At 67.8% G+C, this 222089-nt stretch carries 216 protein-coding genes, 1 tRNA gene and 1 riboswitch (2 of these 218 cut by a window edge); of the genes, 110 read left to right on the plus strand and 107 right to left on the minus strand.

Annotation, left to right across the window (positions count from 1 at the left end; translation table 11 throughout):
- A protein-coding gene (locus tag EKM57_RS13350; protein ID WP_129793011.1) for a molybdopterin-binding protein crosses the window boundary here: on the minus strand, positions 1-305 show its 5' portion. It extends 454 nt beyond the left edge of the window; the window shows 305 of its 759 coding nt (coding positions 1-305); it begins with the start codon at positions 303-305; its stop codon lies beyond the left edge, outside the window.
- Positions 306-508: 203 nt separating this feature from the next.
- Here EKM57_RS13350 and map point away from each other — a divergent pair, with 203 nt between their 5' ends.
- Positions 509-1336: a type I methionyl aminopeptidase gene (map, locus tag EKM57_RS13355; RefSeq protein ID WP_129793012.1), complete on the plus strand. Its 828-nt coding sequence runs from the start codon at positions 509-511 to the stop codon at positions 1334-1336.
- 126 nt (positions 1337-1462) lie between these two features.
- On the opposite strand, the gene EKM57_RS22685 is transcribed toward map, so the two are convergent.
- Entirely contained in the window at positions 1463-1585 is a 123-nt protein-coding gene (locus EKM57_RS22685; RefSeq protein ID WP_256386893.1) for a hypothetical protein, read from the minus strand.
- Entirely contained in the window at positions 1582-1992 is a 411-nt protein-coding gene (locus EKM57_RS13360) for a hypothetical protein (protein WP_129793013.1), read from the minus strand. Before EKM57_RS13360 ends, EKM57_RS22685 begins: the two co-directional genes overlap by 4 nt.
- A 225-nt stretch (positions 1993-2217) precedes the next feature.
- Between EKM57_RS13360 and EKM57_RS13365 the strand changes: the two genes are divergently transcribed.
- The 12 genes from EKM57_RS13365 to EKM57_RS13420 all read left to right on the plus strand — a co-directional run bounded on the left by EKM57_RS13365 (position 2218) and on the right by EKM57_RS13420 (position 14618).
- A complete protein-coding gene (locus EKM57_RS13365; RefSeq protein WP_129793208.1) occupies positions 2218-2556 on the plus strand; it encodes a P-II family nitrogen regulator in 339 nt (112 codons plus the stop codon).
- Between the two features lie 64 nt (positions 2557-2620).
- The gene (locus EKM57_RS13370; protein ID WP_129793014.1) at positions 2621-2806 is read left to right on the plus strand and encodes a DNA-binding transcriptional regulator; all 186 of its coding nucleotides are present in this window, start codon (positions 2621-2623) and stop codon (positions 2804-2806) included.
- Between the two features lie 227 nt (positions 2807-3033).
- The gene (glnA, locus tag EKM57_RS13375) at positions 3034-4446 is read left to right on the plus strand and encodes a type I glutamate--ammonia ligase (protein ID WP_129793015.1); all 1413 of its coding nucleotides are present in this window, start codon (positions 3034-3036) and stop codon (positions 4444-4446) included.
- Positions 4447-4701: 255 nt separating this feature from the next.
- Positions 4702-5211, plus strand: a complete 510-nt coding sequence (locus EKM57_RS13380) for an RNA polymerase sigma factor (RefSeq protein WP_256386894.1) — start codon at positions 4702-4704, stop codon at positions 5209-5211.
- 15 nt (positions 5212-5226) lie between these two features.
- Positions 5227-6201, plus strand: a complete 975-nt coding sequence (locus EKM57_RS13385) for a FecR domain-containing protein (RefSeq protein WP_129793016.1) — start codon at positions 5227-5229, stop codon at positions 6199-6201.
- Positions 6188-8560 (plus strand): TonB-dependent receptor, encoded by a 2373-nt coding sequence (locus EKM57_RS13390; RefSeq protein WP_129793017.1) that lies wholly within the window; start codon positions 6188-6190, stop codon positions 8558-8560. Before EKM57_RS13385 ends, EKM57_RS13390 begins: the two co-directional genes overlap by 14 nt.
- A complete protein-coding gene (locus tag EKM57_RS13395) occupies positions 8547-9302 on the plus strand; it encodes a DUF2334 domain-containing protein (protein ID WP_129793018.1) in 756 nt (251 codons plus the stop codon). Before EKM57_RS13390 ends, EKM57_RS13395 begins: the two co-directional genes overlap by 14 nt.
- A 46-nt stretch (positions 9303-9348) precedes the next feature.
- Complete coding sequence (locus EKM57_RS13400) at positions 9349-10476, plus strand: glycosyltransferase (RefSeq protein WP_165357416.1); 1128 nt, start codon at positions 9349-9351, stop codon at positions 10474-10476.
- Between the two features lie 78 nt (positions 10477-10554).
- The gene (locus EKM57_RS13405; RefSeq protein ID WP_129793020.1) at positions 10555-11505 is read left to right on the plus strand and encodes a hypothetical protein; all 951 of its coding nucleotides are present in this window, start codon (positions 10555-10557) and stop codon (positions 11503-11505) included.
- On the plus strand, positions 11502-12014 hold the full coding sequence (locus EKM57_RS13410; RefSeq protein ID WP_129793021.1) for a DUF2141 domain-containing protein: 513 nt from the start codon (positions 11502-11504) through the stop codon (positions 12012-12014). Before EKM57_RS13405 ends, EKM57_RS13410 begins: the two co-directional genes overlap by 4 nt.
- Positions 12015-12018: 4 nt before the next feature.
- The gene (locus EKM57_RS13415) at positions 12019-13173 is read left to right on the plus strand and encodes a glycosyltransferase (protein ID WP_129793022.1); all 1155 of its coding nucleotides are present in this window, start codon (positions 12019-12021) and stop codon (positions 13171-13173) included.
- Between the two features lie 152 nt (positions 13174-13325).
- Complete coding sequence (locus EKM57_RS13420; RefSeq protein WP_129793023.1) at positions 13326-14618, plus strand: LptF/LptG family permease; 1293 nt, start codon at positions 13326-13328, stop codon at positions 14616-14618.
- Between the two features lie 49 nt (positions 14619-14667).
- On the opposite strand, the gene EKM57_RS13425 is transcribed toward EKM57_RS13420, so the two are convergent.
- The gene (locus EKM57_RS13425) at positions 14668-15444 is read right to left on the minus strand and encodes a helix-turn-helix domain-containing protein (RefSeq protein WP_129793024.1); all 777 of its coding nucleotides are present in this window, start codon (positions 15442-15444) and stop codon (positions 14668-14670) included.
- 238 nt (positions 15445-15682) lie between these two features.
- Here EKM57_RS13425 and EKM57_RS13430 point away from each other — a divergent pair, with 238 nt between their 5' ends.
- Positions 15683-16081 (plus strand): hypothetical protein, encoded by a 399-nt coding sequence (locus EKM57_RS13430; protein WP_129793025.1) that lies wholly within the window; start codon positions 15683-15685, stop codon positions 16079-16081.
- A 256-nt stretch (positions 16082-16337) separates the two neighbouring features.
- Here the strand turns inward: EKM57_RS13430 and EKM57_RS13435 are convergent, their stop codons facing one another.
- The 5 genes from EKM57_RS13435 to EKM57_RS13455 form a co-directional block, all read right to left on the minus strand.
- Positions 16338-17006, minus strand: coding sequence for a hypothetical protein (locus EKM57_RS13435; protein ID WP_129793026.1), 669 nt, complete (start codon positions 17004-17006; stop codon positions 16338-16340).
- 8 nt (positions 17007-17014) lie between these two features.
- On the minus strand, positions 17015-21289 hold the full coding sequence (locus EKM57_RS13440; RefSeq protein ID WP_243451040.1) for a translocation/assembly module TamB domain-containing protein: 4275 nt from the start codon (positions 21287-21289) through the stop codon (positions 17015-17017).
- On the minus strand, positions 21290-23257 hold the full coding sequence (locus tag EKM57_RS13445; RefSeq protein WP_129793027.1) for an autotransporter assembly complex family protein: 1968 nt from the start codon (positions 23255-23257) through the stop codon (positions 21290-21292).
- Positions 23258-23614: 357 nt separating this feature from the next.
- Positions 23615-25276, minus strand: coding sequence for a hypothetical protein (locus EKM57_RS13450; RefSeq protein ID WP_206185434.1), 1662 nt, complete (start codon positions 25274-25276; stop codon positions 23615-23617).
- Between the two features lie 134 nt (positions 25277-25410).
- A complete protein-coding gene (locus EKM57_RS13455; protein WP_371414145.1) occupies positions 25411-25671 on the minus strand; it encodes a hypothetical protein in 261 nt (86 codons plus the stop codon).
- Positions 25672-26091: 420 nt separating this feature from the next.
- On the opposite strand from EKM57_RS13455, the gene EKM57_RS13460 reads away from it, so the two are divergent.
- Both EKM57_RS13460 and EKM57_RS21925 read left to right on the plus strand, forming a co-directional pair.
- A complete protein-coding gene (locus EKM57_RS13460) occupies positions 26092-27585 on the plus strand; it encodes an alkaline phosphatase (RefSeq protein ID WP_129793029.1) in 1494 nt (497 codons plus the stop codon).
- Between the two features lie 90 nt (positions 27586-27675).
- Positions 27676-27849 (plus strand): hypothetical protein, encoded by a 174-nt coding sequence (locus EKM57_RS21925; protein WP_165357420.1) that lies wholly within the window; start codon positions 27676-27678, stop codon positions 27847-27849.
- A gap of 4 nt (positions 27850-27853) precedes the next feature.
- Here EKM57_RS21925 and EKM57_RS13465 read toward each other — a convergent pair whose 3' ends face one another.
- On the minus strand, positions 27854-28498 hold the full coding sequence (locus EKM57_RS13465; protein ID WP_129793030.1) for a S24 family peptidase: 645 nt from the start codon (positions 28496-28498) through the stop codon (positions 27854-27856).
- 90 nt (positions 28499-28588) lie between these two features.
- On the opposite strand from EKM57_RS13465, the gene EKM57_RS13470 reads away from it, so the two are divergent.
- Together EKM57_RS13470 and EKM57_RS13475 are read left to right on the plus strand one after the other, a co-directional pair.
- Positions 28589-28774 (plus strand): hypothetical protein, encoded by a 186-nt coding sequence (locus EKM57_RS13470; protein ID WP_129793031.1) that lies wholly within the window; start codon positions 28589-28591, stop codon positions 28772-28774.
- A complete protein-coding gene (locus EKM57_RS13475) occupies positions 28771-29097 on the plus strand; it encodes a hypothetical protein (RefSeq protein ID WP_129793032.1) in 327 nt (108 codons plus the stop codon). The genes EKM57_RS13470 and EKM57_RS13475 overlap by 4 nt, the downstream gene beginning before the upstream one ends.
- 98 nt (positions 29098-29195) lie before the next feature.
- Here EKM57_RS13475 and EKM57_RS13480 read toward each other — a convergent pair whose 3' ends face one another.
- Both EKM57_RS13480 and EKM57_RS13485 read right to left on the minus strand, forming a co-directional pair.
- Positions 29196-30005, minus strand: coding sequence for a hypothetical protein (locus EKM57_RS13480; RefSeq protein ID WP_129793033.1), 810 nt, complete (start codon positions 30003-30005; stop codon positions 29196-29198).
- A gap of 14 nt (positions 30006-30019) precedes the next feature.
- The gene (locus EKM57_RS13485) at positions 30020-31222 is read right to left on the minus strand and encodes a TIGR04063 family PEP-CTERM/XrtA system glycosyltransferase (protein ID WP_129793034.1); all 1203 of its coding nucleotides are present in this window, start codon (positions 31220-31222) and stop codon (positions 30020-30022) included.
- Between the two features lie 111 nt (positions 31223-31333).
- Between EKM57_RS13485 and EKM57_RS21930 the strand changes: the two genes are divergently transcribed.
- The 4 genes from EKM57_RS21930 to EKM57_RS13500 are packed head-to-tail and all read left to right on the plus strand — an operon-like array spanning position 31334 to position 35162.
- Positions 31334-31483 (plus strand): hypothetical protein, encoded by a 150-nt coding sequence (locus tag EKM57_RS21930; RefSeq protein WP_165357424.1) that lies wholly within the window; start codon positions 31334-31336, stop codon positions 31481-31483.
- The gene (locus tag EKM57_RS13490; RefSeq protein WP_129793035.1) at positions 31476-32906 is read left to right on the plus strand and encodes a DUF5935 domain-containing protein; all 1431 of its coding nucleotides are present in this window, start codon (positions 31476-31478) and stop codon (positions 32904-32906) included. Before EKM57_RS21930 ends, EKM57_RS13490 begins: the two co-directional genes overlap by 8 nt.
- A gap of 38 nt (positions 32907-32944) precedes the next feature.
- Positions 32945-34000: a DNA topoisomerase IB gene (locus EKM57_RS13495; RefSeq protein ID WP_206185435.1), complete on the plus strand. Its 1056-nt coding sequence runs from the start codon at positions 32945-32947 to the stop codon at positions 33998-34000.
- A complete protein-coding gene (locus EKM57_RS13500) occupies positions 33966-35162 on the plus strand; it encodes a mechanosensitive ion channel family protein (protein ID WP_129793036.1) in 1197 nt (398 codons plus the stop codon). The genes EKM57_RS13495 and EKM57_RS13500 overlap by 35 nt, the downstream gene beginning before the upstream one ends.
- Before the next feature lie 61 nt (positions 35163-35223).
- On the opposite strand, the gene putA is transcribed toward EKM57_RS13500, so the two are convergent.
- Entirely contained in the window at positions 35224-38235 is a 3012-nt protein-coding gene (gene putA, locus EKM57_RS13505) for a bifunctional proline dehydrogenase/L-glutamate gamma-semialdehyde dehydrogenase PutA (RefSeq protein WP_129793037.1), read from the minus strand.
- A gap of 121 nt (positions 38236-38356) precedes the next feature.
- On the opposite strand from putA, the gene EKM57_RS13510 reads away from it, so the two are divergent.
- The 5 genes from EKM57_RS13510 (at position 38357) to EKM57_RS13530 (ending at position 42548) form a co-directional block, all read left to right on the plus strand.
- Complete coding sequence (locus tag EKM57_RS13510; RefSeq protein ID WP_256386895.1) at positions 38357-38800, plus strand: Lrp/AsnC ligand binding domain-containing protein; 444 nt, start codon at positions 38357-38359, stop codon at positions 38798-38800.
- Positions 38801-38969: 169 nt separating this feature from the next.
- Positions 38970-39425, plus strand: a complete 456-nt coding sequence (locus EKM57_RS13515; RefSeq protein ID WP_129793039.1) for a MaoC family dehydratase — start codon at positions 38970-38972, stop codon at positions 39423-39425.
- Between the two features lie 46 nt (positions 39426-39471).
- On the plus strand, positions 39472-40653 hold the full coding sequence (locus EKM57_RS13520) for an acetyl-CoA C-acyltransferase (protein ID WP_129793040.1): 1182 nt from the start codon (positions 39472-39474) through the stop codon (positions 40651-40653).
- A gap of 10 nt (positions 40654-40663) precedes the next feature.
- Positions 40664-42094 carry an MFS transporter gene (locus EKM57_RS13525; protein WP_243451041.1) on the plus strand — a complete coding sequence of 477 codons (1431 nt, stop codon included), beginning with the start codon at positions 40664-40666 and terminating at the stop codon, positions 42092-42094.
- Positions 42095-42161: 67 nt separating this feature from the next.
- Entirely contained in the window at positions 42162-42548 is a 387-nt protein-coding gene (locus EKM57_RS13530; RefSeq protein WP_129793041.1) for a YkvA family protein, read from the plus strand.
- Between the two features lie 5 nt (positions 42549-42553).
- Here EKM57_RS13530 and EKM57_RS13535 read toward each other — a convergent pair whose 3' ends face one another.
- Complete coding sequence (locus EKM57_RS13535) at positions 42554-43288, minus strand: queuosine precursor transporter (protein WP_129793042.1); 735 nt, start codon at positions 43286-43288, stop codon at positions 42554-42556.
- Positions 43289-43382: 94 nt separating this feature from the next.
- Positions 43383-43907: a cytochrome P460 family protein gene (locus EKM57_RS13540; RefSeq protein WP_129793043.1), complete on the minus strand. Its 525-nt coding sequence runs from the start codon at positions 43905-43907 to the stop codon at positions 43383-43385.
- Between the two features lie 165 nt (positions 43908-44072).
- On the opposite strand from EKM57_RS13540, the gene EKM57_RS13545 reads away from it, so the two are divergent.
- Positions 44073-44149: transfer RNA gene (locus EKM57_RS13545), tRNA-Arg, on the plus strand.
- A gap of 235 nt (positions 44150-44384) precedes the next feature.
- Here EKM57_RS13545 and EKM57_RS13550 read toward each other — a convergent pair.
- The 7 genes from EKM57_RS13550 to EKM57_RS13580 form a co-directional block, all read right to left on the minus strand.
- Positions 44385-45038 (minus strand): glutathione S-transferase family protein, encoded by a 654-nt coding sequence (locus EKM57_RS13550; RefSeq protein ID WP_129793044.1) that lies wholly within the window; start codon positions 45036-45038, stop codon positions 44385-44387.
- The gene (locus tag EKM57_RS13555; protein ID WP_129793045.1) at positions 45035-45508 is read right to left on the minus strand and encodes an SRPBCC family protein; all 474 of its coding nucleotides are present in this window, start codon (positions 45506-45508) and stop codon (positions 45035-45037) included. The genes EKM57_RS13550 and EKM57_RS13555 overlap by 4 nt, the downstream gene beginning before the upstream one ends.
- A complete protein-coding gene (locus tag EKM57_RS13560) occupies positions 45505-45966 on the minus strand; it encodes a helix-turn-helix transcriptional regulator (RefSeq protein WP_243451042.1) in 462 nt (153 codons plus the stop codon). Before EKM57_RS13560 ends, EKM57_RS13555 begins: the two co-directional genes overlap by 4 nt.
- A 98-nt stretch (positions 45967-46064) precedes the next feature.
- On the minus strand, positions 46065-46652 hold the full coding sequence (locus EKM57_RS13565; protein WP_129793046.1) for a uridine kinase: 588 nt from the start codon (positions 46650-46652) through the stop codon (positions 46065-46067).
- Positions 46653-46801: 149 nt separating this feature from the next.
- Complete coding sequence (locus tag EKM57_RS13570) at positions 46802-48022, minus strand: Gfo/Idh/MocA family protein (protein ID WP_129793047.1); 1221 nt, start codon at positions 48020-48022, stop codon at positions 46802-46804.
- A 365-nt stretch (positions 48023-48387) separates the two neighbouring features.
- Positions 48388-49005 (minus strand): thioredoxin family protein, encoded by a 618-nt coding sequence (locus EKM57_RS13575; protein WP_243451043.1) that lies wholly within the window; start codon positions 49003-49005, stop codon positions 48388-48390.
- Positions 49006-49019: 14 nt separating this feature from the next.
- The gene (locus tag EKM57_RS13580; RefSeq protein WP_243451044.1) at positions 49020-51122 is read right to left on the minus strand and encodes a protein-disulfide reductase DsbD; all 2103 of its coding nucleotides are present in this window, start codon (positions 51120-51122) and stop codon (positions 49020-49022) included.
- A gap of 131 nt (positions 51123-51253) precedes the next feature.
- On the opposite strand from EKM57_RS13580, the gene EKM57_RS13585 reads away from it, so the two are divergent.
- Positions 51254-53293, plus strand: a complete 2040-nt coding sequence (locus tag EKM57_RS13585) for a histidine kinase (RefSeq protein WP_129793048.1) — start codon at positions 51254-51256, stop codon at positions 53291-53293.
- Entirely contained in the window at positions 53290-53934 is a 645-nt protein-coding gene (locus EKM57_RS13590; protein WP_129793049.1) for a response regulator transcription factor, read from the plus strand. Before EKM57_RS13585 ends, EKM57_RS13590 begins: the two co-directional genes overlap by 4 nt.
- Before the next feature lie 118 nt (positions 53935-54052).
- Here the strand turns inward: EKM57_RS13590 and EKM57_RS13595 are convergent, their stop codons facing one another.
- Entirely contained in the window at positions 54053-55045 is a 993-nt protein-coding gene (locus EKM57_RS13595) for a hypothetical protein (RefSeq protein ID WP_129793050.1), read from the minus strand.
- Between the two features lie 240 nt (positions 55046-55285).
- Between EKM57_RS13595 and EKM57_RS13600 the strand changes: the two genes are divergently transcribed.
- The 3 genes from EKM57_RS13600 (at position 55286) to EKM57_RS13610 (ending at position 60497) form a co-directional block, all read left to right on the plus strand.
- Positions 55286-56395 (plus strand): sensor histidine kinase, encoded by a 1110-nt coding sequence (locus tag EKM57_RS13600; RefSeq protein WP_129793051.1) that lies wholly within the window; start codon positions 55286-55288, stop codon positions 56393-56395.
- Positions 56392-57189: a LytTR family DNA-binding domain-containing protein gene (locus tag EKM57_RS13605; protein ID WP_129793052.1), complete on the plus strand. Its 798-nt coding sequence runs from the start codon at positions 56392-56394 to the stop codon at positions 57187-57189. The genes EKM57_RS13600 and EKM57_RS13605 overlap by 4 nt, the downstream gene beginning before the upstream one ends.
- Before the next feature lie 344 nt (positions 57190-57533).
- The gene (locus EKM57_RS13610; RefSeq protein ID WP_129793053.1) at positions 57534-60497 is read left to right on the plus strand and encodes a TonB-dependent receptor domain-containing protein; all 2964 of its coding nucleotides are present in this window, start codon (positions 57534-57536) and stop codon (positions 60495-60497) included.
- Positions 60498-60642: 145 nt separating this feature from the next.
- On the opposite strand, the gene EKM57_RS13615 is transcribed toward EKM57_RS13610, so the two are convergent.
- Together EKM57_RS13615 and EKM57_RS13620 are read right to left on the minus strand one after the other, a co-directional pair.
- Positions 60643-61842, minus strand: a complete 1200-nt coding sequence (locus EKM57_RS13615; protein WP_243451045.1) for an acyltransferase — start codon at positions 61840-61842, stop codon at positions 60643-60645.
- Between the two features lie 247 nt (positions 61843-62089).
- The gene (locus EKM57_RS13620; RefSeq protein WP_243451046.1) at positions 62090-62245 is read right to left on the minus strand and encodes a hypothetical protein; all 156 of its coding nucleotides are present in this window, start codon (positions 62243-62245) and stop codon (positions 62090-62092) included.
- A gap of 160 nt (positions 62246-62405) precedes the next feature.
- On the opposite strand from EKM57_RS13620, the gene EKM57_RS13625 reads away from it, so the two are divergent.
- A complete protein-coding gene (locus EKM57_RS13625; RefSeq protein WP_129793055.1) occupies positions 62406-62687 on the plus strand; it encodes a hypothetical protein in 282 nt (93 codons plus the stop codon).
- Positions 62688-62693: 6 nt separating this feature from the next.
- Here EKM57_RS13625 and EKM57_RS13630 read toward each other — a convergent pair whose 3' ends face one another.
- Together EKM57_RS13630 and EKM57_RS13635 are read right to left on the minus strand one after the other, a co-directional pair.
- Entirely contained in the window at positions 62694-64028 is a 1335-nt protein-coding gene (locus tag EKM57_RS13630; RefSeq protein WP_129793056.1) for a cell wall metabolism sensor histidine kinase WalK, read from the minus strand.
- Entirely contained in the window at positions 64025-64744 is a 720-nt protein-coding gene (locus EKM57_RS13635; RefSeq protein ID WP_129793057.1) for a response regulator, read from the minus strand. The genes EKM57_RS13630 and EKM57_RS13635 overlap by 4 nt, the downstream gene beginning before the upstream one ends.
- A 160-nt stretch (positions 64745-64904) precedes the next feature.
- On the opposite strand from EKM57_RS13635, the gene EKM57_RS13640 reads away from it, so the two are divergent.
- The 4 genes from EKM57_RS13640 to EKM57_RS13655 all read left to right on the plus strand — a co-directional run bounded on the left by EKM57_RS13640 (position 64905) and on the right by EKM57_RS13655 (position 67425).
- Positions 64905-65315, plus strand: coding sequence for a hypothetical protein (locus tag EKM57_RS13640; protein WP_129793058.1), 411 nt, complete (start codon positions 64905-64907; stop codon positions 65313-65315).
- A 54-nt stretch (positions 65316-65369) separates the two neighbouring features.
- Positions 65370-65789, plus strand: a complete 420-nt coding sequence (locus tag EKM57_RS13645) for an EF-hand domain-containing protein (protein ID WP_129793059.1) — start codon at positions 65370-65372, stop codon at positions 65787-65789.
- Between the two features lie 20 nt (positions 65790-65809).
- Complete coding sequence (locus EKM57_RS13650) at positions 65810-66736, plus strand: dienelactone hydrolase (RefSeq protein ID WP_129793060.1); 927 nt, start codon at positions 65810-65812, stop codon at positions 66734-66736.
- Between the two features lie 107 nt (positions 66737-66843).
- The gene (locus EKM57_RS13655) at positions 66844-67425 is read left to right on the plus strand and encodes a bifunctional 2-polyprenyl-6-hydroxyphenol methylase/3-demethylubiquinol 3-O-methyltransferase UbiG (protein WP_206185436.1); all 582 of its coding nucleotides are present in this window, start codon (positions 66844-66846) and stop codon (positions 67423-67425) included.
- Between the two features lie 86 nt (positions 67426-67511).
- Here the strand turns inward: EKM57_RS13655 and katG are convergent, their stop codons facing one another.
- The 10 genes from katG to ilvC all read right to left on the minus strand — a co-directional run bounded on the left by katG (position 67512) and on the right by ilvC (position 83575).
- Positions 67512-69749 carry a catalase/peroxidase HPI gene (katG, locus tag EKM57_RS13660; RefSeq protein ID WP_129793062.1) on the minus strand — a complete coding sequence of 746 codons (2238 nt, stop codon included), beginning with the start codon at positions 69747-69749 and terminating at the stop codon, positions 67512-67514.
- Positions 69750-69878: 129 nt separating this feature from the next.
- Entirely contained in the window at positions 69879-71234 is a 1356-nt protein-coding gene (locus EKM57_RS13665) for a glutamate synthase subunit beta (protein ID WP_129793063.1), read from the minus strand.
- 11 nt (positions 71235-71245) lie between these two features.
- A complete protein-coding gene (gene gltB, locus EKM57_RS13670) occupies positions 71246-75790 on the minus strand; it encodes a glutamate synthase large subunit (RefSeq protein WP_129793218.1) in 4545 nt (1514 codons plus the stop codon).
- A 47-nt stretch (positions 75791-75837) separates the two neighbouring features.
- Positions 75838-76455, minus strand: a complete 618-nt coding sequence (leuD, locus tag EKM57_RS13675) for a 3-isopropylmalate dehydratase small subunit (RefSeq protein WP_129793064.1) — start codon at positions 76453-76455, stop codon at positions 75838-75840.
- Positions 76452-77888: a 3-isopropylmalate dehydratase large subunit gene (gene leuC, locus EKM57_RS13680; protein WP_129793065.1), complete on the minus strand. Its 1437-nt coding sequence runs from the start codon at positions 77886-77888 to the stop codon at positions 76452-76454. Before leuC ends, leuD begins: the two co-directional genes overlap by 4 nt.
- Complete coding sequence (gene leuB / locus EKM57_RS13685; protein ID WP_206185437.1) at positions 77885-78982, minus strand: 3-isopropylmalate dehydrogenase; 1098 nt, start codon at positions 78980-78982, stop codon at positions 77885-77887. The genes leuC and leuB overlap by 4 nt, the downstream gene beginning before the upstream one ends.
- A gap of 13 nt (positions 78983-78995) precedes the next feature.
- Complete coding sequence (locus EKM57_RS13690) at positions 78996-80582, minus strand: 2-isopropylmalate synthase (protein WP_129793066.1); 1587 nt, start codon at positions 80580-80582, stop codon at positions 78996-78998.
- Complete coding sequence (locus EKM57_RS13695; RefSeq protein ID WP_129793067.1) at positions 80579-80842, minus strand: ACT domain-containing protein; 264 nt, start codon at positions 80840-80842, stop codon at positions 80579-80581. The genes EKM57_RS13690 and EKM57_RS13695 overlap by 4 nt, the downstream gene beginning before the upstream one ends.
- Complete coding sequence (gene ilvG, locus EKM57_RS13700) at positions 80839-82545, minus strand: acetolactate synthase 2 catalytic subunit (protein WP_129793068.1); 1707 nt, start codon at positions 82543-82545, stop codon at positions 80839-80841. Before ilvG ends, EKM57_RS13695 begins: the two co-directional genes overlap by 4 nt.
- Before the next feature lie 16 nt (positions 82546-82561).
- Positions 82562-83575 carry a ketol-acid reductoisomerase gene (gene ilvC / locus EKM57_RS13705; RefSeq protein ID WP_129793069.1) on the minus strand — a complete coding sequence of 338 codons (1014 nt, stop codon included), beginning with the start codon at positions 83573-83575 and terminating at the stop codon, positions 82562-82564.
- Positions 83576-84171: 596 nt separating this feature from the next.
- On the opposite strand from ilvC, the gene EKM57_RS13710 reads away from it, so the two are divergent.
- Complete coding sequence (locus EKM57_RS13710) at positions 84172-85158, plus strand: DUF2268 domain-containing putative Zn-dependent protease (RefSeq protein ID WP_129793070.1); 987 nt, start codon at positions 84172-84174, stop codon at positions 85156-85158.
- A gap of 27 nt (positions 85159-85185) precedes the next feature.
- Here EKM57_RS13710 and EKM57_RS13715 read toward each other — a convergent pair whose 3' ends face one another.
- Positions 85186-85581: a cupin domain-containing protein gene (locus tag EKM57_RS13715; RefSeq protein ID WP_129793071.1), complete on the minus strand. Its 396-nt coding sequence runs from the start codon at positions 85579-85581 to the stop codon at positions 85186-85188.
- 59 nt (positions 85582-85640) lie between these two features.
- Positions 85641-86192: a DinB family protein gene (locus tag EKM57_RS13720; protein WP_129793072.1), complete on the minus strand. Its 552-nt coding sequence runs from the start codon at positions 86190-86192 to the stop codon at positions 85641-85643.
- Positions 86193-86341: 149 nt separating this feature from the next.
- Here EKM57_RS13720 and EKM57_RS13725 point away from each other — a divergent pair, with 149 nt between their 5' ends.
- On the plus strand, positions 86342-86917 hold the full coding sequence (locus tag EKM57_RS13725) for a TetR/AcrR family transcriptional regulator (protein WP_243451047.1): 576 nt from the start codon (positions 86342-86344) through the stop codon (positions 86915-86917).
- A gap of 237 nt (positions 86918-87154) precedes the next feature.
- Complete coding sequence (locus tag EKM57_RS13730) at positions 87155-87778, plus strand: TetR/AcrR family transcriptional regulator (protein WP_165357431.1); 624 nt, start codon at positions 87155-87157, stop codon at positions 87776-87778.
- A gap of 7 nt (positions 87779-87785) precedes the next feature.
- On the opposite strand, the gene EKM57_RS13735 is transcribed toward EKM57_RS13730, so the two are convergent.
- Positions 87786-88124: a hypothetical protein gene (locus tag EKM57_RS13735; protein ID WP_129793075.1), complete on the minus strand. Its 339-nt coding sequence runs from the start codon at positions 88122-88124 to the stop codon at positions 87786-87788.
- Between the two features lie 326 nt (positions 88125-88450).
- On the opposite strand from EKM57_RS13735, the gene EKM57_RS13740 reads away from it, so the two are divergent.
- Entirely contained in the window at positions 88451-88777 is a 327-nt protein-coding gene (locus tag EKM57_RS13740) for a DUF2200 domain-containing protein (RefSeq protein WP_243451048.1), read from the plus strand.
- A 46-nt stretch (positions 88778-88823) separates the two neighbouring features.
- Here the strand turns inward: EKM57_RS13740 and EKM57_RS13745 are convergent, their stop codons facing one another.
- Both EKM57_RS13745 and EKM57_RS13750 read right to left on the minus strand, forming a co-directional pair.
- Complete coding sequence (locus EKM57_RS13745; RefSeq protein ID WP_129793077.1) at positions 88824-89171, minus strand: hypothetical protein; 348 nt, start codon at positions 89169-89171, stop codon at positions 88824-88826.
- A gap of 231 nt (positions 89172-89402) precedes the next feature.
- The gene (locus tag EKM57_RS13750; RefSeq protein ID WP_129793078.1) at positions 89403-89849 is read right to left on the minus strand and encodes a nuclear transport factor 2 family protein; all 447 of its coding nucleotides are present in this window, start codon (positions 89847-89849) and stop codon (positions 89403-89405) included.
- An 89-nt stretch (positions 89850-89938) separates the two neighbouring features.
- Between EKM57_RS13750 and EKM57_RS13755 the strand changes: the two genes are divergently transcribed.
- Positions 89939-90790, plus strand: coding sequence for a helix-turn-helix transcriptional regulator (locus EKM57_RS13755; RefSeq protein ID WP_129793079.1), 852 nt, complete (start codon positions 89939-89941; stop codon positions 90788-90790).
- 26 nt (positions 90791-90816) lie between these two features.
- On the opposite strand, the gene EKM57_RS13760 is transcribed toward EKM57_RS13755, so the two are convergent.
- The 3 genes from EKM57_RS13760 to EKM57_RS13770 form a co-directional block, all read right to left on the minus strand.
- Positions 90817-91245 carry a VOC family protein gene (locus tag EKM57_RS13760; RefSeq protein ID WP_129793080.1) on the minus strand — a complete coding sequence of 143 codons (429 nt, stop codon included), beginning with the start codon at positions 91243-91245 and terminating at the stop codon, positions 90817-90819.
- A 95-nt stretch (positions 91246-91340) separates the two neighbouring features.
- The gene (locus EKM57_RS13765) at positions 91341-92186 is read right to left on the minus strand and encodes a CPBP family intramembrane glutamic endopeptidase (protein ID WP_129793081.1); all 846 of its coding nucleotides are present in this window, start codon (positions 92184-92186) and stop codon (positions 91341-91343) included.
- A gap of 258 nt (positions 92187-92444) precedes the next feature.
- The gene (locus tag EKM57_RS13770) at positions 92445-93536 is read right to left on the minus strand and encodes a class I SAM-dependent methyltransferase (RefSeq protein WP_243451049.1); all 1092 of its coding nucleotides are present in this window, start codon (positions 93534-93536) and stop codon (positions 92445-92447) included.
- Positions 93537-93617: 81 nt separating this feature from the next.
- Between EKM57_RS13770 and EKM57_RS13775 the strand changes: the two genes are divergently transcribed.
- From EKM57_RS13775 to EKM57_RS13785, 3 genes are read left to right on the plus strand one after another with little or no spacing between them, the layout of a single operon-like run.
- The gene (locus EKM57_RS13775) at positions 93618-94670 is read left to right on the plus strand and encodes a GlxA family transcriptional regulator (RefSeq protein ID WP_129793082.1); all 1053 of its coding nucleotides are present in this window, start codon (positions 93618-93620) and stop codon (positions 94668-94670) included.
- 14 nt (positions 94671-94684) lie between these two features.
- Positions 94685-95137: a hypothetical protein gene (locus tag EKM57_RS13780; protein WP_129793083.1), complete on the plus strand. Its 453-nt coding sequence runs from the start codon at positions 94685-94687 to the stop codon at positions 95135-95137.
- 28 nt (positions 95138-95165) lie between these two features.
- A complete protein-coding gene (locus EKM57_RS13785) occupies positions 95166-95453 on the plus strand; it encodes an ASCH domain-containing protein (protein WP_129793084.1) in 288 nt (95 codons plus the stop codon).
- A 54-nt stretch (positions 95454-95507) separates the two neighbouring features.
- On the opposite strand, the gene EKM57_RS13790 is transcribed toward EKM57_RS13785, so the two are convergent.
- From EKM57_RS13790 to EKM57_RS13800, 3 genes are read right to left on the minus strand one after another with little or no spacing between them, the layout of a single operon-like run.
- On the minus strand, positions 95508-95711 hold the full coding sequence (locus tag EKM57_RS13790) for a hypothetical protein (protein WP_129793085.1): 204 nt from the start codon (positions 95709-95711) through the stop codon (positions 95508-95510).
- Between the two features lie 38 nt (positions 95712-95749).
- On the minus strand, positions 95750-96340 hold the full coding sequence (locus tag EKM57_RS13795; protein WP_129793086.1) for a hypothetical protein: 591 nt from the start codon (positions 96338-96340) through the stop codon (positions 95750-95752).
- Entirely contained in the window at positions 96318-97847 is a 1530-nt protein-coding gene (locus EKM57_RS13800) for a serine hydrolase (protein WP_129793087.1), read from the minus strand. Before EKM57_RS13800 ends, EKM57_RS13795 begins: the two co-directional genes overlap by 23 nt.
- Before the next feature lie 174 nt (positions 97848-98021).
- On the opposite strand from EKM57_RS13800, the gene EKM57_RS13805 reads away from it, so the two are divergent.
- Complete coding sequence (locus EKM57_RS13805) at positions 98022-98831, plus strand: winged helix-turn-helix domain-containing protein (protein WP_129793088.1); 810 nt, start codon at positions 98022-98024, stop codon at positions 98829-98831.
- Between the two features lie 94 nt (positions 98832-98925).
- Here EKM57_RS13805 and EKM57_RS13810 read toward each other — a convergent pair whose 3' ends face one another.
- Positions 98926-99882, minus strand: coding sequence for a serine hydrolase (locus EKM57_RS13810; protein ID WP_243451050.1), 957 nt, complete (start codon positions 99880-99882; stop codon positions 98926-98928).
- Between the two features lie 341 nt (positions 99883-100223).
- Here EKM57_RS13810 and EKM57_RS13815 point away from each other — a divergent pair, with 341 nt between their 5' ends.
- Positions 100224-100871 (plus strand): glutathione S-transferase family protein, encoded by a 648-nt coding sequence (locus tag EKM57_RS13815; RefSeq protein WP_129793089.1) that lies wholly within the window; start codon positions 100224-100226, stop codon positions 100869-100871.
- Between the two features lie 357 nt (positions 100872-101228).
- Here EKM57_RS13815 and EKM57_RS13820 read toward each other — a convergent pair whose 3' ends face one another.
- Positions 101229-101945, minus strand: a complete 717-nt coding sequence (locus tag EKM57_RS13820) for a nuclear transport factor 2 family protein (RefSeq protein WP_165357433.1) — start codon at positions 101943-101945, stop codon at positions 101229-101231.
- A 541-nt stretch (positions 101946-102486) separates the two neighbouring features.
- On the opposite strand from EKM57_RS13820, the gene EKM57_RS13830 reads away from it, so the two are divergent.
- Positions 102487-103167, plus strand: a complete 681-nt coding sequence (locus EKM57_RS13830) for an RNA methyltransferase (RefSeq protein ID WP_129793091.1) — start codon at positions 102487-102489, stop codon at positions 103165-103167.
- Positions 103168-103213: 46 nt separating this feature from the next.
- On the opposite strand, the gene EKM57_RS22690 is transcribed toward EKM57_RS13830, so the two are convergent.
- From EKM57_RS22690 to EKM57_RS13845, 3 genes are all read right to left on the minus strand, one after another.
- Complete coding sequence (locus EKM57_RS22690; protein ID WP_129793092.1) at positions 103214-103792, minus strand: sulfatase-like hydrolase/transferase; 579 nt, start codon at positions 103790-103792, stop codon at positions 103214-103216.
- Positions 103789-104556 (minus strand): sulfatase-like hydrolase/transferase, encoded by a 768-nt coding sequence (locus EKM57_RS22695; RefSeq protein ID WP_165357435.1) that lies wholly within the window; start codon positions 104554-104556, stop codon positions 103789-103791. The genes EKM57_RS22690 and EKM57_RS22695 overlap by 4 nt, the downstream gene beginning before the upstream one ends.
- Before the next feature lie 221 nt (positions 104557-104777).
- Positions 104778-105344: a hypothetical protein gene (locus tag EKM57_RS13845; protein ID WP_165357437.1), complete on the minus strand. Its 567-nt coding sequence runs from the start codon at positions 105342-105344 to the stop codon at positions 104778-104780.
- A gap of 109 nt (positions 105345-105453) precedes the next feature.
- On the opposite strand from EKM57_RS13845, the gene EKM57_RS13850 reads away from it, so the two are divergent.
- Positions 105454-105924 (plus strand): GNAT family N-acetyltransferase, encoded by a 471-nt coding sequence (locus tag EKM57_RS13850; RefSeq protein ID WP_165357439.1) that lies wholly within the window; start codon positions 105454-105456, stop codon positions 105922-105924.
- Between the two features lie 207 nt (positions 105925-106131).
- Entirely contained in the window at positions 106132-106626 is a 495-nt protein-coding gene (locus EKM57_RS13855) for a DUF2062 domain-containing protein (RefSeq protein ID WP_129793096.1), read from the plus strand.
- Between the two features lie 499 nt (positions 106627-107125).
- On the opposite strand, the gene EKM57_RS13860 is transcribed toward EKM57_RS13855, so the two are convergent.
- Entirely contained in the window at positions 107126-107485 is a 360-nt protein-coding gene (locus EKM57_RS13860; protein ID WP_206185438.1) for a VOC family protein, read from the minus strand.
- Between the two features lie 130 nt (positions 107486-107615).
- On the opposite strand from EKM57_RS13860, the gene EKM57_RS13865 reads away from it, so the two are divergent.
- Positions 107616-107936, plus strand: coding sequence for a hypothetical protein (locus EKM57_RS13865; protein ID WP_165357441.1), 321 nt, complete (start codon positions 107616-107618; stop codon positions 107934-107936).
- 130 nt (positions 107937-108066) lie between these two features.
- On the opposite strand, the gene thrC is transcribed toward EKM57_RS13865, so the two are convergent.
- From thrC to proB, 6 genes are all read right to left on the minus strand, one after another.
- Positions 108067-109380 (minus strand): threonine synthase, encoded by a 1314-nt coding sequence (thrC, locus tag EKM57_RS13870; RefSeq protein ID WP_129793099.1) that lies wholly within the window; start codon positions 109378-109380, stop codon positions 108067-108069.
- Positions 109377-110342 carry a homoserine kinase gene (locus tag EKM57_RS13875; protein ID WP_129793100.1) on the minus strand — a complete coding sequence of 322 codons (966 nt, stop codon included), beginning with the start codon at positions 110340-110342 and terminating at the stop codon, positions 109377-109379. The genes thrC and EKM57_RS13875 overlap by 4 nt, the downstream gene beginning before the upstream one ends.
- 3 nt (positions 110343-110345) lie before the next feature.
- Positions 110346-112109 carry a homoserine dehydrogenase gene (locus EKM57_RS13880; RefSeq protein ID WP_129793101.1) on the minus strand — a complete coding sequence of 588 codons (1764 nt, stop codon included), beginning with the start codon at positions 112107-112109 and terminating at the stop codon, positions 110346-110348.
- A 98-nt stretch (positions 112110-112207) separates the two neighbouring features.
- On the minus strand, positions 112208-112336 hold the full coding sequence (locus tag EKM57_RS22700) for a hypothetical protein (RefSeq protein ID WP_256386896.1): 129 nt from the start codon (positions 112334-112336) through the stop codon (positions 112208-112210).
- A gap of 378 nt (positions 112337-112714) precedes the next feature.
- Positions 112715-113956: a glutamate-5-semialdehyde dehydrogenase gene (locus EKM57_RS13885; protein ID WP_206185439.1), complete on the minus strand. Its 1242-nt coding sequence runs from the start codon at positions 113954-113956 to the stop codon at positions 112715-112717.
- A complete protein-coding gene (gene proB / locus EKM57_RS13890; RefSeq protein ID WP_243451052.1) occupies positions 113953-115119 on the minus strand; it encodes a glutamate 5-kinase in 1167 nt (388 codons plus the stop codon). Before proB ends, EKM57_RS13885 begins: the two co-directional genes overlap by 4 nt.
- A gap of 309 nt (positions 115120-115428) precedes the next feature.
- Here proB and EKM57_RS13895 point away from each other — a divergent pair, with 309 nt between their 5' ends.
- Genes EKM57_RS13895 through EKM57_RS13925 form a run of 7 tightly spaced genes read left to right on the plus strand, consistent with a single transcriptional unit; the run spans position 115429 to position 122283 of the window.
- Positions 115429-116058, plus strand: a complete 630-nt coding sequence (locus EKM57_RS13895; protein WP_165357443.1) for a chorismate mutase — start codon at positions 115429-115431, stop codon at positions 116056-116058.
- Positions 116055-117347, plus strand: coding sequence for a 3-deoxy-7-phosphoheptulonate synthase class II (locus tag EKM57_RS13900; protein WP_129793104.1), 1293 nt, complete (start codon positions 116055-116057; stop codon positions 117345-117347). Before EKM57_RS13895 ends, EKM57_RS13900 begins: the two co-directional genes overlap by 4 nt.
- Positions 117344-118690: a 3-phosphoshikimate 1-carboxyvinyltransferase gene (gene aroA / locus EKM57_RS13905; RefSeq protein WP_243451053.1), complete on the plus strand. Its 1347-nt coding sequence runs from the start codon at positions 117344-117346 to the stop codon at positions 118688-118690. Before EKM57_RS13900 ends, aroA begins: the two co-directional genes overlap by 4 nt.
- A complete protein-coding gene (locus EKM57_RS13910; protein ID WP_129793105.1) occupies positions 118687-119244 on the plus strand; it encodes a prephenate dehydratase domain-containing protein in 558 nt (185 codons plus the stop codon). The genes aroA and EKM57_RS13910 overlap by 4 nt, the downstream gene beginning before the upstream one ends.
- The gene (gene aroC, locus EKM57_RS13915) at positions 119241-120320 is read left to right on the plus strand and encodes a chorismate synthase (protein ID WP_129793106.1); all 1080 of its coding nucleotides are present in this window, start codon (positions 119241-119243) and stop codon (positions 120318-120320) included. The genes EKM57_RS13910 and aroC overlap by 4 nt, the downstream gene beginning before the upstream one ends.
- Entirely contained in the window at positions 120317-121453 is a 1137-nt protein-coding gene (gene aroB / locus EKM57_RS13920) for a 3-dehydroquinate synthase (RefSeq protein ID WP_129793224.1), read from the plus strand. The genes aroC and aroB overlap by 4 nt, the downstream gene beginning before the upstream one ends.
- The gene (locus EKM57_RS13925) at positions 121450-122283 is read left to right on the plus strand and encodes a shikimate dehydrogenase (RefSeq protein WP_129793107.1); all 834 of its coding nucleotides are present in this window, start codon (positions 121450-121452) and stop codon (positions 122281-122283) included. Before aroB ends, EKM57_RS13925 begins: the two co-directional genes overlap by 4 nt.
- A gap of 20 nt (positions 122284-122303) precedes the next feature.
- Here EKM57_RS13925 and EKM57_RS13930 read toward each other — a convergent pair whose 3' ends face one another.
- Both EKM57_RS13930 and EKM57_RS13935 read right to left on the minus strand, forming a co-directional pair.
- Entirely contained in the window at positions 122304-122711 is a 408-nt protein-coding gene (locus tag EKM57_RS13930) for a VOC family protein (RefSeq protein ID WP_129793108.1), read from the minus strand.
- A gap of 23 nt (positions 122712-122734) precedes the next feature.
- Complete coding sequence (locus EKM57_RS13935) at positions 122735-123079, minus strand: cupin domain-containing protein (protein ID WP_129793109.1); 345 nt, start codon at positions 123077-123079, stop codon at positions 122735-122737.
- A gap of 66 nt (positions 123080-123145) precedes the next feature.
- On the opposite strand from EKM57_RS13935, the gene EKM57_RS13940 reads away from it, so the two are divergent.
- The 17 genes from EKM57_RS13940 to hisIE all read left to right on the plus strand — a co-directional run bounded on the left by EKM57_RS13940 (position 123146) and on the right by hisIE (position 140269).
- Positions 123146-124057 (plus strand): LysR family transcriptional regulator, encoded by a 912-nt coding sequence (locus EKM57_RS13940; RefSeq protein WP_129793110.1) that lies wholly within the window; start codon positions 123146-123148, stop codon positions 124055-124057.
- Positions 124058-124376: 319 nt separating this feature from the next.
- Entirely contained in the window at positions 124377-125270 is an 894-nt protein-coding gene (gene phhA / locus EKM57_RS13945; protein ID WP_129793111.1) for a phenylalanine 4-monooxygenase, read from the plus strand.
- A gap of 169 nt (positions 125271-125439) precedes the next feature.
- The gene (gene aroF / locus EKM57_RS13950; protein WP_129793112.1) at positions 125440-126456 is read left to right on the plus strand and encodes a 3-deoxy-7-phosphoheptulonate synthase; all 1017 of its coding nucleotides are present in this window, start codon (positions 125440-125442) and stop codon (positions 126454-126456) included.
- Entirely contained in the window at positions 126453-128000 is a 1548-nt protein-coding gene (locus tag EKM57_RS13955) for an anthranilate synthase component 1 (protein ID WP_129793113.1), read from the plus strand. Before aroF ends, EKM57_RS13955 begins: the two co-directional genes overlap by 4 nt.
- Positions 127997-128644, plus strand: a complete 648-nt coding sequence (locus tag EKM57_RS13960) for an aminodeoxychorismate/anthranilate synthase component II (RefSeq protein ID WP_129793114.1) — start codon at positions 127997-127999, stop codon at positions 128642-128644. Before EKM57_RS13955 ends, EKM57_RS13960 begins: the two co-directional genes overlap by 4 nt.
- A 287-nt stretch (positions 128645-128931) precedes the next feature.
- Complete coding sequence (gene trpD / locus EKM57_RS13965; RefSeq protein ID WP_206185440.1) at positions 128932-129993, plus strand: anthranilate phosphoribosyltransferase; 1062 nt, start codon at positions 128932-128934, stop codon at positions 129991-129993.
- Entirely contained in the window at positions 129986-131398 is a 1413-nt protein-coding gene (gene trpCF, locus EKM57_RS13970) for a bifunctional indole-3-glycerol-phosphate synthase TrpC/phosphoribosylanthranilate isomerase TrpF (protein ID WP_129793115.1), read from the plus strand. The genes trpD and trpCF overlap by 8 nt, the downstream gene beginning before the upstream one ends.
- Entirely contained in the window at positions 131395-132567 is a 1173-nt protein-coding gene (gene trpB, locus EKM57_RS13975; RefSeq protein WP_371414149.1) for a tryptophan synthase subunit beta, read from the plus strand. The genes trpCF and trpB overlap by 4 nt, the downstream gene beginning before the upstream one ends.
- Positions 132564-133388: a tryptophan synthase subunit alpha gene (gene trpA, locus EKM57_RS13980; protein WP_129793117.1), complete on the plus strand. Its 825-nt coding sequence runs from the start codon at positions 132564-132566 to the stop codon at positions 133386-133388. Before trpB ends, trpA begins: the two co-directional genes overlap by 4 nt.
- A 40-nt stretch (positions 133389-133428) precedes the next feature.
- Positions 133429-133764 carry a YerC/YecD family TrpR-related protein gene (locus tag EKM57_RS13985; protein ID WP_129793118.1) on the plus strand — a complete coding sequence of 112 codons (336 nt, stop codon included), beginning with the start codon at positions 133429-133431 and terminating at the stop codon, positions 133762-133764.
- The gene (gene hisG, locus EKM57_RS13990) at positions 133761-134651 is read left to right on the plus strand and encodes an ATP phosphoribosyltransferase (RefSeq protein WP_129793119.1); all 891 of its coding nucleotides are present in this window, start codon (positions 133761-133763) and stop codon (positions 134649-134651) included. Before EKM57_RS13985 ends, hisG begins: the two co-directional genes overlap by 4 nt.
- Positions 134648-135946, plus strand: a complete 1299-nt coding sequence (gene hisD / locus EKM57_RS13995) for a histidinol dehydrogenase (RefSeq protein WP_129793120.1) — start codon at positions 134648-134650, stop codon at positions 135944-135946. The genes hisG and hisD overlap by 4 nt, the downstream gene beginning before the upstream one ends.
- Positions 135943-137607, plus strand: coding sequence for an imidazoleglycerol-phosphate dehydratase HisB (hisB, locus tag EKM57_RS14000; protein WP_129793121.1), 1665 nt, complete (start codon positions 135943-135945; stop codon positions 137605-137607). Before hisD ends, hisB begins: the two co-directional genes overlap by 4 nt.
- Entirely contained in the window at positions 137604-138185 is a 582-nt protein-coding gene (gene hisH / locus EKM57_RS14005) for an imidazole glycerol phosphate synthase subunit HisH (RefSeq protein ID WP_129793122.1), read from the plus strand. The genes hisB and hisH overlap by 4 nt, the downstream gene beginning before the upstream one ends.
- Positions 138179-138904, plus strand: a complete 726-nt coding sequence (locus tag EKM57_RS14010) for a 1-(5-phosphoribosyl)-5-[(5-phosphoribosylamino)methylideneamino] imidazole-4-carboxamide isomerase (RefSeq protein WP_129793123.1) — start codon at positions 138179-138181, stop codon at positions 138902-138904. The genes hisH and EKM57_RS14010 overlap by 7 nt, the downstream gene beginning before the upstream one ends.
- The gene (gene hisF / locus EKM57_RS14015; protein WP_129793124.1) at positions 138891-139658 is read left to right on the plus strand and encodes an imidazole glycerol phosphate synthase subunit HisF; all 768 of its coding nucleotides are present in this window, start codon (positions 138891-138893) and stop codon (positions 139656-139658) included. The genes EKM57_RS14010 and hisF overlap by 14 nt, the downstream gene beginning before the upstream one ends.
- Positions 139634-140269, plus strand: coding sequence for a bifunctional phosphoribosyl-AMP cyclohydrolase/phosphoribosyl-ATP diphosphatase HisIE (gene hisIE, locus EKM57_RS14020; RefSeq protein WP_129793125.1), 636 nt, complete (start codon positions 139634-139636; stop codon positions 140267-140269). Before hisF ends, hisIE begins: the two co-directional genes overlap by 25 nt.
- A 49-nt stretch (positions 140270-140318) precedes the next feature.
- Here hisIE and EKM57_RS14025 read toward each other — a convergent pair whose 3' ends face one another.
- On the minus strand, positions 140319-141740 hold the full coding sequence (locus EKM57_RS14025) for a serine hydrolase (RefSeq protein WP_165357445.1): 1422 nt from the start codon (positions 141738-141740) through the stop codon (positions 140319-140321).
- Between the two features lie 125 nt (positions 141741-141865).
- On the opposite strand from EKM57_RS14025, the gene EKM57_RS22740 reads away from it, so the two are divergent.
- The gene (locus EKM57_RS22740; protein ID WP_129793127.1) at positions 141866-142405 is read left to right on the plus strand and encodes a MarR family winged helix-turn-helix transcriptional regulator; all 540 of its coding nucleotides are present in this window, start codon (positions 141866-141868) and stop codon (positions 142403-142405) included.
- Here the strand turns inward: EKM57_RS22740 and EKM57_RS14035 are convergent.
- Complete coding sequence (locus EKM57_RS14035; RefSeq protein ID WP_165357446.1) at positions 142341-143186, minus strand: inositol monophosphatase family protein; 846 nt, start codon at positions 143184-143186, stop codon at positions 142341-142343. The two genes, EKM57_RS22740 and EKM57_RS14035, sit on opposite strands and share 65 nt — an antisense overlap.
- 119 nt (positions 143187-143305) lie before the next feature.
- A riboswitch (SAM-I-IV-variant riboswitch) is annotated at positions 143306-143416 on the plus strand.
- A 33-nt stretch (positions 143417-143449) separates the two neighbouring features.
- On the opposite strand from EKM57_RS14035, the gene EKM57_RS14040 reads away from it, so the two are divergent.
- Genes EKM57_RS14040 through EKM57_RS14050 form a run of 3 tightly spaced genes read left to right on the plus strand, consistent with a single transcriptional unit; the run spans position 143450 to position 145869 of the window.
- Positions 143450-144448, plus strand: a complete 999-nt coding sequence (locus tag EKM57_RS14040) for a homoserine O-succinyltransferase (protein WP_165357448.1) — start codon at positions 143450-143452, stop codon at positions 144446-144448.
- Positions 144445-145611, plus strand: coding sequence for a PLP-dependent aspartate aminotransferase family protein (locus tag EKM57_RS14045; protein ID WP_129793130.1), 1167 nt, complete (start codon positions 144445-144447; stop codon positions 145609-145611). Before EKM57_RS14040 ends, EKM57_RS14045 begins: the two co-directional genes overlap by 4 nt.
- A 6-nt stretch (positions 145612-145617) precedes the next feature.
- The gene (locus EKM57_RS14050) at positions 145618-145869 is read left to right on the plus strand and encodes a hypothetical protein (RefSeq protein ID WP_129793131.1); all 252 of its coding nucleotides are present in this window, start codon (positions 145618-145620) and stop codon (positions 145867-145869) included.
- Positions 145870-145874: 5 nt separating this feature from the next.
- On the opposite strand, the gene EKM57_RS14055 is transcribed toward EKM57_RS14050, so the two are convergent.
- Entirely contained in the window at positions 145875-146402 is a 528-nt protein-coding gene (locus EKM57_RS14055) for a MarR family winged helix-turn-helix transcriptional regulator (RefSeq protein WP_129793132.1), read from the minus strand.
- Positions 146403-146499: 97 nt separating this feature from the next.
- Between EKM57_RS14055 and EKM57_RS14060 the strand changes: the two genes are divergently transcribed.
- The gene (locus EKM57_RS14060; RefSeq protein WP_129793133.1) at positions 146500-146877 is read left to right on the plus strand and encodes a VOC family protein; all 378 of its coding nucleotides are present in this window, start codon (positions 146500-146502) and stop codon (positions 146875-146877) included.
- 47 nt (positions 146878-146924) lie between these two features.
- On the opposite strand, the gene cysN is transcribed toward EKM57_RS14060, so the two are convergent.
- Genes cysN through EKM57_RS14095 form a run of 7 tightly spaced genes read right to left on the minus strand, consistent with a single transcriptional unit; the run spans position 146925 to position 154158 of the window.
- A complete protein-coding gene (gene cysN, locus EKM57_RS14065; RefSeq protein WP_129793134.1) occupies positions 146925-148586 on the minus strand; it encodes a sulfate adenylyltransferase subunit CysN in 1662 nt (553 codons plus the stop codon).
- Entirely contained in the window at positions 148586-149512 is a 927-nt protein-coding gene (gene cysD / locus EKM57_RS14070; RefSeq protein ID WP_129793226.1) for a sulfate adenylyltransferase subunit CysD, read from the minus strand. Before cysD ends, cysN begins: the two co-directional genes overlap by 1 nt.
- Complete coding sequence (gene cysG, locus EKM57_RS14075; protein WP_165357450.1) at positions 149512-150966, minus strand: siroheme synthase CysG; 1455 nt, start codon at positions 150964-150966, stop codon at positions 149512-149514. Before cysG ends, cysD begins: the two co-directional genes overlap by 1 nt.
- Positions 150963-151682: a phosphoadenylyl-sulfate reductase gene (locus EKM57_RS14080; protein ID WP_129793136.1), complete on the minus strand. Its 720-nt coding sequence runs from the start codon at positions 151680-151682 to the stop codon at positions 150963-150965. The genes cysG and EKM57_RS14080 overlap by 4 nt, the downstream gene beginning before the upstream one ends.
- Positions 151679-152170 (minus strand): DUF934 domain-containing protein, encoded by a 492-nt coding sequence (locus EKM57_RS14085; RefSeq protein ID WP_165357452.1) that lies wholly within the window; start codon positions 152168-152170, stop codon positions 151679-151681. Before EKM57_RS14085 ends, EKM57_RS14080 begins: the two co-directional genes overlap by 4 nt.
- On the minus strand, positions 152157-153833 hold the full coding sequence (locus EKM57_RS14090; protein ID WP_129793138.1) for a nitrite/sulfite reductase: 1677 nt from the start codon (positions 153831-153833) through the stop codon (positions 152157-152159). The genes EKM57_RS14085 and EKM57_RS14090 overlap by 14 nt, the downstream gene beginning before the upstream one ends.
- Complete coding sequence (locus tag EKM57_RS14095) at positions 153820-154158, minus strand: DUF2849 domain-containing protein (RefSeq protein WP_129793139.1); 339 nt, start codon at positions 154156-154158, stop codon at positions 153820-153822. The genes EKM57_RS14090 and EKM57_RS14095 overlap by 14 nt, the downstream gene beginning before the upstream one ends.
- A 481-nt stretch (positions 154159-154639) precedes the next feature.
- Between EKM57_RS14095 and EKM57_RS14100 the strand changes: the two genes are divergently transcribed.
- The 4 genes from EKM57_RS14100 (at position 154640) to EKM57_RS14115 (ending at position 157787) form a co-directional block, all read left to right on the plus strand.
- Positions 154640-155377, plus strand: a complete 738-nt coding sequence (locus EKM57_RS14100) for a TorF family putative porin (protein ID WP_129793140.1) — start codon at positions 154640-154642, stop codon at positions 155375-155377.
- A gap of 14 nt (positions 155378-155391) precedes the next feature.
- Positions 155392-155730 (plus strand): P-II family nitrogen regulator, encoded by a 339-nt coding sequence (locus EKM57_RS14105; protein WP_129793141.1) that lies wholly within the window; start codon positions 155392-155394, stop codon positions 155728-155730.
- Between the two features lie 15 nt (positions 155731-155745).
- A complete protein-coding gene (locus EKM57_RS14110; RefSeq protein ID WP_129793142.1) occupies positions 155746-157062 on the plus strand; it encodes an ammonium transporter in 1317 nt (438 codons plus the stop codon).
- Positions 157063-157235: 173 nt separating this feature from the next.
- Positions 157236-157787 (plus strand): shikimate kinase, encoded by a 552-nt coding sequence (locus tag EKM57_RS14115; protein ID WP_129793143.1) that lies wholly within the window; start codon positions 157236-157238, stop codon positions 157785-157787.
- Positions 157788-157824: 37 nt separating this feature from the next.
- Here the strand turns inward: EKM57_RS14115 and lysA are convergent, their stop codons facing one another.
- The 3 genes from lysA to EKM57_RS14130 all read right to left on the minus strand — a co-directional run bounded on the left by lysA (position 157825) and on the right by EKM57_RS14130 (position 161000).
- Positions 157825-159093, minus strand: coding sequence for a diaminopimelate decarboxylase (gene lysA, locus EKM57_RS14120; RefSeq protein ID WP_129793144.1), 1269 nt, complete (start codon positions 159091-159093; stop codon positions 157825-157827).
- A gap of 109 nt (positions 159094-159202) precedes the next feature.
- Positions 159203-159748 carry a hypothetical protein gene (locus EKM57_RS14125; protein ID WP_129793145.1) on the minus strand — a complete coding sequence of 182 codons (546 nt, stop codon included), beginning with the start codon at positions 159746-159748 and terminating at the stop codon, positions 159203-159205.
- Positions 159749-160007: 259 nt separating this feature from the next.
- Positions 160008-161000 carry an LLM class flavin-dependent oxidoreductase gene (locus EKM57_RS14130; RefSeq protein ID WP_129793146.1) on the minus strand — a complete coding sequence of 331 codons (993 nt, stop codon included), beginning with the start codon at positions 160998-161000 and terminating at the stop codon, positions 160008-160010.
- 102 nt (positions 161001-161102) lie between these two features.
- Here EKM57_RS14130 and EKM57_RS14135 point away from each other — a divergent pair, with 102 nt between their 5' ends.
- The gene (locus EKM57_RS14135; RefSeq protein ID WP_129793147.1) at positions 161103-161363 is read left to right on the plus strand and encodes a DUF2171 domain-containing protein; all 261 of its coding nucleotides are present in this window, start codon (positions 161103-161105) and stop codon (positions 161361-161363) included.
- A gap of 149 nt (positions 161364-161512) precedes the next feature.
- Here EKM57_RS14135 and EKM57_RS14140 read toward each other — a convergent pair whose 3' ends face one another.
- The 6 genes from EKM57_RS14140 to EKM57_RS14165 all read right to left on the minus strand — a co-directional run bounded on the left by EKM57_RS14140 (position 161513) and on the right by EKM57_RS14165 (position 168055).
- The gene (locus EKM57_RS14140) at positions 161513-162718 is read right to left on the minus strand and encodes an ABC transporter permease (RefSeq protein ID WP_129793227.1); all 1206 of its coding nucleotides are present in this window, start codon (positions 162716-162718) and stop codon (positions 161513-161515) included.
- Positions 162719-162758: 40 nt separating this feature from the next.
- Positions 162759-163460 carry an ABC transporter ATP-binding protein gene (locus EKM57_RS14145; protein WP_129793148.1) on the minus strand — a complete coding sequence of 234 codons (702 nt, stop codon included), beginning with the start codon at positions 163458-163460 and terminating at the stop codon, positions 162759-162761.
- Entirely contained in the window at positions 163450-165066 is a 1617-nt protein-coding gene (locus EKM57_RS14150; RefSeq protein ID WP_371414147.1) for an efflux RND transporter periplasmic adaptor subunit, read from the minus strand. The genes EKM57_RS14145 and EKM57_RS14150 overlap by 11 nt, the downstream gene beginning before the upstream one ends.
- The gene (locus EKM57_RS14155; protein WP_129793229.1) at positions 165063-166544 is read right to left on the minus strand and encodes an efflux transporter outer membrane subunit; all 1482 of its coding nucleotides are present in this window, start codon (positions 166542-166544) and stop codon (positions 165063-165065) included. Before EKM57_RS14155 ends, EKM57_RS14150 begins: the two co-directional genes overlap by 4 nt.
- A gap of 113 nt (positions 166545-166657) precedes the next feature.
- Positions 166658-167242, minus strand: a complete 585-nt coding sequence (locus EKM57_RS14160; protein ID WP_129793149.1) for a urate hydroxylase PuuD — start codon at positions 167240-167242, stop codon at positions 166658-166660.
- Positions 167243-167359: 117 nt separating this feature from the next.
- Entirely contained in the window at positions 167360-168055 is a 696-nt protein-coding gene (locus tag EKM57_RS14165) for a TIGR02117 family protein (protein ID WP_129793150.1), read from the minus strand.
- A gap of 107 nt (positions 168056-168162) precedes the next feature.
- Between EKM57_RS14165 and EKM57_RS14170 the strand changes: the two genes are divergently transcribed.
- Together EKM57_RS14170 and EKM57_RS14175 are read left to right on the plus strand one after the other, a co-directional pair.
- Positions 168163-169512 (plus strand): sulfotransferase, encoded by a 1350-nt coding sequence (locus EKM57_RS14170; RefSeq protein ID WP_129793151.1) that lies wholly within the window; start codon positions 168163-168165, stop codon positions 169510-169512.
- Positions 169513-169584: 72 nt separating this feature from the next.
- Positions 169585-170460 (plus strand): S-methyl-5'-thioadenosine phosphorylase, encoded by an 876-nt coding sequence (locus tag EKM57_RS14175; RefSeq protein WP_129793152.1) that lies wholly within the window; start codon positions 169585-169587, stop codon positions 170458-170460.
- Positions 170461-170494: 34 nt separating this feature from the next.
- Here EKM57_RS14175 and EKM57_RS14180 read toward each other — a convergent pair whose 3' ends face one another.
- The 4 genes from EKM57_RS14180 to msrB are packed head-to-tail and all read right to left on the minus strand — an operon-like array spanning position 170495 to position 173258.
- Complete coding sequence (locus tag EKM57_RS14180) at positions 170495-171208, minus strand: TIGR04283 family arsenosugar biosynthesis glycosyltransferase (RefSeq protein WP_243451055.1); 714 nt, start codon at positions 171206-171208, stop codon at positions 170495-170497.
- Positions 171163-172077, minus strand: coding sequence for a radical SAM protein (locus tag EKM57_RS14185; protein ID WP_243451056.1), 915 nt, complete (start codon positions 172075-172077; stop codon positions 171163-171165). The genes EKM57_RS14180 and EKM57_RS14185 overlap by 46 nt, the downstream gene beginning before the upstream one ends.
- Positions 172078-172131: 54 nt before the next feature.
- Positions 172132-172758 (minus strand): peptide-methionine (S)-S-oxide reductase MsrA, encoded by a 627-nt coding sequence (msrA, locus tag EKM57_RS14190; RefSeq protein WP_129793153.1) that lies wholly within the window; start codon positions 172756-172758, stop codon positions 172132-172134.
- Between the two features lie 2 nt (positions 172759-172760).
- Positions 172761-173258: a peptide-methionine (R)-S-oxide reductase MsrB gene (msrB, locus tag EKM57_RS14195; protein ID WP_206185441.1), complete on the minus strand. Its 498-nt coding sequence runs from the start codon at positions 173256-173258 to the stop codon at positions 172761-172763.
- A gap of 59 nt (positions 173259-173317) precedes the next feature.
- Here msrB and EKM57_RS14200 point away from each other — a divergent pair, with 59 nt between their 5' ends.
- The 5 genes from EKM57_RS14200 to EKM57_RS14220 are packed head-to-tail and all read left to right on the plus strand — an operon-like array spanning position 173318 to position 177683.
- Positions 173318-173902: an RNA polymerase sigma factor gene (locus tag EKM57_RS14200; protein ID WP_129793154.1), complete on the plus strand. Its 585-nt coding sequence runs from the start codon at positions 173318-173320 to the stop codon at positions 173900-173902.
- Entirely contained in the window at positions 173899-174555 is a 657-nt protein-coding gene (locus EKM57_RS14205) for an NrsF family protein (RefSeq protein WP_165357454.1), read from the plus strand. Before EKM57_RS14200 ends, EKM57_RS14205 begins: the two co-directional genes overlap by 4 nt.
- A gap of 7 nt (positions 174556-174562) precedes the next feature.
- A complete protein-coding gene (locus EKM57_RS14210) occupies positions 174563-176707 on the plus strand; it encodes an FAD-dependent oxidoreductase (protein ID WP_206185442.1) in 2145 nt (714 codons plus the stop codon).
- Positions 176704-177288 carry a TIGR04282 family arsenosugar biosynthesis glycosyltransferase gene (locus EKM57_RS14215; protein ID WP_129793156.1) on the plus strand — a complete coding sequence of 195 codons (585 nt, stop codon included), beginning with the start codon at positions 176704-176706 and terminating at the stop codon, positions 177286-177288. Before EKM57_RS14210 ends, EKM57_RS14215 begins: the two co-directional genes overlap by 4 nt.
- 11 nt (positions 177289-177299) lie before the next feature.
- On the plus strand, positions 177300-177683 hold the full coding sequence (locus tag EKM57_RS14220) for a PaaI family thioesterase (protein WP_129793157.1): 384 nt from the start codon (positions 177300-177302) through the stop codon (positions 177681-177683).
- A gap of 99 nt (positions 177684-177782) precedes the next feature.
- Here EKM57_RS14220 and EKM57_RS14225 read toward each other — a convergent pair whose 3' ends face one another.
- The 7 genes from EKM57_RS14225 to EKM57_RS14255 form a co-directional block, all read right to left on the minus strand.
- On the minus strand, positions 177783-178058 hold the full coding sequence (locus tag EKM57_RS14225; protein ID WP_129793158.1) for a hypothetical protein: 276 nt from the start codon (positions 178056-178058) through the stop codon (positions 177783-177785).
- A gap of 156 nt (positions 178059-178214) precedes the next feature.
- Entirely contained in the window at positions 178215-179519 is a 1305-nt protein-coding gene (locus tag EKM57_RS14230; protein ID WP_129793159.1) for an amidohydrolase, read from the minus strand.
- A gap of 22 nt (positions 179520-179541) precedes the next feature.
- Complete coding sequence (locus EKM57_RS14235) at positions 179542-180684, minus strand: acyl-CoA dehydrogenase family protein (protein ID WP_129793160.1); 1143 nt, start codon at positions 180682-180684, stop codon at positions 179542-179544.
- A gap of 7 nt (positions 180685-180691) precedes the next feature.
- A complete protein-coding gene (locus tag EKM57_RS14240) occupies positions 180692-181807 on the minus strand; it encodes an acyl-CoA dehydrogenase family protein (protein ID WP_129793161.1) in 1116 nt (371 codons plus the stop codon).
- 130 nt (positions 181808-181937) lie between these two features.
- A complete protein-coding gene (locus tag EKM57_RS14245; protein WP_129793162.1) occupies positions 181938-183104 on the minus strand; it encodes an acyl-CoA dehydrogenase family protein in 1167 nt (388 codons plus the stop codon).
- 50 nt (positions 183105-183154) lie between these two features.
- A complete protein-coding gene (locus tag EKM57_RS14250; protein WP_129793163.1) occupies positions 183155-184630 on the minus strand; it encodes an NAD(P)/FAD-dependent oxidoreductase in 1476 nt (491 codons plus the stop codon).
- Between the two features lie 98 nt (positions 184631-184728).
- Positions 184729-185496 carry an MBL fold metallo-hydrolase gene (locus EKM57_RS14255; RefSeq protein WP_129793164.1) on the minus strand — a complete coding sequence of 256 codons (768 nt, stop codon included), beginning with the start codon at positions 185494-185496 and terminating at the stop codon, positions 184729-184731.
- A 144-nt stretch (positions 185497-185640) separates the two neighbouring features.
- Here EKM57_RS14255 and EKM57_RS14260 point away from each other — a divergent pair, with 144 nt between their 5' ends.
- The 6 genes from EKM57_RS14260 to EKM57_RS14285 all read left to right on the plus strand — a co-directional run bounded on the left by EKM57_RS14260 (position 185641) and on the right by EKM57_RS14285 (position 193059).
- Entirely contained in the window at positions 185641-186882 is a 1242-nt protein-coding gene (locus tag EKM57_RS14260; RefSeq protein WP_129793165.1) for an acyl-CoA dehydrogenase family protein, read from the plus strand.
- A gap of 60 nt (positions 186883-186942) precedes the next feature.
- Positions 186943-188025: a Zn-dependent alcohol dehydrogenase gene (locus EKM57_RS14265; RefSeq protein WP_129793166.1), complete on the plus strand. Its 1083-nt coding sequence runs from the start codon at positions 186943-186945 to the stop codon at positions 188023-188025.
- 105 nt (positions 188026-188130) lie between these two features.
- Entirely contained in the window at positions 188131-188907 is a 777-nt protein-coding gene (locus EKM57_RS14270) for an SDR family NAD(P)-dependent oxidoreductase (RefSeq protein ID WP_129793167.1), read from the plus strand.
- On the plus strand, positions 188904-189665 hold the full coding sequence (locus EKM57_RS14275) for an SDR family NAD(P)-dependent oxidoreductase (RefSeq protein WP_129793168.1): 762 nt from the start codon (positions 188904-188906) through the stop codon (positions 189663-189665). Before EKM57_RS14270 ends, EKM57_RS14275 begins: the two co-directional genes overlap by 4 nt.
- Positions 189666-189747: 82 nt before the next feature.
- On the plus strand, positions 189748-191808 hold the full coding sequence (locus EKM57_RS14280; RefSeq protein WP_129793169.1) for a 3-hydroxyacyl-CoA dehydrogenase NAD-binding domain-containing protein: 2061 nt from the start codon (positions 189748-189750) through the stop codon (positions 191806-191808).
- 72 nt (positions 191809-191880) lie between these two features.
- Entirely contained in the window at positions 191881-193059 is a 1179-nt protein-coding gene (locus EKM57_RS14285) for a GNAT family N-acetyltransferase (protein WP_129793170.1), read from the plus strand.
- Between the two features lie 30 nt (positions 193060-193089).
- On the opposite strand, the gene EKM57_RS14290 is transcribed toward EKM57_RS14285, so the two are convergent.
- Positions 193090-193254 (minus strand): Flp family type IVb pilin, encoded by a 165-nt coding sequence (locus tag EKM57_RS14290; protein WP_129793171.1) that lies wholly within the window; start codon positions 193252-193254, stop codon positions 193090-193092.
- A gap of 106 nt (positions 193255-193360) precedes the next feature.
- On the opposite strand from EKM57_RS14290, the gene EKM57_RS14295 reads away from it, so the two are divergent.
- Entirely contained in the window at positions 193361-193807 is a 447-nt protein-coding gene (locus EKM57_RS14295; RefSeq protein WP_129793172.1) for an SgcJ/EcaC family oxidoreductase, read from the plus strand.
- 17 nt (positions 193808-193824) lie between these two features.
- Here EKM57_RS14295 and EKM57_RS14300 read toward each other — a convergent pair whose 3' ends face one another.
- Genes EKM57_RS14300 through EKM57_RS14310 form a run of 3 tightly spaced genes read right to left on the minus strand, consistent with a single transcriptional unit; the run spans position 193825 to position 198005 of the window.
- Positions 193825-194898 carry an alpha/beta fold hydrolase gene (locus EKM57_RS14300; protein WP_129793173.1) on the minus strand — a complete coding sequence of 358 codons (1074 nt, stop codon included), beginning with the start codon at positions 194896-194898 and terminating at the stop codon, positions 193825-193827.
- Between the two features lie 27 nt (positions 194899-194925).
- On the minus strand, positions 194926-195270 hold the full coding sequence (locus EKM57_RS14305) for an ArsC family reductase (RefSeq protein WP_129793234.1): 345 nt from the start codon (positions 195268-195270) through the stop codon (positions 194926-194928).
- 59 nt (positions 195271-195329) lie between these two features.
- A complete protein-coding gene (locus tag EKM57_RS14310) occupies positions 195330-198005 on the minus strand; it encodes a PAS domain S-box protein (protein WP_129793174.1) in 2676 nt (891 codons plus the stop codon).
- A 243-nt stretch (positions 198006-198248) separates the two neighbouring features.
- Here EKM57_RS14310 and EKM57_RS14315 point away from each other — a divergent pair, with 243 nt between their 5' ends.
- Positions 198249-198839, plus strand: a complete 591-nt coding sequence (locus EKM57_RS14315) for a DNA-3-methyladenine glycosylase I (RefSeq protein ID WP_129793175.1) — start codon at positions 198249-198251, stop codon at positions 198837-198839.
- A 240-nt stretch (positions 198840-199079) separates the two neighbouring features.
- On the opposite strand, the gene guaA is transcribed toward EKM57_RS14315, so the two are convergent.
- Complete coding sequence (gene guaA, locus EKM57_RS14320; protein ID WP_129793176.1) at positions 199080-200639, minus strand: glutamine-hydrolyzing GMP synthase; 1560 nt, start codon at positions 200637-200639, stop codon at positions 199080-199082.
- 304 nt (positions 200640-200943) lie between these two features.
- Entirely contained in the window at positions 200944-201441 is a 498-nt protein-coding gene (locus tag EKM57_RS14325) for a hypothetical protein (protein WP_129793177.1), read from the minus strand.
- A gap of 664 nt (positions 201442-202105) precedes the next feature.
- Here EKM57_RS14325 and EKM57_RS14330 point away from each other — a divergent pair.
- Genes EKM57_RS14330 through EKM57_RS14340 form a run of 3 tightly spaced genes read left to right on the plus strand, consistent with a single transcriptional unit; the run spans position 202106 to position 203062 of the window.
- Positions 202106-202456 (plus strand): helix-turn-helix transcriptional regulator, encoded by a 351-nt coding sequence (locus EKM57_RS14330; RefSeq protein WP_129793178.1) that lies wholly within the window; start codon positions 202106-202108, stop codon positions 202454-202456.
- A complete protein-coding gene (locus tag EKM57_RS14335; protein WP_129793179.1) occupies positions 202443-202613 on the plus strand; it encodes an SRPBCC domain-containing protein in 171 nt (56 codons plus the stop codon). The genes EKM57_RS14330 and EKM57_RS14335 overlap by 14 nt, the downstream gene beginning before the upstream one ends.
- Positions 202614-202618: 5 nt before the next feature.
- On the plus strand, positions 202619-203062 hold the full coding sequence (locus tag EKM57_RS14340) for an SRPBCC domain-containing protein (protein ID WP_129793235.1): 444 nt from the start codon (positions 202619-202621) through the stop codon (positions 203060-203062).
- A 3-nt stretch (positions 203063-203065) separates the two neighbouring features.
- Here the strand turns inward: EKM57_RS14340 and EKM57_RS14345 are convergent, their stop codons facing one another.
- From EKM57_RS14345 to EKM57_RS14355, 3 genes are all read right to left on the minus strand, one after another.
- A complete protein-coding gene (locus EKM57_RS14345; protein WP_129793180.1) occupies positions 203066-203494 on the minus strand; it encodes a glycine zipper 2TM domain-containing protein in 429 nt (142 codons plus the stop codon).
- Positions 203495-203819: 325 nt separating this feature from the next.
- On the minus strand, positions 203820-206153 hold the full coding sequence (locus tag EKM57_RS14350; protein WP_129793181.1) for a TonB-dependent receptor: 2334 nt from the start codon (positions 206151-206153) through the stop codon (positions 203820-203822).
- A 28-nt stretch (positions 206154-206181) separates the two neighbouring features.
- Positions 206182-206688 (minus strand): MarR family winged helix-turn-helix transcriptional regulator, encoded by a 507-nt coding sequence (locus EKM57_RS14355; RefSeq protein WP_129793182.1) that lies wholly within the window; start codon positions 206686-206688, stop codon positions 206182-206184.
- A gap of 471 nt (positions 206689-207159) precedes the next feature.
- Here EKM57_RS14355 and EKM57_RS14360 point away from each other — a divergent pair, with 471 nt between their 5' ends.
- The 4 genes from EKM57_RS14360 to EKM57_RS14375 all read left to right on the plus strand — a co-directional run bounded on the left by EKM57_RS14360 (position 207160) and on the right by EKM57_RS14375 (position 213398).
- On the plus strand, positions 207160-207624 hold the full coding sequence (locus EKM57_RS14360) for an AAC(3)-I family aminoglycoside N-acetyltransferase (RefSeq protein WP_129793183.1): 465 nt from the start codon (positions 207160-207162) through the stop codon (positions 207622-207624).
- A gap of 73 nt (positions 207625-207697) precedes the next feature.
- A complete protein-coding gene (locus EKM57_RS14365; protein ID WP_129793184.1) occupies positions 207698-209179 on the plus strand; it encodes an efflux transporter outer membrane subunit in 1482 nt (493 codons plus the stop codon).
- A 23-nt stretch (positions 209180-209202) separates the two neighbouring features.
- Positions 209203-210306, plus strand: coding sequence for an efflux RND transporter periplasmic adaptor subunit (locus EKM57_RS14370; protein ID WP_206185444.1), 1104 nt, complete (start codon positions 209203-209205; stop codon positions 210304-210306).
- Entirely contained in the window at positions 210303-213398 is a 3096-nt protein-coding gene (locus tag EKM57_RS14375) for an efflux RND transporter permease subunit (RefSeq protein WP_129793186.1), read from the plus strand. The genes EKM57_RS14370 and EKM57_RS14375 overlap by 4 nt, the downstream gene beginning before the upstream one ends.
- A gap of 67 nt (positions 213399-213465) precedes the next feature.
- Here EKM57_RS14375 and EKM57_RS14380 read toward each other — a convergent pair whose 3' ends face one another.
- From EKM57_RS14380 to EKM57_RS14390, 3 genes are all read right to left on the minus strand, one after another.
- Positions 213466-214497: a cysteine synthase A gene (locus EKM57_RS14380; RefSeq protein ID WP_129793187.1), complete on the minus strand. Its 1032-nt coding sequence runs from the start codon at positions 214495-214497 to the stop codon at positions 213466-213468.
- Positions 214498-214580: 83 nt separating this feature from the next.
- Positions 214581-215003 carry a group III truncated hemoglobin gene (locus EKM57_RS14385; protein WP_129793188.1) on the minus strand — a complete coding sequence of 141 codons (423 nt, stop codon included), beginning with the start codon at positions 215001-215003 and terminating at the stop codon, positions 214581-214583.
- 169 nt (positions 215004-215172) lie between these two features.
- Positions 215173-217335: a prolyl oligopeptidase family protein gene (locus tag EKM57_RS14390; protein WP_129793189.1), complete on the minus strand. Its 2163-nt coding sequence runs from the start codon at positions 217333-217335 to the stop codon at positions 215173-215175.
- An 81-nt stretch (positions 217336-217416) separates the two neighbouring features.
- On the opposite strand from EKM57_RS14390, the gene EKM57_RS14395 reads away from it, so the two are divergent.
- Positions 217417-219129 (plus strand): M28 family metallopeptidase, encoded by a 1713-nt coding sequence (locus tag EKM57_RS14395; RefSeq protein ID WP_129793190.1) that lies wholly within the window; start codon positions 217417-217419, stop codon positions 219127-219129.
- Between the two features lie 55 nt (positions 219130-219184).
- Here EKM57_RS14395 and EKM57_RS14400 read toward each other — a convergent pair whose 3' ends face one another.
- Entirely contained in the window at positions 219185-219748 is a 564-nt protein-coding gene (locus EKM57_RS14400) for a manganese efflux pump MntP family protein (protein ID WP_129793191.1), read from the minus strand.
- Positions 219749-220005: 257 nt separating this feature from the next.
- On the opposite strand from EKM57_RS14400, the gene EKM57_RS14405 reads away from it, so the two are divergent.
- Entirely contained in the window at positions 220006-220770 is a 765-nt protein-coding gene (locus tag EKM57_RS14405; protein ID WP_129793192.1) for a sulfite exporter TauE/SafE family protein, read from the plus strand.
- Between the two features lie 40 nt (positions 220771-220810).
- Here the strand turns inward: EKM57_RS14405 and phoB are convergent, their stop codons facing one another.
- Together phoB and phoU are read right to left on the minus strand one after the other, a co-directional pair.
- Positions 220811-221512, minus strand: coding sequence for a phosphate regulon transcriptional regulator PhoB (phoB, locus tag EKM57_RS14410; protein WP_129793193.1), 702 nt, complete (start codon positions 221510-221512; stop codon positions 220811-220813).
- Between the two features lie 3 nt (positions 221513-221515).
- Positions 221516-222089, minus strand: the 3' portion of a protein-coding gene (gene phoU, locus EKM57_RS14415; protein ID WP_129793194.1) for a phosphate signaling complex protein PhoU. Its footprint extends 140 nt past the window's final position; the window shows 574 of its 714 coding nt (coding positions 141-714); the start codon falls outside the window, past its right edge; it ends in the stop codon at positions 221516-221518.

Here is a 222089-nt window from a genome sequence, read left to right on the forward strand (position 1 = left end):
CGCGCCCGCGGATGGACGACCACCGGCACGCCGAGCGCGGCGGCGATCGCATCGACCGTGATGTCGTCATGGGTCGGGCCGATTCCGCCCGTCGTGAAAAGATAGTCGTAGCGGTCGCGCAGCGCCTTGACGGCCTCGCCGATCCGCTCGCTGTCGTCCGGCACCACGCGCACCTCGGCGAGGCGGATGCCCTGCACGTTCAGCCAGGTCGCGATCGGCGACACGTTGCGATCCTGGGTCCGGCCGGAAAGGATCTCGTCGCCGATCACCAGCAGGCTTGCCGTCCAGATCCGCTCGATCGTCACCGCCTCTCCTTCCTCCTCCCCGCCATGGACAAAAGAGCGCCGCTCAACAAGGGTATCCCGAGCTCCCCGAAGGATCCGTCCTGCGCCTCCTCGAAGGCCGCGGCCGGCCTGATGATCGCCGTGGGCGGTCCAGGCACCTGTCCGGGTCCCGGCAGTATCGCCGATTCATTGTTTGGATGGCGGTGGCACGCTATATCGGAACCATGACCGACACGCATATCCTCGATCGCGACGACTCCGTCATCGGCCGCCACGGTGCCATCAAGCTGCACGGCCCCGAAGGTTTTGCCGGGATGCGCGCCGCCGGGCGGGTTGCCGCCGAGATCCTCGACGCCCTCGTCCCCCACGTGGTTCCGGGCGTCACGACGGGCGAGCTGGACGACATCGTCTTCGCCGAGACCCGCGCCCGCGGCGCCGTCCCGGCGACTCTGGGTTATCGCGGCTATACGAAGAGCTGCTGCACCTCGATCAACCACGTCGTGTGCCACGGGATTCCCGGCGACCGGGCGCTGAAGGAGGGCGATATCGTCAATATCGACGTGACGCCGATCCTCGACGGCTGGCACGGCGATTCGAGCCGCATGTATCTGGTCGGCGACGTGCCGCTGAAGGCGCGGCGCCTCGTCGACATCACCTACGAATGCCTGATGCTGGGCATCGAGCAGGCCCGCCCCGGCAACCGCCTCGGCGACATCTCCCATGCGATCCAGACCCATGCCGAGAAGAATCGCTACAGCGTCGTGCGCGACTTTTGCGGTCACGGCCTGGGGCGCGTCTTTCACGATGCCCCCGAGGTCGTCCACGCCGGGCGCCCCGGCACGGGCCCCGAGCTCAGGCCCGGAATGTTCTTCACGATCGAGCCGATGATCAACATCGGCAAGGCCGACTGCAAGCTGCTCGACGACGGCTGGACCGCCGTCACCCGCGACCGCAGCCTTTCCGCCCAGTTCGAACATTCGATCGGGATCACCGAAACCGGGTGCGAGATTTTCACGAAGAGCCCGCGGGGCCTGGACAAGCCGCCTTACTGAGCGGCTGTCCGACTTTCCGGGGCGGGCGCGGCTTCGTCGGTCGCTTCGAATTCACCACCGCCGGCGGAGGACCCGCCTCCCCTCTCCGCGCCACGCCCGGCGAATCCAGGCTGGGCGTCGGCGAGGCTACGGCTCGCCGGGAAGGCTCTCGTCGGTCCCGATCGGCCGCTCCGCCTCTCCCGGGCGAACCATGGACGGCCGGTCGAAGGGCACCGTCGCCAGCGGCAACGGCGCCCTTTCCACCATCATTCCGCCGAGGCCGAGCGGTCGCGGCGGTAAGGCACGAAGTCGCCCAGGAACACGACGCCGCTCATCATGCGGGACGTCGGGTCGACCATCTGCACCGTGTCGATACTGCACAGCCGCGGCGAGTGGAGCCTCGTCACGATCGTGTCCCAGCGGTTGAGCGAATCCGCTCCGCCGCGGGGCCGGTTGACGTAGATCGTGCTGCCGGCGTCGTAGAGGATCGCCGTGTCGTTGATGATCCGCGTCGAGCGGACGCGTTTGAGGTCGATGCAGTCGACCGGCTCGCCGGCCACCCGGCCCTCGAGCGCGCGGGCGAGTTCCGCCTCGCGGTCGACCGGCGTCGCGGCCGGTGCGGCCGTGGCGGCGCCGAGGATCAGGCTTCCGGCGATCAGGGACAGAAGCTTGCGCATGGGATTTCCTTTCGCTTCGCGAAAAATGGCTCGTTTCGAGCCATCTAGCAGGCCGCGCCTGAACCGGGGCTGACATCGAAGCCGATCGGCAGTTGCGGCCAGTTGGAAGACGTCGCGGCGACGCCCGAACCGCAGCATCCGGACCTCGCCGGATGGCTGGCTCCGCCGGCGGCCTTGCCACGCCTGTCGGGAGGCCTATGCTGCATCGCAGCAGCGGAGATTGAAGTGAAGAAGATCGAGGCGATCATCAAGCCATTCAAGCTGGACGAGGTGAAGGAGGCGCTGCACGAGGTCGGCGTCTCCGGAATCACGGTGACCGAGGCCAAGGGCTTCGGCCGGCAGAAGGGCCATACCGAGCTGTATCGCGGTGCCGAATATGTCGTCGACTTCCTTCCCAAGGTGAAGCTCGAGGTGGTGGTCGACGACGGCCTCGCCGATCGGGTGGTCGAGGCGATCGCCGCTGCGGCGCAGACCGGCCGGATCGGCGACGGCAAGATCTTCGTCTCGTCCATCGAGGAAGCCGTCCGGATTCGTACCGGGGAGCGAGGGTCCGACGCCATCTGATGGATGGACGCTTGAGGTTGCCGAAGCCAGTATAACTGCCGTGACCGATCCCCGCTTGGCCTCCATGTCTCCCGAAGAGGTGCGCGCGCACATGCGCACGCTCGGCTATCGCACCCAGAACGATCTCGCCGCCGCGATCGGCGTGAGCCGATCGACGGTGAGCCTATGGCTGGAGGGGAAGGTCGGCGTGCCGCGGCCGGTGGCGATGCTGCTGCGGATGCTCGTCGCGGCGCAGCGCCGGCAATATTGACGGCGATTCCGGCCCGCTTGGCCTGAGGCTCGGCCGCGTTCGATCGTCCCCGCAGCCGCGCGATCGCCTGGCCGGCGGCGCGGACCCTCGGCCGGCATGTGAAATATTCACCATGCGGCGGACCGCTCTGGACGGCCCCACTCGGCTTATTAGGTGTGGCCCGAGGCGCTTCGCGGATTCGCGCGGGCGTGATCCAACCGACACCTTTCCACGGGGGTAGATTTGCAATGGCGAACGACGCGGGCAGCATCCTGAAGAATCTGAAGGAGCAGGAGATCGAGTGGGTCGACCTGCGCTTCACCGACCCCAAAGGAAAATGGCAACATCTGTCGATGTGCGCGGGTGTGATCGACGAGGACAATCTGACCGACGGCTTCATGTTCGACGGCTCGTCCATCGCCGGGTGGAAGGCGATCAACGAATCCGACATGATCCTGAAGCCGGACCTCGACGCTTATTATGTCGACCCGTTCAGCGCGACGCCGATGGCGGTCCTGTTCTGCGACGTGGTCGATCCCGGCACCGGCGAGCTCTATTCGCGCGATCCGCGCTCCACCGCCAAGCGGGCCGAGGCCTATCTCAAGGCCACCGGCATCGGCGACACCGTCTATGTCGGGCCCGAAGCGGAGTTCTTCATGTTCGACGACGTCCGGTTCGAGGACGGCTATAGCAGCTCCTCCTTCGCGATCGACGACATCGAGCTGCCGACCAACACTGGCCAGAAGTACGAAACCGGCAACCTCGCCCACCGTCCGCGCGCCAAGGGCGGCTACTTCCCGGTCGCGCCGGTCGACAGCGCCACCGACATCCGGGCCGAAATGGTCTCGACGATGCTCGAAATGGGCCTGCCGATGGACAAGCACCATCACGAGGTGGCTGCCGCGCAGCACGAGCTCGGCCTCACCTTCGGCGATCTCACCCAGACCGCCGACCGGATGCAGATCTACAAATATGTCGTCCACATGGTCGCCCACGCCTACGGCAAGACCGCGACCTTCATGCCCAAGCCGATCAAGGCCGACAACGGATCGGGCATGCACACCCACATGTCGATCTGGAAGGGCGGCAAGCCGCTCTTCGCCGGCAACGGCTATGCCGGCCTGTCCGAGACGGCGCTTTTCTTCATCGGCGGCGTCATCAAGCATGCGCGGGCCCTGAACGCTTTCACCAACCCGACCACCAACAGCTACAAGAGGCTGGTGCCGGGCTTCGAGGCGCCGGTTCTGCTCGCTTATTCGAGCCGCAACCGGTCGGCTTCCTGCCGCATCCCCTTCGGGACGGGCGAAAAGGCCAAGCGAGTCGAGTTCCGCTTCCCCGACGCGATGGCCAATCCCTATCTCGCTTATTCGGCTTTGCTCATGGCCGGCCTGGACGGCATCCAGAACCGGATCCATCCGGGCGATCCCATCGACAAGAATCTCTACGACCTGCCGCCGCAGGAGCTGGTCGACGTCCCGACCGTCTGCGGCAGCCTGCGCGAGGCGCTGATTGCCCTTCGCGACGACCGCGCCTTCCTCACCAAGGGCGACGTGTTCAGCGACGATCAGATCGACGCTTATACCGAGCTCAAGTGGGAAGAGGTGATGCGCTGGGAGACCACCCCGAGCCCGGTCGAATATGACATGTACTATTCGGTCTGAGGGCACGGAGGAATGTCCGCCCGAGAGGGCAAGGCCTTCCGGTAGATTGGGACGGCACGGGGTCGGAGAGCCTGTGCCGTCCCTGTCCTCATATTGGGGGCGGGGGCAGAAATTGGCGCCCGGTGCGGACGGTCAGGGTTGGCGGTCGATTCGACCGGTGCTAAGCTTCGGGCGGCAGCGGCGCCAGCCGCCGCTCCGTCGAGGTCGAGCACAGTCAGACACATCTTGGATATACCTGGCGGCGGCATTAGAGCGGTGTTTCTTGACAACCGCGGGAAATTGCTCCGCTTCCTGACTGCCCGCCGCGCCACGCCAGACGAGGCGGAGGACGTCCTTCAGGACCTGTTCGTCAAGCTGGAAACCCACGCCATCGGGCCGATCGCCGAGCCGCTTCCCTATCTTTGCCGCATGGCGGACAACCTGCTGGTGGATCGGCGACGTTCGGCGGCCGCGCGCTCGGTGCGCGAAGAAGCCTGGATGGAAACCCAGTTCGGATCGGAGGTCGACGACCGGCCGTCGGCCGAGCGGCTGCTGATCAGCCGCGAGACGCTGGCGATGATGTCCGACGCCCTGGCGCAGCTTCCCGACCGGACCCTCACCATCTTTCGCAGGTTTCGAATTGATGGCGCTCCGCAGCGGGAGATAGCGGCGGAGCTGGGCATCAGCGTCAGCGCGGTCGAGAAGCATTTGCACAAGGCTTACAAAGCGATCGTCGAAGCGCAGGCGAGCCTGGATGGGGATTCGCCCCATCCGCTCCGTTCCTAGGGCAGAGGGGCAGTCATGGCACAGCAGAGGCAGGAGGGCATACAAGCTGAAGCCATCGAATGGCATGTGCGCCTCCAGGCCGGCGGCACGGAGGATTGGGAGGCCTTCATCCGCTGGCTGGAGTCGGATCCCGCGCATTCGGCAGCCTATGACAAAGTTAAGTTCGCCGATGCGGCGGTCCACCCGAACATGATGCCGGTCATGGGCTCACCGGAGGCGGCAAACGATGAGGAAGACGCGTCGGCGCAGGCAAGCGGCGCTCGCAGCCGGAGCGGCTTGTGGGCGACGGCGCTCGCCACGGCCGCGGCGATCGTCGCGATCCTCGTCGCTCTGCCCTGGCTGACGGCGGGCCCGAGCCGGCATGAAGTCGCAACGGCTGCGGGCGAGCGGAGGACCGTGGACTTGGGCGACGGCAGTTCCGTCGTGCTGAACGGAAGCACGCGGCTGATCCTCGATCGGGACGATTCCCGTTACGCTGAGCTCGTAGCGGGCGAGGCGACCTTCACCGTCCGGCACGATGAAGCGCGTCCGTTCCTGGTCGAGGCAGGCGATCACCGCGTTCTCGACGCGGGCACGATCTTCAATCTCGTTCGCGACCGCAATCGCTTCTCCGTCGAGGTGGCCGAAGGCGCAGTCGTCTACGATCCCGGGGGCACGGCCGTTCCTTTGGCTGCTGGCCAGACCTTGCTCGTCCGCAGCGGCGGCCCACCCGTATTGGGTCGGCGTGAGCCGGAGGACATGACCGGCTGGCAGCGGGGCCGGCTCAGTTACGGGAGCGTTCCGCTCGAGACGGTGGCAAGCGATCTGTCCCGCAACCTGGGGACCGAGGTGAGGCTGGATCCGGCCGTCGCCGCGATGCCGTTCACCGGATCGATCCAAGTCGGCGGGGATGCCGCGACCCTCTCCACACTCGCCTCGACGCTCGGCCTTCAGGCTCGCCGTACCGGGAGCGGCTGGCTGATCGAGCCGCAGCCCCGTGCGACTCGCTGAGCCGGTCGCTGCCCTGATCGTCCTTTGCACGGTGGCCACACCCGCCGCCGCCCAGATGGTGCAGGTGAACATTCCCGCCGGACGACTGAGCGACGCGCTGATCGCGCTCGCCGAGCAGACCGGGCTCACCATCGGCGCGAGCGACCCGGCCCTCTCCTCGATCCGTACGCCTGCGCTGCGAGGCCGAATGTCCCCTCGCGCGGCCCTGGACAGATTGCTGGCCGGGACCGGCTATCGCTATGCCTTCGTCAATGCCCGCGGCGTGCGGATCATGCGCGGGCCGCCTCCGGCGCGCCGTCGTCGATCCGCGCCCCAACCTGCGCCCGCCGTTCCGCCGCCGCCGCCCCCGCCCGCGCTGATCGTGCCGCCAATCATCGTCACCGCCAGCAAGCAGGATATTGCGCTCGACCGGTTCGGCGGAACCGTCCATCTGATCGATCTGGAGCATGAGGCAGGCCGGTTCGGGGCGCGAGGCAGCGACGCGATCCTCAGCCGGCTACCCATGCTGGCCTCGACCAGCCTCGGGCCGGGCCGCAACAAGATCTACGTGCGAGGCATCGCCGACAGCAGCTTCAACGGGCCGAGCCAGTCCATTGTCGGCCAGTATCTCGGCGACGTCCGGCTTACCTTCAGCGCGCCCAACCCCGACCTCCATCTCCACGACATTCGCCGGGTGGAGCTGCTCGAAGGCCCGCAGGGCACGCTCTACGGCACCGGCTCGCTCGGCGGAATCCTCCGGTTCGTCCCGAACGAGCCGGATCCTTCCGACTATTCCGCCGGTCTCGCCGGCGGTCTCCTGGCGACGCGGCACGGCGGCTGGGGAAGCGACGGCTCCGTCATGTTCAATGCGCCGATCGTTCGGGACAGGCTGGCGATCCGCGCGGTCGGCTATGCTTCGTCGGACGCGGGCTATATCGACGATCTCGGCCGCGGCCTGCGGGACGTCAACAGGACGTCGGTGATCGGGGGACGCGCGGTGCTGCGATGGGAACCGGGCGACCGGTGGCGGATCGACATCGGCGCGCTCAGCCAGAACATAGACGGGCGCGACGGCCAATATGCGATGCGCGGACTGCCGCCGCTGTCCCGTCGAACCAATCTCGCCCAGCCGTTCGCCAACGACTATCAGCTCGCGCACCTGACCGTGCGCAAACGGTGGACAAGCGTGGAGCTGGTCTCGACCACCAGCGTCGCACGGCACGATCTGGAGACCCGGTTCGATGCGAGCGGCTTTCCGGGCACGGACGGCCCCCAGCTCTATACCGAGGACGTGGAGATCGCTCTGATCTCGAACGAGACGCGCATCGCGCAGCCCGGTCCGCGAGGCGAAGGCTGGCTCTTCGGATGGAGTGTCCTTAGCGACACGAACCACATCACCCGTCGTCTCGGCCCGCCGACCGCGGCGCTGCCGCTTCCGGGCGTACGAAACGAAACCCATGAGGCCGCCCTGTTCGGCCAGATCAGCTTCTCCCTCATGCCACGACTGGTCGCCACGATCGGTGGCCGACTCACCGTTGCGGAATCGATCGGCGAGCCGCTCGATGCACCGGACGACGATGAGGACGAGCCGAACCAGACGAATGTCCATGTTTCGCCCGCCGCAGCTTTGACCTGGACGCCCGGCAACGGCTGGCTGGCCTACCTCCGTTACCAGGAGGGTTATCGCGCAGGCGGCCTCGCCGTCTCGCCGACGGCTTCCGCCTCCGCCACGCAGCGCCTGGAATCGGATGAGCTCACCTCGATCGAGGCGGGGCTTCGTTTCGGGCGCCGCGATGTCGACAGGTTCTCGTTCACGGTAGCCGCTTCCTATACCGGATGGACGGATATCCAGGCCGACCTCATCGATACGCGGGGCCTCCCCTACACCGCCAATGTCGGCGACGGACGCATCTATGGCTTGGAGGTCGAGGGATCCTGGCGGGTGATGTCATCGCTCAGCCTCGACGTTGCGGGCTTTCTCAACGACAGCGCTTTGTCGAACCCCAATCCCCCGTTCGCCGATCTGGACGGGCGCGAGCTTCCGAACATCGCCAGCTCCGGCGCCCGCATTGCCGCCCATTTCGAGACCGATCTGTCGCCCTCCCTGTCGCTCGCCCTCGACGGCGCCGTTCGCTATGTCGGCGAATCCCAACTGGGAGCCGGTGGGCCAGCCGATGTCGTCCAGGGCGAATTCGTCGAAGGCCAGATCGGAGCGCGGCTCGACTTCGGGCGGTTCGGCCTTTCGTTTGACGTCGACAATGTCGGCGACGTCCAGGGCAATCGCTTCTCGTTCGGCAATCCGTTCAGCCTTGCCGAGGGCACCCAGATCACCCCCCTCAGGCCGCGGACGATCAGGATCGGGTTCGATGCGGAATTCTAAGCCGCCAAGACGGCTGCTGGCGTCGATCCACGATGTCAGCCCGATGTTCGAACCGGCCATCGACAGGCTTTTCGATCGCCTTCAGGGCCATCTCGGCACGGCCCGGTTCGCCATGCTCGTCGTCCCCGACTTCTGGGATCGAGCCCCACTCGCCCGTGCGCCTGGCTTCCGCGCCAAGCTGCGCGGCTGGGCCGACGACGGTGTCGAGATGTTCGTCCACGGCTGGAACCATCGCGACGACCAGGCTCATTCCGGGCGCTGGGCTTCATTCAAGGCGCGGCACATGACGGCGAGCGAAGGCGAGTTCCTCGGACTGGACCAGGCGGAGGCGCGCCGACGGATGCGCGATGGGCGCGCCATCGTCGAAGAGGCGATCGGCCGTCCGGTGGCCGGATTCATCGCACCAGCCTGGCTCTACGGCGAAGGCGCCAGACGCGCGCTTGCGGAAGAGAATTTCGCGCTTGCCGAAGATCATCTCAGGGTGTGGCGGCCATCCGACGGGGCGATCCTGTCGCGGGGTCCCGTCGTCACCTGGGCCAGCCGCAGCCGGGCCCGGAAAGCCTGCTCGATCGGCTTTGCCGGCCTTGCGCGTACCCTGCTGAGGCCGATCCCGGTGGTCCGCCTGGCGGTCCATCCCGGCGACGCCGGATGCCCGGCACTGATGGCCAGCATCGACAAGACGGTTTCCGCCTTCGGCGCCGGGCGCGAGCCCGCACGCTATCGAGACCTGATGGGGACCTGAGGAAGCGGCTCCGTCTTGGGTTGAGCCCTTGCGACAGGACTTCGAATTGCAGCCGCCCCTCCATATCCTCGCTTATGTCCACAGCTTCGAACCCGGCGGGGTGGAGCGTGTCGGACTGCGCCTCTGCGATGCGTGGCAATCCGCCGGCGCGAACGTGACGGTCCTGCTCGGAAGGTCCGACGGCGCGATGCGTCGCGATGCGCCGCGGCTGAACTACGTCCGCTACCCGTCCGGGCCGTTCCCGACCGCATGGTGCGAGACGGCCTGGATGATCCTGTGCCTGTGGCGCCAGGTGCGATCGACACCCCCGGACGTGATCTTCTGCCCGGGCAACAGCTACACCGTGGTTGCAGTGGCGTTGCGGCTGCTGCTTGGCGGCCGCTGCCCCCCGGTCGTGGCCAAGGTCAGCAACTCGCTGACGCGAAACGACATGATCGCGCCGGCCCGGCTCGCCTATCGCCTCTGGCTTCGGCTGCAAGGGGGCCTGGTCACCCGCTGGGTCAGCATGGCGGCATCGATGCGGACGGAGATCGCCGCCGCGATGGGCGCACCGGAAGCTGAGATCGCGATAATCGAAGACCCGGCGCTGGACGAGCGGGAGGGCTTGCGGCTGGCGCGCGCGCGCGACGACCGGCCCTGCCGACCGGAGGCTGGCCGGCTGTTCCTGTCGGTCGGCCGGCTATGCCCGCAGAAGCGCTTCGATCTGCTGATACGCGCCTTCACGCTGGCGGCCGCGCCCGGCGACAGGCTCGTCATCCTCGGCGAGGGACCCGGGCGACCGCGCCTCGAAGCGCTCGCGCGGCGGCTCGGAGTCGGCCAACGGATCTCGCTGCCCGGCCATCGCCGCGACATCGCGGCCTGGCTTGCCCAAGCCGACGCCTTCGTCCTTTCCTCCGACTATGAAGGCGTGCCGGCGGTGATCATCGAAGCGATGGCGGCCGGAGTCCCGGTCGTCGCCACGAACAGCAGCGCCGCCATGGAAGACCTGCTCGACGGCGGCCGGCTCGGTCGGCTCGTCGCGTGCGGCGACACGGCGGCGTTGGCGCAAGCGATGGCCGAAGCCGGCCCTGCCCATTCGAACGTCGAGGCGGCGCGCGCCCAGGCTGCCCGCTTCCGCGTCGAGCGCGCTGCACCCGCTTATCTGAAGGTCCTGCGCGCAGCCGCTTCGGCTTGAGCAAAGATCCGGTCGCGGAGCCGTGAGGAAGTCCGGGCGGGTCTCCGTCTACGGGTATGAGCGTCCCCGGATTCCCGCATGTATCGGCGTAGCAGCATGGCCGCCGAACTGGCCGACCCCTCCATCACGGCGACCGCTGCCGTCCTTCCGGATCCCCCGCCGCTTCCGACGTCGGCGAGCGGGTGGATCCACTGGCTGGGCCTCGCAATCTCGGGCGCCGTGCTCGTGGCCATCCTCGATCAGCTGCGGAGCCTGGACTTCGCCCGGATCGCCGCCCTGCTGCCGGCCTCCGCGGCCTTTTGGGCGGCCTACTGGGTCTATTACCTGTTCCCGATCGCCAGCGAGTGGCTGATCTTCCGGCGCCTGTGGAGGATTCCGCCGTCCGGATTCATCGCGCTCACCCGCAAATTCATCGGCAACGAAGTGCTGCTGGGCTATATCGGCGAGGTCTATTTCTACGCCTGGGCCCGCAAGCGGTCCCGGATGACCGGTGCGCCGTTCGGTGCGATCAAGGACGTTGCCATCCTGTCCGCGCTGGTCGGCAACGTCGTGACCCTCGCGATGATGGCGGCGGCCTATCCGGTAGTCGGCGGGCTTCGCCTGGGGCTCGGAGGCAGCGCCTTCTATCTCTCCGCCTTCGCCCTGGCCGCGACGTCGCTGGCCGCGCTGCTGCTTCGCCGGCGCGTATTCAGCCTGCCCGCCGACGAGCTTCGCTTCGTCGTCATCGTCCATCTGGCGCGCATTCTCGCCACGACCGGCCTCGCCGCCCTGATGTGGTATCTTGTCCTTCCGCATGTTCCGCTGGGCTGGTGGCTGCTCCTGGCGGCGCTGCGCCTTTTGCTGTCGCGCCTGCCGTTCCTGCCGAACAAGGATCTCGCCTTCGTCGCGCTCGCCATGTTCGCGATCGGCCAGGACAACCAGATCACGGCGCTTCTGACGATGGTCGCGAGCCTCATCCTGGCGACGCACGTGTTGCTCGGTCTCCTGCTCGCGAGCGCCGAGCTGTCCGGCCTCAAGGAGCGGATATGAACCTCACGATCATGATAGCGATAGCGGCGGCGACGCCCTATATCCCCTCGACTCCGTCGCTCGGCGTGGCCGAGGCCCGCTGCCGGCCGAACGAACAGGGGCCGGCCATCATCGTCGACGTGGCCGGTCTCAGGGATCGCCAGGGCCGCCTCAAGCTCGAAGCCTATCCGTCGAACGACGCGGACTTCCTGGCCGACGACAATGTCCTCATCATGGCCGGCAAGGTCTTCCGCCGGGTCGAACGGCCGCTTCCCGCCGCAGGCGACGTACGGCTGTGCATCCGCGTGCCGGCGCCGGGGTCATACAGCCTCTCCCTTCTCCACGACCGGGACGCCAACCGGCGGTTCGGCCTATCCTCCGACGGAATCGGCTTCCCGAACAATCCGAGGCTGGGCCTGTCCCGCCCGAGCGCGGCCGCCACCAGGGTGGTGGCGGGCCGCGGGCTGACCCGAATCCGGATCGTGATGAACTACCGCCGCGGACTCTCCTTCAGGCCGCTGAGGCAGTGACCTCGTGAAGATCGTCGACGTCTGCGCATTCTACAGCCCCGATGGCGGCGGCGTCCGCACCTATGTCGATCAGAAGCTGGCCATCGGACCGCGGCTGGGCCACGAGATCGTGGTCCTTGCCCCGGGGCCACTGGACTATAGCGAAGCGCGGGGTCCCGGCGCGAGGATCGAGTGGATCGCCGCGCCACGCTTCCCGCTCGACCGCAGATATCGATACTTCAGCGACGCTGCGGCGTTGCAGCGCAAGCTCGACGCGGAGCGTCCCGATTTTGTCGAGGCCTCGTCGCCCTGGCGGAGCGCAGCCGCTGTCGCGACCTGGCAAAGCGAAACGCCCCGTGCCCTGATCATGCACGCGGATCCGATCGCCGCTTATGCCTATCGTTGGTTCGAAGGCGTGGTCAGCGTCCCCACGATCGATCGCGGACTCGACTGGGGCTGGCGATATCTGCGGCGGCTCGACCAGGCTTTCAACGCGGTGATCAGCCCGAGCGCGTCCCTGTCGGCGCGGCTCCTCAAGGCGGGCCTGGGCAGAGTGGTCACCAATCCGATGGGAATAGAGGCCGGCCTCTTCTCTCCGGAGCTTCGCGATCCGGCCCTGCGCGCACGAATGCTGGCACGTTGCGCGCTGCCGCCGACCGCGACCCTGTTGCTCGGCGTCGGCCGCCATGCCCCGGAGAAGCGCTGGCCGATGATGGTGAAGGCGGTGACGGCGGTCAGCTTCGATCGCCCCGTCGGTCTCGTCCTGGTCGGCGACGGCCGCGACCGCTCCCGCATCGTGCGGGAGATCGACGGAAATCCCCACATCCATTTGATATCGCCCGTCAGCAACCGGCTTGCACTCGCGCGCCTCATGGCCAGCAGCGACGCGCTGATCCACGGCTGCGAGGCCGAGACCTTTTCCATGGTCGCGGCCGAGGCCGCGGCGTCGGGGCTGCCCCTGATCGCCCCCGATCGTGGCGGCGCGTCCGATCATGCACGCGCCCAGGGCGGCTTCTGCTTCGCATCGGGCGACGCCGCGGACGCGGCCCGCGCAATCCGCGAATTCATGGTCGCGGGAGCCCCCCGGCGAGTTCCTGCCCCACGCACGGTTGCCCAACATTTCGAGGCGCTTTTCGAGCTCTACGAGTCGCTCGCCTCGGCACGCCGGCTCGCAGCTTGAAAAGTGTGGATCGGGCGGCCCCGCTCCGTCTTTGGTTGTGACAGAAGATTTCCTTTCCTCGCCCGATACACCCATTTCCGCCCCGGCGCCGGCGATAGCGGAGCCGATCGTCGCAGGGGCCGCGCGCCGGTCCGGCCTGCGTCGCGTCGCCAGTGCCGACCCGGACTGCTGGGCGCTGTTTGGCCGCCTGCTCCTGTGGGCGACGCGGAACGCAAGGAAAGAGGAACCACGGCCGGACAGGGGCGACATTTCTGCCTAGGTTCCTGCTCATCGATCGCTATGTCCTCCGTCAGGTGATCGTCTGGTACGCGATCGTCGTCGGCGTGGTCATGTTCCTCCTTTGCCTCGAGACCACGCCTCGGCTGCTTGTCCAGCTTGCCGGCATTCGCGAAGGCCCGAGCCTGGTGGCACGCTCGCTCGCCAGCTTGCTGCCGGAATATGTCGCCATCGCGCTTCCCATCGGCCTCTTCCTCGGGACGGCCCTGACGTTTCGGCGTCTCGCGACGGCTGGCGAGCTGGAAGTCTTCGCAGCCAGCGGAGTCGGGAATGGCCGACTCCTCATGGGGCCAGCGATGCTCGGAATGCTCACCTGTGCGCTGCTGGTCGGGCTCAGGGGCTATATACAGCCAGCCGGCGAGCGGAGACTCGATGCGATCGGCGTGGCCGTGCGGACCGGCCAGTTCGGCTATTCCATCGAGCCGGGCGTATCGCACCGGATTGGCCGCGAAGGTCGGCTTTATTTCGCGCGGATCGACAGCTGGTCCGGCCGACTCGAAGACGTCGTGGTCAATCACGGCGGAATGACCGCCATAGCCAATTCGGCGGCGCTTGATCTGTCCGCTGACGACCATTTCGTCCTGGCACTACACGATGTCACCGCGGTCTGGGGCAGCCTGGCTGGCGATCCACGGGCGCTACGCTTCCGCTTTCTCCGGCTGGCGATCCCGGTTCCCGATGAGCAACGCCCGCCAAAGCAGCCGCCCCGCGATCGCCTCGACCGCTTTTCGCTAGGTCAGTTGCTGCACTTCGACCGGACACAGCATGGCAGCGCAGAGCTCAATGTGGCGATGGCTCACGCCTCGGCCTCGGCGCGGGCCGCCGCCGCCATCCTATGCTGCATCTTGCCGCTCTTCGGGTTCGTCCACGGCGTGCCGCCGAAACGCTCTCATGCGGCGATAGGACTCGGCGTCGGCATCGTCGAGATCATCCTCTTCTGGCGGATCTCGGCGCTCATCGAAGATCGTTTCACGCCCTTTGCCCCCGCCGCCCACGCCGCGCTTGTCGCGTTCTACGCCATGGTGGCGTTTCAGATGATGCGCTTTCAGCGGCGGGCGGGATTGGGCGCGGTCGAGCAAGCCTTGATCCGCGCGATGAGATACGTTCATCGGAGCGTGATGGACGCCATCGGCCGCAGGAAGCGCGTCGGGGGCCGTCGACCGGTTTGAACAAGGCCTGGGCAGGTACCAACTCGACCGGCTGGTCGAGGGCGAGGCGCTAGGGCCTGAGCGCCGCCGCCGTTTCCTCGTCGGCCGGGAAGAAGGCCTCGATCGCGATTTCGGAAAGGGTGACCTCGACCGGCGTTCCGAATACCGTCGTCGTCGACAGGAAGGACAGGCGGCGCCCTTCCGCCTCGATCACCATCGGCACCGCGATCCCGCCATAATCTCCCCGCTCTCCCGCGTCCCCGCCCCCGGGATAAGCGGCAAGCTCGTCGCGCAGGGCGAGCAGCCCGGCATCGCCGGAAACGGCATGCTGGTCGCGCAGCCGCTCGAGCAGATGCCCTTTCCATTCGGCCAGATTGGCGATCCGCGGCGCCAGTCCTTGCGGGTGCAGGCTCAGCCGCAGCACGTTCGAGGGCGGCTCGAGCAGGTGCGGCGCCACCCCGGCGAGGAAGGGCGCGACGGACCCGTTATGAGCGACGAGGTTCCAGTGACGGTCGACCGCCAGCGCCGGAAAGGGCTCGTGACCCTTGAGGATCAAGTCGATCACCTTGCGCGCCGGCGCAAGCGCGGGATCGTCGAGGTCCCGCTCGGGGAATTGCGGCGCGAGGCCCGCCGCGACGAGCATGGCGTTGCGGGCGCGAAGCGGCACGTCGAGCGTCTCGGCGAGCCGCAGGACCATGTCGCGCGATGGCCGCGATCGGCCGGTCTCGACGAAGCTGAGATGGCGCGAGGAGATCTCCGCCTCCAGCGCCAGGTCGAGCTGGCTCATCCGCCGCCTTCGCCGCCATCCCCGCAGCTGCTCTCCGAATTCCGCCTGCGTCGCCTGCATGACTTCCTCTCCACTTCGCCTCGCCGGAACCGCCCGAGGGAGATCGGGTCCCAGGCCAGCGAGGACGCCAATCCTTCCCGCCCTCGTTCGCGAATCCCGGCCTCTTCTCGAACGACTTACCTGGCAGCGAAGTCGCGTCACCACCATTACCTTGGACGTAATCGACTTGCCTCCCCTATCGTCGCAAATAGCGGCCATCAGCCGGCGGATCGGCCGCCGGGCGAGTAGGAGGCTGACGATGCAACCCAATCTGTTCCTGAGACGAGTCCTGATGCTCGATGCGGCGAGCTGCCTCGGCATGGGCGCCTTGCTCGTGGTCGGCGCCGGCGCGCTCGCCCCGCTTTTCGGGCTCGACCGTTCGCTCCTCTTCGGCGCGGGCGTCGCGCTCCTGCCGGTCGGCCTCTTCATCCTCTGGACCGGCGTGCGCCATACGCTGATGCCTTGGGCGGTCTATCTGATCGTCGCCGGCAACCTGCTCTGGGTGCTGGAAAGCCTGCTCGTCGTTCGAGGCGCCGCGACGACGATCACCGCCCTCGGCACCGCCTTCGTGCTGATGCAGGCGGCCGCCGTGGCGGGCCTGTCCGCGCTGGAATGGTTCGGAATCCGGCGTCTGCGCGCCGCCGCGACGCGGGCATGATGCCCCGGCGGACGGTGTCACCCGCGCCATGGGCTGCTGCGCGGCAGCCCATGGCGCGCTTTGCTCGTGCGCCTTCGCCTTCCGATGCAGCGCCGTTCCCCGACGGACTTGCTCCGTCTTCGGCTCCGGCCGCCGGCCGGTGAATTGGTGACGCTCTCGCGGACCTGAGCGTCGCGCGGGGAAATGACTCTCTGGGAACCGGCGAGCGGGAACAGCAGATTCCTATTGGCGCCGCCGCGGCAGCCGCGCGCAAGGCTCATCCCGTCGTGCATGTCAAAGCGGCTCCCGATCCGTCCCGCTCCACGCCGATCGAGGGCAGCATGCCTTCCCCTTCCATCTCGCGGAAGTCGCCGACCGGCGGAAGATCGAAGCCGGCAGCCATGAGCGCCCCGCGCACGCGCTCCGCTTCCTCTTCGAAGCGGATCTTTCGGGCGGCCACGTCGCTCACCTCGTAAAAGTCGAACACCAGACCCGAGACCCGAAGCCCGTGCCACGATCCGCTCAGCGGCAGGCCGGCAACGACGTGGCGCTGGCTGCCTCCCTGCCCCAAGGGGGTCACGGCGCGTTCGAACGTCGGCGTGATCGGGTGATCGAAACCTGGCAGGGCGACAGGATCGCCTGCCGACGCCTCCCAGGTCTTCGGGTCGAACTTCACCATCGACGAGAAGATCGTCGCCAGCGGCTCTCCGATCTCGCATTTCGGGGAGAAGGCCAGCACGGGCCCCAAATCCCGCGGCTCGAGTCGGTCCGTGAGGAGCGGGACCGGGTCGGCCGGCTGTTCGGAGGCGGCGGGCTCGGTTCGAAGGGGCTCCGTCTGCCTCATGGCGTCGGTGCCGGACGGCCGCCGCAGCTCGAGGAAAAGCAGGACCGCGCCGATGGTGAGGACGGTCGCTGCGATTAGCCCGATCGACCTCCCGCTACGCATCCTGCCCCTCAGTAATCCCGCGATACGCGCACGTTGACGCTTTCCCGCCCGATCGTCGAGATGCTCGACAGCAAGGAGAGCCAGCGGGTGATCTGATATTCGACGGTGGTCGCCGAATAGCCGCGGCCGTCGGTCACCACCTCCACATAGACCCGCCGGCCGAGATATTTGCCGGCGGCAAGCTGGGTCCCGATCCCCTGGGTCACGTCGGCCGGCAAGACGCGCAACCGGTCCAGCCCCACGGCGCCGCGCAGGGCGTTGATCGGATCGAGTCCTCCGCCGGGGTTGTTCAACGACGCCACCGCCGCGGCGAGCTGGACCGCCTCCGGAGCCGACAGGTTGGTGATCGAGGTGCCGAAGAGGATACGCGACAGCAATTCGTCCTGTGGCAAGGCCGGCGTGCTGGTGAAGGCGATTTCCGGCCGCTGGCTTCGGCCGGTGACCCGGATTTGCGCGTTGAGACCCCGCACCCTCGCTTCGGCGGCGATATCGAGCGTCGGATCGACCGGGGTCTCGCCCTCGAAATGAATATTGCCGCGGATGAGGTCGAAGCGCCGACCCGCAAAATCGTAGGTGCCGCGCAGCAACTCCGCCGATCCGGTGATCCTGGGCTCAATGACGGTGCCGGCCACGCGCACGTCGGCCCGCCACTCGCTGTTCATGCCGAGGCCGGTCACCATCATGCGGCTGGGCGCACGCACGTCGAGTGCGAGCCGCCACGGTTCCACATTGCGGGCCAGCGGCGGCAAATCGGCATCGATCCGGTTGCGTTCCTCCACGTTCAGCCGCGGCACCTGCGCGGCCGCCGTCGCGCTGCCCAGCTGGAAGCGTCCTTCCGTCACTCGGACGTTGCCGGAGATCGTCCCCCCGCCCCCGTCCGACCGGATCGAGATCGGCCCCGTGACGGCAGCGCGGATATCGTCGCGGTCGAGCAGCAGCGCGCTTTGGGCTCGGACGTCGAAGCTCATCCCGACGCCGCCAGGAGTCGCGAAGTCGAGATTGCCCGACCCTTCCACCGTGCCGCCGCCGGGCGTCGTGCCGCGGAACCTCTGGATCTGAAGCCGCGATCCGCCGAACCGCCCGACCGACTGGAGATTCTCGATCACCATGCCCGTCACGGCGCTTTCGAGCCGGGCGCCCGCCGTCTGCACCGAGCCGTTGATGACCGGGTTGCGAAGCGAGCCGCGCAGGTCGGCGCCGATGGCGGCGGGCCCGCTCAGGTCGATCAGCTCGATTCCCGTCAGCCGCCAAAGCGTGTCGGCCGCGCCGTTGTAGCGGATCTGCGCACGCATCGGCGCCCCCGTCAGGCGGTCGAGCAGGGTTCCTGAGCCGCCGATCGGCGAGATTCGCGCTTGGGCACGGCCGATCGTTCGGCCTTCGCTCACCGCCACCGCCCGCATCGCCGCATTGACTCCGTCGAGGCGCGCATTGAGCCCGAGGTCGACCGGGCGCGAGGACAGGACCAGCCCGGCACGGGTGAGACCGCGGACGCGCAGATTGGCTTCGCCGGCAGGCGGCGCGCCCTCGCCCGCGGAGCGGTAGCGGACCAGCCCCGACGCGATCCCGCCGAGCCCGAGGTCCGGATAGAAGATGTCGAGGACGGTGAGCGGCATTGCCTCGAGCCGCGCATCCACTTCGGTACGCTCGCCGAACAGGCCGGAAAGGCTTGCACCCCCGCCGGCGAAGGTGAAGCGGGTCGGCGCCAGGCGCCAGCCTTCCTCGCTCCGGGTCAGCAGCGCCGGACTGGACAGCTCGAGCGGCCGTCGGTCGAGCGTGCCGCTGCCGCTGATCCGGTATCGTCCCGGCGCGACGTCGGCAGCCGCGCTGAACGCGAAGTTGCGGCCACGCGATCCGGCGACCTGTGCCCTGACCTGTCCAACGCCGCCGCGCAGGCTCGCCTGCGCATCCAGGCTGGCGATGGACAGCGCCCCGCGGCTGAGTCCGCGGCCGGTGACGCGGCCTTCGACCGAGTTTCCGGCGGGGTCGAGCACCACCACCCCTTCCACCGTACCACGCCGGACCAGGATCTCCGGTGGGCCGATGAAACGGGCATTTTCGGCGGCCAGGCTGATGGCGACGCGCTGGTTGGTCCCGACCGGGCTGAACAGCAATCGCCCGTCGAGCCCGCCGCCGGCTACGTCGAGCCGGCCGGCGAACCCGCCCGTCCCGGAACGCAGGGTGCCCGACGCGCGCGTGCCGGAGACGTTCAGTGCCGCCACCTGGACGATCGCCGGCCGGCCCGCCGGCAGCAGGATGAAGCCGTTGCCCGTGAATGGCCCCAGCGTCGAGGCGCCGGTCGCGTTCCAGGCGAAGCCGGACTCATTGGGCTCGAGGTTCAGGAAGACGTCGGCGAGGCCGAGTGCATCGACCGGATGCTCGAGCTCCACGGCAAGCCGGGGCCGCTCGAGCCGGCCCTCGAGGCTGAGGCGGAGGGGACCATAATCCCCATGCTCGCCCCCCGCGTCGAAGGAGTAGGTCCCGTCCCGACGGCGAATTCCCCGGGCCGCGATCGCGAGCTTCGGTGCGGCGATCCGCAGGTTTTCGAAGCGGACGATCCCGTCGGGTCCCCGCGCCAGCGCCGTCTCGAGCTGCGGCAGCCCGCCGGCGACCCAGGACAGGAAGCCATTGTCGAAGCGCGTCACCTGGGCACGCGCGCGGCCGGTCACGTTCGTGCCGCGCCGGCCCGGGCCGGGCACCGCGCGAAGCTCGCTTTGCACGTCGACCACCCCGAAACCTGGAACGGGATATCCTCGCATTCCCAGATTGGCAGCGACCACGAAGTCGCCGTTTCGAAGATCGGCGGCGACGGCGGCCTGACCGCGAAGCCTGTCGGACGTCACCACCAGCCGCTCCCCGGTCAGCCGGCGCGCCGTGACCTGCAGCGCGCCTTCGAGGCGAAGATTGGCGAGGATGCCGCCGGCGACATCACCCACGCCGGTGACCCGGCGGGCCGTTGCCAGCAGCGGAACCGTCACCGGCGCCGGCGTCAGGCGGCCGCGGCCGCTCGCCTGCACCTGCTCGAAGCCCGTAATCCCCTCCCCCGGCCCCACCGGCCCGGCGCGCGGATCGCGAGCGAAGGCGACTCGCGGCGCGGTGATCCGATAGACGAAAGCCGCCTCGCCGAACCGCCCGTCGAGCAAGCCGGTGAGCCTGACCTGACGCCCGGACATGTTGCGGAACAAGGCCGCGGGCCGGATCAGCTCGGCGGCGATCTCGACCCCGTCATAAGCCCCGCGGCCGAGATCGACGGCCCCGCGCGTCTCGACCCGCAAAGATGCCGATCGCAGCGAGAGGCGCGCATCGAGACGCCGGTCGGCGAACGCGCCGCTTCCGTTCACCAGCACCCGCGGCGCGGTCAACCGCTGCAGCCTGCCGCGCAGGAAAGGCGCGGGCGCGGCCCATCCATTGGCCCGGAAGCGCCCCGAATCCACCCGCAGCCCAAGTTCGGCGGTGCGGCGGCCCGAAATGTCGAGTGTCGCGTCTCCGTTCCAGCGCGTCCAGCTGCCGTCGCCGCTCAGGTCGATGCGAACCGGACGACGCGTGCCGATCATCGCTCCGAAGACGCTGTCGACCGGAGCGCGGATCCGGGCTTCCATGTCGAAGCGGTCGCGATCGGGCTCGGCATCGATCCGGACCCGCATCCGGTCGCCGCCGCCTGTTCCGGGGTCTTTGATCTCCGCCTGCAATCCGATCAGAGCGCGGCCGCGGCGTATCTCGGCTTCGCCCGAAAGGCTGCCGATGCGCTCGCCTCCGGCGACCCCCTCGTCGATGCGCAGCTGCCTGATGTCGAGGCGCCCTATATGGATATCGTAATCGGGGAGGATCGGCCCCGGCTCCTCGGGCTCGACCAGGTTCGCGAGCCGGTGGACGATGACCAGGTCCGATTCGAGCTCGTGGATGAGCAGGCGATTGAACAGGAAGGCGATCGGCCTCCAGTTCATGGCGATTTCGGGCGATTCGGCGAACAGTCCGTCCGGATCGTAGAGCCGCACGTCCCGAAGGCGGGTGTGCCCCCAGATCGACCCTTCGATCCGGCCGATCCGGATTCGCAGGCCGGAGGGCGGGGTCGCCGCGGCGATGCGGTCGACGATGAAGCGGTGGCCGGGACCGGTGTCGAGGAACGCCATCAGCGCGCCGAACATCAGCATCAGGCCGATCGCGACGACGACCACGCTCTTGGCGAGCGCCGATAACAGGCGCCGGAGGCGACGACGACGCCGTGGCTCCGGCTCGGCTAGCGCCTCCGGCGACGCGGCGAGCGGTTCGGAGATCGTCTCGTCCACCTAGAAGGCCTGGCCCAGGGAGACATAGACGGCGATCCTGGGATCGCCGCTTTGTGGATTGAGCGGGGTCGCGACGTCTACGCGGATCGGTCCGAAGCGCGTGTGGTAGCGCACGCCGACGCCGGCGCCGAACCGCAGATTGTCGAAGCGCGGCCATGGCGAGGTGGAGATGTTGCCGCCGTCGACGAACGGCACGATGCCGAAATTGCCGACCCGCACGCGCGCCTCGAGCGCGAACTCGGCGAGGCTGCGGCCGCCGATCGGATCGTCGAACACCGGATCGCGCGGGCCCAAGGCCTGGAAGCCGTAGCCGCGCACCGAACCTCCGCCACCGGCATAGAAACGGCGCGACGGTGCGATCCGGTCGCGGCTCGCGCCGAAGATCGTGCCCAGGCGCGTGCGCCCTGCGAGCGTCACGGTGTCGGAGACCGGCTGGTAGAAGCTTCCGTCGATCTGGCCCCGGGCGTAGAAGAAGCTGCCCGACTGGAGCGACGCCTCGGGGGAGAAACGGGCGGAGAGGCGAAAGCCCGACGTCGGATCGAGCAGGTCGTTCGATCCGTCATAGCCGAGATAGACGGGTATAGCGCCGATGAAGAAGGTGCGGCGGCGGGTCATTCCGCTTTCGACGTCGACGTCGCGCTCGTCCGTCGCCGTGAGCTCGGCGCCAACGGACCAGGTCCACGCCTTCTGCCAGATGATGTTGCTTTGCCGCTCGATCCCGCCGGCGAGCACGAATGTGTCGGCATTGAAGGCGGGCCGGTCGACGTGGGCAATGGCGATCTGCGCGTTGAGCACCTGGTCGCGGCGCTCGAAATTGTTGCGGCGAAGGATCGCCGAGACGAGCTGCTCGCGCGTCCCGAGCACGCCGCGGAAGGTCACCGCGCCCTCGGGCGGCAGCAGGTTGCGGTGCTGCCAGCTCGCCTCGACCCGCAGGCCCTCGCCGGTGCCGTAGCCGGCCTCGCCGGCGATGGTGCGCATCGGTGCGGGATCGATGGCGACGGCAAGATCGACGAGGTCGCTGTCCGGCCGCGCCACCGGACGGATCGTGACCGTGGAGATCAGGCCGGTGGCGACCAGCGCCTGGCGCAGGTCCTCGACCATTCCGGTCCGATAGGGGTCGCCCTCCTCGAACCGGGCGATCGTCTCGACATGCTCGGCGCTGAACAAGGGGCGTCCCTCGACGACGACCCGGCCGAACCGGCGCGTGCCCTGCGTCCGTACCGGCATCACCAGGGTCGCGGTGCGGGTCTCGTGGTCGACCACCACCTCCGGTTCGCCGATCTCGGCGAAGGCGTAGCCGCGCCGTCCGAGCTCGACTTCCAGCGCGGCCTGCGCCGCCTCCACCCGGGCCGCATCGACCGGATCCTGCTCGACGACCGTGAACGCCTCCCGAAGCGCGGCGGCATCGCCCGCGGCCGCCTGCTCGATCCCCGGCAGGCGGACCTGCGCGAACCGATAGACCGGCCCCGGCTCGACATCGAGGACCACGTCGAAGCCGCCGCCCGGCGTCGCATCGACGCGGGTCGTGACCAGCGCGTCGTAATAGCCGTAGGCGCGCAACAGCTCCGCCAGCAGTTCGCCGTCGGCGCGCGCACGGCGATCGATCTGCGCGGCATTGGCCGGATCGCCGCGAAACGCCTCGAGCGTCGACAGGTCGCGAAATTGCTCCAGCAGCGCGGCCGCCTCGACGGCATCGAGCCCTTCGATCCGGTAGGCATAGCCCCGCGCCGCCGCCGCGTCGGCGACCGCGGTGTCCGGAATGTCGGGAATGAGGCCATCGGCCTCCCCCTCCATGTCCGGCCAGTCGACCTGGAGGTCGGGCCAGGGGTCCAGCGGGGCGGAAGGATCGAGGGGCGCATTCGCCTCGTCGAGCGGATCCGTCTGCGCCGGAGCGGCGGCGGGATGTGCGACGAGCGCCAGAGCAGCCAGGCAGGCCGCTGCATGCCGCGCCGCAACCACTTGCGACATAAAGCGAATCCCAGGGTCCAAACATATGCGGTCGCGGGCAGCGCGGAACATCGCCGGCCCGTAGATCGCGCCATACCAAGCCATGCAGAAAAACCCGCTTCCCGCCGTTCCGCTCTAGCGGCTGACGAACAGCGACGCCAGCCGGGATTCCGTGTGGGGGAGCAGGCGGTTAGGTCCCTGGCCACGCGGCGCCCGCCCCGTGCTGACGAAGGTCACGACCTTTGAACGCGGGCGCGTCAAGCTTGCGCCGTCGTCATGCATGGGCCCGAAACCCCGGATCGAGCCAGGTTCGACAAAGTTCAGGATGACGATGGGCTGATTACCGCAGTCGCGACCCTTCCGGTCGTGATTCCCGGATCAAGACAGCGCTGCGCCTGCCAGGCGCGCGAGACAGGCTCGCCGGGCTTCCTCCCCGGAAAAAGGAAAAAGGCTCAGCATTTGGAAACGAACCGTCTGGCGTCCCTGTGGCAGCCACCTCAGGACGCGCTCGCCCGCGGCATCTGCCACCCGCATCACGATCGGAACGGTCGCATCGTTGGGCCGGAAGGATTCGCGCCGGATATATCGCATCCCGGGCCTCAGGCCCGCTGTCCAGGCAGGGCTCGCTTCCTCGACAGTGGCGAAATAGCGCCCGTCTGCGCGCTCTTCGGCCGTATAGCCGGGGACATAGACCGGCTGCTCGGCCCATTCGATCGTGCCGCACGCAGCGAACAGGTCCCGGGGAAGCGCGATCGGCACTCCGCGCAGCATCGCGTCCACTTCCCGAAAAATCGGCGCGTGAGCGCGAACGAACCGCGCCGCCTGCGTTTCGCCTGCCGGGAAGGAAGCGGCACTGGCCGCCATCCGCCTGAGGGCGGCCCCGACCGCGCCGTTCCGATCGAGGGTCAGGGCGAAGAGATGGCCCCGGTCGTACGGCATCTGCATGGCGGCGGGGTCGGTCCAGAATCGCTCCGCCAGCTCGACATTGGCAAGCGTGCGCGCGGAGGAAGAGGCGTAGCGCAGCAAGGTCGCATTGAGGTGCGCCGCATAAACGGCTTCGTCCCATAGCCCGGCGCGAACGAGGGACTGGGCCGCGGCGAAGTCGCCGAACCCTTCGGTGAACCAATATTCCGGCGCATCCGGGTCGGGAATGGGACCGAGGCTGCCGCCGAACCAGCGGTGGCCATATTCGTGCGCAAGCGTGAACAGAAATCGATCGAGACCGACATTCGTTGTGGACGCAAGCGCGAAACCTGCGGCGCGGCCGGTGCCGCCATAGCTGGTCGCGCCGGTCTCGGCGCCGGTCAGCGGAATGAGCGTGATCAGATACGGCACCGCCTGCGCGCCGAAATAGGCGTTTCCGGCCGCGACGATGCGCGCGGCCGCGTCGGCGAGACCATCGTCGCTGAACGACCACTGCCCGCGCAGGGCGAGCCGAATCGGATGACCACCGATCCTGCGTTCCAAGATGCGCAGGTCCGTGCCCCCGATCAGTATGGCTTCCGACACGTCGCCGACCGTCAGTCCGTCCGCGACCATCTCCGCGTCGCTCGCCAGCCGCCAGTCGCTCGGCTTTGAGCCCCACCGAAACCGGGCGGGTTCCTCCTCCCGCCCTTCGGGCGTGACGAAGACGCCCTCGCCATGCACGTAGAAGCAGGAGGGCCGCAGCACCGGCCGCGCCTTCTCATAATCCGGACCCGGATCGGCGGTGCCCGCGGCCCGAAGTCGATAGCGCACGACCAATGGCGCGCCGGGCGCGTGGGTCACCACGCGTGATGCCGGATCCTCGCCTTCGGCCGTCGTGCCGCCATCGACCGTGAGCGCCTCGATGCTTTCGATCAACGCGTCGCTGCCGGCCCATCTGTTCGGGAGCGCGAGGGTCGTGCGGCCGTCCGGGTCGCCCGTCAGCCGGACGACGATCTCCAGCCTCTCCAATTCACCGGCGCCGACGACCGGCGTCACCAGAAAGTCGACCGGCTCGGCGCCGTCGCCGGCCCGCAGGACATCGGCATGGCTCGAGGCTGCGAGCGCGAGGACCATGAGGGCCAATCGTCCGAACATCGGGAGCCTCGCCTTGTCCTCCTGCTACACTTGTAACAGGGATAGCCGGCCGCTTGCACCCATGCAATCGCCTTGATGGCGGTTCCCCGGCTTCCCCGAAGCCGCATGCGGGATCAATGCAGCGCGGCTTCGCCTGGCCCCGACGAGAGCAGTTCGACCATCCGCCCGATCTGGCGCCAGCGGCAGAAATGGATGACATTGCCGCGGTCCCGGCTGAGCGCGGCGCGCGCCTCTGCCTCGCTGGCGGCCTGATCGCCGAAAAGCGCGATCAGCTCCGCCGCATCGTTCGCCGCCGAGCGGTCGGGAAGGTGGACATGGGTACGCAACTTGGGTTCCGCTCGTCTGTGCTCGAGCAGGCGGTAGCGCGACGGCATTGCGAAAAGGCGGATGCGAATGCTCAACGGCTGGTAAACCATGCCGAAGGCAGAGCTCTGCCGCCGCTGTCGACAGGCTCGGATGGGTCGCGCGCAAAGGCCGATGTCTCACGCGTCGGAAATGCTCGCTTCTGCGAAATCGATTGCCCGCATTGGGGCCTTCGCCCCGTTCCCATTGGCGAATGAGTGCAACTGGCGCAGCACCGGTCTCATGGTCGCTCGAAGCGGGGACTCAGGAGCACTGCCGGCCTCACGAGCGATCGTCGGAGCGCTCGTTCTGACGCAGGCGTTTCCTGTCTCGCCTGCCGCAGGAAGGACGATCGCTCATGCCGCGAAGGGCAGCATTGCGACCCACGACGCCTTCACGCTGACGCAAAACCGACATAGCGCGCCGCCATTGCTGCCGCAAAGGAGTCCCGAATGATCCTGCCGCGCTTCATTGCCTGCACCGCTTTGTCCGCACTACTGTCCTGTACCGCCTTCGCCCAGGGTCACCCGATGACCACCGAGGCCTATCGCGCGCAGGCCGACGCGGAGCTCGACCGCCTCAGAGCCGAGCCGCCCGTAGTCGGCCGGGCGCGCAACATCATCCTGTTCATCGGCGACGGCATGGGCGTGAGCACGTTGACGGCCGCGCGCATCCATCAGGGCCAGCGCCAGGGCGTCGATGGTGAATCCTATGTCCCCGCCATGGACCGGCTGTCGCACACCGCGTTGGTCAAAACCTATTCACACGATGCGCAGGTCTCCGATTCCGCGCCGACCGCCACCGCGATCATGACGGGGGTGAAGACGCGCAACGGCGTGATCGGCGTCGGGCCGGAGGTGGCGGAGAATGACTGCGCCGCCAGCCGCCGCCACACGCTGCCGAGCCTGTTCGGTCTGGCGCAGTCGATGGGCCTGGCCACCGGCATCATCTCGACCGCGCGCATCACCCATGCGACCCCGGCAGCGGCTTATGCCCATACGCCGCAGCGCGACTGGGAAGCCGATGGCGACGTTCCGGAAGCGGCGAGGCAGCAGGGCTGCACCGACATCGCACGGCAGATGATCGAGGGCGAGGTCGGGTCGCGGCTCGACCTGGTCCTGGGCGGCGGCCGGGCAAACTTCCTGCCGACGTCGGCCGCCGACCCGGAATATCGCGAAAGCACGGGCAAGCGCACCGATGGGCGCGACCTCATGGCCGACTGGCGCCGGCGCAATCCCGCCGGCGCCTTTGTCTGGAACCAGGCAGGGTTCGCGGCCGTCGACCTGGCCCGCACGCCGCGCCTGCTGGGGCTCTTCGAGCCCGACCATATGCGCTTCGAATCCGACCGGCCGGGCGATGCCGCCGGCGAGCCGTCGCTCGCCGAGATGACCCGGACCGCCATCACCATGCTCGGCAGCCGCGAGACCGGCTATGTGCTGCTGGTCGAAGGCGGGCGTATCGATCATGCCCATCATGCCGGCAATGCGAGGCGCGCGCTCGAGGACACGGTCGCACTCGACGCGGCGGTGCGTACGGCGCTCGAGATGACCCGCCGTGAAGACACGCTCATCCTGGTCACCGCCGATCACAGCCATGTCTTCACGATCAGCGGCTATCCCGAGCGCGGGAACCCGATCCTCGGCCTTGCCGGGGCGGGCGGCGCGCCATTCCAGGCTGGCGACGGCAAGAGCTATACGACGCTCGGCTATGCCAACGGTCCGGGCGCCGTGGTCGATGCCCCGCGTACCGACCCTGCCGAGGCGGACACCGGCGCGCTCGATTATCGCCAGCAGGCGCTGGTCCCGCTCGGCGCGGAAACCCATGCCGGGGAAGATGTGGTCGCGCGGGCTTCGGGGCCGATGGCGCATCTGGTCAAGGGCACGATCGAGCAGCACACGCTCTTCTATTTGATGCGCGAGGCGCTGACCGGCGGATCCGGGAATTAGCCTTTCGGGCGGACGCCCTCCACGAACGTCCTTCTCGGCGTGCCGGCAAACCCTCTGGAACCCTCGGCCCACTGCTGCCAATGGGGGACCATGGCAGCACCGAACCCTAGGCTCCCGCGCGCCGGCGGCGCGCTCCTCGCCGGCGCGATACTGATCGGCGTTCTGGTCGGGGCGGTCGTCGGCGAGCCCAGTATCGGCTTCCTCGCCGGCCTCGGCGTCGGGCTTGCCTTGATGGTTCTGGTCTGGCTGATCGACCGGCGCTGAGGGCTCAGATTCGCCGCCCCGCCCAGACCACCCGCCCGACCACATCGATCGCCGAAAGGTCGCAGTCGGGCCAGCCGGGATAAGCGGGATTGTCGCTGCTGATCGACACCGTCCGGTTCGATGGATTGATTGCCAGCCGCTTGACGATCAGCACCTCGTCGATCCTGAGTACGTAGACGCCGTCGCGGAGCCGATCGGCCGAGTCGCCGCGGTCGACCAATATCTCGTCGCCGTCGTTGAGCGTCGGAATCATCGAATCCCCCTGGACGGCGACGATCGACAGCAGATCGGGCGTGCCGCTCGCGATCCGGCGCAGCCAGGTCGGGTCGAAGGCGATGTGGGGGCGCGCCCGCTCGCCGTCGGCAAACGCGCCTGCGCCGGCCGACACTCCCACCTCCAGACGCGCAATAGGAACCATCCCGGGGCCGCCGGCCTCTCCGCCCCGCCCGCCGAGCCGCTTCTCGTCCACTCCGAAATAGCGGGCGAGACGCCGCCGATCTTCCTCGGCGAGCCGCCGCGGGCTCCCGCGCTTGATATATTGCTGAACATAAGCCGGATTCCGGCCGAGCAGCCGCGAGAGGCCGGCATAATCCTCGCCCCGTTCGTCGATCAGCCGCTGGAGCGCGGCCCGCGCCTCCTCGTCGGTCATGATTCTTCCTACTCCTAGGAATTTTCCTAGACAAGTAGGAAAACTCCTTCGAGATTGGAACATATAGGGAACAGTGATTCGGAGGAAGCCATGTACCTGCTGCGGCGCATCGAGGAATATCTGAGGCGCAGCCAGACCAGGCCGGCGCGCTTCGGCAGGGACGTGCTCGGCGACCCCTGCTTCGTCTTCGACCTGCGCAACGGCCGGGAGCCTCGGCCCGCGACCGCGGCGCGGGTGGCGGCCTGGCTCGATCGGCACGGGACGGCGGCGGAATGAGCCGGGGGGGATCGGGAAACCGGCTCGAGCGCGCGTTGCGCGCGGTCTTCGCGTCTCATGACGTCGAGCTCGTCTGCGAGTCGAGGACGAGCCGGCCATGGACCAGCATCACCTTTGCGGGAGAACGCCATGCCCTCGCCCTGACGGTGACCGGCGCGGAGGCCGGGACGGCCGCGGACGCCTTCCTGGCCGGCCTGGGCGACATCGACATGAAACTGCCGGGTCACCTCCTCGTCGACATCAGCGCCGTCTCGGACGAGCGCGACGCGGACGGCTCCCGGGTTCGATTGGGCCTTGAAGCCCTTACCGTCGAGACGGGTTGAGCGCCGGATGACGGGACGAGAATGCGCGCCCTCGCGCGGCAAGTGTCAATTTCGTCAACTTCGCCCAGCGCCGAACGGTTGGCGTGCAGGTCGCGAGGTCAGTCGTCGCGAGCCGCAAGGCGCTGAAGGCTGGCGATGGCGCTCTGCAGACGCTCGTCGCCCGCTTCCGGGAAGGGCTTCGGCTCGGCACTCGGCGGCGGGTCGGTCGCCGGCGGAGCCTGGGCGGGGATCGGGGTCGGGTCGGGCGAAGGTGCCTCGGCATCCTCGCGGCGTCTGGCGAGCCCCAGTTCCAGCCGTGCCATCAGCTCGTCGAGGCTTCCCGACGGGGCCGGGAGGTCCGGCATCGAGGATCGCTCGGGGGACGCGGCCGCCGGCTCAAGCGGCAGCGAAGGATAGGGTTCGACCCGCGCCTGCTCGGACGCCGACGGCCGGTCGAACAACCATTCGTCCTGGATCTCGTCCCTCGCCCTGTGCACGGCGGGCTCCGCCGCGACGGGCGACGCGGGAGCTTCCTGTTCCGGCTCGCCCAGCTCGTAGGTCGCCATGATCGGCGGGCGGGGCGGCGCGTCGGGGTGGAGATCGCGGCGGCGCAGGCGCGGCGTCTCCCTCTCGTCGCCCGGCTGCGACGGCTCGGCGGGGCGCGAGCCCAGGCGATCGAGCCAGCGAAGGGTCAGGAAGGCGGCGGCGAAAACCGCCATCGCGCCGGCCGCACCGATCCCGATCCGCGCCTTGAGGCCGAGTGGAGGCTCGGCCGCCGGAAGGAGCGAGGCCAGGCCCGTCGAGGCGATAAGCTCGGCGAGAAGGTCGTCCGGCATGGCGAAGACGAGAAACGCCACGGAAAGCCCGGCGAAGGCCGCCACCGGCACGTCGAGCGCGTAGCGCCCACCGCCGGTAAGCATTGCCGCCATGGATCTTGGTGCAATCATAAAGCCTTGCCTGCAAGCCGCTGATAGACAGGGGCATAGTTGGAAATGTTTGATGACCAGTTACGCTCGCGCTCGACGAAGGCCCGGGCGGCGTCGCGGCGGCTTTCCCAATCGTCGCGGCGGTCGAACAGGTCGCTCAGCGCATCGGCGATGGCGGCAGGGTCGCCCGGCGCGAACAATGTCCCGGTGACGCCATGCTCGATCAGCTCGCGATGGCCTCCGACGTCGGACGCGGCGACGAGTTTGCGCTGCGCCATCGCCTCGAGCGGCTTCAGCGGCGTCACCAGCTCGGTGAGCCGCATCGCCTTGCGTGGATAAGCGAGGATGTCGATCAGCGCATAATAACGGTCGACCTCGTCATGAGGCACGCGCCCCGCGAAATGGATTCGCTCGGCGGCCGGGGATGCCGCCGCCTGCGCCTTCAGCGCCGCTTCCATCGGCCCGCCGCCCACCAGCAGCAGCCGCGCCTTCGGTCGCCGCGCCGCCAGGAGCGGCATGGCGGCGATAAGGTCGTCGAGCCCCTCATAATCGTAGAAGGAGCCGATGAAGCCGACCGACTCGGCATCCTCGAGCCCGAGGATGCGGGCGAAGGTCGGATCGGGCGGAAGCGGCGCGCCGAACAGATCCATGTCCACCCCGTTCGGCGACACGGTGATCTTGTCGGCGGGGATGCCGCGACGAACGAGATCCTGCCGCAGACCTTCGCAGATCACCGCGACCGCGTCGGCCCTGGCCGCCGCCCTCGTCTCGATCATCCGGGTCAGCCGGTAGCGCAGCGAGCCTTCGCGTCCGGTCCCGTTGCCGACGGCCGCATCCTCCCAGAAGGCGCGAATCTCGTAGACCAGGGGCAATCGGTGTCGGCGCGCGACCGGCAAGGCGGCAAGCGCGGTGAGCACCGGCGAATGGGCGTGGAGCTGGTCCGGCCGCCAGTCGGCGATCAGCCGTTCGAGCCGGATCCGAAGCGCCCGCACCTCCCTCCACTCGCGCAGCGGAGAGCGCATCGGCGGAAGCCGGGGCGTGCGGTGGAAGGTGATTCCGTCGACGACCTCCGGATCCGGTCCGTCGGCGGCATGGCGCGCACTGGTCAGGCAGGCGACCTCCCAGCCGCGCGCGAGCTGCGCCTTGACGATCGCGCGGGTGCGGAACGCATAGCCGCTGTGCATCGGCAGGCCGTGATCGAGAAGGTGAAGGATGCGCATCTCGCGCTTATGGGCACGATTGGCTTAACGGCCCGTCAACCGCCGCCCCCTATGAGGCAGAGGCAGGCGGATGCACCGCCTCGGACGCAAGGGCGGAAAGGTGAAGGGCCGATGATCGACAGCTTCGCGCTCGCGCTCACCCACGGCCTGATGCTGCTCGCCGCCTGGCGCCTGCTCTCGCGCCCCGATCTCGACGACGACCGGATTGATCCTCCGGAGCCGCCTGCGGACCGGCGTGGCTGGAGCCCGCCCGGTGCGTGATCTCGCCTTCGTCGGATTCATCGCCGCCCTGCTCGCGCTCGGACTGAAGCGGCCGTTCCTGTTCGTCCTGGGCTACGCCTATGTCGATATCGTCGCGCCGCAGCGCCTCTCTTATTATCTGCTCAACAGCATCCCGATCTCGATGATCATGGCCGCGCTCGCGGTGGCGGCCTGGTTCTTCGCCGACCGGAAACGCGACCTCGCCGTCACCCCGCGCCAACTGCTCATGCTCATCCTGCTCGGCTATTGCGGCCTCACCACCTGGTATGCCGACATGCCGCTCGAGGCGCTGGAGAAATGGGACTGGGCCTGGAAGGCAGTGGCCTTCGGCATCTTCCTCCCCCTGACCCTGACGACACGGCTCCGGGTCGAGGCGATGCTCCTCTTCATGACCCTCTCGGCCGGGCTGATCATCATCGTCGGCGGGATCAAGACCGCTCTTTCGGGCGGCGGCTACGGGGCGCTCAACCTGATGGTCGAGAACAATAGCGGCCTGTACGAGGGCAGCATCATCTCCACCTTCGCCATCGCCCTCATTCCGATCATTCTCTGGTTCGCCCGCTTCGGCACGATCTTCCCGCCGAATCAGGCCTCCGTCGCGGGCGCCACCGGCACCTCGCCCAACCGCGGGACGATAGCGCAGCCTCGCAAGGGCAATCTGCCCGGCCTGATGGTGAAGCTGTTCTGCGGCGCCCTCATATTCGCCTGCCTGTTGATGCCGGTCGGGACAGAGGCGCGGACCGGTCTGGTCTGCATCGCCGTGCTCGCCATCCTCATGCTTCGCGACGTCAAGCGCCGAATCCTCTACATCGCCGCGGCCGGCTTTCTCGGGCTGGTCGCCATTCCCTTCCTTCCGCAATCCTTCACCGATCGGATGGGGACGATCCAGGGCTATCAGGCCGACCAGTCCGCGAGCACCCGCCTCGCCGTCTGGGGCTGGACCCTCGAATATGTACAGCGCAAGCCGTTCGGCGGCGGCTTCGAAGCCTACGTGCAGAATCGGATACAGGTGCGCACGGTGGCCGAGCAGGATCTCGGCGAGGTGCAGCTCGTCGCCACCCGCACCGAAGCGGACGAGGGACGCGCCTGGCACAGCGCCTATTTCGAAATGCTGGGCGAGCAGGGCTATCCGGGCCTTCTCCTCTTCCTGCTGATCCACGGCACCGGCCTGGTGCGGATGGAGGTGCTTCGAAGGCGCTATCGCGACCGGGACGACATGGCCTGGGTGTCGCCGCTGGCGACCGCGCTGCAGCATTTCCAGATCGTCTACCTCGTCGGCTCCTTGTTCGTCGCGGTCGCGTTCCAGCCCTTCGTCTGGATGGCGATCGGCGTGCAGATCGCCTTCGATCGCATCGTGAGCCGCCGCGAGCGCGAGGCGCGCCGCCGGCCGATCCGGCCGGCGGCCTTGCCCGCCGTCGCGTAAAGGGAACCGCGCCGCAGCCCGTCGATTAAGCGTCGGCAATGAACAACCGCCGCGGCCTCTGCTATGTCGACGACAGTATGCCCGGCATCTCGCGAAAGCGCCGCGGCCGATACTGGCAATATTTCGATGCCCGGGGACAGCGCATCACGGCGCGCGAGGAGATCGAGCGGCTGAATGCGATCGGCATGCCCCCAGCCTATGAGCGCTGCTGGTTCTGCCCGGACCCTAACGGCCATATCCAGGCGATCGGCTACGATGCCAAGGGCCGCAAGCAGTATCGCTACCACCCCGATTTCAGGACGCAGCAGGATTCGCTGAAATATGAGCGGCTCGCCGAGTTCGGACGCAAGCTGCCGAAGCTGCGCAAGCGGGTCGAGGAGGATATAAAGGGAAATCCGACGAGCTACGCGGCGGTCATCGCTGCCGTGATCCGGCTGATCGACGAGACCCATATGCGCGTCGGCAACGAAGCCTATGCCAAGGAGAATAAGAGCTTCGGCGCGACCACCCTGCGCAACCGGCATGCCCGGGTCGGCGGCGGCCGCGTCAGGATCAGCTATGTCGGCAAGAGCGGGATCAAGCGCACCATCATCGTCAACGACCGGCGCCTCGCCCGGATCGCCCGGCGTACCCAGGACCTGCCCGGCCAACATCTGTTCGAGTTCCTTGACGAGGATGGGCAGCCCCATCCCGTCACGTCGAGCGAAGTGAATCTCTATATCAAGGAGGCGATGGGCGAGGACTTCACCGCCAAGGATTTCCGCACCTGGGGCGCCAGCGTCATCGCCTTCGAGGAGATGGTGAAGCGCGCCCGCGGGAGCGGCCGGATTCGCCTGAAAGCGGTGATCGCTCCCGTCGCCGAGGCGCTCGGCAATACGCCGGCCATCAGCCGGAAATCCTATGTCCACCCCGCGCTGATCGAGGCGGTCGGCGATGCCGCCGCCATCGCCGAGACCCGCCTTCCCCGAAAATCCAAATATCTGAGCGGCGCCGAGCGGGGCTTGATCGCCTTTCTCGACTCGCTAGGCAGCATGCAGCCCAGCAATCGAGAGCGAGCGGATGAGCGGCAGAACGGCAGGAGCAGGAGCGCTTAACGACCGCCTGACGCAGCGATGGCACGAGATCGCCGACTGGGTGGCGGCCAACAGCCTCGATCTTCTTCTGGCGTCGCTCGCCGCGGCGTTCATCATGCTGGTCCTGCTCGGCCTGCGGCGGTTCGGCTACAAGCTGATCCGTGATCACGACGAAGCGGGCGAGGTGCTGACGGTCAGCTGGCGGACCGTCTTCGGCCGGGCGCTCGCCAAGACCAGCCTGTTCTTCATCGTCATGACGGCGCTGAAGCTGGTCGTCTCACAGGCCGACGCACCCCCTTTCCTGCAGCGCCTGACCACCATGCTGTTCACCGTCTCGGCCGCGCTCCAGGCGGCGATCTGGGGCCGCGAGCTGGTGCTCGGCTTCATCGAGCACAGGCTTCGCGACGAGCCGGATCAGGGCCGGCTGAGTTCGGCAGTCGGGATCATCCGCCTGTTCGTCACCATAGCCTTGTTCGCGATCGCCTTCATCGTCATCCTCGACAATCTTGGCGTGAACGTTACCGGCCTCGTCGCCGGGCTCGGCATCGGCGGCATCGCCATCGGCCTGGCCGCCCAAGGCATCTTCTCGGACCTGTTCGCGGCGCTCTCGATCATTTTTGACCGCCCGTTCCGCCGCGGCGACACGATCACCTTCGGCACGACCACGGGGACGGTCGAGCAGATCGGGCTGAAGACGACCCGGATCCGGTCGCTGGGGGGCGAGGAAGTGGTGATCTCGAACGCCAAGCTGCTCGAGCAGCAGCTTCAGAACTGGGCGCTGCTCAAGGAGCGGCGGATCGTCATGCACTTCGGCGTGATCTACCAGACGCCCCCGGATGTGCTGGCGCAGATCCCGCACGAGCTCAAGACCATTGTCAGCGGCCTTTCGCGCGCCCGCTTCGATCGCTGCCATGCCTTCCAGTTCGGTGCCTCGTCCATCGATTTCGAGCTCGTCTTCCACGTCACGAGCCCGGAGTTCGACGTGTCGATGCAGGTGCGTCAGGGGATCATGCTCGGCATGATCCGCCGCTTCGTCGAACTGGGGGTCGAGTTCGCCTATCCGACCCAGACCACCTTCACCGCCGCCCCCGACGGCAAGATGATCATGCCCTACCCGCCGATGGGGCTGTTCGCCGTCGAGCCGCGCGAGGAGCAGGAAACGGAGCCGCCGGAAAAGGCCTAGGCGCTGCCCCTTTTTAGGTCGGAAACGTCATCCGGACGCAGGCCCGCCGAGAAGGCGGCTCTTAGATCCCCACATCCTCCAGGCTGAGCAAGGTCGCGTTGCCGCCGGAACTGGTCGTGTCGGTGCTGGTCACCCGTTCGGCGCAGAAGCGCGGCAGATACTGGGGCCCGCCGGCCTTGGGACCGGTGCCCGAAAGGCCTTCCCCGCCGAACGGCTGGGAGCCGACGATCGCGCCGATCATCGAGCGGTTGACGTAGAGATTGCCGACCGTCGCGACGCCCTCGACCGTCTCGGCGGCGCGGGCGATGCGGCTGTGCAGGCCCATGGTGAGGCCGAAGCCGGTGGCATTGATCCGCCGCACCGTCTCGGGAAGCTCCCCGGCGCTCCAGGTCGTGACGTGGAGCAGTGGCCCGAACCATTCCTTCTTCAGGTCTTCGATCGAAGGGCTCGAGATCAAAGTCGGCGGGACGTAAAGGCCTTCCGCCGGCGCCCCGACGGTCTTGATCCAGCTGTTCTGCCGCGAGGCGCGATAGGTCATCAGCCGGTCATAGGCGCCCTGGTCGATCACGGGGCCGACGTCCGTGGCCGGATCGGCCGGGTCGCCGACGACCAGCGCGTCCATCGCGCCCTCGAGCATCTCGAGCGTCCGAGCGGCGATATCCTCCTGCAGCACCAGCAGGCGCAGCGCCGAGCAGCGCTGGCCGGCCGAGCGGAAGGCGGAGGTCACCACGTCCTGCACAACCTGCTCGGGCAAGGCGGTCGAATCGACGATCATCGCGTTGATTCCTCCGGTCTCGGCGATGAACGGGATGAGCGGCCGATCGTCGTCCGCGACGAGCGTGCGGGCGATGCGCTTGGCGGTTGCGGTGGAGCCGGTGAAGGCGATTCCCGCAATGCGAGGATCCTCGACCAGGGCAACGCCCATGTCCGGCCCGCCGGCGGCGAGCACGAGCACGTCCTCCGGAATTCCGGCGCCATGGGCGAGCCCGACCGCATAAGCGGCGATCTCCGGCGTCTGCGGCGCCGGCTTGGCGACGACGCAGTTGCCGGTGACGAGCGCCGCCGAGACCTGTCCGAGGAAGATGGCGAGCGGGAAGTTCCACGGCGCGATGCAGACGAATACGCCGCGCCCTTCCATCCGGATCACGTTGCGCTCGCCGGTCGGGCCGGGCAGCTCGATCGGCTTCAGTCCGGAGCGCCCTTGCGCCGCATAGTAACGGCAGAAGTCGACCGCCTCGCGCACCTCGGCGAGTGCATCGGGGATGGTCTTCTTCGCTTCCTGCACGGCGATGCGCATCAAGGTGTCGCGGTCGCGCTCGAGCAGGTCGGCGAGCCGCTCGAGGCAGGCCGCTCTTTCGTCGACGCTGCGGCTGGTCCACGCGGCAAATCCGGCGAGCGCGCGATCCACCTTCTGCCTCGCTTCGCGGCGGCACGTTTCGGGATGCTCGCCGGCCGAGGTCACGGCAGGCTGCCATTCGAGCTTGCCGCTTACGCTTCTGGCGACTCGTTCGAGCTCCGGCCGGTCGTTGAGGTCGAGTCCCTCGCTGTTCGGTCGCTCGGGCGCGAACAGGTCCCTGGGCAGCGGGATCGAGGGGTGGCGGGTGCCGCCGACCGCGGCCACCTTGGCGACCGGATCGGCGAGGATCTGCTCGTCCGTCAGCTTCTCGTCGGCAAGCTGGTGGACGAAGGAGGAATTGGCGCCATTCTCGAGCAGGCGCCGCACGAGGTAGGCGAGCAGGTCGCGATGGCCGCCGACCGGCGCGTAGATGCGGGTGCTGTAGCCCTGGTTGCGGACCAGGCTCTCGTACAGCCCCTCGCCCATGCCGTGGAGCCGCTGGAACTCGAAGTCGCGGCTGTCGCCGGCCCATTCGAGAAGGGTGGCGACGGTGAGAGCATTGTGGGTCGCGAAGGCGGGATAGATATGCTTCGCGGCAAGCATGTCGCGGGCGCAGGCGAGATAGGAGACGTCGGTCGACGCCTTGCGCGTGAACAGGGGATAATCGGAAAGGCCCTGTTCCTGGGTGCGCTTGATCTCGGTATCCCAATAGGCGCCCTTGACCAGACGCACGGCGATCCGCCGGCCGGTTCTTTGGCCGAGCGCATCGGCCCAGGCGATGGTCGGACGGCAGCGCTTGCCATAGGCCTGCACCGCCATTCCGAGGCCGTTCCAACCTTTCAGCGCCGGTAGTCCCGCGACTGCGCCGATGATGTCGAGGCTCATCTCGAGCCGCTCGCTCTCCTCGGCGTCGATCGTGAGGCCGATTCCCAGATGGGCGGCGGCGGTGGCCAGCGCTTCCACCTTCTCGATCAGCGCCGGCACGCAACTTTCATATTGCGCGACCTCGTAGCGCGGGTGCAGCGCCGACAACTTGACCGAGACGGAATGACCTTCTTCGGCCGCGGCGCCGACCGCCCGGATCGCATCTTCGTAGGCGGCGAAATAGCGATCGGCGTCGGGAAAGGTGCGCGCCGCTTCGCCGAGCATGTCGAAGCTGGCGGTGAAGCCCGCATTCTCGCGCTTGCGCATGCGCTCGATCGCTTCGCCGATCGTCCGGCCCATGACGAAGATCTCGCCCATCATGCGCATCGCCGCGCCCACCGCCTGGCGGACGAACGGCTCGCCGACCCGGCCGATCAGCCGCTTGAGAGCGCTCGCTTCCTCGCTCTCGCTGACCAGCGCGCGGCCGATCACCAGGCCCCAGGTCGCGCTGTTGACCAGGCCGGAATTGGACCTTCCCTTGTGCGAGCGCCAGTCGCCCTCGCCGAGCTTGTCCGCGATGAGGCTGTCGGCCGTCTCCGGGTCGGGAACGCGCAGGAACGCCTCGGCCAGGGACAGCAAGGCGACCCCTTCTTGGGTGTTCAGCCGATATTCCTGGAGGAACTGGTTGACCCAGCCGCGGGCCTGCGCGCCCCGCAGGTCGGCGAGCATGGCGCGCGCGCGCGCCTCGATGCGCTGGCGCGCGCCGGGGTCGAGCGAGGACCGCGCGATCAACGGCCGGAGCACGTCCGGCTCGGGTGCCCGATGGAGTTTGGCGACGTCGGCCCGAAGGCCCTGGAGATCGGTGGAGGTCATGAATGGCCGATTAGCATGGAAAGGACCGAATTGCTGACGTAAGATCCGGCATCTACGCGCCATTCGCCGGATCGGATGCGGTGACATGGGTCCCAGGGAGAATAATCTCTTGATCGACGAAATGGATCGCAAGCTTCTGCGTGTCCTGCAGACCGACGGGCGCATCACCAATCAGGAGCTGGCCTCCCGCTGCGCCATCTCGCCTTCCGCTTGCCTGGACCGGATGCGGCGACTCAAGGAGCGCGGCTATATCCAGACCTATGCGGCGTTGCTCGATCCGGAGAAGCTCGACCAGAGCTTCCTCGTCTTCGTCGAAGTGGTGCTCGACCGCACGACGGGCGACGTCTTCCGTCAGTTCAGCGAGGCGGTCGCGCAGCGTCCGGAGATACTCGAATGCCATATGGTGGCCGGCGGGTTCGACTATCTGCTCAAGCTCAGGCTCAAGGACATGGCTGCCTATCGGCGCTTCCTGATCGACGTGCTCGCGGAGATTCCCGGCGTGCGCGAGACGCGCACCTATGCCGTGATGGACGAGGTGAAGTCGACGACGGCGCTGCCGATCTGATCCGGGCCGGCGCGAATCGCCCTGGGCCGGGGGCGTTGCCGCCGTGAAGGCGTTCCAGCCACGCATGCGCGCACGCTGCGAGCATGCCGTAGCGTCTTTCGCCCGGGGCTTGTTCGAGTCCGCGATGCGGCCCTATGCGTGCCGCTCCAACGGCCGCCAGGGAGGCTCAATGCCGGTCGCCACGATCGACGAGATACGCGCGAAGGTCGGGAGCGAGATCGGCCTGTCCGACTGGATCCTGGTCGACCAGCAGGCGATCGACGCCTTCGCCGACGTGACCGACGATCATCAGTTCATCCATGTCGATCCCGAGGCCGCGGCGAGGACCCCGTTCGGCGGCACCGTCGCGCATGGTTTCCTCACTTTGTCGCTGCTGAGCCGGATGGCGGCGGACGTGATGCTCCGGCCCGAGAAGATGCGGATGGCCGTCAACTACGGCTTCGAGAAGGTGAGATTCCTTGCTCCCGTCCAATCGGGAAAGCGCGTCCGCGGCCGCTTCATCCTCGTCTCGGCCGAGGAGAAGCGTCCCGGCCAGTGGCAGTTCCTGCACAATGTCACGGTCGAGATCGAAGGCGAGAACAAGCCCGCCTTGATCGCCGACTGGATCGGACTGATCTTCGTGTAACGATTCCCCCGGGGCCTTGCCGGGGAGCAAGTCAGAAAGGATTGTCATGGCAACCCGTGAAGCCGTCATCGTCTCCACCGCCCGCACCCCGATCGGCAAGGCCTATCGCGGCGCGTTCAACGCCACGCCCTCACCTACGCTCGCCAGCTACGCCATCAAGGCCGCGGTCGAGCGGGCGAAGGCCGATCCCGCCGAAATCGACGACGTCGTCATGGGCGCCGCGCTCCAGCAGGGCGTCCAGACGACCATCGGCCGCACCGCCGCCCTGCGATCGGGCCTGCCGGTCACCGTTGCCGGAATGTCGATCGACCGCCAGTGCGCCTCGGGGCTGATGGCGATCGCGACGGCAGCCAAGCAGATCATCGTCGACCGGATGGACGTGATGGTCGCGGGCGGCGTCGAATCGATCAGCCTCGTGCAGACCCCGGAGATGCGGCTCGGGCCCGACCCCGACCTCCTGTCGATGCACAATGGCATCTACATGCCGATGATCAGCACCGCCGAGGTGGTCGGCAAGCGCTATTCGGTGAGTCGCGAGCGGCAGGACGAATATGCTCTGCGCTCGCAGCAGCGCACCGCCGCCGCCCAGGCCGCCGGCAAGTTCGACGACGAGATCGTGTCGGTCACGACCAAGATGGCGGTCAAGGACAAGGAGACCGGCGAAACCTCGATGAAGGAAGTCACGATCACGCGCGACGAGGGCAATCGCCCCGACACGACGATCGAGGGTCTGCGCGCGCTTCAGCCGGTGATGGGGCCGGAGGCGATGATCACCGCCGGCAATGCGAGCCAGTTGTCCGACGGCGCATCGGCCTGCGTGCTGATGGAGGCCGGCTTGGCCGCCGAACGCGGTCTCGAGCCGCTCGGGCGCTATGTCGGCATGGCGGTGGCCGGCACAGAGCCCGACGAGATGGGAATCGGCCCGGTCTTCGCGGTACCCAAGCTGCTGAAGCGCTTCGGTCTCACCGTCGACGACATCGGCTTGTGGGAATTGAACGAGGCCTTCGCCGTCCAGGTGCTCTACTGCCAGGACCAGCTCGGCATTCCCGAAGACCGGCTCAACGTCAATGGCGGCGCCATCTCGATCGGCCACCCCTATGGCATGTCGGGCGCGCGCCTTACCGGCCATGCCCTGCTCGAAGGCAAGCGGCGCGGCGTGAAGCATGTCGTGGTCACGATGTGCGTCGGCGGCGGCATGGGCGCGGCGGGACTGTTCGAGATACTCTAGGCTCGCGACGGTGACCGCGCAGCTCTCCTTCGGCTGCGACCGCGGGATGGCTTCCGCGGCGCCCGGAGGCGGCCGGGTCGAGCATCCGCGACTGGTCCTCGCCACCACCATTCTCGCCTCGAGCCTCGCCTTCATCGACGGTTCGGTGCTCAACGTCGCGCTGCCGGCGATCGGGCGAAGCTTCGATGCGGCGACGGCCGAGGTGCAGTGGGTCATCAACGCCTTCCTGCTGCCTTTGTCGGCGCTTCTGCTGATCGGCGGCGCGGCGGGCGATCTCTATGGCCGGCGCCGGCTGCTGATCGGCGGAATCCTCCTCTTCGCCGCCGCCTCCTTGCTCTGCGCCGCCGCGCCCAGCCTGCCCCTGTTCCTGGCCGGGCGCGCGCTTCAGGGGCTCGGCGCGGCGATGCTGCTGCCCAACAGCCTCGCCATTCTGAGCGCGGCCTTTTCCGGCGAGCAGCGCGGCCGCGCGGTCGGTACCTGGGCGGCAGCCGGCGCCGCGGCCGGGGCGATCGCGCCCCTGATCGGCGGCTGGCTGGTCGATTCGGTCGGCTGGCCGGCCATCTTCCTCATCAACCTGCCGGTCGCCGCCGCGGCGATCTGGCTCGGCTGGCGCTACGTGCCCGAAAGCCGGCAGGGCAGCCGGACAAAGCCGGACTGGCCGGGCGCGCTCGGCGCCACGCTGGCGCTCGGGGCGCTCACCTGGGGCCTGACCGTCTGGACCGCCGGCAACGGCATGGAGGCGACGATCCTGCCAAGCCTCGCCGGCGGCCTCATGCTCGCCTTCCTCTTTCTCTTCATCGAGCGGCGGCGCGGCGCGCAGGCGATGGTGCCGCTCGACCTGTTCGGCTCGCGCCCCTTCGTCGGCCTGACGATCCTCACCTTCCTGCTCTACGGCGCGCTCGGCGGGCTCCTGGTGCTGCTGCCCTACACGCTGATCGAGGCGGCCGGCTATGCCGCGGTAACGGCGGGATCGGCTTTGCTGCCCTTTCCGATCGTCATCGCCGCTGCGTCGCCGCTGATGGGCAAGCTGGCAGCGCGGATCGGTCCGCGCTGGCCGCTGACGATCGGGCCGCTGGTCGTGGCCGCTGGATTCGGGCTCGGGCTGAGGATCGGGATCGATTCGGACTATTGGACGACCGTCCTTCCATCGATCCTCGCCATCTCGGTCGGCATGGCGATCGCCGTCGCACCGCTCACGACAGCGGTGCTGAGTGCCGTCGACGAAGGTCATGTCGGAACCGCCTCCGGGCTGAACAGCGCAGTTTCGCGCACCGGCGGCCTGATAGCTACCGCACTGCTCGGCGCCGTGCTCGCGCGGCAGGGGCAGGGGTTGATCGACGGCTATCATCAGGCATCGCTGGTCGGCGCCGCGCTCGCCGTCGCCACCTCGCTTTGCGCCTTCCTGACGCTGGGCGGCCTCGACCGCAAAGCCGGAGCCTGAACGTCACACGCTGCCCATCGCCTCCGCGAAGGACTAGACGTCGCGAAATTGCGGCCGAGGATGATCCATGCGCAAGCCCCGCCGTAACCGCCAGTCGCTGACGCAGAAGCTGCTGATCGAGGCGCATGCCGTCTGGCTCGCCGCACGCGATCCGCGCACCCCCTGGCATGCGCGCGCCTTCGGTCTGCTCATCGCTGCTTATGCACTGTCGCCGATCGATCTCATCCCGGACTTCATTCCGGTGCTCGGCCTGGTCGACGACGCGATCCTCATTCCGGCCGGCATCTGGCTGTTCGTGAAGATGCTGCCGCCTGGGCAGTTCGAAGAGCATCGGGCGGCAGCAAGCACCGCCGCCGAACGGCCGCGCAAGCGCGCCGGCATCCTCATCGTCCTGGCGATCTGGATCGGCCTAGCCCTGCTCGCCTGGTCGCTGATCCGCTGGTCCTACGACTGAAACGGTCAGACCTGCGCCCGAAACGGCGTGAAGTCGGTCCCCTCGTCATAGACATCCATGCCCTCGCGCCGCTTGAGGAATCCGACGGCGGCATAGGTCACCGGCGTCAGCACCGCTTCCCAGCCGACCTTCAGCGCCCATTGGGTCAGCAGCACGATGACCAGGGTCGAATTGTCCCACAGGCCGTAGAAAGCGAGCGGATAGAAGATCAGGCTGTCCACCCCCTGCCCCGCCACCGTCGAACCGATCGTCCGCGTCCACAGATAACGTCCGCGAGTCCAGATCTTCATCTTCGCGAGCACGTAGGAATTGACGAACTCTCCGACCCAGAAGGCGATGATCGAGGCGAACACGATCCGCGGCACCTGCCCGAATACCTGTTCATAGGCCTCCTGGCCGGTCCAGTCCGCTGCCGGCGGCAGCGCGACGACGACGAAGGCCATGAAGGCCATGAACAGGAGCGCGCAGAAGCCGGCCCAGATGCAGCGCCGCGCCCGCGCATAGCCGTAGACCTCGGTGAGCACATCTCCGATCACGTAGGAGACGGGGAAGAAGAGGATGCCGGCGCCGAACGGCCACGCGCCGATTCCGGGGAGTTCGATTACGGCCACCTTGCCGGCGCCGAGCACGTTGGACAGCAGCAGGACGGTCACGAACGCCGCCATGACGAAATCGAAATAGAGGAGCCGCGCGCCCGTCAGTCTGGACGCCTCTATCGCTCTCACCCGCCCCTCGGTCATCGCCTTCCCATAAAACGGTTTGCGCGGAAGAGGGAATCGGTTTTCCAGCCGAAACGAATTGCCGAAGTCGCGCGCGGCGGGGCATGGCAGACCCTCACTCGACAAACGTGCTGAAGACGCCGTCGCCGTCCCGCTCGGCGAGATGGCATTCCAGGCACAGGGTCCTGGTCCGGTCATCGACGCGATCGGTCGGGCGCCCCTCGCGGAACCGCTCGAACCTCCAGCCGCCGCGAGCGGAGCTGTCCCTCACCATCACGTCGACGGATTTGCGACGACCAGGCTCGAGGCCGCCGCCGACCGCCTCCAGGTCGAAGAGATCGAAGACGATCACCGAACGTTCCGGAAAGGTGCCGGTCCGATAGCCGGTCATTGCCGCTTCGTCGGCATAGATATTGTGCAGGCCGCTGAAGGTCTCGTTCTCGGGCGTCGATGGCCAGAGCAGCGCGCTCTTCACATGGGTCCACTGCCTGTAGCCCTGCGGAAAGGCGATGGCGGGTTCGTACCCGCGCCGCGCCGTACCGGTTGCACCCCTCTGTCCCGGCCCCGTCGAAGCGGCCGCCGCCAGGGCTGCGATCGCCACGATCAAGACGAAGCGGGGGCCGAGCCTTCGTTGGCGCATGCGTGCCTTCCTGCAAATGCCGGAAGAAGAGCCGGTCGCGAACGCACCGTTGCAAGGGCGACGCGGGCGAACGTCGGCTTGTTGCCGGCGAAAGGCTGGTGCGGCGACGATCGAACGGACCAGCACGGTTCCGATCGGCGTCAAAGCACGCTAGAGCGGCCTCGGGCGCCCGTAGCTCAGCTGGATAGAGCACGAGCCTTCTAAGCTTGGGGTCGCAGGTTCGAGTCCTGCCGGGCGCGCCATTTCTTCAAAGCCGCAGAAATCTGCCGTTTCCGCGTTCACCCGACAGACGAGGGGGGATGGAATGGCAACTTTGGCAGGAAGCAGAAGGTCCGCTTCTCTCCATGCGATGGCGAGAGCAGACATGCGGCTTCAGCCGAAGAACGATGCCTTCTCCAAAAGCCATGGCGAACATCATCGGGGCTGCTTCTGCGTGCTGTGCCCCCCGAAAATCGATGGCTGCAATTGCGCGAACACCTAATCTCGGTCGGGCGCGCCTAACGGGAAGTAATGCCGAAAGCCTCTGGCTTCTTCCACCGCTCGGGCGAATGAAGGGCGCTGCAGCAGGCGCGCGCGATAGGCGACGAGGTTAGTGTACTGCTCGGGTATGCGATGCGTCCAATCGGCGTAAAATAAGGAGGGGGCGGCGGCACAGTCTGCAAGGGTAAAGATGTCGCCCGCCACCCAAGTGCGGCCTTGCATTCGCTGGTCCAGCCAGCCGTAGCTGGTGTCGAGCATCTTACGGGCGTCTTCGACACCATAGGGATCGCGGTTTTCGACGGGGCGCATCGCGTCGAACACGAACTTGCCTTGCGGTGTCATAACATAGTTGTCGAAGAAGCGGTCGAGCATCCGCACCTCGAGCGCGAGGTCGGGATCATCGGGGATCAGCTTTACCGGTCCGGGATGATGAAGCTGGAGGTACTCGATGATAATCGTGGCCTCCATGACCACGCGATCAGCCTCCCTGATGATCGGAAATCGCTTCATCGGCCAAACGGATGCAAGCTCCTCCGCGACACCTGCGTCCTCCATCATGCGGTAGGTGAAAGGGACATCGTTTTCGTAGAAGGCTATGAGCGCCTTCTGACAATAAGAGGAGAATGGGTGAGCGAAAAGCTCGATCGTCATGCGAAGGCCCTCGCGTCTCGGCCTTCGATCACGGCCACTAGGTTGTCGATATGCCACGTGGTGCCGTGCTCCCGGCCAGCGACCGCATCGTCTCCGCCGATGAGATAGGAACCCTGTTCGGTATGGATCAGCCGCGTCTTCCCGCCCTCCGGCCGAAACTCTAACGTGAGCAGCGAGACGGACAGCTTATCGTCGTTGTGCAACAGGTCGTAGACGAGGATGATGCGCTCATTCTCAACGATGTCATGATAGATGGCCTGAAAGTCAGTGATGAGGCCGCTTTGCCAGCGGGCCTGAAAGCGTTCTTTGCCGCCGACGCGGAAGTCGAGGTCCCGATTTAGAGTCTCGATGTCCGCTGGCGCCTTGAACCAGGCGCTTTTGGCTTCAAGACTGCTATAAGCTGCGAAGACCTGTTTTGGGGAGGCGTTCAGCACCCGCTCAATGGAGAACGTGGCGTTGGTGACGGTCATTGGGACTCCTCCTCATTAGGGCTGGTCTTGGCCAGGTAGATTTCTAGTCGATCATATTGCTGTTCCCAGAAGCGCTTGCGCTCAGCGATCCAGCGCTCGACCTGGCTCATGGTCCGGATGTCCAACCTGCAGGTGCGCACGCGGCCCACCTTGTCGCTCTTCACCAGTCCGGCTTCTTCCAAAATCTTCAGGTGCTGGACGACGGCCGACAGGGTCATCGGCAGAGGCTTGGCAAGCTCGCTGACCGAAGCGGGACCGGAGCTTAGATGCTCGATCATGGCACGACGGCCCGGATCAGACAGCGCCTGGAAAGCGAGGTTGAGCGGCTCGGATCGATACTGTAGCATACACTTAAGTATTGAGCCGAATGGATCGGGTGTCAACCAGGCATTGGCGAGGAGCCGAGCAGCAAGTGTGGCGCTTTGGGAAAACAGGAGGATCTGGCCGCCCAGCGGCATGGTGCCGGTTTGCAGGGGCAGGAGCGCTCAAGCTATGCCAGAGTGTCGTTGGACTTTTCGATCCAAGTCCCCGAACGGCGGCGCGTGGTGCCGGTTCGCTAGACCGCGGAAGCTTCTAAAATGATGTCAAACCTTGTCGGAGGCATCACTTCGGTGAAGTAAAACTCCTCCGCTTCATGCCACTGCCGCTCCCAGGGACCGACCCCTCCTTCCCGCGCGGCCAAACGCTCCAGGCGCACATTGTTTGACACCACGAGTACCACCCGCAGATCTATCAGGTCGGCCAGGTCCGGACGTGCGGCATAGACACCTTCGAGGATGACGATCGGCCTTGGTTCGACCCTCGTCGGCTCATCGCATAGCCGCCCGTCGAAAGCATTCCAGTCGAACGCTCGCCATCGAGCCTGCTGTCCGGCCGACAGGGCTTCCAGCACGGCCCGCTGCCTGGTCCAGTCGATACAACTGGCCGCCCGGGATGCGGGACTATCAGTCCGAAGCTCGATCCCGCCCGCATAGAAGTCGTCTCCCTCAATGACGACAGCGTCGAGCTTTTCAGCAAGGGACCGTGCCAGCGTCGACTTGCCAGCGCCGCTACGGCCATCAAGGGCAGCGATGAAGGGCCGGACCCTGCCATTGGTGCGCGCGGCGATCAGATCCGAGATCTCGGCCCAGCTGCTCGCGATCATTGGAATGGTCACGCCTCCCAACTCCGTGCTTCAGAATAGTCCTGCCAGTGCTTCGAGTTGATCGAGGCACGTGCCCCAGCCACCATGGGAGTCCATGTCCTCATGCTTCTGGCCTTGGCCGGCGGTGCGTCTCGCTAACCTTGAGCGCCTCAGCGCCTCATCGTCCCGTCCGGGTTCAGGTCGATCGTCCGGCCGGACTCCGCGGAGGCGTATATCGCCTCGATCAGGCGCAGGTCGCGCAGGCCCATTTCGCCGGGCGTCCTGATAAGGGTGCCGTCGCGGATCGCATCGGCGAAATGGTCGAGCTGGCCCGCAAACTGGACTTCGGGGTCGCCCGGCCTGATCTCGCGCCGGTCGCGTCCCTCCAACGTCATCTTCTGGCCCGAATAGTTGGTCGCCGGGTCCATGATCAGCGCTCCCGTGGTGCCGCGCGCGTGGACGAAATTGGTCCCCGAAGAGTCATAGGATGTGGCGAGATGCGCCACCGCACCGGACGGAAACCGCCATTGCGAGGCGACATGGGCGAAGATCTCAGAGAAACGAGGATCGCCAGCAGGCTGGAAGCTGGTGGCGCTGATCCTCTCCGGCATCTCGCGCGTCAGGTAGAGCGCGGCCTGGAGGCCGTATATCCCCAGATCCTCCAGCGGGCCGCCTCCCGCCAGGGCGCGGTTCACCCGCCAATTCTCGCTCGGACTCGTCGGACCCATTCGATAGGATTGCTCGGTTCGAAGCAGCCGAAGCTCTCCGACGGCCGCTTGCGCCATCAGCTCCATGGCCTCCCGATTGTGCGGCTCGAAGTGCGAACGATAGGCTATCATGAGCATGCGGTTAGCTCGGCGGCCCGCCGCGATCATGCGCTCGCATTCGGCACTGGAGAGCGCCATCGGTTTCTCGCACAGGACGTGCTTGCCGGCTGCAAAGGCCCGGAGGGTCCAGTCCGCATGCAGGCCGCTGGGAAGGACGATATAGACGGCGTCGATCCGGTTGTCCGAAGCCATGTCCGAAAACGTGTCGTACGAGTAGCGCGCGTCCGGTGGAACGCCATAGGCCTCGCCCACGCGCTGCAGCTTTTCGGGGTTGCCGGACACGAGGGCGGCGACATGCGCTCGCCGTGCCTGCGTGAACCGCGGCATCATCTGCCTCAGCGCATAGTCACCAAGCCCGACGACCGCGAATCCGACGCTGTCCGGCCGATTTCGCCGCGGCGGGGTGGCGGGGAGTTCGACTCCGTTCGGCATCGGCTGACCCGCCGCGCGGGCGGCGCCGCGAGCCTGCAGCAACGCGGCGGCCGGGCTGGGAGCCATCGCGAGGGAGGCGACCATCACGCCTCCCCCCAATATTCCCCGGCGGGTCACGCCATCTCGGATCATCTTCTGCCTCCTGTCCGATCTTGCCGCCTCTTTCGCACGTCGCTGCGGATCGCACCACCAGCGGGATGCGGCTGGTGAAGCCGCCATGTTCGGTAACGGAAAGCCCCTCGACGCGAAGGTCCCGGCCGGGGCAGGGCTGAAGCCGCGGACGCTTGGGCAGCCGGTCCTCGTCGGCCGGGATCGTCGCCGACGCCGCTCTGCAACCGATCCGGAATGTCGAAGGGGCAAGGGCCGTCTTGCCCCTTCACCGGACTTCGCCCTCGCTGCTCGGCAGCCGGGCTTTGCCTCGCTAGAGGCGCCGGGCCGCCGCGCGGCGACGCTCCCCCGTCGCCGGCCGGGCATCGAATGTCGAAGCGCCGCGGGCCTCAGCTGTCCGCATATTTGACCGCGCAGCCATAGGGACGGCTCGTCGACACGGAGACGGCCCTTCCGGCCTTGAGTTCCGAGAGCGCCGCCAACACATGATTGCGGGCGCCGTCGATATCGGCCGGATTGGCGGTCGGCCTGTCGTCGATGCCCCCGGCGTAGACGAGGGTGCCCGCCCTGTTGACGATATACATGTGCGGTGTGGTCCTCGCTTCATAGGCTCTGCCCACATCGCCGCGTGGATCGAGCAGATAGGCGGCCGGGCGAGCGCCCGCCCTGGCGAGAAGGGCGTTGGCTTCGGCGCCGCTCATGTGGCCCTGCTTGCCGGGCGCGCCGGAATTGATGGTCAGCCAGACGACACCGTCCCTCGCCGCAGCCGTCTGCGCCCTTTGCATGTTGCGGCTGTCATAATGCTTCCGCACGAACGGACAGCCGGGATTGTGCCATTCGAGCACCACCGTCTTGCCTCGGAAGTCGGAAAGGCTGACGGACCTGCCGTTCGTGTCGGCCAGCGTGAAGCTGGGCGCGGGCTGGCCCACCACCGCGGCCGCCGAGGCGGGCGCGGCAATGACGGCGAGAGCGGCGAAAGCCGTGAAAGCGGATAGCATCTTCATCATCTTGGCGTTCCTTTTCAGCTGACCATCGACACGAGCCGCGAGGGGGTCAGAACCTGCGGCAGGATTTCGACCGGCTTGCCCGGCTCGAAATAAAGGTAGAGGGGCACGCCCGAGCGGCCGTGCCTCTCCAGGAAGCGGCCGATCTCCGCGTCACCCCGGGTCCAGTCGCCCACCAGCACCGCCACCTGCCTGGCGGCGAAAGCCTGCGCGACCTGCTCGCGCTCGAGCGAGCCCTTCTCGTTGACCTTGCAGGTGACGCACCAGTCGGCGGTGAAATAGACGAAGACGCGCCGCCCCTCCTGTCGAAGGGCGGCAAGGCGTGCCTCGGTGAACGGCTCGGCATCGAGCTCATTCCGGGAGGCGGCCGTCGCCGGCTCTGCAGCGACGCTCGGAACGAGGACCATGGCCGCGACGGCGGCAAGGGCGGCTGGCGCGAGCGGTACCCAGGGACCCCGGCTCCCCTGCCCCCCGCGCCACTGCCTGCTCCCGACCCACCACAAGGCGAGGGCGAGCACCATCGCCGCGGCAAGCCCGAGCGCCATCCCGTCCACGCCCGCCTGGCGGCCGAGGATCCAGGCGAGGGCGAGCGCCGTGAGGAACATCGGCACCGACATGAGCCGCCGGAACCGCTCCATCCACGAGCCCGGCTTCGGCAGAAGGCGCCGGAGCGCGGGCACGAAGCCGAGGAGCAGGAACGGCAAGGCGAGACCCAGGCCCAGGCCTGCGAAAATGGCGAGCGCGACGGGCGTGGAAAGCACGAGGGCTGCCCCGAGAGCGGCGCCCATGAAGGGTCCGGTGCAAGGCGTCGCCACGAACGCGGCGAGCGCGCCGGTCCAGAATGCGCCGCCTAGCCCGCGCCGCTCGGCAAGGCGGCCGCCTGCGGCCAGGGCGGGAAGCTGGAACAAGCCTGCCAGATTCAGCGCGACGGCCGTGATGAGCAGGAGCAGCGCCAGGATGACCCGCGGGTCCTGGAGCTGAAACGCCCAGCCGGCCGCGACTCCGGCCGCCCGAAGGCCGAGCAAGGCGGCCCCGAGCCCAAGGCAGATCAGCACGGCCCCCGCCGTGTAGGCGATCGCTTCTCGCTTCGCGCCGCCTTCGTCGCCACCCGCTTTCGCAAGGCTCAGCGCCTTCAGGCTCAGGATCGGGAAGACGCAAGGCATGATGTTGAGCAGCAGTCCCCCGAGGACGGCACCCATCAAGGCGGCCAGCACGGCGGACGCGCCCGGCGCCGTCTGCGCGCCCTCCGACTCCGCGGAAGTTCCGGCGGCGGGAACGATGCCCGGCACCGCCCTCAGCGACAGGCCGTTGCCGTCGCCCAGCTTCAGCACGCCTTCGACGACGTCTAGGCTGCCGCCGTTCGGAGGCGCCTCCGTCTCGAGGATCAGCGTGTCGCCGGCGCGGGAGAAGGTCTGCGCCGCCGCATAGGAAAGCGCGCCGTCGGTCAGCGGATAGAAATAGGGTTCGCCAAGCTCCAGCCCGGTTGGAAGCGGGATGGCCAGCCGGAAGCGGCCTCCGGCCCGCTCGAACCGCGCCTCGCTTCCGAGCGGCCTCGGCAGCGCCAGGCGGAAGCGGTCGAACATCGCTCGGTTCGCCTGTGCAGCCGGTGCCGAGCCCGTCTCCAGATCGACGGCGACGTTCGCGGTTTCCGGCACGCAGATCTCGTCGGTGCAGGCGAGATAATCGACCCGTGCGCGGACCGGCAGCCTGGTGCCGGGCGCCAGGTCCGCGGGCACGCTCACTTCGATGAGCTGCGCGTAATCGCCCTCGTAGACATAGTTCATCAGCCCGGCGACGATCAGCCGCCCGGGCACCGGATACTGGATCGGTCCGGCTTGGAGGCCGGCAGGAAGCTGCCAGGCGATCTGCGTCTCCATGCCGCTGTCGCCGGGATTCTTCCAATAGCCGTGCCAGCCCTGCGAGGGCCGCATCATCAGCGCGAGCGTCACGGTTTCTCCAGGGACGACGACGGCGGATTCCGGAATGAGGCTGGCGGCGATCGCGTTCGTGCCCGGCTGCGGAAGCTGCGCGTGCGCGGCAGCGCCGAGCAGCATGGCCGTCAGCCATGTCGCGACCCAGCACCCGTATCCCCGCACGGCAACACTGACAAACCGAGGCATGTCTGCTCCTCCAATCTGGTCCGTCCTGTGTGCCCCTCCCCTCCAATCCGGATAAGTGCCGGACGTCCCGCTCCGGAACCGTGACTTTCGGCCTATGGTCAGGGCTCTGAATCCGTGGCAAAAATCTCCGTATGGCAGGCCAGCTCAGACGTTCGCACCGTTGGATTTCCTGCATCGCCGCGCTGGCTGTCTGGCTGGCTTTGGGTTGGCCGAGCCTTCAGGCGTTGGTGACCGGCACGGCCCTGCGGGGCTCGGCCGTGCCGGCGGTCTGGCTTGTCCCCTTCACGCTTTTCGGAGCGGCCGTCGTCGCCGCCATGGTCCTGAATCCGCGAACGAGCCTTCGATGGACCTTGCTGTGCGCCCAGCTTTCTGCGGTCCTGGCGATGACGGTCATCGCTCCAAGATCACCGCTCTCGATCTTCCTCTGCATCATCGCCTGGCAGGTGGCGATGGCGACCACGCCGGCCAAGGCTCTGGCTTGGGTCGCATTTCAGACGCTGGCGATCATCGGCACGCTTGCGCTCGCCTCGAATGCCGGTCTGTCCTACGTCGTCGGCCTGGCCTTCGTGCTGCAGCTTTGCTTCGTTTTCACGGCGCGCGCGCTGCGCGTGGAGGCGGCAACGGCGCGAACCCTGGCCCGGGCGAACGCAGAGTTGCGATCCGCGCAAGCCATCATCGCCAACACGGTGCGCGAAGCGGAGCGCCTGCGTATCTCGCGCGAGCTGCACGATGCCTGGGGCCACGAGCTGACCGCGCTCGGGCTGCAGCTCGAGATCGCAAGCCACGTGGCCGAGCCCGGCCGGGCGAACGATCATGTGAGCAAGGCGAAAGGCCTCGCCGGCGCCCTCCTTGCCAAGGTGCGCGACGCCGTCGCCACTCTGCGGGAGGCTGAACGCGGTGATTCGAGGGATGGGCCATGGGCGCTTGCGCACGGCGTGCGTGCCCCGGCCATTCATGTGCCAGCCATTGATGTGGACGTGTCTCCCGACGCGCGGCCTGGCATGCGCCATGGCAGTTTTTCCCTCATGGCAGGCCACGGAAGCCAGCATTACTGGTTCTTTTGCTGCGCGGCGCTGGCTGTTTGCCTGGCTCTGGGCTGGCCGGTCCTGCAGACGTTTACCACCGGCACGGCGCTGCGTGGTTCTGCCGTGCCGGCGCTCTGGCTCGTCGCCTTCGCGCTCTTCGGAGGGGCCGTCGCCGCCGCGATGGTCCTGAAGTTGCGGACCGGCCTTCGCTGGACCTTGCTGTGCGTCCAGCTTGCCGCGGTCGTGGCGATGGCGCTCGTCGTTCCATGGGCCATGATGTCGGTGTTCCTGATCATCATCGCCTGGCAGGTCGCGATGGCGACAACGCCGCTCAAGGCGCTGGCTTGGGTCGCCTTCCAGACGCTGGCGATCGTCGGCACGCTTGCCCTGGCTCCGAAACCCGATTTTTGCTGGGTCCTCGGCAAGTCTTTCGCGCTGCAGCTATGCTTCGTATTCACGGCACAGGCGCTGCGAATGGGGGCTGAAACGGCGCGAGCCCTGGCTCGGACCAACGCAGAGCTGCAGTCGGCGCAAGCCATCATCGCCAACACGGTGCGCAACGCGGAGCGCCTGCGCATCTCGCGCGAGCTGCACGATGCCTGGGGCCACGAGCTGACCGCGCTCGGGCTGCAGCTCGAGATCGCAAGCCACGTGGCCGAGCCCGGCCGGGCGAACGATCATGTGAGGCAGGCGAAAGGCCTGGCCGGCGCCCTCCTCGCCAAGGTGCGCGACGTCGTCGCCACTCTGCGGGAGGCCGAACGCTGCGACCTGAAGGATGCGCTGGAGGCGCTTGCGAAACGCGTGCCTGTTCCGGCCATTCATGTCGACGTCTCTCCCGACGTGCGGGTCAGCCCCGACCAGGCGCACGCCCTCATGCGTTGTGCGCAGGAAGCCGTGACCAACGCCGTCAGGCACGCACAGGCCGCCAACCTGTGGCTTCAGGTGACTTCGAATGGCGAAGGCGTGCGTCTTGTCGCGCGCAACGACGGCAGCGCGCGTCCCGCCGCCTCCCCTCCCGGGTCGGGGCTTCTCGGCATGCGCGAGCGGGTGGAGTCTCTCGGCGGCAGGCTGGCGGTGCGGACGGGAGCCGGCTTCGGCTTCACCGTCGAGGCCTGGCTGCCTTCGGCTGCGCCGCAAGCCGTATGATCCGGGTCTTCATCGTCGACGACCAGACGCTGGTCCGCCAGGGCGTGCGCGGCTTGCTCGAGCTGGTGCCCGACATGGAGGTGGTGGGAGAGGCGAGCGACGGCGAGGAGGCGCTGGAAAAGGTTCCGGAGCTCGGGCCCGACGTGCTCCTCCTCGATATCCGCATGCCCCGGCTCGACGGCATCGCCGTTCTGGAGGGTCTGCGCAAGGCGGACGCGCTGCCGCCCACACTGGTTTTGACGACGTTCGAGGACGGCGACGCCGCGATCGCGGCGATCAAGGCAGGCGCCAAGGGCCTGATGCTCAAGGATGTCTCGCTGGAGGATTTGGCGCAGGCGATACGCGCCCTGGCCGACGACAAGACGGCCTTCCAGCCCGCCATGACCGAGAGCCTGATGGCGGCGCTCCGCCGCAGCCCTTCGGTTTCGTCCGACACCTACGTCGCCGAGGTGCTCACCGCTCGCGAGAAGGAGGTGCTGCACCTGATCTGCGCCGGCTACAGCAACAGGGAGATCGCCGATCTGCTGGCGCTGGCGGAGGGGACCGTGAAGAACCACGTTTCCAACCTCCTGCTGAAGCTCGATGCCCGCGACAGAACTCGGGCAGCGCTCAAGGCCTTGCAGCAGGGGCATTTGGGCTAGGCGTTGGAACACGCCTTTAAGGGTGGCAACTTATGGCCACCCCAAGCCCCGATCGGCCTCCGGTTGGATCGCGCCACGGCGCGCGTGCCCCGACCCGACGGCCGCCTCGGGGCGCGGCTCAGTTCAGCAGGCGCTGGATCGCTGCCAGGTCGAGCGCCTCGACGGCGGAACGCGCGACCGGCTCGAGCAAGGCGTGGCCGACGCCGCCTGCACTGGGCGCCGAAATGGTGACAAGCTGGAGGGCGGTCCTGGGACGGCTGCGGTCGAAATAGGCTGGGTTGAGCGCGACCACATGGTGCGCGCCGCGCTCGGTGCAGGGGACGAAGCTTCCGCCCCGCCGACTGCCGTTCTGGCACGCCGGCGCCGACCGCTCCGGGTCCGGCAAGGCGGCGAGCTCCGCCTCGCGCTCGGTCAACGTCGCCAACAGCGGCGGGGCGGCGTTGCCGGCCAGGTCGGCCACCGCGCGACGATATTCCTCGACCTCCCGCTCGAGCACCTCCTGCTTCGTGACGAGTCGATAGGGCAGAAGGCCGGGGCGAGTGATCACCACATGGTCGCGGGAACGGAAGCGCAGCACGGCAAAGCCGTCCCTCTGCCCGGGATTGTTCGTCAGCTCGTAGAAGGGCTCGCGTCCATCAATGCCTTCGCCCGCATTGGGGAACAAGGCCCCGGCATCGTTGACGGTGATGCGGATCGCCGGGCCTTCGCCGATGCCGGAATAGGCCCCCGCGGCGTCGGCCCGGCTGCCTTCGGCCGGATTCACTTCCCTGAGCAGCAGCATCGCTTCTGCGCGCACCGGCGCCGATGCCGGCTCGTCGGCCGCCGGGGCCGAGATGATCACGCCGCGGTTGATGGCGAATCCGCGCGGGCTTCGCAGCGCCGGCGTTTCGAGCAGGCGGGCGAGAATCCCATCGATCGCCTCGGCCATGGCGGCGGCCTGGCCGCGCGGGACCCGGGCATTGCGAATTTCGACCGAACTCGGAGTGACCCGCCCCGGCAGGTCGGAAAGCCCGCGCGTCGGTGCGGCGACCGCCGCACTCGCCACGAGCGCCGCGGACGAAACCACCACGCAGAAAAAGCGGCGGACAGGGAACTTGCGGGACGAATGCATCGGCGCACCTCTCGATAGCTGAATCCCGCTCTAGCTAGCGGCTCGCGTCGCGCTCCCGGCGGCTGATCGACCGGCGCCGCCGCGGCTTCGACAAGGGCCTTTCGGGTCGACGAACGCGCCGGTCGGTCCGACGAAGATACGCCTCGTTGCGGTCCAACGTCGGCTTTGTGCGGCTGAACGTCGCCGCGGTTCCGCATCCTGTCCTTGTCGCGCGCCGCCGCCGATGCCAGACTTGGCACTGTGCTGCACCAGCCCCTCGATCCGGCCGCCGTCCTCGAAGACGGTGAGCCGCCGGCGCGCACGACGAGCGAACGCACGCGCGCCGTCCTGTGGTTGACGGCGGCCTTCTGGGGCTCGAACGTCGCCATCTTCACCTTCGCCAACTGGCTGGAAGGCCATCCCCTGCTGTACGAAATGGCGGGAATGCGGCTGCTGCTGGCGGGCCTCGGATATCTGCTGAGCCTCGCCATATTAGCGATCCTTCACCGGCTCGCCCATCGGACGCTGCGCGTACGCGCCGTGGTGCTCATCGCCGCCGCGGCGGTGGCAGCCGAAGTTTATGCCTGGCTCAGCTTCTTCGGCTTTGCCCTGATCAGCGGCGGTTCGTTCCATCCGGATATCAATCTGGCCAATGCGATCACGACGGTAGCGACGTGGAGCTGGTTCTTCATCGCTTGGGCGGCCTTGTGCACGGTCCTTGAATATCATTTCGACGTTCAGGACGAGCGGCTGCGCACCGCGCAGTTCAAGGCGCTCGCCGAGAAGGCCAAGCAGCGCGCCCTCCACAATCAGGTCAATCCCCACTTCCTGTTCAACAGCCTCAACTCGATTTCCGCCTTGATCAACGACCGCCGCATCGAAAGCGCCGATCGGATGATCGACCTGCTGGCGACCTATTTCCGCAAGATGCTGGCGGTCGACCCCTCTGCCGAGATCACGCTCAGAGAGGAAATCGGGCTGCAGATGGAATATCTGGAGATTGAGCGCGCCCGCTACGATGACCTCGACGTGGAGATCGACCTTGAAACCGGACTCGACGCGGCGACCGTCCCGGCCTTGCTGCTCCAACCTCTGGTGGAGAATGCGGTAAAGCACGGTGTCGCCCGGTCGCAGCCTCCCGTCCGAATCGTCATTCGAGCCCGCCGCAAGGATGGCTCGCTGGAGATCGCCGTCGAAAATCACGGCCAGATCACCCGGAGCGCGTCCGCGAAGGGAACCGGGCTCGGCCTCGCCAACGTCCGCGAGCGCCTGCACAACCGTTTCGGCGAACGGCAGTCGTTGCGGGCGGCGCCGATGGTAGGCGGCGGCTTCGCCGCGATCGTCGAGCTTCCGCTCAGCGGGGCGTCATGACCGTGCTCCGGATCCTCACCGTCGATGACGAACCGCTCGCTTTGCTTCGCCTCGAGCAGGCGCTGCGCCGCATTCCGGATGTCGCCCATGTCGGTGCCGCCGCCAGCTGTCGCGAGGCGCTTGACAGCATCCATTCCCTGCGCCCGGACGTCGTCCTGCTCGACATCAGCATGCGCGACGGGAGCGGCTTCGACGTGGTCGATCGGCTGAACGGCGAGGCGCCTCCGGCGATCGTCTTCGTCACGGCCTTCGATCATTTCGCCGTCCGGGCCTTCGAAACGAAGGCGGTCGATTATGTACTGAAGCCGGTGTCGTCGCAGCGACTCGGCGAGGCGATCGGCCGCGCTCGCGACCGGCTCGAGTCGGTCGACGCGGCCAACCAGCTCGCCGAGTTGCGCCTGGTGGTGGACGAGCTGCGCCGCGAGCTTCGCGACGGGAAGGCGGCTGTCACGCGGGCAGAGCTGTGGATCCGCGGCAACGTCGGCGGCTATGTCCGAATCTTCTCCGACGAAATCGAATGGGTGAAGGCGGAGGACGATTATGTCCGCCTCCATGTCGGCGACAAATCCTATCTGATGCGCTCGTCGCTTCGCGCTCTGGCGCCCAAGATCGACGCGGACCGCCAGTTCGTCCGCGTCCACCGCGCCGCCCTGGTCCGCAAGTCGGCCATTCGCGCGGTCCATCGCCTCCCGATCGGCCGGCTCGAGGTCGAGCTCCAGAGCGGCCAGAGGATCCCCACCGGTCGGGTTTATGCCCGCCAGCTCAAGGCGGTGATCGGCTCGACTCCGGCTTAGGACGGCCGACGGGCGAGACGCCCGGCCACCGAAACGTCCGGCGACACAAGGCTCCGCCCCGCGACGTTTGCGCCGGGCGCCGCGACGTTCACGCCAAAGACGGGCCGCTCGCCCGCAGCAAACGGCCCTTCGCCCACAGCGCGATGGCGATGGCGGCCGGCCACCCGCACCCTCTCTCTCCCGTCTGGAAGAGGGGGAACGTGCATGCGACGCGGCACGAACATCGGCTGTGCCGTCTTCGGCGGCTTCGCAGGCCCCGAGCCGGGCTCCGCTGGCGCCTGCGCCGGCACCGGCCGGGTGTGCTCTTCCTACGCGAATCCATGAATCCAACAGGGAGAGACTGAATGACTGCAACCAGGAAATTGCTCGGCGCGCTGCTTTGCTCCGCCGCCATTCTAGGCACCGCGCAACCCGCCTTGGCGCAGGACGAAACCGGCGAGCTGCCCGCCGGGACTGGCACTGCCGACACGGCCCGCGACGGAGAGGCGATCATCGTCACAGGCTCACGCATCGCCCGGCGCGACCTCACCTCGAGCAGTCCCCTGGCCGTCGTCCAGGATGAGGAGTTCCGCCTGTCCGGCGCCGTGAACGTCGAGCAGGTCATCAATACGCTGCCGCAAGTCGTTCCCGGCGTGACAGCCTTCTCGAACAACCCCGGCGGCGGCGTGGCCACGGTCGACCTTCGCGGGCTGGGCGCGCAGCGGACCCTCGTTCTGGTCAACGGCCGGCGCTGGGTGTTCTTCGCGCCCAACCAGCAGGTCGACCTCAACACCATACCCAGCTTCCTTATCGACAGCGTCGACGTCGTCACGGGCGGGGCTTCGGCGGTCTACGGCTCGGACGCACTCGCCGGCGTCGTGAACTTCCGCCTCCGCACCGATCTCGACGGCCTGATTGCCGGCGCGCAATACAGCATCACCGGCCGCGGCGACGGCGCACGCTACAACGCCTATGCGGCGATTGGGGCACCGTTCGCCGACGGCCGCGGCAACGTCACGGCCTATCTGGAATATTTCAACCGGGGTCAGATCATGGCTTCGGACCGGCGCTTCTCGATCTTTGCGCTGGGTGACAATGCCGACGACACGGGCCTGATCCCGCTGGGTTCCTCTTCGGTGCCGCAGGGCCGGCTCGTCGCCCCGGGCAGCATCGTCGTGAACGGTGTCACCCTGCCGATAGCGAACGGCACCAATTATGCCGGGCCGCTGCCAGGCAATCCCGGCGGCGCCTTCTTCGGGACCGCGGGCATCAGCCGCCCCTATACCAACGCCGAGAGCCACAATTACGCACCCGAGAACTTCCTGATGGTGCCGCAGGAACGGTGGGTGCTCGGCGGCTTCGCCGAGTTCGAGCTGGCCGAGGGCATCAACGCCTATATCGAGGCGACTTACGCGAACAACCGGGTCCAGAACGAACTCGCCGCAACCCCGATCGCGGGAAATGTCGACATCAATCTGGCGGCCGTCGAGCAGCATGTATCGCCTGCCGACTTCACGCAGCTCCAGACGATTGCTGCCCGGCAGCAGGCCGCAAATGCGGCGGCCCTGGCGGCCGGCAGTCCGCTGCCGTTCAACAACTTCACGATCGGCACCACGGCTCAGGCTGGGGTACCCCTGCCGGCCGGATTTGTGCGGCTGAACGTGAACCAGCGCGTCATGCAGGTCGGCTCGCGCAATACCAGCTTCGAACAGGGGTCGTGGCGAACCCTGGCCGGCCTTCGGGGAGACCTGACCGATTCTCTCTCATACGATGTGTACTACTTGTTTGCGCGCAACCGGAACTCGAACATCCAGGGCGGGAACATCTCCCGCAGCGCCTTCAACCGGCTGGTCGCGGACGGCACCTGCAACATTTTCGGAGCCAACCAGCTCAGCGCGGCGTGCGTCGACCAGATTTCCATTCTGACGCAGAACACCACCATATCACAGCTCCAGGTGGCGCAGGCCAGCGTTTCGGGTCCACTCTTCACCTTCGCCTCGGCGAGCGAACCGGTCGCCTTCGCGGCCGGCCTGGAGTGGCGCAGCATCAGCGCGCAGTTCATCCCCGACACCGCTTTGTCCTCCGGGGACGTCGTCGGATTCAATGCGGGGCTGCCGACCGCCGGCGCGTACAACGTGAAGGAAGCGTTTGCGGAGCTTCGCGTGCCGATCGTCCGCGACGGCTTCATCTACGGGATCGATCTCAACGGCGCCGCCCGCTACTCTGATTACTCGCTCGCCGCCGTGGGCGGAGTCTGGACCTATGCCGGCGGCGTGGAAATCGCCCCCATCCGCGACATCGCCCTGCGCGCACAATATCAACGCGCCGTTCGTGCACCGAACATCCTCGATCTGTTCGGTGGAGCCGGAATAGGCTTTCCGGCCGCGACCGATCCATGCGCCCTCGCTTCGGCGGCCACCGACCCGACCATCCGCGCCCTGTGCATCGCGACGGGCGTGCCGGAATCCGCGGTCGGGCAGTCGGGGCTTCAGCCGAACGCCCAGATCCAGGGGCGTTTCAGCGGCAATCCCGATCTGGAGGAGGAGGTTTCCGATACCTGGACCGTGGGCGCGGTGATAAGGCCCAGCTTCATCCCACGGCTCAACATCACCATCGACTATTTCGACATCAAGGTCGTCAACGCCATCGCAGCGCGCGCGAACGGCGTGAACAACGTCCTCAATTTCTGCTACAATGTCGTGCAGGACGTGAGCAGCATCTTCTGCCGCTCGATCACGCGCAATCCGCTCACGGGCGTGATCGAGGGCGGGCCGTTCGTGGTCGACGCAACCAACGACAATCTCGGCGGCCTCGAGACGAGCGGAGTCGACCTGCAGGTCGACTATAGCGTCCCGTTGGACTTCAGCCTTGTCGGCCAGGGCACCTCCCGCGTGAGCATGGCGCTACTCGGCACCTGGACCCGCAAGGCGGACTTCATCCCCGTGGCAGGGCTCGACGTCGTCAATCCGGGCGCCGGTCGGTTCGGGCTGATCGTCGGGGAGCCGATCCCGCGCTGGAGATGGTCCACCCGCATGTCCTTCATCGACGGCCCGGTTACCGCAAGTTTCAGATGGCGGCATACCGGCGCGGTGCGGGACGACAATGACACCGCGACCTACGTCGTCGAACGGATCGGTACCTACGACCTGTTCGACCTCTCCTTCGCCTTCGACGTCAGCGACGAGCTGACGCTGAATCTCGGCGTCAATAATCTGTTCGACCGGGAGCCGCCGATTGTCGGCGCGAACCAGTCCCAGTCCAACACCTATCCCGGAACCTATGACGTGATCGGGCGGGACTTCTTCGTCTCGGCAAACCTGCGCTTCTGACGCTTGCGGGACGACGGACTTCCAGGTTCGGATGCCCCGACGATCTCCCCTAGCATCGTCGGGGCATCCGAATGACTCCGGGGCGGCATGAAGATGCCGTCCCACTTTTTTCCGTGGTGAGGACCGACGGTCCTGCCGCGCGGGATCAGGAGGCTTCCCGGGCAGCCTCGAATCCGGCCGGCAGCGTTCCGGGCCGGCGGACGGCGGGCGCCAGCCCGATCAGCGGACGCAGCGGGCCGATCCGGCGGCCGCCTTCGTAGAAGAGCGCGCAGCCCGCGAACGTCGCCGCGACGAGGACGGCGAAGAAAGCCGTCGGGCTCAATCCGGAATCGTGCAGCCACCATGCCACCAGAACGATGATCGTCTGATGGACGAGATAGAAAGGAAAGACCGCCTCGGTCAGCTTCGCCCGCATCGGGTGATCGCGATTGAACCATTGATGCGCCACCCCCAGCAGGACGAGGATCGCGCTCCAGCCCATGACGAGCAGCGCGTCGCGATGCAGCGCCTGGGCAGCGTGCGTCCGCGCATCGGGAAAACGGACCTCGACCGCAATCAGGACGGCATAGGCGGTCGCAGCGACGGCGAGGGCCGGCCACCGCATGCGGAGAATGGCCGGCCATAGCGCCGGCGTCCCGGCAAGCACGAAGCCGAACAAAAAGGCCGGGAGATAGGTGAGGTCGCTCACCCAGTCGTGCAGCAGGCCGTGCGTTTCGGGCACGGTGAAGAGCAGCACCAGGCGCAAGGGAAGCAGAGGCACGAGGGGAAGCCAGAGCAGGCGGTGGTTCGAGGCAAGGCGGGCCACGAGCGCCCGGCCTTTCGCCTTGACGCCCTCAGGCACGACCAGCACCGCCGCGACCAGCACCATGGTGTAGGTCCACAGATAGGCGACGAACCACAGATGCTCCTGGCTCGGCAGCCAGACGCCCTCGACCGCACGAAAGCCGAGCCAGTCGACCGTCCAGAAATGGAGGAGGCCATGGGAATAGCCATGGTTCAGGGCCAGCCCGACCCAGGTCTGCGGCGGCACGATCGCGAGCATTCCGAAGGCGAGCGGGAGCAGCAGCCGCCGGCTCCGGCTCCGCACATATTCGCCGGTGCCGCGGCTGCGGCTCAGCAGCGCGTGCGACGCGAAGCCGGAGACGAGGAACAGCAGGGGCATCCGCCAGGGCTGCACCAGCAGCATCGGCCACTCGGCGGCTTCGATCGTGCGGGACGCCTTCACCAGCCACTCCCCCGGCGCGAAGACCATCCCGGCATGATAGAAGATGAGCAGCAGGAAAGCGGCGATGCGAAGCCAGTCGAGCCCGTAATGTCTTGCAATGGGTGTGGAGGAGCGCGCCATTCCGACTAGCCTTTCGCCGCCGGTGCCACCGCATGACACCTCGTCCGGCTTTCGGCAGCCAAGTTCATGCCTCCCGTGCGGGCGCAAGTGCCGCGAAATCAACGTACCCGATTGGGACAGCAAGATGGCGAGGCGTGAACGGTGGGAGCCGGCCTCCGGCCGCCGCGACGTCCCAGGCGACGTGCGCCGCGCCGGCACCATCCGCCTCGCCACGTGCCGTTCCGACGGGGCGCGGCGGACGACCTAGCTAGCGCTTCCTCTTCCTGGCTTCGAGTTTTTGCCCCTGCGCCTTGGCGGCTCCGATGAGGAGACGCTGCGAGGTTTCGGCGGCCGCGTCGGGCGTGAGGCTCACGGCGACTCCATCCGGCCCGTCGACCACGACCTCGCCTTCTTCGGCGCTCACCTCGCTCGGTTCGTCATATGTCCGATCGTGTTCCATCCCGACCAGAACTGCTCCGGGCGCCAGGCGTTCCCTCCCCCGAGCTTGATCGGTGGAGCTTGCACCCTGCGAGCCGGACCAATAGAATGACGCCAAAGACGCCGAGAAGGAAAGCTCGAGCGGAATGGGAGAGGATCCGGACCTCGATCCGACACGGCCCCACTGGGTGCCGGCGGTGGTGGCGCCCAGGCGCGACTGGACGGGTATGCCGGGCTGCCGGCGCGGCGCCCGCTTCCTCATCGACGGCAGGCGCCTGCGGCCGGCCCGGTCGGATTTTCCGGTCTTCGACACGCGCGCCGACTGCCTGCGCTGGATCATGGCGCACAGGGCCGAGCTCAACCGCAACGCACCCGACGCCGCCGTCGTCCCGGTCGATCTCGCCCGCTGGATGCTCGGCCTGGCGTGACGCGGCTCAGGCGCGGGGAAAGCGCATGGTCACGACGAAGCCGCCCTCCGGGCGGTTCGCGAAGGCGAGGCGCGCGCCTTGGCCGGTGATCAGGGCCTCGACGATGGCGAGACCGAGCCCGGCTCCGCCGGTCGTGCGGGCGCGTGACGGCTCGCCGCGCCGGAATGGCTCGGCCAGCCGGTCCAGCATCTCCTCGCTCACGCCAGGCCCGGAATCGGCAAAGGAGACGACCAGCTCGGACCCCTGCGATTCGACTCCCACGGCGACCTCGCCGGCATAGCGCAGGCCGTTGTCGATGACGTTGTCGAAGGCGCGCCGCAAGGCCATTGGCGAAGCCATGACGCGCGCATGGACGGCGGCGAGGTCGAGCGACACGAGATCGCCCATTTCGCGTCGCACTTCGACGAGGGCCTTCAGCTCCGCTGCGACGTCGACGGCGATACGGGATTCCCCGGCCCCGCTCGCCCCCTTGGCGAACAATAGGGTGTCATCGAGCAGGTCGGACATTTCGGCGAGATCGGCCTCGGCGCGCTGCCGCTGCTCGGGATCGTCGATATATTCGGCCCGCAGCCGCAGGCGCGTGAGATAGGTACGCATGTCGTGGGCGATGGCGGCGAGGATACGGGTCCGCTCGGCCACAAGTCCGGCGATCCGGCCCTTCATCTCATTGAAAGCCAGCGCCAGATCCCGGGTCTCGCGAGGGCCTTCGACGGGGAGATCGGGCTGTGCAACGTCGGTGTCGATCGCCCGCACGCGCCGGGCGAGCCGGGCCAGGGGCCGGGTGGAGCGACGGACGGCAAGAGCGATCGCAATCAGCACGAGCAGTCCGCCCAGCATGCCTGCAATGGCCCGCTGCCGCAGAAAGGCGCGCATCGGCGGCGATGGCGCGCCTTCGAAGATCAGCGCTCCGCCGCCGCGCAGCCCCACGGCCAACCGGCTGGGCGCCGTGAGCCGCCCTGGCCCCATCCATCGCGGCGCGAACCTCGACAGCAGCCGGCCGCCCAGCCCGATCTCGACCCTCCGCCCCTCGAGCATCCGGACATAGGGGGCACCGACCTCTGCGCCGCCGCGATCCTTGAGGATAGGAAAGGCCTCCTCGAGCCGGAGCGTGAACAGGCCCGAGTTGAGCGCCTCGACGAGCGCGAGACGATCGGCGGAAGGCGTGCGCTCGACAGCCTCGACGAGAGTGCGGGCCTGCACCGGGTGCGGCATGTTCAGCGGCCGTTCCGCCCGCCCTCCTCGCGGTAGCGTCATCACGGACGCCATGAGGAGCTGGAGCAGCACGAAGCCCGACAGCAGGATGAAGGCGATCCGAAGCGACAGGTTCCGCGTCAGGGTCATGCGCGTTCCACCGGCATGGCCAGGACATAGCCGCCGCCCCGAACGGTCTTGATGATCTTGCTGCCGTCGGCGTGACTGCTCAACTTTCGACGCAGGCGCCCGATCAGGACATCGATGCTTCGATCGTAGGGCGTGCTGGACCGCCCACGCGTCCAGTCTAGCAGCTGGTCGCGACCGAGCACGCGCTGCGGATGCCTTGCCAGAGCCAGGAGAAGGTCGAACTCGCCGCCGGTCAGCTCTACCTCGCTTCCGCCCGGCGCGAGGAGCGCGCGAGCGCCGACGTCGATCAGGAATCCGCTGAAGCGCCAGCGTTCGTCGGGAGGCGCCCGGCCGACCCGGTGCGCAGGCCGGGTCCGACGGAGGATGGCGCGTGCCCGGGCGACCAGCTCGCGCGGGTTGAACGGCTTTCCGAGATAATCGTCGGCCCCGATTTCCAGTCCGACGATCCGGTCGACATCGTCCGAGCGGGCGGTCACCATCAGCACCGGCACATCGCCCTCCGAGCGGAGGCGCCGGCATATCGAAAGCCCGTCCTCCCCGGGAAGCATGAGGTCGAGGACCACCAGGTCGATGCGCCTGCGGGCGCGCAGGCGATCGAGCTCACTGCCGCTGCCGACGCATTCGGCCGCAAATCCCTCGCGCTTCAGAAGCCGGGTCATCAATGTCCCGATCTCCGCATCGTCCTCGACAACGGCGATGAAGGTTTCCTCCGTCATGGCGCTATCATGGCCTTGGCGGCTTCGGCAGGAAAGCTCGGGGCCGGACGATTACAATTCGTTTCATTTCTTCACATGCGAGCCAATCGCCCGATACGATGCGGCTCTATCTCCTCGGCGTGCGGACAGCCCCCGTCCGCCCGAAAGCATGGAGAGCATCATGAACAAGCTATTCGCATCGGCCGCCGTCGGCCTCGCTTTGGCGTCCGCCGCCTTCACCGCCCCGCCTGCCGAAGCCCGACAGCGCCAACATAATGTGACCGCCCACGGCCCGCATGGCCGCTCCTACACACGGTCGCGCAGCGTCGCGCGCGAGCCCGGAAGCGTCGCCGTCAGCCGCAGCCTGCAGACCGCGGGCGGCCGCGGCCATGCGAGCAGCCGCCACGCCAGCTGGGGCGACGGACGCTATAGCGGCGGCGCGAGCCATGTGCTGAACGACGGCCGCGCCTTCGGCCGCTCCACGTCGATCACGAACAATGGCGACGGATCCTACAGCTATGCACGAACCCGCACCGGCCCGAACGGCGGCAGCCGCTCCCGAAGCGGAACGGTGACCCTTCCGCCGCGATGACATCAGCGCCGCGCCGGTGCCCCCGGCGCGGCCACCCGACAAGGACAGTTACCCATGAAAAGAAGATCGACACTTCTCCCTCTGGCCCTCTTCCTCGCCGCAGCGCCCGCAACAGCGATCCAGCGGGATGGCCCGGCAATGCTCGACAGGGCCGACACGAACCGCGACGGCGTCGTCACGCGCGCAGAATTCGCCGCCGCGCGGCTCGCCACCTTCAGTCGCCTCGACCGCAACCGCGACGGCGCGCTAAGCCGGAGCGATTTCGGCCGGATCGCCCGCCGCCGCCCGGAGGCGCTCCAGCGGCTGGAAGCGATGATCGCGCAGGGCGATGCCAATGACGACGGGCGACTGACCCGCGCCGAGTTCGAAAGGGCACCGATGCGCCTGTTCGATCTCGCGGATGCCAATGGCGACGGGCGGATCGACGCGTCTGAACGTGCCGCCGCCCGCGCCGCGGCGGCGTCCCGGCGCTGAAGAAGGGCAGTGCGCAAGAGGTGAGATCGACCGCTTACCTTTTCATCGTTTCGGCGCTGCTCGTCGGCTGGGCCGCACCGGCAGCCGCCGATCCGACGATGTGCGATGCCGTCTGGAGCGATGCCGCCCGCGGCCGGGACGTACCGGTGAGGATCCGGATGCCCGGCGGGAACGGGCAAGTCCCCTTGATCCTGTTCAGTCATGGCCTGGGCGGCTCGCTCGACAGCGGCCGAGCCTGGTCCCACGCCTGGGCCGAAGCGGGATTTGCGGTCGTCAATCTCCAGCATCCGGGCAGCGACCGCTCCGTCATCGGCGGCGGCCGCCTTGGTTTGATCGACGCCATGTCACCATCCCAACTCGTCGAGCGAACGCGTGACGCGCGCTTCGTCATCGCGGCCATCGGCCGGCAGGATCGGGAAGGGGCGTGCGACCTGCGCCGGATCGACACGGAGCGGATCGGAATGGCGGGCCATAGCTATGGTGCCCACACGACACAGGCGCTGGCCGGCCAGCGCTTTGCAGGAGGCTCGAACGGAGACACCGTCGAACCGCGCATTCGAGCGGCGGTCGCCTTCAGCCCCTCCCCGCCTTTCCGCAGATCGAGCGAAGCCGCCTTCGCCGACGTGCGGATCCCGTTCTTCTCGGTCACCGGCACCGAGGATATCGTCCCGTTCCTGCCCGGGATCACGCCGGCCGATCGCGAACGCCCCTTCCGGGCCATGCCACCTGGCGGAAAATATCTGCTCGTCCTCTCGGGCGCGGATCATATGGCATTCAATGGCGGCGGAGACGGGCGACCGGAACCGGGGCCGCATGTGGCCGAGCTGGTCGTCGCGGCAACCACCGACTTCTGGCGCTGGACGCTCTCGGACGATGTTGCCGCCAGGCTCCGGCTGGACCGCCTGGAGCAGCGGCTCGCCCCGGAAGATCGCTTCGAGCGGAGATAGCCACCGACAGCAGATTACGGAATGAGCGACTATGGCAGGAATGCGGGTCTCGCTCCGCTCGCGAAGCTCATGTACCGCGCGATCCGAATTCATCGATGGAGTCGGGCTTGACGGAAGACCGCTCTGCAGGATGGGATGCGGTCGCCGACAGGTTCATGGCGGTGCGTTCAACGGCCGGTGTCGAAATTGTACGACGCTGGGCAGCCCGCCTGCCACCGGGCGGCGCCGTCTTGGACGTTGGCTGTGGATCGGGCGTACCGATATCGGAAGCGCTCATCGGCGAAGGGTTCGAGCTATTTGGCGTCGACGCTTCCCCCAGGCTGGTTTCGGCGTTCCGCCGCCGCCTTCCGACAGCCACGGTGGCTTGCGAGGCGGCGGAGGACAGCCCCTTTTTCCACCGCGAGTTCGACGGCGCCGTCACGATAGGATTCCTGTTTCTGCTGCCCGCCGCAAATCAGCGAAAGATTATCGGCCGCATCGCTTCCGCCCTGAAACCCGGCGGACGCTTCCTGTTCAGCGCTCCGCTGGAGGCCTGCGAGTGGACCGACATCCTGACGGGCCGACTGTCGCTCTCGCTCGGCAGCGAAGCCTATTGCCAGGCGCTTGACGCGGCGGGCATGGATCTCGGGGACAGCTATGTCGACGAGGGCGAAAACCACTATTTCGATGCACGACGACGGTCTCGGTGAAGGGCAAGGCTCGGCCGACTGATCTCCGCAAATGTCATCGCCCGCCTGTGACCAGGCGGGCGATGTGGCCTTGTCGCTCTCGGGCCTCAGGCAGCCGCGAGCTGAGGCCGGGCAAGGTCGAACCGGTCGGCGTTCATCACCTTGGTCCAGGCCGCGACGAAGTCGTCGACGAACTTGCGGTGCGCGTCCGCGGCCGCATAGACTTCGGACAGCGCCCTGAGCTGCGCATTCGACCCGAAGACCAGGTCCGTGCGGGTCGCCGTCCACTTCTCCTCGTCGGTCCTCCGGCACGTGCCGACGAAGACCTCGTCGCCGCGGTCGTCCACTTCCCTCCAGGCCGTGCCCATGTCGAGCAGGTTGACGAAGAAGTCGTTGGTGAGCTGGCCCGGCCGGTCGGTGAGCATGCCGTGATTCGACCCGCCATGATTGGCGCCGAGCACGCGAAGGCCGCCTACCAGTACGGTCATTTCCGGCGCGCTGAGGCCCAGGAGCTGCGAGCGGTCGATCAGCATCTCCTCGGTCGGTACGCTGAACCGGACCGAAAGGTAGTTTCGGAAACCCTCGGCCTTGGGCTCGAGCGGCTCGAAGCTCTCGGCATCGGTCTGCTCCTGCGTGGCGTCGGTGCGTCCGGGCGCGAACGGCACGGCGACGTCATGTCCTCCGTCCCTGGCTGCCTTTTCCACGGCCGCCGAGCCGCCGAGCACGATGAGGTCGGCGAGGCTGACCTTCTTGCCCCCGGGTGCGGAGGCGTCGAAATCCGACTTGATGCGCTCGTAGACCGACAGGACGCGCGCGAGATTGGCGGGCTCGTTCACCTCCCAATCTTTTTGCGGCGCAAGGCGGATGCGCGCGCCGTTGGCGCCTCCGCGCTTGTCGGAGCCGCGGAAGGTCGAGGCCGAGGCCCAGGCCGTTTTGACCAGATCGGACACTGACAAACCCGAGTCGAGGATCCTGCGCTTGAGATCGGCGATGTCGGCCTGGTCGACCAGCGGATGGTCTACCGGCGGCACCGGATCCTGCCAGATCAGATCTTCCTCCGGCACTTCCGGGCCGAGGTAACGGACCTTGGGCCCCATGTCGCGATGGGTGAGCTTGAACCAGGCCCGTGCGAAGGCATCGGCGAACTGGTCCGGATTCCGATAGAAGCGCTCTGAAATCTCCCGATATTTCGGGTCCATCTTGAACGCCATGTCGGCGGTCGTCATCATCGTCGGAACCCGACGGTCCGGGCTGTGCGCGCCGGGCGCCAGATCCTCGGGCCTCGGATCCCTCGGCTGCCACTGCCAGGCGCCGGCCGGGCTCTTCACCAGGTCGTATTCATATTCCAGCAGCATCCGGAAATAGTTCATCGACCACTGGATCGGAGTCGGAGTCCAGGCGCCTTCGAGGCCGCTCGTGATCGTGTCGTCGGCCATGCCGCAGCCGTGGGTGCAGGTCCAGCCGAGCCCCTGCTGGGCAATGTCCGAGCCCTCCGGCTCGGCACCCACCTTCGAGGCGTCTCCCGCGCCGTGGCACTTGCCGAACGTGTGCCCGCCGGCGGTCAGCGCGACCGTCTCCTCGTCGTTCATCGCCATTCGGGAGAAGGTCTCGCGAATGTCGCGAGCCGACTTCAGCGGATCGGGATTGCCGCCGGGACCTTCCGGATTGACGTAGATGAGACCCATCTGGATCGCCGCGAGCGGATTTTCGAGCGCTCGGCCCGATTCCTCGTCGATCCGGGTCGTGCCGAGCCATTCCTCCTCGGTGCCCCAGAAGATATCCTTCTCCGGCTCGAACACGTCCTCCCGGCCGCCGCCGAAGCCGAAGACCGGCCCGCCCATGGATTCGATGGCGACATTCCCGGCCAGGATCATCAGGTCCGCCCAGCTGAGCTTACGGCCATATTTCTGCTTCACCGGCCAGAGCAGGCGGCGCGCCTTGTCGAGATTGGCGTTGTCGGGCCAGCTGTTCAGCGGCGCGAAACGCTGCGAGCCCGAGGAAGCGCCGCCGCGCCCGTCGCCGGTTCGATAGGTGCCGGCGCTGTGCCAGGCCATGCGGATGAAGAAGGGGCCGTAATGGCCATAATCGGCCGGCCACCAGGGTTGGCTGTCGGTCATCAGCGCATGGAGGTCGCGCTTGACCGCATGATAGTCGAGCGATTGGAACGCCTTCGCATAATCGAAGTCGTCGCCCATCGGATTGCCATGAAGGCCATGCTGATGGAGGATTTCCAGCGACAGCTGGTTCGGCCACCAGTCGCGATTGGTCCGCCCCAACAGCGCCCGCAGGGCCGCCGGCTCCTTCGCAGGATCACTCAGCGGGCTGCCGCTCGTCTTTGCGTCCATGTCTCGCCTCTCCTTGCGTCTGTTTCTGCCATCCCCGCATTTGCAAGGCTATGCGGGGCGCCGCAGGGACAGAAACGACTAAAGTTGGACAGTGAGAACTGGAAAATCGATCAATAAGCCGGGGCGCGCTCACCCCTGCTCGCGCAGGAAGGCGTCTACCGCATCGGCGCACTCCCGCCCCTCGCGAATTGCCCACACGACGAGCGATTGGCCGCGCCGCATGTCGCCGCAGGCGAAGACGGCTTCGCGGCTGGTGGCATAACCGCCGGTCCGCTCGATCGCGGCACCGGCCTTGTCGACCACCCCGCCCGGCGGCGCCCCGGTGAAGCCCATGGCGAGGAGCACCAGGTCGGCCTTGATCTCGAACTTCTCGCCGTCGCGTTCGCATTCGAGCGCCGTCACGCGATCCTCGCCGACGAATCGCCGGCTGACGATCGAAAATTCGCGGCTGCTGCCTTCCTCCTGCGACGAGGAGGAGCGCAGCTTCATCGGCCAATAGGGCCAGCTCAGGCCCTTATTCTCCTTGAGTGGCGGCTGCGGCAGGATTTCGAGCTGGGTGACGGAGGCAGCCCCCTGGCGGTTGGCCGTACCGATGCAGTCGGATCCGGTGTCGCCGCCGCCGATCACGACGACATGCTTTCCGGTGGCCGAGATCGGCTCGCTCTGGTCCGGCAGGCCCGCGACGCGACGGTTCTGCTGGACCAGATAATCCATCGCGAAGTGCACGCCGTCGAGCTCGCGTCCGGGCACCGTCAGGTCGCGGGGCTGCTCGGCGCCCCCGGCAAGGACGAGGACGTGATAATCGTCCATGATCCGCTCGACCGGAACGGTGCGCCCGACCTCGAGCCCGGTGCGGAAGATCACGCCTTCGACCTCCATCTGCGCGATGCGGCGGTCGATCAGGCTCTTGTCCATCTTGAAATCGGGAATGCCGTAGCGGAGCAGGCCGCCGACCCGGTCCGATTTCTCGAACACGGTCGGGGCATGGCCCATCCGCGCCAGCTGCTGCGCGCAGGCCAGGCCCGCCGGCCCGGAGCCGACCACGGCGATCCTCTTGCCGGTGCCGCGCGGTGCGCATTGCGGCACGATCCAACCTTCGCGCCAGCCGCGGTCGACGATCTCGCATTCCACCGTCTTGATCGTCACGGGATCGTCGTCGAGGTTCAGCGTGCAGGCCGCCTCGCAGGGAGCGGGACAGACCCGTCCGGTAAATTCCGGGAAATTGTTGGTCCGGTGCAGCCGGTCCAGCGCGGCCCGCCACTGGTCGCGCGAGACCAGGTCGTTCCAGTCCGGGATCAGATTGTTGACCGGGCAGCCGTTGTGACAGAAGGGAATGCCGCAATCCATGCAGCGCTCCGCCTGGCGGCGCACCTCGGGCACCGGCAGCGGCTCGACGAATTCGTTCCAGGTCTTCAGCCGCTCGCGAACCGGCCGGTAGGGCCGGTCGCGCCGCTCGATTTCCAGGAAGCCTGTCGGATTGACCATCTTCTATACTCTCATTCGGCCGCGACGGCGGCCGCCTCGATTTCGGTGAGCGCGCGGCGATAATCGGTGGGAACCACCTTCACGAACCGGCCGACGGCTGCATTCCAGTCGTCGAGCAGCGACCGGGCGCGGCCGCTGCCGGTCAGCTCGAAGTGGCGCTCGACGAAGTGGCGCAGCCGCTCGGCATCGTGGTGCAGCGGATCGGCCATCGGATCGGCCCGGTCGAAACCCGAGGCTGGACGGCCCGCCCGCACCGACTCGAGCTCGATGCTCGCCGGATTGCACAGGATTTTCAGCTGGCCGTCTGGGTCGTAGACATAAGCGATCCCGCCCGACATTCCGGCAGCGAAGTTGCGCCCCACTTGGCCCAGCACGACGACCAGGCCGCCGGTCATATATTCGCAGCCATGGTCCCCCGTCCCCTCGACGACGGCGTACGCGCCGGAGTTACGGACGGCGAAGCGTTCGCCGGCGACCCCGGAGAAATAAGCCTCGCCTTCGGTCGCGCCGTAGAGGCAGGTATTGCCGACGACGATGTTCGCCGCCGCCTCGCGCGGCGCCCCTTCCGGCGGCCGGACGACCAGGCGCCCGCCGCACAGCCCCTTGCCGACATAGTCGTTGGCGTCGCCGATCAGTTCGAGCGACACGCCGCGGGCGAGGAAGGCGCCGAAGCTCTGCCCCGCAGTACCGGTCACCACCGCCTCGAGGCTGCCTTCCGGAAGGCCGGAATGGCCGCGCCGCCGCGCGATCTCGCCGGACACGGACGCGCCGACCGCGCGCATCACATTGTTGACCCTGGCCTCGATCCGGGCCGGCATCGGCCCGTCCAGCGCCTCGATCAGTTGCCGGTCGACCGGCGATCCGGCTTCGCGGCGCACCGGCGCGGCGTGGCGCCGAAGGCCGCGGGTCGGCGGACTCGCGAGCAGGCGGGAAAGGTCGACGCCTTTGGCCTTCCAATGCTCGCCCGCGTCCCGCGGTGCGAGCAGGTCGGTGCGGCCGATCAGCTCCTCCATCCGCCTGAGGCCGAGGCTCGCCAATATCTCGCGCACCTCTTCGGCGACGAAGAAGAAATAGTTGATCACATGCTCGGGCGCGCCGGTGAAGCGTGCGCGCAGCACCGGGTCCTGCGTGGCGATTCCGACCGGGCAGGTGTTGAGGTGGCACTTGCGCATCATGATGCAGCCGGCGGCGATCAGGGGCGCGGTGGCGAACCCATATTCGTCGGCCCCCAGCATCGCCGCGACCGCGACGTCGCGTCCGGTGCGAAGCCCGCCGTCGGCCTGGACGCAGATCCGCTCGCGAAGCCCGTTCAGGACCAAAGTCTGCTGGGTCTCGGCAAGACCGATCTCCCAGGGCAAGCCGGCATGGGTGAGCGAGGTCAAGGGCGAGGCGCCCGTTCCGCCTTCATATCCGGCGATGGTGACATGGTCGGCCATGCACTTGGCGACGCCCGCAGCGACGGTGCCGACGCCGACCTCTGAGACCAGCTTCACCGAGATCCGCGAGGCCGGATTGACGCTCCTCAGGTCGTGGATGAGCTGCGCCAGATCCTCGATCGAATAGATGTCGTGGTGCGGCGGCGGCGAGATCAGGCCGACCCCGGGCGTCGAATGGCGCACCGCGGCGATGTGCCGGTCGACCTTGTGGCCCGGAAGCTGGCCGCCCTCGCCGGGCTTGGCGCCCTGAGCGATCTTGATCTGGAGCTCGTCGGCATTGACCAGATATTCGGCGGTGACCCCGAAACGGCCGGAAGCGACCTGCTTGATCGCCGATCGCATCGAATCGCCATTGTCCATCGGCACGAAGCGGTCGGTCTCCTCGCCGCCCTCGCCCGTGTTCGATCGGCCGCCGATCCGGTTCATCGCCACCGCGAGGGTCGTATGCGCCTCCCGGCTGATCGAGCCGAAGCTCATCGCGCCGGTGGTGAAGCGCCTGACGATCTCGTTCGCCGGCTCGACCTCCTCGATCGGCACCGGCGGTCCCGACGGCGCGAAGTCGAGCAGGCCGCGGACGGTGAGCAGGCGCCGGCTCTGCTCGTTCAGCTCGGCGGCGAAGGCGCGATATTTGTCGGGCAACGCCCCGCGCACCGCATGCTGGAGGTTGGCGACGCTGTCATACGTCCAGGCGTGCGCCTCGCCGCCGATCCGCTGCGCGTAGATGCCGCCGAGGTCGAGCCCCTCCTCCTCCGCTTCGGCGAAGGCGAAGCGGTGGCGCCGCGCCGTCTCCTCGGCGAGCTCGGGAAGGCCGATTCCGCCGATCGTCGTCGCGGTGCCGGCGAAATAGCGATCGATCAGCTCCTGCCCCAGCCCGATCGCGTCGAAGATCTGTGCGCCGCAATAGCTCTGGTAGGTGGAGATGCCCATCTTGGACATCACCTTCAAAATGCCCTTGCCGACCGCCTTGATGTAGTTGGCCCGCGCCTCGGGCGAGCCGGTCAGCGCCGAAATCGTGTCGAAGGCGAGCCACGGGTTGACCGCCTCCGCGCCATAGCCGGCGAGCACGCAGAAATGGTGGACCTCCCGCGCCTCCCCGGTCTCGACGACCAGCCCGGTCTGCATCCTCAGGCCCTGGCGGATGAGGTGATGGTGCACCGCCCCGGTCGCCAGCGCGGCCGGGATCGGGATCCGGTCCGGCCCGGCGGCTCGGTCGGACAGGATGAGCACGTTGATGTCGGCGAGCACCGCCTCGGTCGCCTCCCAGCACAGCCGCTGCAGCGCCGCCTCCAGCGACTGGGCGTCGCCGCCCTTCGGCCAGGTCGCGTCGAGCGTGGTGGTGCGGAAGGCGCCGTCGAGCGTCTCCTCGATCGACCTTATCTTCTCCAGATCCTCGTTGGTGAGGATCGGCTGCGAGGCTTCGAGCCGCTTGTGCGTGCCGGCCTGGTGGCCGAGCAGGTTCGGCCGCGGCCCGATCATCGTCACCAGCGACATGACCAGGCTCTCGCGGATCGGGTCGATCGGCGGGTTGGTGACCTGCGCGAAATTCTGCTTGAGATAGTCGTAGAGCAGGCGCGGCCGTTCCGACAGGACGGCGAGCGGCGTGTCCGTTCCCATCGATCCCACCGGATCGTCGGCCTGGCCCGCCATCGGCGCGAGGAAATATTTCAGATCCTCCTGGGTGTAGCCGAAGATTCGCTGTAGCATGCCGAGCGCTTCGGGATCGGTATGCTTGGGTGCCTCCACGCCCTTCGGAAGCTCCTTGAGGTCGAACTGCGTCTCCTCGAGCCACTCGCCATAAGGCGCGGCGCCGGCGAGCATGGCCTTCACTTCCTCGTCCTCGACGATCCGCCCCTCCTCCAGGTCGATGAGGAGCATCTTGCCCGGCTGGAGCCGCCACTTGCGGACGATCTTCTCCTCGGGAATCGGAAGCACGCCGGATTCCGAGGCCATGACGACCAGATCGTCGTCGGTGACCAGGAATCGCGCGGGCCTGAGGCCGTTGCGGTCGAGCGTGGCGCCGATCTGGCGACCGTCGGTGAAGGCGATGGCGGCGGGCCCGTCCCACGGCTCCATCAAGGCGGCGTGATATTCGTAGAAGGCGCGCCGCTTGGGCTCCATCTTCGCATGCCCGGCCCACGCCTCGGGAATGAGCAGCATCACCGCATGGGCCAGCGAATAGCCGCCGGCGAGCAGCAGCTCGAGCGCATTGTCGAGGCAGGCCGTGTCCGACTGGCCGTGCGGGATGATCGGCCACATCTTGTCGAGGTCGGCGCCGATCAGGGGCGATTCGAGCGTGCGCCGCCGCGCGTTCATCCAGTTCACGTTGCCGCGCACCGTGTTGATCTCGCCATTATGGGCGATGAACCGATAGGGATGCGCCAGCCGCCAGGACGGGAAGGTGTTGGTCGAAAAGCGCTGGTGCACCATCGCCAGCGCGGATTCGGTGAGCGGGTTCTTCAGGTCGGTATAATATTCGCCCACCTGATGGGCGAGCAGCATCCCCTTGTAGACGACGGTGCGGCTCGAGAAAGACGGCATGTAGAATTCGGCGAGGCCCGGCAGGTTGCGCTTGGCCGCCAGGTCGACGAGCGGATTCTGGGTCTGCTTGCGGATCGCCAGGAGCTTGCGCTCGAACGCGTCCTGGTCGCGGACGTTCGGCCCGCGCGCGACCACCGCCTGGCGGATCACCGGCATGGTCGCCAGCACCGACTCGCCTATCCCCCTCGTATCGACCGGAACGTCGCGCCAGCCGACCAGCACCTGCCCCTCGATCCGGATGAACCGCTCGAACCGCTCGATCGCGGCTTCGCGGCTCGCTTCGTCGCGCGGCAGGAAGCACATCGCCACCGCATATTCGCCGCGTGGCGGCAGATTGAGCCGGGACCGCTCGGCCCAGTCGCGAAACAGGCCGTCGGGGATCTGGATCAGGCAGCCGGCGCCGTCGCCCATCTGCGGATCGGCGCCGACGCCGCCGCGATGGTCGAGGTTGACCAGTATCTCGAGCCCTTGGGCGATGATCGCATTGGACGGCCGGCCCTTGACGTCGGCGACGAACCCCATGCCGCAGCTGTCCCGCTCGTTGCGGGGATCATACAGGCCTTGGGCGGGGGGCGGCGCCATCATCTCTTCCGTCTCTCCGTTCGGGTCGTTCATCACATTTCCCGCCTTCAGCCGAACCTCAAGGCGAGCCGGCGCTCGGCCGAGGGCTTCGCCATCTTCCAGCCGAGCAGAGGCGCGCTCTTCTCATAGTCGGCGATCGCCGCCTCGCTCTCCAGCGTGACTCCGATCTCGTCGAGGCCCCTGAGCAGGCATTCCCGCCGAAAGGGGTCGAGCGTGAAGGGGAAATATTCGCCGGCCGCCACGACCGACATCGCCTCTACATCGATAGAGATGGCGTGCTCGGCCGATATGGCAAGCAGCCGATCGATCCCGGGCTGGGGAATCTCGACGGCGACGATGCCGTTCTTGAAGGCGTTGCTCGCGAAGATGTCGGAAAATCCCGAAGCGACGACGGCCTGGATTCCCATGTCGGTCAGCGCCCAGGCGGCATGCTCGCGGCTCGAGCCGCAGCCGAAATTGTCCCCGGCGATCAGGATCGGCGCGCCCTCGAAGCGGGGATCGTCGAAGACGTTGCCCGGAACCGCCCTGAGCGCTTCGAAGGCGTGCCTCCCGAGCCCTTCGCGCGACACGGTCTTCAAATGCGCGGCCGGGATGATGAGGTCGGTGTCGACGTTGGACAGGCCGAGCGGGATCGCCCGTCCCTCGACGCGGGTCACTCCGGTCATGGCGAAACGAGCTCCCTGACGTCGGCGAGGCGGCCGGTCACCGCCGCCGCCGCCGCCATGGCCGGCGAGACCAGGTGGGTGCGCGCGCCCGGGCCCTGGCGGCCGACGAAGTTGCGGTTGGAAGTGGAGGCGCAGCGCTCGCCCGCCGGCACCTTGTCCGGATTCATCGCCAGGCACATGGAGCAGCCGGGCTCGCGCCACTGGAAGCCCGCTTCGATGAAGATCCGGTCCAGCCCTTCCTTCTCCGCCTGGCGCTTGACCAGGCCCGATCCCGGGACGACGAGCGCCTGCTTGATCCGGGGATCGACCTTGCGTGCGCGCACCACTTGCGCCGCCGCGCGCAGGTCCTCGATCCGGCTGTTGGTGCAGCTGCCGATGAAGACATGCTCGACGGTGACGTCGGCCATCGCCGTGCCGGCCTCGAGGCCCATATATTCCAGCGACTTGCGTGCGGCATTGCGCTTGGCCGGATCGGCGAAGCTGTCCGGATCGGGCACCCGTCCGGTCACCGCGACGACATCCTCCGGGCTGGTGCCCCAGGTGACGCTCGGCGCCACGTCCGCCGCGTCGAAGCGGACGCTGCGATCGAAGGCCGCGCCCTCGTCGCTGTGGAGCGTCCGCCACCAGTCGACCATGCGTTGCCAGTCGTCGCCGGCCGGCGCCATCGGGCGCCCCTTCAGATAGGCGAAGGTCGTCTCGTCGGGCGCGAACAGGCCGGAGCGGGCGCCCGCCTCGATCGACATGTTGGCGACCGTCAGCCGCCCCTCGATGCTCATCTCCCGGAAGGTGCTGCCGCGATATTCGATGACATGGCCGTTGCCGCCGGCGGTCCCGATCCGGCCGATGATCGTCAGGATCAGGTCCTTGGCCGACACGCCGAACGGCAGCTTGCCCTCGACCCGGACCTCCATCGTCCGCGACGGCTTCAGCAGCAGGGTCTGGGTAGCGAGCACATGCTCGACCTCGCTCGTGCCGATGCCGAAGGCGAGCGCGCCCAGCGCGCCGTGCGCCGCCGTATGGCTGTCGCCGCAGACCAGGGTGGTGCCCGGAAGGGTGAAGCCCTGCTCGGGCCCGACGACATGGACGATGCCCTGCTCGGCGGCGACGTCCGATATGTAGGGTACCTCGAACTCCCGCACATTGGCCTCGAGCGCGGCGAGCTGCTCGGCGCTGCGCGGGTCGGAGACCGGCTCGCGCCGGCCATTGTCGGTCACCCGCCGCGTCGTCGGAACGTTGTGGTCCGGGACGGCCAGAGTGAGGTCCGGCCGGCGCACGCGGCGCCCCTTGGCCCGCAGGCCGTCAAAGGCCTGGGGGGAGGTCACCTCGTGGACGAGGTGGCGGTCGATATAGATCAGGCAGGTGCCGTCGCCGCGGCGCTCCACGACATGGGCATCCCAGATCTTCTCGTACAGGGTCTTGGGCCCGGCGTTCATCCGCAGCATCCCCGGTTCATCGCGATCAGCTCCAGATGCGCCTCGCGCGCACTGATCCCTTCCTTCAGCCGCTGGCGCGTCTCCGCGCCGAACTCGGAGCAGGTGTCGCTGCCCCCCAGATCCGCGGTGCGGCAACCGTCGACCAACGTATTCTCGACGGCGTCGACGAGGAGGCTTTCCATGTCGCTATGGCCGAGATGGCCCAGCATTATCGCCGCGGCGGAGATCGTCCCGGCCGGATTGGCGATGTCGAGCCCGGCAATGTCGGGCGCCGATCCGTGGATCGGTTCGAACAGGGCCGGTCCGCCGGCGCCGAGGCTGGCCGACGGCAAAGTCCCGATCGACCCGCCGATCACCGCCAGTTCGTCCGACAATATGTCGCCGAACAGATTCTCGGTCAGGATGACGTCGAAGCGGCGCGGCGAGGTCACCAGCGCCATCGCGGCGGCGTCGACGTACAGATGGTCCAGGGCCACGTCGGGATAGCCGCGCGCGACCTCGTTCACCACCAGCCGCCAGAGCTTCGAGGTGGCGAGCACGTTCGCCTTGTCGACCGACGTCACCTTCTTCTTGCGCCGGCGCGCCGCGGCGAAAGCGACGTGCGCGATCCGCTCGATCTCCGCCCTCGTATAGACCGAGGTGTCGGACGCGAAGTCATCGCTATAGCTCTTCTCGCCGAAATAGGCGCCGCCGGTCAGCTCGCGCACGACCAATATGTCGGCGCCGTCGGCCACCTCGTCCTTGAGCGGCGACAGGTGCCTCAGGCCGCGAAGCACCCGCGCCGGACGCAGGTTGGCGAACAGGCCGAGCCCGGCGCGAAGCTTGAGCAGGCCCGCCTCCGGCCGCTCGGCCGCCCCGTCCCATTTCGGGCCGCCGACGGCGCCGAGCAGGACGGCGTCGGCGCTGCGGCACGCCTCCAGCGTCTCGTCCGGAAGCGGCGTGCCGTGCCGGTCGATGGCGATTCCGCCGAAGTCCCGTTCCTCGAATTCGAGGCGCAGGTCGCATTGCTCGGAGAGCATGACGAGGCAGGCGCGCGCCTGCTCGACGATCTCCGGGCCGATCCCGTCTCCAGGCAGGATGACGATCCTGAGCATGATTTCCTCCTCCTCAGGCCGCCTGCGCCGGCTGGGTGCGCTCGGCCCGAATCTCGCGGACCGCGGCGGCATTGCCGGCGGCGTCGATATAAGCGGCAACGCATCCCGGCAGGACGTCGCGGGCGCGGGCGCGGCCGGCGAAGCTCTCGCCGTCGACCGAGATGCTGATCTCGACGAGCACGGTCGCACCCTGCCCGTCCCCGGCCGGCTCGTCGGGATCGGCGGCGACATATTGCAGCTCCAGCCCCTCGACGCGTCCCGGCACGCCCATGATCTGGCTGACCGCGGCGATCGCCGCGTCGAGCGCGCCGGGCGCCGAGGCGATGTCGGCGACCCGCCCGCGATCGCCATGCTCCAGCTCGACCCTGGCGACCGGCCACGACTTGCTCGCGGCCGGCGCCCTGATCTCGACCCGCGACAAGGTCCAGGGCCGCGCGTCGCGGCCGCTCTCGACGCTCGACAGCAGAGCGAGCAGCCGCGCCGAATCGATGATCCCGACCTCGTCGGCCAGCGCCTTGAAGGCACGGAACGCCGCGTCGAGCTTCTCGCCCTCCAGGTGGAAGCCGAGCTCGCGGGCGCGGACCGCCAGCGCATGGCGGCCGCTATGCTTGCCGAGCACGATGCCGTCGCTGGCGAGGCCGATATCCTCGGGCCGCATGATCTCGTAGGTCTCGCGATTCTGCAGCATGCCGTGCTGGTGGATGCCGGCTTCGTGGGCGAAGGCATTCGCCCCGACGATCGACTTGTTGCGCGGCGGCTGGACGCTGGTGACCTGCGCGAGCGCACGGCTCGCCGCCATGATCTTGGTCGTGTCCACGTCGGTCGACACGCCGAAATGGTCGGCGCGGGTCTTCAGCGCCATGACGACGTCCTCGAGCGCGCAATTTCCGGCCCGCTCGCCGATGCCGTTGACCGCGCATTCCACCTGCCGGGCGCCGGCCCGCACCGCGGCGAGCGAGTTGGCGACCGCCATGCCGAGATCGTCGTGGCAGTGGGCCGAGAAGATCACGTCGGCCGCACGGTCGACATGCTCGGTCAGGTGCCGGAACAGGTCGTAAATCTCGTCCGGAGTCGTGTAGCCCACCGTGTCGGGGACGTTCAGCGTCGTCGCGCCGCTCGCCGCCGCCGCCGACAGGCATTCGACCAGATAGTCCCGCTCGGTGCGGATCGCATCCTCGGCGGAGAATTCGACGTCCTCGGCCAGGTCGCGCGCATAAGCTACCTGGGTGCCGATCGCCTCCAGCACCTGCTCGCGGCTCATGTGAAGCTTGGACTCGCGATGGATCGGGCTGGTGCCCAAGAAGACGTGGATCCGCTTGCGCGGCGCCGCCGCGAGCGCGGCCGCGGCGGCATCGATGTCGCCGCGCACGGCGCGGGCGAGCGAGCAGATCACCGGCCCCTCGATGCTGCGGGAGATCGCCTCGACCGCGCGCGCGTCGCCGGGCGAGGCGGCGGCGAAGCCGGCCTCGATCACGTCGACCTTCAGCGCGGCGAGCGCGCGCGCCACCCGCATCTTGCCCTCCTCGGCCATCGAGAAGCCGGGCGCCTGCTCGCCGTCGCGCAGCGTCGTGTCGAAAATTCGTACTCGGTCCGCGCTCATGCCGCCTGCTCCTGTACGTGCGGCGGCGCGAAGGTGACGCCCTGGACGCCGTGCAGCCGGCGCAACTGGAGGCCGAGCACGTCGACGCTGCGACCGCCGTCGCGGGCGACCAGGTCGAGCGCCAGGCTGGCCTGCTTGCCGCACGGCCGCTCTGACATGCCGATTCCGCTCACCCGGAACCCGCGCCGTTCGACGAGGCCGAGAAGCCGAAGGACCACGCCTTCCGCGGGTGCGAAATCGACGACGAGACGTTCGGTCATGGCTTCTTCTCCATCATTTGCATGTTCGAGCTGTTGGGCGGCACGAGCGGCCACACATTCTCCCTGGGATCGATCCGCACGTGGCACAGGATCGGCCCTTCGGTGGCGAGCAGCCGCGCGATCGCGGCGGGCACTTCCTCGCGCCGGTCGATCGTGAAGGCCTCGATTCCGAAGGCCCGGGCGACTTCGGCGAAGTCCGGATTGTCGTACAGGTCGACTTCCGAGAAATTGCCGTCGAAGAACAGTTCCTGCCACTGGCGGACCATGCCGAGCGCGCTGTTGTCGAGCAGCACGATCTTGAGCGGCAGCCGGTAGCGCCGGATCGTCGCCAGCTCGTGGATGTTCATCATGATCGATCCGTCGCCGCTCACCGTCACGACGGTGGAATCCGGCTCGGCGAGCAGGGCGCCGATCCCGGCCGGCAGGCCGTAGCCCATCGTCCCGAGCCCGGCGCTGGTCAGATGCGCCTGCGGGCGGGTGAAGCGGCAATGCTGGGCCACCCACATCTGGTGCTGGCCGACGTCGCAGGTGATGACGAGGTCGTCGCCCGCGGCCTCGGACAATTGCTTGAGCAGGGCCGGCGCGTAGATGCCCGTCCCCGGCGCGTCGTAGCGTGCCTGCCACAGGGCCTTGCGCTCGGCGTTGAGCGCGCGCCACTCGCCGATGTCGGCCGGGGCGGCGGTCAGCCGGTCGAGGATCGCGCCGACGTCGCCCGGCAAGGCGATATCGGGCCGGCGCAGCTTGCCGATCTCGGCGGCGTCGCCGTCGATATGGATCACCCGGGCGTTGGGCGCGAACGTGTCGAGCTTGCCGGTGGCGCGGTCGTCGAAGCGGGCGCCGACGCAGATCAAGAGGTCGCACCCGTCGATCGCCGTATTCGCCGCCTTGGTGCCGTGCATGCCGAGCATGCCCAGGAAGTTCGCATCGTCGGTCGGAACCCCGCCCAGCCCCTTCAGCGTGGCGACCGAGGGGATGGAGGTGCGCGCCGCGAAGTCGCGCAGCGCCCGCTCGGCCCGCGCGATGGCGATCCCGCCGCCGAAATAGAGGACCGGCCTTTGCGACTCGGCGATCAGGCGGTTGGCCCGGGCGATGGCGCGCGGATCCGGATCGGCGGCGCCGGCGACGACCGGGGGCGGGAAGTTGGAATCGATCTGGATCTTCCGCTGCCCGACATCCTTGGGCAGGTCGATCAGCACCGGGCCCGGCCGCCCGGACTGGGCCAGCGCGAAGGCTTCGGCGAACACCAGGGGAATGTCCTCGGTGCGGCGGATCAGGTAGCTGTGCTTCACGATCGGCAGCGTGATCCCGAAGATGTCGACTTCCTGGAAGGCGTCGGTACCCATCAGGGGCGCCGCGACCTGGCCTGTGATCGCGACCAAAGGCACGCTGTCCATGAAGGCGTTGGCGATTCCGGTGACCAGGTTGGTGGCGCCCGGCCCCGACGTGGCGAGGCACACGCCCGGCTTTCCGGTCAGCCGGCCGTAGGCGTCGGCGGCGAGTGCCGCCGCCTGCTCGTGCCGGACCAGGATGTGCATCAGGCTGGATCCGGGCAGGGCGTCATAAACCGGCATGATCGCGCCGCCGGGATAGCCGAAGACGTGACGCACGCCCTCGCGCTCCAGCGCCTCTACGACCAGGCGGGCGCCGCTGACCGGCTCGGCCTGGTGCGGGAGGGATTCGAGGCTGGATGCGAGGGCGTGCATGTCCGGTTTCCTTCGCTCAGGCCGCTTCGGATTCCGGCCGCGACTGCAGCCAGGCCATGTTGCGCCGCAGCCGCGCGCCGACCTTCTCGATCGGCTCGTCCAGGTCGGCCTTCAGCATCGCGTCGTAATTGGGCTTTCCGGCCTCGTTCTCGGCGATCCAGTCGCGCGCGAACTTGCCGGTGCGGATGTCGCGCAGCACTTCGCGCATCCGCTCGCGCGTCTCGCTGTTGATCACCCGCGATCCCGAGACGAAGTCGCCATATTTGGCGGTTTCGGACACGAATTCGTGCATCTTGGCGAGCCCGCCCTCGTAGAGCAGGTCGACGATCAGCTTGAGCTCGTGCAGGCACTCGAAATAGGCGACCTCGGGCTTGTAGCCCTCCTCGACCAGGGTGGAGTAGCCGGCGACGATCAGCTCGCTGACGCCGCCGCACAAAACGGCCTGCTCGCCGAACAGGTCGGTCTCGGTCTCCTCGGCGAAGCTGGTCTCGAGCGCGCCGCCCTTTGTCCCGCCGATCCCGCTGGCATAAGCGAGCGCCCGGTCGCGGGCCTTGCCGCTCTTGTCCTGCTGGACGGCGAACAGGCAGGGCACGCCGCGGCCGATCTCATATTCGCGGCGGACCAGGTCGCCCGGCCCCTTGGGCGCGACGAGGATGACATCGATGTCCGGGCGCGGATTGACCTCGCCATAATGGACTGAAAAGCCGTGGGCGACGAGCAGGGTCGCGCCGGCGGCGAGATTGGGGGCGATCGCCTCGGCATAGACCGAACGATGGCTCATGTCGGGGGTCAGCAGGGCGACCAATTCGGCCTCCCGCGCGGCGTCGGCCGGCGTGCGGGTGCGGAACCCGTCCGCCTTGGCGCGGCGCTCGGCGCCGCCGCCCGGCCGGGCGCCGACGACGACCCGGAAGCCGCTGTCCCTCAGGTTGCGGGCATGGGCGCGGCCCTGGCTGCCATAGCCGAGGATCGCGACCGTGCCCCCGTCGAGGGCGGATCGGTCGGCATCGGCGTCGGTATAGATTCTTTCCACTGGGGTTCTCCTTTGGACAAAAAGAAAAACCCCCCGCTCCGGGTGGGAGCGGGGGGTTCTGTTTCGGGTCTTTCTAATCTCGACCTTCAGCCAGAGCCGGGCACCGCTCCCGGTGGGGCGCTAATAAGTACGAGCGTAATAAGGAGGGTCGCGGCGGCGCGCTGCGCTGCCGTCTCGGTGTTCTCGAAGCTGATCACATTCGTCAGCAGCACAACCGTCCCATCCAGAAAAATCGCGGCGAACCGCTTCGGTCACCAAGGATATACGCCGGCGGCCGGAACGCAAGTCCTCATTTGCCGCAGTGCAAAAAAGTCACGATCCCCTTCTGGGGCAACGGGGTTAACAAATTGACGACACGGCGCAAGCGGCTGGAAAAGCACGCGAACAGCCCGCCGTGCGGCTGCACGGCCACCTCGCCGGCATGGCCCTGCGCCCGGGGCGGACGACACGAGGCGCCGCAGATATGACGATACGCCCACCGTGCCGAGCGCGCTCGGCCCCGGTAGAGCCCGCGCCATGGGTCGGCTTGGCTCTCCTTGACCGGCGCAAGGGGTTGCCTGAAAACCGCTTCGGAAAACGGCAGGGAGGCTGCGGAGATGGGACGAAGGCCGGAAATCGCCGGGCGGCGGCGGATCGGAAGGGCGGCCGCATTGGGCGCGGCTTTGGCCCTCGCCGCGACGGCCTGCGCCGCCGCCCCGGCCTTGCGCGCCTCCGCCCCGACGGCCTCGCCCGCGCCTGACGGCCCGGTGATCGAGATAGACGACGTCCGGCGCTTCTACGACCTTTATGATGCGACCGGCGGACGGCCGAGCGCCGAGCAGCTGCAGCGCGACTATCTCGACCGCGGCTCCGAAGGCCTCGGCGTGTTCATCCGCGCCCGCAACACGACCGCCGAGCGGATCGCCGAGGCGATCGCGACCCGCCCCGCTCTCTACGCCGATGCCCGGCGCTGCGAGGCGATGCTGCCGCGCGTGCGCCTGCGGGCGGCGGCCGCGCTCGCCGAGCTGCGCCGGCTCTATCCCGAGGCGCGCCTTCCGCCGGTCACATTGGTCATCGGGCGCGGCCGGCCGATGGCGATCGGCAGCCCGGCGACCGGCGTGCAGATCGGGCTCGAAGTGCTGTGCGGCGCGGATTTCATCAACCCGAACATCGAGGATCTGTTCGTCCGCGTGATCGCGCACGAATATGTTCACGTGCAGCAGGTTCCGGCCCTGGTCGACGGCCAGGACCTCACGGTGCTCGAGGCCTCGGTCATGGAGGGCGCGGCCGAGTTCGTGACCGAGCGCCTCACCGGCGACATCGGCTATGCCTATTTGCGGCCGCTGGTGGCCGGACGCGAGCTGGAGATCGAGACCGCCTTCGTCGCCGACATGGACAAGAAGGATCTCTCGGACTGGCTGTTCAACACCACGCCCGAACGGCCGGGCGACCTCGGCTATTGGGTCGGGTACCGGATCGCCAAGGCCTATTACCAGAACGCCGCAGACAAGGACCGCGCGCTGCGCGACATCCTGCAGGTGAGCGACGCGCGCGCCTTCCTCGCCGCCAGCGGCTGGCGCCCCGGCATCACGCTCGATCGGTAGCCGGCGGCTTCCCGAATTCCGGCCTTGTCACCGCGGCCGATGATCGGTCCCCTGCCCGGCGGTGATGAAGATGCAGGTCGCCTCCACCCCCGGCTCGACGTCGGCGGTGTGCCAGACGCCCGCCGGGTTGACAGCATAGTCGCCAGGACCGAGCGTGACCCGCGCCTCCTCCCCGCCGGGGAATTGCTGGATCAAGGTCGCGCGGCCGGCGATGCAGAGGACGACCTCGGCGCCGTTCGGATGGACTTCCCACGTCGTCCAGCTTTCCGAGAAGCTGTACTGCGTCACCAGCCGCCCTTCCGCGCCGTCGCCGGCATGGCGCTCGCCATAAGCGGCGAACCATTCCATGCCGCCCAGGGGCGGCTCGACCACGGCGGTCGCGCCGAGGCCGAGATGGATAGGATGGGTGGCGAGCTGGGGCATGGGTAGGCTCCTTTCGTCCGGGCGGCAGATGTCGGCCGCGTCGCATTTCAATGGCAGACTCAGCGCGCGGGGGCGATGCCGTGCGTGCATGGCCGGGGTGGCTTCGACACCGGTGCCACCGCGCCGGCATGCGCGCTCTCCAGGAAATCCGTTATCCGGTCCTGCGGGGGCTCGACCCCGTTCTTGTGCAGGAGCACGCCGACATTGCCGCGATGATAGGTGCCGTGCATCGCGACGTGCAGGAGCATCTCGCCGCGTGTCATCCGCCCCGGCGCGCCGCTCGAGAAACGGAAGTCGATCGCCTCGTCCCGGCGTTCCGGGGTGAGCGCATCGGCATAATCGGCATACCAGGCCGCCGTCGTGCGGGCGTTGCGGGCCAGGGTCTCGAACTCGGGAAGCTCGGCCGATCTGGGAGCGGCATGGACGGGCTCGCGCCCTTCGAGGACATGGCTGAAAATCTCGTCCACCGTCTGGATATGGTCGAGCAAGCGCCGGATCAGGAGCCGGTCGGATTCGCCGAGGCGGTCCACGTTCGCGGCAATGACGGCATTGAGGTCATTCGTCGCCCAGCGTTTGTAGCGCATCAGCGTGCGATAGGGACAGGTCGCCATGTGGGGCCTTTCGTGTCGAGAGACTGCCGGCCCAGAATCTGCGAGCTATCGCTCACATTGTCTACTCGCATTGGTGGATCCGGCTCATGGCTCGCTCTATCTCGATGCTCCCGCGGAAATCAGCGTCCCAGGAAAGGTCCAGGGCGACGGTGGAAGCCTTGCTGGAGGCGACCGCTCGCATTCTGGTGCGCGAGGGCTATGACCGCGCCAGCACCAACCGGATCGCGGCCCTCGCCGGCGTCAGCGTCGGTTCGCTCTATCAATATTTCCCCAACAAGGAGTCGCTCGTGACGGCCCTGGTGGCGCGCCACACTCGCGAGATGCTCCAGCTGCTGCAGGACGCGATGGAGGAAGTGGCCACGCTCGACCTGGAAAGCGCGCTGCGCGAGCTCATTCGGGCGATGATCGAGGCCCACCGGATTGATCCCGTGCTGCACCGCATCTTCGACGAGCAGGTCCCCCGCATGGGCCAGCTGGCCGAGATCGAGGCGATCGAGCGCGAGACTTTCGCCCTGGTCAGGAACTACCTGGAAGCGCGTCGCGATGAGATCGCGGTGGCGGACCTCGACACCGCCACCTTCATCTGCGTGACCACGGTGGAGACGCTGACGCATGAGTTCGTCATCCAGCGCCGGGAGGCGGGTAAGGGCGAGCAAGCGGCATTTGTCGAAGAGATCACGAGGATGATCTTCGGCTATTTGCGACCGGACCTTCCCGCCGTGTAGCCCGCGCTCGATTCCCCGCGACGGTGTACCGGTTCCGTCCCGCAACGCGTGCGACCGCAACGTCGGGGATTCTCCGCTAGCCTTCGATCATCGAATGCGCTTCCCATGAGCCGATTCATGGAGACGGTCAGCGCCGCCCGGAAATCGCCTCCCCAGCCTACTACACTCCATGGTGTGTTTACACGTCCACCCGCCGATGTTCATCTGTCGGATCACCCTCGCCGCAAGGAGACCACCATGGCCAGCAGTGCGCCCCTCACGAGGGAGCGGATCCTGATCGCGGCGGACGACCTTTTCTATGCCGAGGGGTTGGCCGCGATCAGCATGGATCGCCTCGCCGCACGCGCCGGCGTCACCAAGAAGACGCTCTACTACCACTTCCGGTCGAAGGACGATCTGATGGGTGCCTATCTGGAGGCGCGGCGCGGCCCGGTGCTGAGACGCTATCAGGACTGGGCGGGCACCACCGGCAGCGTCGGGGAAAGAATGGCGCGCATGCTGAGAAAGCTGGCCCTCAATGCCGATGATCGCGGCTGGCGGGGCTGCGGCTTCATTCGTGCCGCCTGCGAACTCGCCCATCTTCCAGGCCATCCCGCCTCGGTCTCCGCGCGACGGCACAAGGCCGAGTTCGAGGCCTGGATGCGCGCCATGCTGGAGGAGGAGAGACACGCTCACAGTGATCGGCTGGCGCGCGTCCTGATGGTCCTGCTCGACGGCGCCATCGTGCAGACGCTCATCCACCGTCGCTCCGAACATGCCGAGGCCGCAGCCGAGTCGGTCGGGGCCCTGCTCGGCACACCGGCGTCGACCAGACGCATCGCCCCGCCGGGAAGCGCGCGGGAGCAGTCCGCCGCCGCCTGACCCCGCCTCAGCGGCGCGATCGGTTGCATCGGGCGAGCGCCTCTTCGGACAGCGCGCCGGCTGGAGTCTCGAACCGGACCACGCGTCCGTACCGCCGCGCAAGCCGAGAGCAGGCGCGCTGCGCCGCGGCAGGGGTATCGACGATGGAGGCGGTGCAGTCTTCTTCGGCGCAGCGCCACAGGATCCCGTCGACCGCCATGCGCGGCCGCGGCCGGTAATCCCAGTCGATGACGGCGGTGGCCGTCGCCTCGCGCGCATAAGCCGGGGGATGAACGAGCGGAAAGCCGGCAAGGAGGGCGAGCGCCGGCACGAGCCTGGCGAAACGGAGAAGAGCGGCGCCGGTCATGCCGCATGTTTGCCGCGCGCTGCGCTGCGCTCAATTCACTAGCCGGTGTACAGGGTTCGTCGTCGACGATCGATAGCCGCAGCCGATATCGGACCGACGGTGAGGAATTGCGTCGTCAGTGACTGTTTTGCGGCGCAAATCCACTTTCGTCGAGCTGCCGCGCGCGTTGAGCGCACTGTCAGCGCCAGAGACGGCCGGCATATAAGGGCCGCGACATGGTCGCTATCCCCGGCGGAGTATGAGAGTGGACAGCAGCACCGGGCTGCAGCATCAAGGATGAAGGATCATCAATCGGAGGCCCGATGACCAAGCATCGAATCTACTCGATGAGCTTCGCCAGCGTCTATCCGCACTATGTCGCCAAGGCGGAGAAGAAAGGGCGAACTCTAGCCGAAGTCAACGAGATCATTCGTTGGCTGACGGGATATACGCAAGAAGGGCTGGACGCTCAGCTGGAAGCGAAGACCGGCATGGAGGATTTCTTTGCCCAGGCGCCCCGGATGAATCCTTCGCGGTCGCTGATAACGGGCGTGGTCTGCGGGGTCCGGGTCGAAGAGATCGAAGAGCCGACCATGCGAGAAATCCGCTACCTGGACAAGCTGATCGACGAACTTGCCAAGGGCAGGACGATGGAGAAGATCCTGCGGAAATGATAAGATTGCAGACTGCGGTCGGACCATCGCATGATCGGGCGGCCCATCAGCCGGCCGCCGCACCCTCACGCGCTCGGTGCGTGCCGGAGACCGTCCCGAGCCATCCGGACTGCTCCAGATATTTCGCCACGATCCGCGCGTGCCCCGCTTCGGCCTCTGCCCAGGTGGCGTAGCGCGCCTCCCTGCGCCAGCCTCTTTCGATCTGCGCCGTCGTCATGAACAGAGGGGGCGGCCGGTCCGGTCCCTCCGCGGCGCCGTCGAAGAAGGTCATGACGGTCGCGGCCGGGAGGCGCGTCTCGGCCACCAGCATCCGCTCCTCCGGGAACGTCTCCCATTGCTCCTGAGTCGCGCCGACCACGCGCCGCTTCTCGTCGAGGACATAGAATGAGGTCATGTAAGTCTCGTTTGCGAGTCCGCAATGTGTTCTACATATGTTCTGGCGCGAAGTCACCGTTCTGTCGAAACTCCGCCTACCGGAGCATCGCGCGGAATGAACGGGCAGCCATGCTCCCGGCTATGCTGCGGGAGCGCGGCTCGCATCGCTCAGTGGCTTCTGCCCTTCGAAACGATGCGACACCAGGTTTCGGGCGACGGATGCCCGATTCCGGATCCGCGCATCCGGCCTCTAGAAACTGAAGCCCTGCGGCACGTTGAGATGCCAGAAATTCGCTTCGACCAGCTCGTTGATCCGCCACGCGCCGCCGTCGCGGACCAGCCGGTCCCGGTATCGCACGCCGAGCAGCATGGTCTGCGTCGCGCGCCCGGGCATCTCGACCACCATGGGACAAATACACTGCACCATGGCCCGGGCGGAATCCCCCTCCAGGTCGAGGAGGATCGTCGAGATCGTATGTTGCGAGACACGGATTCGCTTCAGCGCACGCTTCAGATAGACGATATGCTCCTCGACGCCGCTGCGAATGCCGCCGGTCACCGCATCGTCGATGATCGCGTCCTCGGTGAAGATGGTCCGGTAGCTCTCCCAGTCGCGATCGTCCACGGCATAGCAGTAGCGCGCCAGCAGCTGGTCTATCTCGATCCGGTCCGAAATCTCCTGCGCAGTGAGCGTCATGCCCGGGCCTCCCTGGCTGGAGGGAGATTTACGCCCCGATGGTAACTGAACAAGTCAGTCGATTATACGGGTAGTGGGAGCACCTGCATATGGAAGGTTCCGCCGAAGAAATCGCTCGGCGCCACGAGATCCGCCGGTTCCTGATGGCGCGCCGCGCGGCGATTTCGCCCGCCAGCGCCGGTCTGCCGGGCGGTTCGCGGCGGCGAACGCCGGGCTTGCGCCGCGAGGAGGTCGCCGCCCTCGCCGGCGTCGGCGTCACCTGGTATACCTGGTTCGAGCAAGGGCGCGACATTCGCCTGTCGCCGCCCACCTTGAGCCGCATCGCCCGCGCCCTGCGGCTGACTCCGAGCGACCAGGCCTATCTCTTCGCCTTGGCAGGCCTTCCCGCGGATGCCGATGCGCCCGACCCGGACGGCGCCGGCCAGGCGCTGCAGCGCGCCGTCGACGGCTTCACGGCCGGCCCCGCACTGTTGCTGGATCCGAGTTGGAACGTGATGGCGTATAATCGCCTGGCCGATCTCATATTCGAGTTCGACGCGGTCAAAGGTCCGTTCGCGTGCAACCATCTCTGGCGCCTCTTCATGGACCCGGCCCGGCGCGAAAAATATGTGGACTATGAAAAGGTCGCCGAAATCTCCGTGGGGATATTGCGGCAGGTGCATGGGCGCATGCTGCAGGACCCGTTCCTCGACAATCTCATTCGCGATCTGTGCGACGGCAGCGAGGTGTTTCGCCGACACTGGGACCGTCAGGTGACCACGCTGATCCACACGATCGAGATCGCCATGAAGCTTCCCGGACGAGGCGTGGTCCGCTTCACCTCCGTGCGCCTTCGCCCCGTCGGCGGCGACGGCTTGCTCCTCCTGCTGCCGCCCGCCGACGAGGCGACGCCGCGCGCGATGCAATCGCTCGACCGATGCTCCGATCCGATGCCCCGCTAGAAGCCGAAGACGGCGTCGGGCCCCGCTCAGAACGTGATCGTCACGCTTGCGGCCGAGCGCCTGGCCTCGCCATGATAGACCGCCTCGATATTGTTGCCGTCGGGGTCCAGCACGAACGCCGCATAATAGCCCGGATGGTAGGGCCGCTCGCCCGGCGCGCCATTGTCCCTGCCGCCATTTTCCAGCGCTGCCCTGTAAAACGCGTCCACGGTCGCCCGATCGGGAGCCTGGAAGGCGATATGGTGCCGCCCGGTCAACTCCCCTTGCGCCTCCTTGCTGTCGCGGGTGGAGACGAACAGCTCGTCCGCCCAGAAATGCTCCTTTGCGGACCCGCCGATCGGAATGCCGAGCACCTTCAGCACGGCTTCGTAGAAACGCCGGCTCGCCTCCAGGTCCGCCACGACGAGCTGGATATGATCGATGAGCCGCCCGCGCTCCAATGATTGGGTTTCCATGAGTGGGCTCCGCCAAGGCTGATCCTGCCGGCCGAACCGCTGGGCGCGCGGTCGGTTCCTGGGCGTGCGAGTCCGGGCTGCAATGGCGACCGACCCTAGGCGTAGAGGATCACCAACGAGAAGATCACGGCGTCGGCGGCGACGTGCGCCACGATCGGTGCAAGCAGTCCCCCGGACCGGAGCGCCAGAGCGCCGAGCATGGCGCCATAGGTCGTCGCCAGCGCGGCCCCTGCGAAGCCCCCCGGAAATCCCAAGTAATGCGCCGCACCGAAGGAGAGCGCCTGTCCCGCCACGGCCACCGCGGGCGAGGCGATGGACATGAGCCAGCGCTGCAGAACGCCACGCCAGATGAACTCTTCGAGAACGGCATTCACCAGGGAAAAAGTCAGACCGGCACCGATCAGGGCCGGCACCGACCAGCCGGGTATCATTGCGCGGAACGGGGCCAGATCCGGCTCGAGCACCACCACCCAACCGAGCAAGGCGCCCGCCGAGACGATCCCGATCAGGAGGATGAGGCCGGCCTCTGCGGCGCCGAGGCGCCCTAGACGCGCGGCGGCCAGCACGCTGCTTATGGACCCCGCCGATCCGGCGGCAACCATCGCGGCAATGACAGGTATCAGGAGGTAGATCGGCCAGATGAACCATTGCGGCACCACCCCGCCATAGAGGCAGAGTCCGCCTGCAAGCGCCGCGGCCGGGGCGGCGAGGCTCCGCACGCGCCACAGAGACAGGAGAAGAACCACCCCTCCCGCGGCCGCCATGAACGGCCTTGCCGCGGCAATTGGCAGACAGGCGAACAGCACAAGCGCCGCCATGATGGCGCCGTCGGGCCAGCCAAACCGCCGAGCGTTCGGGACGGTGCGGAGCGGGTTCGTGCCGTCAGCTTCGGCATCGCACGCTGAAGCGCCGACAAGAGCCTTGAGCTGAAGCAAGGTCACGCCTCCATCGCCTCGGGTGCTCGGGTCAGCATCAGCGACATCGGCGAGCAGGGAATAATATAGCCGATCAGGACCATCGAGCCAAACAAGGTCGAAGGAAATGCCGGGGCCCACAAAGCGGAAGTTCCAATCGAGGCAAGCAATGTCCTGTCCAGAAGCTGGCTTAGTCGGACGACTTCCTTTCTTCCCTCGGCGCCCGACGCGTGCTGTCGACCACGCGCACGGGGCCCGACATCATCGATCTGCGGGAGGCCGCTCTCACACCGCCGCCTCAAGCACCATGTTGAACGGCGTCTCCGCCGCCCGCCGCACCTTCGTCAGGCCGCCTTCCCGAAGCACCGCCTCGAGCCTTTTCTGGCCTGCCTGCGCCCCCAGCGCCGCGCCGACTTCCTGCCCGAGCGACGCGGGCACGCAGAAGTTGGTCGAGCAGGCATAGAAGATCCGCCCCACCGGGTGGAGATTCTCCTCGAGCGCGTCGCCCGCCATCGGCTCGACCAGCATCACCTTCCCGCCCGGCGCCAGCGTGCCGGCGATATGCCGCGCCGCGCCGACCGGATCGCCCATGTCGTGAAGCGCGTCGAACAGGGTGACCAGGTCGAAGTCGCCGCCGGCATAATCCTGCGCCCGGGCGAGCTCGAAGCGCAGGTTCGAAAGGCCGCGGCCCTTCTCCCGCGCCGCCTCGACCGACGCGTCGTGGAAATCGTAGCCGATGAACTCCGAGTTCGGGAATGCCTCGGCCATGATCATCGTCGACGATCCGAAGCCGCAGCCGATGTCGGCCACGCGCGCGCCGCGCTCCAGTTTCTCCACCACGCCGTCCAGCGCCGGGAGCCAGCTGGACAGGAGATTGCCTTTGTAGCCCGGCCGGAAGAAGCGGTCGGTGCCGCAGAACAGGCAGTTGCAATGCTCGGTCCAGCACACCCCGCGACCCGTCCTGAACGCCTCGACCAGCTTCGGCCGGTCGGCATAGGTCGAGACCAGAGCGAAGAAGCCGCCGGCCATGTTGACCGGGCTGTCTGCGTCGGCGAGCACCGCCGCCTGCTCGGGGCTCAGGCCGAAGCGCCGGCTTTCCGCCTCGTAGGTCACGAAGCCCGACGCCGTCTGGGCCGACAGCCACTCGCGCACATAGCGCTCGTGCGTGCCGGTCGCTTTCGCCAGCGCGTCCGACGTGAGCGGGCCCTTGTCCGCCAGCGCGGCATAGAAACCGAGCTCGTCGCCGATGATGACCAGGGCCGCATTCTGCGCGGCGCCGAGCTCGTTCACCATCAGGCCCATCAGCGCGTGGAGCTTGGTCTCGTCGAGCGCCGGGCTGGGCTGCGGCTGCGGCCCGCCCGTCATATCCGTCTGCATCTTTTCGTCCTTCCAAGGGGGCTGGGAATGACGGGAGGATAAGGATGGCGGGCCCGATCGATCAGTGGCAGAATTGCCGTCATGATGCCGATCGAGCCACTACCTTGCGGCGGACGGCCGCCGATCGACGTCAGCATCGTCGTCTTCCCCGAATCCGATCCCTGCATCATCTACGGAGTCTACGACACGCTCTGGGCCGCCGGCACCTTCTGGAACGCGATGGAGGGCCTTCCGCACAAGCCGCTGTTCCGGCCGCGCCTGGTCGCCGCCACGGCCGATCCGATCCGGCTGTACACCGACGTCACCATCATGCCCCACCATTCCGTCGCCGACGTCGAGCGGACCGATATCGTCTTCGTGCCGAACGTGATGGTCTATACGGCCGAATGTCTGGGCCGCCTGGACCGGCGGCTGATCGACTGGATTCGCGACATGTACGCGCGCGGGGCGCAGCTCTGCGCGTCCTGCGGCGGGCCGCTCGTCCTGGCCGAAGCCGGGCTGCTCGACGGCCATGCGGCCACCACCCACTGGAGCTATGCCAAGCTGCTGCGCCAGCATTTCCCCAACGTCGCCGTCCACGCCAACCGGATCCTCACCCAGAGCGGACCCGGCCAATCCCTGGTCTGCTCGGGCGGCTCCTCCTCGTGGCAGGACCTGTGCCTCTATCTGATCGCCCGCCACGGCGGCATTGGCGAGGCGCTGCGGGTCTCCAAGATCTTCCTCTATCAATGGCACCGCGACGGACAGCAGCCTTATGCCTCGATGGTCGCCAATGTCGGTCACGACGATGCGGCGATCCGCCAGTGTCAGGCGTGGATCGCCGACCATTATGAGCGCGCCGACGTCGTCCGCGAGGCGGCGCGGCTGTCGGGGCTGCCCAAGCGGACCTTCGACCGCCGCTTCCGCGCCGCGACCGGCTACGCCCCGCTCGCTTACGTGCAGGCGCTCCGGATCGAGGAGGCGAAGCAGATGCTCGAGACCGGCTTGGAGCCGGTGGAAGAGGTGGGGCACCAGGTCGGCTACGAGGATCCCGCGTCGTTCCGGAGACTGTTCCGCCGGCTGGTGGGGATGAACCCGGGCGACTATCGGCGCAAGTTCCAGGTCCCGGCGACCTTGCTGGCGGCGCTGGGGTAGATTGGATATTCATCATGGCGGCCAATCCGATCATGCGCGAGCCTGACATTCGCCTCGATGGCCTGTCGATCTGGGTGCACGGCCGTGAGTTTCCTGGCACTGCGGATTACTGGGACGGCAATTGGCTCAGGTTGCGGGCCACCATGCGAACCTCGGGAGCGTCGGTGACGGCCGAGGGTGCAATCCTCATGACGACGGACTTTGAGCGCTTCCGGGACGAGCTTGTTGCCATGCATGACACGCTGAAGGGCCAAGCCTCTTTGTCCGGCTTCGAACCAGAGCTGAAAGTCACGCTCACGGCTGGACGGGTCGGCGAGATCGGAGGTGAGGTCGAGATCACTCCTGACCAATTGAATCAGTTTCATCGTTTCGCGATCGGATTGGATCAATCCTATTTGCCTTCGCTCATCACATCGTGCGACGCACTCATCGAGCGCTATCCGGTCGTGGGAGCGCCAGACGCTTGAGCGCCGCGCTCAGGCTGGGATCCGAGCCATGATGTTCGCCAAGCGCCTCCGCCACGGTGTCCGCGAGGGCCGGATCACCTGCAGCGTGCGGATCTGGACGCGGCCGCAGGTCAAGCCCGGGGGCCTCTACCGAATGGAAGACGGGCATATCGTGGTGGAGTCGATCCGGCTGATTTCCTTCGCCGACATCACCGGCGAGTTGGCGCGCCGTTCGGGCCTCGAGGGCGTCGTCGACCTGCTCAAGGTCGCGAAGCATGGGAGCGGGAGGAACGTCTACCTCGTCGAGTTCCAATATCTCCCGCCCGCTTGCCCGTAGCCGCCGCCAGGCGAGGCGGCTCCCGCCTCATGCCGTCGCTTGCGGGCCCGAGGCTCAGTCGACGAAGAAGGCGATCCGGCCGATGCCGGCATTGTTCGCCGACGGCATCCAGGCCCGGATCTCGACTTCGTAGAGCCCGGGCACGCCGGTCCCGAGATCCGCACCGAACAGGCCCGAGGCAGGATCGAAGCGCATCGCGAGCTTCTCTTCCCTTGCTCCGTTGACGGAAATGAACGCATCGACCTCGAGGCCGTCCACCCGCCACGGACCTTGCGGCGAAAACGGACAGCCGCACATCATCGTGACGGTTGCCCGCAGCGGAACCGCCGTGCCGGCTTGGATCCGCTGATAGGCCGCCGGGCCGGCGAGGCCGACGATGAGGCCGGTACCTCCAGCCGCCAGCCGTCCGCGGCCGTAAGGTGCCTGCCCGGCAGAATCCATTGCGTGCTCGTCACCGTCGTGGCGGCCTGCGGTTGGCTCAACGGACCCGTCGCGCTCACCGTCACGCGCCGGGGCGAGGCGAGGTCGAGCACGGTCCGGAACACCGCCGAACCGTCGGTCGCGAGTGGTGCGTCCTGGCTCCGCGCGCCGCTCAATATCCGCTGCGTATCGCCCGTCGTCCCCCGGGTCATGCCTTGGGCGAGGATCTCGCCGGTATCCGCATCCGTCAGAACGATGCGCATGGAATCGCGGTAGCCGCCGATGAACTTGGCTCCGCGCGCCAGCAGGCGAACCTCGATCTGCGTCGGTTCGGCCAGCGCCGCCGGCGGCGCGACGAGCAGGCCCGCGAGCAGAAGAAGCGACAAGCGACGCGCGCCGCCGGGAACGATCCGGTGCCGGCCCGGCCGCCCCGGGCCATGGCGCTCATTGGGCTGCGATCTGTGCATCGATTTCGCTCAATATGGTTCGGATTGTCGAGCTTCGCGGATCGAGCGCCAGCGCCCGCGAATAGCTGGCGCGCGCCGCCTGCAGGTCCCCGGCTGCGCGATAGGCCTCGCCGAGGCTGTCGTGCACGTTCGCCGAGCCCGGAAACCGGTCCACGTTGAACCGGAACGGGAGCAGCGCCGCCTGGGGGGTGAGCGCGAACAGGGCGTCATAGCCGACGCGGTTGACGGCCGCCTCCATCCCACGGTCGTCGAGCCCCTCCGCTCCGCCGTTGCCGATCCACGCGACCGCCTCTTCCCATCTTCCGTCCGCCAGAAGGCGGAAGAGCCTCTCCTCGAACGCCGCCGCGGGCCGCGCCGCCCCCGGCATCGCCCGGTCGGCCACCAGGCTCGCCAGGCGGTGGAGGTTGAGGAACGTGCGCCCGCCATTGTCGAGATAGATGACGGTCGCATTGTCGGCCGGATCGGCGGTTCTGAAGAAATGCCGCCAGATCACCCGATCGCCCCCGGCGTGCCCGACGATGGTCACGTCGCCGTGCCGCTCATACTCCCAGCCGTTTGCGTGCCGGGCCACGGCGCCAGACACGAGGCGTTGCGGTTCCCAGCTTTGAAGCAGGGCGGGCAACGGCAGAAGCGCGCCACCGAGAAGCGACCGGGTCCAGCGGATCATGTCACCCAGCGTCGTGACCGCTCCGCTCGATCCGAACGTATAATCGGGCCAGACCGGAATCGGGTAGGCTGCCGGCGGAGCGCTCCGGTCCGGCGTCGGACGATAGCTGTGGACGAGGCCGGCGACCGGGTCTGCGCTCGTCCGGTAATGGGTGCGCCGCATGCCCGCACGGCTGCACTGTTCGGCGGCGACGGCGGTGAGCGGGCGGCCGGTGGCGCGCTCGATCGCCTCCTTGGCGAGCAGGTAGTTGGTCTGGTTGTATCGGCTGCCTGTGCCCGGCGGAAAGTCGAGCGGCTTGTCGCGGATGCTCGCGATGGCGGCCTCCGCCGTCGGCGGCAGCGCGTTCAGATCGGTCAGATAGTCCGGAAGGCCGGAAACATGGGATAGCGCCTGTCGCAGCGTGACGGTCCGCCATGCGCGCGGCAGATCGTCGCGGATCGCCGAAATGGGGGAGTCGAGATCGACGACGCCCCGGCCGGCGGCCTGGAACAGCGCCACGATCAGGAAGAGCTTCGAGACCGAGAAGATCGGATAGACCGAGGCCGGCGACACGGGAGTTCCCGCCTCGGCGTCGGCGAGGCCGGCATGCCGCTCGTAGACGAGCCTGTCCCGCCTCAGCAGCGCGGCCGAATGACCGACGGTGCCGAAGGCGGACGCAGCCCCGTCGAGCAACGCGTCCAGATCGGCCTCGAGGGCGGGAGGCGGCGCGTCCGCCTGCCTGCGCGCCGCTCCTGCGCCGACCCAGCCGGCCGACGAGGCGCTCACGGCCCCGGCAAAGGCGAGAGCGAGCAGGCGGCGGCGATCGAGTCTGCAGGCGCCGGCCATGTTCGTCTTTCGCATATTCGCTGCCTCGATCTTCGCCGCCCGCGATCCGCGTGCGTCCCGTTGTGCGCCGCCTCGATCGCTACCGGGTATCGCGCCCGGCCGGCAAATGACTTACTGTGACCCTGGCTGACATTTCGCGCCGGCGGCTGACCGGCCGCTTCTTGCGCGGGCTGGAAAGGCAGGAGCAGATTGTATCGTTTCGACGCCTTCCGGATCGACCCCGAAGCGCTCCAGCTCTTTCACGGCGACGAGCGGATCGAAGCTCCGCCGCTGACCGTAGAGGTCCTCGCCTTCCTGATCGAGAACCGCGACCGCACGGTCGGCCGGCTCGAACTGATCGAGCGATTCTGGCCGCGGGCCGGAACGGGTGCCGACGCTTCGCTCAACACCTGCATCCGTCGGATCCGGATGTTGCTCGGCGACGCGGCCGGCGAGCCGAAATATGTCCGGACCCGGCCGCGGGCCGGCTACCGCTTCATTGGCGCGTTGCGCGAAGCGGAGCCGCCGGCGGTCCGGCGGCAGCGCGCTCCCGCGCTCGTCGCGCTGCTGCTCACCCTCCTGCTCATCCCGGCAGCCGCCTCGCTCCCGCCCGCTTCCGGCCCGGCTGCCGCCCGGAGGATCGCCATCGAACCGGTCCAGGGACTGTGCGAATATGTGCTCTTTCCCCGGTTCAACGAGGGCCTGCGAGAGACGTTGCTCGCCCGGACGTGGCGCGGCCTCCCGGCAGGATATCGGGTCGTCGAGCCGCCGCAGGAGGCGGACTTCAGGCTGCGTGTCTCGGTCCGCCAGACGCCCCGGACCACCTTCGTCACGGCAACCCTGGTTCGGGCTGCGGACGGGTCGGTCGTCCGGTCGGAAGAATTTGCCGAGCGCACCAGGATGGACGATTATGTCCCGGTCCAGCAGGCTATTGCCGAGCGCGTCGCCCGATCGATGAACGACGGCATTGCGGCCGCCGAGGCGGGAATATTGGACACCGGCGGAATTCCCCGGAGTTGAGGCGCCAGGGCGCCGAACGGCTTGCCTGGAGAGTTTGAGAGACGCGTTCGAGAGCAGGCGCTCCGGCCCGTCGGCTCGCCGGTCGGCTAGGCGATCAGCATTGCGCCGCGACCGCGCCTCCGCCCAGCGTGCAGGCGCCGGTGGCCGGCGAATTCTGCGGAACGGCCGCCCCTGCCGTGTTGCCGGAAGCGGCCTGGATCACGCGGCCTTGCAGGCCTTGCAAACCGTCCGACGGCCTTCCGGAACCGACCGTTCCGAACGTGTCGTAGACGGCGCGTGCCGCGGTCGAGATGACCGCCGGCCGGTTGGTCCCGCCGCGAGCGAAGAACACCACCGCGATCCGGCGCCCGTCGGGCAGCGTGACGAAGCCCACGTCGCCCGTATAGCCGTTCAGCGTGCCCGTCTTGTGCGCAACCTGGACGCTCGGCGGCAGCAGGCCGCGGATGCGGTTCGATCCGGTGGCGCAGCGCCGCATCATGTCCAGCAGCAGCGAACGGCTGGACGGGCTGAGGGCATCCCCGGAATCGATCAGCCGGAGCAGGTCGATCATCGCCGCCGGCGTGCTCGAATCGCGTATGTCCCTCAAATCCCGGCGGTCGCTGAGGAGCTGGGCGATCGTCCTGTCGACCCTGATGCCGGTGAGCCGGTGCGCCCGAAGCCAGCGGTCGATCGCCCCCGGCCCGCCGAGCGAGGCCATCAGCAGATCGGTGGCGCGATTGTTGCTGCGCGTGATCATCGAATCGAGAAGGCTGGAGGCCGTCGCGCCCCCTATCGTGTCGCCGAGGCTCCGCCGCCCGGCATCGACCTCCGCCAGATAAGCGGCCGCGACGGCGATCTTCATCGTGCTCGCCATTGGAAAGGGCCGGTCGCCGTTGAAGCTGACCATGGCTCCGCTCTCCAGGTCGAGCGCCGCCATGCCATATTCCCCGGGATTCTCGATCGCCAGGGCGGCGAGACGCTGCTCGAGCGATTGGAGTTGCGGCGGGACTTGGGCCAGGGCCGGTTGGGCGACGAAGGCCAGGAGCCAGGCCAGAAATCCGACGAAACGCATATGAAAATCCCCGCATCCACCCGCGGCGGCCCGGTGCACGGAGCCGCCTGCCATCGCCGCAGCATAGGTGCTTCAGCTTAACATCGTTACTATGGCAAATCTATAAGCGCCTGGATTCGGCCCGCTTTCGCCTCGGTTCGGCGCGCGGCCGGCCATGGGATGGCCGCGTTGCGAGCCTGATGTTCGGCGGCTCGCGAAGGAATGCTTTTCCATCGGGAACAGAGAAAGATCGGGAATCAGGAGCGTGATCTCGAACGGGATGGGGCCGGGCGGCTACCCCTGAGACGATGTTCAGGTTAGCATTCGTGCGGCAACGGCGATGATGAGGATGAGGACGGATCATGACACTGACGGTCTGGACATATGATTGGGTGCCCCAGGGCGAAAAAGGTCCTCGCGGCTTCGTGCGTGATATTCGGCTGCGATGGGCGCTTGAAGAAGCCGGGCTGAGCTATTCGGTGCGCAGCACGTCGTTCGACGATCGGGGACCCGAGCATCTGAAGCATCAGCCTTTCGGGCAGGTGCCGTACCTCACCGATGGTGACATTTCGATCTTCGAGAGCGGGGCGTGCCTGCTCCATCTTGCCAGGAAGAGCGACAAGCTGATGCCGCGGGACGCTGCGGGCGAGGCGGAGACGCTGCAATGGGTGATCGCGGGCCTCAACTCCCTCGAAATGGTGACCGTGCCCTGGTGGTTCCTGTCATTTTCCGAAGGCAGGGAGAATGGCCTCACCGGCTGGCTGAGAATGCGCCTGGGCCACCTTGAGGCCGTGCTTCGTGACCGCGAATGGCTCGCCGCTTCGCGCTTCACCGTCGCGGACCTGCTCATGGCGGACATTCTCCGCGTTCCGGACCTGCGTGAGTTCGCCGCTTCCCCCGTCATCGACGCCTATATCGAACGGGTTTGCGACCGTCAGGCCTTCAGGAAGGCGGTCGCCGATCAACTCGTGCACTTTCAGGCTGCTGACGGGAGCAGAGTCGCTTCCTAGGGGCGCCGGCGGGACGGTGAGTGTCCGCAAAGGATCGCGCGATGCCGTCCCATGCGGTTCCCGGCCGAGCGCCCGGACCGGCGTGGAAGAAGCAGGATTCTTCTCGGGCGCGTTGGGCGCCCGCTCCAGCGGAGCCGCATCGACTCCCTGCGGCACGATTTCGTCGATCGGATCGAGAGGCCGTCGTCGAGCACCAACTCGGCGCCGGCGAGCAGGACGCCGATCGGCTCCATCGACGACGAAGGCGACCGCCATGTGCACAGCGACGAATCCGCGGGCGCCCAGGCTGGCGCAAGTGGCTTGCCGATCCCGACCGGAAACTGGGCCGTCGCGATCGACGATGCTCGTCCGGACGTTCTATTCGCGCAGCTCGGAATAGACGTACCAGTCATGGGTGATCCGTCCGTCCCGCACGCGATACACGGAAAGGCCATCGACCGAAGTCCCGTTCGGAAGCCGAGCCAAATCGTGACTCACCACGAGGTCGCCCAGCGCGATAACGGCGTTGGCCGTCACTTGCGCCTGCTGCTCGTTGCCGAACAGGGTGCGGTAGAATCGCTCCCGGCTGGCGGCATCCACGAGCGTCCGCGAAGGACGGTCGCCGATCCGGTTGGGATCCCCCGAGCTCCGGAAGTTCCGGGCCTGTGGGTGAAAGAGGGCGAGGAAAGCGTCGGCATCGCCCCGATTGTTGGTCTCGATGAACGTGCGCGCGACTTGGATCGATCCGGCCTCGACGGCCCGATCGCGTTCAGCGACTTCGATCAGCGTCCAGACATGCGTCGCGCGCCCATCCTGCAACCGGTACAAGCGCAAACCGTAACCCTCGTCCCGTCCTTCACGCGCGAGGCGAACCACCGCCACGATCAGGTCGCCGACTTCCGTTCGCTCGAGAACCGCCGAAACCGGGGACAGATCCTCCGGATTTCGAAGGGAGCCCGCGAGGACATCGGGATCCGGCGACGGCGCAAAGACCTTGGCGTCTGCCGTCAGGACGGGGACAGCGGCCGTGGATTGGGCCAGGGCAGGCATCGTCCAGGCCAGAAGCACGAGCAAGCCGGGTGTCAGGCGCTTCATGACGGTCTCCTTTGGTCGCACGTGGATCGGGTTCGCAGGGGGATCTGCGCCGGCAATCCGGCTGGCGCTCACAAGTCCGCGGAGCGTTGGAAAGTCGGACGACGCGGTTCGCATGAGGCATGCCTTCCCGATGACCGCACGAGGCTGGACGCGAACTGCAAGCGCCGACAGTGGCGCGCGTCACGGTCTGCACCCATGATGCCGGTCATGGGACAGCGGCGTCCGGAGGAACTATGCTCGGGGCGCGGTGGGCGGCCCCACAAGCGGCAGATGCAGCTTTCCGGTTCAGTCGGCCCGTGCGCTCATGCCGTGCTGGAGGCGTCCCGCCTTGTTCACGTCGCTGAACGCCCCTCTACTTGATCGTTTCCTGGATGAGCCTGACGGTTTCCTCGGGCTCGTCCCAGATCGGAAGGTGACCGCTCCGCTCGAACCAGTGCAGCCTGGCATTGGGAAAGGCAGCCTGGGCGCGAAGGGCCTATGGCGTTAGAGTCGCGGATGTAGCGCAGACCGTCGAAATGCGCTCCGCGGGAGAGACGGAGACATGGAAGAAGAGACTAAGCCCAAGCGTGGCGTCCGGAGCCGTGCGAACGAAGTCAAGCCGTTTCGCTGCAAGCATCTCATTGCTGTGCTCGAATGCCCCAGCGACATGAGGAACATCGGAACGGTGGTCCGCAACGTGAACGCCTTGGGAGTCGAAAAGGTCTATATCGTCGATCCGCGCCGGGCGCTCTCCGACGACTGGCAGGAGCTGCGTGACCGCAAATCCCTCTCGAAAACCTCTGTCTCGGCGGTCAAATGGACGTTCGTCAGGCGCTTCGACAGCACCGACGAATGCTTCGACCATCTCGAGAAGAAGGGCTTTCGATCGATCGTCACTTCACCGCACGTGAAGGGCAAGACCAACGTCATCCTCCATGAAGGCGATTATACCGCGTTCACGAAGCTCGCCGTCTGGTTCGGCAGCGAGGCCATCGGGATCAGCGACGCCGCAGTCGAGCGCAGCGAAATGTGTGTCAACATTCCGATGTTCGGTATGATCGAGAGCCTGAACCTCGGGACGAGCTCTGGCATCGTTCTGTATGAAGTCACGAAGCAGCGCCGGGAATATCAGAGCAGGTTCCGGCGCCGCAAAAAGAGAGGCGAACGCTCAACCCCGTTGCCGACGGTCATTCCCCCGAAAAGCCACGGCCTCATCGCGGGAATTGGGGACGACTATAGCTAAGTCGCGAATAGCCGCCATGGGTGGAAAGCGGACGTTTTGTACGCTGCTAGCTTCCGCTACGTTCGAGCGGGGGCAGCATTTGCTTGTCCCAGTCGGCATAAGCGGCTCGCAGCTCCTCGAACCGGTCACGCCGTTCGCTCTTGAGGTCACGCCGCTCGCCTGGGTCAAGACTGAGGTCGAAGAGGTGCTCATCCTCCCCGTCGCGCAGATACTTCCAGATGCCTCTGCGCACTGCCCCTTGCCTTGCACGGCCCATTCGCCAAAAGATCGTGCGGTCCCGAAGCACTCCGGCGGCAAGGTGGGGCAACAGGTCTGTTCCGTCCAACGGCAATGCGGCAGGTGGCGCCGCGCCGGCCACGGCGAGCATCGTCGCGGTCCAGTCCAGCGTCGTGGCCACCTGGGCGCTGGTGACACCGGCGGGGAGGATATTCGGCCAGCGGACGAAGGCGGGAACGCGTATCCCGCCCTCCCAGACATGGCCCTTTCCGCGAGTCAGCCCGGCCATGTTCGAATATTGCTTCCCGCCATTGTCGCTGGTGAAAATCATCAGCGTGCGCTGCGTCATGCTCCTTGCATCCAGCGCCGCAAGGATGCGGGCTACCGCTGAATCGAGCGCCAACATCATGCCGGGAAATCGATCGGGAGGTCCAACGTCGAGCCCTTGGACGACGCCTGGACCGACCCGCTCCACCGGAAGGTCTCCCGGTTTTTGCCAAGGGGAATGGGGAGCGGTCCCTGGTGGCTGAGGAAGAACGGCTCGCGCGCTTTCTCGATGAATCGCACCGCCTCCTCGGCGATCAATTCCGTCAGGTAACCTTGCGGGTGGACCGGATCACCGTTGCGATAGAGGTCGTGCGCTCCACCGGGATCGGTATGCGCGACATAATCGACCGCTCCTCCGAGCGGGCCGAAAAACTCGTCGAAGCCGTGACGATTCGGATGAAATTGTGGCTGGGCGCCCAGGTGCCATTTGCCGAACAGCCCAGTCGCATAGCCGACGCCCTTGAGCAGGGACGGAAGCGTCGGGTCGGACGGGTTCAGCCCCACGTCGCGGTCTTCGGGAGACAAGGTTAGCGGCTCGTGGAGGCCGACCGGATGGCGCGCGGGATAGCGGCCGGTCATGAGACCGACGCGGGTGGGAGTACAGATCGGCGCGATCGAATAAGCGTGGGTGAGGCGCACGCCATCCGCCGCGAGTCGATCGAGCACCGGCGTCTGGAAATCAGCGCGTCCGTAACTGCTGAGATCGCCGTAGCCGAGATCGTCCGCAGTGATGAGGACGATGTTCGGACGCTGCCGAGGCCCGGCGCGGCCGAGGGGAGAGGCCGCCTCAATGGCGACGCCCGCAGCTCCGGCGCCCACTGCGGACAGGAATCCGCGCCTGCTCAATGAAACGGATTCCATGCGGCCCCCGTCGATGCATCGACAGAGTGCATGAATTCCGCCCCGAATGCCATGCCGGCGAATGTTCGCGATGGATCGCAAGCGGGCATTCACGCGAGCTGAACTGGTGTGCTGCAAGGCCGGTGGTTTGGATGTCCGCTATGAGATCGTTAGCGGACGTTCAGTCCGTTCGGGGCTCGGGGGCGATGGCTCGCTACAGCGTGACCTTAATTGCACAATTCCGGATGAGCGCGAGCCGGGGCGCTGCCCGATGTCGCTTCCAACTTCGCCTGCTCGACCGCTTGGCACAGGCCGGTATAGTTATGCATGGCGGGACCGTAGACGACGCGCACCAGCCGTCCAGCTTCGATGTAATAGGTGACGTATCGAAGCGGGTATCCAGGATGGAAGACGATCTGGCTGCCTTCCGGAAGGATGGGGTAGTAGAACTCACGGACTGACACGCCGCCGTCGGCCAATCGATGATATTCATCCCGACTGACGGTGTAACCCCTCGAACCGCGGGGCGCTCCTTGCCTGTGATCCTGAAGTTCGTTGATCCAAGCTTCGCGCGTTTCATGGACCAGCCTGCTGTCGCGGTACACTTTGACATCTTCAGAAACGAGCGCCTCGAATGCCGACAGATCCTCGGCAGGGAATCGCTCAGGAAGGCCCGCAAATAGCGCGACTTGCGCGTCCCGAACATCCGGTGGAGGCGGCGGCACGGAAGCGAAGGCAGCAGTTGCGAGAATGGTTGGCATCGCCAGGGCACGAACGAGGAGCCGCATCTCCATCTTCTCCCAATATTCGACCTTCCGCCATGTCGCCCGTTTCCTCAGCGTCTACAACGGGTGGAAAGCGGACATCCGTGTGCTACCAACAACACAGACAGGGAGCAGCGTCGTGTCTAAGTTCATCATCCGCCCGGAGCAGGGCGATGCCGACCGCTCGTTCATCCGGGAGATGAATGCGCGCTTGAGCGCTGTTATCGACGCCCCAACTCATTCTAAAGAGGAAGTCGTTGCCTTTCAGGACCGCTTCACCGCCTCCTCTTGCAATGACGGCGCGGGAGATAGTGCGACATTTCTCGCAGTCCTCGATGATGGTCAACGGCTTGGCTATGTGAACGTAAGGGAGAGTGCGGACGAGATCGCGAATGAAAGATGCGGTTACATCGCGCTCCTCGCGGTCGTGGCTGATGCCGAGAGTGGAGGAGTGGGGCAGTCGCTTTTGGAAGCGGCTGAGAGATGGGCGGCCGAAATGGGCTTCAGCCGAATCGCGTTAGATGTTTTTTCGAGCAACGCCCGTGGCCGGCGCTTCTATGAGGCTGCCGGATTTCGACCTGAAACGATCCGCCTGATCAAGCGCCTCTGACACAGGCGCAGCTTTGTTCATGTCCGCGAGGGGTCGAAAACGGGTACTGGCTAAACGGCCGCAATATTTCGATTTGCTGCCGTTCAGCCAAACGCCCTCGCGGCGCAGCGTCCCGCCCGCCGAATTTTCGCAATGGTTGGAGAGCGGACATTCGCCCGAATCCTACGAAGGTGGAAAAAGGGTGCTCGCTTCCTATCTCCGACGGCGATGAAGGACCGTGACGCCATATTGCGCAGCCGCTGGATCAGGCCGTTCGCGCATCTGTTCGGGCACCCCTCATTGTGGCACCTCAATCGCCGGAGCGTTCCGCGAGCGCTGGCCGTTGGGCTGTTCGCCGCCTTCGCCCTTCCTTTGGGTCAGTTCCTCCTGGCCGCCCTCCTCGCCGTTCCGCTGCGCGCGAACGTACCCCTGGCCGCGGCGGCGACACTGGTCACCAACCCCCTTACCTTCTCGCCCATCTACTTCGGTGCCTATAAGCTCGGCAGCTTCCTGCTCCATCACTCGCCCGGAGAGGATGTCGATGAAATGGCGCAGCACCTCGGAGCGATGCTGATCAGCGCATCGGGCCCGACCGCGCTCGGCCTGCTCGTGTTCGCCCTGGCCGCGGCGGCGGCGGGCTTTTGCGCCGGCGCCGCCTGGTGGCGCTACCGGCTGGTGAAGCGCTGGAGATCCAGCCGCGCCAGTGCGTCCGGCGGCCAGTAGGCCTGCGGTAAGGCGTGCCACCGAACGGGTCGCCACCTGCCGCCGAAGCACCTCCGGTTGGGCATCCGAAAGGGTGGAATGCTGACCCATGCTGGGGTCAATCGGGCACGACGCGATGCGGGATAGGGGCAGGGACATGATTCCCGATCACGTGGTTTGTTCTTGATTTGTTCGGCTTGATCTGCTAAGGACAAGGCGGCTCTTTCGCATCGTGGATAAAGCGTTTCCCCGACGAATATCGGGATCTCGGCTGTGGCGACGCCTGGCGGCAACCCCGCGCCAGCGGGGAGTGGAGCCGCTTGGCCGAAGGGCAGGACGGGAGGGGCCGGCATCCGGACCGCCTCCCCTTGACGATCCGGTACGGCTATCCGCGCCTGATCCCCCATCGCGGCAGAAGGCCGGGCCTCACGCGCGAGGGCGCGCCCGCGCGCGTGGCGAGTGTCAATTTCGTCAATTTCACCGCGCCCGCCGAGGCCCGGGCGTGGCTGGACGGGCATCCTCAGGCGGGGCTGCAGATCTGCAGCCGGTTGCCGAACGGATCGTAGAAGCTCGCCACGGTGACATAGCCGGGGAAGGTCTCCGGATCGTCGCAGCGCACGCCGCGGGCGCGCAGCTCGGCGGCCGCGGCCGCGCAATCGTCGACGTTGAGCACGATGGTCGCGCCCGGTGCCCCTGCCCCTTCGGCGCCGGCAGTGGTCACGGCCACGTTGCCGCCATCTACGCCGGTACCGAACTCGACCCAACCGACGTCCGGAAGGTCGTAGAGCGGCATGCCCAGCCCCAGCGTCTCGCCGTAGAAGCGGCGCGCCAGGTCGAGGTCGGTGACTGGAACGGATACGACGTTGATGCCACGAAACATCCTTGCTGCCTCCATCGTCGGAAAGGCGGCAGACTAGGTCGTAGACTCATAAACTGGGAAGGTCCGAGATGGGTGGAAAGCGGACATTCCCCCAACTATCCTGCACTCTTTTGGAGCCGAGAGGTTGAAGATGAGTCCGGAAGATGCTGACGATTTTATTCCGCGCGACGAGTGCGATGTCCTGATTGATCAGTACGCCTTCAGTTCAAGCGATGACTACTCCCGTTTGACGGAGTCGGGCCGCGTCACCTTGGAAATCAGAAGTTTGGACTACTGCCAAGCTATTCAAGACATGGCCTTTGAAGTTCTTGATCAATCCAAATCTGAGTTCATGGCGGCAGTGGTTGGAGCTAGGTCGTCCGAGGCTTTGTCGGCATCCTATAAGGTCGTCGCAATGCGGGAGCTCTTGCGCCAGTTGCTCCCGATACGAGATGGGCTGAAGGCGCGTTGAGGCTGGCATCCACAATGGGTCGAAAGCGGTCATCCGCGCTGTATGAGTTCACGACCTAGAACAACCGCCGCTTGAACCGGGAGCGATTTTTTGGCTTGTGCTGAGCAGGGGCTGGGCTTGTCCTGAAGCCTCAGGCCGCCGGCACCTCCGCGGCCGCCGGCGCCTCGGCCAACGCCTCGACAAGCGCTTCGAGCGTGGCGGGAATCGGGCGGGATGTGGACGGGCGGTCCAGGATCGCGGCAAGCGCCGGCGGCGGCGCCAGCTTCTCGCCGATCAACGGCTCCACGTCCTCCGCGAACTTGAACGGATGGGCGGTGGCGGCGGCGATCCACACACGCTCCTCGCGGCGCCCCGGATCGAGCCGCGCATAGCCTTCGGCCGCCGTCGCCGAATGCGGGCACCAGACATAGCCGGTCCGGCGATGCTCCGCCTCGATGCGCGCCTTTATCGCCGCGTCGTCGACCAGCTCGACGTCGAGCTGGCGGCGCGGATCGGGAAGGCGGGCGAGCCGCTCGAAGTTGCTCGGTGCGCCGACGTCCATCGCATTGGCGATGGTCGCGACCGACGCCCGCGGCTCGTAGGCGCCGCTCCGGTGCCACTCGGAGAGCGTGCGGTTGGCGTTGGTGACGGCGAGCACCGGGCCGATCGGCGCGCCGAGCGCCCGCGCCCACAATGCCGCGACGCCATGGCCGAGATTTCCGGTTGGAACGATCAAGCCCGGATCCACTCCCGTTTCCCGCCTGACCTCGAGGGCGGCCCCGGCGAGATAGACCATCTGCGGCAGCAGCCGGCCGACATTGATCGAATTGGCCGAGCTCAGCCGGTGCCGCCTGGCGACGGCGGGATCGGCGAAGGCGGCCTTCACCAGCCGCTGGCAATCGTCGAAGTCGCCTTCCACTTCGAGCGCCGTCACCGGCTCGCGCCAGCAGCCGAGCTGGAGCCGCTGGAAGGGCGACACCCGCCCGCGCGGGAACAGGATCACCGCCCGGACCGACCGCCGGCCCTCGGCGGCGCAGCCGACCGCCCCGCCGGTGTCGCCAGAGGTCGCGGCGAGCACCGTCAACGGCGCCTCCTCCAGGCCGAGCCGGTCGAAGCAGGCCATCAGGAAACGGGCGCCGAAATCCTTGAACGCGCCGGTCGGTCCGTGGAAAAGCTCCAGCGCGCGAAGCCGCTTGTCGGCCGGGTCGGGCACGACCAGGGGCACCGGAAAGTCGAATGCCTCGGCGCAGATCGCCGGCAGGTCCGCCGCCAGCCGGTCGCCTGCGAAGAAAGGAGCGAGCAGGGAAGCGGCGAGCGACGGAAGGTCGTCGCCATCCAGCGCCGCAAAGTCGGCCGCCGCCCCATGCGCCGGAACGTAGAGCCCGCCGTCCGGCGCGGCGCCGTTCCTGATGGCCTCGGAGATGGATACCGCCGGCGACGCACCCCGCGTGCTGACGAACTTCATCGCGCCGCTCCCGCATAGACCGGCTCGGCGGTCCGCTCGACCCGCACGCCGGGCGAATCGACCGGTGCGCGATAGGCTTTCGCATCGAGTCCGCAGCGCGCGAAGGCATCGGCCATCGCCGCCTCGATAGGGTCGGCTTGTTCCTCCAGGGCCCAGGCGAAGACCGAGGGTCCGGAGCCGGAAAATGAACAGCCGAGCGCGCCGGCGGCGAGCGCCGCCGCCTTGACCACCGGCAACGAGGGCAGCAGCAGCTCGCGCTGCGGCTCGACCAGCAGGTCCTGGAAGCCGGCGCGTAGCAGATCGAGGTCGCCCGTGGCGCAGCCGGCGACGAAGGCTGCGAGCCGCCGCGAATGCTCCACCGCCAGGTGCATCGGCACGTCCGGCCGGAGCAGCCGCCGCGCCGCGCGCGTCTCGATCCGTACCGCCGGGTGGAACAGGATGGAGACGATCCCGATCGGCGCCGGCAGCCGGTAGACGAAGGGAGGGTCCTGGGCGGCGACGATGGCAAGGCCGCCGAACAGGCTCGCGGCGACATTGTCCCAGGGCGGCGGATCGGAGGAGACCCGCTCCCCGTCGAGCGCGAAGGGCAGCAGCGCCTCCGTGTTGAACGGCCGCGGCAGCAAGGCGTTGGCGGCCGCCGCACCGGCGACCGCGCTGGCCGCCGATCCGCCCATGCCGCCGCTTATCGGTATCCCCTTATGGATCGAAAGGCGCGCGCCGAACGAGGCGCCGGCGGCGTCGAGCACCGCCTTGGCCGCCGCCAGCGCACTATTCTCCTCGGGCGTGTCGGGAAGACTGTCGGTGAGCCCGGTCACCTCCCCGAGCCGGACGCCGGGCATCGATTCCCGGACCGCGACCACCTCGTCGCGGGCGGCGTCGAACGCCTGGCCGAGGACGTCGAAGCCGACCCCGACATTGCCGATGCTGGCGGGCGCGGTGGCGGTTGCGAAGGCGGCCGTCATCGGTCAGGCCGACATTCGCAGCATCGCCGGCTCGGCCGCGGCCGAAGCCCCTCCGGCCGAAGCGAGCGAGCGCTGCAGGTCCATGACGTCGGCGAACACCGCAGCGGCGCTCGGCCACCGGCCCGCGCCCTTGCCGAAGACGGCGCGCCGCTGCCCGGCCCGGTCATGGACCAGGAAGCGATTCTCCTCGTTGCGTGCGCCGGCGAGCGGATGGGAAGCGGGAAGCGCCTCGATCCGGACCTCGGCCTTGATCGATCCGTCCGCATCCTGGCTGCAGCGGCCGACCTGCTTGAGCACCTCGCCGCGCGCCAGCGCCGCCTGCGGCTCGCCCGGCGCGATGTCGCGCAGCGACTGCTTGTAGATCCGACCCGGGGGAACGGCGACTCCGAAGGCCTTGCGGATCAGGATCGACAATTTGTCGGCCGCATCGTGGCCGTCCACGTCGGCGGCCGGATCGGCCTCGGCGAAGCCGAGCTCCTGCGCCTTCGCCACCGCGGCGGCGAAATCCCAGCCCTCGCCGAGCCGGCTCAGAAGGAAATTGGCGGTTCCGTTCATCACGCCTTCGATCTCGCCTACGCCGGCATCGGCGCGAACTCGGGCGATGGTCTCCAGGATCGGCGATCCGCCGCCGACCGCGGCCGAATAGGAGAAGGTCGCCTTGCCCGCCTCGGCGCAGGCGTGGAGCGCGTCATAATGGCGCGCCACCGCCGCCTTGTTCGCGGTCACGACATGGGATCCGCGGCGAAGCGCGGCGCACATGATGTCGGCCGGATATTCCGATCCGCCGATCAGCTCGATCACCAGATCGGGATCGCCGTCCAGCGCCTCGTCGAGATTGGCCGTGAACAATGCGCCGCCCTCGCTCGAATGGAGGTCCGGATGGCGGACCAGCACCGGGTTGACCTTGAACAGATCGGGCCGCTGCTCGAGATAGGAGAGCACGCCCGCGCCGACGGCGCCGCAGCCGAGCAGCGACACCTTGAGCGGGGGCCAGACCAGCGGCACTTCCTTGCGCGGCGCCACGTCGGCGATCACCGTCGCCTCGTGATGGCCGATCGCGGCCACCTCGATGACGATGTTCCCCGCCGCGGCCGCGTGGATCGCCTTCGGCTGGATCAGCCCGGCGCTCGCTTCCTCGGCCGCCTCGTAGCCCAGCGCGCCGTAGCGCTCGGCACGCGGGTTCTGCGCCGGATCCTCGGCATAGACGCCGTCGACGTCCTTGAGCAGCCGGACCCGCCTGGAGCCCAGTTGCGCGGCGAAGAAGACCGCCGACAGGTCGGTACCGCCCCGGCCGAGCGTCACCACGCCATGCTCGGCATGGCCGGCGGTGAAGCCGGGGACGACGACCACGTCATGATCGTCGAAGCGGGCGAGCACGTTCTCGGCATCGAGGCCGCACAGGTCGGAATCGAGCGGGTCGCCCTTGGCCTCCAGGCCCATTTCGTGGGGATCGACGGCGCAGGCGCGCACGCCCATCCGGCACAAGGCCAGCGCCATCAGGGCGGCGGAGCGAAGCTCGCCGACGCGGGCCAGCCGGGCGACCAGGGCCGGCGGCGCCTCGCCGCCGACCGCGCCCGCCTGGTCGAGCAGGAAATCGGTCTCCCCGGCCAGCGCCGACACGACGGCGACGATCTTCTCGCCCTCCCGGACATGCCGGTACACTTCCTGTGCCGCCGTCCGGTAGTCGGCCTCGCATTCGAGCACCGAGCTCCCGAACTTCAGCACGCAGAGACTGTGTTTCGCTTCGAGTGAACCTTCGCCTGCCATGGTCTTGTCTTTCGTTCCGGCTGTCCGCCGCAGATAATAAAAAACCCGCTCGCCTGGTGGGGAGCGGGTCGGTGAAGCCTGGTCTGATTTTCAGATGCTCAGCCGGTACCGCCCCGCACACGGGTGATAATCGTGGTGATCATCATAATGGTCGTCGCGCGCGCGTCCGCCGCCATGCCGTTTCCGGCACCGACCTCGGCAGACAGGATATGTGCAACCAGCGACATCGGATGCAGTCTCCAACGCCGTCCGAAGCGGACGACAGCGGCGTTCGACCGTCAAGATGACGGCTGAGACCATCATCCGTCAACTGGGTTAATTTTGTGCTGCACCGGGTTTCGGAGCGCAGGATCGACTAAGTCACTGTTCCAGCTTGAAATTCTATGAGACAAATTTTTCCGGGCCAGCGGGTCGGAACGTGAGATATTCACCGCGTCGGCGTCCTGCGGGCAGTCCCGCTCGATCGTCACCCCGGCGAAGGCCGGGGTCAAGGCCTGCCGAAAGACTCGGCGCGATCGTCCGAATACCGGCCTTCGCCGGCATGACGAGATGCTTCGGCTCCGGTGTCTCACCCGCCCGGCGCAGCCGCGTGGCAGGGTGATCGATCACCCCCGCACCTGCCCCGTCCCGCGCACGACATATTTGAACGTCGTCAGCTGCTCCGGCCCGACCGGCCCGCGGGCATGGAGCCGGCCGGTGGCGATTCCGATCTCGGCGCCGAAGCCGAATTCGCCGCCGTCGGCGAACTGGGTAGAGGCGTTCCACATCACGATCGCGCTGTCGACCGCGTTCAGGAACGCCTCGGCGGCGGCCGCATCCGCGGCGACGATCGCCTCGGTGTGGCCCGAACCGTAGCGCCGGATATGACCGACCGCCTCCTCCGGCCCGTCGACGATTCGGACGGCGAGGATCGGCGCGAGATATTCGGCCGTCCAGTCCGCCTCCTGCGCCGGTTCGATCCCGCCCGCCAGGCGGCGGCTCTCCTCGTCGCCGCGAAGCGCACAGCCCCGCTCGCGAAGCGCATGGGCGATCCGCGGCAGCAGAACGGCCGCCGCGGCCCGGTCGACCAGCAGGGTCTCGGTCGCGCCGCAGACCGAGACGCGGCGCATCTTGGCGTTGACGACGATCGCCTCGGCCATCTCCGGATCGGCCGAGGCGTGGAGGTAGGTGTGGCAGATCCCTTCGAGGTGGCCGAGCACCGGCACCCGCGCCTCGGCCTCGACGCGCGCCACCAGCGCCTTGCCGCCACGCGGAATGATGAGGTCGATCGCCCCGTCGAGCCCGCCGAGCATCAGCCCCACCGCCGCCCGGTCCGCGGTGGGAACGATCTGAACCGAATCGACCGGAAGGCCGGTCTGGCCGATCCCCGCCGCGATGGCGCGGTGGATGGCGAGGCAGCTTCGCAGCGCATCCGATCCGCCGCGAAGTATCAGCGCATTGCCCGAACGAAGGCAGATGGCGGCCGCGTCGGCGGTGACGTTGGGGCGGCTTTCGAAGATCATGCCGATGACGCCGATCGGCGTTCGCACCCGGGCGATGTCGAGCCCGCTCGGGCGGCGCCAGCGCTCGGTCTCGGCGCCGACGGGATCGGGCAAGGCGGCGACTTCCTCCAGCGAGGCGGCGATCGCCTCGACCCGCGACTCGTCGAGCCTCAGCCGGTCGACGAGGGCCGAGGCCGCGGCGACGTCCTCGGCATTGGCGGCGAGGATATTCGCGGCGCTGGCGCGAAGCTCGGCCGCCGCGGCGCGGATTGCCGCCGACCTTTGCTCGGCCGGTGCCGAACGCAGAATTTCGGCGGAGGCGCGGGCGCGCCGGCCCATCGCGGTCATATCCTCGGAAAGGCTCATCGCGCGTGCATCACAAGATCGTCGCGGTGAATCAATTCGTCCGGCCCGCGCCAGCCGAGCAGGTCTTCGAACCTTTCGCTCGGGGCGCCGAGGATCAGGCGCGCATCGGCCGATCCGTAGGCGCACAGGCCGCGGCCGATCTCCCTTCCCTCGGCGTCGAGGATGGCGAGGCAGGCGCCGCGCTCGAACTCGCCGTCGACGGCGACGACCCCGGCCGGGAGCAGGCTGCGCCCGAGCGCGAGCGCCCGGACGGCGCCCGAATCCACGACGAGGCTGCCTGCGGTTGCCAGCGTTCCGGCGATCCACTGCTTGTAGGCGCGTCCCGGAGAGCCGTGCGCCGCCACCACCGTTCCCCGCGCCTCGCCTTCCAGCCGGCGCAGCGGATGGTCGCCGCGCCCGGAGGCGATCAGGGTGGCGCAGCCGGCGGCGCTGGCGATTCGCGCCGCGGCCAGCTTGGTGCGCATGCCGCCGGTCCCGGGTCCGCCCGCCGACGCGTCGCCGGCAAAGGCCTCGACCCGCGCATTGATCTCTCCGACATAGCCGATATGCGTCGCCCCGGGATCGCGCGCCGGATCGGCGGTGTAGAGGCCGTCCACGTCCGACAGGAGGATCAGGAGGTCGGCGCGGGTCATCTGGGCGGCACGGGCCGAAAGCCGGTCATTGTCGCCATAGCGCAGCTCCTCGGTCGCGACGCTGTCATTCTCGTTGATGACGGGGATCGCCTCGCGGGCGAGCAGCATCTCGATCGTGGCACGCGCGTTCAGCCAGCGCCGCCGCTGCTCGGTATCGTCGTAGGTCAGCAGCAGCTGGGCGACGCGAAGGCCGTAGGGCGCCAGCGCCCGCTCCCACGCCTGCATCAACCGACCCTGCCCGGCGGCGGCCGCCGCCTGCTTGCGGTCCAGCCGGTCGGAGCGCTTCATACCCAGATAGGCACGCCCGAGCGCGACCGCGCCCGACGAGACCAGGACGATCTCCTTGCCGCGTCCGCGAAGGCCGGCGAGATCCGCGGCGAGCGTCCTCAGCCAGGCTCGCCGCGCACCTCGCCCGGACGGGTCGATGAAGAGCGACGAACCCACCTTGACGACGACGCGCCGCGAGGCCGCGATCAGCGCCGCCGGCGTCGCCGGAGCCTGACCTTCCCCTGCCAGCTTCGCGATCTTCACTCGCTTCCCTCGCTTTCTTCGCAGATGCAGCAAGGCCACTTGACAGGCCGTGCTTCTATTGTCAGCCTCAAAGATGCGCGTGAACATGCGCCCTCGTCAGGAGCAAGGTGCCATGAACAAAGGACAGGCCATTCGTCCCGCCTCCTTCGTCTCGACCGGCGCCTATATTTTTATCGGCTCGTTTATTGGCCGGTACGCCCGCTGAGGCGTGCCGGAGCCGATTGTCGCTTAACTTCCTGAAAACGAGCCAATAAGCCACCCGAAATGCGCCTGCCCGATGGCGGGCGCGCGGTGGGATCGAGGGATGAAATGCCGAAGACCCAAGCCGCCGAGCGCGCGCGAAGCGGCGACGCCGCCGCCCGGTCGCTCGCCGAACTGCGCACGCAGATCGACGCGATCGACGACGCGCTGCTCGATCTGATCGAAAAGAGGCTGGCCGCGTCGCAGTCGGTCGCCACCCTGAAATCGGCCCGTCCGGACGGGCATCTGTGGATGCACCCGCGCCGCGAACAGGAGGTGATCGCCCGCCTCTCGCGCCGCGCCTCGATCGCCCCGCATCGCCTCGTCGAGCTGGTGTGGCGCGAGCTGATGGCGTTCAGCCTCCAGGCGCAGGTGCGGACCGAACTGGTGCTCGCCGGGCCGGATCCGGACCGGCTCGAGGGCCTTGCCCGGCGGCGGTTCGGATCGGCGGCGCCGGTCCGCTGCGCCGCCGACCCCGCCGAAGCGATTGCCGCCGCATCTTCCGGCGAGGCGGTGGCGGTGATCGCCTTCGATGGGTCGGCCGAATGGATCGAGCGGCTGCCGCCCACCTTGTCGATCTTCGACTGGGTCCGTGACGAGGAGGGCGAGGCGGTGGCGGCGGCGGTCGGCCGAATCGCCCCCGCCGAGCTGCCCGAGCCCGCAATCTCCGCTCAGGCCGAAGCGGAGTCCGAGCGATGAGCTGGACCCCGGCAAGCTGGCGCGAACGGCCGGCGCGGCAGATGCCCTCTTATCCCGACCTCGGTGCGCTGGCGCAGGTCGAATCCCGGCTGGCCTCGGCGGCGCCGCTCGCCCGCGTCGCAGACATCCGGCGCTTGAGCGGCCTGATCGCGGAAGCCTCGGCGGGACGCGCCTTCCTGCTCCAGGGCGGGGACTGTGCCGAGAGCTTCGCCGAGTTCGGCGCCAACAAGGTGCGCACCGTCTTCAACCTCCTGCTCGAAATGGCGGCTATGCTGTCCGCCGACGGCGGCCGCGAGGTGGTGACGGTGGCCAGGATCGCCGGCCAGTTCGCCAAGCCGCGCTCGGCGGCGACAGAGACGGTGGGCGAAATCACCCTCCCCGCTTATCGCGGCGATATCGTCAACGGCGCCGCCTTCGATCCCTTGAGCCGGACGCCCGATCCGGAGCGCATGCTCCAGGCGCACCGCCAGTCGAAGGTGACGATAGAGCTGCTCCACGCCTTTTCGGCCGCCGCTTATGCCGATCTCGGCGCGATCCGGCTCAGTGCCCAGGCAAGGTTGGGACTCGGCTCGGAGCGAGGGCGCTGGGGCGAGGAGGCGCCGCAGCCGCGCGTCTTCACCAGCCACGAGGCGCTCCTGCTCCATTACGAGCAGGCGCTCACCCGCTGGGACGAGGAGAGCGAGAGTTGGTGGGCGACCTCGGGCCACATGCTGTGGCTCGGCGACCGCACCCGCCAGATCGACGGCGCCCATGTCGAATATGCCAGCGGCGTCAGCAATCCGATCGGCCTCAAATGCGGCCCGAGCCTGAGCGCCGACGAGCTGCTCCGGCTGATCGACCGGCTCGATCCGGACAACCGCCCCGGCCGGCTGGTGCTGATCGGTCGGTTCGGCGCCAAGGCGGCGGCGGATCACCTCCCGGCGCTGATGCGCGCGACCCGCCAGGCCGGAAGCCAGGCTTTATGGGCGATCGACCCGATGCACGGCAACACGGTGACCGCCGGCGGCTTCAAGACGCGCTTCCTCGGCGATATCGTCGCGGAGATGACGCGCTTCTTCGACATTGCCGATTCGCAGGGCGTCCACGCCGGCGGGGTCCATCTCGAGCTGACCGGCGACGACGTCACCGAATGCCTGGGCGGCAGCCTTCCACTGTGCGAGGCGGACCTGCCGCGCCGCTACCTCACCCATTGCGACCCCCGCCTCAACGAAACCCAGGCGCTCGATCTGGCCGCCGAGGCGGCCCGCCTGATGAGGAGACGCACCCGGCCGGCGTCGCACGCCGCGTGAGCGAGGCTCCCGCCCTGACGGCCGAGGCCGGCGACCGGCTGTCCGCCGGCCGCGCCGAGGCGCTGCGCGGATCGGTCCGCGTTCCCGGCGACAAGTCGATCTCGCACCGCGCCTTGATCCTCGCTGCGATGGCCGAGGGGGAGAGCCGGATCACCGGACTGCTCGAAGGTCAGGACGTGCTCGACACCGCCGCCGCCGTCGGTGCGCTCGGCGCGGCGGTCGAGCGCCGGGAAGGCGCTTGGCATGTCGCGGGGGCACCATGGCGCTCGCCGGACAAGGTGATCGACTGCGGCAATTCGGGTACCGGCGTGCGGCTGCTGATGGGCGCCGTGGCCGGCCGCCCGGTCGAAGCCACGTTTACCGGCGACGACTCCTTGCGCGGGCGACCGATGGGGCGCGTGATCGAACCGCTGCGGGCCATGGGCGGGCGGATCGAAGCCGCGCCCGGGGACCGGCTGCCGCTCACCGTCCACGGCGGAACGCTGCACGGCATTCGCCACCTCAACGACAAGGCATCGGCCCAGGTCAAGTCGGCCATCCTGCTCGCCGGCCTGAGCGCCGACGGTCTGGTCGAGGTGATCGAGCCGAGGGCGAGTCGGGACCATAGCGAGATCATGCTGAAGGCGTTCGGCTGCGAGATCGAGACCGCCCCCGCGGGAGAGGGCCGGGTCGTGCGCCTCGGCCGCCGGCGCTTCCTACGCGGCACCGACGTCGACGTGCCGGGCGATCCGTCCTCTGCCGCCTTCCCGCTCGTCGCCGCTCTTATCGTGCCCGGATCCGAAGTGACCGTCCGCGACATGCTGCTCAATCCGCTGCGGACCGGACTTCTCACCACCCTGAGCGAGATGGGCGCGGCGATCAGCATCGCCAACAGGCGGGAGGTCGGCGGCGAGACGGTCGGCGACGTCACGGCACGCGCTTCGGGCTTGCGCGGGATCGAGGTCGGGCCGGCGCGGGCGCCTTCGATGATCGACGAATATCCGATTCTGGCGGTCGCCGCCGCCTGTGCCGACGGGGTGACCCGGCTGCACGGGCTGGGCGAGCTCCGGGTCAAGGAAAGCGACCGGCTGGAGGCGATCCTCGCCGGCCTTCGCGCCGGCGGCGTCGAGGCGGAAAGCCATGGCGACACGCTCGAGATACAAGGCTCCGGCTCCGGCTCCGCGCCGCCGGGCGGCGGGCAGGTGTCCACCCATGGCGATCACCGCATCGCGATGAGCTTCCTGGTGCTCGGCATGGCGGCGCGCGCGCCCGTCGCGGTCGACCGCCCGGAAATGATCGCGACCAGCTTTCCCCTGTTTGCCGAGCTCATGCAGTCGCTCGGCGCCCGGATCGAAGCCGCATGAGCGGGACCGTCGCCTATCAGGGCGTTCGCGGCGCCTTCGGCGAGGAGGCCTGCCGGCTTTTCCTTCCCGACCTGAAGCCTGTGCCGCTGCCGACCTTCGCGGCCGTCGCCGAGGCCGTCGCGCGCGGCGAGACCGGGCGCGGCATGCTTCCGCGCAGGAATTCGACGGCCGGGCCGGTGCCGGGCATCGACGCGCTGATGGAAGAGAAGGGTCTTGAGGTGCAGGCGAGCCACGTCCTTCCGGTGCGGCTCCACCTGTTGGCGCGGCCCGGCGTGACGCTGGAGGCGGTACGGTCGGTCGTGAGCCATCCGATGGCGCTGGCACAATGCGCACGGACTTTGGAACGGCTCGGCCTCGCCACCGAGGAAGCCGCCAACACCGCCATGGCGGCGCGCGCGGTGGCGGAATCGGACGATAGCGGCCGCGCCGCCGTCGCCTCCGAGTTCGCCGCCGAGGCCTGGGGCCTGGCGATTCTCATGGGCGACGTCCATGACCGGGCGGACAATGCCACGACCTTCTGCGTCGTGACCCGCCGGAACGGAGAATCGCGGTGAGCCTCAACAGCTTCGGCCGGATGCTGCGCTTCACCACCTGGGGCGAGAGCCACGGGCCGGCGATCGGCGCCGTCGTCGACGGCTGCCCGCCGGGCCTGCCGCTCGGCGAAGCGGACATCCAGCCCTGGCTCGACCGCCGCCGCCCGGGCACCTCGCGCTTCACCACTCAGCGGCGCGAGCCCGACACGGTCCGGATTCTTTCGGGCGTGTTCGAGGGTCTCACCACCGGTTCCCCGGTCAGCCTGATGATCGAGAATGTCGACCAGCGGTCCAAAGACTATTCCAACATCGCCGGCGCCTATCGCCCCGGCCATGCCGACTACACCTACGACGCCAAATATGGCCGCCGCGACTGGCGGGGCGGCGGCCGCAGCTCCGCCCGCGAAACGGCGTCGCGCGTCGCTGCCGGCGCCGTGGCGCGCAAGGTGATCCCGGAGGTGGCCATCCGCGCCTATCTGGTCGAGCTGGGCGGGGATTCGATCGACCGCGCCGCCTTCGACGATGCGGCGATCGACGCCAATCCCTTCTTCTGCCCCGATCCGACCGCCGCGGCGCGGTGGGAGGCGCTGGTCGACGGCGCCCGCAAGGACGGCAGTTCGCTGGGCGCGGTGGTGGAATGCGTGGCGACCGGCGTGCCAGCCGGGTGGGGAGCGCCCCTCTATGCCAAGCTGGACGCCGAACTCGCGGCGGCGATGATGTCGATCAACGCCGTGAAGGGCGTCGAGATAGGCGGCGGCTTCGCCGCGGCGCGTCTGCGCGGCGAGGAGAATGCCGACGAGATGCGTCGCGGCGAGGACGGCCGCCCGGCCTTCCTCAGCAACCATGCCGGCGGCATTCTCGGCGGGATTTCGTCGGGCCAGCCGGTCGTCGTGCGGATCGCGTTCAAGCCCACCTCGTCGCTGCCGATGCCGCTGCGGACGATCGACGCGGCGGGGGAGGAGACCGAGATCAGCACCCGGGGACGGCACGACCCCTGCGTCGGCATACGCGGCGTGCCGGTGGCCGAAGCGATGATGGCCCTGGTCCTGGCCGACCAGAAGCTCCTCCATCGCGCCCAGTGCGGGACCGGATCGTGACCGGGCCGGAGCCGGTCGAAGTCGAGGTCGGGCTCGGCGCGCGCAGCTATTTCGTGCGGATCGAAGCGGGCCTGCTGGATCGCGCCGGCAAGCGGCTGGAGGGCTTCGCGCGCAACGGGCGTCTCGTCATCGTCTCGGACGAGACGGTCTGGGCGCTGCAGGGCGAGCGGCTCGCCGCCGGCCTTGCCGCTTCATCGATCGAGGCGGTGCCGATCCTCGTCCCGCCCGGCGAAGGCAGCAAGAGCTGGGCGGGCCTTTCCGCGCTGGTCGACCGTCTGCTTGTCCTGGGGGTCGAGCGGCGCGACCATCTCGTCGCCTTCGGCGGCGGCGTGGTCGGCGACCTGGCCGGCTTCGCCGCGGCGATTCTCAAGCGCGGCTGCCACTTCGTGCAGATCCCGACTACCCTGCTCGCCCAGGTCGACAGCTCGGTCGGCGGCAAGACCGGGATCAACGTCGCCGCGGGCAAGAATCTGGTCGGCGCCTTCCACCAGCCTGCGGAAGTGCTCCTCGACCCCCTGTGCCTCGACACGCTGCCGCCGCGCCAGTTGCGGGCCGGCTATGCCGAGGTGGTCAAATATGGACTGATCGGCGACGCCGGCTTCTTCGCCTGGTGCGAGGCGCATGGCGAGGCTCTGGTCGCCGGCGACCTGGCGGCTCGGCAGCGGGCGATCGCGATCAGCGTGGCCGCCAAGGCGGCGATCGTCGGGGAGGACGAGCGCGAGACGAGCGGCCGGCGCGCCTTGCTCAACCTCGGCCACACGTTCGGCCATGCGCTCGAGGCAGAGACCGGTTTCTCAGACGCACTGCTCCACGGCGAAGCGGTGGCGCTGGGCATGGCGCTCGCCTTCCGTTTCTCGGCCGAGCGCGGGCTGTGCAGCGACGGCGACGCGGCGCGAGTCGCCGCCCATCTCGCTTCGGCCGGCCTCCCGACCCGCCTTGCCGACGCCGGAATCGAGGCGGAGGCCGGACGGCTCGTCGCCCATATGGCGCACGACAAGAAGGCGAGCGGCGGGCGCCTCCCCTTCATCCTGGCGCGCGGCATCGGCGAGGCGTTCGTCGACTCCAGCGTCGAAATGGACGAAGTGGAACGCTTCCTCGCCGCCGAAGCGGCACAACAGGCAGGCCGACCATGATCCATGCCGAGGTCATCGGCGACCCGATCGCCCATTCGCGCTCGCCGGCGATCCACCGCTTCTGGCTGGAGGCGCTCGGCCTGGAGGGCGAATATCGCGCAACCCAGGTCGCGCCGGGTGGGCTGGCGGTGTATTTCGCCGACCGGCGAGGGGACCCGGGCTGGCGCGGCTGCAACGTGACCGCGCCGCACAAGGAATCCGTCGCCGATTTTCTCGACGAGGTCGGTGCCGAGGCGAAGAAGATCGGGGCGGTCAACTGCATCCATCGCGAGGGCGATCGCCTCGTCGGCCTCAACACCGACGTCGATGGCCTTGCCGAAGCGCTGGCCGGGGCCGAGCTTGCCGGGGCGAAGATCGCGGTGATCGGCGCCGGCGGCGGCGCGCGGGCGGCAGTCCACCTCGCCGTCCGGAGCCAGGTGCGAAGCATCGCCATCATCGCCCGCGATTCCGCCAAGGCGACGTCGCTGGCCGGGCTCGGCAGCGCGCGCACCGAGATCAGGATCCTGCCGTTCGAGCGCAGCCGCGAGGCCATCGCCGGCGCGGCGGCGGTGGTCAACGCGACGCCGATGGGCTTGGCCGGCGCCGACGAGATGCCTGCGCCGACGCTCGCCTCCCTGGACGAAGCGGCACCCGGCTGCGTCGCGCTCGACATGGTCTACGTCCCCCTCGATACGCCTTTCCTGACCGCCGCCCGCGCCGCCGGGCTGATCCCGGTCGACGGGCTGGCGATGCTGATCGGCCAGGCCCGTCGCGCTTTCAGACTGTTCTTCGGCGTGACACCGCCGGCCGACCGGGACGCGGAGCTGCGCGAGTTGCTGACCCGGAAGTAGCGTAAGGGACGTCTCCTTCCTCATTCGGCCATGGCATCCATGTTCATCCAGGCCAGCTCGAGGACATGGCCGTCCGGATCCTCGACCGTGCGGTTATAGAGGAAGCCCAGGTCCATGGGCTCGCGCACGTCGGCCTTTCCCCCGGCCGCCGCGCCTGCCTCGACCGTGGCGTCGACATTTTCGCGGCTGTCGCGGGACAATGCGATCAGCACCGCGCATGTGGCGTGCGCATCGGCGATGGGCTTGGAAATGAAGCTGGCGAAATAGTCGCGCGCCAGGAGCTGGAAGGTGACGGCGTCGGACCAGACCATGCTGGAGGCCTGGTGATTGCTGAATTGCTCGTTCTTCTCGCATCCGATCGCCTGGTAGAAACGGGTCGCAGCGGCGAGATCCTTTACCGGCAGGTTCACGAAGGTCATGTTGGTCATTGCGGCTCTCCTCTCCTTTGACGTTACGATGCGGTGGGCGCCTGCAGCCATTCGGTGACGAACCGGCCGCTGGCGTGAATATCGATCATCTCGGCCTCGTCGCTCAGGCTGGTGAATCGGTGCGGCACCCCTGCCGGAACGACGACGATCCGCCCGGCAGGCACATCCAGGGTCGCCTCGCCGACCGTGAACCGGATCCTTCCCTTCCGGACCAGGAAGGTCTCCGCATAGGGGTGGCGGTGGAGTTCCGGCCCCTCGCCCGGCCGCTCGAGCCTGTTGAAGATGATCGAGACCTGCGAACCGGCCCCCTGGAACTCGCCGCTCCAGGGCCCGGTCTCCTCCGTCCATGTTATGCACCTGGCTTTCACGTCGGCCTCCTTTGCACGACTCGACTATAGTTGCTGATTTGGAACGCCTGTAGTAACAGAAATGAAATGCCGAATTTCACCCATCAAAGCCTTCAGTGGGACGATCTCCGCCTGATACTATGCGTCGCGCGCTCGGGTTCGTTCGCGGGCGCGGCCGAGCAGCTCGGCACGAGCACGCCGACAATCTTCCGCCGTGCAAAAGCTTTGGAGGAGCGCCTCGGCACGCTCGTCTTCCGACGCGACAATAGGGGCGTGTCGCTGACCGCCGCCGGAAGGGATGCCGCCGCCATCGCCGAGCAGGTCGAGGAGGAGATCGGCATGCTCGAAGCCAGGATCGGCAACGAAAATAGCGAGCCGGCGGGAACGATCCGGTTCGCGACGGTCGACACTTTGGTCGCCGGACCACTCATGCCGATGGTCGCCCGCTTCAGGCAGGCCTTTCCGGAGATCGTGCTCGACCTGCGCGCGGGCATGCAGATGGCGGACCTGCGCCAGCGGGAGGTCGATGCCGCGCTTCGCGCCGGCGGCGAGCCGCCTGAAAGCCTGGTCGGGCGCAGGCTTTGCCGGATCGCCGTGGCCGTCTATCGCGGGCAGGCCTTGTCCGGCGTCGGAACGGACGATCAGGAACGTCTGCCCTGGGTGGTGCCGGACGACGAGCTCGGCCACCTCGCCTCGGCGCGATGGCTCAAGGCGCGCGGTCATTCCGCGCGGGCGGCGCTGCAGGTGAACAGTCTGCACTCCCTCGCGATGGCCGTGGCGAACGGTATCGGCCTCGGAGTCCTGCCCTGCTATCTGGCGGACGGTGATCCGCGGCTGGTGCGGCTGGGCGAGCCGATCGAGGCGCTGGCGAGCGACCTGTGGTTCCTCACCCACAGCGAGTTGCGGCGCACCACCAGGATCCGCGCGCTTTCGGACCATCTGGTCCGGGAGATCCGCGCTTTGCGCCCGCTGTTCGAGGGCGAGATGAAGCACGGCTGACGGGCCGCGGCAGCACGGATCTTCTCCGGCCGCCGGCCTGGGCAGCAGGGATCATGCGCCGGTAGGCCCGGATGCGGATGAAAGTCGCGCTGGCATTTAAGGTTTGACAGCACCGCCGCGGCACCCCCATATTCAGCCCGATGCAGATGCTTCGCGCTTCCTGCCGTCCCAACGGTGCCGCGGCTCCCGCCGCCGCCATTTCCTATTGGTATCACGGTATCGCCCGGGCGGGACCGATCTAGCGCGCTTGAAATCGACGCTAAGGATTGTAGCCCCGCCTGGTCTCCCGGCGGGGTTTTTCGTTTTGGAAGGACCCCAGATGTTCAAGGACGTTTCAGACCCCACTCCGCTCGGCGCCCCAGCCGCCGAGCGCCATGGCGCAGCCAAGGATCCCACTTGCCCGCCGCCTGGAGCCGCGGCGGACTGGACCGTGCCGCAACGCTGGGACGCGCTCAGCGCCGAGGATCATGCCGTGTGGGACTTCCTGTTCGCGCGCCAGCAGGATGCGCTCGCCGGCCGCGCGGTCCGCGCCTTCGAGGAAGGGCTCGAGGTGCTGCGACTGTCGCGCCCCGGTGTCCCCGATTTCGACGAGCTGAACGAGCGGCTGTTCGGCCGCACCGGCTGGACGGTGGTCGCGGTGCCGGGGCTGGTCCCCGACGACGTCTTCTTCGAGCATCTGCGCCACCGCCGCTTCCCGGCCGGAAACTTCATCCGCAAGCGCTCGCAGCTCGATTATCTCGAGGAGCCCGACGTCTTCCACGACGTGTTCGGCCATGTGCCCCTGCTCGCCAATCCGGCGGTCGCCGACTTCATGCAGGCGCTGGGCGAGCTCGGCCTGCAGGCATTGGAGGCCGGCGCGCTGCACCGGCTGGCCCGGCTCTACTGGTACACGGTCGAGTTCGGCCTCGCCCGCGAGGACGATTGCCTCAAGATCTACGGCGCGGGCATCGTGTCGAGCTTCGGCGAAAGCCGCTTCTCGCTCGAAAGCCCGGAGCCGAACCGAATCGCCTTCGATCTCGAGCGGGTGCTGCGCACCGCCTATCGGTCGGACGCCTTCCAGAAGAGCTATTTCGTCATCGACGGGCTGCCCGGCCTGCTCAAGGTCACCGAGGGACGGGACTTCGAAGCACTCTATCGCGCGGCGGAAGCCGATGCGGACATCGATCCGGCGACGGTGAGCCCGGCCGACCGGCTGGTCGCGGTGGGCGCATGACGCCGCTCGCCCTCCGCCTGGTCCCGACCCGTTGGTGGCGCTGGCGCGCTGCCCCGATGGGCGTGCCCGACCGGCGAAGCTTCTAGTCCATATTGGAAGCCCGATGACCGGAAAGGCCCGCCCCCAAAAGGCGGGCCTTTTCTTTTCCCTCTGAAACGAAAGTTCTTTCATGATCATCGTTCTCAAGCCCGAAGCCAGCCCGCAGATCGCCGAAGCTCTGCTCGCCGAGATTGCCGACCGCGGCCTCAAGCCGCTTCACATGCCGGGGGTCGAGCGCGTCGTGCTCGGCGCGCTCGGCGACGAGAGGGTGCTCGCCGAACTGAACCTCGAAAGCCATCCGATGGTGGAATCGGTAAAGCCGATCCTGGCCCCCTACAAGCTCGTGTCGCGCGAGATGCACCCGCACGATTCGGTGGTGAAGGTCGGCAAGGTTCCGATCGGCGGCCGCGCCTTCACGGTCATCGCCGGCCCCTGCGCGGTGGAGACTCGCGACCAGACCCGCAACACCGCCGAGGCGGTCAAGGCGGCGGGCGCCGCGGCTCTGCGGGCAGGCGCCTACAAGCCGCGCACCAGCCCCTACGGCTTCCAGGGCCATGGCCGCGAAGGCCTGGCGATGCTGAAGGACGTGAGCGAGGAGACCGGCTTGCCCTTCGTGACCGAGGTGATGGACACGGCCGATGTCGACGCGGTGGCGCAAGCGGCCGACGCGATCCAGATCGGCGCGCGCAACATGCAGAATTTCGCCCTGCTCCGCGCCGTCGGCCAGACGAACAAGCCGGTGCTGCTGAAGCGCGGGCTTTCGGCGAAGATAGAGGAACTGCTGCTCGCCGCCGAATATCTGCTCGCCGCCGGCAACGAGCAGGTGATCCTGTGCGAGCGCGGCATTCGTACCTTCGAAACGGCGACCCGCAACACGCTGGACCTCAATGCCGTCCCCTATATCAAGCAGAAGACCCACCTGCCGGTGCTGGTCGATCCCTCGCACGGCACCGGATTTCGCGACCTCGTCATCCCGATGTCGCTGGCCGCGGCGGCGTGCGGCGCCGACGGCCTGCTCGTCGAGGTGCACGAAAATCCGGCCGTCGCCTTGTCCGACGGCGCCCAGTCGCTCTACCCGCAGGGCTTTCGCAACCTGATGGACTCGCTTCGGCCGGTCGTCGAAGCGGTCGGGCGGCAAATGGCATGAGCGCCAGGATCGCCGAAGGCGAGGCGCTGGCGCTGTGCCGACAGCTGCCGCACGCCGTCGACCCGCTCGACCTCTATGCGGCCCTCAGCGACGGCGGGAAGCGACCGGACACGATGCTGCTCCAGCGGTCGACCGGGCCGAGCCTGCTGCTCGACCAGGCCGCGGTCCGGGCAGAGTGCCGCGGTCCGGCGGTGCATCTCGAGGCGCTGTCGGCGGGGGGCCGCAACGTGCTGGCTGCGGCGGCACGGGTGATGCCCGATCGCGTCTCCGAACGATCCGACCAGCGGCTGGTGCTTCTATTCGCGCGCAACGACAGCGCGGAGCCCGAGGAAAGGCTGCGCGCTCCCTCGCCTTTCTCGGTGCTGCGCTTCCTTTCCGCCGGCCTCGCTTCGGCGTCACGCGAGGAGCCGTTCACGCTCGCCTGCCTCGGCGTCGTCGCTTTCGATCATGTCGACCTGATCGAAGACCTGCCCGGGGCGGCCGACGATCCGCTCGGCTTTCCGGACTTCCAGTTCTGGCTCGCCGAATCCCTGGTCGTGTTCGAGAGCGGCGCGCCGCCGCGCGCGGTGTGCACGGCCTTCGGTGCCGCCGATCCGAACCAGGGGGCCCGGGCCTATTTCGGGGCGGCGGAGCGGCTCGCCGACCTGGTCGCCCGCAGCGGGCGCGCCGTGCCGATCACGGCTCCGCCGGTGGGGCGCCGGCCGGCCGACTTCACCCAGGCCGATCTCAGCGACGAGGATTATGCCGAGGTGGTGGTCCGGATGAAGGCGCATATCGCCGAAGGCCAAGTCTATCAGATCGTTCCGTCGCGAACCTTCCGCGCCCCCTGCCCCGATCCGCTGCCCGCCTTCGCCACCCTGCGCCGGCTGGATCCCAGCCCCTATCATTTCTTCGTCAGCGCACCCGGCCACCGGCTGATCGGTGCGTCGCCCGAAACGTCGGTGCGGCTGTTCCGCGAAGAGGGCGAAGCGACCGTCGAGGTCAAACCGATCGCCGGCACCCGGCCGCGCGGCGCCTCCGGCGACGAGGACGACCGGCTGGAGGCGGAGATGCGGCTCGATATCAAGGAGGTCGCCGAGCATATGATGCTCGTCGACCTCGCCCGCAACGACGTCGCACGGGTGAGCGTCCCGGGCACGCGACGGGTCGCGAAGCTGCTGACCGTGGAACGCTATGCGCGGGTGATGCACCTGGTCTCGTCGGTCACCGGCCGGCTGAGGCCCGGCATGGACGCGCTCCACGCGCTCCAGGCCTGCCTCAACGTCGGCACCCTGACCGGCGCGCCGAAGATCCGTGCCACCGAGCTGCTGCGCGAGACCGAGCGCACCAAGCGCGGTCCTTATGGCGGCGCGATCGGCTGGATCAACGGCGACGGCATGATGGACACGGCGGTCGTCATCCGCTCTGCGGTGGTCAAGGACGGCACCGCCTTCGTGCGGGCCGGGGCCGGGATCGTCCATGACAGCGACCCGGCGAGCGAAGCCGCCGAGACGCGGCGCAAGGCCTCGGCGCTGCTGACCGTGCTGGCAGGAGCGCAGGAATGAAACCGCAGGTTCTTTTCATCGACAATTTCGATTCCTTCACGTTCAACCTGGTCGAGGCGTTCGAGCGGCTGGGATGCACCGTGCGGGTGCTACGCAACACGGTCGACTCGCGCACGGCGCTGGCTCTGGCCGACTCCGAGAGAGCCCTGATCGTCCTCTCGCCGGGGCCGGGCACGCCGCGCGACGCCGGCTGCTGCCTGGATCTGATCGGCCTCGCCTTGGGAAAGGTCCCGTTGCTCGGGATCTGCCTCGGCCATCAGGCGATCGTCGAGCAAGCGGGCGGCGCAGTTGTGCGGGCGCCCGAGCCGGTCCATGGCAAGGCCTCACGCATCGACCATGACGGCGAAGGGCCGCTGCGCGGGCTCGAAAGCCCGCTCACGGTCGGGCGGTATCATTCACTGTGCACGCGCGACCTGCCGCCGCGCTTCCGGGTTCATGCCCAGGTCGGTGGAATGGCGATGGCGATCAGCGATCCCAATGCGATGCAGACCGGTTTGCAGTTCCACCCGGAGTCGATCCTCACTCTCCACGGCGACGCGATCCTGCGCAACGTGCTCGCCCTGGCAGCGGGATTGAAGCGGGAGGCGGAGCCGGAAGACGCGGCGGGCGCCGGTCATCTCCGGGTCGGAGTGGCCGGGTCGTGAGCAAGAATATTCTCATTTGCGGCGCAAGAAAGCCATTGACCCTCGGCCGCAAAACCGGAACACTTGCGGACATGTTCGCGCCGACGATCCGGAATGCTTTCCGCGACGCACGCCCCTTGGGCGATGCGGCAGGCGCCCATGCGCAGGCTTGGCTCTGGTGGCGGGATATCCCCTCCGCGGCGGCAAGCATGCGTCTCTGGTGACCCGGACTCCCTAGTCCAGATTCCCGAAGATGGCCCGCCGCCCGGCGGGCTTTTTTTTCGTCTCCATGCCGAAGGACTTCAGAGATGTACGTCAGCAGCAATCTTGCCGAACGGGTCACCGAAACACCCGTCATCATGGCCGAAGACGCCCTTGCCGAACTGTTCAGCGGGCGCACTCTCGGCCAGGCCGCGGCCGAGCGGCTATTCGGGGACCTGGTCAAGGGCGAGATGCCCGAGCCGGCTATCGCCGCGATGCTCGTCGCGCTCAGGATCAAGGGCGAGACGGTCGACGAGCTGATCGGCGCCGCCCGGGCGCTTCGCGGCGCCGACATGCCGTTCGAGCGCCCCGATTATCTGTTCGCCGACAGTTGCGGCACGGGCGGCGACGGATCGGGATCGATCAATATCTCGACGGCGGCGGCCTTTGTCTCGGCCGCGGCCGGCCTTCCGGTCGCCAAGCACGGCAACCGCTCCTTCACCTCGCGCTGCGGGTCGGCGGACGTGCTGGAGCAGCTCGGCGTCAAGCTCGACGTGTCGGCCGAAGTGTCGCGCCGAGCGCTCGACCATGCCGGGGTCTGCTTCCTGTTCGCGCCGCTCTACCATCCGGGTCTTCGCCATGCCGGCCCGGCGCGCCGCGCGCTCAAGGTGCGAACGATCATGAACGTGCTCGGCCCGTGCGTGAATCCGGCCGAGCCGCCGGTCCAGTTGCTCGGCGTCGCCGAGCCTCGGCTGCTCGAGCCCGTGGCGAGCACGCTCGCCGCCCTCGGCATTCAGGCGGCGCTGGTCGTCCACGGCGCCGGGCTCGACGAGGTGGCGCTGCACGGCGAGACCCAGGCGGTGCGGGTTGCCGACGGCCGCCTGGAGCGGCTGGTGATCACCCCCGAAGCGGCCGGCCTGACCCGCGGGCGGCTCGACTCCGTGAAGGGCGGCGAGCCGGCCGAAAATGCGCAGCGGCTCGCGGCCCTGCTCAAGGGCGAGGGCGGAGCGATGGAGAGCGACGCGGTGGCGCTGAATGCTGGCGCGCTGCTGATGACCGCCGGGATCGCGCCGACGCTGCGTGAAGCAGTCGCCCTGGCGCGCGACACGATCGCGTCGGGCGAGCCGTTCCGCCGCCTCGAAATGCTGGCGGAGGTGACGCGTGGCTGACCCCGACGGCGTGCTCGGCGAGATCGTCGCGCGCAAGCGCAAGGACGTAACGGCGCGGCTCGGCACGACCAGCCTTGCCGACCTTCGCGGCCGGGCACAGCGGACGACGCGCCGGATGGGCGCCGCTCTGGCGCGACCGGGCGCCCGCTTCGTCATGGAGGTGAAGCGCGCTTCTCCCTCCGGCGGCGCCCTGCGCGCCGAGGTCGATCCCGCAGCGCAGGCGCGCGCTTATGCCGGCGCCGCCGACGCGGTGAGCGTGCTGACCGACGCGCCTTTTTTCGACGGCTCTCTGGCGGACCTCGAGACGGTGCGACGCGCATTTGACGGCCCGGTCCTCGCCAAGGATTTCATCGTCGATCCACGCCAGGTGCCGGAGGCGCGGATCGCCGGCGCAGACGCCGTGCTGGTGATGCTGTCGGTGCTGGACGATGCGGCGGCGGCGGAAGTGATGCGGGAGGCCGAGATGCTCGGCATGGACGCCCTCGTCGAGGCGCACGATGCCGGCGAGGTCCGGCGCGCGGTCGCGCTCGGGTCGCGGATCATCGGAATAAACAACCGGAATCTGAGGACTCTCGAAGTCGACCTCGCGACCACCGAGCGCCTTGCCGGATTGGTCCCCGATGACCGCCTGCTCGTCGCCGAATCGGGCATCGCCGACCGCGGCGACGTCGAGAGGCTGGGGCCGCATGCCGACGCCTTCCTGGTCGGATCGTCGCTGATGCGCGCCGACCGGCCCGCGCAAGCGGCACGCGCTCTGGCCTTCGGACGCGTGAAGGTGTGCGGCCTGCGCGATCCCGACGACGCCCGCGCCGCTGCCCGTTCCGGCGCTGCGATTGCGGGTGTGGTGATGGTTCCCGGCACGCCGCGCGCGGTGACGATCGCCGAAGCCGAGCCGACAGCGGAAGCGGCGCGGGAATCCGGCGTGGCGCTGGCGGGAGTCTTCCGCAACGCGAAGCTGCTCGATGTGGCGGACGCGGCGCGGGCGCTCGGCCTCGACGCGGTCCAGCTCCATGGCGAGGAGGATGCCGCCTATATCAGGGGGCTTCGTCCCCTGCTGCCCCAGGGCACCGAGATCTGGGCGGCCGGAGCGGTCGGGCGCGACGTGCCGGAGCCGAGGCTCGGCGCCGACCGCACCTTGTTCGACACCAAGACGGACGGCCGAACGGGCGGGACCGGAATCGCCTTCGACTGGAGCCGTCTCAGCGGCCGGTCCGACCTCGGCCGCGCGCTGCTTGCCGGCGGCCTCGATCCGGCCAATGCCCGTGCTGCCTCGAAGGTCGGGGCCTGGGCGCTCGACGTCTGTTCGGGCGTCGAGGCCGAACCGGGGCGCAAGGATCCGGACCGGATCGCCGCTTTCTTCGAGGCGGTTCGGCCGAGGGTAAGAGGAGAGGTGGCGCCATGTTGATGTCCGGACGCTTCGGCGCCTTCGGCGGAACTTATGTGCCGGAAATATTGATGCCGGCCCTCACCGAGCTGGAAGCGGCCTTCGTCGAGGCGCAGCAGGACGAGACCTTCCGCACCGAGCTCGACGACCTGCTCGCCAAATATGCCGGCCGGCCTACGCCGCTCACCCGCTGCCGCAATCTGGGCAGCGACCGCGCCCGGCTCTACCTCAAGCGCGAGGATCTGCTCCACGGCGGCGCGCACAAGACCAACCAGGTGCTCGCCCAGGCGCTGCTGGCGAAGAGAATGGGCAAGACCCGGCTGATCGCCGAAACCGGGGCGGGCCAGCACGGCGTCGCCACCGCGCTCGCCGGCGCCCTGTTCGGGCTGGAGACGCGAATCTACATGGGCGCGGTGGATGTCGAGCGGCAGAAGCTCAACGTCTTCCGGATGCGGCTGATGGGCGCCGAGGTGGTGCCGGTCGAAAGCGGCAGCCGCACCTTGAAGGATGCCGTCAACGAGGCGCTGCGCGACTGGACGGCGAGCTTCGCCGATACCCATTATCTGCTCGGCACCGTGGCCGGGCCGCACCCCTTCCCGTTGATGGTCCGCGAGTTTCAGCGGGTGATCGGCAAGGAGGCGCGCGCCCAGATCCTGGAGGAAGAAGGCCGGCTCCCCGACGCGGTGATCGCCTGCGTCGGCGGCGGGTCCAACGCGATGGGCGCGTTCGCCGATTTCATCGCCGACGAGAGCGTACGGCTGATCGGCGTGGAGCCGGCCGGCAAGGGCCTCGACGGGCGCGAGCATGGCGCGACCCTGCTGCGCGGGCGCCCCGGCATACTTCACGGCGCCGAGACCTATGTGCTCCAGGACGAAGACGGCCAGATATCCGAAAGCTGGTCGGTCTCGGCGGGGCTCGATTATCCGGCGGTCGGCCCGGAACACGCTTACCTCAAGGATAGCGGCCGGGCGGAATATCTCGGCGTGACCGACCGGGAGGCGCTCGACGCCTTCGCCCTGCTCGCCCGGTCGGAGGGCATCGTGTGCGCCTTCGAGTCGGCCCATGCGCTCGCTCATGCGCTCAAGATGATCGAGGCCGCGCACGAGGAGACGGTGCTGATCGTCAATCTGTCGGGGCGCGGAGACAAGGATATGGAGCAGGCGCAAAGGCTGCTGGGGAGCCTGGAATGAGCCGCTACGACGAGATGTTCGCCCGCCTCAGAACCCGCGGCGACGGCGCCTTCGGCGGCTTCCTGATGCTCGGCGATCCCGATCTGGAGACCAGCCTCGGCCTCCTCGACGCGCTCGTGGCCGGAGGCGCCGACATGATCGAGGTGGGCATTCCCTTCTCCGACCCGATCGCAGACGGACCGGTCATCCAGGCGGCGGCCGTGCGCGCCCTCGAGGCCGGCGTCACGCCGGCGGACTGCTTCGAACTGCTCGCCGCCTTTCGCGCCCGCCATCCGCGAATTCCGGTCGGCCTGCTCACTTATGCCAATCTCGTCCTGGCCCGCGGACGCGAGGCCTTCTACCGGCGCTGCGCTTCGGCCGGGATCGACAGCGTGCTGGTCGCCGACGTTCCGGCAGCCGAGGCCGAACCCTTTGCCGGCGCGGCCCGCGACCACGGCATAGCGCCGGTGCTGATCGCCGCCGCGAACACACCGGACGCCGTGCTGGAGCGGATCGCCAGCCTTTGCGAGGGCTATGTCTATTGCGTCTCGCGCGCCGGGGTGACCGGCGCCGACCGGGCGATGGATTCGGGCCATGAGCGGCTGTTCCAAGCGCTCGCCGCGGCCGGCGCGCCGCCGCCGGTGCTCGGCTTCGGAATCTCGCGACCCGAACATGTTCGGACCGCCCTCGACTCCGGCGCGGCGGGCGTCATTTCCGGCTCCGCCATCGTTCGACTGGTCGAGCAAGCCGGCGACAAAGCGGCCGCGGTCAGGGCCTTCGTGGCCGGGCTGAAAGCGGCGACGGCGCAGAAAGAGGTTGCGCGGGAGGCGGCTCGCGGCTAGGGCGCTTGTTACATCGTGATAACACAATGAAACAAAAGTCATGCCCGATAGCCTTGCCGCCGACCAGCTCCAGCCCAGCCGCGACCCGGCCCGGCTTGCCGAGGATCTCTGCCGCGCGCTGATGACACCGCGCGACCAGGAGGAGATGGCGCGCCTGCTTGCCGACCTGTGCACGCCGGCCGAGATCCGAACGCTCGCGGAGCGCTGGCACGTCGCCCGCCTGCTCGACGAGACGGATCTCACCTATCGCGACATTCACGAGGCGACCGGCGTCAGCACGACGACGATCGTGCGCGTCGCCCGCTTCCTCAAGCAGGAGCCGCACCAGGGCTATCCAATGGCCATCGGCCGAATCCGCGAAGGGAAGCCGGCATGACGATCGACGGCGGACGGCTACACCTCGCCGTGCAGAAATCGGGACGACTGTCCCATAATACGCGCGAGCTGCTGCGGGGCGCGGGTTTTCGGATCCAGGAAGGCAAGAACGACCTGGCGGCGCGCGTGGAGAACTTCCCGCTCGACCTGATGCTCGTGCGCGACGACGACATCCCGACTTTCGTCGCCGACGGCGTGTGCGAGTTCGGCGTCGTCGGCCGCAACGTGCTCGAGGAAGCCGCGGCGGAAGCCGGGACCGCGCCGGTCGAGGTGGTGGCGCCGCTCGGCTTCGGCCAATGCTCGCTCAGGATCGCCGCGCCCGAGCGGACGGTCTATGAAGGACCGCAATCCCTTGCGGGCGAACGCATCGCCACCTCCTACCCGCGACTGTTGCAGCGCTTCCTCGACCGCCACGGCGTCGACGCGACGATCGTCCGGATGAGCGGCGCGGTCGAGCTGGCGCCGAGGCTACAGATCGCCGGCTTCATCTGCGACCTGGTGTCGACGGGGGCGACCCTGGAAGCGAACGGCCTGAGGCCGGTCGAGACCCTGCTGGAGAGCGAGGCGGTGCTGATCCGCACCACCCGACCGCTGTCGCCGGACAAGGCCGAACTCGGCGAGCAGATGCTCAGCCGGATCGAGGGCGTGCTGGCGACGCAGGAATCCAAATATATCATGCTCAATGCGCCCGAGGAGGCGCTCGAGCAGATTGCCGCGATGCTGCCGGGCGCCGAGGCGCCGACCATCCTGCCGCTCGCCGGCCGGCCCGGCCATTTCGCCGTCCATGCGGTGTGCAAGGAATCGGTCTTCTGGGAGACGCTGCAGAAGCTGAAGAGCGCGGGCGCCTCGGCGATCCTCGTCGTTCCTATCGAAAAGATGATGATGTGAAGATCCTGGTCTGGAACGAGCTGGACGAGGCTGGGCGCCGCGCGGCGCTGGCGCGGCCGGAGCAAAGAAGCGACGCGGCGCTGCAGGCTTCGGTGCGCGCGATCGTCGACGACGTGCGCCTGCGCGGCTGGGATGCGGCTGCAGAGCAGGGCCTGCGCCTCGACGGCGAGGCACCGCAAAGGGTGGTGGTCGCCGCCTTGGCCGAGGAAGCGCGCCGTACCCTCAGCACCGCGCAGCTGCGGGCGATCGATCTCGCCCGGCGCAACATCATCGCCTTCCACAAAGGCAGCCTGCCGGCCGAGCATGAGGTCGAGACGATGCCGGGCCTCCGAGTGCGAAAGGTCTGGCGGCCGCTCGACCGAGTCGGCCTCTACGTGCCTGGCGGCGCGACTCCGCTCTTCTCGACCCTGCTGATGCTCGCTCTGCCGGCCCGGGCGGCCGGCGTGACGGAGATCGTCGTCGCAACGCCGCCGCGCGCCGGCGGTGGGCTCGATCCGGTCCTCGCGCTGGCGGCCGACCTTTGCGGAATCGCTCATGTCTGGACGATCGGCGGCGCGCAGGCGATCGCCGCTCTCGCCTGGGGCGCGGGCGCGATTCCCGCCGTCGCCAAGATATGCGGGCCCGGCAACGCCTATGTCGCCGAGGCGAAGACCTATGCCGCCTCGCTTCCCGGCGGGCCGGCGATCGACATGCCGGCCGGGCCGAGCGAATTGCTTGTCGTGGCGGACGGGGGAGCCGACCCGCGGCTGGTCGCCGCCGACCTTCTCAGCCAGGCCGAGCATGATGCCTCCGCACAGGTGATCCTCGCGACCGACTCCCGGCCGCTGGCCGAAACGGTGGCGGCGATGCTCCCCGGCCTGGCGCGGGACCTGCCGCGCGCCTCGCTCGCCGAGGCGGCGCTCGCCAACGGGAGGATCCTGGTCGCCGACACGCTCGACCGGTGCGTGGAGATCGCCAACGCCTACGCACCCGAGCATCTCTCGCTGGCCGTCGCCGAACCGGAGGTCCTGGTCGGCGCGGTGCGCAATGCCGGCGCGGTCTTCGCCGGCGGGCAGGCCGCCGAGACGTTCGGCGATTATCTCGCCGGATCGAGCCACGTCCTTCCCACCGACGGCGCCGCCCGCGCCTGGAGCGGGGTCTCCGTCCACACTTTCCTGAAGGCGATGACCATCCAGTCGGTGACGCCCGAAGCCGCCCGGAGGATCGCCCGGCCCGCCGCCGAGCTTGCCCGGCTCGAAGGACTGGAGGCCCATGCCCGCGCCGCCGACGCGCGGCTCGATGAGGTGACCGCATGACCACGCTTGCGGAGCGCCTCGCCCGGCCGGAAATCCTTCGGCTTCCGCCGTTCGACATTTCGGCCAACGCCAATGCGGCCTTCGCGGCCGACGCGGTACGGCTGGACGCCAACGAAAATCCTTACCCGCCGCTCGCCGACGGACCGCTCGCGGCGCGGCTCAACCGCTATCCGGAGCCGCAGCCGGCTGCGCTCAAGGCAGCGATGGCGGCGCTCTACGGCATCGGAACAGACGAGATCATCGTCACCCGCGGCGCCGACGATGCGATCGACCTGCTGGCGCGGACCTTCTGCCGTCCGGGCACCGATGCCGTGTCGATCTGCCCGCCTACCTTCGCCGCTTATGCCCATTTCGCCTTGCTGCAAGGGGCGCGAGTCGTCGAGGCGCCGCTCGGATCGGATTTTGCGTTCGAACCCGATCGGTTCCTTGAATCGATAGCGGGCGAACCAGAATTGAAGCTCGCCTTCCTCTGCTCGCCAAACAACCCGACCGGCGGCCCCATCGATCCCGCCGACATACTGCGCATCGCCGACGCCTTGCCCGAGACGATCATCGTGCTCGACGAGGCCTATATCGAGTTTGCCGAGATCGAGAGCCTCGCCGGCGAGGCGACGCGGCGGCCGAACCTGGTCGTGCTGCGCACCTTGTCCAAGGCCTACGGCCTGGCCGGAGCGCGGGTCGGCGCCGCACTCGGCCATGCCGACACGATCGCCATGACGGCGCGGGCGCTGCCCCCTTATCCGCTTCCGAGCCTGAGCATCGCGGCGGCGCTGGCGGCGCTTTCCCCGGCCCGACGGCCGCTCCAGGCCGAGCGCATCGCGCGGATCAAGGCCGATCGGGAACGGCTCGCAGGCCTGATCGCCGGAGCGCCGGAAGTCCTCAAGGCGAGGAGCGGCGGCGGCAATTTCCTGTTCCTCGAGGTCGCGGACCCGGAAGGCCTCTCCGCCCGAATGCGCGCCGCCGGGGTGCGCGTGCGCTTCCGACCCCATGCGGCGCCCGGCGGCGTCAGGATCAGCATCGGGAGCGACGCCGAGAACCGGGCGTTGCTCTCCGTTCTCGGCCTCCAAGCGGGGGCGGTCACGCCGCGGCGTGCGGAGGTGGTTCGGGAGACCAAGGAGACTTCGATCGCCGTCGCGGTCGACCTCGACAGAGCCGAGCCGCGGCGGATCGCAACGGGCCTCCCCTTCTTCGACCATATGCTCGACCAGGTCGCGGCACATGGCGGCTTCTCGGTGCTGCTCGAATGCAAGGGCGATCTCGAGGTGGACGCGCATCACAGCGTCGAGGATTGCGCGATCGCGCTCGGGCAAGCGCTCGGCAAGGCACTGGCCGACCGGCGGGGAATCGGCCGCTTCGGCTTCTCGCTGCCGATGGACGAGGCCGAAGCGCACGTGCTGATCGATCTCAGCGGCCGGCCCTACAGCCGGTTCGAGGGCGATTTCGCGGCCGACCATATCGGCGCCTATCCGACGCAGATGACGGCGCACGTCTTCCGATCCTTCGCCGACTCGCTCGGCGCGGCGATCCACGTCCGGGTCGAGGGCGAGAACGACCATCACAAGACCGAAGCCTGCTACAAGGCATTCGGACGGGCGCTGCGCCAGGCCGTCGCGCGGGAGGGCGCAGGCGATGCCGTCCCGAGCACCAAGGGCGTGCTGTGAACGTCGCGATCGTCGATCTCGGCTGCGGCAATGTCGGGTCGGTGGCCGTGGGCTTCGAGCGGCTCGGCACCGATATCCGGCTGACGCGCGATCCGGCCGACCTCCTCGCGGCCGAACGGGTCGTACTGCCCGGCGTCGGCGCCGCCGGTTTTGCGATGGAGCGGATCGACGCGCTGGGTCTTCGTGACATCCTCACCGGCCTCGACAAGCCTTTGCTGGGCATCTGCCTCGGCATGCAATTGCTGTTCGAGGCGAGCGAGGAGGACGATATCGCCTGCCTCGGCCTCATCCCGGGCAAGGTGCGGCGGCTCGAGCCGGGGCCCGGCTTGCCGGTCCCGCATATGGGCTGGAGCCGGCTCGATGTGCGCGAGGACGGCGCCGGCCTGAGGAGCGGCGACTATGTCTATTTCGCCCACGGCTTTGCCGCCGACGACGGACCGTACAGCCTCGCCACCGCACAGCACGGCCGGACTATCCCCGCCGTCGTCCGCAAGGGCAATCTGACCGGCGCCCAATTTCATCCCGAGCGCAGCGGCAAAGCCGGCGCGCATTTCCTCAGAGCCTTCCTGTCATGCTGATCTATCCCGCAATAGACCTCATGGACGGGCGTTGCGTGCGCCTGTCGCAGGGCCGGTTCGATGCGCCGACCGTCTATCCGGCCGACCCGGCCGAAGCGCTGGCCGGCTTCGCCGCGGCCGGCGCCGAATGGACCCATGTCGTCGACCTGGACGGCGCGCGCGCCCGCGAGCCGCGCCAGCATCCGCTCCTCGCCGAACTGGCGGCGACGGCGCGCCAGCGGCTTCAGGTCGCCGGCGGATTCCGAACCCGCGAGCAGGTGACTAGGATGCTCGATGCCGGCGTGGCGCGGGTCGTGATCGGCAGCCTTGCCGTCAGCGAGCCTGAGACGGTCGGCGCCTGGATCGACGATTTCGGGCCCGAGCGAATCACCTTGGCCTTCGACGTCCGACTTGTCGACGGCGTGCCCGAGGTCGCGACGGCGGGCTGGCTCGAGGCTTCGGGTCGCAGCCTGTGGGACGTCGCGGGCTTCTACCCTCGAGCTCGGCACATGCTGGTCACCGACATCGGCCGAGACGGAATGATGGCGGGACCCAATGTCGAGCTGGTCGAGGAGGCGGTCCGGCGGCTGCCGCACCTCAGCGTCCAGGCCTCGGGCGGGGTCGCCTCGGCCGACGACCTTCGCGCGCTCAAGGCCGCGGGCGCCGACGGCGCCATCGTCGGCAAGGCGTTGTGGGAGGCGCGGCTCGGCCTGGCGGAAGCGGTCGATGCCGGCCGCTAGGATCATCCCCTGCCTCGACGTGCGCGACGGGCGCGTGGTCAAGGGCGTGCAGTTCCGCGACCATCGCGACGTGGGCGACATCGTGGAGCATGCGCTGCGCTATCGCGACGAGGGGGCGGACGAGCTGGTCTTCTACGACATCAGCGCCAGCGCCGAGGATCGCAGCCTCGATTTCGACTGGATTCGCCGGATCGGGCGCGAGATCGACATACCCTTCGCCGTCGCCGGCGGGCTGCGCAGCCGCGAGCAGGCCGCCGCCTGCCTCGAGGCGGGCGCCGACAAGGTCTCGGTCAACTCGCCGGCGCTCGAGCGGCCCGAGCTGATCGGCGAGCTGGCGCGCGACTTCGGCAGCCAATGCGTCGTGCTCGGCGTCGACAGTCTCGCCCGCGACGGGGCCTATTTCATCCACCAATATACGGGCCGGGTCGACCGCAGCCGGGACACCGGGCTGGCCACGCTGGACTGGGTCCGCGAGGCGGTCGACCGCGGGGCGGGCGAGGTGGTGCTCAACTGCATGTCGCGCGACGGCGTTCGCAACGGCTACGACCTCGCTCACGTCGCCGCGATCGTCGCCGCGGTGCCGGTGCCGGTGATCGCCTCGGGCGGCGCGGGCGCACCGGAACATTTCCGCGACGTCCTCCTCGAGTCCGGAGCGAGCGGGGCGCTCGCAGCCACCGTCTTCCACGACCGGATCATCCACATTCCCGAGCTGAAGGAGTATCTCGCCTCATGCGGGATCGAAATGCGCCGCTGACCCCCGGCGACCTCGACAGGCTCGACTGGGCGAAGATGGACGGGCTGCTCCCGGCCCTGGTCCAGGACGCGTCGACGCTGCAGGCGCTGATGCTCGGCTATATGGACCGCGCCGCGCTGGAGGCGACGTTGCGTGACGGCTTCGCCACATTCTACAGCCGATCGAAACAGAGGCTGTGGCAGAAGGGCGAGACATCGGGAAACCGCCTGGCGGTCAAGGCGGTGCTGGCCGACTGTGACGCCGACGCCCTCCTGGTCCTGGCCGTGCCGGCCGGCCCGACCTGCCATCTCGGCACGGCGAGCTGCTTCGGCGAGGAGACCGCTCCGGGACTCGGCTGGCTGGGCCAGCTCGCCCGAATCGTCGACCATCGCTCCGCCGCCGACCCGCAGGAGAGCTACACGGCGCGCCTGCTGGACGAAGGGCCGGTCAGGATCGCCCAGAAGATCGGCGAGGAAGGCGTCGAGCTGGCTTTGGCCGGCGCCGCCGGCGATCGGGACGCCTGCATCGCCGAGGCGGCCGATCTCGTCTTCCACATGACCGTGCTTATGCAGTCTCGCGGGTTCGGCTGGGAAGATCTGACGGAGGAATTGCGAAGGCGGCACGGCCAATAGCCGCCCCCTTTCTCGGGATGGGAAGCGACACCCCCCGGTCCCCGCTGCCTCAATCCAGTCGCGTCGCCGGCATCCCCTCCCCGCCGCGGCCGTCGCCGTAGAGGACGAGCCCGGTGATTCGCCCCTCGGCGTCGAGCTGGAACGACAATTCGTCATTGCCGGTATCCAGGAAGAAGTCCCGAGGCCCGGTCGGAAAGAATTCGGATATGCCGTTGCCGGGCCGATGAACGAGCAGGTGCGAATCCTTGCGGGCCAGTTCCAATATCCGACCGTCGGCGAGCCGATAGCGGCCGGCATAGCCGTCGAGCGTCGCCCGATCGACGGCGACGATGCTGTTCCGCGGGGCATCCGGCGCTGCCGGCAACGGCCGTCCCGCCAGCAGATGAAGGGCGATCCCGATCGGCTGGTCGTCGGTCCTGGCATTGGCGAGGACCACAATGCCGCGTCCGGTCGCCGGATCGAACGCGACGCCCGAGCGATAGCCCTGCTTGCCCCCGGCGTGACTGACCATATTCTCGCGGGTGATGGCCCAGCCGAGCGCCTGCCAGCCGGGAGGCAGAGGGACACGCTCGCGCAGCTGCAGGGCAATGGCCGCCGCGAGCGGCGTGCGCTCGGGCTCGAGATAGGCGACGACGAACTTCATGAGATCGTTGGCGGTCGAGCGGAGCGACCCCGAGGCCGGCATGTTCAACATCTCCCAGGTGCGCACGGGTCGCAGATAGCGGTCGTGGCCCGGTGCCAGCCGCCGCTCCTGGTCCGGCCGCAGCCGGATCGACGTGTCGTTCATGCCCAGCGGGTCGAGAATGCGCTGCCTGAGCAGGGCTTCATACTCCATGCCCGCCCGCCGCGCGAGCAATCGGCCGAGCAGGGTCACGCCGAGATTCGAATATCCCCAACGCGCGCCGGGCTCGCGCGGCAGATCGTAGGTCGACAGGAAATGATGGAGCTGCTCGACCGAATAGGCCTCGTACGGATCGGGCTCGCCGTCCAGCGACAGATTGGTCGGCATGGAAGGCAGCCCGGACATGTGCGTCGCCAGATCGCGCAAGGTGATCGGCCGTCCGCGCTCGGCCAGGGTGACTCCGGGCGGCAGATAAAGCGAGGCCGGATCGTCGAGCCCTACCTCGCCGCGCACGACCATCTCCGCGAGCAGCAGGGTCGTGAAGCCCTTGGTGACCGATCCGATCTGGAACACGGTATCGCCGTCGAGCGGCCGATCGTCCGCTGCGCCGCTCCGGCCATGAGCGATGATGCTGCGCCGGCCCGGCCCGATCACGCCGGCGACGATGCCGACGCCGTTGCCCTCCATCCGTTCGGCCAGCAGTCGGCGGATTTCGTCGTCGGAAGGAATGGCTTGCGCTTGCTGCGAGACGACCGGCTGCGCAGCGACGGCGGCCGGCGCGCACGAGCCTGCCAAGAGCATGACCAGCGCGAGGGCCGATACGCCCCGGTCCAAGGTTCCGAATTGCATGGCCATCTCCCCTTTCTAATTGGACGCGGAAGGCCGCCAATTCGCCAAATGCGTAACTCATTACGTAAATGTTGACAAGGCTATGACGCACTGCTCAGTGGTCCCGGATTGGTCGGTAGGGTTCCATGGCAAGCGAGCAGGAAGAGGATTTCGTTCGGCGGCAGGGGCCGGCCTTCCTGGCGCATCTGCTGCGCCGGCTGTCCGACACGCTCGTGGACGGATGCGCGGAATGGCATCCGGAGCAGGGCGTAAGCAGCGCACCGCGCACTTCCTCGACCTTGCTCGCGCTCGACGAAAAGGGCAGCCTCTCCGTGACCGAGCTGTCGGCCCTGCTGCGCCAGTCGCACCCGCTGGCCATTCGCTGGATCAAGCAGCTGCGAGAGCTGGGCCTCGTGACTTCCGAGAAGGACTCTACTGACGGTCGGCGTTCCTTGATTTCGCTGACCGCGGAAGGGAAGGCGACGGTTGCGCGGCTGCGCCGGGTGCTGGCGGTGGTCGACCGGGCGATGCTGGAGCTTTCCGAGGAGGCGATGCCAGGCCTGGTGGAGGGCTTGTGGAGGATGGAGGCAGGACTCCGCGCCAAGCCCTTCATCGAGCGCCTCAGGGCACTCGATCACGCCACTTCGTCGACGAACGCCGACGAGCCGGGAGTCTATCGCCGCTGAGCAGCCGCACGGCCTGCTCGAACAGGGCCGGGCTCGCGGCCGCCAGCAGCTGACCGTCGCTCAGATCGTCGCCGCCGGCCCAGTTGCCGACCACCCCACCGGCGCCGCGGATCACCGGCACCAGGGCGTTGAGGTCGTGCGGACTCAATCCCGATTCGGCCACCAGGTCGATCGAGCCCGCCGCCAGCCGGGCGTAAGCATAAGCATCGTAGCCGTAGCGGGTCACCCGGATCGACCGGCGCAGCCGCTCGAACGCCTCCGCCTCGGTGCCGGCGAACAGATAGGGATCCGTCGTCGACAGCCGCGCCTCGCCCAGGCCAGTGCAGCCGGAGGTCCGGAGCGTTTGCCGGTCCCCGCCGCTCTCGACCCAGGCGGCTTCCCCGGTCCCGACATAGCGTTCGTCAAGACGCGGCACGTCGATCACGCCGACCGCCGGCTGGCGCTCGTGCAGCAGGGCGATCAGGGTCGTCCAGCCCGGCATTCCGCAGATGAACGCCCGCGTTCCGTCGATCGGGTCGAGGCTCCAGACGAAGGAGCCCCGCGCCGGCCGCGGCTCCAGTTCCTCCCCTTCGATGCCATGATCGGGATGATGCGCCTCGATCAGCACGCGCATCACCCGCTCCGCCTCGCGATCGGCCTCCGTGACGGGATCGAACCGTCCGCCGCCGCTCTTGTCCTCGCAGGCGATCCCCGCCGCGGCCGCCGGCAGCGTCACGTCGCGTGCCGCGTCGGCGAGCCGACAGGCGAAGGAGGTCAGGGCTTTCCAGTCCGCGCTCGCCATCCTTCCGCTCTCTCCTTCGCTACCGCCCTCGACCGCGGAACGCCATCGCGCCCCAAAAACCATTTGCCAACCATTCATTCCTTACATACGAGGCCAGGAGGCGACGCATTCGTGCGCCGCCGAAGCATTCAGAGTGGGCCCTGGCGGCCCACGCCAACCTGCCCACCCGGGCAAGGTGGCGGTCCTGGACAAGGGACGATGCGGCCGATCCGGCAACCAAGCGGGTCTCGAGCAGCACAGTCCCTTCGAGTGTGGAGAAGGAATTGAAGCTGCTGGATCTCAAGGCCCCGAAAACGACGGTGGAGCCGCGGCCTGCGCGGCAGGCGCCCCCCCTTGCCGAGTTCGAACTGCCCTTGCCCGCCCCTCTCGCCGGCTATGGCAGCTCGGCGCTTTTCTCGCTGCACGGCCGCCAGGACGGGCCGCTCATTGCCGTGCTCGGCGGCATCTCCGCCGACAGGTTTCCAGCCTTCTGTCCCGACGGGCGTCCGGGCTGGTGGCGCGGCCTTGCCGGCCCCGGCTGCGCCGTCGACCCTGCCCGCCACCGGATTCTCGGCATGGACTTCATTGCCGATCCCACCGGCGCGCGCGCCCCGGCGACGCACGAGCAGGCGGCGATCCTCTGCGCCGCGCTCGATTTTCTCGGCGTCGAGCGGGCGCATGCCGTCGTTGGCGCCTCTTATGGCGGCATGATCGCGCTCGCGCTCGGCCAGCATTTTCCCGAGAGGGTGGAGCGGCTGACCGTCGTCTCGGCCGACGCCCAGCCGCACCCAGCCTCGACCGCGGCGCGCGAACTGCAGCGGCGGATCGTCGCGCTGGGCCTCGAGACGGGGGACCCGGACGAAGCGTTGTCGATCGCTCGCGGTCTCGCCATGATGACCTATCGCACCCGCGAGGAGTTCGCCGAGCGGTTCGAGGGCGGGATCCCGAGCGAGCAGTGTCTCGACCGCTCCGAACCCGGCGCCTATCTGCGGGCCCGCGGCGCCGCCTTCGTCGCCCGGATGACTCCCCAGCGCTTCCTCAGCCTCTCCGCGTCGATCGACCGCCACAAGGTGGATCCGGCCCGGATCCGAGTCCCTGCCTTGCTGATCGGCGCCGATAGCGACCAGCTGGTTCCCGCCGCGCAGATGGAGAAGCTGGCCGCAGCCTTCGGAGGCCCTGCCGAACTTCGACTGCTGGCCTCCCTCTATGGGCACGACATGTTTCTCAAGGACAGCGACCGCGTCTCCGCCCTGGTCGATCCGTTCCTGAGGAAGGCGGCGTGACCGAAAAGCGCAGCCCCGCCACGATCGTCGCCACCGCCGGGACCCGCGCCGACTCCGGCCGCGCCAGCGTCACGCCGCCGATCTGGACCTCCGACACCTATCGATGGCCCGATTCCGACACCAAGCCGCCTTACGATTATTCGCGCACCGTCAATCCCAATCGCGACCTGCTCGCAGACGCCTTGGCGGAGCTCGAAGGGGCGAGCGGCGGCGCGGTCACCGGTTCCGGCCAGTCGGCGGCCCTGCTGGCACTGCTGCTCCTGCCGGCGGGCGCGCTCGTGGTCGGGCCGCACGATTGCTATGGCGGGACCTACCGGCTGATCAAGGGGCTGGAGGAGCAGGGAAAGCTCCGCGCGCTTTTCGTCGACCAGGCCGACGACGAAGCCGTCGGGGCGGCGCTGGCGAGGCAGCCGGCCTTGTTCTGGATCGAGACGCCCAGCAATCCGCTGCTCCGGATCGTCGACATCGAGAAGCGGGCCCGGGAGGCCAAGGCCGCCGGCGCGCTGGTGATCGCCGACAATACCTTGCCGACGCCGTGCCGCCAGCGGCCGATCGCGCTCGGCTGCGACCTGGTCATGCATTCGACCACCAAGGCGCTGAACGGCCATGCCGACCTGTTCGGCGGCGCGATCCTCGCCGCCGACCCGGCGCTGGTCGAGAAGATCCATTGGTGGGCCAATGCCGCCGGCCTCAGCGCCTCGGCGCAGGATGCCTGGCAGACGCTGCGCGGCCTGAGGACGCTGCCGCTGCGGGTCGACCGGCAGGAGGCGACCGCCCGCAAGCTGGCCGAGTGGCTGTCAGGCCATGAGCGCGTGCTGGAGATCCATTATCCGGGCCTCGACAGCTTCCCCCAGAAGGCGCTGGCCGACCGGCAGCAATCGGGTCCCGGCTTCATGATCAGCTTCCGAGTCAAGGGCGGCAACGCCGCGACCGGCGGCTTCCTCGCCGCGTTGGAGACCGTCACGCTCGCTTCGTCGCTGGGCGGCTTCGCGACCCTGATCTGCAAGCCCGCGACGATGACGCATCGCGGCATGCCGCCCGAAGCCCAGGCCGAGGCCGGAATCCATGGCGACCTGCTTCGGCTGTCGGTCGGCCTCGAGGAGCCCGAGGATCTGATCGCGGATCTGGAGCGGGGGTTCCAAACCTCGAAACGCGGAGCCTGAACCCGGATGTTCACCGATATCCAAGACCTGTCGACCGGACCCGAAGGCGGTCCGGCTGCGGAGCCGGCCCGCGACGGCCGTCCGTGGTTCGACGTCGCGCATGAGCTGGCGCGAACCGGACAATATGCCGACGTCGACGAGGTGGAAGCGGCGATCAGCGCGCGTGATCCCTCGCTCGTGCCCTCCCGCAATGCGATCGCACGCGACGCCATCGACATCGCCTGCCGGAGAATGCGGGACGAGGCCTGGTGGGCCTGATCCGCTCAACGGTGATCCGGGTTCACCGCCACGCATAGCTTCGCCAGCAGATCCGCCAGATGCCGCTGCTCCTCGTCGTTCAACCCGGCCAGCAACTCCGCCTCCACCGCCATATCCTCCCGAAACGCGGTCTCCGCCCGTTCCCGCCCCTCTTCCGTCAGCTGCACCGGCAAGCTGCGTCCGTCCTTCTCGGCCGCGCTGCGGACGACGAGGCCGGCTTGCTCGAGCCGGGCGAGCCGGTCGGTCAATCCTCCCGACGAGATCATCAGCGAGCGGTACAGCTCGGTGGGGCGCAGCCGGTAGGGAGGGCCGGACCGGAGCAGGGTTGCGAGCACGTCAAACTCGCCGCTGTCGAGGCCATGTCTTGCGAACACCGCCTCGATGGGCGGCCGTACCGCCAGCGTCAGCCAGCGCGCCCGGCCCAGGATCGCCATTCCGCGCGTATCGACGTCAGGAAGCTCGCGCGCCCACTGACGCCGTCGCTCGCCAACGTGATCGCTCGAAGCCTCCTCGTCGACGGCTTGTCTTGACATCAAGATAACTCCCGAGCTATATATCTCGGCATCGAGATAAACTGCTGGCGCGGCGCGCACAAGCGTCCGGCCGGCATCGAGACTCAAAGGCGAGGCCATGACCCTGAGAATCGAGCATGTGAATGTCACCGTCAGCGATCCCGAGCGCACCGCCAACTTGCTGAAGCAACTGTTCGGATGGAAGATCCGCTGGCAGGGGCCGGCGCGCGACAACGGACGGAGCATCCATGTCGGCACCGACGACCACTATGTCGCGCTCTATACAGGCGACAAGGAAGCCTATGGCCCCGACGATTTCGCCAAGGGCAAGCCGCTGAACCATATCGGGATCGAAGTGGACGATCTCGACGCCGCCGAGCGCCGCGTCGTCGCGGCGGGGCTGACACCCTTCAATCACGGGGACTATGAGCCCGGCCGCCGCTTCTATTTCCTCGATCCGGACGGGATCGAGTATGAACTCGTGAGCTATCGGTAGGCGCGGAATACCCGTTCGGCCTCAGCGGTGCCAGAGGCGGACCCCCTTCAGATCACCCAGTCGCCTTCATAGCTCGCGCTGGCGACGTCCAGCTCGGTCCCGGGCTTCTCCTCGCCTTCAGGCACGTCGAGCGCGACGAGGACGGTGACTCCGGCCCGGCTCATCAGCTTGGCAACCTCGCGCACGCGCCGGCGATTCTCGGCCTCGTCGGTGGGGCCCCCGCCAAGATCGCTGCTGAGGCCGTCGCGCAGCGCGGCGGCGTCGAGGATGAAGGTAGGGCGACCGCGCGCCTGCAGGCGCTGCTGCGCCCGGCGGGCGAAATCGCTCCGGCTCAATGCGGAAGCGCCGGTCAGCCAGATGATCCGGCCGGGATCGGCGACGTCGGCCCGGTCCGCGCCGTCCAGCAAGGTGCCGATCATTCCGGCAGCGACAGTGGCGTTGCTCGCCCGGTCGATCAGGATGAACCGGCCCAGCCGACGGCTTTCCGCATAAGGCGCCGCCGTGACGGCGCGGTCGAGCAGGACCTCGCAGCGCCCGATGTCGTTGAGCTCGAGCGCCCTTCCCTCGCCGGGCTCGAGCGTGACGCGATCGCGCGTGCCGTGAACCGCGGCGACGCTCGCCGACACGGTCTGTGTGCCGATCTTCAGCCAGTAGGCTCGCCCGGGCACCAGCGGCTCGCTTGCCATCCAGACGAGGGCCGCCTCGAAGCGGTCGGCGGTTGCCGGCGGCGCCTCCACGGCGGCGATGACGTCGCCGCGCGAGCAGTCGACTTCGTCGGCGAGGGTCAGGGTGACCGACTGCCCGGCCATGGCCGAATCCAGCTCGCCGTCGAAGGTCACGATTCGCTCGACCGACGTGCGCCGGCCGGACGGCAGAATCACCACCGGATCGCCCGGGCGGATACGACCGCCGGCGATCGTCCCGGCATAGCCGCGGAACGACTGGTTCGGCCGATTCACCCACTGAACCGGCATGACGAAGCCGTCGCGCTCGCCGGTGGCGGCACCGACAGGCACCTGTTCGAGATACTCGAGCAGGGTTGGGCCGTCATGCCAAGGCATGGCCGCGCTGCGCCGGGTGACGTTGTCGCCCGCGAGGCCGGAGACGGGGATGAAGGTGAAGCGTTCGATCCCGGCCTCGGCCGCGAAGGCGCGATAATCGGCGGCGATCTCGTCGAAGCGGGCCCGGTCGTAGCCGACCAGGTCCATCTTGTTCACCGCGACGACCAACTCCCTTATGCCGAGCAGGTCGGCGAGGACGCTGTGCCGCCGCGTCTGGGGCAGCACGCCCTTGCGCGCATCGACCAGGATGACGGCAAGGTCGGCGCTCGACGCGCCAGTCACCATGTTGCGCGTATATTGCTCATGGCCCGGGGCGTCGGCGACGATGAACTTGCGCTTGTCGGTCGCGAAGAAGCGGTAGGCGACGTCGATCGTGATGCCCTGCTCCCGCTCGGCGGCCAGGCCGTCGACGAGGAGGGCGAAATCGAGCCCCTCGGCCTGCGTCCCGACCTTCCGGCTCTCCGCCTCGAGCGCGGCGAGCTGGTCCTCGAACAGCATCTTCGAATCGTAGAGCAGCCGCCCGATCAGGGTCGACTTGCCGTCGTCCACCGAGCCGCAGGTCAGGAAGCGAAGCAGAGACTTGGCCTGGTTCGCGAGGAGATATTCCTCGACCTCGGCGGCGGCCGCGTCGCGTAGGACGGTCGCCATCAGAAATAGCCCTCCTGCTTCTTCTTTTCCATGCTCGCCGACTGATCGTGGTCGATCGCCCGCCCCTGCCGTTCGGACGTGACGGCGACGAGCATCTCCTTGATCACCTCCGGCAGGGTCGCGGCCTCGCTCTCGACCGCGCCGGTCAGCGGATAGCAGCCCAGGGTACGGAAGCGGATCCAACGCTCCACCGGCTTCTCGCCGGGGCGCAGCGGAAAGCGATCGTCGTCGACCATGAGGATCAGCCCGTCGCGCTCGACCGTCGGCCGCGGCGCGGCGAGGTAGAGCGGCACGATCGGGATGTTCTCGGTGTAGATATATTGCCAGATGTCGAGCTCGGTCCAGTTGGACAGTGGGAAGACCCGGATCGTCTCGTCTCTGGCCTTGCGGGCATTGTAGAGATCCCAAAGCTCGGGCCGCTGATTCTTCGGATCCCAGCGATGCTGCGCCGAGCGGAAGCTGAACACACGCTCCTTGGCGCGGCTCTTCTCCTCGTCCCGGCGAGCGCCGCCGAACGCCGCGTCGAAGCGGTGCAGATCGAGCGCCTGCTTCAGCCCTTCCGTCTTCCACAGGTCGGTATGGCGGCTGCCATGGTCGAACGGATTGATTCCCAGCCGCTCCGCCTCCGGATTGCGGTAGACGATCAGCTCCATGCCGCTTTCGCGGGCGACCCGGTCGCGCAGCGCGTACATGTCCCTGAACTTCCAGGTCGTGTCGACGTGGAGCAAAGGGAAAGGCGGCGGCGCCGGGAAGAAAGCCTTGCGGGCGAGGTGAAGCATCACCGCCGAATCCTTGCCCACCGAGTAGAGCATGACCGGGTTGTCGGTCTCGGCGACGACCTCGCGCATGATGTGGATGCTCTCCGCCTCCAGCTGCTGGAGGTGGGTGAGACCTGCGTCACGGGCGATCGGGAATTGGGCGGTCATCATGCGGCGCTCGACTGAATGGCTGCGGAAAGCTCGGAAGCGGGAAGCCCGCGCACCACCTCGCCGACGATGACGACGACCGGCGCGCCCGGGCGAAGGGTCTCGGCGAGGGCGGGCAGATCGACGAGCCTTCCCGCGACATGCTGCTGGGCGGGGAGCGTCGCCGAGGCGATGGCGGCGGCGGGGGTGTCGGGGCCGAGGCCGTGCGCCATCGCCGCGCGAACGAATTCGGCCAGGGTCCGGCGCGGCATGTAGAGCGCGGTAGTAGCCACCGGATCGGCGATCGACGCCCAGTCGAGGTCGCGCGGCAGCTTGCCGTCGGCGCCATGGCCGGTGACGAACTGGACCCGCCGCGCGCGCATCCGCTCGGTCAGCGAGAATCCCAAAGCGGCGGCGGCACCCTGAGCGGCGGAGATACCGGGAACGACCGAGACGTCGATCCCGGCGGCGCGGCATGCCTCGACCTCCTCGGTCGCGCGTCCGAAGATCAGGGGATCACCGCCCTTGAGGCGCACGACATTCTCGCCGGCTTGCGCAAGCTCGACGATCCGGCGGCAGATGTCCGACTGCCGCACCGACGGGCCGTGCCCGGCCTTGCCGACCGCGATCCGCACCGCCTCCCGCCGAGCCAATTCCAGCACCTCCGGGCCGACCAGATCGTCGAACAGGATGACGGTCGCCGACTGAAGCGCGCGAACCGCCTTCAGCGTGAGCAGCTCGGGATCGCCCGGCCCCGCGCCGACCAAAGTCACCCGCCCGCGCGGAGCCTCGCGCGCCACGTCCTCGAACAGGGCCTCACGATCAAATTCGCTTGGGGAGCGATCGACCTTTTCCCATGCCAGGCGGGTGAAACGCTCCCAGAAGCGGCGGCGGTCGGCGAAGGTCGCGAAGCGCGACTTGACCCGCGGACGCCAGGCCTGCGCGGCGCGGGCCCAACCCGAAAGGCCGAGCGGCAGCACGCTTTCGATCCGCGCCCGGATCGACTGGCCGAGCATCGGCGCGGCGCCGTCGGTCGAAATGGCCAGCACGACCGGCGACCGGTTGACGATCGTCCCGACCTGGAAATCGCAAAGCTCCGTCTGATCGATGACATTGACCGGCACGCGGCGGGCGCGGGCGGCTGCGACGAACCGCTCCGCCTCGCCTGGGTCGCCGAGGTCGCCAAAAGCCAGAACGGCGCCATCAAGGTCGGATTCGCGCCAGGCGCGCGGCTCCACCACGAGCCGGCCGGCCGGCGGATCGGCGGCCAGCGCGGCGAAATCGGCCGCGCCGTCGCCGGCGAGCACGAGAACGTCGGCGCCGGCCGCGGCGAGCAATTCAGCCTTCCACAAAGCGGGCGCGCCGCCGCCGGCGACCACCGTCTTGCGACCCTCCACCTTGTGGAACAAGGGCAGGTTTGGCAGCGCGGCGATGCGCGGCGGCCGCACTGCCTCCGGATTGCGGGTCTTGCTCATGCCGCTCTCACCAGTCGCCCGTTCGAGTCGACGTGGAGGCCGCATTCACGGCTGGCGTCATTCTCCCACCACCAGCGTCCGGCGCGCTCCGGCTCGCCGGGGCGGATGGCGCGCGTGCAGGGCTCGCAGCCGATCGACGGATAGCCGCGCGCGTGCAGCTTGTTGATCGGCACGTCCTCGGCCGCGACGTAGGCAGCCACCTGATCGCGGCTCCAGTCGAACAAGGGGGCGGCCTTGACGAGGCCGTAGCCTTCGTCCCAGGCGGCAGGAGGCACCGCCTCGCGGGTCGCGGACTGGTCGGCACGAAGCCCGGTTACCCAGGCCGCCGCGCCTTGAAGCGCGCGCTTCAGCGGCTCGACCTTGCGGATCTCGCAGCAGGCGAGCCGCGCGTCCTTCGATGCGTAGAAGCCGTCGAGGCCATTGGCCGCGACATAGGATTCCACCGCGGCGGGATCGGGCCGGAACGCGCGGACCGCCAGACCGTAGCGCGCCTCCGTCTGCTTCCACAGTTCGTAGGTCGAAGGGAAGAGCCGTCCGGTGTCGAGCGTGACCAGATCGATGTCCAGCCCGGCCGCGGCGATCATGTGCGTGATCGCCTGGTCCTCCAACCCGAAGCTGGTCGTGAACACGATGCGGCCCGGCACCTGCGCCCGCAGCGAAGCCAGGCGCTGTGCCGGATCCGCGCCAGCGATGAGGGGGATGATGTCGCGATTCATGCCGCCTCCGCCGCGGCCCGGCGCCGCTTGAAGATCGAGATCATACCGTCCTGGGTATCCTGATAGGTTTCGCCGATCAGCGCCGGTGCTTGCAGCCATTGGTCGATCGGCTGGCGCTGCGCCTGCGCCTCGCTGATCTCGACCTCATCGAAGCCGCAATGGAGCGCGAAGGCGAACTGGTCGGGGATGATCCAGCCGGATGCGCGCAGCGTGCCGGCGAAGCCCTGCTCGCGCAGCATCTTGCCGAGGCTGAAGCCGCGCCCGTCGTTGAAGCGCGGGAAAGCGATCGCGACGAAGTCTAGCCCGTCCTGCCAGGGCAGCAGCGCGTTCGGATGCACGTCGTTCGGCAGGTCGACGCCGATCCGCTGCCCGGGGCGGCGTGCACCCAGCACCGCCTCGACCTGATCGAACGGCACGATCGCCGCGCCGGCGGCGGCGTCGCGGGCCCAGGATTCCGGCTTCCAGCCGTTCCGGTCAAGCAGCGGCACGGGCAGGCTCCTTCGGCTGGAGAACAGGTTTGAACGGATCGAGCCCGACGCGGCGCACGGTGTCGATGAAAGACTCGCCATCGGCGTGACGGAGCTCGAGATAGGTGTCGACGATCCGCTCGATCGCATCGGGCACCTGCTCCGCGTCGATGCCGGGCCCGAGCCGCTCGCCGAGCGATGCCTCGTTCCCGGGATCGCCGCCGAGGGTGATCTGATAATTTTCGATCCCGGCCTTATCGAGGCCGAGAATGCCGATATGGCCGACATGATGGTGGCCGCAGGCGTTGATGCAGCCGGAAATCTTGATGCCGAGCGGACCGACAAGCTGCTGGCGGTCCGGGTCCGCGAAGCGCTTCGCGATCTCCTGGGCGATTGGAATCGAGCGGGCGGTCGCGAGCGAGCAATAGTCCATGCCCGGGCAGGCGATGATGTCGGTGACCAGGCCAGCATTGGCCGAGGCGAGGCCGGCTTCGACGAGAGCCGCCCAGACCTGCGGGACCTCGTCCAGCTTCACGTGCGGGAGCACGATGTTCTGGATGTGCGTGACCCGAAGCTCGTCGAGCGAGAAACGTTCGGCGATGTCGGCCAGGGCCCGCATCTGATCGGAAGTGGCGTCGCCCGGCGGCCCCCCGATCGGCTTCAGCGAGACAGTGACGGCGGTGTAGCCCGGCATCTTGTGCGGGTACAGGTTCACCCGGACGAAGCGCGCGAGATCGGGATCGCGCGCGGCGGCCTGATCGAGCACCGCCGAACCCTCCGGCAGCGCCTCGAACGCCGGCGGCGCGAAATAGGCGGCGATGCGCGCGAGCTCGGCAGGATCGACGTTGAGGCTCGGTCCGTCGAGGCGGGCATATTCCTCCTCCACGCGCGCGATGAACGCCTCGGCGCCGAGCTCGTGGACGAGGATCTTCACCCTCGCCTTGAACTTGTTGTCGCGCCGTCCTTCCAGGTTGTAGACGCGCATGATCGCTTCAAGATAAGCGAGCAACTCGTCTTTCGGCAGGAATTCGCGAACGGTCTTCCCGATCATCGGAGTCCGGCCGAGACCGCCGCCGACGATGATCCTGTAGCCGACCTCGCCCGCCGCGTTGCGGACGATGCGGATGCCGATGTCGTGCACCGCCACCGCCGCGCGATCCTCGGCCGAGCCGGTCACCGCGATCTTGAACTTGCGAGGCAGGAAGCTGAATTCCGGATGCAGGGTCGACCATTGCCTGATCAGCTCGGCGGTCGGCCGCGGATCCTCGACCTCGTCGGCGGCGACGCCGGCAAAATGGTCGGCGGTGACGTTGCGGATGCAATTGCCCGAGGTCTGGATGCAGTGCATCTGCACGTCCGCGAGCATCTCGAGGATGTCCGGCGCGTCGCGCAGCCGCGGCCAGTTATACTGGATGTTCTGGCGCGTCGTGAAATGGCCGTAGCCGCGATCGTAGCGATCGGCGATCAGGGCGAGCTGCCGCATCTGCCGCGAGTCGAGGGTGCCGTACGGGATCGCGACCCGCAGCATGTAGGCGTGCAGCTGCAGGTACAGGCCGTTCATCAGCCGAAGCGGAAGAAATTCCTCCTCGGTGAGCGAGCCGTCGATGCGCCGTCCAACCTGCTCGCGAAACTGCGCGACCCGCTGGCGCACGACCCGCTCGTCAAATTCGTCATACCGATACATGCTGCCGCTCCTGTCGCGCCTGCGGGCCCAGGTCGGTGCGGATGGTCGGGCCGCGGCTGCGTATCCGTTCGCGAACATGGCCTGGGACGAGGGCGCCGTCCGCGTCGATCCTGACCGTCATCAGATAAGGCGCGACCGGATCGCCCTTCGCCTCGGTTTCGGCGAGGATCGCCTCGAATTGTGCGGCCTGGGCCTCGTCGGCGGCGACCGCCGCCTCGTCCAACCCCCGCGCCCAGCCGGCGCCCGCATAGAAGACGACGTCGCCGTCGAGCAGATCGCTGGCGGTCAGCACCAAAGGCAGAGCAGCACGCTTTCCGGCGGCCATCGGCCGATCCTTTCGTTGCGTTGCGGCGATTTGGAAGATTATTCCGCATCCGCCACTTCGAGAGCAATCGCCTGCCGGTCCCTGACAGGCCGGGATTTCTCTCCTCGAAAGAGCTAAATATCCCCGCTTCTCGCGATCACAAGCATCGCGCCAAGAAAGCGCCAATGTTGCTTGGTGTCGCCAGCACGAGCAAGTTTCTTCCAAATCCTGCTTCGGCGGAAGATGATTGCGGGCGCGGCCCTCGAGCAGGTTCGCGGCGGCGCCTGCCGCACCGCAACAAGTATGACAAATACGTGAACATTTCACGTTGTGCAGTGCAGCAATCGGACGAACACTGACCCCGGTTCCGGAGAAAACGGCCTCAGCGGAATAGCGGCCTGAAGGGCATGACCTGCCCGCACGAGGGCGCCACCAGCGGGGGTACGGCCGGACCAGCGAAGGGAGAGCTACACAAGCCAATCATTCGGGGGAGCCTTCAAAAATGAGGAAGATAATGGTCCTGGCGACAGGCCTGGCGAGCCTGGCGTTCGCCGTGCCCGCCACGGCGGAAGATCTGGGCGGCGGCTTCAGCGTCAACGGCAGCACGACGATCGTGTCGGACTACCGTTTCCGCGGCATCTCGCAGTCCGACAAGCGCATCGCCCTGCAAGGCGGGCTCAGCGCCAGCCATGAAACGGGAGCCTATGTCTCGGTATGGGGATCCTCGATCGACGATTATGTCGCCAATGGCGGAGACGTCGAACTTGACCTGATCGCCGGCTATCGCCGCACGTTCGGCGGCACGACGGTCGATGTCGGAATCCTCTATTATTACTATCCGGGCGCCGGGAACGCGAACACCGACTTCGTCGAGCCCTATGTGTCCGTGGCGCACACCATCGGCCCGGTGACGGCAAAGGCGACCGCCAATTTTGCGCCGAGCCAATCGGCGCTCACCGTCGGCGCCGGCGACGAGGACAATCTGTATCTCGCCGGCGATCTCAGCATCGGAATCCCCAACACGCCGATCTCGCTCGCCGCCCATATCGGCCACAGCTTCGGGCCGAGCTATCTCACGATCGGCGACGAATATACCGACTGGAGCCTGGCGGCGAGCGCCACGTGGCGCAGCCTCACGTTCGGGCTCGCTTATGTCGACACCGACGGCACCGTCATCACGCCGAGCGGCCGCAACGCCAGCAAGGCCGGGGTCGTCGCCTCGGTCGGCGTTTCCTTCTGAACGGGAGAGGCGACATGAAACTGATCATCGCGATCATAAAGCCCTTCAAGCTCGAGGAAGTGCGCGACGCGCTCTCCGGGATCGGCGTCCAGGGCATGACCGTCACCGAGGTAAAGGGCTTCGGCCGCCAGAAGGGGCAGACCGAAATCTACCGCGGCGCCGAATACACCACCAACCTGATCCCCAAGGTGAAGGTGGAGATCGTCGTCTCGGACGATCTCGCGCCGCGAGTCACCGAAACGATCCAGCAGTCCGCCGCCACCGGGACGATCGGCGACGGCAAGCTCTTCGTGGTCGACGTCGCCCAGGCGGTCCGGATCCGGACCGGCGAGCTCGACGAATCGGCAATCTGACCGGGGGTAAAGACGATGAATTTATCGAGACTGTTGAGGGCGGCCACCCTGCTCGCAGCCCTTCCCGCGGCGACGCAGGCCGCCGCCGCAGCGCCCGCGCTGACGATCGACAAGGGCGACACCGCATGGATGCTCACCTCCACCGTGCTGGTTCTGGCAATGATCCTGCCGGGCCTCGCGCTGTTCTATGGCGGGCTGGTCCGCGCCAAGAACATGCTGTCCATCCTGACCCAGGTGCTCGGCATCACCGCGGTGGCGATCCTGGTCTGGGTCTGCTGGGGCTATTCGCTGGCCTTCGACGCGGGCGGAGCATTCTTTGGCGGGACCGCAAAGCTGTTTCTCGCCGGGATCACCGGGGACTCGGCGGCCGCGACGTTCAGCGACGGCGTGGGCATTCCGGAATTCGCCTTCGTCGCCTTCCAGATGACCTTCGCCGCGATCACCGCGGCGCTGATCGTGGGAGCACTTGCCGAGCGGGTGAAATTTTCGGCGATCATGGTCTTCACGACGATCTGGCTCACCATCGTCTATGCGCCGATCGCGCATATGGTCTGGGCGAGCGACGGGCTGATCTTCGGCTGGGGCGCGCTCGACTTTGCCGGCGGAACCGTCGTCCACATCAACAGCGGCGTGGCCGGCCTGGTCGGCGTGTTCTTCGCCGGCAAGCGGATCGGTTTCCTCAAGGAAGCCATGCCGCCCCACTCGATGGTGATGACCCTGATCGGCGCCAGCCTGCTCTGGGTCGGCTGGTTCGGCTTCAACGCCGGATCCAACCTGGAGGCGACCGGGGGCGCGGCGGTGGCGATGATCAACACCTTCGTCGCTCCGGCCGCGGCTGTGCTGACCTGGATGGTCGCCGAGCGGATCGTCTCGGGCAAACCGTCGCTGCTCGGCGGCGCCTCGGGCGCGGTCGCGGGCCTGGTGGCGATCACGCCGGCGGCGGGTACTTCGGGGGTGATCGGCGCGATCTTCCTGGGGGCGATCGCCAGCCTCGCCTGCTACGGCTTCGTCGGCACGCTCAAGCACAAGCTGAAGCTCGACGACAGCCTCGACGTGTTCGGAATCCACGGGATCGGCGGAATCGTCGGATCGATCGGAACGGGCATCGTCACCGCGCCGGCGCTCGGCGGGTTCGGGGCGGAGGATTATGCGATGGGCGGGCAGACGCTCATCCAGGTCAAGGCCGTGCTCGTGGCGATCGCCTGGTCGGCGATCGGATCGGCGATCGCTTATGCGGTGGTCAAATTCACGATCGGGCTGCGCGTCCGCGAGGAAGCGGAGCGCGAGGGTCTCGACCTCAACGAGCATGGCGAGCGCGCCTACAATATGTAGGATGAACCGGGGCGGGCCCGCCGTTTCCCCTGCCGGCCCGCCCCTCCCGATCCTTGTCGCGATGCTTCACGAACGGGCTCCGGCGAACCCCGGGCCCGTTCAAGTCTTCGCCTTGATACCGCGATGCGCTCCATCGCTTGGTCGATCCGCGTTCACCCCTGTATAGCCTCGCCATGGCCCCTCCCCTCCGCCCCGACCGATCGATCGCGCTGATCGGCCTCATGGGAGCGGGCAAGTCGAGCGTCGGCCGGCGACTTGCCCGGCGGCTGCGCCTGCCCTTCATCGATTCCGACGCCGAGATCGAGGAGGCGGCGGGCCTTGCCGTCGCCGAAATCTTCGCGCGCTACGGCGAGCCTTATTTCCGCGACGGCGAGCGGCGGGTGATCGCGCGGCTTGCGGCCGGCCCGCCCCGCATCATCGCGACCGGAGGCGGCGCGTTCGTGGATCCGGAGACGCGCGCACTGCTGCTCGAACGCTGCACGGTGATCTGGCTCAACGCCGGGATCGAGACGCTCGCCGAGCGGGTGGGCCGCAACGATTGCCGGCCCCTGCTCAGGGGCAAGGATCCGCACGCCTTGCTCGCCCAGCTCGCCGACGCGCGCAATCCGCTCTACGCCCAGGCCCATATCAGGGTCGAGAGCGACCGGGGCCCGGCCGAGCGGGTGGTCGACCGTATCCTCAGGGCTCTCAAGGCGCAGTCCCGCACCTCCCATTCGGAGGCCTAGCAGCCCGCCGGCCCTGCCCGGCCGGCTCGGCGAGACTCTAGCGCACGCCGAGCCAGGGCGGCAGGCGATCCGCCTCGATCAGGGCCTGGATGTCCTGTCGCGGCCGCACCAGCGCCCATTGATCGCCCGACACCATCACCTCCGGCGTCAGCGGACGGCTGTTATAGGTGCTGGCCATGGTCGCGGCATAAGCGCCCGCGGTGCGGAACACGACGAGATCGCCGGCCTCGACGGCGTCCATCTCCCGATTGGTGGCGAAGGTGTCGCCGCTTTCGCAGACCGGGCCGACGACATTGGCGCGCATCGCGCGGCCGTGCGGCCGCACCGCATCGATCGCGTGCCAGGCATCGTACAAAGCCGGGCGCATCAGATCGTTCATCGCCGCATCGACGATGACGAACGGCTCGGAAGCGCCGGGCTTCACCCGAATCACCCTGGAAAGCAGCACGCCGGCATTGCCGACGATCAGCCGCCCGGGCTCGAAGATCAGCCGCACGTCCCAGCCGCGGGTCAGCCGCGTCACCATCTCGCCGTAGAGCTCCGGGCTCGGCGGCAGCGGCAGCGACGGGTCGTAGGGCACGCCGAGCCCGCCGCCCAGATCGGCGTGGCTGATCGCGAGGCCGGATCCGCGCAGCTCGGCGATCAAGGTGCCGACCTTCTCGAACGCGGCGGCGAGCGGGCTCAGGTCGGTGAGCTGGCTGCCGATATGGACGGCGACGCCCTGGATGCGGAGGTTGGGAAGCGCGCGCGCCCGCGCATAGGCTTCGCCCGCCTGGCCGATCGGCACGCCGAACTTGTTGTGCGCCGCGCCGGTCGAAATCTTGGCATGGGTGCCGGAGGCGACGTCCGGGTTGACCCGGAAGGCGACCGGCGCCTCGAGTCGGATTTCGGCGGCGACGGCCGAGAGCATCTCCGCCTCCTCGACCGACTCCAGATTGAACTGGCACAGCCCGCCCGTGAGCGCCTGCGCCATCTCGTCGGCGGTTTTACCGACGCCGGAAAAGACGATGTTCCCTGCGGCGATGCCGGCCGCGCGGGCGCGGTGATATTCGCCGATCGAGACGATGTCGGCGCCGAGCCCCTCCTCCGCAAGCGTGGCCAGGACGGCGGCATTGGGGTTGGCCTTGACCGCATACGCGATCAGCGGGTCGCCCAGACCGGCCAGCGCCTCGCGGAACACGCGGACGTGGCGGCGGATGGTCGCCGCCGAGTAGACGTAGACGGGGGTGCCGACCGCCTCGGCGATGTCGGTCAGCGGAACGTCCTCGCAATGGAGGACGCCGTTCTTCAGGTCGAAATGGTCCATGGCTCGGCGGCCATACAGACTCACCGCACCGGGAGCCACCGCCTGGGGAGTATTTTTGTTGCGGTTGCGAAAGGATGTACGCTCTGGCCACGCACAGAGAGCGGCGGCGTCAGGCGACGGCCAGGTCCACCTTTTCCACCCATTCCGGAAAGAAGACCGGCTCGCGGTTCGACCAGCCCGGGGCCGTCGCGGCGCTTTCGCTGATCGACTGAAGCAGGCCGCGGCGGCGATCCGGGTGGATGTGTGGAAGCGCCGCAGCGGCACAGAAGGCTCCGGGCAACCACGGCCGCACCGCGGCGCCAACCAGACGCTCGTAGAGGAAGCGGTAGGCGCCGAACCCGTCCAGCCGGCCGGCACCGAGGTCAAAGGCGCTCAAGGTCACCAGCGGGGCCATGAGCGGCTCCATCTCCTCGATCCCGGCATCGTCGGGAATGCAGCCGCGCAGATCGTCGAGCCGGCGATAGTGGCGTGCCTGCTGGCAGATGTCGCCGGCCTCGCCGGGGTCGCGCGCCCAGCGCCGCACGGCGTCGCGCCGAGCAAGCCCGACATCGATCGAGCGGCGAATGTAGCGCTGCGCCGCCTTCGAGAAGCTCGCAAATTCGGAGATCTCGGCCAGATAGGCCTCACCCAACAACCGTTTCGCCGCCTCGGCCATGTTCCCCGCTCCGTCCGTTCCCCCAGATCCAGTAACGGCACCGCGCGGCGGCGCTTGAGCCAACCTGCCGACGATCCGCATTGCTGCGGTGCAACATGCCGGCACGAGGTGGGGTTGCCAAGGGGGCGTGACGGCCTGGCAGCACGAAATGTGCATCTTTGCGGGAGGAGAGTCGGCGGGACCGCGGGTCAGGCCGACACGAAGGTCCGGAATGTCGAGATCGGTATCAATCCGGATGCACGAAGCGTTGGGCCGGCCGTCAGCCAGCTACCTCCGCCACGATCTCATACGATCTCAGCCGCGCCGCATGGTCGTAGATCTGCGAGGTGATCATCAATTCGTCTGCGCCGGTGCGGTGGACGAAATCCTCGATCGCCGCCTTCACGGTCGCGGGCGCGCCGATCGCCGAGCAGGACAGGGCCTGATCGAGCATCGCCTTCGCCTGGGGCGGAAGCGACTCCTCATAGCCGGGCAAAGGCGGCTTGAGCTTTCCGGGATTGCCGGTGCGCAACGCGACGAAGGCCTGCTGGACCGAGGTGGCGAGCAGCCGCCCTTCCTCGTCGCTGCCGGCGGCGAAGGCGTTGAAGCCGAGCATGACATACGGCCGGTCGAGCTGCGCGGAAGGCTGGAAATTCGCACGATAGAGGCCGATCGCCGATTCCATCGCCGCCGGCGCGAAATGCGAGGCGAAGGCGTAAGGAAGGCCGAGCATGGCGGCGAGCTGCGCACCGAACAGGCTCGAGCCGAGAATCCAGACCGGCACCATCAGTCCCTCGCCTGGAACAGCGCGCACCTTCCTGCCGGCATCGTCCTGACCGCCGCTTTTGAAATAGTCCATCAGCTCGACGACGTCGCGCGGGAACTGGTTCTCGTCGGAGGCGAGGTTGCGCCGCAGCGCACGGGCGGCGGCCTGGTCGGTGCCCGGGGCCCGGCCGAGCCCGAGGTCGACGCGACCGGGGAAAAGCGATTCCAGCGTGCCGAACTGCTCGGCGATCACCAGAGGCGCGTGATTGGGCAGCATCACTCCACCTGCGCCGATGCGGATCGTGGAGGTTCCGGCGCCGACAAAGGCAAGCGCCACCGAGGTAGCGGCACTGGCGATGCCGGGCATGCTGTGGTGCTCGGCCATCCAGAAGCGGCGATAGCCGAGCCGCTCGCCGTGACGGGCGAGATCGAGGGCGTTGCGCAAGGCCGCGCCGGCGTCGCCGCCCTCGACGATGGGGGCAAGATCGAGAATCGAGAAAGGGATCATTTCGCAAAGATGGGGTCGCGGCCTCGAACCTTCCAGCCGCCGGGCGTGCATCGAAATTGGGCTCCGGACGTTGGCCCGAAGCAACAGTCAGGAGACAGCGTGATGACCGATCTCAGCGGAGTCCGCGAGCATATGGAAGTGATCGGCGCCGACGGCGTCCATATCGGGACAGTCGACCGGGTCGAAGGCGGCCGCATCAAGCTGACCAAGGCCGACAGCGGCTCGCATCCGGAGCACCATCATTATATCTCCGGCGGACTCGTCGCGGCGGTCGAGGGTGATCAGGTTCGCCTTTCGGCCAATGGCGACGCGGCGGTACTGCTCGAGGAAGAGGAGAGCGGCGCCGGCCTCGGCGAGGATTGAGCGGGAGCGCTTCCTTGCCCCCTCGTCATCCCCACGCAGGCTGGGATCCAAGCTGACTCTCTGCCGGCGCGGGTTCCGCTTGGATGCCAGCCTTCGCTGGCATGACGTACCGGGAGAGAGCGTCTTTCTTCCTTCCGGAGCTGCTGGCCTCATTCGTGCCGCAGCGCGTCGATCGGGTTCAGTGCGGCTGCGCGCCGGGCCGGAAAATAGCCGAAGACGATGCCGATCAGCGCCGAGACGCTGAACGCTATCAGGTTGATCTGCGGGTCGAACAAGAATGGCACCTGGATGACCGGCGCGAGAAAGAAGGTCACGACCAGTGCCAGGAGCAGCCCGATCAGCCCGCCCAGGCAAGCGAGCACGACCGCTTCGACCAGGAACTGCATGAGTACCTCGCTCGCCACCGCGCCGATGGCGAGGCGGATGCCGACCTCCCGGGTCCGTTCGGTCACCGACACGAGCATGATGTTCATGATGCCGATGCCCCCGACAATCAGGCTCACCGCCGCCACCGCCCCCATAACCGCGGTAAGGATCCGCGTCGTGCCCTGAAGGGTCTCGGAAATCTGTCGGGTGTCGAAAATGTTGAAATTGTCCTGTTCGCCGGGACCGATGCTGCGCCGCTCGCGAAGCAGCGTTTCGATCTGCGACTGGACCGAAGCGGTATCATAGGCATCGTCGACCGCGACCATGATGAATCGGATGTCGCGATTGCCGGAGAAGCGGCGCTGCACCGCCTTGATCGGCATCAGCACCACGTCGTCCTGGTCTTGGAAGCCGCCCTGCCCGCGCGCCGAAAGGGTGCCGATCACCTCGCAGGCGACATCCCGGATCCGGAAGCGCTCGCCGATCGGATCGTCGTTACGGAAGAGGTTTTGCCGGACGGTGTTGCCGATGACGCAGACGGCCTTGCCGGCCTGCTCCTCGGCGTCGTTCCAGACGCGGCCGGATTCGAGCTGCCATTGCTGGGCTGTGAAGAACTGGGTGGTCGTGCCGTTGATCGTCGTCTGCCAGTTGGCGGCATTGCGCACGGCCAGGGCCGAGGCCTGCGCCTGCGGCGCGACCGCGCGGACGCCGGCGATCTGTTCCTCGATCGCCTCCACATCCTCCATCGCGAAGTCGGGCGCCTGCGCTCCTCCGCCGCCCCGGCCGAAGCCCTGACCGGGGCGGATCTGCAGAATGTTGGCGCCGAGGCTGGAGATCTGCTCGGCGACGGCGGCGGTGGCGCCCTGACCGAGCGTCACCATGGTCACCACCGCGGCGACGCCGATGACGATTCCGAGAACGGTCAGGAAGGAGCGCAGCAGGTGCCGCCGGATTTCGCGGACGGCGAGGATGATGGTGGTGAAGAACATCAGCGGGCTTTCCCATTCATCGGCAAAGTCGACCAGGCCATCATGCAGCCGCTCCCTGCTCGACGCGCTCGACCAGGCCGTCGCGGAAGTGGATGATGGTCCGGGCATATTCGGCCATGTCCGGCTCGTGGGTGACCATGAGCACGGTGATGCCGGCGTCGCGGTTGAGACCGGTCAACAGCTCCATGATCTCATAGGAGGTGGTGGTATCGAGGTTGCCGGTCGGCTCGTCAGCGAGCAGCACGTCGGGATTGGTGACGATCGCCCGCGCGATCGCGACGCGCTGCTGCTGGCCACCGCTGAGCTCGGCCGGCGTATGATCCCACCAATCGGCCAGCCCGACTTTGGCGAGCGCGGCCATCGCCGTCTCGCGGCGCCGGGATTTTTCCTCGCCACGATAGAGCAAAGGCAGCTCGACATTCTCGAGCGCACTGGTGCGGGCGAGCAGGTTGAAGCCCTGGAAGACGAAGCCCAGATAGCGCCTCCGCAGCAGCGCCCTCTGATCGCGATCGAGCTGCTCGACCGGCACGCCCTTGAACAGGAAGGCGCCGCCGGTCGGGACGTCGAGACAGCCCAAGATGTTCATTGCCGTCGACTTGCCCGAGCCCGACGGGCCCATCACAGCGACGAAATCTCCGGTCGCGACTTCAAGGTCGATGCCTTTCAGGGCCTGAAAGGCGGTGGCGCCGCTGCCATAGGTCTTGGTGACTGCGCGCAGCGCGATGATCGGATCATTGGCCATCGGGCGGCGTCGCCTCCCCGCCGGGCCGGCCTTCGGGGGCGGGCCGGCTCGACGTAGGCGCCGCGGCCTCGCGACCCTGCGCCGCCGCAGCGGGCGCCGATTTCGACGACTGCGCGGCCGGCATGGCGGCGGGCGATCCGCTCGCCGGCGCTGCGGGGGCCGCCTGGCTGTCGGCTCGGTCCGCGCGGCCACCGCCCTTGCCGCCCGCCGCCTTCTGCTGGGTCTGACCGGCGGCGAGACGGGCGGTGATCACCTCCATGCCTTCGCGCAGCTCCCCGCCGACGATCTCGGTGACCGAGCCGTTGGTCTCGCCGACCACGACCTGAACCGGTTCGGGGTTGCCGTCGGCGCCAAGCACGTAGACGGTCTGGCGGCTGCCACGGCCAATCCCGACCTCGCGTTCGGGGCGGTTGCCTCCGCGGAAGCCGCGGCGAGGAACCAGCACGCTGGTGACTCCGCCGCCTTGACCGCCCTGTGCCGCAGCGTCGCGTTCCGGCGAATAGCGAAGCGCGGCGTTGGGGACGAGCAGCACGTTGCGCCGCTCGGTGGTGACGATCTCGGCGGTCGCCGTCATTCCGGGCCGCAGCAGCAGCTCGGGATTCTGCACCGACAGGATGGCAGTGTAGGCGACGACCGTTCCGGTGCCCGTCGATGACGCGGAGCTCGCGCTGGAGGTCGCGCCCGAAGCGTTGGCGCCGACATCGACGCGGACGACCTGCGCCTCGAAGGTGCGTCCGGGATGGGCGTCGACCGTGAAAGTCGCCCGCTGGCCCTCATTCACCTGGCCGACATCGGCCTCGTCGACCCGAACCTCGAGCTGCATCGCCGACAAATCCTCGGCGATGGTGAAGAGGACCGGCGCCTGGAACGAGGCGGCGACGGTCTGGCCAGGGTCGATCTGACGGGAGAGGACGACGCCGGTGACCGGCGAATAGATGGTCGCCTTGGACAGGTTGGTCTGCGCGGAGGAGAGCTGAGCGCGAGCCTGGGCAACCTGCGCCTCGGCCGAGCGGACCCCGGCCTGGGCCCGGCGGTTCTCGGCGCGGGCCGCGTCGAGTTCGGTTTCGGACGGAACGCGGCCGTTGGAGAGGCGGAACACCTCCTCCTGCCTGGCAAGGTTGGCGCGGGCCTGGGCTGCGGAAGCCTCGGCCGTGGCGACTTGTGCCTGGGCCGAGGCCAAGCCGGCCCGCGCCTGGACGATCGTGTCCTGCAGCCGGGAAGTGTCGAGCCGGGCCAGCGGCTGGCCGGCGGTGACGCGATCGTTATTGTCGACGAAGACCTGGGTGACGAGGCCGGACTGCTCCGACCCGACCTCGACCTGATTGGTCGGCTGGAGGTTGCCCGTCGCGGAGACGGTGACGGTGAGATCGCCGCGGCGCGCCTTCTGTGTCGCATAGCCGCCCTCCGCCTCGCCTGCGAAGCAGCGGGACAGGAGGAGCAGGAGGACGACGAGCCCGACCGCGGCCGCGATATAGGTCGGGCGACGATACCAGGGCTTCGCGGCCGGGGCGCCGAGGAAGGCGTCGAGCGTTTCCTTGTCGGGCGCCGCGCCGGCGCCGGACGGGTCGTTCGTAACGGTCGTGGTCCTGATCGTGTCGTTCATCATTGGGTCCCGGTTAGCGGCGCGGCGGTTGCGCTTGCCGAAGAAGGAGCTGCCGGCTGGGCGACGGAAAGCCCGGCGGGGGCCGAGGTCGGATCCCAGCCTCCGCCAAGCGCTCGATAGAGCTGCACGAGCGCAAGCGCCTCGTCGCCACGGGCGCCGGCCATGCCGTCGCGGGCGGAGAGGAGCGAACGTTCCGCTTCGAGCAGGGTCTGGAAATCGCTCAGCCCGGCGCGATACTGGGTGCGCGCCAGGATGGCGGTGTTGCTCGCCGCTTCGAATGCGATCGCGAACTGGGCCTGCCGTTCGCGAGCCGCCTCGAGCTGGACGAGCGCATTCTCGACATCCTCCAGCGCGGTCAGCACCGAGTGGCGGTAGCTGGCGAGCGCGCCTTCGGTCGCCGCCTGCTGCGAACGCAGCTGGGAACGCAGGCGGCCGCCGTCGAACAGGGTCTGGTCGACGCCGGCGAAGATCGCTCCGGTGATGGCGTTGAACAGGCCGCCGAGCGAGAAGGCCGAGGTCCCGATGTTCCCGGACAGCCTGAGCCCCGGATAGAGCTGCGCTTCGGCAACGCCGATCCGCGCAGTGGCTGCGGCGAGGGCTCGCTCGGCCGCGCGAACGTCGGGACGCTGGCGTAGCGTGTCGGCTGGTATGCCGATCGCCACTCCACCCAGCGCCAGGGGAATGGGCTGAGGTGCGGACAGGGTCTGCGTGAGCGCGCCGGGCGCACGCCCGGTCAGCACGGCCAGCCGGTAGGTGGCGCCCGCGAAGGCGGTTTCGATCCCCGGGATCGAGGCGGCGGTCTGGGCGCGGGCTGCCCGCGCCTGCTCGGCGTCGAGCGACGAGACCAGGCCGGCCTGCACCCGCCACTGGGCGATCTGGAGATTGTCGTCGGCGATGGCGAGCGTGTCGCGGGCAAGCGCAAGCCGCTCCTGCGCCAGGCGCGCCTGCATGTAGTTGGTCGCGACCTCCGCAGCGATCGCGACCCGCAGGGCCTCCCGGTCAAACCAGGCGGCCTCGGCGTCCGCGCCAGCCGCCTCGACGCCGCGGGCGATGCGGCCGAACAGATCGATTTCCCAAGCAGCGTCGGCGCCGAGATCGAAGCTGCTCCGGTCGTTGCCGTCGCCAAGATTGCGCCCGGCGCCGGTCGAGGCGCCGACGGTCGGCACCAGGCCGGCGCGCGCCTGGACCAGGGCCTCGCGCGCCTGGGTCAGCCGCGATGCCGCGACGGCCAAGTCGAGATTGCCGGCGCTGGCCTCGTCGATCAGGCGCGCCAGCAGAGGATCGTCGAACCGCTCCCACCAGCGTACGAGCTCCACCGGAGCGGCAGGGACGGCGCCGGCCTCGCCGACGCCATGATAGCCTTCCGGCACCGACAGGTCGGCGGGTGCAGGCGTGCGATAGTCCGGACCGACGGTCGTGCAACCCGCGGTGGCGAGCAGCATGGCGGGTGCCAGGAAACGGAAGCGGGCAGCGGATTTCATCACGCTGCCCTACTCCACGACCGGTGTCGCGCAAGTTTGTTCGGCGCGGCACGACTTTGTCTCAAAATGTCCCGGAAAACGGGCCCTCTCTCCGGGAAAAGTTCAGCTCTGCTTCAAGCCCCCATGTGGATCTGCCCGACCATGCAATAGAGCATCGGCAGCGACAGAATCAGATTGGTGCGCGAAGCCATCATCGCCGTCGTCGCCGACCGTGCCTTCGAGGCGTCGTCGGCCTCGACGAGGCCCAGCGCCCGCTTCTGATTCGGCCAGATGACGAACCAAACGTTGGCCGCCATGACGATGCCCAGCCACATCCCGACCCCGATCGTGCGATAACCCTCGGCAAGGGTCAGGGCGCGGGCGGAATAGCCGCCTTCCTGAATCTCGGCGACCAGGAGACCGAGGATCAATGTGGCAAGCGCGGCCCAGCGGAACCAGAACAAGGCCGCTGGAGCGATATATCGGGAGACGCCCGGCTTCAGCTCGGCGGGTACCTTCGGCATGGTCGGGATCTGGACGAAATTGAAGTAATAGAGGAGCCCGATCCACAGGACACCGGCGAACACGTGCAGGAAGCGCAGGAAACCTGCCCAGTAAAAGCCATCCATGACGTCCGAATGGAGCCCGACCATCGCGATCACCAGCAGGGCAAGGCCGATGAGCAGCGCCAGATGGAAGTTGCCAAGTATCTTCGCCATATCCGGATCCCCTATCGTTACGTTCACGTTCCTAGGGCCCGGACGGCTAACCGACAATGGTCGTGATCGCACGGCCGCTGCCGGGAGGGAATCCGAGCCCTGGCCGAACGCTCGGAATCAATCGAGCCGCCACATGATGCTTTGCGACAGGGGCGTCCACAGCCCGGTCCGAACCCCCGCGGCGCGCAGCGCCCGGCCGGTCCATTCGTTGCAGGTGAGCACGAAGCTGTACCCGCCCTTCGCCTCGTAGAACATGTCCCATGCACTGTAGCCACGGCCGCGCAGCGGGATTGTGCGGCCATAAGCGTCGAGACGGAAGCGCGCGCGAACATAGGCCGCGAGTCGCCGATACTGATCCTCCGTCACGGTGATCGGTCGCTGCCAATCGTCCGGTCGGGGCTGATGGTCATGTTCGACGTGCAGCAGCGTCGATCCGTTGCCGAAGGCGGCGTGGAACGCATTGCCTGGCGTCAAATCGGCCCAGGTCGGGGTGTTGAGGTAGAATTCGCGATTGCCGTAACCGACGGCGATATGGTCGCTGCGGCCGTAGCGGGGGTCGCGCAGATGCTGGCCGGGAACATAGGGCCGCCAGTCCATGATCGCGTTCACCTTCGGCATGACCAGCCATGTGTGGACGCCGTTGGTGCGCACGAAGATGGTCACTCCGCGCTCCGGCTCCGTCCAGGCGACATTGGCGGGAATGGCTCCGAGAAAGAGGGCGGCGAGCAACCAGGCAAGCGGCGCCGCAACCAGCAGGACCAGGCTGCCGAGCAGGACCCGGATCGCCCTCCGCCATAGGTTCGCCGCTCCCATAGCGCGAATGTGGCAGCGCCGGACGCGGGCGGCAATCTCCCCTTTCCAAGGATCGTTTCGGGGGAAAATCGGTTTTTCCGAGTCAGCAGGGGCAGTAAGGATCATGGATGACCGAGCGTTTACAACGCGGCATCGGCATTGCGGGCCGCCCTGCCTTGACCCGCCCACAGCGCCCGATGCCGTTCCGGGCCGCCAACGGCTTTCTCGATCTCCTCTGGAAGTCGCGTCTCGCCTCCCCGCCCGAGCTGAGCGTGGAATCGCTCGAGCACGAAGCGAGGCTTCAGGCGGAGCTCGATGATTTCGGCGATCCCTGGTTCCGCGATCCGCTTCGAATATTGCTGGAGTCGCTGGTCGAGGAAGCCGAGCTCAATCCCATCGGCCGGATGGTCGCGCGAATCCACTGCCGCAAGCTGCTGCGGGAGCGGCTGTGGACAATGAAGTGGTTGCGCGACCACCCGGAGATCAGGCAACGTCCGATCGCAGAGCCGATCGTCGTTGTCGGGCCGATGCGGTCGGGCACGACACGCCTGCACCGGCTGCTGGCAGCCGACGATCGCTTCGCGCATCTGAAGCTGTTCGAAACGATCTGCCCGGTGCCGGAGCCGCCGGTCCTGAACGGGCACGGCCCCGACCCGCGCGCTTTCGTGATGAACGGTCACGATCCGCGTCCGAAAACCGCCGCGCGCTTCCTGGCCCTGCTGCACCGCGCCAACCCGGCCACCGCGATCGTCCATCCGACCGGGCCGCGCGAACCGGAAGAGGAACTCGGCCTGCTCGTCGCCTCCGCCTGGGGCATGAAGCATGAGGCGCAGTGGCGCGTGCCGTCTTATGCGCATTGGTGCGAGCAGGCCGACGCAGCCCCCGCTTACGCTCATATGGCCGACCTGTTGCGGCTGACCGGCTGGCTGCGGAAAGACGATCCGGCCCGCCCGTGGCTGCTGAAGACGCCACAGCACATGCTCGACCTGCCGGCCCTCCTCAAAGTCTTTCCCGACGCGCGGATCATCTTCATCCACCGCGATCCGGCGGCGGTGGTCGGAAGCAGTTGCTCGATGGTGTGGAACCAGATGCGCGTCCAGAGCGACAAAGCCGACCCAGGCTGGATCGGCCGCGAGTGGATGCGAAAGACGCGGCTCAAAATCGACCGAATGACGGCGGCACGGACGCAGATACCCAAGGCGCGGATGATCGACGTCCATTATGACGAGATGGAACGCGACTGGCGCTCTGTGATGGAGCGTATCTACCGCTTCCTCGACCGCGACATGGCCCCGGCCTGGCCGGCGATGGCAGCCTATATCGCGGGGACCGAAGCCAATCGCTCCTTCCGCTCCCATGTCTACCACCTTGCCAGCTTCGGCCTCGAGGCGGGCGAAGTCCGCGAAGCCTTTGCCGATTATGTCGAGGCGTTCGCGGTGCCGCTCGGGCCCGACCGGTCGAACGGGAAAGGGCATTAGGCCGCCAGTCCTGATTCGAGGTTCCGGAGATTTTCCTCTCCCATTCTCTCCAAACCCTTCTAATCAGCCCGGATGGGCGAGTGGGTGATCGGGGTCGTCGGAGGGTCAGGCCTCTATGCGCTGGATGCGCTGGAGGATGCGCAGTGGATCCAGGTCGACACGCCCTGGGGGCCGCCGTCCGATGCGCTTCTGGTCGGCCGCATCCGCGGAGTGCGGTTCGTCTTTCTTCCCCGTCACGGCCGGGGTCATCGGCTGCCGCCGAGCGCGGTGAACGCGCGCGCCAATGTCGACGCGCTCAAGCGGGCCGGCTGCACCGACCTGATTGCCATCTCGGCGGTCGGGTCGCTGCGCGACTCTCTCGAGCCGGGCCGCTTCGTCGCGGTCGACCAGTTCGTCGACCGCACCTTCGCACGCGAGAGCAGCTTCTTCGGGCCGGGAATGGCCGGGCACGTCTCGATGGCCGATCCGGTCTGCCCGCGCCTGACGACGCTCGCAGCCGATGCGGCCGAAGCCGCCGGAGCGCCTGTCACGAGGGGCGCCGTCTACCTTGCCATGGAAGGCCCCCAATTCTCGACCCGCGCCGAAAGCCGCATGTATCGGCAATGGGGGTGCGACGTCATCGGGATGACGGCCATGCCCGAGGCGAAGCTCGCCCGCGAGGCGGAGCTGCCCTACGCGCTGATCGGCATGGTCACCGATTATGACTGCTGGCGCGAGGATTGCGATCCGGTCGAGGTCGGCGAGGTGCTCGCCCGTCTCAATGCCAATGCCGACACCGCGCGGCGTCTAGTGGTCGAGCTGGCGCAAAGCCTGCCGACGCGCCGCGAGCCGTCGCCGATCGATACCAACCTGGATACCGCCCTGATCACGGCACCCGACGCGCGCGATCCGGCAATGCTGGCGAAGCTGGATGCGGTTTGCGGGCGGGTGCTGCGGCGGCCGGGATAAGCCTCGTCGATATAGGGCGAGAGGGGAGACTGCTTCAGCCGTAGATCCTCGCGATCCGCGACGGCGAGACTCCGGCGGCGAAGAGGCCGAGGCAGAAGAGATTGCGTGCCGAGCGCCGGATCCAGCCGTCGCGGCGCCAGCGCTCGGCGCTCGTCCAGGCCTCGCATTCCAACACCGCGAGCCGGCGCCGGCCGATGCGCCGCACGAGGTCGACATCCTCCATCAACGGCATCGGCCGGTATCCGCCGACCGCCCGATAGAGCGCGCGCGGAACGAGCAACCCCTGGTCGCCATAAGGCAGGCCTAGCAACCCGACCCGGACGGCAACGGCTCGCTCCACGGCCCGCGCCTGCCAGGCGCGGTCCGCGAGCCGAAGGCGGAAGCAGGCCGCCTTGTCGAGCGCGACCCTATAGTGGGCCGCGACCGCCGCCGGCCAATCGGGCGCCGGGAGGCTGTCGGCGTGAAGGAAGAGCAGCCAGTCGCCGGACGCCGCCTCTCCACCAGCGGCAAGCTGCCGACCGCGGCCCTTGGGCGCAAGAAGAAGTCGAGCGCCAGCCTGCTCGGCGACGGCGATCGTCCGGTCCGTCGAGCCGCCGTCGACGACGAGTATCTCGTCGGCCGGCTTCATCCGCTCCAGGAAAGCCGGCAGGTGCGCCTCGGCATTCAGGGTGGGGACCACGACCGAGAGCATGGCGCGCGCGATCAGCCGGTGCAGCGCGCCCCGCCAAGGACGCAGAAGCGTGCGCAATGCGGGTGATTGAGCGCGACCGGCCGCATCGCCTCGCCGAGCGTCTCGCCCATCGCGAAGCCGGGATCGTAGGGCAAAAGGGTGCAGGCGACGACGTGCGGCCGCTCGGCGCCCTTCGCCTTCACCACCATGCGGCTCGACGCGCACATCATCGCTTCGGGCGACACCCGCAATATGTCCCAGCAGGCGTCGGTGATCTCGGGCACGTCCGCCGAGGCATCCATGGTCGGAAAGAGGACGAGGTGATCGACTTCGATCCCAAGTCGATCGAACAGCTGCCCGTAGCCTGTGCGGGCCTCCGCCTCGCTGCCTGCACGGCGCCCCGCGACAGCAACGCGAAAGCCGGCGCGAGCGAGCCAGACGAGGCCGTCCAGCGCCTTCTCCCACGTCTCCGCCCCTCGCTCCGCCTCATGCGGGCTCTGGCGCCAATCGTCGAGACTCACCCGCATGACGACCCGCTCGCCATGCGCGCGAGCCATTTCGAGGAGCGCGGATTCGAACCGCCGCATCGGGCGCATGGCATTGGTGAGAACGAGCAGGTCGAAACCGCGCGCCAGCGCCGCACCCATCATCGGCACCATCTCGCGGTTCATGAAGGGCTCGCCGCCGGTGAAGCCGATCGTCCGCGTGCCATGGGCGCCCGCCTCGTCGAAATAGGCCTCGGCCTCGGCCAGGCGCAGATAGACCAAGGCGTCGTTCGTGGGCGAGCTTTCGATATAGCAGGTCCGGCAGGCGAGATTGCACAATGTGCCGGTGTTGATCCAGAGAGTGTCGAGCCGCTCGATCGCGACCGTCGCCCTTTTCTCGCCACCGGCGGTCAGGGCGGGATTGCGGAACTTGGCCGGGTCGAGCGGCCGCGCGTCCGCCACTTCAAAAGGTGACGGCGGGGCGGCGGGCATGTCCATCGCGCTCAGCATAAGCGGTCAGCGCGCCCCGCTCCACACCTCTTGGAGGCGGGCGTCCCGACCGCAATTCCAGCGGTAGAAGCGGTAGCGGACCGGATTGCGGCGATAATAATCCTGATGATAGGCCTCGGCGCGATAGAAGATTCCGCGCGGAAGGATCTCGGTCTCGATCGCCTTTCCGAGCTGCCGCGCGACACGCGCCTTCACCGCTTCGGCGATCCGGCGCTCGGCGGCATTGGCGACGAAAATGGCGGAACGATATTGATCGCCGCGATCGCAGAACTGACCGCCCCCGTCGAGCGGGTCGATCGTCCGGAAGAATCGTTCGACCAGCGTCGCATAGCTCACCTGCGCCGGATCGTAGACGACCCGCACCGCCTCGATGTGGCCGGTATTGCCGGCCGAGACCTGCTGGTAGGTGGGGTTGGGGACCCTTCCTCCGATATAGCCGGACAATGTTCCGGTGACGCCGGGAACATGATCGAAATCGCTCTCGGTGCACCAGAAGCAGCCGCCGGCGAAAACGGCGGTGGCAGTCCGCGCGGACCGCGGCGATCCAGTACGATCCGCACCCTGGGTCGCCACGACGGCGGCGGCCGCAACGCCTGCGACCAGCAGCAGCAGGAGGGCCAGCAACCGGCGCATCGTCAACTGCCTGCCGGCGCGAATTTCAGCGCGACGCCGTTGATGCACCAGCGCTGGCCGGTCGGCGGCGGGCCATCGTCGAAGACGTGTCCGAGATGACCGCCGCAACGCCGGCAATGTGCCTCTGTACGAAGGAACACCAGGGACCGGTCCGGCCGGGTGCGGACCGCTCGTGCGATCGGACGCGTGAAGCTGGGCCATCCGGTGCCGCTGTCGAACTTGTCCTGGGAGCGGAAGACCGGCAGGTCACAGCCCGCACACAGGAAGGTACCGCGACGACGTTCCGCATCGAGCGGGCTGGTCCCCGCGCGCTCGGTGCCTTTCTCCCGAAGCACCCGATATTGCTGCGGCGTCAGCCGGCGACGCCACTGGTCGGGAGTCAGATCGACCTCGAACGGCTCGGCGGCCGCTTCCGACCCGCGCCCGAACAGGAATCCCGCCAACCCCGCCACCGCGGCGGCTCCGGCACCGCCCAACAAACCTCTCTTGCTCATCTTCATCGCCCGTGCCTCCTGTCCGCTATTTCGGACGTAGCGGCTTTCAGGTTACACCGGGTCGAATGGGCGGCGAACCTGGCAATGGCGGCGAGAGCCAAATCCCCGACAGCTGGGAAGACCTCCTCGCCGCAGCTCAGGGCGGGGACCAGCGCGCCTACCGGACCTTCCTCATGTCGATTCTGCCGTTCGTCCGCGCCGTGGCCCGTCGCCATAGCTGGTCCGATGACTCGGTCGAGGACATCGTCCAGGACAGCCTGCTGACCCTTCACCGGGTCCGCCATACCTACAGACCCGGACATCCGGTGAGGCCGTGGCTCGCCGCGATCACGACCCGGCGGGCCATCGATGCGGGCCGGCGGAGCGGACGAATCCAGGCGCGCGAGACTTCGGATCCTTCTGCCTATGAAACCTTCGCCGATCCCGCGGCGAACAGCGTAGAGGCGGCACAGGCGGCGGAGTCGGTCACGCGAATGATGAATGAGCTGACGCCCAAGCAGAGGGAGGCGCTGGAGCTGGTGAAGCTCAAGGAATATTCGATGGCCGAGGCATCGGCCGCTTCGGGCCAATCGGTCGCCTCCCTGAAGGTGAATGTGCACCGGGCCATGCGGCGCCTGCGCAAAGGGCGCGAAGCGGAGGAAGAATCGTGACCAGCCGGCCGACCGAGGCGCTGATCGAATCGCTCGCCGCAGAAGCGGGGCCGGTCCGCCCGCTGGCGGCACCGCTGGCGCGGGCGACCCGGCTATTGCTCGCTCTTTCCCTCCTGTTCGCGGGCCTGATTGCGACTTTCGGCGATCCCGACGCCCTGGCCGCGCGTTTCGCGGAACGCGAACTGTTGATGGCCGCGGAGACGGCGGCGATGCTTGCCACCGGCGTGCTCGCGGTGCTCGGCGCCTTCGCCCTTGCGGTTCCGGGGGGCTCGCGCAAATGGCTGGCCGCCGCAGGCGCTGCGGCGCTGACCTGGCTGCTGCTGAGCAGCACCGGCTGCTTCGCGCTCGTTGCCGACCGCGGCGCGGACGGATGGAAGATGGACGGACATGCCGACTGCCTGCTCTTCATCGTAACGGCGGGCGCGGTGATCGGTGCGCCCTTGCTGTGGCTGCTGTCGCGAGCGCGGCCGATCGACCCCGCGCCGGTCGCGCTGCTCGGCGGCCTGGGCGCGGCGGCCCTATCCGCCTTCCTGCTGATCTTCTTCCATCCGTTCGCGGTGACCGTGCCGGATCTCGGCCTGCATCTCGCTGCGGTGCTGATCGTGATCACCGCCGCCGCTTTGCTTCGGCGCCGCGCGCTGCGTCCGGCCTGATCTGCCGATGCGAGGCGCAACTGCCGGCCGCCTGGTCCTGGCGCTCTTCGTCGCGGCTGTCTTCGTCGCCTTCTTCCTGCTCGACCTCGGCGACCGGATATCGTTCGACATGCTGAAGGCGCGCCGGAGCGAACTTGCCGGCCTGCTTGCGGAACATCCGCTCGTCGTGCCGGCCTTGTTCTTCCTCTTCTACGTCGCGGCCACCGCACTCTCGATTCCCGGCGCGGCCTTGCTGACGCTCGCGGCGGGCGCGATCTTCCATTTCTGGCTCGGGCTGGTCATCGTCTCCTTCGCCGCGACGACCGGCGCCAGTCTCGCCTTCCTGTCGTCGCGCTATCTGTTCCGCGACTGGGTGCAGCGACGTTTCGGGGCACGGCTGAAGGCGATCGATCGGGGAATCGCGCGCGACGGCCTGGTCTACCTGCTGGCCCTCAGGCTCAATCCGGCCGTCCCCTTCTTCCTCGTCAATCTCGGCATGGGGCTGACCCGGATGCCCCTGCCGAAATTCGCGCTGGTGAGCCAGATCGGCATGCTTCCGGCCACCGCCATCTACGTGAACGCGGGAACCGAGCTGGCGCAAATCCGCTCTCCTGGCGACATCGCATCGCCCGGCCTGATCGGATCGCTGGTGCTGCTCAGCCTGTTTCCGCTGGCCGGGCAATGGGCGGCCCGGTGGCTCAGGCGCCGCCGCATCTACAAGGGCTGGCGCCGGCCTCGCCGCTTCGACCGCAACCTGATCGTCATCGGCGCCGGCTCCGGCGGGCTCGTCACTGCCTATATCGCCGCGGCCGTTCGGGCGAAGGTGACGCTGATCGAAGCCCGCAAGATGGGCGGCGACTGCCTGAACACCGGCTGCGTTCCCTCGAAGACGCTGATCCGGAGCGCCCGCGCCGCGCACGAAATCCGATCCGCCGCCCGCTTCGGCATCGCGGCGCAAGCGCCGCAGGTCGATTTCCCGGCGGTCATGCGGCGCATCGAGAAGGCCATTGCCGACATCGCACCGGCCGACAGCGCCGAGCGCTACACCTCACTCGGCGTGGACGTTCGCCTGGGCCATGGGCGGATTGTGGATCCCTGGACCGTGGAGGTGAATGGCGCTCGGTTGACCACGGGGTCGATCGTGATCGCGGCGGGAGCCCTGCCGATCGTCCCCAACATCCCCGGAATAGCGGGATCGGGCTATTTGACGAGCGATACGCTATGGGAGGCGCTCGCGGCGCGCGAAACCCTGCCGCGGCGCCTCGCGATCCTGGGCGGCGGCCCGATCGGGGTCGAGCTGGCGCAGGCTTTCGCCCGGCTGGGATCGGACGTGACGATCGTCCAGTCGGGTCCGCGGCTCCTGCACAGGGAGGACGAAGACGTTGCGGAAGCGATCGCGAAAATCCTGAACTCGGAAGGCGTGACGATTCTTACCGGCCACGAAGCCATCCGGGTGGAGGGAAAGACGGTCGTCCTGCGTCCGTCCGGGGCGGAAGGCGAAGTCGCGCTGCCCTATGACGAGCTGGTCGTCGCCATCGGACGCAAGCCGCGCCTCGAAGGCTATGGGCTGGAGACGCTGGGGATCGACACCCAGGCGCCGCCGGACGTCAATCCCTGGCTGGAGACGGCTTATCCGAACATCGCCATGGTTGGAGACGTCGCCGGATCCTACCAGTTCACGCATGCCGCCTCGCACCAGGCCTGGCACGCGGCGGTCAACGCGCTGTTCGGCGGCTTCAAGCGCTTCCGCGTGGATTATTCGGTGCTGCCGCGGGTGACCTTCACCGATCCCGAGGTGGCGCAGGTCGGCCACAACGTGCAGAGCGCCCGCGCGGCAGGGGTTTCCCACGAGATCGTCCGCTTCCCGCTCGCGCATCTCGACCGCGCCGTCGCCGAGGGCGCCCGCGACGGCTGGGTGCAGGTTCTCGTCCGGCCGGGAGGCGATCGAATCCTCGGCGCGACCATCGTCGGCCACAATGCCGGCGAGCTCATCGCCGAGATGGCGCTGGCGATGAAGCACCGGCTCGGCCTCGGGAAGCTGCTCGGCACCGTCCACGCCTATCCGACCATGGCGGAGGCGAACAAATATGCGGCTGGCACCTGGCGCCGCGCGCACCAGCCCCAACGGCTGCTGCGCTGGGCCGAATTCTATCATCGCTGGCGCCGGCGGTGAGGCCGACGAGGATCCTGGTCTTCGCCAAGGCGCCGGTGACGGGACGGGTGAAGACCCGGCTGATCCCCGCGCTCGGCGCCGAGGGCGCGGCGACGCTGGCGGCGGAGATGCTCGTCCGGACGATCGGCGAAGCGATCGCAGCCGAGGCGGGCCTCGTCGAACTTTGCGGCGATCCCGATCCCGCAGGTCCCGAATGGGCGGGACGGCTTCCGCCCGGGATCGCTTCGAGTGCGCAGGGCGAGGGCGATCTCGGTGCGCGGATGGCGCGGGCGGCGCGGCGGACGATCGAGCGCGGCGAGCGCGCCGTGCTGATCGGCACCGACTGTCCCGATCTCGACCGGATGCGCCTGCGCCACGCGATCGCCTTCCTGGACGACCATGATGCGATCATTCACCCGACGCGGGACGGCGGCTATGCCCTGCTCGGCCTGGAGCGGTTCGATCCCTCCCTGTTCGCCGACATCGCCTGGAGCACGCCGGCCGTCGCCGAAGCGACTATGACCCGCATCCGAAGTCTCGGCTGGTCGCTCAAGGTGGGCGAGACCCTGTGCGACATAGACGAGCCGGCGGACCTTCTCTAAGCGCCCGGCCTATGGAGACGTTGCCGCCTTACGCGATATTCCTCGGCATCAGCAGGCGCCGGTCCGAGGAGGGCGAGACGCTCTTCGTCATGCCGTTCGCGGATGTGGTGCTAGGCCGACCGGGCTATCTCCATGGTGGAGCGATCGCAGGGCTGCTCGAATTCGCAGCGATCGGCGCGATCTACGACGCGCTCGGCACGACCGAGGAGGTGACCGTCAAGCCGATCAACGTCACCGTCAATTTCATGCGCGGCGGCACGCAGCACGACACGTTCGCGACGGCCACCATCACCCGGCTCGGCAACCGCGTCGCCAATGTCGAGGCCCATGCCTGGCAGCAGGACCGCGCCAAGCCGATCGCCGCGGCGCAGATGAACGTGCTGTTGAAGCGCTGAGCCGGGGAAGCCCTTCGGCGCGACGACGCTCCGCAAAAGGGAATGCCGCGCCCCGCCAAATAGGCGAGGCGCGGCATTCATGCGGACCTAGTCGAGTATTTATTGAGGGTCCGGCTTGTCCGCGGCGTCGCTTTCGCCCTCCGGCCCGGTCTGATTGCTCTCCGGCTCCACCGGAGTATCGGCGTTGGAGTCCGTGCTCGTCGTGGTCGTCGTGGTCGTGCCCTGGTCGGCGGGTCCGGAAGCCGGCTTGTCCGCCTGCTCGGCGGTTCCGCCTTCTGCCTGTCCGCCGGCGGGTGCCGGAGTTGCGGAGTCCTGAGCAAGGGCCGGCGCGGCTGCGAAGGCCGTGGCGAGCAGAGTGACGATAACGCGTTTCATGGCTTCTCCTGAGGGTCGTTTCGTGGATTTCCCCTGTTGCCGAAAGCCTAGCGTCCTGCCGGAAGCGCGTTCAATTGCGGGAGGCCGCACTTTGCGGTGGTTCGTTCCGTTTAAGCCACGCCGTATCGCAGGCGCCAGCGGTCCGGACCGCCGGGCTCAGCCTCGCGGCATCAATGCCTCGGCCGCGACGACCATCGCCTCGACGCCCGCGGTTACGGCCGGCTCGGGCTGGATCCGGAACAGCGGCGAGTGATGGCCCGGCGCCTCATCGACCTCGTCGGGCGGGGTGCCGCCGACGGCGAAGTAGACGCCTTTGACGCCGCTTTCGGGCGTGACGAAATAGGCGAAATCCTCGGCGCCCATTCCGGTGCGAGGCTGCTCGAACAGTCGGTCCCGACCCATGGCGGCGGCGATCGCCTCGCGCACCCGCGCCGCTGTGGTGGGATCGTTGATCGTCGGCGGAGTTGTCTCCGTGGCGGAGCGGGTAACTACCGGCAGCCGGTCCTCCGGCACGCCGAGCGCCAGGGCGGTCCCCCGGGCCACCCGGTCTATCCCGTCCAGGAGCTGCGCGCGCACTTCGGGCGTGTCGGCGCGGACGGTCATCTGGAGCTCGACCTGTTCGGGAATGATGTTGCTCTTCACGCCGCCGTGGATCGAGCCGACGCTGATCACCGCGCCTTCGAGCGGGGCGATGTCGCGGCCGACCATCGACTGAAGGGATATGACGATCTGCGCGGCGACGAGCACGGGGTCGACGCCCTGGTGCGGCGATGCGCCGTGGGTGCCGATGCCGCGGACGAGCATCGAGACGGAATCGGCGCTCGAATAAGCGATCGTGTCGGGGACCTCGATGCGCCCCGCCGGCATGTCGGCGGAGACGTGGAAGGCCAAAGCATATTCGGGCTTGGGAAAGCGGGTATAAAGCCCGTCCTCGACCATCGTCCGCGCGCCCGAGATCGTCTCCTCGGCGGGCTGCGCGATCAGAACGGCGGTGCCGGACCAAAGGCCGCGCCGGGCGATCAGCTGGCGCGCCGCGCCGACCAAGGCGGTGATGTGCACGTCGTGACCGCAGGCGTGCATGACCGGCTGCTCCACGCCGGCGGCGTCGACCTGGCGGGCGGTCGAGGCATTGGGAAGCCCGGATCGTTCCTCGAGCGGCAGCCCGTCCATGTCTGCGCGCAACAGCACGGTCGGCCCCTCCCCGTTGCGCAGCACCGCCACGACGCCGGTGCCACCGACGCCCGTCGTCACCTCATAGCCGAGCGCGCGCAGCTCCTGCGCCATGCGCTCGGCGGTGCGGACCTCACGGCCCGAGAGTTCGGGGTTGCGGTGGAAATGGTCGAACAGCGCGCCGAGATTGTCGCGATAGTCACGCGCCACCGAGTCCCGCAGCGATCGATCCTGCGCCGCTGCCGGCATCGCCCAGGTCGCAAAAGCCGCGACCAACATCCACTTCCTCATATGCTCCCCCCTCCTCGCGCCCTCAGCCGCCGTTTCGTATGGCCTCCCGGGCGATAACGAGCTGCTGGATCTGGCTGGTGCCTTCGTAGATGCGGAACAGCCGGACGTCACGGTAAAGCCGCTCGATGCCGTAATCGGCGACATAGCCGGCGCCGCCGAAGACCTGCACCGCGCGGTCGGCGACCCGGCCGACGCTTTCGCTGGCGAAATATTTGGCAGCGGCCGCATCGAGGGTGATCGGCCTTCCGCCGTCCATTGTGGCCGCCGTTTCCAGCACGAGCGCGCGGCCCGCCATCGTATCGGTCTTCGAATCGGCGATCATCGCCTGGACGAGCTGGAAGTCGGCGAGCGGCTTTCCGAACTGCCGGCGTTCGGTCGCATAAGCGACCATGTCGGCGATCAGCCGCTCGGCGATGCCGACGCAGACCGCGGCGATGTGGAGACGGCCGCGATCGAGCACGCGCATCGCGATCTTGAACCCCTCGCCTTCGTCGCCGAGCCGGTTCTCCGCAGGAAGCGGCGCGTCGTCGAAGGTCACGTCACAGACATGAGCGCCCTGCTGCCCCATCTTGCGCTCCGGCCTGCCGATCGACACGCCGGGCAGGTCGGCCGGAACGAGGAAGGCGGAAACCCCGCGCGCGCCCGCGCCGCCGGTGCGCGCCATCACCGTGAACAAGGACGCCCGGTCGGCATTGGTGATGAAGCGCTTGGTGCCGGACAGGCGGTAGACGTTTCCGTCCCGTGCCGCCTTCGTCTGGACCGAGGCGCTGTCGGAGCCGGCGCCGGGTTCGGTAAGGGCGAAGCTGGTGATCACCTCTCCGCTCGCGATCCGCGGCAGCCATTGCCGCTTCTGTTCGTCGCTACCGGCCATGACGAGGCCCTGGCTGCCGATGCCGACATTGGTGCCGAACACCGATCGGAAGGCCGGCGACGTGCGGCCGAACTCGAGCGCGACCCGCACTTCTTCCGACATGGTGAGGCCGAGGCCGCCATATTCCTCGGGGATCGAGAGGCCGAACAGGCCCATGTCGCGCATTTCGCGGACGATCTCCTCGGGCACCTCATCGTCTTCGCCCACCTGTGCCTCGAGCGGCCTCAGCCGCTCGGCGACGAAGCGTCGGACCGTTTCGATCAGGGCTTCGAACGTGTCGGGATCGAGGGGCATGCGACCGTCAATATCCCTTCAGGCGCGCCAGGCGGTCGGCATGGAAAGCGGGATCGCCGAACAGCTCGTTCAGCACCCGGTCGCGCTTCATGTAGAGGCCGATATCATATTCGTCGGTCATGCCGATGCCGCCATGCATCTGCACGCCTTCCTGAACCGCAAGCGTGGCGGAGTGGCCCGCTTTGGCCTTGGCGACCGACACCATCGCTTCGGCGCCGGCGCTCGATTCATCCAGCATCTGCTGCGCCTTCAAGGTCGCGGCGCGGGCGATCTCAAGCTCCGAATAGAGGTGGGCGGCGCGGTGCTGCAGCGCCTGGAACTCGCCGATCAGGCGGCCGAACTGCTTGCGCTGCTTCAGATAGCCAACCGTCATGTCCATCGCGGCCGAGCCCACGCCGACCAACTCTGCCGCCGCGCCGGCGCGGCCGGCGCCGAGCAGCCGGGCGAGGATGTCGGCGCCGCGACCGACCTCGCCCACCACGGCATCGGCGTCGACCCCGACCCGATCGAAAGTCAGGCGTGCGCCGATGCTGCTGTCGGCGAGCCGCACGCCTTCGACCTCCAGCCCGGGCGCGCCTTTCCCGACTGCGAACAAGGTGGGGCCTTCTTCGGTGCTCGCGGCCACCAGGATAATGTCGGCCGACGCGCCCTGAACGACGAACTGCTTGCGTCCCGAAAGACTGAAGCCGTTGCCGGAACGTTCGGCGCGCATCGCGATCGTGTCCGGACGATGCCTGGGGCCTTCGTCGACCGCGATCGCAGCCACCGTGTCGCCGGCGAGGATGCCGGGAAACCAGCGCTCCGCATGCGGCGTGTCCTTCACCGCCTCGACGAAGGCGACCGCCGTCATCAGGAAAGGCGATGGAGTCAGGTTGCGGCCGATTTCCTCGAGGACGATGCCCGCCTCGACGTGGCCCAGCCCGAGCCCGCCCTGCGCCTCGTCGATGAGGATCCCGGTAAAGCCAAGGCCCGCGAACTGCTTCCAAAGGCCATGGCCGAAACCGTCCTTGCAGTTCCGGTCGCGCCAGTGGCGAAGCTGCTTCGCGATGGCGCCTTCCTCGGCCATGAAACTTCGCGCCGCGTCGCGCAGCATGGTCTGGTCGTCATTGAGGTAGAGCGGCATTCGATTTCCGTTCCCGTCATCGTCACCCCGGCAGGGTGCAAGCTGTCTTTCCTTCTCCACTTCCGTCTGGATCCCGGCCTTCGCCGGGATGACGGTGGTGGCATGCACCGGCGCCCGGGCGGGTACCCGGCTATGTCCCCGGCAGCTCCAGGATCCGCTTGGCGATGATGCCGAGCTGGATCTCGCTGGTGCCGCCTTCGATCGAGTTGGCCTTGGTGCGAAGCCACTCGCGGGCGGCCTTGCCCCTGCGGGAGCGGTCGCTCTCCCATTCGAGCGCGTCGGACCCGCCCGCCGCCATGACCAACTCGTGGCGGCGCTTGTTCAACTCGGTTCCGGCATATTTCATCATGGAAGGCTGGGCTGGATGGGCCTGCCCCGCCTTCAGCTCGTCGATGAAGCGTTCGGACATCGCGCGGAAAGCCATGGCATCGACGTCGAAGCGGGCAACGTCGGCGCGCAGCACCGGATCGGCAGCGACGGCATCGCGCAGCACTTCACCCAGCGCCGCGCCGGCCTGGCCGGCAAGGCCCATCCCGCTGATCATCTCGCGCTCGTGGCCGAGCAGATATTTGGCCACGTCCCAGCCCTTGTTCACTTCGCCGACGACCTGGTCCTTGGGTACCTTCACGTCGTCGAAGAAGGTCTCGCAGAACGGCGAGGACCCCGAGATGAGCAGGATCGGCTTCGTCGAGACGCCCGGCGTCTTCATGTCGAACAGAATGAAGCTGATGCCGTGATGCTTCGGTGCCTGCGGATCGGTTCGGACCAGGCAGAAGATCCAGTCGGCCTTGTCCGCATAGCTGGTCCAGACCTTCTGGCCGTTGACCAGCCAATGGTCTCCCTTGTCCTCGCATTTCGTCTGCAGCGAGGCGAGATCGGAGCCGGCATTGGGCTCCGAATAGCCCTGGCACCAGCGAATTTCGCCGCGAGCGATTTCGGGCAGATAGCGGCTTTTCTGTCCCTCATCGCCATATTTGAGCAATGCCGGACCCAGCATCGAGATGCCGAAGCTGGTCAGCGGATTGCGGGCGCCGATCCGCGCCATCTCCTGCTTCAATATCTTGGCCTCGGCTGGGGACAGCCCGCCGCCTCCATAACGTTCCGGCCAGTCGGGCACCGTCCAGCCGCGTTCGGCCATCCGCTCGAGCCAGCGTCGCTGGGCCTCGTTCTTGAAGACCAGGTCGCGCCCGCCCCAGCACAGGTCGGTCTCGTCGCGAACAGGCTCGCGCATCTCGGCCGGGCAGTTCGCCTCCAGCCAGGCGCGCGCCTCGCCGCGGAAGGCTTCGGAATCGCTCATCGGCGCTTCTCCTTTACGTAAACGTCAAGTGCCGCGCAGGTTGCGGAGAGTCAACATGCGTCGTCGGAAGATCGGCAGTCTGCGAGATCGACCGGCACATAGTCGGCCGGGCGGACGCGCTTGACCAGGCGACGATAAGCGAAGCTATGGCCCGGCCATAAGGTGTAATTGCGGCCCTTGCCGATCAGATACCAGCTGTCGCAGCCGCCCTTCATCCACACCGTGTCGGCCATCTGCGCCTGGACGTCGTCGAAGAAAGCGTCCTGAGCCCGCCGCCGCGGCATGACCGCCGCGTCCGCGTCTCGGGCGAGGGCCATGGCGCTGATGATGTGGGCGATCTGCGCCTCGATCATGTAGATGATGCTGTTGTGCCCAAGGCCGGTCGCCGGCCCCATGGTGATGAAGAGGTTCGGATAGCCCGCGACGGAAATGCCGAGATAGGCTTTCGGCGCGTCGGCCCACTGGTCGCGCAGCGCGACGCCGCCGAGGCCGACAATGTCCGGCCCCTTCCAGGCCGCCTCGACGTCGAAGCCGGTGCCGAAGACGATCGCGTCGAAGCCATGGGTCCGCCCGTCGGCGGTGCGCAGCCCATCCGGCGTCGCCGCCTCGATCCTCTCGGCGACCAGCTCGACATTGTCGCGGGCAAGCGTTGGATACCAGTCGTTGGAGATGAGCACACGCTTGCAGCCGAAGCGATAGCGCGGCGTCAGCCGATCGCGCAGGATGGGATCAGCAATCGCGCTTTCCATATGCTCGCGAGCGATGCGCTCGAGCTTGTCCAGGCCGCGCATCCGCCGAAGGCGCGGCTGGAGCAGCAATTCGCTACGCGCGAAATGGAAGAGGCGCAGCAGCTTTTGTCGCCAGGGCTGACGGCGCCATCGCTCAGCGACGCGCGGCGTGATCTCGCGGTCGAGCTTCGGCACGACCCAGGGCGGCGTGCGCTGGAAGATCGTGAGCCGGCCCACCTTCGGCGCGATCTCGGGCACGAACTGGATCGCGCTGGCGCCGGTGCCGACGACCGCGACCCTCTTCCCCTCGAGCGGGAAGTCGTGATTCCAGGCGGCCGAATGCCAGACGGCGCCGTCGAACCCATCGAGGCCGGCTATGCCGGGTAACCGCCAATTGCTCAGCCCGCCGGTGCCGAGGACGAGGAACCGCGCCTTCGCTACCGTCCCGTCGGCCGCCTCGACCTCCCAATGGTCGACGCGCCAGCGCGCCGCACGCATGTCGCGGCCGAAGCGAAGGTGCGGGCCGAGGCCGTGATCGCGGGCGACGCCGCGAAGATAGTCCAAAATCTCAGGCTGCGGCGGATAAAGGCGGGACCAGTCCGGCTTCGGCGCGAAGGAGAAGGAATAGACCGGCGAGGTGATGTCGCAGGCGCAGCCCGGATAATGATTGTCGCGCCAGGTGCCGCCGAGATCGGAGGCGCGCTCCCATATCTCGAAATCCTCGCGCGCAGCCCTGCGAAGCGCGACCCCCATGCCGATTCCGGAAAAGCCGCTGCCGATGACCAGCGTGTCGAGCATGACGGCAGGCTAGGAGGCGAGACCGGCCCCGGCAAGGCGGCGCCGGCGCAGTTGACGGAGGTCTCCAGGGACCGCCGAGCGGGAAAGCCGGTGAGACCTCAGACGGCCACTGACGGCGGCCCCGCCTGCACGGACGGAGCCGGCTCGTCAGCAGCCTTGAGACGGGCGGCATAGCGGTCGGCGAGTTCGCGCAAAGCCTTCGCGCCGTCGCCCCGGAAGGTGGGGCCGTGCATCAAGGCCAGCATGCGCGGCTCGAGCTCGGCGAGCCGGCGAATCGTCGGCGCGGTCGCCGGGCCGAGGCTGGTGGCCTGGAACAGGTCCTCCGCAGCCATGGCAGGCGTCACGATGTCCCCCGACGTCGTGGGATCATCCCCGAGCTGAGTGAACAGGTCCCCGCAGAAGAGCAGGCGCGACCGCTCTTCGAAGACGACGCCCGCCTCCCATCCGTGCGGCACGTGCGGCGTCGCGATGAACCGGATGCGGCGGCACCCTTCACAGATCAGCTCGCCGTCGGCCAGCGCGCGCGGCGGCCGGTCGGCGAGATCGTTGAGCGACACGGAGCAGGCCGTCTCGCCATGGGCGACCTGGCTGTTCGGTGCGGCGGCGAGCCACAGATTCATCGCGCCGCATTCATCCGCCTCGACATGGCCGAAGGAGATCCAGCGCAGTCGATCGAGCGGCATGATCGACCGCACCGCGTCGGAGAAGAGCGGGAACATGGCGCGCTGGCCGGCGTGGAAGAGCAACGGCTCATCGCCGTCGACCAGGAAGCTGTTGAAGGTGAAGCCTAGCGGCGGGGCGATGTCGGGCACGAGCACCGACAGGCGGTAGATTCCCTCCTCGACCTCGTCGATTCGTGCGGTCATGGTCTCTCTCTCCCTCCAGCCGGGAGACCGACAATAGCACAAGTCGGCGCGGCGCCGGATGAAGCCCCGGACTGGACCTCAGGGCGGCTCTGCTCTAGCCAAATCCGATACCTTACGCGAACGTAAAGCAGCGGAAGCGAGACCATGGATTTTTCCCTTACGGAACGCGAAGCTTACTACCGCGACAGGGTTCGCGACTTCATCGAGACTCGGATTCGGCCGCGTAGCGAAGACTTCAAGCAGCAGCTTGCCCAAGGGGATCGCTGGCAGCCGATCGCGGTGATCGAGGAGCTGAAGCCGCAAGCGAGAGCCGATGGGCTGTGGAACCTGTTCATGCCGCCTGGGCAGGCCCTGAAGCATGTCGACGAGACGTTCGAATTCGAGGGCACGCAGCTCAGCAATGTCGAATATGCCCTGTGCGCCGAGGAGATGGGCCGCGTCGGCTGGGCTTCGGAGGTGTTCAACTGCTCTGCGCCCGACACAGGCAATATGGAGGTGCTGCACCGCTACGGCACGCGCGAGCAGAAGGAGCGGTGGCTCCGGCCGCTGATGAACGGCGAGATACGCTCCGCTTTCCTGATGACCGAGCCGGGCGTCGCTTCGTCCGACGCCACGAACATCCAGTGCGAGATCCGCCGCGACGGCGACGATTATGTGATCAACGGCCGCAAATGGTGGTCTTCGGGCGCGGGCGACCCGCGCTGCAAGGTCGCCATCCTGATGGGCAAGACCAATCCGGACAATCCAAGGCATCAGCAGCAGTCGATGGTATTGATGCCGCTGGATGCGCCCGGCGTGAGGGTCGAGCGGGCGCTCACCGTCTTCGGCTATGACGACGCCCCGCACGGTCATATGGAAATCGAGCTCAAGGACGTCCGCATCCCGGCATCGAACCTCTTGCTCGGGGAAGGGCGCGGGTTCGAGATCGCACAGGGGCGGCTAGGCCCGGGGCGTATCCATCACTGCATGCGCACGATCGGCGCCGCCGAGGAAGCGCTGAAGGCGATGGTCATCCGGCTGCAGAACCGGATCGCCTTCGGCAAGACCCTGTCGGCGCACAGCATCTGGGAGCAGAGGATCGCGACCGCGAGGATCGACATCGAATGTTCTCGGCTGCTTTGCCTCAAAGCCGCCGACATGATGGACAAGGCCGGCAACAAGGCCGCTCAGGCCGAGATCGCCATGATCAAGGTGCACGCGCCGAACATGGCGCTCAGAATCATCGACGATGCCATCCAGGCGCATGGCGGCGCCGGCGTCAGCCAGGACTTCGAGCTCGCCAAAAGCTATGCCGGCATTCGGACCCTGCGCCTCGCGGACGGCCCCGACGAGGTCCACGCCCGCGCCATAGCGAAGCTGGAATATGCCAAGCATCCAGTGGCTTGAGTTCCGCCAGCGCGGGAAAGCGGGGGTGCAGAAAGCCATCGCGAGGAAAGGAGCGCAACCTTGAAAGCCGCCGTCCTGCATCAGACGCTGTCGGACCTCGTCGTCGAGGAGGTTGCCGTCTCCAAGCCGGGGCCTCGCGAGGTGCTGATCCGCACGCGCGCCTGCGGCGTGTGCCATTCGGACCTGCATTTCATCGACGGCCTCTATCCGGCGCCGACCCCGCTCGTTCCCGGCCACGAGGCGGCGGGCGTGGTGGAGGCGGTCGGCGACGACGTGACCGCGCTCAAACCGGGCGACCATGTCGTCACCTGCTTCTCCACCTTTTGCGGGCGTTGCGAATATTGCGTCACCGGACGCCTGGCATTGTGCACAGACGCCTCGACCCGGCGAAAGCCGATGGAGGCGCCGCGCATCGCGCTGGACGGAACGCCGCTGCATCAGCTGCTCAACGTCGCCGGCATTGCCGAGCAGCTGCTGGTGCACGAAAATGGTGCGGTCGCGATCGATCCGGACATGCCGTTCGACCGGGCCGCCCTGATGGGCTGCGCGGTCGTGACCGGCGCTGGCTCGGTGCTGAACACGGCGCAGGTGAAAGCGGGCGACCATGTCGCGGTCATCGGCTGTGGCGGGATTGGCCTCGCCGCCGTCAACGCAGCGAAGATCGCGGGGGCTGCGAGGATCATCGCCATCGATCCGGTGCCCGCGAAGCGCGCGCTCGCCGAGAAGATGGGGGCAACCGACAGCTTCGACCCGGAAACGGACAAGCTTCGCGAGCAGGTGGTCGAGCTCACTCGCGGCGGCGTTCATCACGCGATCGAGGCGGTCGGACGAATTGCGGCCGGGGAGATGGCGCTGGCGCTGCTTCGGCGCGGGGGCACCGCCACGATCGTCGGCATGATGCCGATGCATGAAAAGCTGCCGATGCGGGCGCTCGATCTGCTTGCCGAGAAGAAGCTCCAGGGCTGCCTGATGGGATCGAACCGCTTCCCGGTAGACATTCCGCGACTGGTGGATTTCTACCTGGCGGGGCGGCTTGACCTCGACAGCCTGATCGCCGAGCGGATCCCGCTCGGCGAGATCAACGGCGCCGTGCAGAAGCTGCGGGGCGGCGAGGCGGTGCGTTCGGTGGTGGTGTTCGAATGAGCTCCAGCCTCGTCGGCCCGGCGCAGCCTGGCGCCCAAGCGACGCAAGACAGGTCTCGGGCCGGCATCCCGGCCTTGGCGGGAAAGACGGTTGGGAGAGTATCGCATGAGCCTGTTTGATCTGACCGGGAAAGTCGCGGTGATCACCGGCTCCTCGCGCGGCATAGGCCGGGCGATCGCCGAGGCGCTGGCCGACCAGGGTGCCAAGGTAGTGATATCGAGCCGCAAGGCCGAAGCCTGCCGTGAGGCGGCGGACGCGATCAACGCCCGGCACGGCGAGGAACGGGCGATCGTCGTACCTGCGAACATCTCTTCCAAGGAGGAGCTTCAGAACCTGGTGGACGAGACCCGCCGCGAATGGGGCCGGATCGACGTTCTGGTCTGCAACGCCGCGTCCAACCCCTATTACGGGCCGATGGGCGGGATCAGCGACGAGCAGTTCCGCAAGATCCTGGACAACAACATCCTCTCCAACCACTGGCTGATCCAGATGGTGGCACCCGAGATGGTCGAGCGAAAGCAAGGCTCGATCATCATCGTCAGCTCGATCGGCGGGCTGAAGGCCTCGCCGGTGATCGGCGCCTATAACATTTCCAAAGCTGCCGATTTCCAGCTCGCCCGCAATCTCGCCGCCGAGTTCGGGCCGCACCAAGTCCGCGTCAACTGCATCGCCCCCGGGCTGATCCGGACCGATTTCGCCCGAGCGCTCTGGGAGAATCCCCAGACGCTGCAGATGGTGACCGGCGTCACCCCGATGAGGCGGATCGGAGAGCCCGAGGAGATTGCCGGAGCGGCGGTGTTCCTCGCCTCCTCCGCTTCCACCTACGTGACGGGCCAGACCATCATCGTCGACGGCGGGAGCACGATCGGGGTGGGACTGTGACCGCGCGGCTGGCAGGCAAGGTCGCGATCGTCACCGGCGCGGCTTCAGGGATCGGCAAAGCGAGCGCCGCCCTGTTCCGGGCGGAGGGCGCCACGGTCATCGCCGCCGACATTGCCGAGGCCGAGGAGGTGGTCGCCGCGGACGCGGGCAACGAGGAGGATGTGAAACGACTGGTCGAACAGGCGGCGCGCGACCATGGAGGCCTCGACATCTTCTTCGCCAATGCGGGTATTTCGGGCGGACTCGCCTCGATCTTCGAGCAGACCCCGGAGGATTGGCAGGAGATATTGCGCGTCAACCTGATCGGACCGTTCCTGGCCATCAAGCATGCCGCGCCGCTGCTCAAGGAACGGGGCGGCGGATCGATCATCTGCACCGCCTCCGTAGCCGGCATTCGAGCCGGGGCGGGTGGGCCGGCTTATTCGGCGTCCAAGGCCGGCGTGATCCGGCTGGTCCAGGTCGCCGCGACGCAGCTGGTCGGGGCGAACATCCGCGTCAACGCCATCTGCCCGGGCCTCATCGAGACGGGGATGACCAAGGGTATCTACGACACGGCACGCGCCGCGGGGAAGGCCGACATGATCGGGCACCTCAATCCCCTGAAGCGCGGCGGCGAGGCCGAGGAAATCGCCCGGGCTGCCCTCTTCCTGGCCTCCGACGAGTCCAGCTATGTCAACGGACATGCCCTTGTCGTCGACGGCGGCCTCTCCGCCTCGCACCCTTTCTATCGGCAGGAATATGGCCGAACGGCCTTTTGAACCAACGTCCTTCGATACGCCGTTTCGACAAGCTCAACGGCTACTCAGGACGAGCGGATCTGGAAACACAGGAGACTTTCGCATGACGAGCCCCATTTCGACCAAGCTGCACGGCGACGTTCTGATCGTCACCTCCAACAATCCGCCGGTCAACGCGCTGGGCCATGCGGTGCGCGAGGGGCTGGTGAGTGCGATCGAGCAGGCCGATGCCGATGAAAAGGTGAAGGCCGTCGTGATCATCTGCCAAGGGCAGACTTTCTTCGCCGGCGCCGACATCACCGAATTCGGCAAGCCGATGCAGATGCCGATGCTGCCGATGGTGGTGGACCGGATCGAGCAATGCACGAAGCCGGTTGTCGCGGCGATCCACGGGACGGCGTTCGGGGGCGGGCTCGAAGTGGCGCTGGCAAGCCATTATCGCGTGGCGGTGCCGACGGCGAAGCTGGGCGTGCCGGAGGTGAAGCTCGGCCTGCTTCCCGGAGCGGGCGGGACCCAGAGGCTGCCGCGCGTCGCCGGCGTCCGGCGGGCTCTGGAGATGGCAGCGACCGGCAATCCGGTCGGCGCCAAAGAGGCCCATGACATCGGCCTGGTCGATCGGTTGATCGAAGGAGACCTGGAGCAGCATGCGGTCGCCTTCGCCGAGGAAGTGCGCGACGTCCGTCCCATCCCGAAGACCAGCGAGCGGGACGACAAGCTCGCCGAGGCCCGCGCCAATCCCGCCGTCTTCGACGAGTTCCGCGAGGCCAATGCCCGGAAGTTTCGCGGATTCGATGCGCCCGAGTACAATATCCGCGCCATCGAGGCGGCGGTCGCCAAGCCCTACGCGCAAGGCGTGCAGGACGAGCGCCGCCTTTTCATGGAGCTGATGAGCGGCACCCAGGCGCGCGCGCAGCAATATTTCTTCTTCGCCGAGCGCAAGGCCGCAAAGATCGAGGGCCTGCCCGAGGACACCGGGACCCGCGACATCAAGCGGGTCGGCGTGATCGGCGCCGGGACGATGGGCGGCGGAATCTCGATGAACTTCCTGTCGGCGGGGATTCCGGTGACGATCGTCGAGATGGCGCAGGAGGCGCTCGACCGTGGCACCGGCGTGATGCGCAAGAATTACGAGGCCAGCGCCGCCAAGGGCCGGATGACCGCCGACCAGGTCGCGCAGGCGATGGGACTGCTGAGGCCGACGCTCGAGCTCGACGCGCTTGCCGACTGCGACCTGATCATCGAGGCGGTGTTCGAGAATATGGACGTCAAGAAGGATATCTTCGGGAAGCTGGACCGCATCGCCAAGCCTGGCGCCATCCTCGCTTCTAACACCTCCTATCTCAACATCGACGAGATCGCGGCGACCACGTCGCGGCCACAGGACGTGGTCGGCCTCCATTTCTTCTCGCCGGCCAACATCATGAAGCTGCTGGAAGTGGTGCGCGGCGCGAAGACGGCCCCGGACGTGCTGGTGACGGCGATGCAACTCGCCAAGAAAATCAGGAAGGTCGCCGTGGTCGCCGGCGTCTGCCACGGCTTCATCGGCAATCGGATGCTGATGCCGCGGCAGCTCCAGGCCAACCGCCTGCTGCTGGAAGGCGCCACGCCCGAACAGATCGACCGCATCCATGTCGAGTTCGGCATGCCGATGGGCCCGTTCCAAATGGCCGATCTCGCCGGCGTCGACATAGGCTGGCACCGCGATCCGAACCGGATCGAGAATATCCGCGACAAGCTTTGCGCGCTCGGCCGCTGGGGCCAGAAGAAGGGCGCCGGCTTCTACGACTATGACGAAAAGAGGCGGCCGACCCCCTCTCCTGTCGTCGCCGAGGTGATCGAGGCATTCCGCTCCAAGGAGGGCGTGGAGAAGCGGGAGATAGACGATCAGGAGATCATCGAACGAACGCTCTATACGATGGTGAACGAAGGCGCGAAGATCCTCGAGGAAGGCATGGCCCAGCGCGCATCCGACATCGATGTCGTCTGGGTCTACGGCTACGGCTGGCCAGTCTATCGCGGCGGACCGATGTTCTGGGCCGACACCGAGGGCCTGGCGAGAATCGTCGAGGGGCTGAAGCGACAGCAGCCGCGGCTGGGCGGGGATTTCTCGCTTTCCGACCTGCTGGTACGCAAGGCCGAGGCGGGGGAGAAGTTCACACGCTGACCGGAAGGGTCGCTTACTCCCTGCTTACCTTCGCCTGTTAGACCCTCCTCATCCAGAAGGGGAGGGTCCAACATGCAGCTGCCCGCCAGGCACGAGTTCCGGGTTACCGATCGGACGGTCGACGTCGAGGTGCGCCCCGGCTTCGATCCGGCGATCGACGAAGCCGCCGCGCGCGCGAGCCCGACCCATGCCTTCCTTCGCCGCGCCTGGTTCGAGCCGGCGGGAGCGGCCGGATCGACGACCCTCGTCGCTCGTCGGAGCGGCGGATCGATCCTCGCCACGCTTCCGCTGGCGCCGATGGGGCCCACCATGCTCGGCGCACGCATGGTACCGGGAAGCTATTGGCCATTTCGAGCGCCACCCGTTGCCGCCGACGCGGACGAAGACGAGATAGGCGCATTCCTGGGCGACGCTGCGGTGGACCGGACCCTCGGGCAGGTCTGGCGCATGGGCCCCTATCATGCCGACGAGGCGGGCACCGGGCTCCTTGAACAAGCGGCGCGGAACGGAGGCTGGACGGTACTGAAGCGGCGGCTCGGAACAAGCTTCGTCATGGACATACCGGCTCTTGCGGCACAAGGTCGCTGGCCGAAGCGCACCCTGGCACGCAAGATGCGGTCGATGGAACGCCAGCTCTCTGCCGAGGGTCCGCTGCGATTCCACTTCGTCAAGGGCGCCCGCTGGGACGCCGCGGCGCTCGACGCGCTCGCCGCGATCGAGACCAACAGCTGGGTGGGAACGCGCACCGATGGGAGCGGAGCGAAATTCCTGAAGCCGAAGCAGCGGGACTATTGGGAAGGCGTACTCCGCGACCCCGTGCTCGCGGACATGCTCTCGGCCGTCATTCTCTTCGTCGGCGACACGCCGGCCGCCTTCTCGTTCGATCTCAACGCAGGTCGGACGCAATATGGCTTGGCGGGAAGTTATGACGAACGCTTCGCGCGGTGGCGTGTCGGCAGGCTCGTCAGCTGGCGGCACCTGGAAGAAAGCGCGGCACGAGGCATCGAGCTGGTCGATTGGGGGTCGGGCGACAGCGGCTACAAGCGCGAGTTCGGGGCCGTTCCCGGCTCGGAGATCGTCGACTGCCTGTTCGTGCGCAACCGATCGGTGGCATCCCTCCTGCGGCCGCAATGGCTGAGAAAGTCGGCCGAGAATGACGACGCAGAAGCCTCACCACTGATGACGCGGAACCAACGCGTCATGTTCGCTGCCGTCGTCACGGCGGCCGCCGCTGCCTCCTTCAGCGAGTGAGATGCGCGCGACCTTTCCGCCCGCTCGCGGTCATCCGCGCATCGCATTGGATGCCGTGTCGAACACGCCGGCCAGCGTGAAGCCGAGGCTGTTGAGAACGGCCAGCATCACCAGAGCGAGGAGTGCGAGGAGCAAGCCATATTCGATGGCGGTAGCGCCGCTTCGATCGCGCAGCAGAGGCTTCAGGATGGACATAGCGGCACGCTCCTGACGAGGCGATCAACAATATCCGCCGAGAGGTTGCCGCCGCCTTAAGTTTCTGGCGGTATGGCCTCCCTTTGTCTTTCGGAGCCCATCGACCATGCGATCCTGCTTCATCGCCGCTTTGCTGCTCGTCCTCGCCTCCTGCGCGCGACCGCCCGCCTTCGACGCGGCGGCCGAGGAACAGGCGATCCGCCAGGTGATCGCCGACATGGAAGCGGCGTGGAATCGCGGCGACTTCCGAGGCTACATGGCCGGGTTCAAGAATCCCGACGTCGTCTTCGTCTCGCGCGGCCAGTTCCAGCGCGACTGGCAGGGCACGCTCGACCATTATGTGCGCGATTATGGCGGCTCGCCCGACCAGCGCGGACACCTTCAGTTCCGGGACATACGGATCGAGATGCTGGCGCCCGATGCCGCGCAATTGATCAGTCGCTACCGCCTCGAGCGTCCGCAGGCGCCGCAGGAAGGAATCAACACGCGGTTGATGCGCAAGGTCGACGGGCGATGGGTCATCGCGCTCAACCATGTGAGCGCGCAGGAATAAGGCGTTCCGTTTGCCGCTCAGGCCTCCGTCCGCGCCAGCAGGTCGATCAATTCCCGGTGCCAGAAGCGGGCCCAGGTGTGGGTCGAATGACCCCGCGTTTCCGGCGTGGCGCGAACGAGGATGTAGCGGACGCTCGGCATGCGCCGAGCCGCTTCCTCTGCGATGCCATAGTCCGGCGGGTTGATGAAGTCGTCGGCGCTGTTGATCCACGTCATCGGCGTGCGGATCCGGTCCAAGTGCGGCCACGGATCGTAATTGCGCGACGATTCAATCTGATAGATGTAGTCGTTGGCATCCATGGCGGCGATGGAGCGGTCGATCCGCTCGACGATATATGCGTCGGCGCTCTCCCGGTCCGGATAAGCCTTCTGGAGATAGAGCGGGGCGAAGCCGGCGACCTGGAGAAGGCTCGCGGCGACGCGTAGCCCCTGAATCGGCTGGCTCGCATAATTCCCGTCCTGCCAAGCCGGATCGCGGCGTATCCCCTCGACCGCGGCACGGCGCCACATGCGATTATGCCCGGCAATCTCGACCGGCAGGCAGGCTTTCGGCATCATTGCCCGCACGAAGTCGGGATGGGTCTCGGCCCAGACGAAGGCATGCATGCAGCCCATCGAGGTGCCCATCAGCAGGCGCAGCCGATCGACGCCCAACCCTTCGATCAGCATGCGACGCTGCGCCTCCACCATGTCGTCATAATCGTAGGCAGGAAAGCGCATCCTCAGCCCGTCGCTCGGCTTGGAGGAACGCCCGTGCCCGATATTGTCGGGAAGGATGACATAGTAGCGGCTGGTGTCGAGCGGCTGGCCGGGACCGAACAGCTCGTCGGCGAAGTGCGGCTGGAGGAATTGGCGGCCGCTGCCTCCGGTGCCGTGCAGCACCATCACGGCATTCACCACCCGGCCCTCGGCGTCGCGCCGCGGCGTGCCGAGCGTGGCATAATGCATCCTGAGCTCCGCCATCCGCTCGCCCGAACCGAACCGGAAGTCGCGAAGGATGACGTCGCCCTCCTTAAGCCGGGCGGAATAATCCGTCTGGGCCAGAGCGGGCGCGCCCAGCAGGACAAGCAGGAGCCAAGCCATCAATCGCATATTCTGATTTCCCCTTCTTGCAGCGGGTCAGCGACCCAGCACATCCTCGTACGTGCCGAGGTCGAAGCCGAGCAGGCGTCGGTCGCCAAGGTCCAGGACCGGGCGACGAATCATGGACGGCTGCTCGGTCATCAGGCCGACCGCTTTTTCCTCGTCGAGGTCCGCTTTCTGCGAATCGGAGAGCTTGCGGAACGTCGTCCCCGATCGGTTGAGCAGCCGCTCCCAGCCCAGCTCCTTCGCCCAGCCTCGTAGCCGCGGGGCATCTATGCCCTGGGTCTTATAGTCGTGGAAATCATAGGCTATGCCCCGGGCGTCGAGCCAGGCGCGAGCCTTCTTCACCGTGTCGCAATTGCGAATGCCGTAAAGCTTCATTCCCGCCTGATAGAGCGCTTGCCGAAACAATGGGAACCGATTTGCGACCAGATGCGGCGTCAGCTCCGGTCGAGTACCTCGCGCACGCGCATCGCGAGCTCGGCATGAGTGAAAGGTTTCGCGACCAGGTCGATGCCCGGATCGAGCCGGCCATCATGGACAATCGCGTCCCGGGCATAGCCGGTGGTGAACAATATCCGAAGACCGGGCCGCGCCTGCCGGGCTTGCTCGGCGAGAATGGCGCCGCTCGTTCCACCCGGCAGCACGACGTCGGTGAACAGCATGTCGATCCGCAGGTCCGTATCCTCGATCATCCTCATCGCCGAGTCGCCATCGTGCGCCTCGAGTACGCGATATCCGAGCTCCCCCAGCAGCTCGACGGTATAGGCCCGCACGTCATCGTCATCCTCGCAGACCAGCACCGTTTCCTCGCCGGCGCCGAGCGGCGTCGCCACGAGTTCCACCGACTCCTCCTGAAACTCGGTCGCAGCGAGCCGAGGAAGATAGACATGGATCCGCGTGCCCCTCCCCTCCTCCGACTCGATCCGTAGATGCCCGCCGGACTGCCTGACGAAGCCATAGACCATCGAAAGGCCTAGCCCGGTTCCCTTGCCGACGTCCTTGGTTGTGAAGAAAGGCTCAAACGCGCGCTGGCGCGTATCCTCGTTCATGCCGGTGCCGGTGTCCGACACCGAGATCGCGACATATTGGCCGGGCGCGATCGGATCGGTGGCCCAGGGCTCGTCCTCCCGAAGCTGCGCTGCCCCGGTTTCGATCAGCAATCGTCCGCCGTCAGGCATCGCATCCCGGGCATTGACCGCGAGGTTCAGGATTGCGCTTTCGAGCTGGTGAGGATCGACTTCGATCCGCGGCAGGCCGACCGCGAGGCTAGTCTCCACCGCTATCGTCTCGCCGAGCGTCCGGTGGAGGAGCTCGGACATTCCGTCGAGAAGAGCATTGGCATCGATCGCCTTAGGTGCGAGCGGCTGCCGCCGCGAGAATGCCAGCAGTCGCTGCGTGAGCGTCGCTGCCCGCTGCGCGCCGACCATTGCGCTCGAGATCGCGCGCTGAACGCGAGGATCGGCAGTTCCGGCGAGCCGCCGCGCCGCCATGTCGAGATTGCCGCTGATCACGGTCAGGAGGTTGTTGAAATCGTGGGCAATGCCGCCGGTGAGCTGGCCCACCGCCTCCATCTTCTGCGCCTGGCGAAGCGCCGCTTCCGCCTGCTCACGCTCCGCGATCGCCGCCGCGATCCGCTGCTCCAGTGACTGGTTCAGCTCGCGCAGCGCTTCTTCCGCACGCCGGCGTTCCCCGATCTCGCGCTGGGCCGATTCGAACAGACGGGCATTGTCGATCGCCACCGCCGCCTGACCGGCAATGCCTTCGAGCAGCCGCCCGTGCCGCTCCTTGAATCGGCCCGGCTCGGCATGGCCGAAGAAGAGGCCACCGATCACCTCGCCCGAGCGGCTGGCAACCGGGACCGCCAGATAGGATCGCACCGGAAGGTGGCCCGACGGCATGCCCCGGTACGGCGTGTTGTGACCATAGCGCGGGTCGCAGGTAATGTCGTCGGAAAGGACTACGCCCTCGCCCTGGAACGTCGGTGCAAACACCTTGGTGTTGCGAGGCATCGGGAACTTCTCGAATTCCGACCGATCCACGCCCGAGATGGTATAGAGCATGTAGCTCTCGCCGGCCGAATTGAGGACGTTGTAGAAGAAGGCGCCGAATTGCGCGCCGGTGAGCTCCACGCCGGCGTCGGTGACGAACTGGACCAGCCTCTCCAGATCCAACTCACCCGCAAGCGCCGCGCCGAGACGGTTCACCGTCCCCAGCATTCGGCTCTCGGCGCGAAGTGCGGCTTCGCTCTCCCGCAGTTCCTCGAGCGCCCGGCGCGAGTCGGTCACGTCGAACGCAAGGCCGACATAGCCGAGAAACGCGCCCGATCCGTCGCGCGGCTCGCAGGACGCGCGCAGCCAGCGCCATTCGCCGTCGCGACGACGGAAGCGGGCTTCGAAATCAAAGGAGGCGCGGGACCTCCAGCCATCGTCGCGGCGCTTGAGGATCATCGGCAGATCGTCGGGATGGGCGAGGCTCATCCAGGTGTCGCCGCGCAACGCTTCGACCCCCAACCCTGTAAATTCGGACAATGCCCGATTCGCGAACTCTATCCCGCTGGCATTGGTGACCCAGATCGGTGCGGGCGCACTATCCGCCATGGCGCGGAAGCGAGCTTCGCTCTCGCGCAACTCCTCTTCGGACCGATGCGCTTCGGTAAGGTCCTCGACCACGACGAAAAAGCCGGAAACCTTGCCATTGGTCTGCCGATCAGGAACGTAGTCCAGGCGCACGTAGCGGGGGCCGCCGCGGCTGTAGGGCAGGCCCAGGTTCCGGCTGACGCGCTCTCCCTGAAGCACGCGTTCGACCAGCGGGCGGACCTCCTCATAGGCCGCCTCGCCAAGGACCTCGCGCATGTGAAGCCCGCGCAACTGCCCTCGATCGCTTCCGAACCAGTCCTGATAGGCCTTGTTGTTGTAGCGATAACGGCCGTCCGCGCCGATATAGGAAATGAGGATCGGCAGTGCGTCGGCAACAAGGCGGATCCGGGGATCGACCGATACGGCCCCCTGCAAGGCTTCGATCAAGGAGTCCCGTTCACGAAGGGCAGCGACAAGACGGGCATTTTCGGCCTCCAGCACGGCGACGCGATCATCGGAATGGGCAGGGCCGCTCATTCAGCTCTTCCCTCCCGACAGACCGGTCACCGTGCCCCCTGCACCGCCAAACGCGCACCGTAAACTCCGCCCTGACTCCATCGTTCCGGTGCGGTGCACGATGTTCCTGGGGAAAATCAATCCCTTCGAAGCTTCCAGACAACATGCCTCGTGACCAGACACGCGGCGTCACAAACCTGCCCTTGCGCGATCGAGGGCCGCCTGATGTGGTGGCGCCGATCAGGTTCGACGGAGATTCATGCGATGAAGGAAGAATCGGATTCCGCACCGGCCCCGCCGCGCTGCGCATGGTGTGGCAACGATCCGCTCATGATCGAGTATCACGACCGCGAATGGGGCGTCCCCGTCCACGACGACCAGCGCCTATTCGAATTTCTCGTCCTCGAAGGTGCGCAGGCCGGGCTCTCCTGGCGGACCATCCTCAACAAGCGTGAAGACTATCGGCGCGCCTTTGTCGGCTTCGATCCACGAGCCATCTCGCAATTCGGACCAAAGGACGTGGAACGGCTGCTCGCCGATTCCGGCATCGTGCGAAACCGCCTGAAGGTAGAGGGAGCGATCAGGAGCGCCGCTGCCTTCCTCGCCGTCCAGGAAGAATTCGGATCGTTCGGAGCCTATGTGTGGAAGTTCGTCGGTGGAAAACCGGTCGATCATCGCATCGGTTCATCGGCCGACCTCGCCGCGCGTACGACCGAGTCCGACGCGATGAGCAAGGACCTCCAGCGCAGAGGCTTCAAATTCGTGGGACCAACGATCTGCTACGCCTTCATGCAGGCGGTGGGGATGGTGAACGACCATGAGACGAGCTGTTTCCGGCACGACCAACTATCCTGAGCTCGACGCTTTTCACGCACTATGACGTCGCCGAGTTGGCTCGTCCGAGCTTGAGATCGGCCGCGCGTTCCGTTGGCGTGACGAACGAGCATGCCGGAGATCGACGTCGTTCCATGCCTTTTTCATGTTCAAAGCGCGCGGCAGGAACGGCCGCTTTTCGACTCAGATTCCCGATGGGACAGTGGCCGCCATTGCGCATAACCGATCGTCATCCTCCAATCGGCTTGAACGCCACCGCTCTCACTCCCACTCGATGGTTCCCGGAGGCTTCGACGTACAGTCGTAGACCACCCGATTGATGCCCCGCACCTCGTTGACGATCCGAGTTGCGACACGGCCCAGGAAGGCGGCGTCGAAAGGGTAAGCGTCGGCGGTCATGCCGTCGGTCGAGGTGACTGCGCGCAGGGCGCAAACATGGTCGTAGGTGCGCGCATCGCCCATCACGCCGACCGTCCGGACCGGCAAGAGGACGGCAAAAGCCTGCCAGATGGCGTCATAGAGGCCGGCCGAGCGTATCTCCTCGAGGAAAATGGCGTCGGCCTTGCGCAATATCTCGCACCGCTCGCGCGTCACCCGGCCGGGAATCCGGATGGCCAGGCCCGGTCCCGGAAAGGGATGGCGGCCGACGAAGGCCTCGGGCAGGCCGAGCTCGCGGCCGAGCTCGCGCACCTCGTCCTTGAACAGCTCGCGCAGCGGCTCCACCAACTCCATGTCCATCCGCTCGGGAAGACCGCCCACATTGTGGTGGCTCTTGATGGTCACCGAAGGGCCGCCAGTGAAGCTGATGCTCTCGATGACGTCCGGGTAGAGAGTTCCCTGCGCGAGGAAATCGGCGCCGCCGATCTTGTTCGCTTCCTCCTCGAACACGTCGATGAAGGTCTTGCCGATGAACTTGCGCTTTTCCTCCGGATCCTCGAGCCCAGCGAGGCCGGCGAGGAACAAAGCCTCGGCATCAACGTGAACGAGGGGAATGTTGTAGCTTCCGCGGAAGAGACTGACGACCTGCTCGGCCTCGCTCTGGCGCATGAGGCCGTGATCGACAAAGACGCAGGTGAGTTGCTCGCCGATCGCCTCGTGGATCAGCACCGCGGCAACGGCGGAGTCGACGCCGCCCGACAGGCCGCAAATAACCCGTCCACGGCCGACCTGCTCGCGTATCTCCGCAATCTTGGTCGCGCGGAACTCGGCCATCGTCCAATCGCCGGCCAAGCCGCAGACGTGGCGGACGAAGTTGGCAATCAGTTTCGCCCCGTTCGGAGTGTGCACGACTTCAGGATGGAACTGGACGCCGTAGAAGCGACGATCATCGTCGGCGGTGGCGGCGAACGGCGCACCCTCCGACTGAGCGACGATGCGGAAGCCGTCGGGAATGGCCTCCACCTTGTCGCCGTGGCTCATCCACACCTGGTGACGCTCGCCGGGCGCCCAAAGGCCGTCGAACAAGCGACAGCTGTCCTTGATGTCGACGAACGCGCGGCCGAACTCGCTATGGTCGCCCGCGGCGACGCGCCCTCCGAGCTGGGCGGCCATCAGTTGCTGGCCATAGCAGATGCCGAGCACCGGGACTCCCGCTTCGAACAGGGCCTGGTCGGCGCGGGGGCTGTCCTCGAAGGTAACCGAGGCCGGACCGCCGGAAAGGATGATCCCCTTCGGGCGCATCCGCTCCAAGGCTTCGACCGCGCGGCTGAAGGGCGCGATCTCGCTATAGACTCCGGCCTCGCGGACCCGCCGTGCAATCAGCTGAGTCACCTGGCTTCCGAAGTCGACGATCAGGACGGATTCGACGGGCTGGATCGACATGGCCGGCGATTAGGCAGTGCGCCGCCGCCTGTCCAGCGCTCCGGCTGTCGCAAATCTACGCAATTCGGTACGATAGCCGCGAGGCGGGAGGAAGAAATGCTTTTGGCGACTCGGACGCCGAGCCACGATGGCGCTCCCCCGGAACCGCTGGGCGTCAGCCGGCCGAGGGTGAAAGGACGACCGGTTCACCCGTTGATTCGACGGCTGCGGACCGAGGATCCCGTCCATTTCTGGCGGGATGGAATGAAGGAAAAGGCGCGCGGGCCTCTCGCCCGCGCGCCCCTTCTCGGCAGTATCGTTCGGGTCAAACTCGGAAGTCGTAGACCCGGCTACCCTGCGCATAACAGGTAAAGCTTTCGCGATCCCAGCCGGCGCGGCGATTCCAGCCACGACCGTCATAGTCGCGAACCAGCACCCGGCCCCGCACCCGATAGGTGCCGTTCCGCCGAAGATCGACATCGCTGATCCGCTCGACCTGTCCATACCTGCGGGCAACCGACGCGCAGGCGTTCAGCGCCGCGCGCTGGCCGCCATAGCCGTAATCATAGCCATAGCCGTAACTCGAGACGTAGCGTCGGTCGTAGCCGTAATAGCGGGAGCGATCATTATCGGTCAGCGCATCTATGGCGAGAGCGAGTCCGCCGACAATGGCCACGCCGGCAGCAACGTCGCCGACATCGATCCCACGGTCGCGATCATAGCGGTCGCGATCATAATATTGTGCCTGAGCGGGGCTCGCCGTCGAAACGGCCATGAGCGCGGCAGCGCCGACACCCGCGAGGCATTTTGTCCAGTTTTTCATCCTGAGCCTCCTGATCTAGGGGAAATTCCCTGAGTATCAGCAAGTTATACCATGGGAGCCATGACCTCGCGCTGAACCCTTGATTAGGCCGCTGTTCAGGTTGGGGCGCTGAAACCTGAACATAATCGGAGCTCACCAGCGATAGTTGTGGGTCCGGAAGCGGCTCACCCGGCCGTTCCGCCGGACGTCGCAGCTGAAGGCGACGCGGCGTCCGCCCCAGTGGCGGTCGCCCCGCCAGTGCCTTACCTCCACGGCGCCAAGCACGCGGACGCGATTTCGGCGCGCGAAGTGCACGTCGCGAATGTCGACCCGCGCTCGACCCCGCCCGGCATAGCGGCGCTGCGCCTCATAGCGGCAGACGTTGACGGCATGGCGCTCCAGGCCCCGCTCTCATCCGTAGCGGCCGCCATGATATTGCGCCTGTGCCGAAGTGGCCGTGACCGCCCCGGCGGCCATGGCGGCTGCAGCGCCCAGCACTGCAGCGACTATCCTCTTCATCTTCATCGCGCTTCTCCTCGTCTCGCGATCGCGGAAGGCCAACCAAGATAGCCATTCGCGTCTGGCATCGCGCTGAACCGGGCCGTAGGGCGCCGTTCAGCCTCAATCGTTAAGCACATGCCGAAGTTTTGCTTGCCGGACTGGAGCCGTGAGAATAGTTAAGGACATGCTTAACGAATCAGGCGCGCTCGATCTCACCTTCCAGGCCCTCGCCGATCCGACGCGCCGGCGGATGGTGGCGCAGCTCAGCCGCGGGCCGGCGTCGGTGAGCGAGCTGGCCAGGCCATTGCCGATCAGCCTTCCGGCGGTGCTGCAGCATCTGCAAATGCTCGAAGCGAGCGGACTCGTCCGAACCGAGAAGACGGGGCGGGTACGAACCTGTCGGATCGCGCCGCGGGCGCTCGCGACCGCTGAGGGCTGGATCGTCGAGCAACGCAGAATGTGGGAAGGTCGGATCGACCCGCTCGAAGCCTTTCTCGAAGTGCAGAGCGAGGAGAAGAAAGATGACGACGACTGAACATCATGACTTGATGATAGAACGGACGCTCGACGCGCCTCGCGACCAGGTCTGGAAGGCGCGGACAGACCCAACCCAGCTGAAGAAGTGGTGGGCGCCCAAGCCCTACGAGACCACAGATTGCGAGGTCGCCAGCGAACTCGGGGAGACGATGTGAGCAAGATGGCGCAAGAGACGATCAGCCTGCGTGTCGAGCGGCGCATTGCCGCGCCGCCCGACCAGGTGTTCGACGCATGGCTGGACCCGCGCGCCGTCGGCGGCTGGCTGTTCTCGACACCGGACGGCGTGATGGAGAGGGTCGAGATCGAACCATGGGTCGGCGGCCGATTCATGATTGCGGAGCGGCGAGGCGCCGAGCTGGCCGAGCATTTCGGCGAGTATGTCGAGATCGATCGCCCGCGCCGCCTGGTCTTCACCTTCGGCACCGACCGCGACGAGCCGCCGAGCCGCGTCTCGCTTACTTTCGAACCGGACGGAGAAGGCACGCGCCTCGTTCTGGTGCACGAGCTGGACCCGAAGTGGGCCGATTATACGGACCGCGTCCGGCAGGGCTGGACCATGATCCTGGACGGTCTCGCCCGGACCCTGGCCCAACCGCCGGATTGACGATTAGCAGCCGCGATCGATCTCGCGGCCGACCAGCGCGCCGACCGCGCCGCCGATGATCGCGCCGACCGTGCCGTCGCCGCCGCGGCGATAGCCGTACCGACCGTAGCGACGGCCGCTCCGGCCGACCTCGCGACCCAGGAGCGCGCCGGCGGCCCCACCGACGATCGCGCCGGTCGTGCCGCTGCCGCAGCGACGGCCCCGATAATAGCCGCGGCCGCCATAATAGGCGCGGCGGCCATAATAGCCGCGACCATAATAATCGCCCGGCCGGTAGCGCCGATAGCCGTCGCGGTAATAGCCGCGATGGCCGTCATAATAGCGGCCGCCATAGTAGCGATCGCCATAATAGCCCTGAGCCTCAGCCGTTGCGGGCAGCGCAACCAGCGCGCAGGCCGACGCCGCAGCGCCGATGATGAACTTCCTGAGCATGTACACGAGCTCCTTCAACGCCGGCGGATCCCGAGTCCGCCGCGAAGGAGGGTGCGACGCTCTTGCTGAGTCCCCGATGAACGGGATGGTTAACGGGAGATGGACGGCGGCCCGGGCGCGTCGAAAGGTGGACGACGCGGCGTCTTTCTGCATCTTCCGGCGCGTCGGCCCGCCGGCTGCGGCGACGCTTACCCGCCACATGCGGGAAAGGCCATCTCTCGCACGGGCGAGCGCCTGCGGAGGCAAGCCTTGAATCCGCTTCCGCGGGCGCGGTCGTCGATGGCGCGGTCCCCGGGGCCCCTCGTCAACGGCGCCGCCGCCTGCCTCAGAAATCGATCGCGGCGATCAGCGTGAAGTTGCGCGGCCGGGCGTAGATGATCTCCGCATAGCCCGACGCCGTCGTCAGCGACGAGGTGCCGGCGGTCGGATAGAGCTCGTCGGTCAGATTGAAGACGTTGAGGGTCACTCGCCAGTTTTCCTGGGCAAGCGTCAGTCCGGCATTGACCACCGTCACGTCGTCCTGCGCGATCTCGGGCGAGTTGCCGGCGTCGAAAAACTGGTCGCTCGTATGGCTGACGTCGACGCGCGGCGTTAGCGCCCAGCCGTTGCCGAAGCGGAAGGTGTAGGAGGCGCCGATATGGGCTTGCCACTCGGGCGTGAACGGCAGCCGGCTGTCCAGCGTCGCGATCGCGGTGGGAGCGATCGGTCCGAACGGCGGCGGATCGATGATGCTGTCGAACTCGTTGTCGAGCCAGCCCAGGCTGGCGTCGATCCTGAGGTCGGCCACCGGCACCCAGTCGAGCTCGAACTCGGCCCCCCGGATCGTCGCGGCGCCGGCGTTGAAAAGCAACGGAACGACCCCCAGCCGGTAGGTGAGCTGGATATCGTCATAGGAGGTGGTGAAGAAGGCGGCGTTGAAGCGAAGCCGCCGCGCGGGGTTGGTCTTGAAACCGAGCTCGAACGTCTCCGCCTGTTCGGAATCGAAGGCGATCGGCGCATTGTCCGGCGGCGCGGCATTGTAGCGCTGGTTGAAGCCGCCGCTCTTGAAGCCTTGGGACCAGCTCAGATAGGCCATGAAGGCGGGGCCGAAGCGGTACTGGATGCTGGCCGATCCGGTCGTGGCCGAGAAATTCTCCTCGAACCGGTCGGTGGAGAGGAACAGGCAGCCGGTCTGGGTCGGGGGCGGACCGTTGAACGGGCAGAGCGCCGTCGGGATGGCCGGCTCGGGTGCGCTCGCGGGCGCGACGTTGAACAATATACCCCGGATGCCCTTGGCCTCGTCGGTGTAGCGGATGCCGGCGGTCACGCTCAGCGCGTCGGTGACCTCGAACGTCCATTGGGTGAAGGCGGCCCAGGCTTCGGTATCGAGCGAGACGCGCTGCGTGTCGTAGGACGTGCCCGGATTGCCGATCGGGACGATGACCCGGTCGAACGAATCCTCCTCGAAATAATAGCCCCCGACCACGCCGCTGAGACGGCCCACCTCGATCAGCGCCTGGAGCTCCTGGCTGAACTGGTCGCTCTCGCTGGAATAGTCGGTGTGGAGGATGAGCAAAGGGGTGTTGTCGGCATCGCGCGTTCCCGACCATTGCAGATGGCGCGCGGCGGTTATCGACTTCAGCGTGATCGCGTCGCTCGCTTCCCATTCTGCGGTGAAGCTTGCACCGTAATTCTCCAGCCTGCTGCTTGCCGGAAAGGTGCCGCCATTGGTGAACGGGCCCAGCGCCTGCGCGTCGTTGCCGCATCGGGGATCGCGGGTCGGCGTCTGGGGAACGAAGGGCGGCGGGAAGGTCGCGCCCGGGCAGCCCGCGGCGACGCTCTGCGCGGCGACGAACACCGCATTCTCGTTGATCGCCCGGAAGACGAAGGGCGAACCGTTCTCGTCCTCGCGGGCATAGTCGCCGCGCAGGAGGAAATTCAGCGACGGATCCGGCTGCCAGCGCAGGGCGCCCTGGCCGAAATAGCCATGCTCGTCGCCCAGATCCTTGCCGTCGAAGATGCGCCGGACATAGCCGTCGCGGTCGCGAAAGCCGCCCGACACGCGTGCCGACCAATGGCTCGAGATGGGGATGTCGTAGGCGGCGAAGACCTCGAACAGATTGTCGTCGCCGATGCCGACCTGGAACCGATTGCCGGCGCCGGTGCCCGGTGCGTTGGTGGTGATGAGCACCGCGCCGCCGATCGTGTTGCGGCCGAACAGCGTGCCCTGCGGCCCGCGCAGCACCTGGATGCTGGCGATGTCGCGAAACTCCATCGCGCCGCCGACCGACCGCCCCATATAGACGTCGTCGATATAGATCCCGACGCCCGGATCGACGGCCGGGGTTGCGTCGGTCTGGCCGATTCCGCGGATGAAGACCTGGGCCGCGCTATTATTGCCGGTCAGCGTGCCGTGCGAAGTGAACTGGAGGTTCGGCGCGACCTGGTCGAGGTCGGTGGTGGAGACGAGCTGCTGGCGTGCCAGGGCCTCGCCGGTGAGCACGGTGACGGCGACGGGCGCGTCCTGCAGGCTTTCCTCGCGCCGCCGCGCCGTGACGATGACTTCCTGCTCGTCCGCCTCGGCCACCGTCCCGGCCTGGGCGCAGGCCGGCGCACTCCATCCGGCGAGGAGCGACGGCACGCCGGAAATTGCGAGCAGAACCTTGAGCTTGACCTCCATGTCGCTTCCTCCCTCTCTGTTTTCGCGTCTATCTTCGTTCGCCGGACCTCATCGCCTCGACGTGCAGGATCGCCCGCTCGAGCAGCCGGCGGAGCGTCTCGCGCTCGTCCTCGCTGAAGATCCCGAAGATCCGCCGTTCGTTCACCGCGCTCTGCTCGACCGCTTCATCCATGGCGACGCGGCCCGCCTCGGTCAGGAACAGGGCGTTGGTGCGGGCATTCGCCCCGGCTCGGCGCTCGACGAAGCCGGCCTGCTCGAGCTGCTCGACCATATTGGCGGCGCTGGTGCGGGAAAGGCCGGTGAACTGCGCGAGCTCGGACTGGCTGCAGCCGCTATGGGCGTTGATGTGCAGCAAGGCCGTCATCCGGCTGGGAGAGGTGAGGCCGATCCGCGTCAGCCGGGGCGAAAGGTCCGCATAGATGGCGAGCTGGAGCATGGTGATCCGAAGGCCCAGCCGCACCGGCGCCTCGCGCATCGCCGCGGCCGGCGGCATCTGCCGGATGTTCGACGAATTCTCGGCCTCCGTCGCCAACATTGTCAAGCCCCCTGACAATCATGATATAGTAATCTTCACGCGCGGGACTCGCAAGAGGCGGCTGGACGGGGTTTAGGCCCGGGACGCGGGCGCTTCAGGGTCGCCGCTGCGGCAAAAGAGCCCGGTGCCGGTACGGTCGCTCGCGGTCCGGCCGAATCCGATGGCGAAGGTCGCGGGCAGATGCGCACGATTGCGACGCCTGGTTCGCCGAACCGTGCCAGGAGATCCCATCGTCCGTCCCGAATGGGAAAAGTCGGATAGCACCGAAGCCCGAAGGCCCGGTTGCATGGAACGTGAGAGCCGCCGCGGCGTCAGGGCCTGGTGGTCGGAAATGAAGCCGACCTTGGAGAGGAAAGCCGAATGCGAGTTGGACTCTGACGATTGATATCCTTGCCGGCTTCTGGGCGTCGCGGCATCGACCAGCGCCTGGATCGCTAGTGCGGTAGTCGGATCGACTATATATTTCCCTCCATGGCCCTCCCTTCCCCCTTCACCATCCACCGGCTCGCCGCCGACGACGTGGCGATCCTGCACGGCATGCTCACCCTCTTCGGCAAGGCCTTCGACGATGTCGAGACCTATGACGGAGCGCGGCCCGAAGCGGACTATCTGCGGCGCCTGCTGGGATCCGACACGTTCGTCGCCCTGGCGGCGCTGAAGGACGGCGCCGTCGTCGGCGGCCTGGCCGCCTACGAGCTGTGCAAGTTCGAACAGTCGCGCAGCGAGTTCTACATCTACGATCTGGCGGTCGATGAGGCGCACCGCCGCGAAGGGATAGCCACGGCGCTGATCGAGACGCTGCGGCCGATCGCCGCCGCCCGCGGCGCTTATGTTATCTTCGTTCAAGCCGACCTCGGCGACGACCCCGCCATCGCCCTCTATTCCAAGCTCGGGACTCGCGAAGACGTTCTGCACTTCGACATTCCGGTAAGCTGAAGTTGCCGCCGGATCGCGGCAGACAAAGCTAGAGTTTCACGCGCGGAACAATCTTCGCCGGCGGGATTTCGACATGTCGGAGTCAACTTCCTCCGAGCGGGGACTTCAGCAGCCGACAATGCGCCTCGTCCTGCTCTTGCTTATCGCGTTCGTTTCGCTCGCGGGCTGCGCCACCGGCCGCGAACCGCGTGCCCCCCAGGTGTCGCTGCCGGACGCCTTCCGGAGCGACGGCTCGACAAGCTCTAGAGCCGCGCTCGACCGTTGGTGGCGCCTCTATTCCGATCCGCAACTCGCCGAGCTGGTCGAGCGCGGGCTCGCCGGAAGCTTCGACACGCGCGCGGCGCTGGCCCGTCTCGAAGAGGCCCGGGCATTGCGGGCAGCAACGCTCGCCCAGCTCGGTCCCCAAGGCGGAATCGAGGGCTCCGGCGAGGTCCGGCATACGGAGGATCTCGGGGGCACGCCGAGCGTGGACATCCCCGGAGTTCCGCCCGGCTTCACCCTGACGCCCGGCGGTACCAGCGGTACCGCCAATCTCGGCTTCAACGTCAGCTGGGAACTCGACCTGTTCGGCCGCAACGCGGCGACCCGGCGCGCCGCCGATGCCGAGCTGGCGGCCACCGCGTTCAACGTCGAAGCCACGCGCGCGGCCGTCGCAGCCGAGATTGCCGACAGCTTGTTCCAGGCGCGGGCGCTCGCCCTGCAGCTCGAGGACGCGCGGCAGACGCTGCGAATCCAGCAGGAGCTGTCGCGGATCAGCCGAGTTCGCGCCCAACGCGGACTCGGTGCCGACTCGGACACGGCACGCGTGGAGTCCGAACTGTCCCAAGCCGAAGCGCAGGCTCAAGACCTGGAAGGGCAACTCGACACCCTGCGCCGATCGATCCTGCTCCTGGTCGGCACGGGGACGGCCAATCTCGCCACGCTCGAAGTCACGCCGGAACTGGGACCGGTACCGTCCCCGCCCGCCTTGATACCGGGGGAATTGCTGGTCAGGCGGCCCGACGTGCGCGAGGCAGAGGCGCGACTCGAAGCGGCCGCCGGAAACCTGACGCTCGCCGAACTGGAGCTTTTCCCGCGGATCAGCCTCGCACCCGGGGCGGGCCTATCGCTGCAGCGCGGAACCTTCGAAAGTACGACGGCCTTCTGGGCATTCGGCGTCGGGTTCACCTTGCCGGTGCTGGACCGGCCTCGCCTGCTCGCCCAGATAAGGGCGGAAGGTGCGCGCGCCGAGCAGGCCGTGCTTGGCTACGAGCAAGCAGTACAGACCGCTTACGCAGAAGCGGACCAGGCGCTCACGCAGCTCGAGGCCGACCGGCGTCGCATGGCGCTTCTCGCAGCCGGAGAACGGCAGGCGCGCATTGCCTATGACGCCGCGCTCCGGCGCTACCGTCTCGGACTGGACGACCTGGCGGCCGCGCTCGACGCGGAGCGCGCCTGGCGAGCGGCACGGACCGCCGCGGCGGCGGCACATGCCCAGGCGCTGCGGCGTTCGGTTCAGGTCTTTCGCGCCTTCGGCGGCGGCTGGGCGCCGGAGACAATGGGAGGCCAGGCCTGATGCGCAGGCTAGGACGCCCGGCAATGCTCCTGGCGGCGGCTTGCGCTCTTGCCGCCTGCGGGGGACAGGCGAGCGAGGAGCCGGAGACGAAGGCGGGGCCCCGGACCGTCACCGTGGCTCGCGTCGAGCTCCGACCGCTAGTCGGCGGCGTGACCGGCTCGGGTATGCTGGCAGCTCGCGAGGAAGCGGCCGTCGGCTCGGAAATCGGCGGATTCCGGGTGGCCGACGTGCTCGCCGAGGAGGGCGATTCTGTTCGAGCTGGCCAGACCCTGGTGCGGATCGACCCAACCCTGCTTCGGGCCCAGATCACCCAGCTTTCCGCCAACCTTGCCCAGCAGCGGACCCAGGCCGCGCAGGCCGAGCGGGAGGCGAACAGGGTCGCAGGACTCGACGGCGAAGGCATACTCTCCCAGGAGGCGATCGAGCAACGGCGCGCCGCTGCGCAGTCTGCCCGCGCGGCGGTACGCGCGGCCGAGGGCCAGCTCCAGGAACTGACGACGCGGCTCGCCCGCCTCACAATCGTCGCGCCGGTATCGGGCCGCGTGCTGGAGCGCACCGTTCGACCCGGCGACATAGCCACGGGCGGCGGCGAACCGATGTTCAGAATCGCACGGGGCGGGCAGATCGAGCTGCTCGCGGAAATTCCGGAGGCCGAGCTGGCGACAATCCGTCCCGGACAGCCCGTCGAGGTTCGGTTGCCTTCGGGCGAGACGATCACCGGATCGGTGCGGCTGGTGGAACCCGAGGTGAACGAGCAGACCCGGCTAGGTGTCGTTCGCGTCGCCCTGCCGAACCGGGACGACCTGCGTGTCGGCGGCTTCGCCACGGCCAGCTTCACCGCTGCGGGCGCCACCGTGCCGGCCGTCCCCGAGGATGCGCTCCGCTACGATGCCGAAGGCGTTCACGTCATCACCGTGGACCGGGAATCGCGCGCCCGGCGCGCCCCGGTCCGCACCGGCCGGCGCGCAGCCGGCTGGGTGGAGCTGGTTGAAGGGCCGCCGGTCGGGACGCCCGTCCTCCGCGGCGGCGGCGCCTTCGTGCTGGAGGGCGAGCAGGTCAGGCCTGCTCGACCCGCCGCAGGCGCTCGGCCGAAAGCAGCACCCGCGCAACAGGCTCCGCGGCCATGAAGCGCCCAGGCATCTCCTCCTGGGCGATCCGCAACCCTATCCCGGTCGTCGTCCTGTTCCTTACCCTGACCATCGCCGGGATCGCCTCCTACATCATGCTCCCGGTCAAGCAGTTCCCCGACATCTCCTTCCCCGTCGTGCAGGTGAGCGTGGCCCAGGAAGGGGCCGCCCCGGTGGAACTCGAGACGCAGGTCACGCGGCTCGTCGAGGACGCGGTCACCGGTGTGTCGGGCGTACAGAACGTCACGTCGACGATCACCCAAGGAAGCTCGACGACCATGGTCGAGTTCGAAGTGGGAGACGATCCGCAGCGCGCCACCGACGACGTCGAGGCGGCGATCGACGCAATCCGCAACGAGCTCCCGCCGGAAATCGAACCGCCGCTGGTCCAACGTCTCGACATCGATCAGGCGCCGATCCTCACTTATGCCGTCGCCGCGCAGGAGATGAGCGAGACGGAGCTGTCCTGGTTCGTCGACAATCGGATCGCACGCGAGCTGATGGCGCGCCCGGGTGTGGCGCGGGTCGCCCGTGTCGGCGGCGTCGATCGGGAAATCAACGTGGTGCTGGATACCGATCGCATGGCTGCCTTCGGCGTGACTGCTCCGCAGATCAACGACGCGCTTCGCGCTTTCCTGATCGATACCGGCGGCGGCCGAACCCAGGTCGGCCAGCGTGAACAGACCGTCCGCGTGCTGGGCGCGGCGGAGTCGATCGAACAACTCCGCGCGGTGGAGGTTCCAGCCGCCGGGCGCGTCGTCAGGCTCGGCGACATCGCATCGATCGGCGCCGGGGCCGGCGAGGCGCAGGGTTTCGCCCGGTTGAACGGGCGACCCGTGGTCGCCTTCCAGGTGATGAAGACGGCGGCGGCGAGCGACGTTTCGGTCGAGGAGGAGGTCGAGACCTCTCTTCAAGCGCTGTCCGCGGCCAATTCCGGCATCGACATCGAGCTGGTCGTTTCGACGGTCGAGGCGACCAGGGAAAGCTTCACCGCCACGGTTCACGTGCTGCTCGAGGGCATGGGCCTGGCCGCCCTGATCGTGTTCCTGTTCCTGCGCGAGTGGCGCTCCACGGTAATCGCGGCGACCGCCATGCCATTGTCCCTGATCCCCACCTTCTTCGCGATGGTGCTGCTGGGCTTCTCGCTCAACACGGTCACCCTACTTTCGCTGACGCTGGTGATCGGCATCCTCGTGGACGATGCGATCGTCGAGATCGAAAACATCCAAAAAAGGATCGAGCGCGGGCAGACCCCGTACCAGGCGGCGCTCGAAGGGGCCGACGCCATCGGACTCGCCGTCATCGCCACGACCATGGCCATCGTCGTGGTGTTCACGCCGGTCTCCTTCCTCGGCGGAATGGTGGGGCAGTTCTTCCAGGAGTTCGGATTGACCGTCGCCGCGGCCGTCTTGTTCTCGCTGGTCGTGGCCCGACTGCTCACGCCGGTCCTCGCCGCCTATTTCCTGAGGCCGGCGCGGCACGCCGAAGCATCCCACGGACTTCCGCGCTTCTATCGCCAGATCCTCGACTTCGCGCTCAACCACCACCGCCTGTCGATCCTGTTCGGCGGCCTTTTCCTGATCGTCTCACTCGGAATCGCGGCCCTCATTCCGGTCGGCTTCATGCCGCCGTCGGATCCCGGCTATGCCTATGTCGAGGCGCAGGCTGCACCGGGCTCGACCGACCGGGACATGGAACGGATCGTCCAACAAACCACCGACCTGCTGCGCGAGCATCCGGCGGTCGATCGGGTTTTCGCCCAGACCGGCAGCGGATCCACGCCGTTCGGCGGATCGGCCGACTTGCGCCGCGCCACCTTCACGGTGCTCCTGAAGGAAGACCGGAACATCACCACCGACGAATTCGAAGGCGAGATCCGCCCGCTGCTGCGCAGGATACCGGATGCGCGCGCGGTGACGCAGGGGAATTGGGGAGCGCCCGACTTCGAGATCGTCCTTTCGGGCGAAAATGGCCCGGCCCTGCAGCGGACCTCCGAACAGCTGCAGCGCGAGATGGCGACATTGGACATCATTGCCGATCCGCGTCTGGCCACGCCGCCCCCTGGGCCCGAGCTCGTCATTCGGCCGCGTATGGACGAAGCGGCCCGGCTCGGCGTCAGCGCAGGCACGATCGCGACGGTCGCGCGGGTGGCGACGATCGGCGACATAGATGCCAACGTGGCGATGTTCACAGAAGGCGAAAGGCGGATACCCATCCGCGTCCGCATTCCCACCGAATCGACCGAGCAGATCGGCGCGATTCAGGCGCTGCAGGTGCCGACCGCGGCCGGTGGGACGACTACTCTGGGCGCCGTGGCCGACATCAGCTTCCAGTCCGGTCCGGGGCGGATCGAGCGCTATAATCGCGAGCGCCGCGCCGCGGTGCAGGCGGACCTTCAGCCCGGCGTAACGCTTGGCCAGGCGACGACCGCGGTAAATGCTCTACCGGTGCTCCAGAACCTGCCCGCAGGCGTGCGCATGACGCCGACCGGCGATATCGAGCAAATGGTGGAGCTGTTCGTCGGGTTCGCGGTCGCCATGGCTGCCGGCGTGTTCATGATCTTCGCCGTTATGGTGCTGCTGTTCAGAAGCTTCATGAAGCCGGTCATCATTCTCTCCGCACTGCCGCTGTCGATCGGCGGTGCCTTTCTGGGCCTGCTGCTTTTCGGGCTCGACACGACACTTCCTGTGCTCATCGGGCTGCTGATGCTGATGGGGCTCGCGGCCAAGAATTCGATCCTGCTCGTCGAGTTCGCCATCGAGCGGGAGCGCGAAGGCGCCTCTCAGCGCGCGGCGGTGCTGCACGCCTGCCGCGAACGTGCGCGGCCGATCGTCATGACCACTTTCGCCATGGCCGCCGGCATGGTCCCGACTGCGCTCGGAATCGGCGAAGGCGCGGAGTTCCGCCAGCCGATGGCGGTGGCGGTGATCGGCGGCCTGATGAGCTCGACCGCCTTGTCGCTGGTGCTGGTACCGGTCGTGTACGAGGTGGTCGACCGGATCGAGAAGAAGATCGCGCCGCGCCTTCGCCGGCTCACCACGGCCCCGGCGCGTCCGGAGGGGGAGACGCCGACGGGTGCGCCGTCTGCCTGAGCGAAGCAGCGAGACACTCGCCAGCGTACCTCCACCCTTTCGACGTCGTCGGGCGCAGCCACGAAACCTAGGCGAAATCCGGCTCCACCGAGCGAGGGCGTTCCAGCCAATCCGGAACGGGCAGGCCTTTCGACCGAAGGAATTCGGGATTGAACAGGCGCGACTGATAGCGGGTACCATGATCGGCCAGGATGGTGACGATGGTGTGCCCAGGGCCGAGTTTCTTCGCCAGCCGAATAGCGCCCGCGACGTTGATCCCGCTCGACAGGCCGACGCACAGCCCCTCATGCTCGAGCAGGTCGAAGACGATCCCGACCCCTTCCTCGTCGGGGATCCGGAAGGCGTGGTCCACCTGCAATCCTTCCAAATTGGCCGTGATCCGGCCCTGCCCGATCCCTTCGGACACCGAGCCGCCCTCGCTCTTGAGTTCCCCGGAAGTGTAGTAGCTGTAGAGGGCAGCGCCGAACGGGTCGGCGAGGCCGATGGCGATGTCGCGCTTGCGCTCGCGCAGGGCGGCGGCGACGCCGGCCAGCGTGCCGCCCGTTCCCACGGCGCAGATGAAGCCGTCCACGCGGCCGCCCGTCTGCTCCCAGATTTCGGGCCCGGTCGTCCGGACGTGCGCTTCACGGTTCGCGACATTGTCGAACTGGTTTGCCCAGATCGCGCCGTTAGGATCCGTCTCCGCGAGGCGCTCGGCCATTCGGCCGGAGACTTTTACATAATTGTTCGGGTTGGCGTAGGGCACGGCCGGCACCTCGACCAGCTCCGCGCCGAGCAGGCGCAGAATGTCCTTCTTTTCCTGGCTCTGCGTCTCGGGAATGACGATGACGGTGCGCAGGCCGAGCGCATTGGCGACGACCGTCAGGCCAATGCCGGTATTGCCGGCGGTGCCGTCGACGACGATCCCGCCCGGCTGCAGAGCGCCGCGATCGAGAGCGTCGCGAACGATGAAGAGGGCGGCGCGATCCTTGACCGACTGGCCCGGGTTCATGAACTCGGCCTTGGCCAGGATGTCGCAGCCTGTCTGGGCGGAGGCCCGCGCGAGGCGGATCAAGGGCGTGCGGCCGATCGCCGCCGTGACGTCTTCGCTTATGCTCATGGCCCGCGCGGTATCACAGGGACTGGAACCAGGAGCAAGCCTCGGCCGGAACGCGGATGAAACTCTGTGCGGAATAACCGCGATCAAGCTGGGCGGGAGGGGGCCGCCTGGAGGGCACGACCCTGGGCGAAGTCGATGCCCAAAGAGAGGCTTTCCGCAATGCGCGCGGCCTTCTCCTGCAGGGCGGCGGCGGCAGGCGCCGGCATCAGCTCCTCCGTGGCCTGGCACCACAAGGAGAGCCAGCGCTCGAACGAAGCGGACGTGATCGATTCGGAGTGCCTGACATGGGCGGGAAGCGGCCGGCCCTTGTAGCGGCCGCTGGCCAGCATCACCGAGGACCAGAAGTCCTGCAGCCGATCGAGATGCTCCGGCCAATCGTCGACAGCCGCGTTGAAGACGGGGCCGATCAGAGGGTCCCGACGGACACGCCCGTAAAACAGGTCTACGAGCGCACGCAGCCTTTCCTCGTCGATTCCTTCGATGGCCCCGGCATTCAATTCAGTCATGATCGACATATGGGGCGGCGCGGGGCGGAGGTCCATCGCGGCCGCGTCGGCCTGGTCGCCGAGGGGCCTGTCGAAGCGAGGACCGAGCCATGCGACCGCCGTATCGCGGCGCTGGGCGGAGCAGGTCCGGGCTATCGCCCTCGCCCGCGCCGCGCCGGCGCCGCGCTGGTCATCGGGCCCCGCCCGCTGCGGGTGCCTGCATGCCGGTGAAGCGGGCGATGAAGGCGTACATGTCCGAATATTCCTCGATCTGCTTGTCGGTCGGCTTTCCCGAGCCATGACCGGCCCGGGTCTCGATCCGTATCAGGTGCGGGCCGCCGTTGGGATCCGCCTGCTGCATGGCCGAGATATATTTGAAGCTATGCCCCGGCACGACGCGATCGTCCGTATCGGCCGTGGTGACGAGGATCGGGGGATAGTCCGCGTCCGGCCGGATATTATGGTAGGGCGAATAAGCGCGCAGGATCCGGAAATCCTCCTCTCGATCGGGATAGCCGTAATCGTCGACCCAGTAGCGGCCGGCGGTGAAACGGTCGAAGCGCAGCATGTCCATGACCCCGACGCCGGGCAAAGCCGCGGCGAAGAGGTCCGGCCGCTGATTGACCACGGCGCCGACCAGCAGACCGCCATTCGAGCGGCCTTCAATGGCGAGGTTGCGGTTGGTCGTGATCCCCTCGGAGATCAGATGTTCGGCCGCGGCAATGAAATCATCGAAGACATTCTGCTTGTTGGCGCGCCGGCCGGCATCGTGCCAGGCCTGACCATATTCTCCGCCGCCGCGCAGATTGGCGACGGCAAGAACACCTCCCTTGTCGACCCAGGTCATCCAGCGCGGCTGAAAGACGGGGGTCGACGAGACGTTGAACCCGCCATAGCCGTAGAGCAGGGTCGGATGGGGACCGTTGCCGAGGTCGCGGCGGTGGACCAGGAACATCGGCACCCGAGTGCCGTCCTTCGAATTGTAGAAGACTTGACGAACTTCATAGGCCGCCGGGTCGAAGGCGAGCTCGGCCTCGGCGAAGACGCTGCTCGCGCCGGTCGCGCTGTCGTATCGATAGATGGTCGCTGGCCGGTTATAGCTCGTGAAAGCGTAGAAGGTCTCGCTGCTGTCCATGTCACCGTCGAAGCCGCTTACGGACCCGATCCCGGGTAGCTCGACCGTTCCGGTGCGCGTCCCGTCCAGGGCGAAGGTCCGGACCTCGCTCTTCGCGTCCACGAGGTAGGAAGCAATGATCCGCTCGCCGACGATCGAGGCACCGTCCAACGTCGCCTCGTCCTGAGGCACGACCTCGCGAAGCTCGGCGGGGCGATCGAGGTTCATCGCGATGATGCGCTGGCGCGGTGCGTCTCGATTGGTCCGCCAGTAGAAAGTCGACCCCCGGTTGCCGAGATAGCTCCAGTCATTCTCCAGGCCCTCGACCAGCCGGCGCGGCTGCGCATTCGGCGTCGTCAGGTCGATCAGCGTGATTTCGTAACGGGCGTCAGTGCCTTCGGACGAATAGACGATCAGCCAGCGGCCGTCGTCCGACACTTCGCCATTGTTGCCGAGCCGCGGCCGGTCCGGCGTCGCGTAGACGAGCCGATCCTCGCTCTGGGGCGTGCCGAGGCGGTGGAAGTAGATAGCCTGGTTCTCGTTCAGAGACTGGAATTGCTGCCCCTGCGCCGGTTCGGGGAAGCGCGAATAGAAGAAGCCGGACCCGTCCTTCGCCCAGTCGAGGTTAGAAAATTTCACCCAGCGGATCTCGTCCTGGGTGGGCTGGCCGCTGGCCACGTCGAGCACGCGAACGGTACGCCAGTCGGTGCCGCCGTCCTGAATCGAATAGAGCAGGAAGCGGCCGTCCTTCGACGGTTTCCATTCCGCCAGCGCCGTCGCTCCATCCTCCGACCAGCTGTTGGGGTCGATGAGCAGCCGCGGCTGTCCCTGGAGCCCGTCGCGCACGTACAGCACCGCCTGGTTCTGCAGGCCGTCGTTGCGCGTATAGAAATAGAGGTTACCGGACTTGTCCGGGATGCCGAACCTCTCATAATCATACATCTGGGTCATCCGCTCACGAAAGGCGGCACGCTGCGGCAGCGTGGACAGGAAGGCATCGGTAACGCGGTTCTGCTCGGTCACCCATTCACGCACCCGCGGATCCTCGCGCACGTCATTTTCGAGCCAGCGATAGGGATCGGCAATCCGTTCGCCGAAATGCTCCTCGACGACCTCGCCGCGCGTTGTGGCGGGATATTGGATCGGCGCCGCCGGTGCCGAGGCGGCACTCGTCGGCTGGGCCTGGACGGCGACAGTGGAAGCGAACGGCAGGAGCAGCAGGGCAGCGGCAAGTCGCATGAGGAAAGAACTTTCGCTCGTGAATTGGATGCTGTCGGTCTAGCAGCGGAGGTCAGGGTGTCAAAGTCAGGTGGAACAATCATGAGGAAGTTCGCGGCGGCGCTGGCGCTGCCATTGGCGCTCGCCGCCTGTGCCACGACCGTGCAGGAAGTCCCGCCGGCGGGGAGGTCCGTCACGTCGGACCCCGCTTCCCCTGCCTCTTACGCGCCGATCGACCCCGAGCGCCTGTCGGAGCTCACCCGGGTGCTTGCTTCGGACGAGTTCCAGGGGCGCGCGCCGGGCACGGAAGGGGAAGGCGTGACCGTGACCTGGCTGAGCGAACAGTTCGAGGCGCTGGGACTGGAGCCGGCCGGCGAGAATGGCGGCTGGACTCAGCGCGTGCCGTTGATCCGCACTCAGGTGCAGACACCCGCCAGCTTCACCATCGTCAGTCACGGCGAGACACTCGAGCTGCAGTCCCCGCGCGACATCTACTTGAGCAGCGTGCGCGACGCCGAACGGGCGCGGATCTCGGCGGCGCCGATGGTGTTCGTCGGCTACGGCGTCTCGGCGCCCGAGCGAGGATGGGACGATTTCAAGCAGGTCGATCTGACCGGCAAGGTCGCCGTCTTCCTGGTCAACGACCCGGACTTCGAAGCGCAACCGGGGGAGCCGGTCGCCGACCGGTTCGGCGGCCAGGCGATGACCTATTACGGGCGGTGGAGCTACAAGTTCGAGGAGGCTGCTCGGCGCGGCGCTATTGCCGCGCTGGTCGTTCACGAGACCGAGGCGGCCGGGTACGGCTGGAACACGGTCGAGGCACCGGCGGGAGAGAATTACAACATCGTGCTGCCGGCCGATGCCCCGCAGCCGGTGATGCTGCAGGGTTGGATCCAGTGGGACGCGGCCGCCGACCTGTTCCGGCGAGCCGGGCTCGACCTGACGGAAATCAAGCGACAGGCCCGGACCGCCGAGTTCCGGCCGATCGATCTCGGCGCCAACTTCAGCGCCGACCTTCCGGTGACTGTGGAGCGGGTGGAGAGCCACAATGTCCTCGCCCGGCTTCCGGGCTCAGTGCGCCCGAACGAGTCGGTCATGTACAGCGTCCACTGGGACGCCTACGGGATCGGCCCGCCCGACGCGCAGGGCAATCGCATCCGCCGCGGCGCCGCGGACGACGCATTGGGCACGGCCGGAATGCTGGAGATCGCACGCGCCTTCGTGGACGGGCCGCGGCCCGAACGGAGCATCCTCTTCGCCGCCTGGACGGCCGAGGAGCGCGGGCTGCTGGGATCGGAATTCTATGCCGCCAATCCGCTCCAGCCGATCGAGACGATGGTTGCGAATATCACGCTGGATACGCTGCAGACGGCGGGACCGGCGCGCGACGTGATCCTGATCGGCGAAGGCCAGAGCGAGATGGAGGACCTCCTCGGACGGTTCGCCGCAAGCCAGGGGCGTACGGTGACTCCGGATTCCCGGCCGGAGCGGGGCCTGTTCTATCGCGCCGACCATTTTTCCCTCGCCAAGCGGGGGGTGCCGGTGCTGCTGCTCATGGCGTTGGGTGGCGGCGTCGACCTGGTCGAGGGCGGCCGAGCGGCCGGCGATGCGTGGGTGAGCGACTTCACCGCCGATTGCTATCACCAGCCATGCGACGCCTGGAGCGCCGACTGGGACCTGCGCGGTGCAGCGCAGGACGCGTCCCTCGCCTATCGAATCGGCCGCGAGCTCGCTTTCTCCGGCGACTGGCCCGAATGGCGGGAGACATCGGAGTTCCGCGAGGTGCGGGACCGATCCGCCGGTAGCCGGCGCTGAAGCTGAAGCCGGGCTCCTGTTCGGGGTCGGCGGGAGAATATCCCGGGTCGGCGGATCAGGCCCCGAGGAACTGATGGTCGACGAAGATCTTCAGCCCGAGGCCGATGAGGACGAGACCGCCGACCAGCTCGGCCCATTTGCCGATGCGGCGTCCGGCAAGGCTTCCCACCCAGGTACCGGCGGCGCACAGGCAGGCGGTGGCGCATCCGATCACGAGGCAGGCGAGAAGGACCGGAAGCTCGAGCGTCGGCAGCGTTACGCCTGCGGCGAGCGCGTCGACACTGGTCGCGCCCGCCGCGGCGACCAGCGCCCATCCGGCCAGCGCCTCGCGCGGCAGCGATCCTTCGGCGCAGGTCGCCGCCCTCAGCATGCGCAGGCCCAGAAAGCCGAGGATCAGCAAAGCGAGCCAGTGATCGACGCTTCGGACGAACGGAAGGAAGGCCGCGCCGATTGCCCATCCGATCAGTGGCATCAGCGCCTGCGCGGTGCCGAACGCCACACCGAGCTTGAGCGCATGCGCCGCACCGGATCGCCCGGCCGCCCCCTGGCAAACGGCGACGGCCACCGCATCCATTGCGAGGCCGAGGGCGAGCGCCGCCAGGGAGACCGTGACCAACATTCGCGCGCCCTTTGCACGTCGGCCTCCGGCGGGCAACGGCGAGCGGCGGGGATGGACCTGGTCGAAACAGGCGGGAGATAGGCTCGCAAGCCTGCCACGGCGGCACCCGGAGCAGCTTCTCTATGTCGCGAGCGTTCCGGCCGCGCCATTCGCGATTCCAGGCGTTCGTTTCGGCGATGGCATATTGTCGACCGCTGTGGTAGAGTATCCTCTTCCGACGCCTCCCCCATGAACGCGAAGCGCGCAGGCCCCCTCCTATGCCCGACTTGTCCCTCTTCAGCCTGACCGACCTGCTGCCCTTCATCGCGATCGGCTTCACCGCACAGATTATCGACGGCGCGCTTGGCATGGCTTTTGGCGTCATCTCCACGACCCTCCTGATCAGCCTGGGGGTGCCGCCCGCGTCGGCCTCCGCGGGCGTCCACACGGTGGAATGCTTCACCACCGCCGCTTCGGGCACCAGTCATGTACTCCACCGCAACGTCGACTGGCCCCTGTTCTTCAAGTTGCTGGTCCCGGGCGTGGTCGGAGGGGTGCTCGGTGCTTACGCACTGACCGAAATCCATGCCGACGTCGCCCGCCCGGTGGTGCTCGCCTATCTCAGCGCGATCGGCCTTTACCTGATCTGGCGGGGCTATCATTTCCCGCCGCAGGCCAGGAACCCGAAGGTGGTCGCGCCGCTCGGCCTCCTCGGCGGATTCCTCGACGCGGCAGGAGGCGGCGGCTGGGGACCGGTGGTGACGAGCAACTTGCTGCTTCAGGGCGCGAATCCGCGCCGGGTGATCGGCACGGTCAGCGCCGTGGAATTCTTCCTCACCGTAACGGTCTCGGCCACCTTCATTGCCACGATCGGCCTGGAAGCGTTCACGACCGCGACGGTCGGGCTGTTGATCGGCGGCGTCGCGGCGGCGCCGCTCGGTGCCTATGCCGCCAAGAAGGTGCCGGCCAAGCCGATGCTGATCATGGTCGGAATCGTGCTCACCATCACCAGCCTCTACGGCATCTATCGGGCGATCACCTGAGCAACGACGCGGCGCCGGTCCTCAATGTGCGCTGCCCCAATCAGGCGGCGCCGTCGGAATCCAGCGCGTAGCCGGCGGAGCGAACGGTGCGGATGACGTCCGGGCGGCCGCCGGCGTTGATCGCCTTCCTGAGACGCCGGATATGGACGTCGACGGTACGCAGCTCGATGTCGCTGTCATGACCCCAGACGGCGTCGAGAAGGCGCTCGCGCGAGAAGACGCGGCCAGGGCGCTCCAGGAAGTGGCGAAGCAGACGGAATTCGGTCGGGCCGAGGGAAACCGTCTCGCCACCGCGCTTCACCTTGTGCGCGACGAGATCCATCTCGAGATCACCATAGCCGAGATGCTCCCCCGCGAGCGCCGGGCGCGCGCGGCGCAGTAGCGCACCGACCCGTGCGACCAGTTCGCGCGGACTGAACGGCTTCGTCACGTAATCGTCGGCTCCGGTCTCGAGCCCGCGAATGCGGTCTGCCTCCTCGCCACGGGCCGTCAGCATGATGATCGGGACCAGAGCCGTCTCGGGCGTGCGGCGCAGCCGGCGGCAGACCTCGATCCCCGACACGCCCTCGATCATCCAGTCGAGGATGACGAGATCCGGCGCGGCTTCGCGGGCGCGAAGGAGCGCCTCCTCCCCGTCGGCGGTGCTGTCGATCTCATATTCCTCGCGGGCGAGATGGTAGACGAGCAGCTCGACGAGCGCCCGGTCGTCCTCGACCAGAAGGATCCTTGCACGCGTACTCACAGATCAACCCTCAATGTCGCTCGCCGCGATTTCGGTAACGTCCGGCCCCTTGGCGCGATCGCCGAGATGCACGCCGGTCGCCGCGAAATAGACCATCTCGGCCACGTTGGTGGCGTGATCGCCGATCCGCTCGAGATTCTTCGCGACGAACAGGAGATGGGTAGCCGGCGTGATGTTGTGCGGATTTTCCATCATGTGGGTAAGCAGCGCACGAAATATACTGTTGTAGAAATCGTCGACGGCCGCGTCGCGGTCGCAGACCAGAGCGGCTTTCTCCGGGTCACGCGCGGCGAAGGCATCGAGCACGTTCTGCACCATCTCGCCGGCGATCCGGGCCATTTCGGGAAGCAGCGAGATCGGCCGGATCTTGCTGTCCTCGACGCTGTGGACGCGCTTGGCGATATTCTTCGCATAGTCGCCGATCCGCTCGACCACTCCGGCGATCTTCAGTGCAGCGACGACATCGCGCAAGTCGTCGGCCATCGGGGCCCGCAACGCGATGATCTGCACCGCGCGGCGCTCCACCTCGGCCTCGAGCTCGTCGATCTTGCGGTCCCGCTCGATCACCGCCTTCGCC

Source organism: Sphingosinicella sp. CPCC 101087, assembly GCF_004151485.1.
GTDB lineage: Bacteria > Pseudomonadota > Alphaproteobacteria > Sphingomonadales > Sphingomonadaceae > Allosphingosinicella.

What these genes read in the sequence shown, in the direction of transcription:
- map (WP_129793012.1), top strand. Translation starts at nt 509, where the DNA reads ATGACCGACACGCATATCCTCGATCGCGACGACTCCGTCATCGGCCGC.
- EKM57_RS22685 (WP_256386893.1), bottom strand. Translation starts at nt 1,585, where the DNA reads ATGATGGTGGAAAGGGCGCCGTTGCCGCTGGCGACGGTGCCCTTCGAC.
- EKM57_RS13360 (WP_129793013.1), bottom strand. Translation starts at nt 1,992, where the DNA reads ATGCGCAAGCTTCTGTCCCTGATCGCCGGAAGCCTGATCCTCGGCGCC.
- EKM57_RS13370 (WP_129793014.1), top strand. Translation starts at nt 2,621, where the DNA reads ATGTCTCCCGAAGAGGTGCGCGCGCACATGCGCACGCTCGGCTATCGC.
- glnA (WP_129793015.1), top strand. Translation starts at nt 3,034, where the DNA reads ATGGCGAACGACGCGGGCAGCATCCTGAAGAATCTGAAGGAGCAGGAG.
- EKM57_RS13385 (WP_129793016.1), top strand. Translation starts at nt 5,227, where the DNA reads ATGGCACAGCAGAGGCAGGAGGGCATACAAGCTGAAGCCATCGAATGG.
- EKM57_RS13395 (WP_129793018.1), top strand. Translation starts at nt 8,547, where the DNA reads ATGCGGAATTCTAAGCCGCCAAGACGGCTGCTGGCGTCGATCCACGAT.
- EKM57_RS13405 (WP_129793020.1), top strand. Translation starts at nt 10,555, where the DNA reads ATGTATCGGCGTAGCAGCATGGCCGCCGAACTGGCCGACCCCTCCATC.
- EKM57_RS13410 (WP_129793021.1), top strand. Translation starts at nt 11,502, where the DNA reads ATGAACCTCACGATCATGATAGCGATAGCGGCGGCGACGCCCTATATC.
- EKM57_RS13425 (WP_129793024.1), bottom strand. Translation starts at nt 15,444, where the DNA reads ATGCAGGCGACGCAGGCGGAATTCGGAGAGCAGCTGCGGGGATGGCGG.
- EKM57_RS13430 (WP_129793025.1), top strand. Translation starts at nt 15,683, where the DNA reads ATGCAACCCAATCTGTTCCTGAGACGAGTCCTGATGCTCGATGCGGCG.
- EKM57_RS13435 (WP_129793026.1), bottom strand. Translation starts at nt 17,006, where the DNA reads ATGCGTAGCGGGAGGTCGATCGGGCTAATCGCAGCGACCGTCCTCACC.
- EKM57_RS13445 (WP_129793027.1), bottom strand. Translation starts at nt 23,257, where the DNA reads ATGTCGCAAGTGGTTGCGGCGCGGCATGCAGCGGCCTGCCTGGCTGCT.
- EKM57_RS13450 (WP_206185434.1), bottom strand. Translation starts at nt 25,276, where the DNA reads ATGGTCCTCGCGCTCGCAGCCTCGAGCCATGCCGATGTCCTGCGGGCC.
- EKM57_RS13455 (WP_371414145.1), bottom strand. Translation starts at nt 25,671, where the DNA reads ATGCCGTCGCGCTACCGCCTGCTCGAGCACAGACGAGCGGAACCCAAG.
- EKM57_RS13460 (WP_129793029.1), top strand. Translation starts at nt 26,092, where the DNA reads ATGATCCTGCCGCGCTTCATTGCCTGCACCGCTTTGTCCGCACTACTG.
- EKM57_RS21925 (WP_165357420.1), top strand. Translation starts at nt 27,676, where the DNA reads ATGGCAGCACCGAACCCTAGGCTCCCGCGCGCCGGCGGCGCGCTCCTC.
- EKM57_RS13465 (WP_129793030.1), bottom strand. Translation starts at nt 28,498, where the DNA reads ATGACCGACGAGGAGGCGCGGGCCGCGCTCCAGCGGCTGATCGACGAA.
- EKM57_RS13470 (WP_129793031.1), top strand. Translation starts at nt 28,589, where the DNA reads ATGTACCTGCTGCGGCGCATCGAGGAATATCTGAGGCGCAGCCAGACC.
- EKM57_RS13475 (WP_129793032.1), top strand. Translation starts at nt 28,771, where the DNA reads ATGAGCCGGGGGGGATCGGGAAACCGGCTCGAGCGCGCGTTGCGCGCG.
- EKM57_RS13480 (WP_129793033.1), bottom strand. Translation starts at nt 30,005, where the DNA reads ATGGCGGCAATGCTTACCGGCGGTGGGCGCTACGCGCTCGACGTGCCG.
- EKM57_RS13485 (WP_129793034.1), bottom strand. Translation starts at nt 31,222, where the DNA reads ATGCGCATCCTTCACCTTCTCGATCACGGCCTGCCGATGCACAGCGGC.
- EKM57_RS21930 (WP_165357424.1), top strand. Translation starts at nt 31,334, where the DNA reads ATGATCGACAGCTTCGCGCTCGCGCTCACCCACGGCCTGATGCTGCTC.
- EKM57_RS13495 (WP_206185435.1), top strand. Translation starts at nt 32,945, where the DNA reads ATGAACAACCGCCGCGGCCTCTGCTATGTCGACGACAGTATGCCCGGC.
- EKM57_RS13500 (WP_129793036.1), top strand. Translation starts at nt 33,966, where the DNA reads ATGAGCGGCAGAACGGCAGGAGCAGGAGCGCTTAACGACCGCCTGACG.
- putA (WP_129793037.1), bottom strand. Translation starts at nt 38,235, where the DNA reads ATGACCTCCACCGATCTCCAGGGCCTTCGGGCCGACGTCGCCAAACTC.
- EKM57_RS13510 (WP_256386895.1), top strand. Translation starts at nt 38,357, where the DNA reads ATGGATCGCAAGCTTCTGCGTGTCCTGCAGACCGACGGGCGCATCACC.
- EKM57_RS13515 (WP_129793039.1), top strand. Translation starts at nt 38,970, where the DNA reads ATGCCGGTCGCCACGATCGACGAGATACGCGCGAAGGTCGGGAGCGAG.
- EKM57_RS13520 (WP_129793040.1), top strand. Translation starts at nt 39,472, where the DNA reads ATGGCAACCCGTGAAGCCGTCATCGTCTCCACCGCCCGCACCCCGATC.
- EKM57_RS13530 (WP_129793041.1), top strand. Translation starts at nt 42,162, where the DNA reads ATGCGCAAGCCCCGCCGTAACCGCCAGTCGCTGACGCAGAAGCTGCTG.
- EKM57_RS13535 (WP_129793042.1), bottom strand. Translation starts at nt 43,288, where the DNA reads ATGACCGAGGGGCGGGTGAGAGCGATAGAGGCGTCCAGACTGACGGGC.
- EKM57_RS13540 (WP_129793043.1), bottom strand. Translation starts at nt 43,907, where the DNA reads ATGCGCCAACGAAGGCTCGGCCCCCGCTTCGTCTTGATCGTGGCGATC.
- EKM57_RS13550 (WP_129793044.1), bottom strand. Translation starts at nt 45,038, where the DNA reads ATGACGATCGAGCTTTTCGCTCACCCATTCTCCTCTTATTGTCAGAAG.
- EKM57_RS13555 (WP_129793045.1), bottom strand. Translation starts at nt 45,508, where the DNA reads ATGACCGTCACCAACGCCACGTTCTCCATTGAGCGGGTGCTGAACGCC.
- EKM57_RS13560 (WP_243451042.1), bottom strand. Translation starts at nt 45,966, where the DNA reads ATGCCGCTGGGCGGCCAGATCCTCCTGTTTTCCCAAAGCGCCACACTT.
- EKM57_RS13565 (WP_129793046.1), bottom strand. Translation starts at nt 46,652, where the DNA reads ATGATCGCGAGCAGCTGGGCCGAGATCTCGGATCTGATCGCCGCGCGC.
- EKM57_RS13570 (WP_129793047.1), bottom strand. Translation starts at nt 48,022, where the DNA reads ATGATCCGAGATGGCGTGACCCGCCGGGGAATATTGGGGGGAGGCGTG.
- EKM57_RS13575 (WP_243451043.1), bottom strand. Translation starts at nt 49,005, where the DNA reads ATGATGAAGATGCTATCCGCTTTCACGGCTTTCGCCGCTCTCGCCGTC.
- EKM57_RS13580 (WP_243451044.1), bottom strand. Translation starts at nt 51,122, where the DNA reads ATGCCTCGGTTTGTCAGTGTTGCCGTGCGGGGATACGGGTGCTGGGTC.
- EKM57_RS13585 (WP_129793048.1), top strand. Translation starts at nt 51,254, where the DNA reads ATGGCAGGCCAGCTCAGACGTTCGCACCGTTGGATTTCCTGCATCGCC.
- EKM57_RS13590 (WP_129793049.1), top strand. Translation starts at nt 53,290, where the DNA reads ATGATCCGGGTCTTCATCGTCGACGACCAGACGCTGGTCCGCCAGGGC.
- EKM57_RS13595 (WP_129793050.1), bottom strand. Translation starts at nt 55,045, where the DNA reads ATGCATTCGTCCCGCAAGTTCCCTGTCCGCCGCTTTTTCTGCGTGGTG.
- EKM57_RS13605 (WP_129793052.1), top strand. Translation starts at nt 56,392, where the DNA reads ATGACCGTGCTCCGGATCCTCACCGTCGATGACGAACCGCTCGCTTTG.
- EKM57_RS13610 (WP_129793053.1), top strand. Translation starts at nt 57,534, where the DNA reads ATGACTGCAACCAGGAAATTGCTCGGCGCGCTGCTTTGCTCCGCCGCC.
- EKM57_RS13615 (WP_243451045.1), bottom strand. Translation starts at nt 61,842, where the DNA reads ATGGCGCGCTCCTCCACACCCATTGCAAGACATTACGGGCTCGACTGG.
- EKM57_RS13625 (WP_129793055.1), top strand. Translation starts at nt 62,406, where the DNA reads ATGGGAGAGGATCCGGACCTCGATCCGACACGGCCCCACTGGGTGCCG.
- EKM57_RS13630 (WP_129793056.1), bottom strand. Translation starts at nt 64,028, where the DNA reads ATGACCCTGACGCGGAACCTGTCGCTTCGGATCGCCTTCATCCTGCTG.
- EKM57_RS13635 (WP_129793057.1), bottom strand. Translation starts at nt 64,744, where the DNA reads ATGACGGAGGAAACCTTCATCGCCGTTGTCGAGGACGATGCGGAGATC.
- EKM57_RS13640 (WP_129793058.1), top strand. Translation starts at nt 64,905, where the DNA reads ATGAACAAGCTATTCGCATCGGCCGCCGTCGGCCTCGCTTTGGCGTCC.
- EKM57_RS13645 (WP_129793059.1), top strand. Translation starts at nt 65,370, where the DNA reads ATGAAAAGAAGATCGACACTTCTCCCTCTGGCCCTCTTCCTCGCCGCA.
- katG (WP_129793062.1), bottom strand. Translation starts at nt 69,749, where the DNA reads ATGGACGCAAAGACGAGCGGCAGCCCGCTGAGTGATCCTGCGAAGGAG.
- EKM57_RS13665 (WP_129793063.1), bottom strand. Translation starts at nt 71,234, where the DNA reads ATGGTCAATCCGACAGGCTTCCTGGAAATCGAGCGGCGCGACCGGCCC.
- gltB (WP_129793218.1), bottom strand. Translation starts at nt 75,790, where the DNA reads ATGGCGCCGCCCCCCGCCCAAGGCCTGTATGATCCCCGCAACGAGCGG.
- leuD (WP_129793064.1), bottom strand. Translation starts at nt 76,455, where the DNA reads ATGACCGGAGTGACCCGCGTCGAGGGACGGGCGATCCCGCTCGGCCTG.
- leuC (WP_129793065.1), bottom strand. Translation starts at nt 77,888, where the DNA reads ATGAACGCCGGGCCCAAGACCCTGTACGAGAAGATCTGGGATGCCCAT.
- leuB (WP_206185437.1), bottom strand. Translation starts at nt 78,982, where the DNA reads ATGCTCAGGATCGTCATCCTGCCTGGAGACGGGATCGGCCCGGAGATC.
- EKM57_RS13690 (WP_129793066.1), bottom strand. Translation starts at nt 80,582, where the DNA reads ATGAGCGCGGACCGAGTACGAATTTTCGACACGACGCTGCGCGACGGC.
- EKM57_RS13695 (WP_129793067.1), bottom strand. Translation starts at nt 80,842, where the DNA reads ATGACCGAACGTCTCGTCGTCGATTTCGCACCCGCGGAAGGCGTGGTC.
- ilvG (WP_129793068.1), bottom strand. Translation starts at nt 82,545, where the DNA reads ATGCACGCCCTCGCATCCAGCCTCGAATCCCTCCCGCACCAGGCCGAG.
- EKM57_RS13710 (WP_129793070.1), top strand. Translation starts at nt 84,172, where the DNA reads ATGGGACGAAGGCCGGAAATCGCCGGGCGGCGGCGGATCGGAAGGGCG.
- EKM57_RS13715 (WP_129793071.1), bottom strand. Translation starts at nt 85,581, where the DNA reads ATGCCCCAGCTCGCCACCCATCCTATCCATCTCGGCCTCGGCGCGACC.
- EKM57_RS13720 (WP_129793072.1), bottom strand. Translation starts at nt 86,192, where the DNA reads ATGGCGACCTGTCCCTATCGCACGCTGATGCGCTACAAACGCTGGGCG.
- EKM57_RS13730 (WP_165357431.1), top strand. Translation starts at nt 87,155, where the DNA reads ATGGCCAGCAGTGCGCCCCTCACGAGGGAGCGGATCCTGATCGCGGCG.
- EKM57_RS13735 (WP_129793075.1), bottom strand. Translation starts at nt 88,124, where the DNA reads ATGACCGGCGCCGCTCTTCTCCGTTTCGCCAGGCTCGTGCCGGCGCTC.
- EKM57_RS13740 (WP_243451048.1), top strand. Translation starts at nt 88,451, where the DNA reads ATGAGCTTCGCCAGCGTCTATCCGCACTATGTCGCCAAGGCGGAGAAG.
- EKM57_RS13745 (WP_129793077.1), bottom strand. Translation starts at nt 89,171, where the DNA reads ATGACCTCATTCTATGTCCTCGACGAGAAGCGGCGCGTGGTCGGCGCG.
- EKM57_RS13750 (WP_129793078.1), bottom strand. Translation starts at nt 89,849, where the DNA reads ATGACGCTCACTGCGCAGGAGATTTCGGACCGGATCGAGATAGACCAG.
- EKM57_RS13755 (WP_129793079.1), top strand. Translation starts at nt 89,939, where the DNA reads ATGGAAGGTTCCGCCGAAGAAATCGCTCGGCGCCACGAGATCCGCCGG.
- EKM57_RS13760 (WP_129793080.1), bottom strand. Translation starts at nt 91,245, where the DNA reads ATGGAAACCCAATCATTGGAGCGCGGGCGGCTCATCGATCATATCCAG.
- EKM57_RS13770 (WP_243451049.1), bottom strand. Translation starts at nt 93,536, where the DNA reads ATGCAGACGGATATGACGGGCGGGCCGCAGCCGCAGCCCAGCCCGGCG.
- EKM57_RS13775 (WP_129793082.1), top strand. Translation starts at nt 93,618, where the DNA reads ATGATGCCGATCGAGCCACTACCTTGCGGCGGACGGCCGCCGATCGAC.
- EKM57_RS13780 (WP_129793083.1), top strand. Translation starts at nt 94,685, where the DNA reads ATGGCGGCCAATCCGATCATGCGCGAGCCTGACATTCGCCTCGATGGC.
- EKM57_RS13785 (WP_129793084.1), top strand. Translation starts at nt 95,166, where the DNA reads ATGATGTTCGCCAAGCGCCTCCGCCACGGTGTCCGCGAGGGCCGGATC.
- EKM57_RS13795 (WP_129793086.1), bottom strand. Translation starts at nt 96,340, where the DNA reads ATGCACAGATCGCAGCCCAATGAGCGCCATGGCCCGGGGCGGCCGGGC.
- EKM57_RS13800 (WP_129793087.1), bottom strand. Translation starts at nt 97,847, where the DNA reads ATGCGAAAGACGAACATGGCCGGCGCCTGCAGACTCGATCGCCGCCGC.
- EKM57_RS13810 (WP_243451050.1), bottom strand. Translation starts at nt 99,882, where the DNA reads ATGCGTTTCGTCGGATTTCTGGCCTGGCTCCTGGCCTTCGTCGCCCAA.
- EKM57_RS13815 (WP_129793089.1), top strand. Translation starts at nt 100,224, where the DNA reads ATGACACTGACGGTCTGGACATATGATTGGGTGCCCCAGGGCGAAAAA.
- EKM57_RS13820 (WP_165357433.1), bottom strand. Translation starts at nt 101,945, where the DNA reads ATGAAGCGCCTGACACCCGGCTTGCTCGTGCTTCTGGCCTGGACGATG.
- EKM57_RS13830 (WP_129793091.1), top strand. Translation starts at nt 102,487, where the DNA reads ATGGAAGAAGAGACTAAGCCCAAGCGTGGCGTCCGGAGCCGTGCGAAC.
- EKM57_RS22690 (WP_129793092.1), bottom strand. Translation starts at nt 103,792, where the DNA reads ATGATGTTGGCGCTCGATTCAGCGGTAGCCCGCATCCTTGCGGCGCTG.
- EKM57_RS13845 (WP_165357437.1), bottom strand. Translation starts at nt 105,344, where the DNA reads ATGGAGATGCGGCTCCTCGTTCGTGCCCTGGCGATGCCAACCATTCTC.
- EKM57_RS13855 (WP_129793096.1), top strand. Translation starts at nt 106,132, where the DNA reads ATGAAGGACCGTGACGCCATATTGCGCAGCCGCTGGATCAGGCCGTTC.
- EKM57_RS13860 (WP_206185438.1), bottom strand. Translation starts at nt 107,485, where the DNA reads ATGTTTCGTGGCATCAACGTCGTATCCGTTCCAGTCACCGACCTCGAC.
- EKM57_RS13865 (WP_165357441.1), top strand. Translation starts at nt 107,616, where the DNA reads ATGAGTCCGGAAGATGCTGACGATTTTATTCCGCGCGACGAGTGCGAT.
- thrC (WP_129793099.1), bottom strand. Translation starts at nt 109,380, where the DNA reads ATGAAGTTCGTCAGCACGCGGGGTGCGTCGCCGGCGGTATCCATCTCC.
- EKM57_RS13875 (WP_129793100.1), bottom strand. Translation starts at nt 110,342, where the DNA reads ATGACGGCCGCCTTCGCAACCGCCACCGCGCCCGCCAGCATCGGCAAT.
- EKM57_RS13880 (WP_129793101.1), bottom strand. Translation starts at nt 112,109, where the DNA reads ATGGCAGGCGAAGGTTCACTCGAAGCGAAACACAGTCTCTGCGTGCTG.
- EKM57_RS22700 (WP_256386896.1), bottom strand. Translation starts at nt 112,336, where the DNA reads ATGTCGCTGGTTGCACATATCCTGTCTGCCGAGGTCGGTGCCGGAAAC.
- EKM57_RS13885 (WP_206185439.1), bottom strand. Translation starts at nt 113,956, where the DNA reads ATGAGCCTTTCCGAGGATATGACCGCGATGGGCCGGCGCGCCCGCGCC.
- EKM57_RS13895 (WP_165357443.1), top strand. Translation starts at nt 115,429, where the DNA reads ATGCCGAAGACCCAAGCCGCCGAGCGCGCGCGAAGCGGCGACGCCGCC.
- EKM57_RS13900 (WP_129793104.1), top strand. Translation starts at nt 116,055, where the DNA reads ATGAGCTGGACCCCGGCAAGCTGGCGCGAACGGCCGGCGCGGCAGATG.
- EKM57_RS13910 (WP_129793105.1), top strand. Translation starts at nt 118,687, where the DNA reads ATGAGCGGGACCGTCGCCTATCAGGGCGTTCGCGGCGCCTTCGGCGAG.
- EKM57_RS13925 (WP_129793107.1), top strand. Translation starts at nt 121,450, where the DNA reads ATGATCCATGCCGAGGTCATCGGCGACCCGATCGCCCATTCGCGCTCG.
- EKM57_RS13930 (WP_129793108.1), bottom strand. Translation starts at nt 122,711, where the DNA reads ATGACCAACATGACCTTCGTGAACCTGCCGGTAAAGGATCTCGCCGCT.
- EKM57_RS13940 (WP_129793110.1), top strand. Translation starts at nt 123,146, where the DNA reads ATGCCGAATTTCACCCATCAAAGCCTTCAGTGGGACGATCTCCGCCTG.
- phhA (WP_129793111.1), top strand. Translation starts at nt 124,377, where the DNA reads ATGTTCAAGGACGTTTCAGACCCCACTCCGCTCGGCGCCCCAGCCGCC.
- aroF (WP_129793112.1), top strand. Translation starts at nt 125,440, where the DNA reads ATGATCATCGTTCTCAAGCCCGAAGCCAGCCCGCAGATCGCCGAAGCT.
- EKM57_RS13955 (WP_129793113.1), top strand. Translation starts at nt 126,453, where the DNA reads ATGAGCGCCAGGATCGCCGAAGGCGAGGCGCTGGCGCTGTGCCGACAG.
- EKM57_RS13960 (WP_129793114.1), top strand. Translation starts at nt 127,997, where the DNA reads ATGAAACCGCAGGTTCTTTTCATCGACAATTTCGATTCCTTCACGTTC.
- trpD (WP_206185440.1), top strand. Translation starts at nt 128,932, where the DNA reads ATGTACGTCAGCAGCAATCTTGCCGAACGGGTCACCGAAACACCCGTC.
- trpA (WP_129793117.1), top strand. Translation starts at nt 132,564, where the DNA reads ATGAGCCGCTACGACGAGATGTTCGCCCGCCTCAGAACCCGCGGCGAC.
- EKM57_RS13985 (WP_129793118.1), top strand. Translation starts at nt 133,429, where the DNA reads ATGCCCGATAGCCTTGCCGCCGACCAGCTCCAGCCCAGCCGCGACCCG.
- hisG (WP_129793119.1), top strand. Translation starts at nt 133,761, where the DNA reads ATGACGATCGACGGCGGACGGCTACACCTCGCCGTGCAGAAATCGGGA.
- hisB (WP_129793121.1), top strand. Translation starts at nt 135,943, where the DNA reads ATGACCACGCTTGCGGAGCGCCTCGCCCGGCCGGAAATCCTTCGGCTT.
- EKM57_RS14010 (WP_129793123.1), top strand. Translation starts at nt 138,179, where the DNA reads ATGCTGATCTATCCCGCAATAGACCTCATGGACGGGCGTTGCGTGCGC.
- hisF (WP_129793124.1), top strand. Translation starts at nt 138,891, where the DNA reads ATGCCGGCCGCTAGGATCATCCCCTGCCTCGACGTGCGCGACGGGCGC.
- hisIE (WP_129793125.1), top strand. Translation starts at nt 139,634, where the DNA reads ATGCGGGATCGAAATGCGCCGCTGACCCCCGGCGACCTCGACAGGCTC.
- EKM57_RS14025 (WP_165357445.1), bottom strand. Translation starts at nt 141,740, where the DNA reads ATGCAATTCGGAACCTTGGACCGGGGCGTATCGGCCCTCGCGCTGGTC.
- EKM57_RS22740 (WP_129793127.1), top strand. Translation starts at nt 141,866, where the DNA reads ATGGCAAGCGAGCAGGAAGAGGATTTCGTTCGGCGGCAGGGGCCGGCC.
- EKM57_RS14035 (WP_165357446.1), bottom strand. Translation starts at nt 143,186, where the DNA reads ATGGCGAGCGCGGACTGGAAAGCCCTGACCTCCTTCGCCTGTCGGCTC.
- EKM57_RS14050 (WP_129793131.1), top strand. Translation starts at nt 145,618, where the DNA reads ATGTTCACCGATATCCAAGACCTGTCGACCGGACCCGAAGGCGGTCCG.
- EKM57_RS14055 (WP_129793132.1), bottom strand. Translation starts at nt 146,402, where the DNA reads ATGTCAAGACAAGCCGTCGACGAGGAGGCTTCGAGCGATCACGTTGGC.
- EKM57_RS14060 (WP_129793133.1), top strand. Translation starts at nt 146,500, where the DNA reads ATGACCCTGAGAATCGAGCATGTGAATGTCACCGTCAGCGATCCCGAG.
- cysN (WP_129793134.1), bottom strand. Translation starts at nt 148,586, where the DNA reads ATGGCGACCGTCCTACGCGACGCGGCCGCCGCCGAGGTCGAGGAATAT.
- cysD (WP_129793226.1), bottom strand. Translation starts at nt 149,512, where the DNA reads ATGACCGCCCAATTCCCGATCGCCCGTGACGCAGGTCTCACCCACCTC.
- cysG (WP_165357450.1), bottom strand. Translation starts at nt 150,966, where the DNA reads ATGAGCAAGACCCGCAATCCGGAGGCAGTGCGGCCGCCGCGCATCGCC.
- EKM57_RS14080 (WP_129793136.1), bottom strand. Translation starts at nt 151,682, where the DNA reads ATGAATCGCGACATCATCCCCCTCATCGCTGGCGCGGATCCGGCACAG.
- EKM57_RS14090 (WP_129793138.1), bottom strand. Translation starts at nt 153,833, where the DNA reads ATGTATCGGTATGACGAATTTGACGAGCGGGTCGTGCGCCAGCGGGTC.
- EKM57_RS14095 (WP_129793139.1), bottom strand. Translation starts at nt 154,158, where the DNA reads ATGGCCGCCGGAAAGCGTGCTGCTCTGCCTTTGGTGCTGACCGCCAGC.
- EKM57_RS14100 (WP_129793140.1), top strand. Translation starts at nt 154,640, where the DNA reads ATGAGGAAGATAATGGTCCTGGCGACAGGCCTGGCGAGCCTGGCGTTC.
- EKM57_RS14105 (WP_129793141.1), top strand. Translation starts at nt 155,392, where the DNA reads ATGAAACTGATCATCGCGATCATAAAGCCCTTCAAGCTCGAGGAAGTG.
- EKM57_RS14110 (WP_129793142.1), top strand. Translation starts at nt 155,746, where the DNA reads ATGAATTTATCGAGACTGTTGAGGGCGGCCACCCTGCTCGCAGCCCTT.
- EKM57_RS14115 (WP_129793143.1), top strand. Translation starts at nt 157,236, where the DNA reads ATGGCCCCTCCCCTCCGCCCCGACCGATCGATCGCGCTGATCGGCCTC.
- lysA (WP_129793144.1), bottom strand. Translation starts at nt 159,093, where the DNA reads ATGGACCATTTCGACCTGAAGAACGGCGTCCTCCATTGCGAGGACGTT.
- EKM57_RS14125 (WP_129793145.1), bottom strand. Translation starts at nt 159,748, where the DNA reads ATGGCCGAGGCGGCGAAACGGTTGTTGGGTGAGGCCTATCTGGCCGAG.
- EKM57_RS14130 (WP_129793146.1), bottom strand. Translation starts at nt 161,000, where the DNA reads ATGATCCCTTTCTCGATTCTCGATCTTGCCCCCATCGTCGAGGGCGGC.
- EKM57_RS14135 (WP_129793147.1), top strand. Translation starts at nt 161,103, where the DNA reads ATGACCGATCTCAGCGGAGTCCGCGAGCATATGGAAGTGATCGGCGCC.
- EKM57_RS14140 (WP_129793227.1), bottom strand. Translation starts at nt 162,718, where the DNA reads ATGTTCTTCACCACCATCATCCTCGCCGTCCGCGAAATCCGGCGGCAC.
- EKM57_RS14145 (WP_129793148.1), bottom strand. Translation starts at nt 163,460, where the DNA reads ATGGCCAATGATCCGATCATCGCGCTGCGCGCAGTCACCAAGACCTAT.
- EKM57_RS14150 (WP_371414147.1), bottom strand. Translation starts at nt 165,066, where the DNA reads ATGATGAACGACACGATCAGGACCACGACCGTTACGAACGACCCGTCC.
- EKM57_RS14155 (WP_129793229.1), bottom strand. Translation starts at nt 166,544, where the DNA reads ATGAAATCCGCTGCCCGCTTCCGTTTCCTGGCACCCGCCATGCTGCTC.
- EKM57_RS14160 (WP_129793149.1), bottom strand. Translation starts at nt 167,242, where the DNA reads ATGGCGAAGATACTTGGCAACTTCCATCTGGCGCTGCTCATCGGCCTT.
- EKM57_RS14165 (WP_129793150.1), bottom strand. Translation starts at nt 168,055, where the DNA reads ATGGGAGCGGCGAACCTATGGCGGAGGGCGATCCGGGTCCTGCTCGGC.
- EKM57_RS14170 (WP_129793151.1), top strand. Translation starts at nt 168,163, where the DNA reads ATGACCGAGCGTTTACAACGCGGCATCGGCATTGCGGGCCGCCCTGCC.
- EKM57_RS14175 (WP_129793152.1), top strand. Translation starts at nt 169,585, where the DNA reads ATGGGCGAGTGGGTGATCGGGGTCGTCGGAGGGTCAGGCCTCTATGCG.
- msrA (WP_129793153.1), bottom strand. Translation starts at nt 172,758, where the DNA reads ATGCGCCGGTTGCTGGCCCTCCTGCTGCTGCTGGTCGCAGGCGTTGCG.
- msrB (WP_206185441.1), bottom strand. Translation starts at nt 173,258, where the DNA reads ATGAAGATGAGCAAGAGAGGTTTGTTGGGCGGTGCCGGAGCCGCCGCG.
- EKM57_RS14200 (WP_129793154.1), top strand. Translation starts at nt 173,318, where the DNA reads ATGGGCGGCGAACCTGGCAATGGCGGCGAGAGCCAAATCCCCGACAGC.
- EKM57_RS14210 (WP_206185442.1), top strand. Translation starts at nt 174,563, where the DNA reads ATGCGAGGCGCAACTGCCGGCCGCCTGGTCCTGGCGCTCTTCGTCGCG.
- EKM57_RS14220 (WP_129793157.1), top strand. Translation starts at nt 177,300, where the DNA reads ATGGAGACGTTGCCGCCTTACGCGATATTCCTCGGCATCAGCAGGCGC.
- EKM57_RS14225 (WP_129793158.1), bottom strand. Translation starts at nt 178,058, where the DNA reads ATGAAACGCGTTATCGTCACTCTGCTCGCCACGGCCTTCGCAGCCGCG.
- EKM57_RS14230 (WP_129793159.1), bottom strand. Translation starts at nt 179,519, where the DNA reads ATGAGGAAGTGGATGTTGGTCGCGGCTTTTGCGACCTGGGCGATGCCG.
- EKM57_RS14235 (WP_129793160.1), bottom strand. Translation starts at nt 180,684, where the DNA reads ATGCCCCTCGATCCCGACACGTTCGAAGCCCTGATCGAAACGGTCCGA.
- EKM57_RS14240 (WP_129793161.1), bottom strand. Translation starts at nt 181,807, where the DNA reads ATGCCGCTCTACCTCAATGACGACCAGACCATGCTGCGCGACGCGGCG.
- EKM57_RS14245 (WP_129793162.1), bottom strand. Translation starts at nt 183,104, where the DNA reads ATGAGCGATTCCGAAGCCTTCCGCGGCGAGGCGCGCGCCTGGCTGGAG.
- EKM57_RS14250 (WP_129793163.1), bottom strand. Translation starts at nt 184,630, where the DNA reads ATGCTCGACACGCTGGTCATCGGCAGCGGCTTTTCCGGAATCGGCATG.
- EKM57_RS14255 (WP_129793164.1), bottom strand. Translation starts at nt 185,496, where the DNA reads ATGACCGCACGAATCGACGAGGTCGAGGAGGGAATCTACCGCCTGTCG.
- EKM57_RS14260 (WP_129793165.1), top strand. Translation starts at nt 185,641, where the DNA reads ATGGATTTTTCCCTTACGGAACGCGAAGCTTACTACCGCGACAGGGTT.
- EKM57_RS14270 (WP_129793167.1), top strand. Translation starts at nt 188,131, where the DNA reads ATGAGCCTGTTTGATCTGACCGGGAAAGTCGCGGTGATCACCGGCTCC.
- EKM57_RS14280 (WP_129793169.1), top strand. Translation starts at nt 189,748, where the DNA reads ATGACGAGCCCCATTTCGACCAAGCTGCACGGCGACGTTCTGATCGTC.
- EKM57_RS14285 (WP_129793170.1), top strand. Translation starts at nt 191,881, where the DNA reads ATGCAGCTGCCCGCCAGGCACGAGTTCCGGGTTACCGATCGGACGGTC.
- EKM57_RS14290 (WP_129793171.1), bottom strand. Translation starts at nt 193,254, where the DNA reads ATGTCCATCCTGAAGCCTCTGCTGCGCGATCGAAGCGGCGCTACCGCC.
- EKM57_RS14295 (WP_129793172.1), top strand. Translation starts at nt 193,361, where the DNA reads ATGCGATCCTGCTTCATCGCCGCTTTGCTGCTCGTCCTCGCCTCCTGC.
- EKM57_RS14300 (WP_129793173.1), bottom strand. Translation starts at nt 194,898, where the DNA reads ATGCGATTGATGGCTTGGCTCCTGCTTGTCCTGCTGGGCGCGCCCGCT.
- EKM57_RS14305 (WP_129793234.1), bottom strand. Translation starts at nt 195,270, where the DNA reads ATGAAGCTTTACGGCATTCGCAATTGCGACACGGTGAAGAAGGCTCGC.
- EKM57_RS14310 (WP_129793174.1), bottom strand. Translation starts at nt 198,005, where the DNA reads ATGAGCGGCCCTGCCCATTCCGATGATCGCGTCGCCGTGCTGGAGGCC.
- EKM57_RS14315 (WP_129793175.1), top strand. Translation starts at nt 198,249, where the DNA reads ATGAAGGAAGAATCGGATTCCGCACCGGCCCCGCCGCGCTGCGCATGG.
- guaA (WP_129793176.1), bottom strand. Translation starts at nt 200,639, where the DNA reads ATGTCGATCCAGCCCGTCGAATCCGTCCTGATCGTCGACTTCGGAAGC.
- EKM57_RS14325 (WP_129793177.1), bottom strand. Translation starts at nt 201,441, where the DNA reads ATGAAAAACTGGACAAAATGCCTCGCGGGTGTCGGCGCTGCCGCGCTC.
- EKM57_RS14330 (WP_129793178.1), top strand. Translation starts at nt 202,106, where the DNA reads ATGCTTAACGAATCAGGCGCGCTCGATCTCACCTTCCAGGCCCTCGCC.
- EKM57_RS14335 (WP_129793179.1), top strand. Translation starts at nt 202,443, where the DNA reads ATGACGACGACTGAACATCATGACTTGATGATAGAACGGACGCTCGAC.
- EKM57_RS14340 (WP_129793235.1), top strand. Translation starts at nt 202,619, where the DNA reads ATGGCGCAAGAGACGATCAGCCTGCGTGTCGAGCGGCGCATTGCCGCG.
- EKM57_RS14345 (WP_129793180.1), bottom strand. Translation starts at nt 203,494, where the DNA reads ATGCTCAGGAAGTTCATCATCGGCGCTGCGGCGTCGGCCTGCGCGCTG.
- EKM57_RS14350 (WP_129793181.1), bottom strand. Translation starts at nt 206,153, where the DNA reads ATGGAGGTCAAGCTCAAGGTTCTGCTCGCAATTTCCGGCGTGCCGTCG.
- EKM57_RS14355 (WP_129793182.1), bottom strand. Translation starts at nt 206,688, where the DNA reads ATGTTGGCGACGGAGGCCGAGAATTCGTCGAACATCCGGCAGATGCCG.
- EKM57_RS14360 (WP_129793183.1), top strand. Translation starts at nt 207,160, where the DNA reads ATGGCCCTCCCTTCCCCCTTCACCATCCACCGGCTCGCCGCCGACGAC.
- EKM57_RS14365 (WP_129793184.1), top strand. Translation starts at nt 207,698, where the DNA reads ATGTCGGAGTCAACTTCCTCCGAGCGGGGACTTCAGCAGCCGACAATG.
- EKM57_RS14370 (WP_206185444.1), top strand. Translation starts at nt 209,203, where the DNA reads ATGCTCCTGGCGGCGGCTTGCGCTCTTGCCGCCTGCGGGGGACAGGCG.
- EKM57_RS14375 (WP_129793186.1), top strand. Translation starts at nt 210,303, where the DNA reads ATGAAGCGCCCAGGCATCTCCTCCTGGGCGATCCGCAACCCTATCCCG.
- EKM57_RS14380 (WP_129793187.1), bottom strand. Translation starts at nt 214,497, where the DNA reads ATGAGCATAAGCGAAGACGTCACGGCGGCGATCGGCCGCACGCCCTTG.
- EKM57_RS14385 (WP_129793188.1), bottom strand. Translation starts at nt 215,003, where the DNA reads ATGACTGAATTGAATGCCGGGGCCATCGAAGGAATCGACGAGGAAAGG.
- EKM57_RS14390 (WP_129793189.1), bottom strand. Translation starts at nt 217,335, where the DNA reads ATGCGACTTGCCGCTGCCCTGCTGCTCCTGCCGTTCGCTTCCACTGTC.
- EKM57_RS14395 (WP_129793190.1), top strand. Translation starts at nt 217,417, where the DNA reads ATGAGGAAGTTCGCGGCGGCGCTGGCGCTGCCATTGGCGCTCGCCGCC.
- EKM57_RS14400 (WP_129793191.1), bottom strand. Translation starts at nt 219,748, where the DNA reads ATGTTGGTCACGGTCTCCCTGGCGGCGCTCGCCCTCGGCCTCGCAATG.
- EKM57_RS14405 (WP_129793192.1), top strand. Translation starts at nt 220,006, where the DNA reads ATGCCCGACTTGTCCCTCTTCAGCCTGACCGACCTGCTGCCCTTCATC.